Source organism: Paenibacillus hemerocallicola (assembly GCF_006265175.1).
GTDB classification, from domain to species: Bacteria; Bacillota; Bacilli; order Paenibacillales; family NBRC-103111; genus Paenibacillus_AB; species Paenibacillus_AB hemerocallicola.
In genome coordinates, this window is record NZ_VDCQ01000009.1 from 1 (window position 1) to 183,401 (window position 183,401).

At 55.3% G+C, this 183,401-nt stretch carries 158 protein-coding genes, 3 pseudogenes and 2 other annotated features; of the genes and pseudogenes, 35 read left to right on the forward strand and 126 right to left on the reverse strand.

Annotated elements, in window-relative coordinates:
• Positions 1-323, forward strand: a pseudogene (locus tag FE784_RS08470) (chromosome condensation regulator); the annotation flags it as partial.
• A 34-nt stretch (positions 324-357) separates the two neighbouring features.
• On the opposite strand, the pseudogene FE784_RS42795 reads toward FE784_RS08470, so the two are convergent.
• Positions 358-420: pseudogene (locus FE784_RS42795) on the reverse strand (IS66 family insertion sequence element accessory protein TnpA); the annotation flags it as partial.
• 168 nt (positions 421-588) lie between these two features.
• Between FE784_RS42795 and FE784_RS08480 the strand changes: the two are divergent.
• The 4 genes from FE784_RS08480 (at position 589) to metG (ending at position 4,776) form a co-directional block, all read left to right on the forward strand.
• Positions 589-1,140, forward strand: coding sequence for a GNAT family N-acetyltransferase (locus FE784_RS08480; RefSeq protein ID WP_139601715.1), 552 nt, complete (start codon positions 589-591; stop codon positions 1,138-1,140).
• Between the two features lie 199 nt (positions 1,141-1,339).
• Complete coding sequence (locus FE784_RS08485) at positions 1,340-2,158, forward strand: DeoR/GlpR family DNA-binding transcription regulator (RefSeq protein ID WP_139601716.1); 819 nt, start codon at positions 1,340-1,342, stop codon at positions 2,156-2,158.
• Between the two features lie 6 nt (positions 2,159-2,164).
• The gene (locus FE784_RS08490; protein ID WP_139601717.1) at positions 2,165-2,719 is read left to right on the forward strand and encodes a YdcF family protein; all 555 of its coding nucleotides are present in this window, start codon (positions 2,165-2,167) and stop codon (positions 2,717-2,719) included.
• A 79-nt stretch (positions 2,720-2,798) separates the two neighbouring features.
• Positions 2,799-3,064 (forward strand) — a binding site (T-box leader).
• A 47-nt stretch (positions 3,065-3,111) separates the two neighbouring features.
• The gene (gene metG / locus FE784_RS08495) at positions 3,112-4,776 is read left to right on the forward strand and encodes a methionine--tRNA ligase (protein WP_139601718.1); all 1,665 of its coding nucleotides are present in this window, start codon (positions 3,112-3,114) and stop codon (positions 4,774-4,776) included.
• 429 nt (positions 4,777-5,205) lie between these two features.
• Here metG and FE784_RS08500 read toward each other — a convergent pair whose 3' ends face one another.
• The 4 genes from FE784_RS08500 to FE784_RS40725 all read right to left on the reverse strand — a co-directional run bounded on the left by FE784_RS08500 (position 5,206) and on the right by FE784_RS40725 (position 8,222).
• Positions 5,206-6,036, reverse strand: a complete 831-nt coding sequence (locus FE784_RS08500; protein WP_139601719.1) for a helix-turn-helix domain-containing protein — start codon at positions 6,034-6,036, stop codon at positions 5,206-5,208.
• A gap of 234 nt (positions 6,037-6,270) precedes the next feature.
• Complete coding sequence (locus tag FE784_RS08505) at positions 6,271-6,624, reverse strand: Rieske (2Fe-2S) protein (RefSeq protein ID WP_246131958.1); 354 nt, start codon at positions 6,622-6,624, stop codon at positions 6,271-6,273.
• Entirely contained in the window at positions 6,621-7,763 is a 1,143-nt protein-coding gene (locus FE784_RS08510) for an amidohydrolase family protein (RefSeq protein ID WP_139601721.1), read from the reverse strand. Before FE784_RS08510 ends, FE784_RS08505 begins: the two co-directional genes overlap by 4 nt.
• A 297-nt stretch (positions 7,764-8,060) precedes the next feature.
• Positions 8,061-8,222 carry a hypothetical protein gene (locus FE784_RS40725; RefSeq protein WP_176706054.1) on the reverse strand — a complete coding sequence of 54 codons (162 nt, stop codon included), beginning with the start codon at positions 8,220-8,222 and terminating at the stop codon, positions 8,061-8,063.
• Positions 8,223-8,454: 232 nt separating this feature from the next.
• Here FE784_RS40725 and FE784_RS08515 point away from each other — a divergent pair, with 232 nt between their 5' ends.
• The 3 genes from FE784_RS08515 to FE784_RS08525 all read left to right on the forward strand — a co-directional run bounded on the left by FE784_RS08515 (position 8,455) and on the right by FE784_RS08525 (position 12,229).
• Positions 8,455-9,786, forward strand: a complete 1,332-nt coding sequence (locus FE784_RS08515) for an ABC transporter substrate-binding protein (protein WP_139601722.1) — start codon at positions 8,455-8,457, stop codon at positions 9,784-9,786.
• Positions 9,787-9,888: 102 nt separating this feature from the next.
• Positions 9,889-11,238 (forward strand): GH39 family glycosyl hydrolase, encoded by a 1,350-nt coding sequence (locus FE784_RS08520; protein WP_139601723.1) that lies wholly within the window; start codon positions 9,889-9,891, stop codon positions 11,236-11,238.
• A gap of 169 nt (positions 11,239-11,407) precedes the next feature.
• A complete protein-coding gene (locus tag FE784_RS08525; protein WP_139601724.1) occupies positions 11,408-12,229 on the forward strand; it encodes a protein-glutamine gamma-glutamyltransferase in 822 nt (273 codons plus the stop codon).
• 101 nt (positions 12,230-12,330) lie between these two features.
• Here FE784_RS08525 and FE784_RS08530 read toward each other — a convergent pair whose 3' ends face one another.
• Positions 12,331-12,858 carry a DUF6886 family protein gene (locus FE784_RS08530; RefSeq protein WP_246131959.1) on the reverse strand — a complete coding sequence of 176 codons (528 nt, stop codon included), beginning with the start codon at positions 12,856-12,858 and terminating at the stop codon, positions 12,331-12,333.
• 80 nt (positions 12,859-12,938) lie between these two features.
• Positions 12,939-13,838, reverse strand: coding sequence for a sugar phosphate isomerase/epimerase family protein (locus tag FE784_RS08535; protein ID WP_139601725.1), 900 nt, complete (start codon positions 13,836-13,838; stop codon positions 12,939-12,941).
• Between the two features lie 133 nt (positions 13,839-13,971).
• On the opposite strand from FE784_RS08535, the gene FE784_RS08540 reads away from it, so the two are divergent.
• The 3 genes from FE784_RS08540 (at position 13,972) to FE784_RS08550 (ending at position 15,845) form a co-directional block, all read left to right on the forward strand.
• Positions 13,972-14,559, forward strand: coding sequence for a TetR/AcrR family transcriptional regulator (locus FE784_RS08540; protein WP_246131960.1), 588 nt, complete (start codon positions 13,972-13,974; stop codon positions 14,557-14,559).
• A gap of 43 nt (positions 14,560-14,602) precedes the next feature.
• Entirely contained in the window at positions 14,603-14,923 is a 321-nt protein-coding gene (gene sugE, locus FE784_RS08545; protein ID WP_139601726.1) for a quaternary ammonium compound efflux SMR transporter SugE, read from the forward strand.
• A gap of 352 nt (positions 14,924-15,275) precedes the next feature.
• Entirely contained in the window at positions 15,276-15,845 is a 570-nt protein-coding gene (locus FE784_RS08550) for a hypothetical protein (RefSeq protein WP_139601727.1), read from the forward strand.
• 212 nt (positions 15,846-16,057) lie between these two features.
• Here the strand turns inward: FE784_RS08550 and FE784_RS08555 are convergent, their stop codons facing one another.
• The 7 genes from FE784_RS08555 to FE784_RS08585 form a co-directional block, all read right to left on the reverse strand.
• Complete coding sequence (locus FE784_RS08555; RefSeq protein WP_139601728.1) at positions 16,058-16,555, reverse strand: DinB family protein; 498 nt, start codon at positions 16,553-16,555, stop codon at positions 16,058-16,060.
• A gap of 123 nt (positions 16,556-16,678) precedes the next feature.
• Positions 16,679-17,833 carry an SGNH/GDSL hydrolase family protein gene (locus tag FE784_RS08560; protein ID WP_139601729.1) on the reverse strand — a complete coding sequence of 385 codons (1,155 nt, stop codon included), beginning with the start codon at positions 17,831-17,833 and terminating at the stop codon, positions 16,679-16,681.
• Between the two features lie 81 nt (positions 17,834-17,914).
• Positions 17,915-19,045 (reverse strand): SGNH/GDSL hydrolase family protein, encoded by a 1,131-nt coding sequence (locus tag FE784_RS08565; RefSeq protein ID WP_139601730.1) that lies wholly within the window; start codon positions 19,043-19,045, stop codon positions 17,915-17,917.
• A gap of 242 nt (positions 19,046-19,287) precedes the next feature.
• Positions 19,288-22,587, reverse strand: a complete 3,300-nt coding sequence (locus tag FE784_RS08570) for a carbohydrate binding domain-containing protein (protein ID WP_139601731.1) — start codon at positions 22,585-22,587, stop codon at positions 19,288-19,290.
• 39 nt (positions 22,588-22,626) lie between these two features.
• Positions 22,627-23,997 carry an ABC transporter substrate-binding protein gene (locus FE784_RS08575; protein WP_139601732.1) on the reverse strand — a complete coding sequence of 457 codons (1,371 nt, stop codon included), beginning with the start codon at positions 23,995-23,997 and terminating at the stop codon, positions 22,627-22,629.
• Between the two features lie 167 nt (positions 23,998-24,164).
• On the reverse strand, positions 24,165-25,142 hold the full coding sequence (locus tag FE784_RS08580; protein WP_139601733.1) for a LacI family DNA-binding transcriptional regulator: 978 nt from the start codon (positions 25,140-25,142) through the stop codon (positions 24,165-24,167).
• A gap of 288 nt (positions 25,143-25,430) precedes the next feature.
• A complete protein-coding gene (locus FE784_RS08585; RefSeq protein ID WP_139601734.1) occupies positions 25,431-26,006 on the reverse strand; it encodes a hypothetical protein in 576 nt (191 codons plus the stop codon).
• A gap of 169 nt (positions 26,007-26,175) precedes the next feature.
• On the opposite strand from FE784_RS08585, the gene FE784_RS08590 reads away from it, so the two are divergent.
• Positions 26,176-27,039, forward strand: coding sequence for a substrate-binding domain-containing protein (locus tag FE784_RS08590; protein WP_139601735.1), 864 nt, complete (start codon positions 26,176-26,178; stop codon positions 27,037-27,039).
• 90 nt (positions 27,040-27,129) lie between these two features.
• On the opposite strand, the gene FE784_RS08595 is transcribed toward FE784_RS08590, so the two are convergent.
• The 5 genes from FE784_RS08595 to FE784_RS08615 form a co-directional block, all read right to left on the reverse strand.
• Positions 27,130-28,686: a DUF4127 family protein gene (locus tag FE784_RS08595; protein WP_176706055.1), complete on the reverse strand. Its 1,557-nt coding sequence runs from the start codon at positions 28,684-28,686 to the stop codon at positions 27,130-27,132.
• A 19-nt stretch (positions 28,687-28,705) separates the two neighbouring features.
• A complete protein-coding gene (locus FE784_RS40730) occupies positions 28,706-29,146 on the reverse strand; it encodes a type 2 periplasmic-binding domain-containing protein (protein ID WP_176706056.1) in 441 nt (146 codons plus the stop codon).
• Between the two features lie 369 nt (positions 29,147-29,515).
• The gene (locus tag FE784_RS08605; RefSeq protein WP_139601738.1) at positions 29,516-30,346 is read right to left on the reverse strand and encodes a sugar phosphate isomerase/epimerase family protein; all 831 of its coding nucleotides are present in this window, start codon (positions 30,344-30,346) and stop codon (positions 29,516-29,518) included.
• Positions 30,347-30,359: 13 nt separating this feature from the next.
• Positions 30,360-31,424 carry a Gfo/Idh/MocA family protein gene (locus tag FE784_RS08610; protein ID WP_139601739.1) on the reverse strand — a complete coding sequence of 355 codons (1,065 nt, stop codon included), beginning with the start codon at positions 31,422-31,424 and terminating at the stop codon, positions 30,360-30,362.
• A gap of 22 nt (positions 31,425-31,446) precedes the next feature.
• A complete protein-coding gene (locus tag FE784_RS08615; protein WP_139601740.1) occupies positions 31,447-33,048 on the reverse strand; it encodes an FAD-dependent oxidoreductase in 1,602 nt (533 codons plus the stop codon).
• A gap of 241 nt (positions 33,049-33,289) precedes the next feature.
• Here FE784_RS08615 and FE784_RS08620 point away from each other — a divergent pair, with 241 nt between their 5' ends.
• Entirely contained in the window at positions 33,290-34,174 is an 885-nt protein-coding gene (locus tag FE784_RS08620; RefSeq protein WP_139601741.1) for an AraC family transcriptional regulator, read from the forward strand.
• Positions 34,175-34,241: 67 nt separating this feature from the next.
• Here the strand turns inward: FE784_RS08620 and FE784_RS08625 are convergent, their stop codons facing one another.
• From FE784_RS08625 to FE784_RS08670, 10 genes are all read right to left on the reverse strand, one after another.
• Positions 34,242-34,448, reverse strand: a complete 207-nt coding sequence (locus FE784_RS08625) for a hypothetical protein (protein ID WP_139601742.1) — start codon at positions 34,446-34,448, stop codon at positions 34,242-34,244.
• An 88-nt stretch (positions 34,449-34,536) separates the two neighbouring features.
• Positions 34,537-35,661: a serine hydrolase domain-containing protein gene (locus FE784_RS08630; protein ID WP_139601743.1), complete on the reverse strand. Its 1,125-nt coding sequence runs from the start codon at positions 35,659-35,661 to the stop codon at positions 34,537-34,539.
• A gap of 30 nt (positions 35,662-35,691) precedes the next feature.
• Positions 35,692-36,882: an anhydro-N-acetylmuramic acid kinase gene (locus tag FE784_RS08635; protein WP_139601744.1), complete on the reverse strand. Its 1,191-nt coding sequence runs from the start codon at positions 36,880-36,882 to the stop codon at positions 35,692-35,694.
• A complete protein-coding gene (nagZ, locus tag FE784_RS08640; protein WP_342779084.1) occupies positions 36,879-38,555 on the reverse strand; it encodes a beta-N-acetylhexosaminidase in 1,677 nt (558 codons plus the stop codon). Before nagZ ends, FE784_RS08635 begins: the two co-directional genes overlap by 4 nt.
• A gap of 30 nt (positions 38,556-38,585) precedes the next feature.
• Positions 38,586-39,773 carry an exo-beta-N-acetylmuramidase NamZ family protein gene (locus FE784_RS08645; protein WP_139601745.1) on the reverse strand — a complete coding sequence of 396 codons (1,188 nt, stop codon included), beginning with the start codon at positions 39,771-39,773 and terminating at the stop codon, positions 38,586-38,588.
• Positions 39,774-40,560: 787 nt separating this feature from the next.
• A complete protein-coding gene (locus FE784_RS08650) occupies positions 40,561-41,289 on the reverse strand; it encodes a DUF2189 domain-containing protein (protein ID WP_139601746.1) in 729 nt (242 codons plus the stop codon).
• A gap of 139 nt (positions 41,290-41,428) precedes the next feature.
• Entirely contained in the window at positions 41,429-42,541 is a 1,113-nt protein-coding gene (locus FE784_RS08655; protein WP_139601747.1) for an ABC transporter ATP-binding protein, read from the reverse strand.
• A 74-nt stretch (positions 42,542-42,615) separates the two neighbouring features.
• Entirely contained in the window at positions 42,616-43,398 is a 783-nt protein-coding gene (locus FE784_RS08660; protein WP_425465535.1) for a carbohydrate ABC transporter permease, read from the reverse strand.
• Between the two features lie 65 nt (positions 43,399-43,463).
• Positions 43,464-44,393, reverse strand: coding sequence for a carbohydrate ABC transporter permease (locus FE784_RS08665; protein WP_139601749.1), 930 nt, complete (start codon positions 44,391-44,393; stop codon positions 43,464-43,466).
• 227 nt (positions 44,394-44,620) lie between these two features.
• Complete coding sequence (locus FE784_RS08670) at positions 44,621-46,000, reverse strand: ABC transporter substrate-binding protein (RefSeq protein ID WP_139601750.1); 1,380 nt, start codon at positions 45,998-46,000, stop codon at positions 44,621-44,623.
• A gap of 457 nt (positions 46,001-46,457) precedes the next feature.
• On the opposite strand from FE784_RS08670, the gene FE784_RS08675 reads away from it, so the two are divergent.
• The gene (locus FE784_RS08675; protein WP_139601751.1) at positions 46,458-47,384 is read left to right on the forward strand and encodes an N-acetylglucosamine kinase; all 927 of its coding nucleotides are present in this window, start codon (positions 46,458-46,460) and stop codon (positions 47,382-47,384) included.
• A gap of 26 nt (positions 47,385-47,410) precedes the next feature.
• Positions 47,411-48,325 (forward strand): N-acetylmuramic acid 6-phosphate etherase, encoded by a 915-nt coding sequence (gene murQ, locus FE784_RS08680; RefSeq protein ID WP_139601752.1) that lies wholly within the window; start codon positions 47,411-47,413, stop codon positions 48,323-48,325.
• A 97-nt stretch (positions 48,326-48,422) separates the two neighbouring features.
• Here the strand turns inward: murQ and FE784_RS08685 are convergent, their stop codons facing one another.
• Complete coding sequence (locus FE784_RS08685) at positions 48,423-49,187, reverse strand: sulfite exporter TauE/SafE family protein (RefSeq protein WP_139601911.1); 765 nt, start codon at positions 49,185-49,187, stop codon at positions 48,423-48,425.
• Between the two features lie 301 nt (positions 49,188-49,488).
• Here FE784_RS08685 and FE784_RS08690 point away from each other — a divergent pair, with 301 nt between their 5' ends.
• A complete protein-coding gene (locus FE784_RS08690) occupies positions 49,489-50,340 on the forward strand; it encodes an AraC family transcriptional regulator (protein WP_246131961.1) in 852 nt (283 codons plus the stop codon).
• An 8-nt stretch (positions 50,341-50,348) separates the two neighbouring features.
• On the opposite strand, the gene FE784_RS08695 is transcribed toward FE784_RS08690, so the two are convergent.
• The 4 genes from FE784_RS08695 to FE784_RS08710 all read right to left on the reverse strand — a co-directional run bounded on the left by FE784_RS08695 (position 50,349) and on the right by FE784_RS08710 (position 55,793).
• Positions 50,349-51,818 (reverse strand): glycosyl hydrolase, encoded by a 1,470-nt coding sequence (locus FE784_RS08695; RefSeq protein WP_176706057.1) that lies wholly within the window; start codon positions 51,816-51,818, stop codon positions 50,349-50,351.
• Between the two features lie 129 nt (positions 51,819-51,947).
• On the reverse strand, positions 51,948-52,964 hold the full coding sequence (locus FE784_RS08700) for a Gfo/Idh/MocA family protein (protein ID WP_139601755.1): 1,017 nt from the start codon (positions 52,962-52,964) through the stop codon (positions 51,948-51,950).
• 87 nt (positions 52,965-53,051) lie between these two features.
• Positions 53,052-54,380, reverse strand: coding sequence for an ABC transporter substrate-binding protein (locus FE784_RS08705; protein WP_139601756.1), 1,329 nt, complete (start codon positions 54,378-54,380; stop codon positions 53,052-53,054).
• 21 nt (positions 54,381-54,401) lie between these two features.
• Complete coding sequence (locus FE784_RS08710; protein ID WP_139601757.1) at positions 54,402-55,793, reverse strand: extracellular solute-binding protein; 1,392 nt, start codon at positions 55,791-55,793, stop codon at positions 54,402-54,404.
• Between the two features lie 341 nt (positions 55,794-56,134).
• On the opposite strand from FE784_RS08710, the gene FE784_RS08715 reads away from it, so the two are divergent.
• Positions 56,135-57,034 (forward strand): AraC family transcriptional regulator, encoded by a 900-nt coding sequence (locus FE784_RS08715; protein WP_139601758.1) that lies wholly within the window; start codon positions 56,135-56,137, stop codon positions 57,032-57,034.
• Positions 57,035-58,397: 1,363 nt separating this feature from the next.
• Positions 58,398-59,540 carry a class I mannose-6-phosphate isomerase gene (locus tag FE784_RS08720; protein WP_139601759.1) on the forward strand — a complete coding sequence of 381 codons (1,143 nt, stop codon included), beginning with the start codon at positions 58,398-58,400 and terminating at the stop codon, positions 59,538-59,540.
• 222 nt (positions 59,541-59,762) lie between these two features.
• On the opposite strand, the gene FE784_RS08725 is transcribed toward FE784_RS08720, so the two are convergent.
• The 9 genes from FE784_RS08725 to FE784_RS08760 all read right to left on the reverse strand — a co-directional run bounded on the left by FE784_RS08725 (position 59,763) and on the right by FE784_RS08760 (position 71,392).
• Positions 59,763-61,310: a right-handed parallel beta-helix repeat-containing protein gene (locus FE784_RS08725; protein ID WP_139601760.1), complete on the reverse strand. Its 1,548-nt coding sequence runs from the start codon at positions 61,308-61,310 to the stop codon at positions 59,763-59,765.
• A 111-nt stretch (positions 61,311-61,421) separates the two neighbouring features.
• The gene (locus tag FE784_RS08730; protein WP_139601761.1) at positions 61,422-62,750 is read right to left on the reverse strand and encodes an ABC transporter substrate-binding protein; all 1,329 of its coding nucleotides are present in this window, start codon (positions 62,748-62,750) and stop codon (positions 61,422-61,424) included.
• A gap of 731 nt (positions 62,751-63,481) precedes the next feature.
• A complete protein-coding gene (locus tag FE784_RS08735) occupies positions 63,482-64,564 on the reverse strand; it encodes a GntR family transcriptional regulator (protein ID WP_176706058.1) in 1,083 nt (360 codons plus the stop codon).
• A gap of 165 nt (positions 64,565-64,729) precedes the next feature.
• Positions 64,730-66,028 carry an ABC transporter substrate-binding protein gene (locus tag FE784_RS08740; protein ID WP_176706059.1) on the reverse strand — a complete coding sequence of 433 codons (1,299 nt, stop codon included), beginning with the start codon at positions 66,026-66,028 and terminating at the stop codon, positions 64,730-64,732.
• Between the two features lie 224 nt (positions 66,029-66,252).
• Positions 66,253-67,626: an FAD-dependent oxidoreductase gene (locus FE784_RS08745; RefSeq protein ID WP_176706060.1), complete on the reverse strand. Its 1,374-nt coding sequence runs from the start codon at positions 67,624-67,626 to the stop codon at positions 66,253-66,255.
• Positions 67,627-67,772: 146 nt separating this feature from the next.
• The gene (locus FE784_RS08750) at positions 67,773-68,855 is read right to left on the reverse strand and encodes a sialidase family protein (protein WP_139601765.1); all 1,083 of its coding nucleotides are present in this window, start codon (positions 68,853-68,855) and stop codon (positions 67,773-67,775) included.
• Entirely contained in the window at positions 68,852-69,778 is a 927-nt protein-coding gene (locus FE784_RS08755) for a dihydrodipicolinate synthase family protein (RefSeq protein WP_139601766.1), read from the reverse strand. The genes FE784_RS08750 and FE784_RS08755 overlap by 4 nt, the downstream gene beginning before the upstream one ends.
• A gap of 395 nt (positions 69,779-70,173) precedes the next feature.
• Positions 70,174-70,302, reverse strand: coding sequence for a hypothetical protein (locus tag FE784_RS42350; protein WP_281287053.1), 129 nt, complete (start codon positions 70,300-70,302; stop codon positions 70,174-70,176).
• 229 nt (positions 70,303-70,531) lie between these two features.
• Positions 70,532-71,392, reverse strand: coding sequence for an AraC family transcriptional regulator (locus FE784_RS08760; protein ID WP_176706061.1), 861 nt, complete (start codon positions 71,390-71,392; stop codon positions 70,532-70,534).
• A 179-nt stretch (positions 71,393-71,571) separates the two neighbouring features.
• Between FE784_RS08760 and FE784_RS08765 the strand changes: the two genes are divergently transcribed.
• Both FE784_RS08765 and FE784_RS42355 read left to right on the forward strand, forming a co-directional pair.
• On the forward strand, positions 71,572-72,636 hold the full coding sequence (locus tag FE784_RS08765) for a Gfo/Idh/MocA family protein (protein ID WP_139601768.1): 1,065 nt from the start codon (positions 71,572-71,574) through the stop codon (positions 72,634-72,636).
• A gap of 77 nt (positions 72,637-72,713) precedes the next feature.
• Positions 72,714-72,806, forward strand: a pseudogene (locus FE784_RS42355) (AraC family transcriptional regulator); the annotation flags it as partial.
• 111 nt (positions 72,807-72,917) lie between these two features.
• Here the strand turns inward: FE784_RS42355 and FE784_RS08775 are convergent.
• The 10 genes from FE784_RS08775 to FE784_RS08820 all read right to left on the reverse strand — a co-directional run bounded on the left by FE784_RS08775 (position 72,918) and on the right by FE784_RS08820 (position 86,549).
• Positions 72,918-73,295: a sensory rhodopsin transducer gene (locus tag FE784_RS08775; protein WP_139601769.1), complete on the reverse strand. Its 378-nt coding sequence runs from the start codon at positions 73,293-73,295 to the stop codon at positions 72,918-72,920.
• 120 nt (positions 73,296-73,415) lie between these two features.
• Positions 73,416-75,491: a hypothetical protein gene (locus tag FE784_RS08780; protein WP_139601770.1), complete on the reverse strand. Its 2,076-nt coding sequence runs from the start codon at positions 75,489-75,491 to the stop codon at positions 73,416-73,418.
• Positions 75,492-75,746: 255 nt separating this feature from the next.
• Positions 75,747-76,955 (reverse strand): M24 family metallopeptidase, encoded by a 1,209-nt coding sequence (locus FE784_RS08785; protein ID WP_139601771.1) that lies wholly within the window; start codon positions 76,953-76,955, stop codon positions 75,747-75,749.
• Between the two features lie 423 nt (positions 76,956-77,378).
• Positions 77,379-79,082, reverse strand: coding sequence for a hypothetical protein (locus FE784_RS08790; RefSeq protein ID WP_176706062.1), 1,704 nt, complete (start codon positions 79,080-79,082; stop codon positions 77,379-77,381).
• 40 nt (positions 79,083-79,122) lie between these two features.
• The gene (locus FE784_RS08795; protein ID WP_139601773.1) at positions 79,123-79,950 is read right to left on the reverse strand and encodes an amidohydrolase family protein; all 828 of its coding nucleotides are present in this window, start codon (positions 79,948-79,950) and stop codon (positions 79,123-79,125) included.
• A complete protein-coding gene (locus tag FE784_RS08800; RefSeq protein ID WP_176706063.1) occupies positions 79,947-80,732 on the reverse strand; it encodes an amidohydrolase family protein in 786 nt (261 codons plus the stop codon). Before FE784_RS08800 ends, FE784_RS08795 begins: the two co-directional genes overlap by 4 nt.
• 13 nt (positions 80,733-80,745) lie before the next feature.
• On the reverse strand, positions 80,746-81,789 hold the full coding sequence (locus FE784_RS08805; protein WP_139601775.1) for a phosphotriesterase family protein: 1,044 nt from the start codon (positions 81,787-81,789) through the stop codon (positions 80,746-80,748).
• 106 nt (positions 81,790-81,895) lie between these two features.
• Positions 81,896-84,025: a hypothetical protein gene (locus FE784_RS08810; protein ID WP_139601776.1), complete on the reverse strand. Its 2,130-nt coding sequence runs from the start codon at positions 84,023-84,025 to the stop codon at positions 81,896-81,898.
• 88 nt (positions 84,026-84,113) lie between these two features.
• Positions 84,114-85,439 (reverse strand): ABC transporter substrate-binding protein, encoded by a 1,326-nt coding sequence (locus FE784_RS08815; protein ID WP_176706064.1) that lies wholly within the window; start codon positions 85,437-85,439, stop codon positions 84,114-84,116.
• Between the two features lie 405 nt (positions 85,440-85,844).
• Positions 85,845-86,549, reverse strand: coding sequence for a rhamnogalacturonan acetylesterase (locus FE784_RS08820; RefSeq protein ID WP_139601778.1), 705 nt, complete (start codon positions 86,547-86,549; stop codon positions 85,845-85,847).
• Positions 86,550-86,675: 126 nt separating this feature from the next.
• Here FE784_RS08820 and FE784_RS08825 point away from each other — a divergent pair, with 126 nt between their 5' ends.
• Positions 86,676-87,536 carry an AraC family transcriptional regulator gene (locus FE784_RS08825; protein WP_139601779.1) on the forward strand — a complete coding sequence of 287 codons (861 nt, stop codon included), beginning with the start codon at positions 86,676-86,678 and terminating at the stop codon, positions 87,534-87,536.
• Between the two features lie 2 nt (positions 87,537-87,538).
• Here FE784_RS08825 and FE784_RS08830 read toward each other — a convergent pair whose 3' ends face one another.
• The 6 genes from FE784_RS08830 to FE784_RS08855 all read right to left on the reverse strand — a co-directional run bounded on the left by FE784_RS08830 (position 87,539) and on the right by FE784_RS08855 (position 96,098).
• Positions 87,539-91,213, reverse strand: a complete 3,675-nt coding sequence (locus FE784_RS08830) for a heparinase II/III domain-containing protein (protein WP_246131964.1) — start codon at positions 91,211-91,213, stop codon at positions 87,539-87,541.
• Between the two features lie 507 nt (positions 91,214-91,720).
• A complete protein-coding gene (locus FE784_RS08835; protein ID WP_139601781.1) occupies positions 91,721-92,488 on the reverse strand; it encodes a sugar phosphate isomerase/epimerase family protein in 768 nt (255 codons plus the stop codon).
• 322 nt (positions 92,489-92,810) lie between these two features.
• A complete protein-coding gene (locus FE784_RS08840) occupies positions 92,811-94,499 on the reverse strand; it encodes a DUF4091 domain-containing protein (RefSeq protein ID WP_139601782.1) in 1,689 nt (562 codons plus the stop codon).
• Between the two features lie 281 nt (positions 94,500-94,780).
• The gene (locus tag FE784_RS08845; RefSeq protein ID WP_139601783.1) at positions 94,781-95,020 is read right to left on the reverse strand and encodes a hypothetical protein; all 240 of its coding nucleotides are present in this window, start codon (positions 95,018-95,020) and stop codon (positions 94,781-94,783) included.
• Positions 95,021-95,100: 80 nt separating this feature from the next.
• Complete coding sequence (locus FE784_RS08850; protein ID WP_139601784.1) at positions 95,101-95,466, reverse strand: hypothetical protein; 366 nt, start codon at positions 95,464-95,466, stop codon at positions 95,101-95,103.
• A 113-nt stretch (positions 95,467-95,579) separates the two neighbouring features.
• Positions 95,580-96,098: a DUF3231 family protein gene (locus FE784_RS08855; RefSeq protein WP_139601785.1), complete on the reverse strand. Its 519-nt coding sequence runs from the start codon at positions 96,096-96,098 to the stop codon at positions 95,580-95,582.
• Between the two features lie 164 nt (positions 96,099-96,262).
• Positions 96,263-96,497: a binding site (T-box leader), on the forward strand.
• Between the two features lie 219 nt (positions 96,498-96,716).
• Between FE784_RS08855 and aspS the strand changes: the two genes are divergently transcribed.
• Both aspS and FE784_RS08865 read left to right on the forward strand, forming a co-directional pair.
• The gene (gene aspS, locus FE784_RS08860) at positions 96,717-98,027 is read left to right on the forward strand and encodes an aspartate--tRNA(Asn) ligase (RefSeq protein ID WP_139601786.1); all 1,311 of its coding nucleotides are present in this window, start codon (positions 96,717-96,719) and stop codon (positions 98,025-98,027) included.
• Between the two features lie 605 nt (positions 98,028-98,632).
• Positions 98,633-99,286 (forward strand): hypothetical protein, encoded by a 654-nt coding sequence (locus FE784_RS08865; RefSeq protein WP_139601787.1) that lies wholly within the window; start codon positions 98,633-98,635, stop codon positions 99,284-99,286.
• 84 nt (positions 99,287-99,370) lie between these two features.
• On the opposite strand, the gene FE784_RS08870 is transcribed toward FE784_RS08865, so the two are convergent.
• The 10 genes from FE784_RS08870 to FE784_RS08910 all read right to left on the reverse strand — a co-directional run bounded on the left by FE784_RS08870 (position 99,371) and on the right by FE784_RS08910 (position 106,799).
• A complete protein-coding gene (locus FE784_RS08870; RefSeq protein WP_139601788.1) occupies positions 99,371-99,673 on the reverse strand; it encodes an antibiotic biosynthesis monooxygenase family protein in 303 nt (100 codons plus the stop codon).
• A gap of 47 nt (positions 99,674-99,720) precedes the next feature.
• Positions 99,721-100,995: a DNA polymerase IV gene (locus FE784_RS08875; protein WP_139601789.1), complete on the reverse strand. Its 1,275-nt coding sequence runs from the start codon at positions 100,993-100,995 to the stop codon at positions 99,721-99,723.
• The gene (locus FE784_RS08880; RefSeq protein WP_139601790.1) at positions 100,992-101,405 is read right to left on the reverse strand and encodes a YhjD family protein; all 414 of its coding nucleotides are present in this window, start codon (positions 101,403-101,405) and stop codon (positions 100,992-100,994) included. Before FE784_RS08880 ends, FE784_RS08875 begins: the two co-directional genes overlap by 4 nt.
• 142 nt (positions 101,406-101,547) lie before the next feature.
• The gene (locus FE784_RS40735; protein ID WP_176706066.1) at positions 101,548-101,718 is read right to left on the reverse strand and encodes a hypothetical protein; all 171 of its coding nucleotides are present in this window, start codon (positions 101,716-101,718) and stop codon (positions 101,548-101,550) included.
• A 142-nt stretch (positions 101,719-101,860) separates the two neighbouring features.
• Positions 101,861-102,430: a manganese catalase family protein gene (locus FE784_RS08885; protein WP_139601791.1), complete on the reverse strand. Its 570-nt coding sequence runs from the start codon at positions 102,428-102,430 to the stop codon at positions 101,861-101,863.
• A 113-nt stretch (positions 102,431-102,543) separates the two neighbouring features.
• Positions 102,544-102,807, reverse strand: a complete 264-nt coding sequence (locus FE784_RS08890) for a spore coat protein CotJB (RefSeq protein WP_139601793.1) — start codon at positions 102,805-102,807, stop codon at positions 102,544-102,546.
• Between the two features lie 3 nt (positions 102,808-102,810).
• Positions 102,811-103,020: a spore coat associated protein CotJA gene (locus tag FE784_RS08895; RefSeq protein WP_139601794.1), complete on the reverse strand. Its 210-nt coding sequence runs from the start codon at positions 103,018-103,020 to the stop codon at positions 102,811-102,813.
• Between the two features lie 632 nt (positions 103,021-103,652).
• A complete protein-coding gene (locus FE784_RS08900) occupies positions 103,653-104,951 on the reverse strand; it encodes an ABC transporter substrate-binding protein (protein ID WP_139601796.1) in 1,299 nt (432 codons plus the stop codon).
• A gap of 127 nt (positions 104,952-105,078) precedes the next feature.
• A complete protein-coding gene (locus tag FE784_RS08905; RefSeq protein WP_139601798.1) occupies positions 105,079-105,915 on the reverse strand; it encodes a carbohydrate ABC transporter permease in 837 nt (278 codons plus the stop codon).
• Positions 105,915-106,799: a carbohydrate ABC transporter permease gene (locus FE784_RS08910; protein WP_139601800.1), complete on the reverse strand. Its 885-nt coding sequence runs from the start codon at positions 106,797-106,799 to the stop codon at positions 105,915-105,917. The genes FE784_RS08905 and FE784_RS08910 overlap by 1 nt, the downstream gene beginning before the upstream one ends.
• Before the next feature lie 312 nt (positions 106,800-107,111).
• Here FE784_RS08910 and FE784_RS08915 point away from each other — a divergent pair, with 312 nt between their 5' ends.
• A complete protein-coding gene (locus FE784_RS08915; RefSeq protein ID WP_139601802.1) occupies positions 107,112-108,920 on the forward strand; it encodes a cache domain-containing sensor histidine kinase in 1,809 nt (602 codons plus the stop codon).
• On the forward strand, positions 108,917-110,551 hold the full coding sequence (locus FE784_RS08920) for a response regulator (protein WP_139601804.1): 1,635 nt from the start codon (positions 108,917-108,919) through the stop codon (positions 110,549-110,551). Before FE784_RS08915 ends, FE784_RS08920 begins: the two co-directional genes overlap by 4 nt.
• Positions 110,552-110,602: 51 nt before the next feature.
• Here the strand turns inward: FE784_RS08920 and FE784_RS08925 are convergent, their stop codons facing one another.
• The 7 genes from FE784_RS08925 to FE784_RS08955 all read right to left on the reverse strand — a co-directional run bounded on the left by FE784_RS08925 (position 110,603) and on the right by FE784_RS08955 (position 118,833).
• Complete coding sequence (locus FE784_RS08925; protein ID WP_139601912.1) at positions 110,603-111,436, reverse strand: undecaprenyl-diphosphate phosphatase; 834 nt, start codon at positions 111,434-111,436, stop codon at positions 110,603-110,605.
• 49 nt (positions 111,437-111,485) lie between these two features.
• The gene (gene ytvI / locus FE784_RS08930) at positions 111,486-112,532 is read right to left on the reverse strand and encodes a sporulation integral membrane protein YtvI (RefSeq protein WP_139601806.1); all 1,047 of its coding nucleotides are present in this window, start codon (positions 112,530-112,532) and stop codon (positions 111,486-111,488) included.
• 17 nt (positions 112,533-112,549) lie between these two features.
• Entirely contained in the window at positions 112,550-113,851 is a 1,302-nt protein-coding gene (locus FE784_RS08935; RefSeq protein ID WP_139601913.1) for a hemolysin family protein, read from the reverse strand.
• A gap of 176 nt (positions 113,852-114,027) precedes the next feature.
• The gene (gene yfkAB, locus FE784_RS08940) at positions 114,028-115,155 is read right to left on the reverse strand and encodes a radical SAM/CxCxxxxC motif protein YfkAB (RefSeq protein ID WP_139601807.1); all 1,128 of its coding nucleotides are present in this window, start codon (positions 115,153-115,155) and stop codon (positions 114,028-114,030) included.
• Between the two features lie 120 nt (positions 115,156-115,275).
• Positions 115,276-116,382 (reverse strand): HD-GYP domain-containing protein, encoded by a 1,107-nt coding sequence (locus FE784_RS08945; RefSeq protein ID WP_139601809.1) that lies wholly within the window; start codon positions 116,380-116,382, stop codon positions 115,276-115,278.
• Positions 116,383-116,559: 177 nt separating this feature from the next.
• Positions 116,560-117,369, reverse strand: coding sequence for an undecaprenyl-diphosphate phosphatase (locus FE784_RS08950; RefSeq protein ID WP_139601812.1), 810 nt, complete (start codon positions 117,367-117,369; stop codon positions 116,560-116,562).
• A 33-nt stretch (positions 117,370-117,402) separates the two neighbouring features.
• A complete protein-coding gene (locus FE784_RS08955) occupies positions 117,403-118,833 on the reverse strand; it encodes a bifunctional metallophosphatase/5'-nucleotidase (protein WP_139601814.1) in 1,431 nt (476 codons plus the stop codon).
• 174 nt (positions 118,834-119,007) lie between these two features.
• Between FE784_RS08955 and FE784_RS08960 the strand changes: the two genes are divergently transcribed.
• Positions 119,008-119,724, forward strand: a complete 717-nt coding sequence (locus FE784_RS08960) for a molybdenum cofactor biosynthesis protein (protein WP_139601816.1) — start codon at positions 119,008-119,010, stop codon at positions 119,722-119,724.
• A gap of 103 nt (positions 119,725-119,827) precedes the next feature.
• Here the strand turns inward: FE784_RS08960 and FE784_RS08965 are convergent, their stop codons facing one another.
• The 6 genes from FE784_RS08965 to FE784_RS08990 all read right to left on the reverse strand — a co-directional run bounded on the left by FE784_RS08965 (position 119,828) and on the right by FE784_RS08990 (position 127,212).
• Positions 119,828-120,934, reverse strand: a complete 1,107-nt coding sequence (locus FE784_RS08965) for a C40 family peptidase (RefSeq protein WP_176706067.1) — start codon at positions 120,932-120,934, stop codon at positions 119,828-119,830.
• Between the two features lie 558 nt (positions 120,935-121,492).
• Positions 121,493-122,890 (reverse strand): Fe-S cluster assembly protein SufB, encoded by a 1,398-nt coding sequence (gene sufB, locus FE784_RS08970; protein WP_139601820.1) that lies wholly within the window; start codon positions 122,888-122,890, stop codon positions 121,493-121,495.
• Positions 122,891-122,937: 47 nt separating this feature from the next.
• On the reverse strand, positions 122,938-124,167 hold the full coding sequence (locus tag FE784_RS08975; RefSeq protein WP_139601821.1) for a cysteine desulfurase: 1,230 nt from the start codon (positions 124,165-124,167) through the stop codon (positions 122,938-122,940).
• The gene (gene sufD / locus FE784_RS08980) at positions 124,164-125,462 is read right to left on the reverse strand and encodes a Fe-S cluster assembly protein SufD (RefSeq protein ID WP_139601823.1); all 1,299 of its coding nucleotides are present in this window, start codon (positions 125,460-125,462) and stop codon (positions 124,164-124,166) included. The genes FE784_RS08975 and sufD overlap by 4 nt, the downstream gene beginning before the upstream one ends.
• A gap of 51 nt (positions 125,463-125,513) precedes the next feature.
• Positions 125,514-126,299, reverse strand: coding sequence for a Fe-S cluster assembly ATPase SufC (gene sufC / locus FE784_RS08985; protein WP_139601824.1), 786 nt, complete (start codon positions 126,297-126,299; stop codon positions 125,514-125,516).
• A 340-nt stretch (positions 126,300-126,639) separates the two neighbouring features.
• A complete protein-coding gene (locus FE784_RS08990; protein WP_139601826.1) occupies positions 126,640-127,212 on the reverse strand; it encodes a DUF1802 family protein in 573 nt (190 codons plus the stop codon).
• A gap of 143 nt (positions 127,213-127,355) precedes the next feature.
• Between FE784_RS08990 and FE784_RS08995 the strand changes: the two genes are divergently transcribed.
• The gene (locus FE784_RS08995; protein WP_139601828.1) at positions 127,356-127,532 is read left to right on the forward strand and encodes an asparagine synthase; all 177 of its coding nucleotides are present in this window, start codon (positions 127,356-127,358) and stop codon (positions 127,530-127,532) included.
• A 99-nt stretch (positions 127,533-127,631) separates the two neighbouring features.
• Here the strand turns inward: FE784_RS08995 and FE784_RS09000 are convergent, their stop codons facing one another.
• Positions 127,632-128,084, reverse strand: coding sequence for a Dps family protein (locus tag FE784_RS09000; RefSeq protein ID WP_139601830.1), 453 nt, complete (start codon positions 128,082-128,084; stop codon positions 127,632-127,634).
• 229 nt (positions 128,085-128,313) lie between these two features.
• On the opposite strand from FE784_RS09000, the gene mtnK reads away from it, so the two are divergent.
• Both mtnK and mtnA read left to right on the forward strand, forming a co-directional pair.
• Positions 128,314-129,519, forward strand: a complete 1,206-nt coding sequence (gene mtnK / locus FE784_RS09005) for an S-methyl-5-thioribose kinase (protein WP_139601831.1) — start codon at positions 128,314-128,316, stop codon at positions 129,517-129,519.
• A gap of 24 nt (positions 129,520-129,543) precedes the next feature.
• Positions 129,544-130,635 (forward strand): S-methyl-5-thioribose-1-phosphate isomerase, encoded by a 1,092-nt coding sequence (gene mtnA / locus FE784_RS09010; protein WP_139601833.1) that lies wholly within the window; start codon positions 129,544-129,546, stop codon positions 130,633-130,635.
• A gap of 356 nt (positions 130,636-130,991) precedes the next feature.
• Here the strand turns inward: mtnA and FE784_RS09015 are convergent, their stop codons facing one another.
• From FE784_RS09015 to FE784_RS09125, 25 genes are all read right to left on the reverse strand, one after another.
• Positions 130,992-132,083, reverse strand: a complete 1,092-nt coding sequence (locus FE784_RS09015; RefSeq protein ID WP_139601835.1) for an acyltransferase family protein — start codon at positions 132,081-132,083, stop codon at positions 130,992-130,994.
• A 75-nt stretch (positions 132,084-132,158) separates the two neighbouring features.
• A complete protein-coding gene (locus tag FE784_RS09020; RefSeq protein WP_139601837.1) occupies positions 132,159-133,259 on the reverse strand; it encodes a lipid II:glycine glycyltransferase FemX in 1,101 nt (366 codons plus the stop codon).
• Positions 133,260-133,265: 6 nt separating this feature from the next.
• The gene (locus FE784_RS09025) at positions 133,266-134,078 is read right to left on the reverse strand and encodes a formyl transferase (protein ID WP_246131963.1); all 813 of its coding nucleotides are present in this window, start codon (positions 134,076-134,078) and stop codon (positions 133,266-133,268) included.
• Positions 134,059-134,712, reverse strand: a complete 654-nt coding sequence (locus FE784_RS09030) for a sugar transferase (RefSeq protein ID WP_139601839.1) — start codon at positions 134,710-134,712, stop codon at positions 134,059-134,061. Before FE784_RS09030 ends, FE784_RS09025 begins: the two co-directional genes overlap by 20 nt.
• 60 nt (positions 134,713-134,772) lie before the next feature.
• A complete protein-coding gene (gene galU / locus FE784_RS09035; protein ID WP_139601841.1) occupies positions 134,773-135,663 on the reverse strand; it encodes a UTP--glucose-1-phosphate uridylyltransferase GalU in 891 nt (296 codons plus the stop codon).
• 29 nt (positions 135,664-135,692) lie between these two features.
• Positions 135,693-135,851, reverse strand: a complete 159-nt coding sequence (locus FE784_RS40740; protein ID WP_176706069.1) for a hypothetical protein — start codon at positions 135,849-135,851, stop codon at positions 135,693-135,695.
• Positions 135,848-137,008 carry a DegT/DnrJ/EryC1/StrS family aminotransferase gene (locus tag FE784_RS09040; protein WP_139601842.1) on the reverse strand — a complete coding sequence of 387 codons (1,161 nt, stop codon included), beginning with the start codon at positions 137,006-137,008 and terminating at the stop codon, positions 135,848-135,850. Before FE784_RS09040 ends, FE784_RS40740 begins: the two co-directional genes overlap by 4 nt.
• Positions 137,009-137,022: 14 nt before the next feature.
• Complete coding sequence (locus tag FE784_RS09045) at positions 137,023-137,691, reverse strand: HAD family hydrolase (protein ID WP_139601844.1); 669 nt, start codon at positions 137,689-137,691, stop codon at positions 137,023-137,025.
• Positions 137,669-138,670 carry an ATP-grasp domain-containing protein gene (locus FE784_RS09050; RefSeq protein WP_139601846.1) on the reverse strand — a complete coding sequence of 334 codons (1,002 nt, stop codon included), beginning with the start codon at positions 138,668-138,670 and terminating at the stop codon, positions 137,669-137,671. Before FE784_RS09050 ends, FE784_RS09045 begins: the two co-directional genes overlap by 23 nt.
• Positions 138,657-139,262, reverse strand: a complete 606-nt coding sequence (locus FE784_RS09055; RefSeq protein WP_281287056.1) for a sugar transferase — start codon at positions 139,260-139,262, stop codon at positions 138,657-138,659. Before FE784_RS09055 ends, FE784_RS09050 begins: the two co-directional genes overlap by 14 nt.
• 42 nt (positions 139,263-139,304) lie before the next feature.
• Positions 139,305-140,606 (reverse strand): nucleotide sugar dehydrogenase, encoded by a 1,302-nt coding sequence (locus FE784_RS09060; RefSeq protein WP_139601850.1) that lies wholly within the window; start codon positions 140,604-140,606, stop codon positions 139,305-139,307.
• Positions 140,607-140,662: 56 nt separating this feature from the next.
• Positions 140,663-141,928 (reverse strand): glycosyltransferase family 4 protein, encoded by a 1,266-nt coding sequence (locus FE784_RS09065; RefSeq protein ID WP_139601852.1) that lies wholly within the window; start codon positions 141,926-141,928, stop codon positions 140,663-140,665.
• A 34-nt stretch (positions 141,929-141,962) separates the two neighbouring features.
• Positions 141,963-143,195 carry a glycosyltransferase gene (locus FE784_RS09070; RefSeq protein WP_176706070.1) on the reverse strand — a complete coding sequence of 411 codons (1,233 nt, stop codon included), beginning with the start codon at positions 143,193-143,195 and terminating at the stop codon, positions 141,963-141,965.
• Between the two features lie 24 nt (positions 143,196-143,219).
• Entirely contained in the window at positions 143,220-144,500 is a 1,281-nt protein-coding gene (locus FE784_RS09075; RefSeq protein WP_139601856.1) for a nucleotide sugar dehydrogenase, read from the reverse strand.
• Positions 144,497-145,513, reverse strand: coding sequence for an NAD-dependent epimerase (locus tag FE784_RS09080; protein WP_281287055.1), 1,017 nt, complete (start codon positions 145,511-145,513; stop codon positions 144,497-144,499). Before FE784_RS09080 ends, FE784_RS09075 begins: the two co-directional genes overlap by 4 nt.
• A 35-nt stretch (positions 145,514-145,548) precedes the next feature.
• Entirely contained in the window at positions 145,549-147,504 is a 1,956-nt protein-coding gene (gene asnB, locus FE784_RS09085; protein ID WP_139601860.1) for an asparagine synthase (glutamine-hydrolyzing), read from the reverse strand.
• A gap of 24 nt (positions 147,505-147,528) precedes the next feature.
• Positions 147,529-148,593: a glycosyltransferase gene (locus FE784_RS09090; RefSeq protein WP_176706072.1), complete on the reverse strand. Its 1,065-nt coding sequence runs from the start codon at positions 148,591-148,593 to the stop codon at positions 147,529-147,531.
• Complete coding sequence (locus FE784_RS09095; protein ID WP_139601863.1) at positions 148,493-149,890, reverse strand: O-antigen ligase family protein; 1,398 nt, start codon at positions 149,888-149,890, stop codon at positions 148,493-148,495. Before FE784_RS09095 ends, FE784_RS09090 begins: the two co-directional genes overlap by 101 nt.
• Positions 149,887-151,086, reverse strand: coding sequence for a glycosyltransferase (locus FE784_RS09100; RefSeq protein WP_139601865.1), 1,200 nt, complete (start codon positions 151,084-151,086; stop codon positions 149,887-149,889). The genes FE784_RS09095 and FE784_RS09100 overlap by 4 nt, the downstream gene beginning before the upstream one ends.
• Positions 151,061-152,596 carry a murein biosynthesis integral membrane protein MurJ gene (gene murJ / locus FE784_RS09105; RefSeq protein ID WP_139601866.1) on the reverse strand — a complete coding sequence of 512 codons (1,536 nt, stop codon included), beginning with the start codon at positions 152,594-152,596 and terminating at the stop codon, positions 151,061-151,063. The genes FE784_RS09100 and murJ overlap by 26 nt, the downstream gene beginning before the upstream one ends.
• A gap of 25 nt (positions 152,597-152,621) precedes the next feature.
• On the reverse strand, positions 152,622-154,466 hold the full coding sequence (locus FE784_RS09110) for a polysaccharide biosynthesis protein (RefSeq protein ID WP_139601868.1): 1,845 nt from the start codon (positions 154,464-154,466) through the stop codon (positions 152,622-152,624).
• Between the two features lie 255 nt (positions 154,467-154,721).
• Positions 154,722-155,369, reverse strand: a complete 648-nt coding sequence (locus FE784_RS09115; RefSeq protein ID WP_139601870.1) for a CpsD/CapB family tyrosine-protein kinase — start codon at positions 155,367-155,369, stop codon at positions 154,722-154,724.
• Complete coding sequence (locus FE784_RS09120) at positions 155,350-156,114, reverse strand: YveK family protein (RefSeq protein WP_176706074.1); 765 nt, start codon at positions 156,112-156,114, stop codon at positions 155,350-155,352. Before FE784_RS09120 ends, FE784_RS09115 begins: the two co-directional genes overlap by 20 nt.
• Entirely contained in the window at positions 156,099-156,560 is a 462-nt protein-coding gene (locus FE784_RS41560; RefSeq protein ID WP_218103759.1) for a hypothetical protein, read from the reverse strand. Before FE784_RS41560 ends, FE784_RS09120 begins: the two co-directional genes overlap by 16 nt.
• 92 nt (positions 156,561-156,652) lie before the next feature.
• Positions 156,653-156,856, reverse strand: coding sequence for a hypothetical protein (locus FE784_RS09125; RefSeq protein ID WP_139601875.1), 204 nt, complete (start codon positions 156,854-156,856; stop codon positions 156,653-156,655).
• A gap of 248 nt (positions 156,857-157,104) precedes the next feature.
• On the opposite strand from FE784_RS09125, the gene FE784_RS09130 reads away from it, so the two are divergent.
• Both FE784_RS09130 and FE784_RS09135 read left to right on the forward strand, forming a co-directional pair.
• Positions 157,105-157,479 carry a helix-turn-helix domain-containing protein gene (locus tag FE784_RS09130; protein WP_139601877.1) on the forward strand — a complete coding sequence of 125 codons (375 nt, stop codon included), beginning with the start codon at positions 157,105-157,107 and terminating at the stop codon, positions 157,477-157,479.
• An 84-nt stretch (positions 157,480-157,563) separates the two neighbouring features.
• Entirely contained in the window at positions 157,564-158,943 is a 1,380-nt protein-coding gene (locus tag FE784_RS09135; protein ID WP_139601879.1) for a glycosyl hydrolase family 28-related protein, read from the forward strand.
• A 111-nt stretch (positions 158,944-159,054) separates the two neighbouring features.
• Here FE784_RS09135 and FE784_RS09140 read toward each other — a convergent pair whose 3' ends face one another.
• Both FE784_RS09140 and FE784_RS09145 read right to left on the reverse strand, forming a co-directional pair.
• Complete coding sequence (locus tag FE784_RS09140; protein WP_139601880.1) at positions 159,055-160,170, reverse strand: glycosyl hydrolase family 28-related protein; 1,116 nt, start codon at positions 160,168-160,170, stop codon at positions 159,055-159,057.
• Positions 160,171-160,317: 147 nt separating this feature from the next.
• Entirely contained in the window at positions 160,318-160,617 is a 300-nt protein-coding gene (locus FE784_RS09145) for a YunC family protein (protein ID WP_139601882.1), read from the reverse strand.
• Between the two features lie 204 nt (positions 160,618-160,821).
• Between FE784_RS09145 and FE784_RS09150 the strand changes: the two genes are divergently transcribed.
• The 3 genes from FE784_RS09150 (at position 160,822) to FE784_RS09160 (ending at position 163,201) form a co-directional block, all read left to right on the forward strand.
• The gene (locus FE784_RS09150) at positions 160,822-161,376 is read left to right on the forward strand and encodes a hypothetical protein (protein ID WP_139601883.1); all 555 of its coding nucleotides are present in this window, start codon (positions 160,822-160,824) and stop codon (positions 161,374-161,376) included.
• Between the two features lie 206 nt (positions 161,377-161,582).
• Positions 161,583-162,812, forward strand: a complete 1,230-nt coding sequence (locus tag FE784_RS09155) for an NAD(P)/FAD-dependent oxidoreductase (RefSeq protein WP_139601886.1) — start codon at positions 161,583-161,585, stop codon at positions 162,810-162,812.
• 95 nt (positions 162,813-162,907) lie between these two features.
• The gene (locus FE784_RS09160; protein WP_139601888.1) at positions 162,908-163,201 is read left to right on the forward strand and encodes a 50S ribosomal protein L33; all 294 of its coding nucleotides are present in this window, start codon (positions 162,908-162,910) and stop codon (positions 163,199-163,201) included.
• A gap of 65 nt (positions 163,202-163,266) precedes the next feature.
• On the opposite strand, the gene FE784_RS09165 is transcribed toward FE784_RS09160, so the two are convergent.
• From FE784_RS09165 to FE784_RS09185, 5 genes are all read right to left on the reverse strand, one after another.
• Positions 163,267-163,641, reverse strand: coding sequence for a DUF423 domain-containing protein (locus FE784_RS09165; RefSeq protein ID WP_139601890.1), 375 nt, complete (start codon positions 163,639-163,641; stop codon positions 163,267-163,269).
• A gap of 155 nt (positions 163,642-163,796) precedes the next feature.
• Positions 163,797-164,027: a hypothetical protein gene (locus tag FE784_RS09170; protein WP_139601892.1), complete on the reverse strand. Its 231-nt coding sequence runs from the start codon at positions 164,025-164,027 to the stop codon at positions 163,797-163,799.
• A 391-nt stretch (positions 164,028-164,418) separates the two neighbouring features.
• Entirely contained in the window at positions 164,419-164,976 is a 558-nt protein-coding gene (locus FE784_RS09175; protein ID WP_139601893.1) for a peroxiredoxin, read from the reverse strand.
• 89 nt (positions 164,977-165,065) lie between these two features.
• Positions 165,066-165,308: a glutaredoxin family protein gene (locus FE784_RS09180; protein ID WP_139601894.1), complete on the reverse strand. Its 243-nt coding sequence runs from the start codon at positions 165,306-165,308 to the stop codon at positions 165,066-165,068.
• A 20-nt stretch (positions 165,309-165,328) separates the two neighbouring features.
• Positions 165,329-166,252: an NAD(P)/FAD-dependent oxidoreductase gene (locus FE784_RS09185; RefSeq protein WP_139601895.1), complete on the reverse strand. Its 924-nt coding sequence runs from the start codon at positions 166,250-166,252 to the stop codon at positions 165,329-165,331.
• 356 nt (positions 166,253-166,608) lie between these two features.
• Between FE784_RS09185 and FE784_RS09190 the strand changes: the two genes are divergently transcribed.
• Positions 166,609-166,815: a hypothetical protein gene (locus FE784_RS09190; protein WP_139601896.1), complete on the forward strand. Its 207-nt coding sequence runs from the start codon at positions 166,609-166,611 to the stop codon at positions 166,813-166,815.
• Positions 166,816-166,963: 148 nt separating this feature from the next.
• Here the strand turns inward: FE784_RS09190 and FE784_RS09195 are convergent, their stop codons facing one another.
• From FE784_RS09195 to FE784_RS09245, 11 genes are all read right to left on the reverse strand, one after another.
• Complete coding sequence (locus FE784_RS09195; RefSeq protein ID WP_176706076.1) at positions 166,964-167,782, reverse strand: sugar phosphate isomerase/epimerase family protein; 819 nt, start codon at positions 167,780-167,782, stop codon at positions 166,964-166,966.
• 27 nt (positions 167,783-167,809) lie between these two features.
• The gene (locus FE784_RS09200) at positions 167,810-168,784 is read right to left on the reverse strand and encodes a Gfo/Idh/MocA family protein (RefSeq protein WP_139601898.1); all 975 of its coding nucleotides are present in this window, start codon (positions 168,782-168,784) and stop codon (positions 167,810-167,812) included.
• 298 nt (positions 168,785-169,082) lie between these two features.
• The gene (locus FE784_RS09205) at positions 169,083-169,964 is read right to left on the reverse strand and encodes a hypothetical protein (RefSeq protein ID WP_139601899.1); all 882 of its coding nucleotides are present in this window, start codon (positions 169,962-169,964) and stop codon (positions 169,083-169,085) included.
• Positions 169,965-170,332: 368 nt separating this feature from the next.
• Positions 170,333-172,132, reverse strand: coding sequence for a DNA helicase RecQ (recQ, locus tag FE784_RS09210; protein WP_139601900.1), 1,800 nt, complete (start codon positions 172,130-172,132; stop codon positions 170,333-170,335).
• A gap of 1,917 nt (positions 172,133-174,049) precedes the next feature.
• Positions 174,050-174,451, reverse strand: coding sequence for a hypothetical protein (locus tag FE784_RS09215; protein WP_139601901.1), 402 nt, complete (start codon positions 174,449-174,451; stop codon positions 174,050-174,052).
• A gap of 1 nt (position 174,452) precedes the next feature.
• On the reverse strand, positions 174,453-175,616 hold the full coding sequence (locus FE784_RS09220; protein ID WP_139601902.1) for an ABC transporter ATP-binding protein: 1,164 nt from the start codon (positions 175,614-175,616) through the stop codon (positions 174,453-174,455).
• Between the two features lie 2 nt (positions 175,617-175,618).
• Positions 175,619-176,641, reverse strand: coding sequence for an ABC transporter ATP-binding protein (locus FE784_RS09225; protein WP_218103760.1), 1,023 nt, complete (start codon positions 176,639-176,641; stop codon positions 175,619-175,621).
• Positions 176,642-176,657: 16 nt separating this feature from the next.
• Positions 176,658-177,842, reverse strand: coding sequence for an ABC transporter permease (locus FE784_RS09230; protein ID WP_139601904.1), 1,185 nt, complete (start codon positions 177,840-177,842; stop codon positions 176,658-176,660).
• A complete protein-coding gene (locus FE784_RS09235; RefSeq protein ID WP_139601905.1) occupies positions 177,839-178,837 on the reverse strand; it encodes an ABC transporter permease in 999 nt (332 codons plus the stop codon). Before FE784_RS09235 ends, FE784_RS09230 begins: the two co-directional genes overlap by 4 nt.
• A 42-nt stretch (positions 178,838-178,879) precedes the next feature.
• Positions 178,880-180,832 carry an ABC transporter substrate-binding protein gene (locus FE784_RS09240; protein ID WP_139601906.1) on the reverse strand — a complete coding sequence of 651 codons (1,953 nt, stop codon included), beginning with the start codon at positions 180,830-180,832 and terminating at the stop codon, positions 178,880-178,882.
• A 627-nt stretch (positions 180,833-181,459) separates the two neighbouring features.
• On the reverse strand, positions 181,460-182,857 hold the full coding sequence (locus FE784_RS09245) for a sulfatase family protein (protein WP_139601907.1): 1,398 nt from the start codon (positions 182,855-182,857) through the stop codon (positions 181,460-181,462).
• Positions 182,858-183,401: the final 544 nt, after the last annotated feature.

Below are 183,401 nucleotides of genomic sequence, written 5' to 3' on the forward strand. Positions count from 1 at the left end.
TGGTTGCTGTGGGTCGAAATAATGAAGGCCAATGCAATGTAAGCGGCTGGCGCGGTATTGTGGCGATAGCGGCGGGTAGTTATCATACCATCGGTCTTAAATCGGACGGGACTGTGGCGGCTGTGGGTTTGAATGAGCATGGCCCATGCAATATAAGTGGCTGGCGCGATATGGTGGCGGTTGCGGCGGGATGCGCTCATACCGTCGGTCTTAAATCGGATGGCACGGTGGTTGCTGTGGGTCGAAATAATGAAGACCAATGCAATGTAAGCGGCTGGCGCGGCATCCAACTACCCGGCAATTTAGCGGCACCCAGTGTGTAGGGGGAGTTACGACCTCGGAAGGAACTACTTTAAGATTGCGGAGCCAATACTTCAACTGCTCTTCAGTAACCTGATGGGCATCGCACCACACCGACATTGTAAGCCCACTTGCTTTGTAGTCCGCGATACGGGCTGTCCGTTATGCTGCCCCTCGTTATCGTCCTACCGACATTGCTGCTTCTGTTCCTCCACAACTTCCCTTGCCAGCCGCCACATTAGGATTTCGCCCGCATCGTTTGATATGATGAAGCCGGAGGGCTGCCGCATGGAGTATAAGACGACAAACGAATGGGACGAGAAGCTTTGGCGGGAGGTCGAGTCCATCTATAACAAGGCGTTCGGGGAACAGGGCCGCAAAACGCCCGCGATCATCCGCCGAATGTTCGACAGGGGCATGTGCACGCTGCACACGGCTGCCGTTGACCGCCAAATGATCGCCATGGCTCTCACCGGAATAGACAAGCAGGAGGATGCGCTGCTGATCGATTATATCGCGGTCAAGGAAGAAGCTCGCGGCAAAGGCTACGGTCGAATATTTCTCGATCATATCCGCAATTGGGCGGAAACGGCGGCGCATTGCCGGGGAATCATCGTCGAAGTCGAGGCCGACCCGTCTCCGGCCAACAGCGGCCGGATCCGCTTCTGGGAGCGGTGCGGGTTCCGTCTGACCGATTACGTTCACCGATATATTTGGGTTCCGGAGCCTTATCGTGCCATGTATATGAACTTTAGTCCGGACAACCCTTTGCCCGTGGACGGAGAAGCTTTGTTTCGCAGCATTACCCGGTTTCACAGAAAAGCTTACCGAAAGCCGTGATGACGGCAATAAACGATGATGACCGTGTGGCAGCGACCAGAAACTGACTGCAATACGGTTTTTTTCGTTCCGTTTTTCCAAAAACAGAATATAAACGCACATTCAATTATAAAACTGAATATACTGAATTGACAAAACAGCAAATAACGGAATAAACTGGAGTCATTAACGAACAACGACACCCGGGGAGGAATAACCGATGTTTGCAGAAGAACGGCGCTCGTCGATGCTCGAGCTGCTCGCGCAAGACGGCCGGATCGAAGTCAAGGAAATGGCGCAGCGCTTCGGCGTATCGCTCGATTCGATACGGAGAGATTTGGCCGCATTGGAGGAACAAGGCTTGTTGATCAAAACCCACGGCGGCGCGGTCCCCAACCAGCAGGTCCGCCAAGGACCGCAACCGCCCGAACGGCGATACGGGCAGCCGCAAAGTCACGAGGACGCCATCGCAAAGCATGCCGCCGCCTTTGTCAAAGCGAACGATACAGTCTATATAGGCGGTGCCGGTATCCAGTATGGCGTACTCCAGCGCATACCCGAGAGCCTCCCCCTGACCGTCGTGACCAACTCGATCAAGATCGCGGAGACGGCCCAGCAGCGTAAAGAGTGCGATGTTATTCTGATCGGCGGCAAGGTAAGGGCATCCGGAACGATCGCGGACCCGATTTCCTCGGAATGGATCAAGCAGTTTACGATCGATATCGGTTTTTTCACCGGGGGAGGCATAACCGAACGGGGCATAAGCACCGGCACCTCCGAAACCGCTCTGTTCATCCGCTCCGCTTTCGAGGCGTGCCGTTCCAGAATCGTGCTCGCCCCGCACCAGAAAATCGGCCGCGACGCTTTTATGCTCGCCGTGCCTATCGAGCGCGCCCACCTACTGATCGCCGATTCGGGTGCGGATCCGGAAGCTCTGGATCTGATCAAAGCCCGCGGCGTGAAGATCGAAATCGCGGATCATCCAGACGGGATCGAACCGCCGGCGGGACTCGACGAAAGCCGTGGAAAGGAGCAGTAGAAACGTATGCCGCATCCGTTCGACTGCATCACCGAGTTCATTTTCGCCGAAACGCCTCTCGAGCCTGCCGATATCATCCTCGTTCCTGGCGGCAGCGTCCCCGAACTGATGGAGCAAGCCGCCGCTCTATATCACCGAGGGATGGCGCCGTACATTCTCCCTTCGGGCGGAGCCAATCCGAAGCTGCAAATGACCGAATGGGAATTCCTTCGCCGAATCGGCATAGAGCTGGGCGTTCCGGAGCGGGCGATTCTCCGGGAAGACCGGGCGAAGCATACGTTTCAGAACGCCGAATTTTCCTGGGAGACGCTTCGACAGCACGGACTTCGCCCGAACAAGGCGATTCTTTGCTGCAAAGCTTTCCATGCCCGCCGGGCTCTGCTGAGCTATCGGACGGTTTTTCCGGCCGATGTGACTTTTCTCGTCTTCCCCGTCATCGACAAGCGGAATATTTCCAGAGAAACCTGGTTCCGTGACGGCAAGGGCATCGAATTGGTCATGAGAGAGGTCGAGAAGATCGGCGCCTATTTCGGCCGGCACATACCGAATTGGGTGCGGTAAGCAGGAAGTATTTGAATATTTCGAATTCAGAGTTGATTTGATCGGCCGGATTTGATATGATTTCCCTCAATCGAATATCGGAAAAGTGAAGAAGAGAAAGAGTACCGAGGCTTCAGTCTTTTACAGAGAGCTCCGTTCGCTGAAAAGGAGCAAAGGCCGGTCTTGGGAACATGGTCTCCGAACTGCGCATCGAAGCCGCAACGGTTGTAGGCTGCGCCGGGAACCCGCACCCGTTACCGTGCTAGGGTATACTCGCGTTTACGCGCCGTACCCGAAGAGGTGAATGCCGCGAGGCATTGATGAAATCGGGTGGTACCACGCGAGCGCACAGCTCCCGTCCCTTTTGGGATGGGGGCTTTTTTTGTTTTGCGCAAAACAGGAGGAGGATGGTTATGGCAAACGTATTTATCGGAGGGGCATGGCCTTACGCCAATGGTTCCTTGCATTTGGGGCGGCTGGCCAGTCTGTTGCCCGGGGACGTGCTGGCACGTTATTACCGCGCAAAAGGCGACCGGGTGCTGTACGTATCGGGCAGCGATTGTCACGGTACGCCTGTCGCGGTTCAAGCTATGCAGGAAGGGGGAACCCCCGGCGATATCGCCGACCGGTACCATAGCGAGTTCGTCGACTGCTTTGAACGGATCGGATTTAGCTACGATTTGTATACCCGCACCGATCAGCCTTTCCATCATCGCGTCGTACGGGAGCTGTTTTTGCAGCTACTGGAGAACGGGCATTTGTACAAAAAGACGGTTCGGCAAACGTACTGCGAAACCGACGGCCAATATTTGCCCGACCGGTATGTGGAAGGCACCTGCCCCGTGTGCGGGAAACGCGCCCGCGGCGATCAATGCGATGCCTGCTCGACGCTTCTCGATCCGTCGGACTTGACCGACAAAGCGTGCAAAATTTGCGGCAATCCGCCTGTAGAGCGCCCTACCGAGCACTATTATCTCGCTCTGTCCCGATTCCAGGCGGAGCTGGCCGACTATGTTCGAGATGCGGAGGGCTGGCGGGAGAACGCCGTCCATCTGACCGAACGTTATTTGGCGGAAGGGCTGCAGGATCGCGCCGCGACAAGAGATTTGGCCTGGGGTGTGGACGTTCCGATCGCCGGGTTCGAGGGGAAGAAAATATATGTGTGGATCGAGGCGGTCAGCGGCTATTTATCCGCCAGCAAGCAGTGGGCGGCGGAAACCGGCGGGAGCTGGGAGCCATTCTGGGCAAAGGATCCCGACTCGTTAGAGAAAACGATCGCCTACTATGTGCACGGCAAGGACAACATCCCGTTTCATAGCTTGGTTTGGCCGGCCTTGCTGCTCGGATCGGGCAATCTCCGCCTGCCGGACCGGATCGTCTCCTGCGAATACATGACGCTGGAAGGCAAGAAATTTTCTACGAGCCGCAATTGGGCGATAGGAGTGCCGGATGTGCTGAGCCGGTATGATCCCGATTCGATTCGCTATTTCCTGATCGCCAACGGACCCGAGAAGCGGGACACGGACTTCTCCTGGAGAGAGTTTATCCACAGCCATAACGGCGAGCTGCTGGGCGCTTTCGGCAATTTCGTGAACCGGACGTTGGCCTTTATCGGCAAATCGTTCGACAGCCGGGTACCGGAGGGCAAATTCGATGAAGATTGGATGGTCGGGCTGACCGAGCTGTACGCACAGTCGGGCCGGCTGATCGAGGACGGAAGGCTGAAGGAGGCTTTGGAGCTGGTTTTCGCGCATATACGCCGCGCCAATAAATACTTCGATGAACGGAAACCGTGGGTTCAAGCCAAAGAGGACCGCGAGGCGTGCGGCCGAACGCTGCATACATGCGTACAAATCATCGCCAATCTGGCTCACCTGCTCGCGCCGTTCCTCCCTTTCTCCTGCGGGAAAATCCGCGGCTTCCTCGACCTCGGACAGCAGCCGGTATGGCAGCTTGTCGCCGTCCCGGCAAACCGGCACGTTCGCGATTTGCAGCTGCTGTTCGAGCGTATCGATCCGAGCCGGATCGAGGAGGAAACGCGGCGGCTTGCGAGCAGCACGTCCGGAGGAAAACACTAGCACAAGAGCAAGAACCGATGCGCTGGCCAGATGGTTTATGGAACGGCGAGCAAAAACTGTTCCAAAAGACCGATCGCCGTTTATCCCTGTATCGCTAAACGACTTACCTCCCGATAACGGAACCAGCTTCCGTTATTGCCGATATTTCCCGTCATTTCCCAAAAATAAAGGAACCGGATTCCGTTATATCGCCATCCGCCGGATGAACCGGAGCGTGTCAGCCATATAACGGAACGCAGTTCCTTTATTGCAACCGCCAACCTGTATTTTTCATAAATAACGTATTCCCGTTCCGTTATCACACGGTGGAGCGTGGAGCAGATAACGTATTCCCGTTCCGTTATCGCACGGTGGAGCGTGGAGCAGATGCTGCAATCGGCAGCGCCAGATGAATAGTGAAGGCGCGGAGGCGGCTAATGGATATCGGTTCTAGCTCCTGCGGAACTCGCTCGGAGACAGTCCGGTTTCTTTGGCAAACACCCGGGCAAAGTAGAACGAATCGGCGAACCCCGACTCGGCCGCGATGTCCGCTACCGGCAGTCGGGTCGTACGCAGCAGCCGCTTCGCCTCGTCCAAGCGGATTTTCGTCAAATATTGGGTCGGGCTGTAGCCCGTCAGCTTGCGGAACATCGTCGAGAAATAAGCCGGCGACAAGGACAAAAGTCCGGCCAGTCGTTCCCGACCGATCGGCTCCTTGAAATGCGCCTTCATATATTCGATGCTCTGTCCGACAATCCGGTCCCCGACTTCGTCGGACGTATTGTGCCGCAGCTCTCCGTCGGTCAGCCGTCTCAGCAGTTGGATCGTCTGGGCGAATACTTGCCATTCGTAGTCGGCGGTTTTGCCTCGCCATGACCTGTAGGCCGATTCGAACATGTCGCGGATCGGAGAGGCGACCGGATACGAGGAGACGACCGGAAGCGGAAGCGCATCCTCGCACGAGCGCGCGGACGCCGACTCTCCTTCCCATTCCAGCATGCAATAGCGGAATTGCACGGAGTAGAACAGGACCGGCTGCTCCGGCGTCGTCGTGATCGACATGGAGCAGCCCGGCCATACTTGAAACACGACTCCGGGAGCCAGTGCAGCCGTATTCCCATTCAGCTCGAATAAACCCGCCCCCTCGGTCACGAGCGCCAACGAGTGCAGCATCGTGCGCTCCCGGAGGAGCTTGTACCGATGCGTCTCCCAGAACGTTTCGTTCCGGTATACGACATCGATCAATCTCGGGTGAAACCGGGACCAGAACAAATAGCTCATGTCGATCGTCCCTTGCCGTAGTTTATTAAGTTTGCGCCAAAAATAAGGTTGGTTTCAGCACTATCTCCGCCGGTTTTCCGCTTCGGGCCCGAACTTAGCGCTCGTTCAATCTTATCGCTATCGCTTCCGCCTGCCGCCCCTCCATCAGTCCGTCCGTCATCCGAACAACAGACCATCTCTCCTGTGCCAAATGGAGGGAAGGCGGCGGCCTCTCGAGAAATCCGTCGCCAAGCCTTACCGCATCAGCAGGAAAAGATCGCCGCCGTTGAGCTCAACTGGGAACCCGCGCAGCTTGGCGTTGCCTCCGGCCAAATGCTGTCCGTCCCTCAAATCGAATTCCCAGCCGTGCCACGGACAACGGACGATTTCGTTGTGTTTGCCGTATTCGTACTCGTAGACGAGGGACGGCAGCCGCGTTCCGCATACCGGCCCCTCGCACACCGGAGCGGCCGCGTGCGGACAGACGTTCCGCCACGCATAGTACTGTCCGTCGACATAAAAGATGCCGACCTCCATCCCCTTCACGTCGGCGATGATCCGGCCTTTCGCCTGCACTTCTTCCGCCTTGGCGGCATAATAACGGTTCACTGTCCGCCGACCTCCGCTTCCGCAATCCCCTCGTCCGGGGATCCCGACGCCGACTCCTCGCCCATTGCCGGAGGCGCTTCGTACAGCCCATACAGCTCGATCGCGTTCTGGGCCATAATTTTTTGACGCATCGCTTTCGGCAGCACGTTCAGCACGACCTTCGGATTATCGAAATCCCAATGCGGATAATCGGTCGAGAACATGACGATGTCTTCCGCCCCGCACATTTCGAACATTTGCACGAGATGCTCCGGCTTCTCCGGCTCCTCGATCGGCTGCGTCGTCAGACGGATATGGCTCTTGATATATTCGGAGGGCAGCCGCTTCAGCCAAGGAACGCTGTCGCGCAGCGCCTTGTAGTTTTTGTCCATCCGCCACATCAGATGAGGCAGCCAGCATATGCCTCCCTCGATCGCTACGAAATATAGCTTCGGGAATTTCTCGAATACCCCTTCGCATACCAGGCTATTTACGTGCGTCATATAGTTGGTCGGCAATATGTTATGCCATTCCAAATAGCGGCTCGGATACCCCGAAGGAGTCGGCGCACCCGCGATGCCCCGTCCTTCCGTCCCGGGATGCACCGCGATCGGAAGTCCGTTCCGTTCGCACGCCTCGTAGATCGGATGGTAGAAGCGCTGGCCGTACGGCATGCGGGCTCCGCTGGCCATGATGACCTGGACCATATCCGGATGCCCGGCCATCCGGTCGATTTCCTTTGCCGCATAGGCCGGATCGGAGGCGTTGATCAGAATCGATCCCTTGAAGCGCGGACTGAACTTCAGCCAATGCTCGACGAGCCAGTCGTTATAGGCGGATATAACCGCGTTGGCGTAATCGGCATCGACATGCAGCGAAATGCCCAACACTCCCGATCCGGTCAATATCGCATAATCGATCCCGTATTTATCCAGATGGTGCTTAAGCAAATAGCCCGGGTCTCCTCCCGGCTGACCGCCCTGCGGCGGCTTTGCGTCTTTGCGCATAACCCCTACAGGGGAATAATACGGACTGGATACTCCGATACCTTGTCCGAGCCATTGGGCGTGCCATGCTTTCGGCAAATAGGCCAGCAAATCCTTCGGGTTATTGATAGCGTTATGGACATCCGTGTCGATCCATTTCGGCGCGCGACTCATACCGTTCTCTCCTTTATTCATCCCATTTGTCCAATTGTTCGGTTACAAATTCATTATAAGAAAAGCTTCCGATCGGAGCATTTCGATGAAGTGCATCCGTGTTTTAGTGGTAGCTTATTCTTGGTAAAGAATGCCCGCACTTCGCTTTCACCCTATAGCGAAGTTAGTCATGCTTTAATGATAAATTGAGACAGATCAAGATTGAATGGAGGTTTGTTACGGTAAATCTGGATAATTGTTCGATTCCGTCTCCGGCCTATTCGCGCCACTCGATGCCGGACTTCGCGCCCGCCCGCTTCAACGATTCGAACGAATCGGCCGGGTAAGCCGGCTCCCCCCGTTCCATCGCCGCCGCGTATCGAGAATATGATCGTCCTCTACCCATCGTTCCAGCACGCTTCGGCACCATGCCGTCAGCAAATCGATTCGCAAAGCGGAAGTTTCGCCCCTCTCGCCCATACGCTCCCCCTTTTCCCTTGTATATTGAAACGAGTTATTGAAACTATAACGCACAAACCATACGCGATCCATCGAAATTTTCAAAAAGGATGGACTCTAAGCCCGGCAAGGCCGTACCATGATTCGCACCTTTACAAAATGTTAATGTGTAATATTGTAGACAATGTAACAATACCTATTATACTAAGCTTATGAACGAAAACATAACCATTACTGACTGGAGGAACTACGTATGTCTGGCAAAATGAAGCTGCTCGGCGTAATCCTGATGACGGCCATGACCGTCGCTTGCAGCGGCAAAGGCGCTGCGGGCGGAGGGGAAACCAAGGCCGGGGAGGGACAATCGAAAATACCGGAAGCGACGAAAGAGCCTGTGGAGCTGACTTTTTATTACATGTATGCGGATTCCAACTACGAAGCGTTCATGCAAGAACACGGTAACCTGATCCAGAAAAAATACCCGAACTTTAAATTCAAATTTATCCAGAACACGAAAGGAACGACGCCCGAAGACATTATCGCGACCAAAACGGATGTCGACGTCTTCATCGCGATCAATCCGAGCATGATGACGATCAAAGATTTGAAGCTGGACGGCAACATTTCGGATCTGGTAACGAAATACAAGTACGATTTGAACCGGATCGATCCGGCCGCCCTGAACGTGATGCGAGGAATCGGCGAAGGCAAGCTGCCCGGGCTGCCGTTCAAAATCAATACGCTAGGCTTGTTCTACAACAAGGATTTGTTCGACAAGTTCGGCGTCCCTTATCCGAAGGACGGCTGGACTTGGGAGGACGTGCTCGATACGTCCAGAAAGCTGACCCGCACCGACGGGGGCGTACAGTACCGGGGCTTCGGCATCCGCGCGCTCGGCCAAACGATGCAGCTGAACCAGCTGTCGCACAGCATGATTACGAAAGATTACAAAGCTACGGTCGACAACGACCAATGGAAGGCTTATTTCAATAAGCTTATGCCGTTGTTCCAGGTTCCGGGCTACGAGCCGACGGCCGCCGTGCTGGCCGACGCCAAGCAAAGCGATATGTTCTCCAAAGAGAAAACGATGGCCATGCTCGTACAAATGAACTCCGACTTCCCGAAAGCTTATCAGGAGCTGAACCTCAACTGGGACGTCGCCACCTTTCCTGCCTTCAAGGAAAAGCCGGGCGTAGGCCCGCAGCCGGACATCGTCTACTATGCCCTCTCGGCGACGAGCAAGCACAGGGACGAGGCGTTCCTGGCCATGACCGAGATTTTGACGGACGAAGTGCAGATGGCGCGAAGCAAGCTCGGCAATCCGACCGTGTTGAAAAGCCAAGCGGTCCGCGACGTCTTCGGCGCGGAAAACCCGGATCTTCAGGGCAAAAACGTGAAGGCGCTCGTACCGCAGCAATATGCGGAGCCTGCGGTCTACAACAAATACAACAGCAAAGTGGTCGGACAGCTGGCCGGCTCGATCCGCGAAGTTATACTGGGCACCAAAGACTTGAATACATCGCTTAGAGAGCGCGAAGAAAAAGCGAATAAGGACATCGAGACGGCGATCGGCTCCGCCAAGTAACGATGCGGCCGGACAGCAACCGTTTATAAGAGTTGATACGTTCGTAGGGGCCGATGCATTCATGCATTCGGCCCGATTCCAATATACGGAGGGCGGCATTCCATGGCTGACATTCAAATTTATGCCGATCGCGAAATCGGGGCGATCAAGCCTTTGCACGGAGTCAACAACGGCCCCGTCTGCTACGGCTCCTTGCTCGACGTGTCCCACTACTACAAAAGGGCGGGCATCCCGCTCGTCAGGCTGCACGACACGAACTGGCCGAATGCGCGCGAGGTGGACATTTACACCATTTTTCCCGACTTCGGCAAAGATCCTTCCGATCCGTCGAGCTACGACTTCGCAACCACGGACGAATATATCCGGACGGTAGTCGAGACCGGCGCGAGGATCGTTTATCGGCTCGGTGTAAGCATCGAGCATACGAAAGAAAAATATTACGTCGGTCCGCCCGAAGATTTCGCCAAATGGGCGCAAATTTGCGTCGGCATTATCCGCCATTATAACCAGGGATGGGCAAACGGCTTCCACTACAATATCGAGTATTGGGAAATATGGAACGAGCCCGACAAGCCGGTCGGCAAAACGAACCTGATGTGGGGCGGCACGTGGGAGCAGTTTTACGAGCTGTACGGCGTCGCCGCCAAGGCGATCAAGCAGTTCGATCCGAGCCTGAAGGTCGGCGGTTACGGAGCCACGTCGGTCAAGGTCAAGAAATTCATGGATGAATTTTTGGCGTACTGCCGCGATCACGAAGTGCCGTTGGACTTTTTCTCCTGGCACATCTACGGAGCCGATTTGCAGCGGTTCGCGAACGAATCGCGCTATGCTCGGCAGGAGCTGGACCGGTACGGCTTCCCGCAGGCGGAAAGCCATCTGAACGAGTGGAATTACTTTGACGGGGACTTCAAGACGATTTGGCTGCCCGGAAACGAATTCGTCCGCCGCGGCGTGTTCGAGCGGCAGAAGAGCAACGTCGGCGCTTCGTTCGCCGCGGCCGTGCTGACGCTGCTGCAGGATCTCCCGGTCGACGCGGCCAACTATTACGACGGCCAGCCTACGGCTTTATTTTGCGGATTGTTCGATTACTACGGCGTTCCGCAGAAAACGTATTATGCATTCGACGCATTCCGGCAGCTGTGCGAGCATCGGATACGGGTAGAGGCGAATCCGGACCCGTCCGTTACCGGCGTATACAGCCTGGCGGGAACGAACGGGCTCGGCGAGACCGCCGCCATGATCAGCAACGCGGACGGCCCCTCCCGGCATTATACGATCGGACTTAGCGGGCTGGACGATCGGCGGGACCTGCTCTGCGAGCAGTACAGGCTGGACGACCAGCATGCGCTGCAGTTGGTCGACAGCAGCCGAATCCGCGCCGGAGAGCATGAATTCCGGATATTTCTGCCCCGTCACTCGATTCTGTTCCTGAAGCTGACGCGAGCTTCATGAGGCCATTTCTCGGGGGCAAACCGATCCGTATTGCCGGCATGGCTCCGTCGGGAGCCGTCACTCGACGGCTCTCTTCGCCGTTTCAAGGTCTGCCGCCCTCCTCCTTCGCATATCGTATTACGAGGCCATTTTCGGCAATTGCAGCAGTTTAGCGTAAGGAGCGTGCACCATGATTATTATACGGGACGGGTATAACCCGATTAATCCGGCCAGCTTGTCCGGGACCGAAAAGGAAGTGTACGACCAGAAGATGGCGAGCCCCACGCCATACCATTACGATTCGGCCGAAGAGCTGCTGTTCGAGCTGCGTCTGCGGGCGGCCATTGTCGAGTCGGCCAGAGCGCTGGAGCGCAGCAATGTCTCCTTCGCGTCATTCAGCAAGTCGCGGAGCAATGCGGCCTATTGGACAACTACGTCCAACGGAGGCTTCCGGCTGAAGCAAAATGTCCGCCCTTCCGCCGCGATCCGGGACATTTACGCCAACGGCAGAGCGTACGCGTTCGAATGTGCCATGGCTATTGTCATCGTGCTGTACAAGGCCGTGCTGGATACGATCGGCGCGGAAGCGTTCGACCGTTTGTTTGCCGACATGTACCTGTATTCGTGGGAGCATGATTCCGACTTGCCGCTCATTACGGTCAAAGGCAAGCGGCAAACTTACGCCGGAGATGTCATCTACTACAGCAATCCGGATTACGATCCGAAAACGCCGCAGTGGCAAGGGGAAAATGTGGTCAAGATGCCGGGAAACATGCTGTACGGCCACGGCATCGGCATCACAAACGAAGCTGGAATCATAAGGGAGCTGAACGAGCATCGGAAGCGCGGCAGCAAAGTATCGGCGTATTTGCTCGATCAGGTAACTTACCCGAATTTCTCGGAGATCATGAGCGAGATGCGCACGGACAGTCGGGGGCTACCCGCAGACCGGCATTGGCCGGCCGACTGGATCGGCGGTCGCATCGGATCGCGCATCCAGTTCTATGCGTGAAAGCGGATCTGCCTGAAGGCAAAAAGGCCGATACGGGAACGAAACGACGCGGCAAGCCTCCAAAACCGCCGACACAGCGGGCTTGAAGGCTTGTTTTCGTTCTACTTGGCGTGCTCCTGTCCCTTCGCCGCATTGCGAAACCGGATGATCGAGAAATCCATCGTAGAGGCGATGACGCTGTCGCGGACCGGATGCAGCGACGGCGTGAACCGGAGCTCCGCGTTTGCCTCCAGCAGCTTCCGGATCAAATCCCCGACCGGCTCCACCCGAACGGGCGCAACCGTTTCCCTGGAAATATAATACCCGGCGGTGCTGTCCATCTGCTCGAACGACTCGCCCGAGAATGTGTAGACATACAGCTTCGCATTCCGGATACGGTCGAGCCAGCCGCTCTCCACGACGACGATTTTCCCGACCGACGTATGGGCCAGAAACGTTCGCGCGTCCTCCTCCGTCGTCCGTTCGGCTTTCCAGTAGATGACCCTTGGACAGTCCCGAGGAAAAAAGTAATGCGGGCTGCGCTCGCGGTCGATCGCGAACACGACGGGCGGCAGCTCCGGGAAGGCGTTAGCCGGCCTCGGCTCGAATATGCGGATATCCGATTCCTCGCTGAAATGATACAGCTCCACTCTTTCACACCCCCAGCCTGCGATTGTAGGTTAACAGTAACGCGGATGACGGGAAAGGACAATTGAAAAAACAAATGTAATCAAGCTGGCGGCCTCACCGTTATGCCGCACGTCGCCGCCGCTCGCCGATATATGGCCGACAGCTCCTCCGGTTCGACCAGATCGGGATTGTGCTCGAAGGTAAGATGGAACGACGAATTGCGTTCGGCCAAATATACGAGGTATCGAAAAGCGTCTCCGTAACTGTCGTCCCCGTCATGCGCCTCCCGTACCGGCAGGTGATGCGTGAAGCTATGTTCGTCGTAACGCACATTGCTATAATGGACCAAATGGACGCAACCGGCCAACCGATCGATCCACCTGTACGGATCGAAGCCGTGGAAAGCTCTCTTCGCAATGTCCAGTCTTGCCGTATCGGCTACAAGCCGGATCTCCGGATGCTTCAGGAACATTTCGATAAAAATATCCTCGTAATCGCCGAAAAAGTCGTGCTCGAGCAAAATACGCTGCCCGTGCCGGTGCTGCAGCTCGCCAAGCTCGTGAAACAGCCGCTCGGATACGTCGCGGAACTCGGCGCGAGGCATGCGATCATATTCGTATCGTTCGGATAGAGTCGGCAATTTCGAATACGGCTTCCGGATCGGCGGCTGAAATACCGGGTAGTACGGGTAATGGAACAAAATATAGTCGGCGCCGTATCGGGAGGCCAGTACCGTTTCCTCCTCGATCCGCTTCATCGCTTCCCGCCGTTCGGACGCCTCCGGCGAATTCAGCAGCGGCAGCTTATAGCCGCGGTTGGACATAATCGGGCCGTGCACTCCGAACCCTCCGCCGCTCCGAACGCAAAACGAACGTACCGCCTCCAGCCCCGCCGTGTCGGGATATTGGCTAATTTCCATGCCGTTTAACGCATTCAGACTATACCGATCCCATCTGTCCGGATCGAACTCGTGCCACATGCCCAGCTGCAATCGTCTCATGTCGCTGCCCCCAATGTTTGGTAACGGGATCGATTTCCTCTAATACGACGTTGCTGCATGACCGATGGTTGCGATTCTTTTCCGGATTTGTTATGATTGCTCTTGCCTAATTATCGTTAGTTAGGGTGAGAGGGTGACGATATTGACCGCAAAAGCGATCAAGTCCGCCGCTCTACGCCTCTTCGCCGCACACGGGTACGAAGGAACGCCGCTATCCGCCATCGCCAAGGAGGTCGGAATTAAGACGCCTTCGCTGTATGCGCATTTCGAGAGCAAGGAGCGGCTGTTTTTTGCCGTGTACGAGGACGTGCAGGACGAGCATGTGCGACGGCTGGAGGAGCTGATCGAGTCCGTCCGGTCGGAGCCTCTGGAGACGAAGCTGTACCGGATTTTATCGGAAACGTGCCGGAATTATTTGCTCGACGAGGAGAAGGCCGCCTTTATTAAACGGTCCATGCTGTTTCCTCCCGCCCGGCTCGAGGAAGAGCTGCAGCAGCGGTTTTTGCAGGCGGAAAGCAAACAGTCCGCGTTTTTGCGCGACATTTTCAAGGCCGGCGTTCGCGACGGCACGATCAAAGACCGCGAGGCGGAAGATTTGCTCGCCGCCTACTACTGCCTGCTGGACGGATCGTTCGTGCAAATGTTTTACTACGGGCCGCAGCGGTTCCATGAACGACTGCAGTCGGTATGGACGATATTTTGGGAAGGGATTACCCGCTGAATACGGACGGCACTTTTACATCATGAGAAAAGGGGGATGGAGCATGCCTTGGGTTTATTTGGTCGTTGCAGGATTGTTCGAAATGGTATGGGCGCTGGGGCTGAAATATTCGCACGGATTTACGCGACTCGTGCCGAGCCTCGTTACGATCGGGGGAATGATCGTCAGCTTCTTCCTGCTGTCGATGTCGCTAAAAACTCTGCCCATCGGGACCGCTTATGCGATCTGGACCGGCATCGGGGCGCTCGGTACGGTCATCGTCGGGATGTTTTTTTTCGGGGAGCCGCGGGATTGGACGCGTATGCTGTTCCTGCTGCTCATCTTGTCCGGCATCGTGGGGCTGAAGGTTACATCCAGCCAGTAAGGAGGGGAGCCATTTCATTACGGGGCATGGTCATTAACTGGAAAACATGCAGCTAAATCCAGTTCAAAAGCGAAATGCTGCATAATAAATGGAAATCATGCAGTTAAATCGCCGCCAACCCGCTTCACTGGAGAAATGTGTGAAAATAACTGTAGGTTATCCATCTAACTGCGGACTAAAGCGGCTCTCCCCCCAATTAGCTGCATGTTTTACAGCTATTCTACTTACGTTACTTATGCATCGGCTTTACTAAAAGGTGTGGCTGCGTATTTAACTTCCCAACATTCGGAAAACTACCGGAAGCCACTTCTCAATTCGGCATAAACATTTGCTCTGAACGGGAGGAATCGGATTGGACCGAAGCTCTACGCAAGTCCCTTACGGCTATGAGCCGCAGGAGGAAACCTCCAAAGGCACGCTATTCGTATACGACAGCTTCGACATCGATATGGATGAGCCCGATGCGGCTCCCGACGGCAGCCTGGGCATCGGCGGCATACGCCTGCTCTCCGAGTGGGCGGAACGGAGATTTTTCTCCCGCATCGTCCTGTACGTCCCTCATGAAGAAACGTTGAAGCGAATGGGCGTCAGGTTTCCCGCCCCGCTGTATAAGCGGGAAGACGCGCTGCGCGACGCCGTCGACAGTCTGAACGCGTCCGTGCGTCTCGATATCGACGTCTGGGAGCGCAAGCGCAAAAAGTATACGCCGATGGATACGGCGCTGCGGTATATGGGCGAGCATTACAGAGCCCCGTACTTCCTCGGCCTGTCCGGGACTTATGCGAACCTCTTTGCCTCCTACCACGGGTTCGAGGAATGGATCCGCAAAATCCGGCTCGTCATCGCCGAGCCCGGGCCGTTCCACCCTCACCCTCTGCTGCTCAAGCACGAGAACCGATGGAACCGGCTCGGCGAGCCGTGAGACATTAGATAGACAGGTGACAAGAGGCGCCCCCTTGGACAGGGAAGCGCCTCTTGTTATTACAATGCAGGCAAGAACGAGGTTGACGAACACGAGCGGGATACGAATGCTCAACATGTTCGCGTATGCCGGGCTATCCCGGCCCGGGTCCCACACCTGAACTATATCCTGCCGAAAGAACGGCTTGCGAGCAAGTTATGCCGCTGCTGCCCCTACGCTTTCCGCATCGCCGCGCTTTCCTCTTCGTTAGGTCCGTATACGCCCGGAGGCACAAGACCCGCCTGACGCATCAAAATCGTCATTTGCCCGCGATGGTGAATTTGATGGCGCACGATCGTGTTCAGCGCGCCGCCATAAGTCGTCTCCATAAAGCCGAACAACAGGAGCCCTTCGGACAGCTTCCCGTCGGTCCACTGCCGCTCGATTCCCGCCGCTAAGGCATCGCTCATCCGCCGATACCCTTCAACGATTTCGGCCGCGTTGGCTGGCGTCGGTCCCGCGCCGTGCGAACCGTCCAGCTGCAGGCCGGCGGCTCCCGCAATCCCGGGGGTCCCGTTGGTCAAATGCCAACCCAGGTCTCCAAGCGTTCTCGCTTGGGCATGTGATACCGCTTGCTTTAAGGAAGCGTCGGTCAATCTCTCCAATACCGCCAGAGTGAGCGCGCTTTCCACGGCCCAGTCCTTTAAAAATGATGCAATCGACGTGTACATCGCAAGATCCCTCCATGGATTAGAATCATCACCAGTATCCCAAACTCGCGGGATTAACACAAGTTTTTACAGCGAGCCGCGTTCATACAATGATGGCGCAAAATGCGCCGGCTCGCGGTACGTTCAGCCTTCTCCCCGTTCCGCCTTGCCCAACTCGTCCTTCAGCAGTTCCTTGAATACCGGCGTAAGCGTGTCGGCCATCCGCAGGAAGCCGAGGTCGGTCGGATGCGCCCCGTCTACCGTGCTTTCATTGTAGGCATCCGTACCGAGAGAAGCCTCTCCATCGAAAAAATGGAGGTTGCCGTCCCCCCGCCGGCGGAACAAGTCCACCGTCTCCATCTCGATCCTCTTCATATGAAGCCGCTTTTGCAGCAAAGCCGGCATAAATCGCTCGCGGGCGTATTTAAATCTCGAAATGACCAAGATCGGCGCAACGGGGTGCGCTTCCCGATAAATCCGGATAAATTCCGGCAGCGTCTGCTCCATCCGCTCGACGGTCCCCACATTCCCTTCATATTCGAGTACGAGCAGCGCGGGATCGGCGATTTCGCTTATTGCGCGGGCCACTTCCGGTTCGCCTCTGCCATTGCCGGAGAAGCCCAGATTAATAAATTCCAACGGAATACGGCGGCTCAAAATGTTCGAGCAAGCCATGCCGGGCCGGGTCGCGCACCCTCCTTGGGTAACCGACGTGCCGTACACGATCACCTTCCTGCCGCTGCGGTACGCCGGCGGGGCCACAATCGAGCTGCCCGGCTCGATCCCGACCGATATTTCGTTTACCCCTTGGTATAAAGGAAAGTTCAGCGTCACGTGGCGCAGCCGTTTTTCCGGAAAGCCGTACAACTCGACTTCATAGGACGACTTGGCATGGTTGAAGCGAGTCGTGCCATAGTATTGCTGATCTCCCGGCTCGCCCAAATAAACGTCGAATCCGCATTGCCCCGTCGCGGGCATATGGTACATCCCGGCCGGTCCGGCCAACTCCACGCGGAGCGCGAGACGGGGCGAATCGGTCCGGAAGGCGATCTGACCGCCGGCCGTCGAATTGGCCAGCCGGTCGACCGCCGGCGGAAGCTCGTGCATCGGGCTTACCGGCAGCCTCCGGTATATGCCGTCCCGATGAAACCACGGAAATCCGGATAAGCGGAAAGGCTGCTCCTTCGGGGACAGCCAGTTCAATCCCGACTGTTCGTTTCGTTCCGGAACCATGCTCGCATCCAGCTTCAACGCGTCTGCCCGGTTGTTGGACGGAGACGGCGCCGACTGCTCTGCCATTGTTGCTCGGCCTCCTTCTATTCGGTTACTCATCGGGAAAGCCGCCAGGCGAAGATCGGCAAATCCCGACGAACAAGCACCTTACGCCGACTCCAGCTCGCCCTTCAGCAGCTCCTTGAACATCGGCGTAAGCGTATCGGCCATCCGCAGGAAGCCGAGATCGGTCGGATGAACTCCATCCACCGTACATTCGTTGTAGCTGTCCGTGCCGAGAAGCGCCGTGCCGTCGAAGAAATGGATGTTCGCATCGCCCTGCCGGCGGTACATGTCCACCGTTTCCATCTCCATCCGCTTCATGTCGAGCCGTTTTTTCAGCAGGACGGGATCGAATCGCTCCTTGGCGTACTGGATTTTGGACACGACCAAAATCGGCACGTTCGGATGCGCCTCCCGGTATATCCGGATAAATTCGGGCAGCGTCCGCCTCATCAGCTCCAGATCGACCGCATTCGCCTCATAGTCGAGTACGAGCATGGCGGGATTGGCGATTTCGGTCAGGACGCGGGCGACCTCGGGCTCGCCGCGGCCGTTGCCGGAAAAGCCGAGGTTGACGAACTCGAGCGGGATGCGTCGGCTCAAAATGTTCGTATACGCCATGCCCGGCCGGGTCGCGCATCCTCCTTGGGTAATCGACGTTCCGTACACGATTACTTTCTTGTTGCTGCGGTACGGCAGCGGCGCTTCGAGCCGGGAACCCGGCTCAATCCCGATAATAACTTCCTTCACCCCTTGGTACAAAGGGAAATTGAGCGTAACGTGACGCTCCTCCGCATGCGGAAATTCATACAAAACGACTTCATAGGACAGCTGCGTATGGTCGTAACGCGTCGTGCCGAAATATTGCTGGTCCCCAGGCTCGCCCAAATAAATGTCGAAGCCGCATTGTCCGGTCGCGGGCATATGATACATTCCCGCCTTGCCGGCCAGCTCCACGCGGATCGCGAGCCGCGGCGAATTAGTGCGGAATCCGATCTGTCCGCCCGCCGTCGAATTGGCCAGCTGGTTCACTGCCGGCGGGATCTCATGCCCGGGACTCAACGGCAGCCTCCGATATACTCCGTCTTGATGAAACCACGGAAATCCGGACAAGCGGAAAGGCTGCTCCTTCGGGGACAGCCATGTCAATCCCAGTTCCCCCGTCTGCTCCAGCTTCATGTTCGGGTCCAGCTTCTGCGCGTCCACCCGGTTCGATTGAGTCGTTTGCTCCGCCATCGTTCACGGCCTCCTTGAACGGTACGTTCCGATAATGTTTGTTCCCTTCCCGATTCTACCATAATCTTAATATAGAAATCGATTACCCAAATCAAATATATTGTTGCACCGGACATATTTATTCGTACCTTTGCCTCTTCCGAAGTCGAACATTGCCAACGGTTATTTATAAATTAAGAAAGAGCCGGAAAACCGGCTCCATTTTGCTATTCACCATATTTTTTGCCTTCATATCTCCCCGCTTACGGAGCCAAACTTTCCCGCAAGGAAACGTCGTCAAGCCATGCTTGCCCATTGGCGGCCTGATTCATCCGGAAGTAGACGTAAACTTGCGTCGTCCCGGCCGGGATCGCGAGCGGCCATTCGCGGTAAGTCCAATCCGGGCTAGCCGGCACTGCAGGAAGCTGATACGAAATCGTAGCACCGGATGCGTTCGCGTAACGCACCCCGAATAAAACTTGCCCGGACGTTGCTTCATGCTTCAGCCATCCCGACAATTTGTAGCTTTTGCCCGGAACGAGGGGAATCGCGGACGAGGCGATGAAATTGTTGCTATTCGCACTGTCCGGAACTAGCTTAACCGAACGGGCTCCCCCGTGAGCGGAGGCAGCGTCCCAGTAGCCTTTGCCCATATTCCAACCGGCAGGCGAGCTGCCGTTAGCCGCAGCGATTTCGAAACCCGGATTGTTCACCATGTTTCGTTTGACGTTAACGGTCAACAGCTGCGTATCGAACGAGTATCCGCCCACGCTCGACCGTATTTCCGCCGTATAGGCGCCATCCGCCGCGTTAGCCGAATTCAAGTATACGGAGCCTTGTACGGTAACGGACCCGCCGGCCTGAATCGGGACGGCGGCAGGCAGGCTCAAGCCGATTTCCGCCGGCGCGTCTGCGCGCAGTTCGGCCGTTACGGCACTGCCCGACCGGTTCGTAAGACGTACGCTGAACGGTACATTTCCGGGCCCGTTCACCGTTACGTCAGCCGGTACGAGTGCCGTTTCGAGCAGCGGCGACGTGCCGAATCCTTTGGCCGCAGCGACATGCAGTCGCACGCTCCGGTTTTCGAAAGAAACTTCTCCTGCGACGCTATAAACCGTTTGGCTTACCCCCGGCGGAACGGCGAACGTCAGCTCCTTCTCGTAAGTTTGACCGCCCTGAAGCGTACCGATCGCCCCGAAAGCCGAAGGGAGCTGGAATGACTCAGGGAACCGAACTGTCCACGCAACATCATATACGTCCGTTTGCCCCCTGTTGACCGCCTGAACGATCACCTTGGCCGTATTGCCGCCGATCGCCTCTTCCGGAACGATATCGAGCCGCAGCCCGATTTGTGCAGCCGCAAGGGGCGACATCTTCCTGATCGCTTGATTCAGTAAGCTTGTCATCGCGTCCCGATTTCCTCCTAGCGCGGAATCGGATTGTCCTTCTACCCACGATTTCAGCTGCTCCATCGTTTTGACCGTTTTCGCCGCATCCGCCGCGATTCCGTTCAGATCGGGCGCTGTCCCGGCCAGTTGTTCCCCTATCGTCTCCATACCCGTTGCCAAGCGTGATACTTTATTCCGCCAATGCGGGTGCGAGGACAGCTCAACCGCTTGCCTGAGCAGCGAGGAGGTCTGATCGGCCATTGTCCTGAAAGGCGTAAGTTTGAACACCGACGTTTGCCGGGCATCGAGCGTAACGTTCAATTGCCCAGTCGGATCGTCATATGATGCGGAATAATCGCCATACAACAGCTCGGCATGGTAGCCGGTTTCGGGCAAAGCGACGGAAACGGCTTTCGTCTGACCGGTCTTGTTGATCGCGATGACATACAACTCTCCCGCCTTGTCCCAGACCGCCCATTCGATATCGTCTTCGCGCAGTTGGTCTACAGGGGTCAGCCGCGACAAGTCCGCCATCAGCCCGAGCTCGGTCGCAAACCGCTTCAGCCCCGGCCACAGCGCCGAGTCCGCAAGGCTCCAGCCCGGATCGTTAAGCGCGTAATAGCCCAAGCCGGTCGCACCGGCCAACAGCGATTGATACGCCATATTGCGTACTTCCGCGATCGTCGGCAAATACGTCCACGCCGACGGAGGCGGATAGGCGAACGTTTGCAGAATAGACCATACCGGTCTTCCCGCCTTCGCCGCTTCTGCCGCCCGCCGCACATCATCGCCCACGTTCGCGATCGGCCTGTTCGGCAAAGGGTATGAATCGACGGTAAGCACATCCGGCACGCGGCCATAGTTGGCATATTCGTTTCGATCGCCTTCCACCGTATAGACCGGGTGCGTCGGATCGAGCGCGCGCACGATTGCGTAGGCCGCCGCCGTCTGCTCCACGGTTACGCCGTTGCCGCTCGGTTCATCGATCGTCATCCAGGCGAGAAGCGCCGGATGGTCCTTGAACTCCGCGACATATTGCGCCAATTTCGCGTAGTCTTGGGTAATGTTCATGTAATAGTAGAGCGGGAACAATACTTTCAATCCGTTTGCATGAGCCGAATCCATCGCCTGGCGGATCGCGGCGGTCGTACCGGCGTTCACGCCTTGGACCGTATTGACGCCGATTTCATGCAGCAGCGGATACTGCTCCACATTCGCATGATAAGCAATGACCGGGAAGAACGGCTCGCCGTCCACCCTTATAAGTCCGCCAGACGGCACCGACGTCGGTCGGTTATACCGGTAAATGCGCGCCGAAGCGCGATCTATCACGGTCTGATCCGATGCCGACAGCACCGTCTCCACCTCATACGGCGTATTAAGGCTCATGCCCCGCGTATCGAAAGTCAGCGCCATGTCCGGCTGCGCCGCCAGACCGTACACCGAATGGATCACCGTCCCGTAGACGGCATCCGTAATGCGGATTCCGATCGTTTTGCCTGTATAAACATCGTCCGTGAACCGGTTGCGGATTACCACCTTGCCTTCCGTTACGTCCGAGTAGTAGACGATCTGGTCGGTCGACATCGTCAAGTTGACCAGCTTCACGGCGGTATCGTCGAACAATACCGTCCCGGTCCCCCATAGCCGCAAGTACACGACAGCGACGACCGCCCCTTCCGGAGCTTGCAGGCGGAACTTATACGGCTGCCAATCGCCGGTCGTTTCACGGATGTACGGACCGAATTTCTCGAATACCCAGTTGGCAGAACCGCCGGACTCGCTGCTGTAAAACTCGACCTTCAGCACGACTCCTTTGCCCTGTACGCTCGACGATTTGAACCAAGTCGAGAACTCGTACGTGCTCCCCGCTTCCACCGGCACCTTCTGCAGCACCCAAGGATTCGTCAAAGTCCCCGAGCTGACGGATGCCGCCCGGGAACCGGAATGAGCTTGGGAAGAAAGAGCGACGCCGGAGACGCCCCAGCCCCCCATCGCCTGCCAATGCTCCGGGACGTTTCCCGCAGCTTGCTCGAACCCCGGGTTCTGCAGCAGGTTCGGATTCATGTTCTCCGCCCCGGCCCGTTCCGGCCAGCCGAATGATACTAGTAGCGATTGCGCAAGCAAACTGATGATGAAGATGAGATTCGGCAGCCTTTTCCTCGGATAGGTCATGCTTTTGCCCTCCTTCGACTTGTGAATGCCTTCATTCGTTTACTTGCGCTGTTTGTATTCGGCTATTTTCTTCTTCGCGTCTTCCTCCGCCTGACGAAGCGCCGTGTTCAGGTCAAGCGTGCCGATCTGGGCCTTGGTCGCATACGACGTATAGATCCCGGCCAGCTCGGCTTCGATCGGCGACAATGCCGGAATCGGAGCGAATTTGTTGTGGAACACCGACTTCCAGTTTTTATCTTTGAAAGGAGACTCCTTGCCGAGCTGCTGGAGAACCGCCTGGTCCTTCAGCACCGGGATGAGGCCTTTGCGCGCAAGCTCCGTTTGGAATTCGTCGGACGCCATATATTTGAGCACTTCCATGGCGGCTTCCTTGTTCTTCGCCATCTTCGTAATGCCGAAGTAGCTCGGGTAGGATTGCGAGCCTACGCCGGGCATCTCCTTGAAGGTCGGAAGCGAGACGAAATCCCAATCGAGTCCCTTGAACTGCTCCTCCCACGTTTGCACGAGATGGGACATGTAACCGAACATCGCTACGTTTTTCGTTTTCACGAAATCGTTCGCATCCGGGATTTTGTTCGCTTTCTTCAAAGCCTCTTGGGCGCTCGGCTCTTGTACCGGATCGAGAAACGTGGTCTGGAACAACTTCTTCCAACGCTCATCCGTATTGATCGTCGGTGTATCCGTTTTCAAATCCGTGGTTCCAAGCGACAGCTGGTTCATCCGGATCGAATGGTTGGGAGAGTGGGTATAGCCGATATACTGGGTACCCCCGTCGTTGCGCGACAGCTTTTTGGCCAGCTCGTTCACTTCGTCCCAAGTCATGCCGTCCTTCGGGTACGCAACGCCGAACTTGTCGAAAATCGTTTTATTGTAATACAGCACCAGGTTTGTCGTCGTAATCGGCAAAGCATACAGCTTGCCTCCGGACGCCTGCTTGACCGCGTCGATGATCGTCGGCTCGAAGCGCGATAAATTGACGCCGCGTGTTGCGATCAGCTCGGTCATATCGTACTGGATGTCGCTGCCGAATGCAAAATTCTCGAAGTTGCCGATCGTCTGGAAAAAAATATCGAACCGGGTGCCGGCGGCAAGCAGGTCCGGCAAGTTCGTCCCTTGTCCTTTCATGATGTACTTGATCGTATAATTCGGAAATTTTTTGCGCAGCGAATTGCCGAACTTGTAATCGAAGCTTTCTACCGGGTCTCCGTTGTTCGAGTAGAATACGATCTCCGCAGGCTCGGAAGCGACGTCCGGTTTCTTCTCCGAGACATTGCCGTCAGCCTTCTTCCCTTCCGATTGCGGCTGCGCTCCTTTGCTCCCGCCGCTCGTTCCCTCTCCCGAGCAGGACGCGAGTAAGGCGCCGATCAGGGTGAACGTCAGCAGTGCGCTCCAGCTTTGCTTACTTTTCATCGAATAGCCTCCTTGACTTCATGTGAAATTTCCTTTTTCATGCTTCCCCTTGTATGCTGCATCCGCCGCTTTCGCGTTCCTTTACGGAACGAATCGTTCGCTCACCCCCTTCGCGAAAACGGTCGACTCCAAATAGAAATCGATTTCTTTAATGGTGAGAAGAGGGATTATTTCCCCTCCCAAGGAATCGTCGAGCTTCTCACCGTCAATTGGCAGCGTATTTCCTCATCCAGCCACCGTTCGCCGTCATCCGTCGGCTTCCTTGTCAAGATGTCAAGCGTGCGTTTCGCCATTTGCCCGATCGAAGGCCCTATCGTCGTGAGCGGCACATCGAAAAATTCCAGCTCCGGAATGTCGTCATACACGACGAGCGACAATTGCTCCGGGACGCGAATGTCCAGTTGACGGAGCAGCCGGTTCGTCCGGAACAGCGTCCCTTGCGAGTCGACCACCAATGCGCTTGGGCGATCGGAGGCGCTCATCATCTGTTTGAATTTCGCTTCAAAATCCGGATCGAATGTGTCGACGACAAGCTCCTGCCTGTAATCCAGCTTGCCCTCCGCCATTCCCTGCATATAGCCGTTATATTTCTCTAGATCACTCTGCTGCCCGATGAAGGCGATACTGTTGTGTCCGAGCTCGGCCAAATGACGTACGGCATCGAGGAATGCTCCGGTTCTGTCAATCGTGATGCTGTGCGCCTTATCGGTTTTCCAGCCGCCGAGCAGAAGCATCTCGCCGCGAAACTTCTCCTTCTCCTGCAAAAACTCCAGCGTCGGATTCCAGACCGGCCGCCAATAAACGATGTAATCGACGAAATACCGGTTGAACGTGCGCAGCGCCTCCTCCGCGCTCACCATCGACATGATGACCTGCAAGCCGCGGCGCGACGCTTCCTGCTGAATCTCGAAGCCGAGGTCGTAGAAGAACAAGCCTTTTATTCTCGGCCAAATCATGCCGATCGTGTCCGGCTGGCGCTGAGCCAGCTTCTTCGCCGCCAGACTCGGCACATAATCCATCTGCTCGGCTATCGCCTTTATAGCCTGCCTCGTCTGCTCGCTCACTCCCGGCTCGTCGTTAAGCGCCCGGGAAACGGTTACATAAGTGACGCCCGCCGCTTTGGCGATATCTTTGATCGTGACCATGCCCACGCTTCCTTCTCTTCTTGTATATACGAGCAATTATAGATCTTGTTTACGTAATTTGCAATATATAAAGTTAAATTTATAATTTTAACGTAAATAACTTAAACGTTTATTATATAAAAAAGAGCCGGGTTTCCCCAACTCCGTTAATCCACGCTGCCCTCCGCTACCGGAAGTAAGCAGCGGACGATTCCAGCTCTACCTTGTAAATTCGTTGAAATTGCGTGCTTCGTCGTACATCGTGATAAATGACTATGCACTTCGAGGTAATCCCGCGGTTGCTTCGCATCACCCGAAGAGCGTCGTATCGCAGCAGGCAAACCCGACGGTAAGGTGGTCTCCGGCAGACCCGAGCTGTACGCTTACGGTGACAGCGGAGTTTCCCATTGCCTTTATCGCTTGGCCGGATGAGCCATAAAGGGACGAATGCGTGTTTTGCGTCGATAACGAACAATAATGCCGTACATCCGAAGCCCCGGTATTGAAAAGATCCGCATCGAGCGCCCACGAACTCGTTCCGGCCGGTACCGGGAACTCGCGGATTACGCTGCTTCCGATTTTGACGCGCAGGACGGCGTCTTGGCTCAGCTCGCAAGGTCCGCGCAGCTTCAAGCGCACCGTATCCCCGTAAATCGGATATCCGCCCTTGTAGCTGACCGGCGTCCAGAGCGTTTTTTCCGATGTGCTCCCGGTGACCGCCGGAACATCCTTCGTAGAGTACTGCCGGAGTGACCGCGCATCGTCATTGTCGAGCGAGCCTTGGTCGGAAGCGTTCCCCCATGCCTGAATCGGAATCGCACAAGCGTTCACGGTCCCGACGCCGAAGTCTATGCCGTTGTTGAACCAAGGCGTGAAGGCCTTCACGCCGACGCCGCACCGGTAAATCTGCATGCGAAGCGTGTTAGGAGCGCCGCACCCGCGCGTAAACTCGATGCCGACGCCGCAGTCATGAATCCGGCTGGAGGTCGTCGAGGCCGCCGAGAAACTCGGCTACCGGACTCGCGACCAGCAATGGAACCGGGTTTGGGAGGGCGTGGACCGATTGAGGGTGAAGCCGCGCCGATTTCTATTCGTGACCCGCGCGAATGCCGTGCGCTACTCCTCCATGAACCGGATTATGGAGGAAAGCTTGCGCGATCGGCTGGAGCAAATGGGCAACGTGCTGCAATTGACCGAGATCCCCAATCGGCCGGAATGGTCCGAGACGTCCGTCAGCCGGATGCTGGAGCAGATGGAGCTCTTTTATGCCGACGGGCTGTTTATCTCCTTCGGTTTGCCCGATGTTTGGGAGCGCTGTATTCTCCGGCTGCCGGTTCCGAAAATGTTTATCAACTTCCCTCCGATCGGAGCGGAAGCCGACAGTATCATTTGGGACGTATACGACGCCGTCCAGCAGTCGCTGCTTCATCTCCTGGCCCGGGGCCACCGCCGCATCCTGTATTTGGGCGACAACGCTACGCACCGCGGTTATCGGTTAAGGTGGACGGCTTTTCAGGAAATCGCTTCGCAGTACAGACTTGACGTAAGCGAAGAAGCGCATCTGACCAAGCGGTATGCAGGGAAGGAGTCGTTCTTTGAAGCGTTTAGGGAGAAGTGGACCGCGTTTCGGCCGACCGCCCTGCTGTGCTCGATTCACGACGATCTGAACCGGGTGCTCGACTGCTGCGAGAGGCTCGGAATCCGGATCCCGGACGAGTGCTCGCTCGTTTGTCTGGACCAAACCGAGGACAGCCGTTTTCATAGTATCGCCAGTCCCGGGATTCTGGTCAGGGAAACCGGGCATCGCGCTGCCGACCGGATGCTGTGGCGAATCGCCAACCTGCATATGCCCTACGAGCATATTCGAGTCCGGGGCAAATTCCGGATCGGTACAAGCGTTAATTTCATCAATCCCTAGGAACGGAAAAAAGACGGCCTGCAACGCAACGCGAGACCGTCTTTTCTTGTGCTATATTCATTTCATCATTCATCATTCATAGACTATCGGCTATTCGCTTTTCGAGCTTACGACGATCGTAAGTTCCGGAAAAACTTCCATTTCCGCCGTACGATTCCACGGTAAAAGCAGCCGCCAGCCGTTCAAGCGGTCGACTATCCCGTAAACGGTCTTTGCCCCCTCGATTCCAAGGACGATTTCCTTCCCCGCAAAATGCGTTTGGTACCACCTGTCCCCCAACGCTTCCGTATGGGTTATGGCGTAAGCGTTGATCTCCTCGTAGCGGGTCTGCAGCCGCTGCGGGTCGTCGCCCAGCGATCTTGCATAAGCGACGGCCCCGCCGCGGACATGGTTGCGGTATCCTTCCTCGTGCGCCAAAGCTTCGAGCAGCAGCTCGAGGTGCGATTGCGCCGACTGCAGCAAACGATCCCGCATCATCTCTCGGGCGGTATGCAGCAGCGCCCATCTGGCAAACGCCTGCGCGATCGACACCCCGATGTTCCAGCCCGAATATCCCGTCAAGTCGGAAAAACGGATCCGCTTCCGCAGCGCTTCGATCAATACCGGATCGGCGGTTCCGGCATGCGCGTCATCCCCGACCGTAACCGAGCGTCCTTTGTCGATGAACGCCTGAATCCGGTCTGAGAACGAGTCGATCGGCTCCCCTCCCGCCGTATTCGCCATAAGCAACAGATCGGCCTGCTCCGCGCCGGCAACCGTTTCTCCGCCCAGGACGGATACATAATTTCCAATGACTTCGCTGTAGGGAATGTCCTGATAAGGAGCTATCCACTGGTCCCCGTGCGTGCGCGAATATTCCACATACACCTTGGGGGACACTCCGAGAGAATCGGCGGCCAGCTTTGCGATCAGCAGCGAAGCGATTACGTCGGCTCCGGGAAATACTTTGACTTTGCCGCTTAAGCCCTGAGCGTTACTATATTCAATCAGCCTATTGCGCTCGCTTCTGTGCAGTCCGTACGGCTCGGCATCGTCCTGGCCGATAATGAGAAAATCGATATATCCTTCCCGAACCCAGTCGATTATCCTTTGATTAACGGCTAAGTTTCGCTCGCGGGTATACAAATAATCATCGATCAAATCTTGGGGAAGAACGGCTCCCACGGCCTCGTATTCGGGCCGCAGATCATCCATCCCCATCCGCTCCACCTTATCCTTCAATATCGACCATTCGCGGATTTTGCCGCTCCAATTTCCCGGGTAGTCTCTTGTCGGCGAGATCGTGAGCCGCATGATCGAGTCGAAGGCATAAATCTTGTGCAGCGGATATCGGTCTTTCACTCGTTTGATCACTTCAAGGCTTTCCTGCGCCTGCTCCAGCGTGATGCCGGCGCTGTATCGCGAGTTGATCAAGCCGCCGAAGGCCAGCATGGGCACCGCGACGACCGACGCCTCCGTTGCGGACGCCTCCTTCTCCCACCATTCCGCCACCGCCGCGCGGTCGCCGGGAGTGAAATAAGCCCCCAGCAGCATCGGATCCGGAGTTCGAATCCGAAATCCCCCAATGCGTGCGATCTGCGTCGGCGTGTAATACGTGAACGGCCGGTAGTCAAGCGGAACGAGTGAAATCGCGTCTATGGGCTTCATCGGGACATCCTCCATACGGCTATTTTGTTTTCGCCTTGGTTTCGGCGATCGATTTGTTGACCTCTTCCTCCAGCATTCGAAGGGCCGTATTGACATCGGTATTGCTCTCTATCATTTTGGCAAAAGAATTCGTAAAGTTAACGCTTACATTTGTTAGATGGTTTGCCCGAGGCGGAGAGGTAGGCGCGAATGGATAGTAATACAGCGCTTTTGCATTCTTGCCTTTTAAAACCGGGACGTCCTGTCCGGCCTGAGATCTGACTTTGTCGCTGGCCAGCGTGGTCCCGCCCCCGTTTCTTGCCAGGATGGTCTGGAATTCCTCGGAGGTCAAATAGTCGGCTACCCGAAACGCCTCGTCCTTATGCTTCGACGTTTGGGAAATGAACAGCGACAAGCCGGCCGGCTTAAACCCGGTATCCCGTTTTTGTCCGCAAATACCGGAACCGAAGCCATATCCCAATTCAACTGCGTCGCTTGCGCGAATTGGGTCAATTGCCCCGTGCTCACCGCTCCTGCCATCATGGCAAGCTTTCCGCCGACGAAGCTGTTGTTGGCGACGTTTGCGTTCGGAAGCTCATAGAAACGCATTAAATTTTCGTAAAGCTTCTTGAATCCATCGGTGTTGACGGCCGCCTTGTCTTCCTTGGGATCCAGCGGGTCGCCCCGAATTGCTCCAATACTGCGCCCTGGGCGCTGTAAAACGTTAGGGTAATCGGGACCGGAGGCGGCAATCCCGTTCCCGATTGCGCCTGTTCCGCGCTCTTGCCGCCGCATGCGCCAGCCGAAACCTTTTCCGCATCATTCGGCAACCCCTCTCCTTAAAATCCGGCTAGTTATATTTGCGGGCCATCTCTTGAAACCGGTTGTAGCTTTGACGAATGCCGTCCGCTTCGCTTCCGATTCCTTCGTACTCCAAGACGTAAGCCCCTTTATAGCCTGATTCCGCCAGCAGGTCCAAGATTTGCGACAAGCCCGCATCGCCTTCTCCCGCCGGAACGCCTTCGTAGGTGCGCATCCCGATCGACTTATACCGTCCGTTCGGCTGCTCTTTGAAATCCTTAAAGTGAACATGACCGATATACCCCTTCAAATCGGCAATAGCTTGAAGCGGATGCTCGTCAACGAGCAAAAAGTTTCCGGTATCGAACGTGGACCTCAGCGCCGGGGAGCCGACCTCATCGATCAGTTCCTTTACCTGAACGCCCTTGCCGGCCAGTTTGCCGTGGTTTTCCAGGCAAAGCGTCATTCCGGCTCCCTCCGCTTCGCGGCAGGCTTCCTTGAGGCCGTCGATAATCCAGCTCTTCGCCTCCTCATAGCGAATCCCTTCGGCCAGGTTCCCGGAGAAAATCCGGATCACCTTCGTCCCGAGCTCAGCCGCGATCGGGATGCCGTCGGTAATCTTCAGCAAAGCCTGTTTTCTTAGGGAAGAATCCTCGCTCACAAAATTGTTCGATACCGCGTAGCTGGTCACGCCGATTCCCAAACTTTTCGCAGCGGATACGACGGCCGCAAGCTCGGTGCGAACGTCTTTCCAAAAATGCGCCAGCAGCTCGACGAGACTGTAGTTTTCGGTGTGGCAAAACTGCAGGAAATCGACCGTGCTCCAATCCTGCGCCTTAACGGTCCTGTGCATGCTGTACATGCTGAGCGAAAGCTCCACCCTACTGCACCCCTTATCGAATCGTAATTTCGGTACCCTTTGCAGCGGACTCATAAATGCCGCAAAGCATTTTCATTATTTCCAAGCCGTCCTCGACCGGACTTAACGTCTCTTTACGCCCTTGGCAGGCCTCTATGAAATGGTTGATTTCATTTTGAAAGCCCTTTGCAAAATCAAACGTCAATTTGTTCACCTGGGGCTGCAAATTGAAAATGGTGTCGTACTTTTCGCTGACAACGGCGAACTCCGGCTCGATCTCGGCGCCGCCCTTTTCTCCGTAAAGCTTGACGGAAATTTCATTTTGCTTGGCATGGAGGGTGAAGCTGACGTCCACAACCAGAGAAGCGCCGTTCTCAAAGCGGATGATGGCGTTCGCCAAATCCTCGACCGTATTGAGGTTCGGGTCGTAATCCGAAGCCTTGTAGAAAGCGTGGTTTTTCACATTGGCCCGGTTGCCGAGTCTGGCGTACGTGTTGCCGCTGATCGATTTTACCTTGGGCTTTCCCATCAGGTACCAGCACAGATCGATGACATGAACGCCCAAATCGATCAAAGGTCCTCCCCCGGAACGATCCTTGTCGGCGAACCAGCCGCCCGGGTTGCCGAGCCGCCTGATGCAGGACGCTTTGGCGTAATAAATGTCCCCCAAGTCCCCGTTGTCGATAAACTGCTTCAAGATTTGCGTATTGTCGCCGTATCTGCGGACGAAGCCGACCTGAAGCACCTTGCCGGACTGCCTGACCGCTTCCTCGACCCGCAGCGCCTCTTCCACCGTCATGCAGAGCGGCTTCTCCACCAGCACGTGCTTGCCCGCGCGAAGCGCGTCAATGCTGATCGGGGCGTGCGAATTGTTCCAAGTGCAGATGCTGACCGCTTCGACTTCCGGATCGTTCAGCAGATCCAGATGGTTGAAGTACACGTTTTTCACCTGATGCTTCGCCGCCTTTGCCTTCGCCCGCTCCTCATTCCGATCGCAGATGGCGTAAAGCTCCACGTTCGGATTGCTTAAATAGGCCTTGATGTGCTGCTCGGAAATGTTGCCCGCTCCGATCACGCCTACCTTTGTTTTCTCTGACATTGGACTTCTCTCCCCTTTACGGTTACATGGATTTGATTTCGGGCCAACTCAATTCGACGCCTTCGTTCGTCAGCAATTGTTGAAACCGCTTCAATACGGAACGGTCGTTTCGAACCTCGGTCGGCCTCCGGTTTTGATCGATGCAGAAGCTGGCCAGATATCCCGCGGCTTCGCCGATATTCCACTCGACGGGATGCAGACGGTAGCAGCCGTTCGTAATATGAGTAACCCCGATATTTTTGCAGGCCGGCAGCAAATTGCGCATGCGGACCGGAATCAGGCTGCCGAGCGGAATCTGAAACGGCAAACACGAGATATCGATGTAGTGGCGGTTGCCGGTGCTCGGATGAAGGTCGATCCGATAACAGCCGACCCCCACGGAGTCATCGAACGATTCGGCCTTTCCGTCCGGTCTCGCTTCCGCGCTGACATGCTGCTCCAGGACGGTAAATTCGGCCTTGATTCTTCTGGACTCCCGGACATACGGATACATGGCCATCCCATCCTCCGTGCCGACAACGTCCTTTCGCAGCCGCAGGCCCGGATAACCTTTTTTTCCGTCCGGGCGGGGAGCTTCCGTTTGCAGCCAATACAGCAAGGATAAGCTGAGCTGCTTCGCGCTTTCCAAGTGGCGGTCTCTCTCTTCTTCGCTTACATCGATAATGGGTCCGAGCCAGTAATCGTTTTGCTGCCAGTTCACGATCATGATATCGCTGGCAAAGGTCCCTTCGATAAAATTCGTTTTATCTATGATTCGACGGTAGCGCCATAGAGAGGACGTTTCCGTAAACAATCCGAATTCCCGGGGCTCGAGCGTCTGCGGCCGGCAGCCGACCCAGCTGAGCAGCTTGCCGGGCCAAAAATCCGCCTGATACGAAGCCCAAAACTCGTACTCCCTCGGCCGCTCGATCGTATGGTACTCCCCCTCCCGATAGTCGAGAGCGAAGCAGTACGTATATGCCTGCATATCCATAGGCAGCGGGTCGCCGTCAACGGCATGGGGTTCGCCCGTTTGGCTCTTCGATTCCGATCCCGTTACATACTCCGTTCCCGTCAGCGGCAGGAGATCTCCGCATTCGGTTGCGTCCAAAAAGTAGGAGGCATGGATCGTTTCCTCCAGCCCGGTTTCCATATTGCGCACGGTAACCCGGTTGATCACGTCCCCTTGAACCTCCGCGCGTACCGGCTTGCGTCCCGTGAGAAGGCTCAATTGGCCGCTGTGTATGTAGGGGGCCAGCATCTCGTGCAGGACGGCGAGCGCCGTGCGAGGCTCGTGGCATAGTCGGCTCACGAGACCGTTGCCGGGATTCAAATTCCACTTTCGACGGGCAGCTTCCGTCAAGGGGAACCGTCTCCGATAATAATCGCGGATCCCCTCGCGAAGCTCCCGATACGTTCGGGTGCAGCCGAATTTCTCGATCCACGGATGTTCGTCCGGAGGGACGGCCTGGCTCGTCAGCTGACCTCCGACCCAGCTCGTCTCCTCGGTCATTACGACTGTTTTGCCCGCTTTGGCCGCCGCGAGCGCAGCTGCGCAGCCGCCGAGTCCGCCTCCGATTACGGCAACGTCGGAGCGTATTTCCAAATTCGTATTGGTTTGCGCGGATCGCTTATTGATATCCATTTCGCTCCATTCCCCTCGTTTCTTCAGGTGTGTGTAGGTATACAGAAGAACATGGCTTAAGTATAATTTCAGCTCCTTCCGGCTGTCTTCCGGATAATTGATCGGTTTTCCCGCAAAAATTGATCTGGAGAATCCTACCGAAAAAAGTCCCCGTATTTTCATTTCAAATCGTTTGAATTATAATGAACCCGAAGACTTAGGTTCAGCCCGTATAATTCGCCTTAAAGATGGGAGCGCTTTCATGAAGCTGGATCGCGAACTGCTGAACGCACCTCCAATTGTCAACCCCTTTGTTGAGAACGGTTTCAAGTCATATCCCGTTTATGCGCGGCAGGAGCTTCTGCGCGAGCATAGGCAGCGGCTTCATGTTCAGCCCGGCATCGAGATTAATTTGACCCTTGAAGGCAAGGCCGCCTACGTGATCGGGGATACCGTGTATATGCAGTCCCCCGGGCAATTGATCGTGTTCTCGGGCCGCGTGCCTCATCAGTTTTATATCGATACTTCGTGCCAGTATAAGAGAGCGGTCATCTGCTTCGATGAAAACGGGGTTCGGAAGGAAGCCGAATTTCATTCGTTGCCGACATTGCATTTTGGCCGCCTGTCCGGTGCGGCCTTTCGGCAAATCTCTTTAACCCCGGAAATGTTCGCCAATGTCCGATGGATCGTCTCCCGGATCACGGAAGAAATCGAGGAACGAAATTCGGGGTGGAAGCAAGTCGTCGGCTCCCAGCTCGTCAGCCTGGCCGTTTTTATAAATCGCAGCGTGGAAACGGAAGACCGTAGATCGGACTTCGATCCGATCCGACTTTGCTGCGATTATATCGACAAGCATTTGCATGAGGAGCTTTCGCTTCAAAGTGCGGCCAGAATGTGCCACGTCAGTCCGGAGCATTTGACTCGGCAGTTCAAACGCGAGAAAGGCTTGTCGTTTTATCAATACGTTCTTCAGCAGCGTGTCGCGGAAACGAAGCGAATGCTTCGGAATTGTCCTGAAATGTCCCTGACGGAAATCGCTTACGCCGCCGGCTTCTCATCCGCCGCACAATTTTCCCGGGTGTTTAAAAGCGCGGCCGGTCTGCTTCCCAGTCAGTACCGAACTCAGTCGCGCGGCGGGAAGATTTAACGGAATATATCCAATAAAAAACGAGCAAATGGCCACGGCCGTCTGCTCGTTATTCGCACCGATCGGTTCATTCGCCCGGCCGAAGCGTATCCTTCAAGGTTTTGCTGATCCGATCGTTGTCGTTTACCCAAGACCCGAACGATTCGTCAAGCTCCTTCTCGCGATTGCCGTCATCGTTCACATCGGAATCTACTTCCATCACTCCGAAAAAGTTCGCATCCTTACCGTTTTCTCCGCTCTTCCGTTCCATGTCGATGTCTTCAAACGCGTCCATACGGGCTTAATCTCCTCCTTAAACTCGGTATAAGAGTTAATTTGGATAATTTCGGTCTTTTTTATGCTCCGTGCAATCGCCATTCCGATCAAGCCAAGCAAGCCGCCGCCACGGCATTATGCAAACAGTTTCGCAGCCGGACGACCGATTTGTCCCGTCCGTAGTGGACCCGGTTCGTCAATACGACCGCGAAGCAGTCCGATGCCGGGTCCATCCAGATGCTCGTGCCCGTGAAGCCGGTATGGCCGTAGCACGCGGGGGACAGCAGATCGCCGGAGGCGTCCCACGGATCGCCCTTCAGCACCCAGCCCATGCCGCGGTTCGCGGGCAAATGGCCCGTATGGCTGCGGGTGGCCGTGGCCACGGAAGCCTCGCTGAGCAGCCGACCGCCGCCATCGCCGATCCGGCCAAGGGCGAGCCACATCGCGGCGTATTTCGCCAAATCCTCCGCGGTCGAGAACAAGCCCGCATGACCGCTCGCTCCCCCCAGCGCTCCGCAGTTCTCGTCGTGCACCTCGCCCCATTTGTGCCGGCCGAGCTTCTCGTAATACTCGGTCGCGGCGATGCGCGGACGCGCGCTTTCGGGCGGCAAATAGCCCGTGTCGCGCATGCCGAGCGGCGCGAACACATGCTTCGTCGCCGCGGCCTCCAACGGCTCGCCGTACAGCCGGGCCGCGATTTCGCCGAGCGTAATGAAGCCAAGATCGCTGTACACCATCTTCGTTCCGGGCTCATATTCGAGCGGATGGGCGAAAATATGCGCCTTGATCTCCTCCGGCGACCAGCCGTGCGAGTACATGTTTTTGTGTGAAAGCAGTCCCGACGTATGGGTCAGCAGTTGTCCGACCGTAACGGCCTCTTTGCCCTCGGCGGCGAACTCGGGAATGTACTGGACCACCGGATCTCCGAGACGCAAATGTCCGCGTTCGACCAGCAGCAGAATGAGCGGAAGCGTCCCGACCACCTTGCTCAAGGATGCGACGTCGAATATCGTATCTCTTTTGACAGGAATGCTCGTACCGTCGGGAGCCTGCGTATGGGCCGCCCCTGCGGTGTGAATGCCGGCTATGCGGCCTCGTCGCCCGATCAGAGCCACGCCTCCCGGCGTATCCCCGCGCGCCACGGCTTCGTCGAGCAGCCGGAATGCATCGGCTATGCGTTCCTCATCCATGTTCACGGCTTTCGCATCTGCTCTGAACTCATTCTCATTCATCGCTATTCGCTCCTTATGGACGCGCCGGCCTCAACCCGGCAGCGCCAGCTTGCCCATGATTGTCGGAACGGGAGCACCCGTGGCCGACGGCAAATTGTTCGGTATGCCGAACAGGAAGTTGTTCGCGAATATCGCGAACGCTACCGCTTCCTTGGCGTCGCTCGAGATGCCGAGCTTATCCGATGTCGTGACCGTCAGCCCCGGATGCAGCTCGGCGATCATGGCCAAAAGCGTGCGGTTATGGGCCCCGCCTCCGGAGACGATTACCTCCTCCACAGGCATAACCGGGAGCACGAACTCGCGGTAGCTCTGCGAGATCGAATGAGCCGTGAACGCCGTAAACGTCGCCACGATATCCGCGTCGGACAACCCCTTGTCCCGCATCCGTCCGATCCATTGGTGCGCATACGCTTTGCCGAATACTTCGCGGCCCGTCGTTTTCGGAGGCTGCATCGCAAAGTACGGATGGCTCATCATCTCGGCCACGACCGCTTCGTCCGCGTCGCCCTGCGCCGCCCACTCTCCGCCGGCATCGTAGCTTTTCGCGCCGCCCGACAGCGTATGGACGGCCTGATCGATCAGCATGTTCCCCGGTCCGGTATCGAAAGCGACGATTTGCTCGGGCAATCCGCCGGCAGGAATCGCCGCGCAGTTTCCGATGCCGCCGATATTTTGCAAAATCCGGCCCTTCTTCTCGTCGCGGAACAGGATAAAGTCGGCGTAAGGCACGAGCGGCGCGCCTTGTCCGCCGACAGCCATGTCGGCCGTCCGGTAATCGCCGACGACCGGCTTGCCCGTCCGCTTGGCAATGACGGATATATCCCCGATCTGCAGCGTCGAGCGCACCATCGACCAATCGTGCTCGTCGGCGACCGGGATATGCCAGATCGTCTGCCCGTGCGAGCTGACCAGATCGATGTCGGTCATCGTCAGTCCGGCCTCCTTCGCCGCCCGCTCCGCCGCATCCGCGAATACGTCCGCGATGTAGAAGTTCATGCCGCATACTTTGGCTACGTCCGAATGATCGACGCTGCACAGCTCCTTCAGCTTCTCGCGCAGCTTGTCGTCGTACGGAACCGTCGTATAGCCGACCAATTCCGCCTTCGTGTCCGGCCCGTTCCCTTCCACTCTGACGATAGCCGCATCGACGCCGTCCAGCGAAGTGCCGGACATCAGGCCGATAATGAGCCGGCTCGACTTGTTAACCAGATTTGCAATCATTGGAATGTCCCTCCCCAGCCTACCGGATAATCCGGATGGATCGTAACCGGCGTGCGCCCCTTGGCCCCGATGACTCCGGTCAGCACTTTCGCGGCAGACTGCAGCGCGAGCGGCCGCGATTCATAAGTCGCCAAATAGGCGGAAACGTCCGGAAACGCCTTAATGTCATACGGATTGCGCAAAGCTACGACGACCGGCGTAACACCCGCATCCAGAATGGCGCGGACGAGCGCCGATTGATCCGGACGAAAGGAAGCGTTATACGTACCGATGACGACTTGCCGAAAACCGCCCTGGACGGCAAGCCGGATCAGCTCCTCCGCATTCGCCCCGACCTGGTCCAAAGCGACGGTACGCTCCTCCACCTCGACGCCGTGCGCCGCAATCGCTTGGCCGAGCGTGACCGGCAGGTCGACCGACTCGTCGACCTCCGACACCGCTACCGCCTGGACGCCGATCACGAGCGTGCGCTCGCGGCGAAGCGGCAGCGTCCCCGCATCGGCCTTGACTAGCGTGACGCTCGCTTCGCTGATGCGGCGCGCCGTCTCGCGATGCTCGCGGCTGCCGACGCTGCGGAACGCTTCGCCCGCGTAATACGCCTCGTCCGCGGCCGTCGTCACCGCGTCGGCCGTCACGCCGCGCTTGCGCTTCATCGCCAGCAGCCGCTCCACCGACTCGTCGATGCGCGCCTCGCTCAGCCGGCCCGACTCGACCGCCGCGACCAGCGCTTCGATCGCCTCCTCCTGCAAATCGTGGCGGTGGCTGATCAGCACGCAGTCTGCTCCCGCCTCCACCGCGAGGACCGCGGCGGCGACCGTCCCGTAATGATCGGCGATCGCCTTCATTTCCATGCAGTCGGTCATAATGACGCCGTCGAAGCCGAGCTCCTCGCGAAGCAAGCCGGTAAGCACGTTGCGCGACAGCGTCACCGGACGTTTCTCCGTCTCGAAGGAAGGAAAATAAATGTGCGACGACATGATCGCATCAATTCCCTCTTCGATCGCCCGCACAAACGGCGCCAGCTCGATCCCGTAGATTCGCTCGCGGCCGTGCGCGATGGTCGGCAAATCCAGGTGGGAGTCCACATCGGTATCGCCGTGACCGGGAAAATGCTTGGCCGTAGCCGTCACGCCGGCTTCCTGCAAGCCCCGTATCGCCCGTACGCCGTATTCACCCACCAGCTCCGGCGACTCGCCATAGGAGCGGACCCCGATGACCGGATTGCCCGGGTTGACGTTGACGTCCAGCACCGGGGCATAATTCAAGTTGATGCCGAGCGCCCGCAGCTCCTCTCCGGTGACGCGGGCCGCTTCATAAGCCGCCTGCGGCTCGCCGCCGGCCGCGATCGCCATATTGCCGGGCATCAGCGCGACGCCATCGGTCAGACGCGCCACCATGCCGCCCTCCTGATCGATCGCGATCGTCAGCGGCGGCACGCCCGCTTCCAGCGCGATCCGCTGAAACTCGGCGTTCATCGCCGCCACCTGGCGGACGTCCCGCACATTGCGGGCGAACAAAATGACGCCGCCGATATGGCGCTCCCGGATGAGCCGCGCGATGTCCTCGCCCGGCTCGTAACCGTGGAAGCCGCAATGGAGCATTTGCCCGATTTTGTGCCGCAAAGTCATGGCGGACAAGTCCGCACGAGATTCTTTTACGTTGCTGCTGTTCAACACGCGAGTCCTCCCCCAGTCAGACGAATGTTAGTCATACAACAAAAAAGGCTCCCGCTCGCGCCGCCAGTCGTCGGCGTCCTTGCTCCATAGCTCCACGATCCGTTCCGTCTCGACTGCGTCGCGCACCTTCGTACGCACCAGGTCGCTCCCGGTCAAATAGTCGATAAAATGCTTCCGGCCTTCCTTGAAAGGAGGAATCCACTCGAATCGATCCGGGGCAAGCTTGCTTGCCAGATGAACGAGCCGAAGTCCGGTCTCGACGGAACGGAACGTCCGTTTATCGGTCACATACAATTGGACGCCGCTGCAAAACTGTCCCTGATGCTTGGAAAAAGCCGGCGTAAAGTAGACCGGTTGAAAATGGACGCCTGGCAAACGGAGCCCGTTCATCTCCCGGGCCAGCAATTCGCCGTCCATCCAAGGGGCGCCGATCATCTCGAACGGCCGCGTCGTCCCCCGTCCTTCGGATAAGTTCGTTCCTTCGAACATGCACGTGCCCGGATAGACGCGGCACGAATCCAGCGTCGGCGTATTCGGGGAGGTCATGACCCACGGCAAGCCCGTCTCGTCAAATTCCATCGACCTCCGCCAGCCTTGCAGCCGGACAACCTTCAGATCGCATTTGCGCTCCAGCCGGTCGTTCATATATACCGCGAATTCCCCGATCGTCATGCCGGTCCTGAACGGAATCGGTGCGATCCCTACAAACGATTCGAAGCAGGGAACAAGCTTTCCCCCCTCGCAACAAAAACCGCCGAACGGATTCGGGCGGTCCAAAATGATCAAGGTTTTGCCGGAAAGCGCGCACGCCTCCATGACGTACGCAAGCGTCGCCAAATAAGTAAAAAACCGGACGCCGATATCCTGAATATCGAACAAGACGACGTCGACATGCTCGAGCATCGCCTCCGTCGGCTTCTTCGTCTCGCCGTACAGGCTGAACACCGGAATGCCCAAGCGGGGATCCGTTTCATCCCCAAATAACACGCCGGCCTGCCTCTCGCCGCGAATGCCATGTTCGCAGGCGAACAACGCCGCCAGCTGGGCGTCCTTCATTTCGGCGCAGCCGTCGACGGTCGATTGGAAACGGCTGTTGATGGCAGCCGCGCACGTAACCAGACCGACGCGCGCTCCGGCGAATACCGTTTTGGCCGCTTCGTTCAGCTGGTCGGCTCCCGTCCGGACGTTCGGGCTTGCCCATACCTGGTTTCCCATATTCCCACGTCCTTATCCAATAATGGTGCCCGTTCGTTCGAGGCCGTTTAGGTCGTCCACTCTTCCTATTACGTCCATACTTCGGGGTCTGGCGGATTAGGAGCTGCAAACTGGCGCAACAAGGACATACCGGAAGTCATCGTGCCCTCGCAAAAAAAATTACGATCGTTCGCGTACAGGAGTGCATGTACCGCATGATCGGGAAAGGGTGCTGCCTCTGCCTTGCGGGACCGCGAATCCAACAAATAGCGGAACAGGCGTATGCTATTGACCCGAATACCCGGCTCGACAGCAAAATAACGGAAAACGGTTCCTCTATTCCGCTTGTTCACGAACATTTTTACCCCGAAAGATCAGGATAACGGAAGCCTGTTCCTTTATCTTCAAACGTATGACGGAATTCGGCGACCATAACGGAATATAGTTCCTCTATGATTGGCAGCACGTGGCCCCCGTTCAACAAGGGGCCTCCAGATTCTATGCGGATTGTGCAGTTATAGAAAAAGTAGCGGAAGCAAACGTTCCGCGAAAATTATTGCGATCAATAGGCATCGATTCGCAGACGGAATGCTTTAAACGATTCCGGAGCGGGAGGCTCCGGCACGCTCCAGCCTTGGGCGATCGATTCGTACGTTCGATCTACTTGCATGCATCTGTACCGCAATTTCCGGCTCAGCCGCACTGACACACCACCACACGAACCCTCTCGAGCCCTTATGATCCGAATGCCCGCCCGTACCTGGCGCTTATTCGGCCCCTATGCCCGCACGTTCCGCCTCCGCCTCCGTTACCGCCCCATCGCGGATACCGCTTCAAGCCGGTCGGCCGGCCGCGTTCCCGCCGCTTTCTCCTTCGTACCGTCCTCGTCGTTTTCTTCCTCCGGCTTCGCGAACAAGTTCGCCGTCACCAAATTCGAATAAATGCCGTACATGCCGAGGAACAGGCAGCCGAAGCCTACGATCGTCACGCCGAGCAGCACGGTCAGGCTGAGCAGTTGGATAAACGCGCCGATCGTGTAGCCCGGATGAGCCAGGAACAGCTTGACGCTCCGGCCCATGGCCGCGAATACGCCCGCCCCTTCCTGTACGATCAGCGGAAGCGTATAAATTTGCGATACGAACACCATCGCCACGAAATACGTTTGGAATACGGCAAGAGCAAAATAGAGCATACCGGATTTGCCTCCGTAATACCACCAAGTGGATACGATGATGAGAATGAACAGCGAGCACACGAAAGCGAACGCGAGCGACGGGAGCAAAAATTTCCACGCCCCCGCAAACATCGCCGATACTTTCGCCCTTTCGCCCTTCATCATCCGGTGTGTGGCATGCAGCGCCCCGGCGCAAAGCGGGACGAAGATGAACGGCAGCAAAAACAACGAGATGCCGACCGGCAATAAAAAGACGAACGGAACAAGCACAAGCGCTCCCGCGATGCTGAGCAGCGCTACCGGGATAATGTCCTGAAACACCCTTTTGGCCGATTGGACGACAATGACGCTTAATTTGCGCATTTCGAATCTCCCTTCATTGCGCCGGTTCCTATACGAAAAGGGCCGGCTTGGAATCGTATCGTCAGCTTCATCGCAAGCGGAAGCCGCCCGGTCTTCGCAAATCCGCCGCGCCGGCGGAACGCGGCCTCTCTAGCAACGATCAATAAACGATGCGCTCTTCGGTAGCCGGATCGAAGAAGTGCATTTTGTTGCGATCGAACACGAAATTCATCATCTGGCCGATCCGCACATCCGTCTCCGGATTGACCCGGGCGGTAACCATACGCGCGCCGATCCGGAAGTAGAGCAGCGTCTCCGCGCCCAAATTTTCGATAACCTGCACGCTCGTCTGCATCGAGTTCACTTTGGAAATGCTCATTTTCTCGGCGAAATCTTCGCCGTATATATTTTCCGGACGAATGCCCATAATAACCTCTTTGCCTTCGTATGCTTTCAACGCTTTGATCATGTCCTCGCTCAGCTCGAACGCGGCGCCCTCTACGTGAGCTTTGCCGTTCGCGATGCGCGCATCCATGAAATTCATCGCCGGAGAGCCGATAAAGCCCGCGACGAACATGTTTTGCGGCTGATTGTACAGCACCGACGGCGAAGCGATCTGCTGCACGCGCCCTTTGTTCATGACGACGATCCGCTCGCCGAGCGTCATCGCCTCGACCTGGTCATGCGTAACGTATACGATCGTCGCGCCAAGCCGTTTATGCAGCTCGGCCAGCTCCACGCGCATCTGGATGCGCAGCTTCGCGTCCAGGTTGGACAGCGGCTCGTCGAACAGGAATACTTGCGGATCGCGCACGATAGCGCGCCCGACGGCGACGCGCTGACGCTGGCCGCCGCTCAATTCCCGCGGTCTGCGGTCGAGCATTTCGGACAGCCCGAGTATGTTCGAGGCGTCCATTACTTTTTTCTCGATTTCTTCCTTCGGACGCTTCAAGTTTTTCAGCCCGAACGACAAGTTTTCCTTGATCGTCATATGCGGATACAACGCGTAATCCTGGAACACCATCGCGATGTCCCGGTCTTTCGGGTGCAGCTGATTGACGATCCGGTCGCCGATTACGATATCGCCGCTCGACTGGCGCTCGAGACCCGCGATCATCCGCAGCGATGTCGTCTTGCCGCAGCCGGACGGACCTACGAAAACGACGAACTCTTTATCCTGAATGACGAAATTGGAGTCGGCTACGGCCGTAAACGTTCCCCGCTTCTCGTCGTGATATTCTTTAACTACATTTTTAAATTCGACTCGTGCCATACGTTTTCCCTCCTAAAAGTTTTGCGGCGAGCAAAACTGACTTCATAAGCCATGTTGAGCTTTGCGTACAAGCCTCAACCTTTGACCGCACCGATCGTAATGCCTTGCAGGAAATATCTTTGCAGCGAGAAAAACAATACCATCATCGGAAGCGCGCCGATCGTGGCCCCGGCCATAATGGCTCCGTAATCCGTCGCCTCCGCGAAACGGAAGCTGGCAAGTCCGACTTGAATCGTACGCATTTGGTCCGTTTGCGTAACGAGGAGAGGCCAGAAGAAATCGTTCCAATGCGCGACGAACGTGAAGATCGCCAGCACGGCCAAGCCGGGCTTTGCCATCGGCAAAATGATTTTCCGGAAAATGCCGAACTCGCTGCATGCGTCGATCCGCGCGGCATGAATAAGCGAAGTGGGCAGCGAAGACATGTACTGCTTCATCAAAAATATATTTCCTACCGTAACGATGGACGGCAAGATGATCGCGGTATACGTATCGGCCAAATCGAATACGTTGATGACCAACACGTAGAGCGGAATTAGCGTGACTTGGGCCGGAATCATCATCGTGGTCAGCAAGATCCAGAAGATCGAGTTGCGTCCCGGAAACTTGAGCTTCGCGAACGCATATCCGGACAGGGAAGCGAAGAACAGGTTGGTTACGGTAATAACCGCGGATACGAACAACGAGTTGAACAGCCAGCGAAGCGCGTTGGTCTTCGTGAAAAAGCGTTCGTACGGAGCGATCGACCAAATGCTCGGCCACATTTGCGGCTTGAACGATGCCGACGATTGCGAATCCTGGAACGAACCGATTACCATCCAATAGAGCGGTACGATCGTAATGAGCACCCAGAGCATCAGAACGGCCGCCGCGATGCTTAAAAAGATAATCTTTGTCTGTTTGGACACAAGCGACAGCCTCCTTAATATTCGATGTCTGACGAGAAATATTTGAACTGGATTACCGACACGACGATAATGAGCCCGGCGAGTACGAACGATTGCGCCGAAGCGAGCCCGAAGTCGTAAAAGACGAACGCCGATTGATATATCAAATAAGCGATTGTCGTCGTAGCGTAGTTCGGTCCGCCGGAAGTCATCAAGTATACGCTGATGAACACCTGGAATGACGTAATAACCCCGGTTACCATTAAGTACAGCGTAGTCGGCTTCAGCAAAGGCCACGTAATTTTGGAAAATTTCGCCCAGCCGCTGGCATGATCGATATCCGCCGCTTCATAGAGCGATTTCGGAATGCCGCCCATCGCCGCCAAGTATAAAATAATGCCGCTGCCGTGAGCGCCCAAATAGTTCATGAGCATCAGGGAGAACAGCGCTTTGTTCGACTGGCCGAGCCATACGACCGGATCGAGACCGAAAAACCCGATCACGCGATTCATGAGACCGGAAGCGGTCGGATCGAAAATCGCCAGCCAAACGAGCGAAATCGTGACGCCGGACGCTACCGCCGGCAAATACAGCGACGCCTTGAAAAACGTTTGCCACGAATTTTTCATCTGGAAAATGAAGAACGCCAGAATGAACGTGATGGCTATGTTGACCGGCACCGTGCCGACCGTGAAAATGACGGTATTTTTGATCGATTTCCAAAAGATTTCGTCCTGGATCATATAGCTGTAGTTGTCGAGCCCGATCCATTTGGACTGCATGACGTTATACTTTTGGAAGCTCATCAGAAAGGCCGATATGACCGGATAAAACGTAAACACCAAAAACAGCAGCACCGGAGCCAATATGAACAGGTAGGCCCAGCCGTAGTCTTTCCAAAACTGGACGAGCTTCGTGTTCGGCGCCTTCGGTCCCGGTATCGCTCCAACCGACTTGTTATTCATCACTGTCCTCCTTAACTAGTCCCCCGAAAGTGAAGTTAAGCTTCGAAGCCTATTCCTATTACTTTTGGGGGAGCCCCAAATACTAACCAAAAAGTGAAGCAATCCTTGCAGCTTAATCCCGCTTTTTGCCGGGGCCCCGTCTTTATCCCCGAGAATAGGTTCCCCGTTTATTAAGAAACGCCCCATATGCTTCCATATAGGGCGTTTCGGTCACGCTCGTTTTGCGATTAGCGCAGCATTTGCTGGCCTTTCGTTTTCAATTCCTCGACAGCCGCTTCAGGCGCTTTCTCGCCGGCCAGCAGCGCTTGGAATACCGGCTTCTCCACTTGCTCCCGGTATTGCTTCAGCTTGGCCGCTTTGTCGACGTCAATGCTGAGCGCCACTTGCGGAGCAAGGTTTTCACGCATTTTTTTGGAAACGGTGAAGTTGATGTCTTTGGCCAAGCCTTTGCCTTCGAACGCTTTCGCTTGCGACGTCCGTACGAACGGCAGACACAGCTCGTTGGCCGAGTTCCCCGCTTGAGCGCCGCTCAAAGCTTCCATGACGAGGAACACGTTTTTCTTATGCTGTTCGTTGCTTGCTCCTTTTTGCGTGAAGGCCACGTAGCCTTCTCCGCCGCCGGTCGTTACTCCGTAGCCTTTAACGGACGAGGAATGTGGAACCGGGAGCTGGATGTACTCGATTTTCTCGCCTTGCACTTTGCCCGCGTCGATATCTTTGTTGCGGTTGGCGATCATGACGTCATAGTAAGGAATAGCTTTGCTTATAATAGCCGCTTGACCGGCATAGAACATTTCCGAACGTTTCGCCGGCTGCAGGGCAACCGTTTCTTTAGGGAGGACGCCGTCCTTCACGAGCTTGCTGATGAACGTTACCGCATCGGAAATTTTGCTGTCGTTCCAGATGAAGTTGCCCTTCTCGTCTACCGCGTCAACCAATCCTGCGTTGCGGGTAATCATATCCAGGAAGTCGATCGACGTTCCGTCCGTTACGAGAGCGTATTGCTGCGTTCCGTCCGGAAGCTTTTTGCCAAGCTTTTTGGCGGCTTCGAGGAATTCTTCCCAAGTCCAGCCGCTTTCTTGAATTTTCTTGTAGTCTACGCCGGCTTCCTCGAGAATGCGTTTGTTCGCGCCCCAACCCCAGAGCGATTGGTACAACGGCATACCGTATTGCTTGCCGCCGAATTTCATCGTGTCCAGCGTGCCCGGCAGGAAGTCTTTCTTGATTTCGTCCGTCATATAGCTGTCGATCGGCATGGCCAAACCGGTATTCACGTATTGACCGTTCATGCCTCCGAAGTACAGATCCGGCGGGTTGCCCGCGTTCAGGGCGACGTCGAATTTCTTCGGACCTTCGGCCCACGACATGACTTCATATTCTACTTTAATATGCGGATATGTTTTATTGAAATCGGCTACCAATAGTTTAATGTCGTCTTCATATTTGGCGTGTACCGGATAAGTCCATACTTTGACCGTATCGGGCGTCGTGTTCGGTTGGCCCGCCGTTCCGCCGGCCTGGGGCGTTTCTTCTTTTTTACCGCATGCTGCGGCGACGATAACGATTACGAATATCATCGCAATGGAAATCCACTTGCTGAACTTCATTTCTCGTTCCCCCTTCATAGTGGTTAGCTTCGACAGTTTCCATTAGTTTGCATCATGCGCAGCTTGTTATTCAGAAATGTTTACTTGGGAATGATGAGAGTAGGACAGGCTGTTAAATATTCCCGAAAACGTTTTCTTTCAAGCCCCGTTGACGGCCAAGAAGCGCACTGGACACCGGTTGTACACTGTCATATGGCTGTTGTCAGTCCACATGGTCCTATTATATCGTCGAGGAAATAATATTTCAACAATAATTTAATATCAATAAATTTTATTTTACAAACCCTTGTCATTCCCTTATACTCAAGGAAAATACGCATACCCTATCTGTCTTTTTGCATGAAAGGCTTACGAAAAAGCCGCTTTCGCTTTAACGCTTTAGCGAGCATATCCTTTTATGAAACGTTAACAAAAAAATACCCAATCGCATTTCATGGGAATAAGCGGGTGACATCATTTGCGGTACGTAATTGGCATTGACGGCGGAGGAACGAAAACCGCGGCGCTGCTTCTTGCCGATGACGGAACGGAGTGGGGCGGGTATACCGTAGACTCGACAAACCCTCACGCCGTTTCGTTCGAGCAGGCGACGCGAAATTTGGGCAAGCTGCTGGATCTTGTATTTTCCGTCCCGGAAACGCAAGGCATGACCTGCGCGGCCGTTTGTCTCGGCTTGTCCGGGGTCGATACGGAGGAGGAGCGGAGACGTTTTCGCGAATATATGGAAGCTTACCGTTCCGAGCGGGGTCTCGCCTTCGACATTTTCATTAATAATGATGCGCAGATCGCCTTGATGGCGACGCTGCGGGACGACCGCGGCATTATAGTCATCTCGGGGACCGGCTCGATCGCCTTCGGCTTGACGGAGAACCGCCGGCGTTTCCGCGTCGGGGGATGGGGGAATTTGCTCGGCGATGAAGGAAGCGGGTACGATATCGGACAACGCACCTTACGGACCGCCATGCGCAGCCATGACGGAATCGAGCCGCCGACGATGCTGACCGGGATGATTGTGGAAGCGTACGGATTCGCGAGCATTACCGACCTGCGCACTTATATTTATCAGCCGCATTTGAAGAAGCACGACATCGCCAAATTTGCCGAGCTGTGCATACGCGCCGACGAATCGGGCGACGGAGCCGCCAGGCGCATCCTGGAAGCCGCCGCGAAAGATTTGTCCGACTCGGCCGCCGCGCTTGTGCGCAAAGATCCTTGGTTCGAGCAGTGCGACCTCGTTACGACCGGCTCGATATTCAACTATTCGAAACGTTTCGGGGAGACGTTTCGGGACGGCTTGCTGGAACGCGCGCCGCGTGTCCGCATCCACCCGTCCGCCAGAGAACCGGCCTATGGCGCCGCACTTTTGGCATGGAGACAACTGTGACAATATCAACCAAAGGGGCCACTTTCATGAGCAATCTGCTAAACGAATTGACAACGGAACAGTTAAATGAGCGGACGAAGCAAATAGACCGGCTGGAGACGGAAGAAATCGTCAAGCTGATCAATCGGGAGGACCGCCTCATCGCCGAAGCGCTGAGCTCCTTGACGCCGCAAATCGCGGCTGCCGCCGACATGATCATCCGTTCTTTCCGCAACGGCGGGAGGTTGTTCTATATCGGAGCCGGCACGAGCGGCCGGTTGGGCATTCTTGACGCCAGCGAATGCCCGCCGACATACGGGACGAATCCCGACATGGTTCAAGGCATTATCGCGGGAGGATTCCGCGCGGTGAAGGATGCGGTCGAGGGCGCGGAGGACAGTCCGGAGCTCGGAGCAGCCGATATGGACGAGCACGGCGTAGGGCCGAACGACACGGTCGTCGGCATTGCCGCCAGCGGACGTACGCCGTACGTCCTCGGCGCGATGAAACGCGCCAAAGCGCTGGGCGCTTCCGTCGTCGCCTTGTGCAACAACCATAATACGCCGATGGCCGCCATCGCCGATTTGTCGATCGAGGCGGTCGTCGGTCCCGAGGTTATTCTCGGCTCGACCCGCATGAAGGCCGGAACCGCGCAGAAGCTTGTACTGAATATGCTGTCGACGACGGCCATGATCCGCATCGGCAAAGTATACGGGAACTTGATGGTCGACCTGCAGCCTACGAACGAGAAGCTCGTCTACCGGGCGAAACGCATTATCCGCATGGCGACCCAGGCTTCGGAAGAAGCCGTCGGCGAAGCGTACCGGCTGGCGGACGGCCACGTCAAGACGGCGATCGTCATGATTCTGGCCGGGGTCGACAAGGAAGCGGCCGGCAAGCTGCTGGAGCAGAGCGGCGGATTCGTGCGCGAAGCGATCGATCCGGCGGCACGTCGCGGCTGATCGGGTTAGCGTTCTTCCCGACAAACAATAAACCTCCGAGCACTCTGACCAGAGAGAGCTTGGAGGTTTATTGTTTATTGGCACGGATAAGGAATGTTCACAGCAGCTTGAACCCGCTGATCAAGATCAAGGAAGCCATAATGGCGCGAAGCGGTTTGGCCGGCACCTTGGCGCTAAGCGAGCTGCCGATCCATACGCCGGGGATGGAGCCGATCAGCAGCTGGAACGCCAGCCCGAAATCGACGTTGCCGTAGCTCGCATGCAGCAGTCCGGCGGCCGTAACGAGCAGCAGCGCATGGGCGATGTCCGTCCCTACGAGCTTGGAGGCGGAGATGCGGTACAAATACAACAGCGCGATCGCGAACAGCGAGCCGGAGCCGATCGAGGTCAGGCCGACGATAAAGCCGAGCACGAAGCCGATCGAGACGGTCATCAGCTTCTTCTGCTCCAACGGCTTCTCCTGCAGCCGGTTTTCCTTCCCTTTCCGGTCGAACAGTTGCTTCGACAAGGTCAGCAGCGCCACGACGATCAGCATGATGCCCATCGCGCTGCGGACGATTTGCTCCTGGTTATGGTAGGCCGCCTCGAACTGGTGAAGCGCTACGATCGATACGACCGCCCCCGGGATGCTGCCTGCTGCCAAATATAGCACGAGACGAAGCTCGATCGTCTTCTGGCGAAAATGCTGGATCGTTCCGAACAGCTTCGTAACCGAGTTATAAAATAAATCCGTACCGACCGCAAGCGTCGGATTAATGCCTACAAGCACCAAGATCGGAGTAAGCAGCGCAGCGCCCCCGACCCCGGTTAAGCCTACCAAAAAGCCGACCAGCATCCCGAGGAGCGAGATGCCCCAGTCCATTTCCATGCGATATGCCCCCATGCCCTATAATCCCGATCATCATACTAGGATTATAGGGGATATACGTGTGCCTGTAAAGATCTTTATGCGAATTTGGCAAAAAGATTCCTGTCGTTCGATGAAAATAGTAGCGCAGGCAATCGGAACCGAACCGTTTTCATGAATCTTTTATTATTTTTGAAAATTACGCCTCCTTGCTTGCTCCGATTTCCTGGCGGTTATTGCGCGAGCTCCCTTCTTCCCTATAAAATGTAAGCATGCTCCGGATACCGGATGCTGCAAACAAAAGGATGTGAAGACGTTGGAATGCGAAGTGCTGGCCGCGGGTTATTCGTACCATTCGAAGCCGTTCCGGTCCGAGGCTTACCCCGGTCTGTCCAACTACTTGATCCGCTTCCAGTCCGAAGGCCGCTGCAGGGCCGTCGTGGACGGAAATCTGCGTCCGGTCGAGCCCGGCGATCTGCTGCTGTTCAAGCCGGGCGATCCTTACGAGCTGCGCGTCGAAGCCGAGCGGCAGCATTCGGGCGAAACGGCGGTCGCCAGCGGCGACTATTATTTTTTTTGCCGGGGACAATGGCTGGACGAATGGTGGGCCGAACGGAAGCGCCCGCAATTGATGAATCTTCCGCTTCAGGATAATATGTTGTCGGTTTGCCGGCAAATCGTGCTCGAGCATTACCGCGGCAAACGGAAATATAAACAGATCGCCGAGCATTACATGCGCATTTTCTGCCTGATGGTCGATCGCGAAATGACGGAGCATGCCGTCGGGACGGACGGCGGCAAATCGTTTCTGGCACAGCGGATGCGCAATTATGTGGAGGAGCACGCGCTGGAATCGTTTAAGCTGGAAGATGTCGCCAGAGGAGCCGGGTTAAGCCCTTCCCGCGCCGTCCATCTGTTCAAGGCGTGCTTCGGACAGAGCATTATGCAATACGCGCTGCAAATCCGGCTGTCTATAGCCCGGGAACGCATGCTGTACAGTCCGATGTCGCTCGAGCAAATCGCCGAGCTGTCCGGCTTCAGCAGCTACTCCTACTTTCATCGCATGTTTCGCGCCCACTACGGCACTTCCCCGAAACGGTACCAGCAGGAGCAGATGGGCCACGCGTCCGCAGCTTCCGCAGCGACTGAAGTGCCGGAACGAAGCTAAGGCCGCTCCTACTTGGAGCGGCCTTCCGTCTGCTTGCGTTCGCGCACCGGGTACGGCACCGAAGCCTTCCCGTAAATCGCTTCCGAAGGAAATTCATCCAACGTTATCGAGTAAGGATGGTTGTACACGGCGCGGACATGGTGCTTGGAATTGATCATGCCGTCGGCAATGAATCTGCCGCCCCACGTATTGAAATACATCCAGCCGATTTTATGGCGCTTCAACTGCTTAGGGTCCGGCATCGGCCCGTTCTCCGTATAGGCAACGAGCTTCTTCCCGTCGACCATGGCGGACAGCTTGTCGTATACGCCCATGAGCGGACTGTAGTCGCCGTCTCTCATATACCGGTCCACGCCGACGATGTCGACGAGCTCATCGCCGGGATACCACGCTCTCGAATGTGCGGAATCCGAGGTCGTCCACACCCAGATCAGATTGTTCAGCCCGTGATGGCGGGAAAACCGGTCGAACAGGATGCCGTACAGCTTTTTCGCCGTCTCCGGCCCTTTCGCCCCCCACCAGAACCAGCCCCCTTCCGCTTCATGCAGCGGCCGCCACAGTACGGGTACTCCTTCCCGTTTCAACCGCAGCAGCTGGGCCGCCATCCGATCGATGTCGGCGATCGTCCGCTCGTATTCGGAGGTGCCCGGGGTCACCGCCTTGTCGGCGTCAAAGCCCGTTTCCGAGGCCAACGTGGCGCGCTCTCCGCCCGGTGCGCCCCAATGCCATTCCATCGTCACGATTCCGCCGTGCTTCGCCCATTCCAGCGCCATGTCGATCCCTTCCTCGGCCGGAAAGCCCGATATGACCGGCAATTTGCCCGATACGGCATATATATAGTCCAGCTCCGCGGACGAAGTGCGCTGTTGTCCGGTCAGAATGCCTTTGCCGTAATGTGACGTCATGTACTCCATCAGAGCCTGCGCTTCGCGCGAAGGCTCCGGCGTCACCAGCACAGGATCCACCCCCGCTACCGGGCGCCGTTCCTCCCGCTCGCCGAGCAAGATGTAGTCCACATCGAAAAATCCCCAGTAGGTCGAGATGTCGATCCGGTTGTCGCCCTCGTCCAGCTCCACGAGCCCGAAGTCGATTTCGGCAAAAGCTTCCGTTTGCGGAAACATCATCTCCCCCGCCGTATGGCCGTTTACTTCGATGTAATTCGTTTTATCGCCATACGGGGAAGCGTAGCCGATTCGCAGAGGATAATAACCTTCCTCTTCGACGGTTACCGTAAACTTTACCGCATCCCCGGCCATTTCGAAGTTCGTGCTGTATCCTTCCCCCGAAAACCCCGGTCTGGACCTTTGGACGACCGTACCGTCCAGCTCCGCTTCCTCCGCCTCATACAATGTCCATGCCGGCTGCTCCGTCCCGGCCGCGCTTCCCGTGTTTGCGGCCATACCCGTGAAGCAGAGCAGCATGCCTAATGCGGTCGTCCGCAACAATTTTCCCGCGGCGGGCAGCCCGAATACGCGCATAATGTTCCCCCGTTCTTCTCTCTCTTCCGAGCTTACCGTGTATAGGCCGGAAGCGCAAGAGACGGGATGCCCGTCGCGGGTCATTTCGAATATTTCGCGGAGGTTGAAGCCGTTTTACGTTTCCCGTAGTTACTGCCGGGCATAAGCCCCGGGATAGAAGGCTTCGACTATCTGCTCCAGCCCCGTCTCGTGGGAACGGTAGATCGCATCGACTGCGGCACAGACGGATTGTCCGTAATAGCCGGAAATGTCCGTTTCTTCGCCGCCGCCCTCCACATCGTCCAGCATTTTGTTCCATTGCGCGGCAAAAGGCTCGGCATGCTCGCCGATTTGTACGGGCTCGTACGGACGGTCGTACGCTCCGAGCCACAGCGCTTGCGCTCCGGCGATTTTGAGCTGTCCTCCCGTGAACAGCAGCTCCGTCTCGTTGACGGATACGTTATTGTAGCCGCACAGCGAGACCGTCACCGGCACGCCCGACGATGTTTGCATGAACAAGGAGCCGCTTCCTTCCACGTCTCCCCTTTCTCCCCAATAAGTCAAGCTCGCCTTCGCCTTCGTCATTCTCGTCCCGGTAATCCATTGGATCTTGTCGATCGAATGGCTGCCCAGATTGATTACGACTCCGCCGCCGGACCGCGATTTATCCAGAAACCAGCCCGGACGCTCGGGCAAAAAATACGGATGGTGCCGCTTGTCGTGAACCGAGACCAGCCGGCCCAATCGGCCCGATTCGACGATTTCCTTCGCCTTGATGTTCGCGGCAAAAAAATGCTGCATATGTCCGACGGACGCCCTCACGCCGTACTTGCCGGCGGCAGCGTTGATCTCCGAGCATTCCCCGGTATTCAAAGCCATCGGCTTTTCCAGTAAAATATGGCAGCCCTGCTCCATGCAAAAAATCGCCGCTTCCTTGTGCAGATGATGCGGCAGCGTAATGATGGCGATCTCGGGGCGCTCCTCCTTGATCATCATGCGGTAATCCCCGTACGCTCTCGCACCGTAAGGAGCCGCCAAGTCCGCCGCCCGCTGAAGATCGATGTCGGCTATCGCCGCGAATTCCGTCCGTTTGTTCTCATGCAAGGTACGGGCATGCACTTTCGCGATCGTGCCGGCTCCGATAATAGCCGTTTTATAGGTTCTCATGTTCGTATCCCGCTCCTGCTCATGAAGAGAGCGCCTGTCGCGAACGACCGGCGCTGCTCCGAAATGTATGGTGCCGAAAGCTTTCCCTTATTTGAATAGATCGGCAAGCTTCTGATCGAGCTTCTCTCCCGCTTCGCGCAATGCGGTATTCGTATCCTTCGTCCCAAGCACGACATTCTGATACGCCTCGAAGAAAGCCGTATGACCCGGCGATTGCCCTTTGACGATCTCCACCTTGGTCAACGCGGAAGGCGCGAACTTCTCGGGCATCAAAGCTTTTACGTTTTTGTTCTTCAACATAGGCACGTCTTGGCCGAATTGCGCCATTCCCGCTACCCGGTCTTTCAAAATAGGCAGCATGCCTTTTTTGGCCAGATGGTTTTGGAACTCCTCCGAAGTCAAGTAAGCGATTGCATCGAACGCGTCTTCCTTATGCTTGCCCGTCTTCGTTACGTAGAAATAGGTCGGATACGATTGCGGACCGACGCCCGGCTTGTCGGCCAATTGCGGGTACGTGGCGATATCCCAGTTGAACTGGTCTTTAAGCGTGGACAGCGACAGGACTACGAAATGCAGCAGCATCGCCGCGCTCTGATCCTGGAAAAACATTTTTTGCTGGCCGGCCAAGCTCCAAGTCTGGGCGTTCAGCTCGTTGCCGGGAATTTTCGAAACGCTGGTGAGTAAATCGAACGCCTTCTTGAAATTGTCCGTCGTGAAAATCGACTTTTTCGTGGCCGGATCGAGATAAGCGGCGGAAAATTGATTCAGCACGATATTGGCCGACGACGACATGACCAGCCCGTTGTAATTGACGCCGCCCTCGGAGCGCGACAGCCGTTTGGCCAAATCTTTCAATTGATCCCAATTCATTCCGTCCTTCGGATACTCGACGCCGAATTTATCGAAAATATTTTTGTTGTAGAACAGGCTTAGCGTATTCGTGAATACCGGGAGACCGTACATGCCGTTATTCGCAAAGCCTTTCTGCAGCTCGACGGACGACGGCTCCAGCTTGGACAAGTCGAACTTGCGTGTTTTGATCAGCTCGGAAATGTCATACTGGTAATCGTATGTCGTAAGCGTATCCGCTTGACCTATGGACATGAACATGACGTCGATCGTTTGGCCGGTCGCGACTACATCGGCCACCTTATTGCTGCCGGCCTTGAGATGCTTGACGGTAATATGCGGATACTTTTTCTGGATCATGTTGCCGAACACGTCCATGAATGTCTCGTCGTAGTCGGCCACCTGCGAGTAGAAAACGAGCTCGACAGGCTCCTTCTTTTGTTCGGCCGGCTTGTCGCCGCCGCTCTCCGCCGTCTTGCCGGTCGAGGGATTGCCGCCGGAGCAGGCGGTCGCCAGCGCGACGACGCCGGCGAGCATCGGGTAAATCAACTTTTTTTTGTTTGCCATATGGATTCAGCCCCCATGAACTTATTGGCCTGTCAGCTCTCCTCCACTTTTGCGGGACAACACTTGCATCAGCCGGTCGCACAGCTCGTCTTCGTCGATCAGGTCGGCCCAATATGCCTTCAGTTGGGCGTACAGCGTCCGGACCTGGACATGCGGCAGATTCAGCTCGGCGAGCGTGCGCAACGAAGCCATCACTTCGCGGTACATCATATACCGGGACGGACGGTATATTCCCGACTCCTCGACGCCTATCGTCAGCGTCCCTAGGCTCGGCACGCTCATCGTGCAGCTGCGTATGAAGCTTTGCGCTTCGGTCGACGTCAAATAATCGATCAGCAGCATCGCTTCTTCCTTATGTCTCGTATTCCGGCTGATGCCCGCGCCGAGCGCGATGGCCAGCGTCCGCAATTCGTGGATGAACGGAACAGGCGATATGTCGTACTCGATGTCCGAATCGCTCCACCCGTTCAAACCGATATAGCTGTTCAAGGTCATGGACACTTTGCCCTCCATGAACATCCGGTCGATATCGTCGTTGCTTTCGGACAAATATAACGGAAATGCTTTCCGGTTATGAATGATGCGCTTGCATATTTTCATGCTTTCCAGCAGCTTGGAGCCGCGAAGGTTTTTCAGTTCCGCTCCGTCCCACTCGAACCGCTCCATGCTCTGGAGCAGAAAGACCGGCCAGCGGTTGTCGCTCGGGATATGGAAGCAGAAGCCGTACCGGCTCTTGCCGTCCGACAGCTTCTCGGCATGGCGCATCAGATCGTCCCACGTCCAGCTGCCGTCGGGCTCCAATAGCCCGCATTCGCGGAAATGGGCCCGATTGTAGCACAGCACGATCGGGGAGAAAATGAGCGGCTGCAGCAGCAACCCGTCTTTGGTCACGAATAGCTTCGTCACCTGCGGGTACAGCTCCGGCTTTTCCTCGAGCTTCTCCAGCTCGTGCTCCAGCCCCCGGTTCGCCATCTGCCAGTATTGATTGTTTTCGAGCAGGATCAAATCCCCCGGAATATGTCCGGCTTGATCGAAAAATCCGTCGATCCCGGTCACTTGCGCGATCTCCGCAGTAATCCAGGGGTACTTCCGATGAAACATGTCCAGCAACGGACGGAGATTCAGGTTGCGAATCGCAATCAAATTGCACAGCAGCTTCAGCTTGACCGGAGGACGCCCGGCGGCTACCCGGTTGCCGACTCTCGGTATTTTCTCGATCCAGCCTTCCCGCACCAGCTGCTCCAGTCCGGTACGGATCGAATTGTTGCTCATGCCGAATCGCGTTACGAGCGCCTTCTCGGAGGGCAAGCAGTCTCCCGGCGCGTATTGTCCATTTATGATTTCGCTTCGCAATTCGAGCACCATTTGCTCCAGTTGACGGTTGAATTGTTCTTTTGTAGGTCTATGTCTCATCGTTCGACTCTCCAATATACTCGTGATGCTTATAGTTTACCATGGTCTTATCGTTTATCGCTCCTTTCGTTCGGACCGCCCCCGTGTCGCATTCGGTTGGTTCTTAAAATATTTTTCTTTAAAAATCAGAAAACAACTACTTCATAATTACGAGCTTATCACCATTCTATAAGCGGTTGAAACCGTTGTCAATTCTTAATTTTAAGAACCAATATTAACTATTATTATATTTTATGAATCAATTCTTCGCTGACCTCTAAACTACACCCTATCGGTCGCATAACCGCCCAATTTTTGTATAATGAAGATAGCCGGGAAAACGAATCGGAGGCGAAGCGAACTTGTCGATACGCAGACAATATCCGCTGCAAACCGAATTTTCGATTGACAAGCTGTATACGTTCCATTACTACGAGTTGGCGAAAAGCTTCTCTACGCTCGGCGAAAAGCACGATTTCTGGGAGCTGGTATATGTCGACAAAGGCGAAACGGAACTGTTTACCGATACAGGCCGCTTCCGACTCAGTCAGGGCGATCTCTTCCTGCTCTATCCGAACCAGTTTCACGGCGTGAGAGCGCATGACGCCATCGTGCTGATGATCGTCTCGTTCGAATCGCGCTCCGCGCTCCTCGCCCATTTCCATAACCGGGTAATGAAGCTTGCGAAGGAGGAGCACCCGATATTGACCCAATTGCTCCGGGAAGGCTTCGAGGCGTTCGATCCGCCGATCAGCACCCTGTTCCATCCGTATCTCGGCAAAAAGGCGGATTCGCCGTTCGGCAGCGAGCATCTGATCAAAAACTATTTGGAAATCTTGCTGATCATGCTGGTGCGGAGATACCGGGACCGGCAGGAGGAAGAGGACGGCGCCTTGGCGGTCGCTCCTTCCGAGAACCGCAAGGCGGCATTGCTTGTGCGGGTGATCGACTATATGAACGGCAATTTGAGCCGCTCGCTCAAGCTGGAGCAGGTGTGCGGCGAATTTCTGATCGGCAAAACCCAGCTCAAATCTTTATTCAAGGAATGGACGGGCCACGGCCCCATTCAATATTTCAATCAGCTTAAAATCCAGAAGGCCAAAACGATGATCCGGGAAGAGCTGTACAATTATTCGGAAATTGCCGATCGGCTCGGCTACAACAGCGTTCACTACTTCTCCGCGAGCTTCAAGAAAGCGACCGGCATGACGCCTACCGAATACGCCCGCACCGTACAGGCTCGCATTACGAACCGGAGGTAGGCGGTAGGCGGTAGGCGGTAGGCGGTAGGCGGTAGGCGGTAGGCGGTAGGAGGTAGGCGTTAGGAGGTAGGCGTTGGCGCCGCGCCCGCACGGTCCCGGCTCGGGGCCGCTGTCCGTCCTCCCCTCGCTAAGCTGTCCGACCGCCAACCATCAACGCTGAGGCTGTCCCAAAGCACAAAAAGACCTCACCATCCACCGTAAGGCGGGGCATGAGGTCTTCCTTATGGCGAAATCCGACTATATGCGGGGCTTGAAAATTCGCCATTTGACTTTGGGGACAGCCCCGCTTTTTTTCTGCGACAACGCATAATTCGCATGTCATCCGAAAGCCTCTTGATGAAGCGAGAGCAACGCGTTGCCGTACATAGAGGAACTGCATTCCGTTATAGTCCCGAATTCCGTTTCACGCTTGAAGATAACGGAACCGTCTTCCGTTATTTCGATCTGCGGGGATGAAAAGGGGGAGTCAACTGCGGAATAGCGGAACGGTTTTCCTTTATTTTGAAAACAACATCAGGGACTAGAGGCAATAGCATACACCGGTTCCGCTATTTGTTGGGTGCGTAGTCCCGCAAGGCACCGGCAAAGGCGGGCAGACTTCACCGAGCATGCGATACATGTCCTTTTGCGGCGGTAACGACGCTGGGAATGAAAGAAGCGGAAATGCGGCAAATTGGGGAGTGGATTAACCGACCGGAGAAGTACTGGCAAGAGGGCCAACAGGTGTCGTTGTATATACGGGAGTGCCTGTTAATAGACTTGTTCCCCAAGGTGTCGTAACACTATTAAAAATATTTTTTTCACCTGCAACCAGGGTGGCAGTTCGCTCACAAATACCGGTGTTGCAGTAGAATCGAAATTTTCAAAAATATTATTATAAATTTGCAAATCGTTGCCATCCTCCTGCAGCCTCAATTAGTCGTACGTCAAAGCAGCCAGAAGATGAAAATTTAAGGTTGTTCCTGTAGAAGCCTGGCGACATGGTCCTAATTTCTTTTGCGCCGGATACTCTCAAGCATCACACGAATATGGACACTAGATGATATTCATTAAGCCAAGAAAATAAAAATAGTCATATCTCTTTTAGTAACCTAAGTCCAATACAAGCTCAGTATTCCGTTAAGGACATCGAAACACCGGAAAGGTTTGACAACGATTCCTTTTCATTGTCAAACCGCCATTGTTAATATATTGTTTCTTTAAGTTCAAGCCCGATATCGTGCAGCCGCTCACGACCGAGAAAGGCGCTATCGGATTGTCCGGATTTTCTGCATTCCATCTTCAGATTCTTGTTTTACGCGCAGTGCCGCAAACGGTTAAATGGAAGTAGAACGTATAGAGACATTCTCAGGAGGCAAGAAGGATGGAACGGTCAGCAGCGCCTTGGAGCAAAATGCCTTTAAAATTACATGACGACCGCGTCTGGCGTACGTATGCCGGCGGCAAAAGCCTGGATGCATGGCGCGGCGCAGAGGTGCCGCAGGATAGCGACCGCCCCGAGCTGTGGGTTTCTTCTACGGTAAAGGCGGTCAATGCCGGACGCGAGCATTTGCCGGACGAAGGAATGAGCAAGGCGGTTCTTCCGGACGGGACGGCGATGCCGCTGAAGGAGCTGATCGAAGCCGACCCGGTCGACTTTCTCGGGGCGCGTCACTCCGCGGCTTATCAATCGAGCCCGGCCATTCTGGTCAAGCTGCTCGATTCGTGCGAACGCCTGACGATCCAGGTGCACCCGGATCGGGAGTTTGCGAAACGCGAGTTCAACTCCCGCTTCGGCAAGACGGAGGCTTGGTACATATTGGGCGGCCGCACGATTGACGGCCAGAAGCCTTACGTACTGCTGGGCTTCAAAGAACATGTGATCAAAGAGTCGTGGCGGCTGGTATTCGAGGAGCAGCGCATTCCGGACATGCTGAATATGCTGCACAAGGTCGAGGTCGAAGAAGGCGATGTATTCCTGATTACCGGCGGGCTGCCCCATGCGATCGGAAGCGGCTGCTTCTTGATCGAGATTCAGGAGCCGACCGATTTGACGCTGCGCACCGAGCGGACGACGCCGCGAGGCGTGCCCCTTCGGGATGCGGCTTGCCATCAAGGCATCGGCTTCGACCGGATGCTCGAATGCTTCCATTACGATAGGTCCGATCTGGAAGGAGCGCTGCGCCGGTCGAAAGTGATGCCCGAGATATTGGCGGAGCACGACGGCGGACGCTTGACGGCACTCATCCAAGCGAAGCATACCGACCGGTTTCGGATGAACCGGCTTGCCGTGTCCGGCACCTACACGCTGGAGAAGCCGGACGAGTTCACGGCAGCCATCGTCGTATCGGGCAAAGGTACGCTCGAATGGGCGAATGAAGATGCGCACAATGGCGGGATCGGACGGATCGAGGTGAAACGGGGCGAGACGCTGTTTCTGCCAGCGGGTCTAAGAGCGATGACGTGGAGCAATGCCCCGGACAGCGAGGAGCTTATCATTGTGTTGTGCTATCCCCCGCATGGGTAAGCGGAGTCTGGCCGCTTGGTTGGGCCGTGAGGTCGGCGGGGCCCAGCGCAAAGAGGCTTTCCCCTTTTCGACTGACAAATGGGGAGAGCCTCTTTGCGCCTTGCATGAATACGCATTACGATCCGCCGTGACGAGTTCATGTAGCGTTAACCGACTGATGCTGTTACAAAAAAAGAAGCTTCGGCTACAATTCCCAAGCCCCTTTTTCCGCGCCGCCTGCGCTTAAATGGCGCCGAATGGCGCGAACACCGCCTGCTCGGCCGTATTCGTCGCAATCCACCCCATGCAGCTAGTCGCGATCGGATCGCTGCTCCGGACGATTTCGCCCCGGACGGCCCGACCGGTCGGCAGCGAAGAAGCATGGCCGAATTCGTTGCCGTATATGACGGTCCCCGTCGCCGTATCGGCAATGCGGTATACGTTGGCCGTCGTCTTCGTCCTGTTGTTCCGCACGAGCGTATTGGTCGTAGCCGCATTTTTGATATGGATGCAAGGGGAAGCTTCCGTCTTGATGTCGTTGTCTTCGACGCGATTGCCGTCCATGCCGGTCGCCGTCTGAAGATCGACGAAAATGCCGGTATGCTTCACATCGACCGTATTGCGGGAGACGACGGCTTGATCTCCGTCATGGACGCGTATTCCGAAGTAGCAGCCGCGAATATCGTTATGATATACGCTGGAGCCCGGTCCTTGCCCGTCCAGCCGGATGCCGTAAATATAGTTGTATACCGTCGAGGCGGCTCCGCTCCGCACCGTGTTGTCGTATACCGACACCGCCGATTGCACGCCGTCGATATCGTTTTGGCAGTTGATTTGCCCGGTCTGGTTAAACAACAGCAAGTTGTTGCGGATCACGACATTTTTCATATATTGCCCTTGGTACACGATCTTGCAATCGATGCCCTGGAGCGTATTGTCCCGAAAAATATTGCCGGATATAAGCAAGTTCTCCACATTGTTGCCGGCCAAGTCGAAGCCGTCCCGCGCATTGTTGTAGCAAAGGTTGCCCGCGACGATCATATCCTTCATCAGATTGGGGGCGCTGGTCGTATTCACGCCGGCAAATTTCAAGCCGTCGTTGCCGTTATCGTGCGAAACGTTGCTCAAATATTGAAAGCCTTGGCAGCCGGTGACGACGAATGGCCACTGGTTGAAATGATGGCCGTGGCAATGCTCGATGCAGCCGTTCCTGGCCTCATACAGCCAAATGCCGTAAATGCCGCCAAACAATTCGCAGTCTCTGATCAAAATATGCTGCGCGTTCGTTCCGGTAATGCACGTTTCCTTCGCCGACACGGTCGACGTCTGCAACGAGCAGTCGAAGCGCAGCCCTTCGATAAGCACATACCGGGTGTTGTCGACCAAGATCCCCCGTGCCGTCTTTGCCGGCTTCAAAGTGGCGCCGCCCATGCCCTTCAGGTGAAGATCGTCATGGCAGGTTACGTTCGAGATGCGGTAGACGCCCGGGGGAAACAAAATCGTCCCGCCTCCGGCGGCGTGAGCAGCGTTCAGCGCCGCTTGGATCGCCGCCGTATCGTCATGGCTGCCGTCGCCGACGGCGCCGTATTGCTTTACATTGTGCATTCCCTCGCATGCCCCTCCGCCGTCGCATTCCTCTCCGTACACGTCGCCGGTGACGGAAGATGCGCCGCTGCCCAGCACGGTGCCGCCGCCCGCCGCCATCCATCCGGCTGCGGCGACAGTCGCACCCGCCATGCCTCCCATCGCGGCCAACAGCCTGCGCCGCGTCATCGTTTGCTTCTCCGACATCGTTTATCTCTCCCTTCTGTTTGCTTGCCCGACTTCATCCGTGGACTCTCGCGGACAATCGCGGAGGACGATCGGTCCCCCGCGCCGCCGCCGCTCTCCGTCCGGTCACGGTCACCTTCGCTTCTCCTCGGCAATGGCCGCCTCCGCCCGTTCCGCCGCTTCCCGCAGCGCCGTATTCAAATCTCTCGTTCCGCGGACCGCTTCCGTCGGCACGCCATTCAAGATCGTTTCAATGCGCAGATGGTAGCGGGACAGCTTCGCCATCGGCGCGTATTCGTTATAAAACACCGCCGGCCAGTTTTTTTGCGCGAACTCCGACTTCGTTCCGTAAGCTTGCTTGATCGCCGCATCGCGAATGACCGGCATAATGCCCCTGCCCGAGTACTGTTCCTGCACCTCCTTGGACGTCAAAAAGTCGATCGCCTTCATCGCCGCCTCTTTGTCTTTCGCCATGGACGTGATCGCCATCGCGAACGGAGTGGCGGCGGAGCCTACCCGGGGCTTTTCCTTGAACGTCGGCAAGGCGACGAGGTCCCAGTCGACCTTCTCGACTTCCTGGGGAACGGTAAACGGAAACTGCGAATTAAAGGCGAACATGGCCAGCTCCTGGGTGTCGGTAAAGTCTTTCCGATTCGGGAGCCGTTTCCACTCCCCGACTCGCGCCCGGTAGCCCTCGTCGACGGGCTGGACAAAGTAAGTGTCGATCAACCGGCCCCAGACGTCATTGCGGAAGGTCGGCTTTTCCGTCGCCGGGTCCAAATACGGCTCGGACAACTGGTTGCCGCGCAAAATGTGCGCCGGCGAGGCGGCGAAGCCCAAATATTGCTTCTCGCCCTCCTTACGGTTCAGCCTGCGGGCGATTTCCGCCGTTTCGTCCCAGGTCATCCCGTCCTTCGGATACGAAACGCCGAACTGGTCGAAAATCCGTTTGTTGTAAAACACCACCTGCACCATGTTCGTGACCGGAAGGGCATAGAGCTTGCCGTCGCCCGCCAGCTTGATGCCGTCGATCAGCGTCGGCTCGAATTGGTTCAGGTTCAGCTTGCTCGTCCGGATCAGCTCGCTCATGTCGTATTGCAGATCGGCGTCCATCGCCAGTCCGAAAATGTACGGCGTGGAAGCGAACAAAATATCGATGCGCTGCTTCTCGGCCAACAATTCCGGCAATGTTTGCCCTTTCTTCGATTGAAAATATTTGATCGTATAGTTCGGAAATTTGCTCCGCAGCGCATCGCCGAACAGGCTGTCGAACGCTTCGGGGGAATCCCCGTTGTTCGAATGAAACACCAGCTCCACCGGCTCCACGCTTTTGCCTTCTGCGGCGCTTTCTTGTTCCGTGCCGGGAGTCTTTGCCGACGGGGAGCCGCCGCAAGCGGTCGCGACGGCGAACGTTGCGGCCAGCGTTCCGATCTGCCAGGCAAAGCGTCCGTTCCGATTCATGCCAACCCACCTCGATTCATCCTTGAAATCGGTCAAGCCGAATGGTATTGCGACGAGTTGCGCAACTCTTGATTCATCATAAATGAAAGCGGTTTATTTCGTCTTTGCGCAAAAAGCCGGTTAATGTTCGATATCCGCCGCGCCGAATGAAGTTGGAAGACGGAGATAACGCTGATACCGGCACTATTGTCGGCTCGATATAGAATAAGGGTGCGGATAGGGCTGATTCCAACCTTATTTGAGGCTTCGGACGGTGAAAAATGGGCGAAATCCGGCTCGCATACGGAGATAACGCTGATACCGGCACTATTGTCGGCTCGATATAGAATAAGGGTGCGGATAGGGCGGATTCCAACCTTTTTTGAGGCTTCGGACGGTAAGGGTGGAGGCGTAATTCGCGATTCGGGCACAACGACAAAAAGAGCCGTCGTACATCGGCTCTCTGATCGGTTCTCCGGTTACTTCGATGGTCATAGACTAAAGCTGCGCCTAGCGTCTTGGGCCCCTAGTTTGTTTGGGTGCCTGGCGAACCTTGGCTCGAGGCCGCCATCGTTTTTGCATTTTTCGCTAAGCGCTCTGCATGAGGGTGGGCGAGTCAGCAGTCCCCCTTCCGACTTGGCTTCGCCTTCCGCCGACGCGACCCTGCGCATCGAACGCGGTGCTTCCACCCCGCCCTTGCTGCCTCCTTGCTGCCTCCTTGCCTGCCTCCGGGCTTGCCGCCGCGCTTTCGCCTAGACCTCTCCCGAGCTTTGACGTATGACCAGCTCGGGCTGCAGCACGATAATTTTATCCTTGCGAATCGGTTCCCCGTTCATCATCCCGATCAACAAACGGGCCGCGTTCGCGCCGATATCGTATGTCTGGAATTTCACCGACGTCAGCTTGACCGGCAAGCTTTCGCAAATACTCGTGTTGTCGTAGCCGATCAGCAGCACGTCCTCCCCGACGACGAGCCCCCGCTCGCTCAATGCCCGATAGGCCCCGCTTGCGATGCCGTCGTTGAAGCAAAAAATGGCGTCCGGCCGCGGCTCGCTTTGCATCAGCTCCATGACGCTGTCGTAGCCTTGGCGCTCGGTCCCGAATGTCGGCTCGAAGACGACCAAATCGTCGTCGAGCGCCATCCCCGCCTCCGCCAAAGCGCTCGCATAGCCTTGATAGCGCTCATAGGAGGTGGAATACATCGGCCGCGATATGTAGGCGATGCGGCGGCGTCCTCTCCCGATCAGATGCTTCACCGCGGTATAAGCGCCGTAGAAATTGTTCGAGACGACCTTCGGCGCCTCCACGCCTTCGATGCCCCGATTGCAAAGCACGACGGGAATGCGCGCCTCCCGCAATTGCCCGAACAAACCCAGATCGGCGGGTCCGATAATGGCCGGGACGATAATGACCCCGTCGATGCCCGATTCGATCAGCTTGTGAACATAGCTATTCTGCTTCTCGGCCTGGTTGTCCGTATTGCAGACGACAAGACTGATGTCGTGCCGGCTAGTCTGGTCTTCGACCCCTCTCAGCGTTCCGGGGTAGGTGTCGTGACGGATATCCGGGATGATCAGTCCGACGGATAAATTGGCGCTGCGGGCGCGTGGCTCCGCCGATGCCCGTTCCGCCACGTAGGTTCCGCTGCCGTCTTTGGCATACAAATACCCTTCCCCGATCAATTCGGAAATGGCCCGCTCGATCGTCGTGCGGGCGGCAGCGTATTTGTCCGCCAGCGCCGTTCTCGACGGAAGCCGTGTATGCGCCGCCAGCGAATCGATTTCCCCGATCAGCTTTTCCTTCACTTCGATATAGCGAAATGCATGCTCTTTCAATCGTTCTCGCTCCAATCTGCATCGCAAATCTGTCATACTGATTTTAATAGATTGCAGACCGGTTATCAAGTCATCGACAAACAGAACGGTCGGGGCCGATTGCCCCGACCGTCCTAATGAAATTGCCGCCCGCAGGCCGGGCCTTATGCGACAGCTCGGCCCGGCTCACTGGCCGGCCTGCTTTTTGTCCGCAATGTTTTTCTCGATCGCCTCGTCCAGCTCGCGCAGTATCGTGTTGTTGTCCTTCGCTCCGGTAATGATCTCGTTGAACTTTTGCCGTACCAGCGTATCGACCGTGTTGTCGAAATAGACGCTGACGTACGGATCGGACTGCTTGTGCTTGAACAGCGCCTCGACATTTTTCCCTTTCAGCTCCGGGATATCGGCGGCAAATTGTTTCTGGATGGCGGGATCGCTCAGTACGGTCGGGGTGGCGAGCCGGTTGAACCCGATTTGCACCTCGTCGGAATTCAGGTGGGCGATGACGCGGAACGCTTCGTCTTTTAATTTGCTCGTCGCGGCGATCCCCAAAAATGTATAGTTCATATACGGATCGGTATTCGGAAGCTCCTGGTACGTCGGTACGGTGGCCAAATCCCACGACAGCTGCGGGTACTCCTTGGAAGCGGTGATCATGGGGCCGGGATTGACCACGACCATCGCAAGCGTTTCTTTGTAGAACGGATCCATCACCCTTGCGATCGTGCCCGGGATCGCCACATTGTTGCCGGGGATGCTGTACAGCCGCTTGAACAGCTCGGCCGGACGCGTCCAGGCGGACATGTTCGCTTTGCCGGAGCGGTCGATAACCTCCAGATTGAGCTGAGAGGCGATCATATTGTAGAATTGCATATCCATGCCGCGATACTGCACGCCACCATCGACGCGCGTCATTCTTGCGGCAAGCTGGATCGCTTCATCCCAGGTCATGTTATCTTTCGGAGGCGTTACGCCGAACCGGTCGAACAGCTGCTTGTTGTACAGCAGCGAGTGCACCACTTTGATATGTGGCAGCGCATACATTTCGCCTTTGTCGGAAAAGCCCTGCATGCTTTTGATCATATCCGCGTCGTACCGTCCCAAATCATATCCGTACTTTTTGATCAGCGGCGTCATATCGTAATTCATTTTTTGCGGGATGACTTGAAAGATCATGAAGTTTTTGGTCGCCTTCATAATATCCGGCGTATTGCCCGAAGCGATCAGCTTTTCCAGCGTGTTGCCGCCGAGCGGGATTTGCTCCAGCGTCACGTTCGGATATTTGCGGCGAATCGGCTCGACCATCTGTTCTTGGAACACCTGCTCGTTGTCGCCACCCCATACTTTCAACGTCACCGGCTCGCCGGCTGTCACACGATCCATGACCGTCGCTTCCGGTGCCGGCTGCTTCTCCTCTTTCCCACACGCCCCCAACAGTGTCGCCATTACGCCCAGCCCAATCATCCACTTTATGCTTTGCCCCATTATACGTCCTCCCCCATGGGACGGTTCCCCGGATTGCTGTCGCGCGATCCGGCCGTCCGTCTCTGTATGTCCCTCCACGTCCCGCCCGCCGCGGCACAGGCGTCCGTCCCCGATTCCGGGAACGGCTGCCGTATGCATCTATTTTCCGGATACTTGCCCCCCACCCGGCTATTACTCCGCCTCGCCCGCGGCCTTGCCGTCCGTAACGGCTCGCTCAATGACCGTCACGCTTGCGTATGCCAATCGACTATCGCTCCCTGCTTCCGCAAATCCGCTCTGAGCCTCTCCGTATCGACCGCCGCGAACGGTTTGTTTTCCCGCACCGCCTGCACCGCCGCCAGTCCGGCCGCATGGCCCATCGCATAGCACGGTCCCTGCTCCCGCAGCGGGCCGAGCACGTCCCGCTCGACGCTGATCGCCCTTCCCGGGCAAATGATATTCGTCACCCGACGCGGTACCATGCAGCGGTACGGAATCGGCGTATACCGCCGTTTCAGCTTTTTGCCGCTTTCCGCCAGCGGCTGGTAGCTCGGCTTTTTTGGATCGGGCAAATCCCAGCCGTAGCCGCTGAAGCCGATCGTATCGGGAAAATCCCGCTGATCGAGCACGTCCTGCACGGTATACACGTAATCCCCGACGATCCGGCGCGTTTCCCGGATGCCCAGCACCGGGGCCACCAGCTTGATCCGGGCATTGCCAAATCCCGGGAAATGCTCCCGCATAATCGCCATCAGCCGATGCGTCTCGCTCCGTCCCCGCATCATCCCCCGGCTGATCGAGCGCCCGTCCGTGCCGTCCACGTCGCAAATGCGCGACGTGTTGATCATCATCGTGCCTTTCTCGTGTACCTGCACGCTGATGAAAATGTCGTACGGAAAATCCCAGATCCCCCGTTCGCGCAGCGAGCGGATCATTTCCCGGAAACGCGGCGACTCGTGCTCGTAAATATACGCGGCGGTCTGCTCCTGGTCCACGCCCTCGACATGGAAAATCAACGTGGCCGGCGTCATCAGCCCGTCTTCCTCCCGCCCCTTGACGACCGGACAGCCGCAACGCGCCGCCATATCCGCATCCCCGGTCGCATCGACGACCGCCGAGGTCGGCACGGCGAACAGCCCGCTTTTGTTGAAGGCGACAATATGCGTAATCCGATCGCCGTCGGTCAGGGCGTCGACACATCCGGTAAAATAAAGCACGTCGACGCCGGCTTCCAGCATTTTCTCGTCCAGCAGCGCGGTCATGGCGATCGGATTGAACGGAACGCCGCTGACAAGCCCTTTCAGCCAGCCGAACGGCGAATATTTCTCGTCCGGAATCGCGCGCGGATCGATCGCCTCGCCCCGGGCGTACAGCCCCTCGGTTATTTCCCGGAAAATGCCGGCCACGCAATCGTGCTTGTTGTCCAACGTCCTGCCGCCGAGCAGATGCGTCACCCCGGCCGAGGTGCCTACACCTCCCAACTGTCCGGTCGATTCGATCAGCAGCGTCTTAAGTCCCGCCCTGGCCCCCGCCAGCGCCGCCGGAATGCCGGACGGGCCGCCTCCGCATACGACCACGTCGTACGGCTCCCATAACGCCAGTTTCTGGTTGTAATCCACGTTACTCACGCCCCTATTTTTGTCGTCTGCGCCAAAACCAAAACCGCAACGATCCCTCCGGTTTTGATGAAGTAAAGCGTTTTCCTTCCGATGCGGGAGCGGCCCGGTCCGCCGACGCCTCCAGGCGCCGACGTATACCGCCTTTATCAGCGCGGGTCGAGCCGAGCCAGCACGATCCGCTCGTACGGCCGTTCGTCGCCGCATTCGTACAAACACAAAACCGTCCCGTCCTCCGTTTGCGCCAAATCGGAATATGCGGCCGGGCCCGAACGCAACAGCAGCCCTTCGTCCCAAGTACGGCCGCCGTCGGCGCTCAACCGCGCCGTAAGCTTATTGCGCTTGGTACTGGCCAAGTTGGACAGCAGCATCGGGCCGTCGGCCAGCCTCAGCACGCTGCCTTGGCATACCGGATCGACCAGAGCTTCGTCCAATTCCGGGGCCGTCCACGTCTCCCCGCCGTCGCGGCTCCACGACCCGGCTCTCCGATTGCGCCCGTGATAGCTTCTCATGTTCAGGTAAACCGACCCGTCCTCCAATTCGGCGACCGTGCATTCGTTCGTATGAGGTCCCGCGTCGTTGCCGAGCTGCCACGTCACGCCGCCATCGTCGCTGTAGATCGCATGGGATATATACGGGCCCGACCGGCCCGCCGCCTCATCCAGCACCGCGTGGTTGCAAGGAATGAGCAGTCTGCCGCTTTGCAGTTGGATGCCGTGGCAAGGTCCTGTCGCGTACCAGGTCCAGTCGGATCGTTTGACCGATTCCGAAATGTCCCTTAAAGGCGACCACGTCAATCCGTCATCGCCGCTGTGGATCGCCAATACGTCCCGAGGCGCCCGCCCCGCCAAAATTTCCTTCTCGTCGCCATGCTCCGTATTGCGGCATAACAGCAAACGGATCACGCCCGTATCGCGATCCTGGACGGGACACGGATTGCCGATCGTATTGCTTCCGTCCTCCGCGATGCATACCGCCGCTCCCCACGTACGTCCTCCGTCCGTGCTGCGGCGCAGCAAAACGTCGATTTTGCCCGCGTCCCCCTGACCGTCCATCCGACCTTCGCAAAAGGCGAGCACCGTTCCTTCCCGGGTCACGAGCAGCGTCGGAATACGGTACGTGTGGTAGCCGCCCTCGCCGGCGACGAACAGCTTTTCCGCTTCTCCGAGCTGGCGAAGCCCCGCCCGATCTCCAGCCATACCCGCTGTTCCCCGCGTGATCGCATCGTTCATGCTCCGGTTCCCCCGATCTGTCCGGCGGCCGGCTGCGACGCATGCCGCACGAGCAGCGGATTGCCGCTGTAAAACGATTCGATACGCGCCTCCTCCTCGCCGGTAAAGCGCTTGAGCGGAGAACGGACGGTTGGCGTCCGCAGTACGCCTTGCAAATAAAGCACATATTTCTCGTAGGGGATCACATCGAATTGAAGCATATGTCCGATCACTTCGTTCGCCTGCGTCTGCAGCTCGGGCAACGCGTCCCACCTTCCCGACTCCGCCCGGGCGAACATGTCCGTGAACAACGACGGCATCATGTTGAAGGTGCTGCCGATCGCACCGTCCGCGCCCATCAGCGCTCCGGCGGCGTACACCTCGTCGTGGCCGTTCATGATCAGGAAGCCGGGTCCGCAGCGGGCGCGAATTTGCTGCATCTCGAACAGGTTCATGGACGTGAACTTCACTCCCATGCATTGCGGGTCGGCGGCCATCGACTCGTAGAAATCCATCGTCAAACTGACTCCCGTCGCTCCCGGATAATGGTAAACGATCATGGGAACGCTTACGGCGGACATGATCGAACGGTAATGGTCGCGTATTTCCTGTATGCCTGGTTTGTAGTAGAACGGCACGACCGCCGACACCGCATCCGCTCCCGCCTTTTCCGCGTGCCGGGCCAGCTCGACGCTTTCCCGGGTGCCAATGCCGCCCGTGTGGGCGATCACTTTCGCCTTGCCCGCCGTATAGCCGATCACCGCCTCGAGCAGCTCCATCCGTTCCTTCGCCGTAAGCAGAAACGCTTCTCCGGTGCTGCCTCCCGCATAAAACCCTTGCACACCGTGGGCAAGCTGATGGCGGATCAACGCCCCGAGCGACTCGAAGTCGATCTCACCCCGTTCGTCCATCGGTGTCAATAGTGCCGTGTAAATCCCTTTCATTGTGGATGCCACCGGCTTCTGTTCCCCTCTCCTGCATGCGATGATGTACGTATGATTGCAAAATCTGTACTACATATTTTGAATATTAGCAAACAAAAACGCATTTTTCAATGAGTATTTTCGAAATCTGTATTATTATTTTCAAAATCATACATACTGATTTAAAGACATATCCGCCTCTCCACTCCTGCAACGGTCGGGGAACGGGAAATAAGGGTGATTTACAGCTGCTACCGGCGGCGTAATAGGGAGGATTGGCAAAACAAGAGCGGTTTGCATTCGCTAATTCCTTCGGTTTGGGCCAAACCGGAGTACCCGCCAATAAGAGATGAGAACGTTACTTATTTGTGAGAACGGGCTCCACATACGCCAAATAAGAGGGGCGAGAACGTCTCTTATTCGCAAGCATGATCGCGAATATGCCGAACACGCACTCTCTCACCTGCCATGAACTCGGTCGTACATTGGCCGTACTTGGCCGTAATCGCCGCACCGATTGCCCCCAGTGCGCGGAAAAGCCTCATATGACGGTTATCCTCCATTTGGCGGTTGCCGGCGGGCATCCACACAAAAAAACCGGAGGCCTTAAGCCAACCGGTTTTCCAATCATCTCCCAGCACGTTCCCACCTGTTGCAAACTGGCGATCTCGACTCTTGCGCCGGATGCGCTTGCTCGGGCCACCGCGTCAATGCGGCCGTTTCAGACGGCGTCTTCTTGCAGTTCCCTCTCCCGTGACCGTTTGCAAACACGCCTTAGTCCGGCACAAGCGGCTGTGAACGGAATTGGCCGGGAGTCATCCCCGCATACTTCCTGAACGTATGGCAAAAATACGAGCAGTTGGAAAACCCCGAGCGCTCGCTCACCTCCTGCACGGATAAAGCCGTCGTCTGCAGCAGCTGCGAGGCATGCTTCAGTCTGCGGATCGTCAAAAAATCGGTGATGGTTTTCCCGGTCGTCTTCCGGAACAAATTGGACAAATATTTGGGCGACAAATGAACGGCCTTGGCAAGCGTCTCCAGCTGAAACGGCTCCCCATGGTGCTCGTCGATCCATTCCAGGACGCGTACGACGAAGGGGTCCGACGTCGGCTGGCGCATGGCCGTACTGCCGCCGAATTGCCACAGCGGTTGAATCCGTTGAAAAAGCGAAAGCAAAAACAGCGCATTCTGCTCCAGATCGCCGTTCGCGTAATGGGCGCCAAACCACAGTCGGGCGTCGCGAATAAATCCGTCCAGCTGCGCGAATACAGGGCCCTGCTGCACGTGCAGCACCTCCGCGGAACGGCTCAGCTCGTCATGGAACCGGTACAGCGCAGGGAACGGTTTCAAATATTCGGCGAAATAACCGGGATTGTATCGGAACAAAGATCGGATATACGGCTGTTCCGGCTTGATCTGCATTTGCTGGTAGTGCGGCTGAAAAGGCCGGAAAAAGAGCAGCGTTCCCGGCCCGGCCTCGTAGACGCGCTGGTCGACGATCACTTGTCCGCTTCCCTCATGGACATAAAACAGTTCGACAAACGGATGGAAATGAAACACTTCCTTATAGGGCGCGCCACGGTCCGCGACAAACAAAAGCTCGATCGGACGCCGCAGCGTATCGACAAACAGCATCGCGGTTCGCCTCCTTCGCTCGGCTGCATCGATTACCATTATAGCAGAAGTCAAAATCGTAACAGAACAATATACTAGCGGACTTAAACGAAATCTTGCCGTCCCTTTCCATGGTAAACTAGCATCGATTTGACGCATACGAACCGATTTGAATACAGCGCGCAAGGAGAGGGAACGAGATGGAGACAACACGCATCATTCGGGTCGCGATCATCGGACAAGGGCGCAGCGGCAAAGGCATTCACGCCAAGCTGCTGTCCAACATGCAGGACCGGTATCGAATCGCGGCCGTGGTCGACGGCATTGAGGAACGACGCGAGCAGGCTGTACGGGAGTTTGGCTGCGACGCCTACGCCGATCAAGAGGAATTGTACGGCCGAAGCGATATCGATTTGATCGTAAACGCCACGCCCAGCCATATGCATGTGCCGGTAACGGCGGAGTTTTTGCGGCGAGGCTTTCATGTGCTGTGCGAAAAACCGCTGGCTCCCGCGGCCGCGGACGTGGACGGGTTGATCGAAACGGCGGAGCAAGCCGGCAAATTGCTGGCCGTGTTTCAGCAGTCCCGGTTTTCGCCCGCTTTTGTCCGGATGAAGCAAGTAATCGATTCCGGCGTACTGGGGCGAATCGTGCGAATCCGCTTTGCCAACAACAGCTTCGCCCGCCGCTGGGATTGGCAGACGCTCAAGCGGTTCAACGGCGGCAGCCTCATGAACATCGGCCCGCATCCGCTCGATCAGGCGCTGCAGCTGTTCGATCCGGAGCGGATGCCGGAAGTCGCCTGTTTCATGGATTCGGCCAACAGCTTCGGGGATGCGGAAGATTATGTGCACGTCATGCTGCGCGGCCCCGGCAGTCCCGCGGTCGATGTGGAAATTTCCTCATGCCATGCCTATCCGTCCAATCATTACGAGGTCCAAGGGACGCGCGGCGGGCTGAAAGGGACGTTCGGACATCTGAACTGGAAATATTTCAAACCGGAGGAAGCGCCGGAGCAGCGGCTGATCGTCGAGCCGATGTTCAATCCCGACGGTACTCCCGCCGCGTGCAGCGAGACACTGACCTGGCATGAAGACAGCTGGGAACAAAAAAACACAGTCGATTCCATGGGAACGGCTTTCTACGAAATGCTGTACGACGCCCTTGTCCGCGGCAAGCCGCTGGAGGTCACGCCGCAGCAGGTGCGGCGGCAAATCGCCGTCATGGAACAGTGTTATCGTCAAAACCCGCGTTTCGCCCGTTGAGCTTCGGTAACCCGTGAATCGGATTGCGGTATGCGGTCGACCGATCGCCGTCATGCAGCGAAACACCTGAAACGGCCATGACACTGGAACAGATCGCCGCGCAATGCGGCTATGAAAGCGGATTATACCTCAGCCGCGTGTTCTCCAAAAAGATGCGCATGAGCCCTTCCCAGTATCGCAAAGCACATCGTCTATATCCAAAAGCGCCTGCCGGCCGAACAACCGCCGCAGGCGCTTTTCTTGACTTCTTCCCGATTTCGGTTTGTTGCCTTATCGTCCCGTTACTCCGAATAACCCATCATGCCGATGTAAGCCAGATTCGGTTGGGCGATGTCCATTCTCCCGTACTGGATAATGACCTCCACGCTGCTTCTGAAGCGCAACGAATACTGCATCTGTCTATCCAGCGCGACGCCCCCGATATCGTTCGGATTATCCATGCGCAAGCATTTGACTCTTCGCGCCGGAACGACAATCCGGATGTTTTCGTCCGGCTCTCTGTCCTCGTAGTAAATGTCCATCGCGATCTCCGCATCGGCATCGTGACAGTTCAGAATCATCACCGCTTCGTGCCCCTCGAAGCCGGCCTCGTCCACTTTGTCTTTGTAGGGCATATAGCCGTCGACGATATACCAGTTTCTTGCTCCTTGTTTGCCCATCGCAACCTCCTGCTGCTGTTAAATCGGCCCATACGGGAAGGACGGCGAACACTCCCCGCTCCGGGACTGGGATATGCCTCCGATCGCCGTTGTTGCCGCCAACGAAAGCATACGCATTCGTCACGGACCGACCGGCGTACGCAGCTCGAGCCAATCCGTCCCCAGAACATTTGCGCTGCCTGTCGTCATCTTTCGCCACTCCGCTACGATGTACGGCCCTCCCGTCCCGCTAACCGTCACCGGGTCGGTGTTGATCACCGCCTTGCCTTTGACCCACTCCCCGGCGCTCGGCGCGGCAATCCCGATATTCAGCTCGCCCGCGGGCTCGTCATAGCCGGACCAGACCGCCGGCGAATATTTGTCGAGGGCGTACAAGGAGAACGAGCGAATCCGCAAGTCGGCGCTTCCTCGCCAGAACAACACTCTCACCTTCTTCACCGCATCGGTCACGGCGAAGTACAAATCTTCTACGCTGTCGCTGCCGGTCGAGTAGCTGCCTCCGAAATACCCTCGCCAAAAGACCGTTCGGTTCACATACGTTTTGACGTACGGCTGGGGGTTTGTGCCTCCCGGGTGCGTCAAAATTTGCCCGGCGGCATCGTAGCAGACGATATGGATGCGGCCTCCGTAGCCCGGCTCGCTGTCCTGCTTGACGACGAACCTTTTGCACTTCGACGTGTCTACAAACACGCCGGGAGCCCCGTACGCCGAGCCCTCGACAGCCACATAATTCGCTTGCAAACCGAGTCGGTAGGCAGGGTAGACGTCCGCCGTCTGAAACGAGCCGAAGCCGATTCCCGGAATATGAACCGCCGTATTCCCGTCGTAATAGCACGCCTTCCGATGGAGCGGCCCGGAGTTGAAGATCATGGCGTTGAATTCGACCAACCGGCTGAGCCGGGACCGGACCGCGGTTGACGGATATTGGGACAAATCGTCCACTCTCGCGCTGCCGTATCCGGCTTGCAGCTCGTTGGCGTTCGACTTGTTCTGCGTGCGGATCGTGACCGGACTATTGCCTTCATTGCGAATGTCCGTAAAGAAATTGACTGAGCCATGCTCGATCAAAACCGGCAGCGCCTCCTGCGGATTCGCCCTGTCCGCGTTCAGCTCGAAGCTCGGCTTGTAGAACACATTGTTATTATTGTTCGTATAAGTCCCGTCCTGCGACGTAATGCGTACGCCGATACGGCCCTTGCCGGGGTTCGCCGAAGTCGCGCACCAAATCCTCCCGTTCAGAAACACGTTCTCGTTGCACCAGCCGACGCCCCCTCCCGCATTGCGGTTCGTCAGATCGACGGCGATTTTGTTGTTGGTCAGCGCGCCCAGGTGCACTTCGTTATAGACGAAGCCGGCCGAAGCGCCGAGGCATTGGACGCCGATCGTAAAGGCACGCGCTTCGACGATATGAATGTTGGAGGAGTAGCAATTGATCAGCCGGATGCCGACACTGTCCTCGCTGAACCAATCCGCCTGGACGGCGCGCTGCACATTCAGCTTCAAAGTCAGCAGCGAGTTGATCGCGGCGGTTCCGCCGATCTCCAGGCACGCGACATTGGCAGCTCCCGCGTAGACGAGCGGGGCTTCCATCGACACATGAATGTTTGCGGGAACTGTCACCGTCGATTCCACCGCATACCCCGCCGCAGCCGGAAAATAAAGCGTCGGCTTGCGTGTCGAAGAGGCGACCGACAACGCGTAAGCGATTGCAAGCGTTATCGAAGCGGCATCGTTCGTCGTACCGTCGCCCTTCGCGCCGAACCATTTCACGTTGACCGTCCCGTCCGACATGATCCGCTTGAACCGCTGACCCAGACTCGAGACGACGACGGCCCCCGTATCGTCGGATGAGGTCGTGTCGCCCGGATCGTAGTAAAAATGTCCGTCCTGCCCCGCATCGGTCACATAATACACGTATCCTTCGGTCGTATCCGGAGTCCCTCTCAATTCCGCCAGCGTAATGTCCCGAACGCAATCGTCGCAGTGCGGATCCCCGTTTCCGTAGACGGATTGTCCGACGCTGCCGCTTTGGCCGACCGCCTCCCGCATCCCCCCGGGCAGCAGCCCCGCCGCCGCGAACGCCGCCCCCGTTATGCCGAACGATGCCAGCAGCTTTCTTCGGGTCAGAATCGCATTCATCCGCTCCTCCGCCGTGCGCTCTCCCGACTCCGTCCTTGTCCCTGTCACATCAGTCATCAACGATTCCTCCTTGTTCTATGAAACAGATGATAGGCTACACGCCAACATAGCTTATTTTCTTAGGAGATAGTTTCGATAGATTACGGACGTTATGTTGTTGAAATACGCAAACTGTCGTTTTCGATCCGGAAGCGATGCCGCCCGGTCCACTTCCGGAACGGATAAAGCTTCATCTCCGAGCTGTCGGCCTCGTCGATGCGGAATCCCGGGTCCGTTTGATCACGTTGCTGATCTTGAGACCGGATGTCTTGTCTACCCGTCGACTCCTCCCGACGAGACACTCTTGATCCGTCGCCACTCGGCGCTTAATTCCCGTACCAGCTTCGACATCGATTCATAACCGTCTTGCGTGACGATCAAGCTTTCCTCGATCCGGTTCGAGCCGTGCGGGTGGCCGAACAGGCTGACGTCCGTATTTACGGTCATACCCGCTTCGAAGACGGCGGCGGCATGCTCATCCGGGTACGGCGATTCCGCTTCGGACAGTCCGCAGCCGTGCAGCGGCGGATACAGGTCGTATTCGGTAACGCCTTTGTCGGCAAAATAAGCTTTGACCGCGCGCACCAGCTCGCTTTGCTTGGCGCCCGCCTTCAGCTTGGACAAGGCCGTCTCCTCGGCTTCCACCAACGTATCGATAAAGGCCCGCTGCTCCCCGCTCATCTCGCCGGCGACGAACGGAAAGCCGATCGTGGCCACGTACCCTTGAACTTGTACGGCAATGGCGGTCATAATCATATCCCCGTCCGCGATCACCTTGTCCGTCGGCCTGCCGATGATCGTCTTCACACGCTCGCCGCTCGTCAGTACGCAGAACGGCAAACATTCCGCTCCCAGTCGGGTGCATTCGCCGTAGGCGAGCGAAGCGAGCTCCAGCTCCGTCATACCCGGCTTCACCCGCTCGATCATCAGCCGGTAGCCGGCGTCGGCAATCGCCGCCGCTTGCCGGAGACAGTCGATTTCATGCTCGCTCTTCGTCATGCGCAGCCGGAAAAGCAGTTGGCCGGCATCGACGGTTTCGGCGTCGTCCAGACTGCTTTCGATCGCTTGAAGCAAGGCGGCCGGCATCGCATCGATGCCGACAATGCCGACGCGCCGCAACCGGTTCCTTTCACCCAGCTCCCGAAAAATGGCCCGCAAGCTCGTATATTGCGCCAACGGATAATCGATCTGCTCCGGTACGGTTACGCACGTAAACTCGGGAAGCAGCCGGATATCCGTCCATGCGCTCATTTCGCGGCAAAGCATATCGCCCTCGGGCGCCGCGATTACGATCGGCTCGCCGTCCTGCGGAACGATCGCCGCCCCCCGTTCGAACAACGGCCAATAATTGCTTATATAGCGCAAGTTTTCTTTGCGGTACTCGTCGCCGTAGATCAAGCACGCCTGGATATCGCTCTCCCGCATCAACTGCTTCAGCTTTTCCGCTCTTGCCGCGAATTCTTCGGCCGGAATGGCACTCATTGTTTTCGCTCCTTCTGTCGTCCGTTTTTAAAGGCAGGTGAATAATTCGCCGCAAAGAAATAGGCGGGAAGGCTAACGAATGACAACGTAAGCTCAGCCCTCCGAAAAAAACAACTGTAAATCAAGAAGTTAAATTCAGGTAAAAATATAAATTTATTAAAATAAATGGAAATAATGCAGTTAAATCGCCACCATACCGCAATTCAAGCGAAAAGCGAGGAAATAACTGTACTTTTTCCAGTTACCGTCGGCAACAAACCTCCCTCATCCCAAATAGCTGTACTTTTTCCAGCTGCCCATCGGAGTACCGGTGCCGACCGCTTCCGTGCCGCGCACCAACGGTAACGGGGCAGCTATCCATGCAAATAACGGTATGTTATGAGGCTGATGAAAAAGTCTGCAAAGAGAGGAAGCGCCGGAACTTCAATACACGCATGCCCGGATTTTCATAAATCGGGCAATTTGGCTCAGCTCCTCGCTCAGATCGCCATAGGCGATAATGCAATGATGCGCGAACCCTTCCTTGATCAAGGCCGCGAGAAACGATTTGACCGGACTCTCCAGCTGGATCAGCGCCGTAATTTCTTCGCAAGGGATATTGTCCGGGACGTGCAGCGCCTTGCCGCGGACGATCAGCATTTTGTAGCCTTCCGCATCGTTGATCAGGTGCCCGAGGGTGACGACGCCCGGCTTCAGCGTATATTCGAAGCCGAATCCTTTCCCCGCCAGGCCCCACTGCTCCGGCGAACGATTCACTTTGATCGTGCCGCGATCCGTCGCGTAGTCCGTATTGGCATAGCCGTGGTGGATCATCAGGATCGCGTTCAACGTCTCGTCGTATTCTCCCCATTCGGCGAACGCCGGCGTTTGGCCGGTCAACCGGTTCATGATGCACATCATGATCAGGCCGTGCACATCGCCTTCGGTATTGACCACATATCGGCCTTCCTCGTGCAACATCGTGTTCGCCAAATACGGCGTCGTGCCCGTTTTCTCCTCGGTGTAGTGCTGGCCGAGCAGCGTGACGGCGTCCAGCCGGAATCGTTCGATCGTGCTGCGCAGCGCGTAGTAAAACTTCGCCGAGCGCTCGATATCGTCGTCGCCGAGACCGACGATGTTGAAGCGGCTTTTCGTCGCCGAAACGATATCGCGAATATCGTCATCGGCGGCCTCCCGGAATTGCCTCAGCAGATGGTCCACCTGGATCGAAATGACATTCGGTCCCAATGTTCCCTTGATCATCGTCTTGTCGTACTCGAAATCGTACATACCCCGGAATACATGTCCGATCACCCCGATATTCAAACTTTGCAGGCCGACATACGTCTCGTATGCGCGCACATAAGCGCCGATCTCGGCATAAGCGGCTTCTTCCTCATGCGCCCCCACGACCACCTTCAAATCCGGGTACCAGCCCATTTTGCGGAAGGTGGCCGCCAATTGCGTATTGGCGATCAGTCCGCTGTTTCGCATCATATGGGCGTAGCTGCCGGACAAGTTGACCCGATTCGCCCCCTGGGTATTGAACAGCAGGACCGGAACTTCCCGAATATGGGACAGTACCTGAATCGCCATGTAGTCCGGACAGTACGTACCGGCCACATATATGACCAGATCGACCTGCTCTTCCTTCAGCCGCCGCCCCGCCTCGTCCGCCGTATCGAGCGTATGCACCAGTCCCGGCCAGACGACATGCTTCACGTGCCTCTTCAGGTTTTCGTACACTAGCGTCATATCGTTGCGGACATCTTCCTGAAAAGAGGCCTGGAACATGCGCCAATATTCGAAAAAACCGACCGTCACCAAACCGACCTTCAACGCACGCGGCTCGGACCGTTTGCTCAGCAAGTCGCCGAACACGTTTCCTCTGGCAACCTCAAACGATTCGATCACCTCCGGCTCCCCCGGTTTCGACCACAACTCGCCCAGTTCGGGCTCTTCCGGCTTGGACCCTGGCTCTTCCAGCCCCGGCTCCCCCCGCTTCGATTCCTTCGGCCTCGACTCCCCCGGCTCCTCCTGCTTCGATTCTTTCAGCCTTGACTCTTCCAGTTCGCCCGGCCCCGACTCTTTCAGCCTTGTTTCCTCCGGATTCGATTGTTCCGGTCTTGCTTGTATCGCTTCACTCATACGGCTGCTCTCCTCTCCAAATGCCGCTTGGCTGTCTCTGTTATTTGCCGATTTCCTCCAGTAGGCGGACGGCATTGTGATGCATGATATTGGCGATCTCCCGATCGTCGATGCCCGAGAACAGGACGCAGCCCAAGCCGTAGTGCGGATCATACCACGGCATATCGGTGCCGAACAGCACCTTCTCGGAGGTGGCGGCGCGCACCATCTTCCGCACGATCCCGTTCAGCCGATGCGTATCGCACAGCTCCAGGTACACGTTCGGCAGCTCGGCCGCAAGCTCGATAGCCCGATCGCATTCGCCGGGAGCCGAATGTCCCATCAGAAACTTGATCCTCGGATAACGGCGCGCCAGCTCGTCAATCATCCGCGGCGGGTTATACGGACTGTGGCCCCACGTGTGCGAAAGCAGCAGCAGTCCGTTGTCGTTGGCGAACTCATACAGCGGCGTCAATTTATCCCCGGTTAACGGGTACTTGTGGTAATCCGGCAAAAGCTTGAAGCCGACGTACCCCGGATGCCGCCCGAAGTCGGCGAGATCGCGCTCCAGCCCGTCGGCGTAATTCGGGTTAAACGTATAGTAGCCGTATATGCGCTTCGGATGTTGGACCATTGCCCGCACGATCTCGCTATTGCCGGCAATCGGATCGAACAGGGCGCTGTGCGGAGCGGAAATGATCCACTCGATGTTTTCCGCGTCCATCATGCGGATCATCCGATCCAATCCGGCTTCCGGCAAATAAGTGCCGTAAAACGGACCCATATGCGTGTGCATATCGATGATCGACAGGCTGCCCAGCTTGCCGGTCTCCACAAACTCTTCGGCCAGCTTCGACGGATTCGTCATTTTGATGCCTATATTGTTCATAGCCGCACCTCGCTTAACAAACGCTCGATATTGCCGCACGCGATATTCTTGATGTCCGCTTGACCGATCCCCGATCCGATTACGGTCGCCAGCGGGCCGCCTATATTGTTGCTCGGAAAATCGGAACCGAACAAAATCCGCTCCGAGCCGAATTTGCCGCATATTTGCTTCAATTCGCCGGCCGTCTGCATATCGCCGCACTCGATGTACACATTGCGGTACGTGCGAAGCAGCGGGTACAGAAAACGGGCGTGGCTCCATAAGCCGTAATTGTGGACGATCACCGTCAGCTCGGGAAACTGTTCCAGTACGCTGTAAATGTGCTCCCAGCCCGTACTCGGGGACAAATACAACGGGATACGCGCCGCCGAGATCGCATCCAGCTGCTCCCCCATCGTAACCGCGTTCAGCAAATAGCGATTGCGCTCCGGATAAGCCCGCAGCAGGCGAACGCCGCTTTGCTTCATCCGGTTGAACAGCGGCTCCGGAGCAAACTCCTCGTCCGTGACGGCGGGCAAAATCGTCCAGGTGGGGATGAGCCTCTCCGGCGCTTTGGCCGTTTCCTCCATCAGCTTCGCGTTGCCGTAGCCGGGATCGACATCGATCATCGTCGCATGGTATACGGCCGCGCCCGCGATGCCGCAGAAGTCCAGCGTCTCCAGCAGCTCCTCCGCGTGGCGGGCTTGCTCGACTTGTTCCCGGATCAGGAAAAACTCGTGATTGACGATGTCGGAATTGACGGTTCTATAGCCGATTCCGCAGCTGCAATCGATCCATTTCATGGGACACCTCCGTTTATTTCCCGTCATCCAGAAATGCCGCCGGGTTGTCGCAAAACAACATCCGGATCTGCTCCGGCGTTATGCCCTCGTCCTCCATCATCGGGACGATATTGGTGATGACGTGATCGTATCCCCAGCCGCCATAGCGGTGCAGGCACGTTTTCAGACACACGTCGTTCGATACGAGCAGGCGGGAGCCGTAACCGCAATCGATCAAAGCTTTAATCGCGCGTACCCGGTCGATATCCCGGGCGAACAGGCCTCTTAATACGCTGCGGTGTCTGCGGTCGGCATAAAATTCTTTGCCGAAGTTGTCAAACTCGATATAGACGCCTTGGTCGAGCAGTTCCTTCAAGTAGTCGAGCCGGATATCGACATCGATATGGTTGATGCATATTTTGCCGGGATCGGCCCCGTGCCCCGCGAGTATACGCACCGCCTCGGAGCCGTTCCTCGCCCACAAGTCCGTATGCACGTGCAGGCCGAGTCCGGTTTCCTTCTGCACGGCGGCAGCGGCGATCAGCGTCTTGCGCTCGTTCGGGTAGATGATTTCGCTTGTGCCGATTTCGCCGATGACGCCGGCCTTGATCGAGGTGCCGTCGATGCCGTGCCGAATGTCGGACAGCATCTCCTCCGCGATCGACTCGACCGTCCTCTCGTCCATATCGGGAGGATGCGTCGCCTCGATATAGTAGCCGCAGCCGGCGACGATGCGGATATCGAGCGTCCGCGACAGACGGGCAAGCAAAACCGGGTCGCGTCCGATCTCCCGCAAGGTCAGATCGACCAGCGTCGTTCCTCCGGCTTGTTTGAACTCCAGCAGCTCCTCCCGGATCACCGCTTCGTCGTCGAGCACGGCATTGTCCAGCACCGCATAAGGATTGCGACGCAGCGCACCCGAGTTGGCGAGGGATACGTTCTCCCTCGCCAGCACTTTGGCCGAGACGGTGTGCGGCGCGGGCACAAGCGCTCTTAGGTCGATAAAGGCATGTTCGTGCGGCAGCACCCAACCCAAGCTATCGGCATTCACCTTGCCGGTTACAGTCATGACGGACATCTGGATAGCCTCCTGTTTTTTTTCCTTCCTTGAGCGCGCCGCCAGCTGCTTCTGCGCCGCTTTGGCCGCGTAGATCGCCGGTAGTTCGTTATCGGCGTCGCCAGCCCTATTCCTCGTCCGCCAGCGCCACTTCGAATATCGTCATCCCGCCGGGCGGGATTTTGGCGATAAAGCCTCCGCTCACAATCGATTCGTGCGAGCGGTCCGATCGCGGCAGAATCGTGCGGCCCTCCCGGTCGACCATCTTGACGGGCAGCGCCGGAAATTTGCTTTTGCTCGCGATCCGCTCGACGGCGCGCTTCGTCCGCACGACGGGCAGCCGGTATTGCAGCCGATTGTCGTTGCCGATCAGGAGCCGGATCGTCCCATCGCTCATCCGCATCGGCAGCATAGGGTGCTCGATGTCGGCGGAAAGGTCGCCCGCGCTTGCATAAGCCGCCCGCAGCAGCTTGCCGCATGCTCGGACGAAGCCGGTCGACGCTTTGCGGTAGACGAGGTCCAGCCGCCATATCCCCGGGTCCTCCGCATAACGCGGATCTCCCTCCACATCGGCACTGCCGTCGTCCTCGCCCAGACTAGCCGTAATATCGGCATAATCGAGGTAGCCCATCCGATAGCCGGAAATGCGCATCTTGAAGTCGGCGATCGGGTCCTGGAAGGAAATGTCGGGCTCCTGGGCTCCGGGCAAACGGAACCGGCGGTCGGACGGACTCGTGCAAATGACCGGTCCGCGGTCGTAAGCCGAGATGCGTCCGATCTCCGCTTCGGACATCAAGTCGATGTTCGGGATGAAGATCGGACCGGACACGATGTCCAAGTCCTCTATGCGGGCGACGGCCCCGATCTGGCCGCCGGCTTTGGCGAATTCGTAGATCGTCTTGTGCATCGACCAGCGCTTCGTCTCGATATAATCGGGCAGCAGCTCGTGCATTGCATGATCCGACCAGATGAACGTTGGAGTCAATACGGTCCGGGGAAGCTCGGCAAAGCCGATTTCCCATCGTTCCCGCAGCCATGCCCACTCCTCCCGCGTCAGTCCGTCTCCCAGACAGACGAGAAAACCGTCCATCGAGCGCCTCAACCCGTCCCGCGTATGCACGAAATAGTGGGTCAGCGAATATATTTCCCGCTCCACATTGGAGGCGAAATGGCCCACCGTGCTCCATTCCTCGGTCGAATCCTTCACCCCGTTCAGGCAGATGAGCTTGCCCTCGGGAGCGTATGCCTTCATCAACGTCGGCATCGTCATATAGTTGTACATCCGATACGGTCCCAATTCCCTGGCCATATGCACGCTCGTCGCGACCGATTCGGCGGCAATGTAATCCACTCCGGCCTCGTACAGCTTCTTGTAGTCGATCCCGTATCGGTATATGGCCTCGAACGGCTCGCTGCACCAGGCGTTGTTGACGATCACCTTCTTGCCGTCCTCGTGCAGCCCCCGGCACACTTTTTCCCAGAAAGCCGCCCAGCGCCACGTCAAAAACGACAGCCATTCCCGCTTGTACCGGTTCCAGATATACGTACCGCGTTTTTGGATTCCCTCTCGGTCCCGATCATCGACGGAGGCGCTTATTTCAGCCGGAAGCTCGATGCCGGTATGGGCTGTAAACTGATCGATCATATCGTCGGAATAGTCGCCGTTTTTCGCGGAGCCGCCGGAGCCCGGCGGACAGAAGTTGTCGGCAACGTGCAAGCCGGAGAAGCCGTAATCCTTCAACGCCCGGCGAACCTTCTCCAGGAAATAATCCTCGTAATACGTACCGTCTTTGAACCGCTTCAGAACATTCAGACTCGCGGCGCCGATGGTCCATACCCCCATCAGTTCCTTATGGTCTGCGAGCCATTCGCGATGCCCTGTATTGTAATGGCTCGGATGCCGGGGGTCTTTGTCGACATACACGCCCATAAGGCCCATGTACGTCTCGGCCCCGCGGCTTTCCAGCCCCGCCACCAGCTCCCTCAGCTCGAAATTGGTCCACTCCTGAATATCCCGTATTTCGTTGCGGACATTTCCGTAGTAGTTGCAGTTGTCCGGGGGCAGCACCCGTTCCCGCTCCATGCCGTCCTCATGGTGATGGACGATGTCGGGGCTGAACAGAAACAGGGAGATGCCGTCCGGCTTGAAGCCGATCGTGGAATAATAGTCGGCCACCCCCTTGTCCTCCCGCTCCTTGTCGAAGCCGATCAACGGGGTCCATATGAACATTTCATGATCTTTCCGCGCTTGATTCATCAGTCGGTTCCCTCCACAAGTCACTATCTCATCGCGATGCTTCTGTCGAAAGCTTTTCTTGTCGCCGCAAAGGCGTCTGCCGGAAGCTTTACTTTTTCTTCGCCTTCTCGGCTTCTATCGCTTTATTCGACTCTTCCGCCGCTACCCGCAGCGCCGTGTTCACATCGATCTGCCCTTGGATCAACTTGTCCATCTGCGCCGTCCATTTCGATTTGGCTATCGCGTCGTAAGGCGTCACCGGCATCGGAGCGGCAAGCTGCTTCGGAAAGCGGGCCATCAAGTTTTTGCCTTTCAAATAGTCTGTCTCCTGCCCGTATACTTCCTTGATCGCCTTGTCGGTCAGCACGGGCATGAGCCCCCTCTTCGACAACGTGGTCTGGAAAGGCTCCGACGCCAGGAAGGCGGCGGCATCGAAGGCGGCCTCCTTATGCTTGCTCGACGACGTCACGAACGTATAGGTCGGGTACGGCTGCGGACCGTAGCCGGGCCGTTCCTTGTACTCCGGCATCGTCACCATATCCCAGTTGGCCTGGAATTCCGCGCCCGGCGTGCCGATATGGGCCATCATCGCCACCGTCTTCGTTTCCGTGAACGCCTTGTACTGCTCGGCCAACGTAACCGTCTTCGCGTCCACCTCGTTGCCGGGAATTTGGTAGAACCGGGCAAGATCGGTTGTAAAGCGCTGCCATCTGTCGTCGAGATCGAACAGCGCTTTGTCCGTCTTCGGATCGACGAAAGGGACCGAGAGCTGATTGATTTGCGACAAGTGCGAGACGGAGGAGATAAAGCCCCTGTACTGCACGCCGTTCTCGACGCGGGTCATCCGCTTGGCCAGCTCGTACGTTTCATCCCACGTCATGCCGTCCTTCGGATACGGTACGCCGAACTTGTCGAACAAATCTTTGTTGTACGTCAGCAGGCCGACCGTATTGTTCAGAGGCAGCCCGTATATCCCCCCGCCCGAAAACAGCTTGATCAGCTCGATCGTCGTCGGCTCGAACCGGTTCAGGTCCAGCTTGCGCGTCTGGATCAAGCCCGTCAGGTCGTATTGCAGGTTATTGTCCAATATTTGCGCCTGGGTGAGTCCGATCGACGAAATCACCACATCGATCGCCGTGCCGCCGGCCAGCAGTTCCGGAATCAACGTTCCTTTGCCGGACGGTATAAATTTCAGCTTCATATGGGGATACTTCGCGACGACGGCGTTTCCGTACTCCTCCATAAACCGCTCTTCGGACCACCCGCTCGACGTGATGTAGAAGACGAGCTCGACCGGCTCCTTCTTCTCGGCCGTCTGCTCCCCGGGCGATTTCCCTTCGCTTGCGCCGCCTCCCGTTTGCCCGCCCGAGCAAGCCGTCAGGACGGTTCCCAGCACGATGGCAGCCAAGCTCCAATGCAACGTTTTTTTGACCATATCCGATCCCCCTATGGTTCCTATTCGAATAACCTCGCGATGCCGACAATCGGCGGCAGCCCGCAGCCGACTCCCCCTCGGGCAATGCGCCGGCCTGAAGCGATCGCACATTCGACGCTTCAAGCGTATCACGTTTGGCGGCGGCCCGGTTTGGCTCAGGCACGAATCTATGTTGTTCAATTACGAATCCGTCACTCCCCATACCGCGACGTATCTGATACGTCTCCCCGTGTTTACATCCGTCTCTTCGCTTCATAGCTATGGTCCGCCCGTATCGTCTCCCGATCGGAACGCCCCGTCTTCCGGTCGCCATGCCGGCTTCATCGTGCATATTGAACGACAAACAAGAGAAGACCACCGTCGGCAGACGGCAGCCTTCCCTGCCTAAACGTTTGTTTCCGCCGCTCACGATTTCGCGACAACTCCGCCGCGAAGCCGATCGGCGAGCGACAGCCCCCTGTCCCTGATTTCTTTGGCGATCAGTCCGGCGATTTGCGAGGCGCCGAATTCATTGAAATGCAAATTGTCCCTTTTGCCGCCCGGATAATTGGAGTTCTCCCCCGGGACGAGCCAGAGGAAAAGCCTTTGCGTCAACTCGCTCCCCAATCGTTCGAACAGCTCCGCGCTCGAGGCATACAGATCGATGACATCGACAGAACGTTCGTCGCCCAACTGACGCACAGCTTGCGCATATTCGCCCAGGCGGGTCTCCAGCAGCCTGCCCTCCGGGCCGAACTCCCGTTTGCGGACGGGCGTCAGCAGCACGGGGACGGCGTTATGCCTGCGGGCCGTTTCGACGTACTCGTTCAAATACGTTCTATAGGTCGTAAAAGGCTCCGTGTGGCAGTCGGCCTTCCGCATATCGTTGTGTCCGAAGTGAACGAACAAGTAGTCCCCCTCTCCGATGACTTGGTCAATCGCTGCGAGACGACCTTCCTCGATAAAGCTTTTGGAGCTTCTATCCGTAATCGCGTGGTTGAGTACCGTTACGCTTTCATCGAAATATGGGCCGAACGCCTGGCCCCAGCCGGCAAGCGGAGCTTTGTCCGGCGTAAAGCTTTGGGTGGACGAGCCTCCGGTTACGTATACGTTTATAGGCGTTTTCGTCATCGCAATCCCTCCCCGCTTTGTTCCAAGGACGGTTCCATCCCCGTTGCGGCATTTTGGAGTGCCGGCCTTCCGTATATCTGCTATAATGTTGCTCAATTACGAATTGTTCGAAGGCAGGCGAAAATCATGCTGTTTGCGGATACGCTGAAACGTCCGATCGAGCTCCAGCTTGTCGTGGACCGGGCCGCGCCCTACAAGGAAGTGTTCCATTTCCATCCCGGCGCCGAAATTTTTTATATTCACGAGGGCGCGGGGCAAGTGATCGTCGAGCAGCACATGTATGAGGTGAAGTCCGGCTCCCTGCTCTTTTTCCGGCCGTTTCAGCCGCACTACCAGCAGATGGAGGTCGGCCCGGAGCAGCCTTATGTACGTTCGCTGTTCAAATACAGTCCGGGCTACTTCTCGGAATTTTTGAAACCGTTTCCGGCCCTATACAAATTTCACGATTACTTGTGCCACTCCGATTCCGTTCTTCAAATCCAGCAGCTGCCTGCTCCCGAGAAGCTGGATTACTGGGTCCGGGACTTCGACCGTCGCTTCAGGTTGCGTCCCGTCATCGACGATCTGGAGCGGAACGCGCTGTTCCTGCTGTCGTTTTTCCAGTATATCCAGCCCATCTGGCAGTCCTACAGCGAAGCCGACGTGCAGCAGCCGACGATCGATCCGTTCGTCGTGCGCATCCTGAAATGGATCGACGAACATTACCAAGAGGAGTTCCAGCTGGAGGCGCTCGCGCGCGTCGCCCATATGTCGCCCAACCATGTTTCTTACTTGTTTCAGAAAACGACCGGCAAGACGATTACCGATTTTTTGACGATCCGCAGAATAAAGCAAGCCTCGCTGCTGCTGCAGACGACTGCCTTATCCGTTCAAGAGGTCGGGGAGCGGTCAGGCTATCCGAACTTCTCGTATTTTTGCCAAGCGTTCAAGAAGCATATGGGCATGACTCCCGGCCAATTCCGCTCGCAGCCGCCGTTTCGAACGTGACATCAGCGGAGCCGAACGACATTATCGATCCGGAAGCGGTGCGGTCCGTTCCATTTCTTGAACGGATAAAACATCATTTCCGAGCCCCCGTCCTCGCGGATCGTAAAGCCGGGGTCCGTGCCGTCGATCAGCAGCAGCGTCCGCCCCTCTTCGCGCACGATGTCCAGAATCGGATACCCGTTCGTGCTTCCGTCGGGATGGGTCACGACGACACAGCGCCCCGCCGTATCGTCGGGAACGGCCGTGCCGGTGACCAGAGCGTCGACGGGATCGCCGTCCGCCTTGCGCAGCACGCTTTCGACCACCCCTTCCGTCGGTCCTTCGCCATGGATCGCGCTGTCGCCCTTGCGCAGCATCGTACCGCCGATCAGCACCATCTGCGCGACCGCGCCATTCTCGAGCCGGATCAAGCCGACGCCGCCCGACAAGCTTATATCGCCCGCGACGAGAGGCTGCGACCGACCGGCGGAGCCCGAGCTGAGTATGATGTCCGTCGTGCTGCCGTAAGTGACGGCCAGCGCGACATCGCCTTCCCCGGACTGCTCCGGCTGCAGCAGCTCCGCGCGCCGAATGCGCGGAGCGCGGCCGTCGGAATACGGCTCCATCACATGGACGAACCGGCTGCGCAGGTCGGCGCCTTCCTTGCGGACTACCAGCTTGGGCATCGAATAGCGGACCGCCTCGACGTTATTATCCATCGACTTGTCGTGCAGCCGGGTAGCCCGCAGCGACGGAGCTTTACCGAGAAACAGCTCGCTTCTTTCGCCCGAGCCGCCCGAGCCGTCCAGTCCGATCACCTTCAGCCTGCCCTCTCCCGACGTCTTCAGCGTCGCTTCATAGCCGCTGTTCCCGATTTCCGCTCTTTGTACATCCTGCACGTACATATATCCGTAATATTGACCTTCGGCATCCCCTTGCTCCAGCTCGCCGGTCGGCGGCGTTATTTTCGTTCCCGGGGGAAGCAGATAAGGCCCGTACGGGCTTAACGGCACATTCGTCTCCATGACGCTATCCCGGTTGGCGTCTCCGTTCAGCGTATATTCGTGCCGGTTGCCCCCCTGCACCCGGAATAGATCGACCACATAACCCGCGCCGTCCGTTCCGCCGGTGCCGCAAGCGTCGCCGCCGAAGCCGATCAGCCACGCCTCTCTGCCGTATTCCCGCAGACCCGGATACGCGTTCTCCTGACTCGCCCGCATCACTTGCACGTCGGCGCCGATCGACGCGAACAAGAGCAACCTGCCGCCGTCGGCGCCGCTGTTCCGATCCATATCCTTGCCGTCCACTACAACCGTATTGTGGCACATCGTCGATCTCGTCCATTGACGGTACAGCGTATGCGTGTAGCCGATATCCGGCAGCAGTTCCTGCCCGCAAGCGAACAGCGCCAGATTGAGCGGATCGAGATGATCATGGCCATATTTCGGCACGTAGCTCATATACAGCTGCATTTGTCGCTCATGCGCGCCCAACGTCAATTTGGCGATGCCTGCGGCGGGCAGGAACAACGATGCTCCCGCCGGGTCCGGCGATCTCGATTTGCTGAACGCCCACGTATCCTGAATCGGGAAATAGTGTCCGTCGGGGTAAACGATGTTCGCGATGATGCGGTCGAACGCCTGCAATACCGGATAATCGCGCTCCAGGTCCAGATCGTTTACGCTTCGGCCGGTACGCGGCGAGACGTAGCCTTGCGGATCGGACCACCCTTTCGCGGCGGCGATTGCGGTCCGAAGTCCGCCCGTCGACTGCGTATGATACGACACGCACACTTCGCCGAAGAAGCCGTCGAACAAAAATCTCCCGGACACGAACGACCGTATGCGCTCCAACGCCTGATGAACATAGCGAGGGTGCCCGACAGCTCTGCTTAACGCGATCAGGCCGATCCAGTTGTGGTAGTCGTTGTTATGGTTTCCGTTCGGAAAGCTGTCGAAAAATTCGAACGAGGGCCGGAATATTCCTTCCACAATTTTGCGGTCGACATCGACGCCCGTCTCCTTGCTCAACAGTTCCAACGCGTTCGTCTTCCTCACCTCGGCGTACGCTTCCGCCAAATGACGCAGCTCCCCGAGATCGGAGGTCGACCAACGGGACCAGACGCCGCCCCAGTAATGATACGGCGGACCCGCGTTCCCTTCCGTCGGATAACAGCCCCACGGATAATCGTTGGTCGGGACCCAGCCTTCGTATGCATCGGCCCATCCGTTCAACAGCCGCGCGGCCCCCAGCGGGTCTTTCTTCGCCAGCATGCTAGTTTGCCTCAATGCATATATTTTCTGCTCGTACCAGAGCAGCCCCGTCATCGAGTAACGCCTGCCGTTTGCGTCTTCGTAGTACGGAACCCGCACCTTTTCGCCCTTGCGGTTATGGACGACAAAGGCTTTGTCCTCCGGAAACCGATCGTTCGGATACGTTGTTCCCGTACGGGCCGAGACGAGCGCAAACGGATCGCCGGGGTCCCACCGGAACAGCTTGTCTCCGGCGTACAGCTCCGGACGCTCCGGATCTCCCCCGAAAATGAAGCCGGGCTGCGGCGGGATCAGCTCCAGCAACCGGCCGACCTCCTCCGAAGGCGTCTCCGCTTCCACGATCCGCGCGTCCGCTGCCGGGGGCGGGACGTACAAGCTCTCCCCTGCCTCGATGAGCGCCCGGCTGTCGAAGGACAGCACCAGCATGCGCTGTCGGTTCGTCCGGTCCGTCACGTTCATTTGCAGCTCGTACGAGCCGACCTCCAGCGGCTTCGGGTGACGGAACGTGATGGTACCGGCGGCGGCATCCAGCTCGAATTCCGGGATGGCGATCCTCTCGTCGGAAGGCGTTCTCCACGTTAACTCGGCGGAAGCAATACCGCAGCCGCCAAGCTCCTCCGCATCCAGACACAGCCTTTTTTCGGTAAAGCCGCCGTAGAGCAGCGCCGCCCGAGCCGGCAGCCACGGCTCCGGCCGGGACGCCTCATCCCTCCCGGGGAGCCGCTGCCAGTACAGACGGCCCATCCGGCCTTCCGGCAGCACATCGATTCTCACGCTGTAGCCGGAAGCGGGCTGTCCCAGATCGATAATGGAGCAATGACGTATCGGGATAAGCGAGCTGAGCGGCCGCGAGGCCGCTATGCCGCAGCAGCGGATGACGTTTATCCGCCACTCGTCGCCCGGCAGCGGCTCCCGCTCCATGACGGAAGCAACGGGAACCGCGACCTCCAGGGTCCAGCCTTCGCTTCCGCTCCGCAAGGCGGATCGGACGTGCTCCGGCCGCTCCAAAAACTTGACTCCATGTCCGTACGCCGTGGTCATCTCGCGCGGCCCCGTCGTTATATCGAGCGGAATATGGAAAAATCGGTCGGGCCGCTGCGGAGCGGATAAGAGGATATCGATTCTCTCCGATGCCTCGCGCTCTCCGGCGGCTCTCCTCCCGGCAATACCGATAAACAAGCAGCTATCGTCGCAGGCGAGCCGTATTTCCGTATCCGAGTCTGTGCATACCGGATCGTTCGCATAGGCCGTCCGAAAGCCGCTCATTCGGGATGCCCGGCTCCACACCGCCTCATCCAGACTCCCGTCGATTATGGGAGCCTCGCCGATCCGGGGAATGATCGACCATCGGTCAGTCTGGCTGAACACAACCGGTATAGGTATTCCCTTGCCGCTTGCCTTCGTCCCCTTAGGCGATTTAGCCATGTTCTGCAAGAATATTCCCTTCTCCCTATGTTTTTGGTTGAAAGCCCTTTCCACAACGGACACCTCAACCTTATCACAATCGGCCCCGTGACAGTTTAGATCGGTTACTCCGCAGTATCGTTCCATTACGAATTGCGAATAGTCGCCACTCCTTCGCTCCTTACCGGAATTTCTGATAATAGCGGAACTGGCGTTCGTTATTTATCCGAATCCGGATGTCGGGAGCAAATGAACGGAACAGCGTTCCGCTATTTCTCAGTTTCCAATACTTTTTTCCCCGAAATGTCGAAATAACGGCACGACGTTCCGCTATTTTCGAAAGTGTAACGGAAATCGGGAACATAGCGGAACAGCGTTCCGTTATATGGCGGAGACGTTTCGTCCAGTCGCGAGAAAGCGCTTCCGGTTATGTCCGCACCGCGCGGGCTCCAACGCGCGGCGTGGCGTCGCATGGCGCTTGTCGTGCTCGGCGCTTATGCCGCCACACACGAAAAAAAACCGGAGGCATTAAGCCAACCGGTTTTCCTTGATCCATTTCATACTGTTTGCAAGCGCCACGAACGGCGGATTTTGCGTCTGGTCCTGCTCGTAGATCAGCCACTCCGTACCGGCTTCGTCCGCCGCTTTGGCGATGGCTAGCAGGTCGACTTCACCCGTGCCGAGCTCGACCGTTTGCCACTTGCCATCTTCACCGCGTCGCAAATCTTTGAAATGCACGAGCGGCAGCCGTCCGGCATACCGGCCGATATAGCCGACCGAATTCAGTCCGGCGGCATGCACCCAAGCAGAGTCCAGCTCCACCTTCAGCGTGTCTGCCGATGTCGAACCGAACAGGGCGTCCAGCGCCCACTCGCCGCCGACTTTCTCTTCCAGCTCGAAAGCATGATTATGGTAGCCGAAGCCGATACCCTGCTCGGCGCATTTGCGTCCGATCTCTTCCAGCAGCTTGAAGGTCGCCTTCCAAGCTTCCTCGCTATCCCGGTATTCCTTGCCCAGTCCCGGGCAGACGATGTACGAGCTGCCGATCGTTTTGTTGAACGCGATCTCCTCGTCCAACGCATCCTTCAGACGTCCGATTCCGACATGGCTGCCGATTGCCTGCAATCCGAGCTCATCCAGAAGCTCTTTCAACTTGCCCGCTTCCAAACCGCCGTACCCGGCAAACTCCACTCCGGCGAACCCTTCCTCAGCTACCTTGCGTAAAGCACCGACGAAATCTTTCGACGTCTCGTCGCGCAGCGTATACAATTGGACCCCGACTTTCCAGGAGCTCATTGACCGAATCACCTCGTCTAGTATTCTCGTCTTCCATCTAAACATAACGGGCATGCGGTGTACATGCAGGAAACGGGGAAAAGTTGGCGAATCTGGCTATAAGAAAAACTTCTGATCGAATCTGCTTCGATGAAGTACATCCGAGCTTTAAAGGTCGCTTTTCTTGGTTCAGAATGCCGCAGTTTCACCTTATCGAAGTATCGCTTTGCCGCAATACCCCCTTAGCGAACTTAAACATGCTGAATCGATCGATAGCGACGCCGGACGTCCGCAAAGAAAAAGGGCCCGAGCCGAGCGGGGGCGGCCGGAGCCCCGGAGAGCATCAGGCGGTGTGCGAGCGGATCGCTTCGTTGATCCGTTCGCGGCACGCCAGCAGCCATGCGGCATCCTGCGGATAGACGTCGAATGTGATCGGCGCTTCGGCGCCCTGCTCCATCAGCGCGAGCGTACGATCCCTTCCGATCAGCGACTCGAGCAGCGTGAGCGCGCGCAAATCCTGCAACGCCTCGCGGAACACCTCGAACCGGAGCGATTCGACCGGCTTGCCGTCTTCTCCGGGGTAGACGACGAACGGATCCCCCGCCGGGAATGCATGGTTGGCGTCCGTATTGCGATACGGATCGATCGGGAAGCGCGAATATTGAGCATACCAGAAGTTATAGCCCCAGTGCAGGAAGCCGGCGATTTGAAATTTGTAAAGCTGCAGCCCGAGCACCCGGTTGCGGGCGGACGGCATGCAGATGAACCGGTTGGCGACCTTCTTGTACTGCGAGCAGCAATAATAGGTCCATAATCCCGGGACACCGTTTTCAAGAAAGGGCACGATATGGTTGCTGGCCGGAATCGGCGTAGGCACGAGCCCTCTTTCGTAGAATGCGTAGTCGGACAGCGCATCGATCGTCGGAAATTCGCCGACGAACTTTTTCAGCCAGCCGCTGGCGCTCTCGTACCACGGAATATGGTCCGTATGCGGTTCGTCGGACACGTGGAAGAACACTTTCTCCGCAAGGCCGTTTCCCTTGATAAAGCCGACCAGCTCTGGCAAAAATTGCGCCAAAAACCCTTTATACTCATCGCCCGTAGCGTCCGTATCCCAACCGAAAATCCGCTTCGTCTCGCCGTTCTCCATCGCGACGATCTTCGGCGCGTGCTTGGCTCCCCACTGCGTAAACAGATGGGAAAGCTCGTAATAGCGGACGCCGCTGCGATCGCACATGTCGACCCAACGCTTTAATTGATCGAAGCCGAATCGATAGGCCGAGCCGGATTTCTCCACGTCCACGAGCTGAACGGTCGGCCGCTCGCCCCCCACCTGCGTATCCAGAGGCGGCGTGAACAGCGGGGTCAGCAGCATATTGATGCCGTGATCGACAGCCGTCTTCACATAATGCTCGACGATTTCCCAGTAACGCTCGCTGAACACCTCGACGCCGTAATAGGTAGCGAGGCAGTCGGTGTGGAACCACTCGGTATGGATCAGCTTCTGCTCCGGCAAGGCGGCGGCCAGCACGTCCAGCTCGAACGTTTCCCTCGACAGCTCTTGGTCGTCGTTCGTCAGGAAAACGATCGCGATTCCGTAAGTGCCGGGCTTGACGTCGCCTTTCAAATCGACTGTGACCCAAACCGAACGCCACTGTTTCGGAAATCCGGTCAAGCCTTCGGACTCGGAAACAGGCAGCAGCGGATCGGGATAAAGCCCGGGCACCGAGCGCAGCAGATTGTCGTCATGATCGTGATAGATCGGCATTTCGGCCGGTACGAGCCCTACCGTCCGGGCGCCGACGCGGGCGCCGAGCTCCGACTCGATGCGCACCTTCAATTTTTTGACGAGCTTGGCGGAACGGTATGCAACTTGAAATGAAAGCGTTTCCTTATGAAGCGCGGATGCACGGCGGAATTCGGCGGCTTGCAGTTCCTCATCGGCAAACACTTTCTCGAGCGAGCTGATGATACGGGTAGCGAAGGTAAGTTCGACGGCTGACAAAGGGGCTCCTCCTTTATATTCATCCATTTTAGCGACCAAATGAAACAAAATGAAATGAAAAGATCACATTTACTCATCGCCATCATATCACAGCCCGCCACTCGAATCCATATGATCTTGCTGCCCCGTAATACGACGCTAAGAGGATACGGCCAGATAAACCCGCCCGCGGTGTTCGAGCATCGACTCTGGCTGCAAATAGAAGAACTGGAGGAGATGCTTTGCCGGGGATAGTCCCCGACCCTGTCTGCAATCCGGATAACCGAGAATAGAGGCATAAGCGGGGAGCATTTATGAATAGGGGAAAATTACAGTCTCGCGCAATATTGTTTCAAGTCGTCAAGCAGCTCCGGAGTAACGTTACTCGCGATTCCCTCTGTTTCCGTACTTGTTTCCTTACTGCTATCGTCGTTCTCGTCGGACGTTTGGTTGAATTGTTCGATAACGGAAGCGGCTACGAATTGCGCGTTTACGCCGTAATGCTTGAATAGCGATACCAGATTGTCCAGATCGCTATGATTTTGAATAATTTCCGATAACCGGTTCATTAGTAAATCCACCTCTCTGATGAAATAGGATGATGCCCAAAACCCTCTTGCCGAGGGTCTTGGACTGCGGTCATGCAAATTTATTGAAAGTTTCTGTACGACGAATTCTCCGAGTAATTAGCGGAGCCATACGGTTGTTGCTGCAGCTGTTGTTGTTGGTTATAGGCATTCATGCCCATCGCTTGCGCAGTTTGCTCGAGTTGTCTGCAAATTTGCGAGACTTGCTGCATTTGCTGCATAGCCGTTTGATGTCCTTGCAAAGTGTTTTGGATCATTTGCGACGCCTTATGCTCTCTTTGGGCCAATTCCTCCAGTTTTGCCGCGTTTTGCTGCTCTTGCTGAAGCAATTGCTGGTACATTTGCGTCGCTTGCTGCGTCTGATTCATCAGCTGGTGAATAATTTGTTCGCATTGATTGATTTGGTTCGTAATATTTTGATTGTACATGGAGATCCTCCTCGTGTATCCGGTTCTATTTGTAGTACCGGTTTATTGTCTTCAACTGGCTTCGTTTTATGCAAATGATAACTTTGAAAATGTTCGGGCTTTGCCCGGGCCTTCTAGGCTTCCACCAGCTCCGGTCTTTTTACTTGCAACGGGGGCGGCACGAGCCATCCTTTTTCTTTATTCATCTCGAGCATTTTCAACCCCAGAACGGCTTTCGTCGCATGGTATTTGCCGAATAACGCTCCAATATCCTCGCGAATCGACTTGCCCATAACCAGGCTGCATGCAGCCAGGCTGGCGGCATTGTCGGCGGCAATCAGATACGCGATTTCCTGATCCGTAAGTCGTGCCCCCACCGGAATATCTTCAAGCTTCGCTTCCGGCCTTGCAGGAAGAGCCGGAGACGGCGCAATTCCGTTATGAACGAGGATTTGATCGCACTCTTCGCTTTCCAATTCGGCTTGGTTGATCAAATCGCCCAATATTTTTTTCAGCTCTTTATCGCCGGCATGATACTGATACGCCCGATACACGGAAACGCAGCCTTTCGCTTTCATAGAGACCGACCATATATCGAACACCTCTCCATAGTGAAGGGGTTCGTCTTTTGGATTGCCGCTCAAAATGCCCACTTGTCTCCGCTCCTTTATTGATGTTGTGCAAGCCGGTTGTTAAGATACCCACGTGCCCGTGAAGTTATTCGGTCCTGCGGAAGCTCCATTATCAACCCAAGTATTTACCGGTATCATAAAAACGTTTGACAATCGGACACAAAATGCATATTATGATTCAAACAACCAAATCGATGAACCGGAGAAGTACCCCGGACCATTCAGCGCACAGAGAGCCGTCCCTTGGCTGGGAGGATGGCGGCTGCCACCGGAAGAAAGACACCGGCGAGTTCCGCCTGAACGATCGTTTCACGATCCGGTAGGAGCGGACGCGCCCCCCGCGTTACGGGGTTCGAGCGATCGCGCTTTGCCGCGCGATAATCAGGGTGGTACCGCGAGTTATTGGACCTCGTCCCTTTTGGGACGGGGTTTTTGTGTTTTCCGTTAAGCGAATCACTTTTGGGGGACCGGTCGGGGGCTCCCCCGACAGTAATCGGAATAAGCTTCGAAGGAGTACTTCACTTTTTGGGGACCTTTTTAGGAGGTGATGCATATGGACGATGGCGACGACGATGATGATGACGATGACAACAACTTCGCTTTGCGCAACATCAAATTGAAAACAAAGGAGTGCGTTTCATGCAAACTCATTCATCTCACCCGATCCGTGTGCTCTGCTCCAGAATCTCCGAACAATTGGAGCAATCCGTAACCGTACAAGGCTGGGTGCACGCCATCCGGAATTTGGGCCGGCTTGCGTTCGTTCACGTGCGCGACCGAAGCGGAATCGTGCAGTGCGTCTTAGAAGGGGAATTAGCCGAAATGACGCTTAGCCTGGAGTCGGTCGTATCCGTCACCGGGTTGGCCGTCGAAGCGTCGAAAGCGCCCGGCGGCTTAGAAATCCGGGCTTCCGCCATCCAATGCATTAGCGCCGCGGCTGCACCCCTGCCTTTCGAAATCAACAAAAAAACGATCGGCGCGAGGCTCGACACGATGCTCGACAACCGGGTGCTGTCGCTTCGACATCCGAAGGTGCACGCGACGTTTCACATTCAAGCCGCTCTAGCCGGAGCTTTCCGGGACTATTTGACCGAACGGGACTTTACCCAAATTTTTACGCCAAAAATCGTGGCGTCCGGCACCGAGGGCGGCTCCAACCTGTTCCCCGTCGACTATTTCGGCCGTCCGGCCTACTTGGCCCAGTCCCCCCAATTTTATAAGCAGATGATGGTAGGAGCCGGCTACGAACGGGTATTCGAGATCGCTCCCGTCTATCGGGCGGAGGAGCACAATACGTCCCGTCACCTGAACGAATATGTGTCCCTCGACGTCGAAATGGGCTTTATCCGTTCGGAAGAAGAGCTGATGGACTTGGAGCAGGACATGCTCGGATACATGCTCCGGAAGGCGGGTGCGGAATGCGAGGCCGAGTTTGCTCTCCTTGGGGTGGAGCTTCCGGTGCCGCACGACATCCCGCGAATTCCGGTCGCCGAGGCGCAAAGCATTTTGCAGCGCAAATACGGCAAAACGTCCCCGAAGGGGGACCTCGACCCGGAAGGCGAACGGCTTATTTGCCGATATGCCGCCGAGCAGAACAAGCCGGCGTTCGTTTTCATTACGCGATACCCGCGCGAGATTCGCCCGATGTACGCGATGCCCGCGCCGGAAGACGCTGCGCTGACGGCTTCGTTCGACCTGATTTTCAACGGCCTGGAAATTACGACCGGCGGCCAACGCATCCACGACTACGACGAGTTGACCGCTTCCATCCGCGGCCGGGGACTCCTGCCCGAGCATTTCGAGAGCTATCTCGATCTGTTCCGTTACGGAATGCCCCCGCATGGCGGATTCGCGATCGGCTTGGAACGCCTCACCTCGCGTCTGCTCGGACAGCCCAACGTACGCGAGGCGTCCGCTTTCCCGAGAGACCGAATGCGGCTGACGCCGTAAACGGAAATCTGCCTTGAACGCGAAATAATCGATTCGATGCGCTGTGCAAACTACAACAATTAGTTGCGTTGCGAGTCGGCATCGAGATAACGGCCATCTACAAGCAAGGAGGGATCCGGAGGATTCCTTCCTTGCTTTTTTTTCTACGACAGCATCATTCACGTAAAGGAGTGCATGTCCGCAAGTTCGGGGGAGGCTGGCTGCCTTTGACGGTGCCTTGAGGGACCGTGAATCCAACAAATAGCGGAACTTGAGTATGCTATTGTCCTGCGTTCTCCTGTTGATGGCAAAATAACGGAAAATCGTTCCGCTATTCCGCTGTTCACGATCATTTATACCCTTAAAGTTTGAGAATAACGGAAGCCTGTTCCGTTATCTTCTAGCGTATAATGGAATTCGGGACCATAACGGAATATAGTTCCTCTATTTAAAGGCAACACGTTGCATCCGCTTCATCAAGGGGCTTCCAGGTTGTTTGCGAATTATGCTGTCGTAGTTTTTTTGACGCGAGAGATTGTAAAATCCATCGATTTCAATTTTTTACTAGTAATAGCAATAGATTTTTATGTATAATTATCCCATATTAGAGATAAGGAGTGGTGTGAATGAAGAAGTATTTGATTGGAGCACTGTTCGGATTTCTATTGTCGCTTTCCATCTCGGTTTATGGCGAGGAAGTCAAAAGCGTTATAGGAGCGGTCATCGATGGCGAGCTTCCCGTAAGCGTCAATGGAGAGAAGCTGGGTAATAGGGCTATCACGATTGCAGGCACCTCTTATTTGCCTGTACGGGAATTTGCCGAGAAAGTCGGTTATGACGTAGCTTTTGCCGCTGCGAGCGGGATTTCCCTCGAACGGAAACCATTCGATTTGCTCGATCCCATAAACGTGGGAAAAGAATTCTTAACTAAAAAGTCAGTGGAGCTAGGGGCGTTCCAAATTGATGGCAAGACAGCGAATGCCCAGGAAATCAAGAAGTTGAATCAGTCCAAAATGCATATCAGAATTCAGCGGGAAGTGTTCAAAAACAACGATTTTTTAGCGAGTAACGCCATTTTCTATAACGATATCCAAAAAAGCGAGAAAATCGAGTACTTGCAATATATACTTAACGCCATGGAGAAAAACTTGGAGCAAATCAAAACCTCCGCTTCCAAGTCGGAATTGGAAACGTATGAAAAGTACGTATCTTCTTTACAAAACGAACTAACCAAGACGCTCCAAACGGCACCATCCGCCAATGAGCCGGCCGTCGGCTAACGATATCGGACGAACAAGCAGAGAGGGACCCCGAGTGGAGTCCCTCTTGCTTTATCCGTCCCCTTTCTTGTTTCATAATCGGGGCTATAAGCGTATGCGGGTGTAATGCTCGACGGTCGGGAACGGATCGTAGTAGCGATGCAATAGGCTCTTCCATTCGTCGTATTGCTGCGAGCCCCTGAAGCCTATCGTATGATCCTCCAGCGTCTCCCAGCTCACCAGCAGTACATATTGATTGTCTTTCTCGATGCATTTCTGCAGCTCGTGGCCGATATAGCCGTTCATCCCCGATATGATCCGGGAGGCTTGTCTGAAGCTTTGCTCGAACTGCTCGTTCATTCCGGCCTTCACCTGCAGGATCGCCACTTCCAAAATCGGCCCGCTCATCGGACTCCTCCTTTGTTACGACTTCCCGGAGCACCTATTTATCCAAATCATTTATAGTGTCCCCCGATCATCTTGGACCTGCGCTGCGCCTGCCCGGCCGGCGTGACCGACGAAGCGCGCATGATCGACGCGTTCCCGAACCGGTTCTTGATCTCGTCCGTAGCCCGTTCCAGCGCCATCTTCTTCTCGCGGTCCGGAAATACGGTCATCTGGTACGTCTCGTCGGAAGTCAGGTCGCTGAGCGTCACCCCGACCTTTCGGACCGGCTTGCCGTTCCACTGCTTCTCGAAAATTCGACACGCGACCTCGTAAACCTCCTCGGTCAAGTTCGTGTTGTGCGGCATCTTCATCTGCCGGAAAAAGCCGGTAGGCCGATCGAAGTCGGCCCCCTGGCAGCCCGCCGATACGACTTGCCCCATCAGCCCCTTGGACCGGCAGCGCTGGCAGACGAGCTCGGACAGCTCCAGCAGAACGATCTTCAAGTCCTCCATCGTCCGATAATCGATCGGCAATGTCATCATGTGGCCGATGCCCTTCTGCTGCTCGACAAACGTATACGGCGATACCGGCGACTCATCGTGACCGTTCGCGATCCGCCACAGCACCTCCGCGTTAATGTCGCTGTTTCTCCCGAATTTCCGTCCCAGACGCTCCTGCAGCTTCTCGAGCGGAATGCGCGCCAGCTCGCCGATCGTCGTTATCCCCATCAAGTGGAAATGTTGCGTCATGCGGGAGCCGACCATGAACATTTTGTTGATCGGAAGCGTCCAGAGCGAATCCTCCAAGGCGTCTTTGCGCAAAAAGTAAATGCCCGACTCGACCTTTTTGGCGTAATTGTCGCAGGCGGTTTTGGCCAAAATTTTGTTTTCGCCGATGCCGACCCGGGTCCGTATCTTCGTTTCGTTCCACACTTGGTCTTGAATCGCCTTGGCAATTTGTTGCGGTTCGCCGTACAGGCCGAGGGAGCCCGTAACGTCAATAAACTGCTCGTCGATCGAGTAAGGCTCGACCAGATCGGAAAAACGTTCGTATATGCGGGTAATTTGAAGGGAAACGTCGATGTACAGCTGCATGCGGGGTTTGATGATCGTAAGGTGCGGACATTTGGCCAGCGACTCCCGGATCGACTCCGCGGTCGTGACTCCGTAAGACTTCGCAATCGGGCACGCCGCGAGAATGATGCCGCTGCGCCGTTCCGGATCGCCGGCCACCACGACCGGCTTATCTCGAAGCTCCGGCCGTTCGGCCTTTTCGACGCTCGCGTAGAAGCTCTGGCAGTCCGCGAGGAATACGACTCTCGATTTGCCGGCCCCGCCGCTCATCGGTCATCATCGCGAGCGCGAACGATGCAGCTTTCCAGATTGCCGAGGTAATAGTCGGTAAGCAGCTCCAGCTCGCCTTCGAACGTCCCCCAGCGAAGGGCGAATTCGCGTCGTTGGCCCCGGTAATCCGCTACGCGGGTTATACAAGCGGCATCCCGCTTCTCTTCGCTCAGCAGCAGCCCGGCCGTACGAAGAACGGAGCCGATTTTGGCCACATCTTCGTCAATGCGGTCTATGGCACGCTGGGCGACTGCCGTATACGGACTCCGGTGCTCGTAGAGCTTGTTTTTCTCGAAAACCATTTTGTCGCATTCGAAATTGGACCTGACAACGGGCAGGATCATCATATTCCGGATCAATTGCTTCACGTCCGGTGATGGAATGGCATACGTAGTAGTCTGCACGGACATAGGGAACACCTCCGAAAGTATACGAACATATGTTCTTATTATAATCCGAACGCTCCTGATTATACAAGAAGGAGGCCGTGGAAAATGTCCCCGGCCCGTCCGTTTCCTTCTTGAAGCAATGTACGCCGATTCCGTCGCCGCCCTACAGCCGATTCTGCCGTTTCTCCTCGATATAGAGATCAAGCGCTCGAATGCCCCGATGCGCAAGCCGGATAAACAAAATGAGACAATAAATCGACAATCCGATCAAGCCCAAGTAAATCAGTATGCCTACCCCGCTGAACAACCCTATCGTTGCCGATGCAGAACCCATCCATCGATCGCCTCCTGCCGCGAATGTACAATTCATCGCTCAAGTTCTAGATATTGTAAATACGCGAGCCGACCCTAAAAGTTCCCGTGTACGTGAAAAACCCGCAGGCCTGTAACCGGCGGGTAATTAATGTCGTTTCGCCTCAATATACCTTCTGCGCATCCCGGTCCGCTATCAAGATCTCCACCGCTTCGCGGAAACGGAGCGAATGGATGATTTCCCGCTCGCGCAAAAATTTAAGACCGTCCTGCAGCTCGACGTCGTCGGTCATGTCGATCAGCCACTGGTACGTCGCCCGCGCCTTCTCCTCGGCGGCGATATCCTCGTACAGGTCGGCGATCGGATCGCCCTTGGCCTGGATATAGGCCGCGGTCCAAGGCACGCCGGCGGCGTTCTGGTAAAACAGCGCATGGTCGTGGCTGGCAAAATTGGCTCCCAGACCGGCCGCCTCCATTTCCGCCGGCGAGGCGTCCTTCGTCAGCTTGTAAACCATCGTGGCGATCATCTCGAGGTGCGCGAATTCCTCCGTCCCTATATCGGTCAGCAATCCGATCACCTTATCCGGAATCGAATACCGCTGGTTCAAATAGCGCAGCGCGGCGGCCAGCTCCCCATCCGCTCCGCCGTATTGCTCGAGCAAAAATTTCGCCATCCGCGGGTCGCACTTCCCGACCCTGACCGGGTACTGCAGCTTTTTCTCGTAAATCCACATGTGTACCGTTCCTCCCGCCCGCTTTCGCTCGCGGCAAAGCCGCGCCGCTTATGCTCGTGTACCGCTTATGTGTATGCCGGGCGCGCCGGGCGTCCGGCGAAGGCGGACCGCCTTCATACCTGCCAAGGCCAAGGATCGTTGATCCAATCCCACGGATATCGGCTGAAGCTATGTCCGAATTGCAGCAGCGGACCGAATTGCTGCTCGAAGTCGTAGGCGATCTGCTGCCGGAGCATCGCCATATGGTTGAACTGCTGGATCGCCTTCATATCGTCGGGATGCGTGTCGAGATAAAGAGTCAGCTCGATCAGCACGAAATCCGTCTCCTGCAGCCTGCACATCAGCTCGTAATATTTCGGGTCGATCGTTTTCTCCATCGCTTAACATCTCCTGCTCTCGTATGGGCTGAAATAAGCCGGCCACAGCGTCCCGTACTTAAGCGCCTCGCACGGGGTAAATTGCGGCAAATCCGGGGGCTGCCACGGCATCGTCAAATTGGGCGGGATGATATACGTTTTGACCCGTACGGGGGGACAAGGATCGAACGGACCGATAAACGGACGGTACGCTCGCAATTGCGGGTTGACCAAGATGATTTCCTCCTTTAACCGTAAATGGCCGTGCAAAAGGGCCTCTTTCCTTAGCCTATGACAATAGCCTATTCATGTTTCCGGTTTCTGTCGCCCGGGAGTGCAAAAACGGAAGATTCCTTAGTTCGCACAGGTAACGAAGGGATGCCGTCCCCCCTTGGCCTCGGATGGCCGAGAGGTCGGAGACATACGGTCAAACGGAACGATTTGTTCCGCTAATGGTCCCGAACACGGCGAAAAACGGACATAACGGAACATTTAGTTCCGTTATCTGCTCTACGTTGGCCGTATAATGGCTCATTTTCGCGAATAGCGGAACTTATTGTTCCGTTTGCCTACCAAGGACACGCCCCTATGATAAATAGGGGAACAAATGGTTCCCCTTGCGATCCGATAGCGGAAAAGATCGTTCCCTATGAGCAAGGAACCCGACATGGTCGGACAGACGCTCGCAAAGATACGGACGTGACGGGCAAGGACGCGTCTATCCTGCGATGAGTCCGGAAGATCCTTACCGATCGGGAAAAAACCCGGAGAGCGCGTCTCCGGGTTTCACACTTCGCTGCAGCTTTGCTTTGCCGCTTCCCGCTTGCTGCATGTTACGGTCCGGCAGCTCGCTCCAAACGCTCCGCTTACTTCTTCAAGCTGTCCCAAGTTTTCTGGAATTCGTCGAACATTTGCTCCTTCGTCGTCTTCTTGGCGACGTAAGCCTGCATCGCGTCCGCGAACTTCTTGCTCGAAGCCTCGCCTCCCGAAAACTTGAACCAGTTCCAGCTCAGCGTCTTGTTATCCTTGACATATTTCATAATATCCGCGGCCAAAGGTCCGAGCGTCGCTTCGTCGGCCGTAATCGTTTTGAACGCCGGGATGAATTTGAACTCCTGGGTAATATATTTCTTGCCGACATCGGACGTAACCATCCAGTTGAGGAATTTCTTCGCCTCGTCCTTCACGGCCGAATTTTTGTTGATGACCCAGTTGTTCGGCACGCCTACCGGCAGCTTGTCGCCGGCCGCCGCATCGTCGCTGATCGGCATCGGCAGGAAGCCTATCTTCAGGTTCGGATTCGTCTTGGTCAGCTGCACTTGCGTCCAGTTGCCCTGCTGCGTCATGGCCGCCTTGCCCGTGGCGAACGTCGTCACTTGCGTATTGTAGTCGGTTTGCAGCGGATTGGCGTTGCCGTATTTCAATTGCAGGTCGAACAGCTTCACCCAGTTGTTGAACGTTTCGTTGCCGGCGATTTTCGCCGTGCCTTTATTCAGGCCGTCGATGAACGTATTCGGATTGGATTGGTAAGCGAACGGCAGGTTGACGAAATGGTTGCCGAGCACCCACCACTCGCCGTAGCCGTTCACGAATGGCGTAATGTTTTTGGCCTGCAGCTTCTTGGCCGCTTCCTCGAGCTGGGTGAGCGTCTTCGGCAGCTCGGTGATGCCGGCCTGCGCGAACAGCTCCTTGTTGTAGATGAAGCCGTAGCCTTCCAGGTTAAGCGGTTGACCGTACAGCTTGCCGTTTTTCGTCATCGGCTCCTTGGAAGCCTCGACGAGGTCCTTCACCCAAGGCTGGTCGGACAAATCCTCCAGATGCTCCAGCCACAGATCGAGATCGGTAAAGCCGCCGTTGTTGAAAATGTCCGGCTTGTCGCCCGAGCTGAACTTCGCCTTCAGCGCCGCGCCGTAATCGGCTCCGCCGCCGACCGTATCGATCTGGATTTTCACGCCCGGATTTTCTTTCTCGTATTCTTTGGCCAGCTTCGCCAGCTGCTCGGCGATTTCCACCTTGAACTGGAACATTTTGATCGTTACGTTTTGGCCTGAAGCGTTGCCGCCTCCCGCTCCGGACGTTCCTTCTTTTTTGCCGCATCCGGCGGCTATGACGGAAAGGAGCAGAACACCGGTTAAGCCGACAAGAGCGAAACGTTTTTTATTCATTTGTAGTTTCCTCCCTAAGGTACCCCGAATTTTATGATGCGTTTGTGTATCTATCCGCATTGTAACCTTCGCTGCCCGAGACTGACACGTACGCGGATGAACGAAAAGGTGGAATTTTGTGAACCGCTTACCCTTTCACCGAACCGGCCGTTATCCCTTCGATAATATGCCGCTGCATCGCGAGGAAAAACAGGACGATCGGCGTTACGCTGAGCACGAGACCGGCGAGCGCCAAGTCCCATTGCTTCGTATACTGCCCGAAGAAGGAGTACGTCGCAAGCGGAATCGTACGCAGATCGGGACTGGACAAGATGAGCAGCGGGAGCAGGAAGTCGTTCCAGATCCACAGGCTGTTCAGCAGCACGACCGTAACCGTCATCGGCTTCAGCAGCGGGAATACGATTCTCCAGAAGACGCCGAACGGCGAGCAGCCGTCCACGACCGCCGATTCCTCGATTTCGCGCGGTACCGACTTGACGAACCCGTGGTACAAAAACAGATTAAGCGATACCCCAAACCCGAAATAACAAATGACGAGTCCGGGAATGCTGTCCATCAGGTTCAGCCAATCGGCGACGCGGACGAGCGGAATCATGACCGATTGGAACGGGATGACCATCGCCGAGACGAAGCCGAGAAACAGCAGCTTGTTGAACTTGCTCGGGACGCGGACCATCCGGTAAGCGGCCATCGCGCTGATGACGACCAGACCGACGTTGCTCGCCACCGTAATGATCAGCGAGTTTGTAAATACTTTGGGAAACTTCGTAATTTCCCATACGCGGGAATAATTTTCGAAGTGCAGCGATTTCGGCAGGCTGGCCGAATTGACCAGCAAGTCCCCGAAGCTTTTCACCGAGTTGACGACGACGAAATAGAACGGGGCGAGAAACAGCAGAGCGAGCGCCAAGGCGAGCACCTCGAGAAAAAGCGTCCGGGGCGAATAGTTCGACCGTGTCTCCATCACACCTCCACCTCCCTTTTCTTCGTGAAGCTTACTTGCGCAAGCGTCACGAGAGCGACTGCGGCGAAGAAGACGACCGATTTGGCCGAGCCGAGGCCGAGCATATTGTTGCGGAACGCGTCCTGGTAAATGTTCAGCGCGATCGATTCCGTCGAGCCGAACGGACCGCCCTTCGTCAGCGACATGTTCAGGTCGAACATTTTGAACGCCCAGGAGATGGCGAGAAACAAGCACACCGTCACGGCCGGCATAATGAGCGGAACCGTAATTTGCCGCAGCATCTGCAGCCGGGTCGCTCCGTCGATGCGCGCCGCTTCAATGACGTCCTTCGGCACATTGCTCAAGGCGGCGATGTAGATGATCATCAAGTAGCCGGCCCCTTGCCAGACGCTGACGATGACGAGTCCCCAGAAGGCGGTCGTCTCGTCTCCGAGCCACGGGAGGTTGAAAAATCCGATACCGGTCATCTCGCCGATCGTGGCGAAGCCTTTGACGAAAATAAACTGCCAGATGAAGCCGAGCAGCAATCCGCCGATCACGTTCGGCATGAAGAAGATCGTCCGCAAAAAATTGCGCGTCTTCAGCGCCTGCGTCAGCAGCATCGCCAGCAGGAAGCCGAGCAGGTTCGTCAGCACGACGCTGGCGAGCGTGAATCGCGCGGTAAACCAGAACGATTGGAGAAATGCTTTGTCATCGGTTAAGATGGTTTTATAGTTGGCGATGCCGATCCATTTGACGTCGGAGCTGACACCGTTCCATTCCGTAAACGAGTAGTAAATGCTCATGACGAACGGAACGAGCACGATCAGCGCGAACGCCAGCGCCGCCGGCCCGACGAATACGGCCTGGAGCGACAGGTCTGCAAGTCTTTTGTTCCGGTTCATGGGATCGACCTCCTCTTCTTTCTAGTATGTCTTTACTTTATTGTAAACACGGAACGGATCGGGTTAAACGGAAGTTCGTGACGTAATAGGTGGAACCTGATGACGTAAGTTGGCGGGACGGGCAGTTCGTATCGATGCATTTGGCTTATGCGGAGGAATTAAGGGTGGTTTGCGCCTCTTATTTCCGGCTCGATCGTCCAATCGGGCGAAATTTGGGCATTTTTTTCCGGGTGCTTCCCCAAAAGGATGCGGAATAAGCTTCGAAGGCCCCCATTCGGGGAACTTTTAGCGAAAGCGAGTTGATCTTCTCCCTTGTTCCGGACAAGCATACGCAACAAGCTGATCGCCTTCCTGCTGGCCGCTGTCATCGTGCCGCTCTCGACGTCGATCGTCATCAACTACTGGTATACGAAACGGACGATTACGCGGGAGACGATCGGCGTCACGTCCGCGCTGCTCGTTCAAGGCAAAGAAAACATCCGGCATTATATGGACACGATACATCAAACGACCCTCTCCGTGTACAACGACGCTAAACTGAACGCCGTCATCGAGACCGGCGCGGTCGACTATTTGAGCGACAAGGAAACGTATCGCGCGATGATGCACATGGCGAACGTCATGCCGGACATTTATCAGATCTATTTGTACGTACAGCTTGCCAAGCAGCCGTACTTGATGATTAACGCCCTGCTCAAAAGGGTTCCGGAATCCGCGCAGCCGTTCCGTCCCGAGCTCGGCGGCGCCGAGGTTGCCGTCCAGCCTCCGCACCGCAGCCATGACTACGGCTTCGCCCCGACCGCCTATATCGAGCCGGCGACGGTCATGACGATGCACCGCAGCATCCGGAGGGTCCCTTTGACCGAGGAGCTGGGCATCCTGTCCGTCGACATCGACATGCAGGGGCTTCGCGCCATGTCCGAAAGCTTGTACGATACGAAGCGCGAGCAGCTGTATATCCTCGATTCATCCGGTTTCGTCATTTACGGACCGGACGAGCGGCTGTGGGGGCAGCGGCCGTCGGAAGGCTGGATAGCCGAAATTCTGTCGCGTCCGGAGCAGGCCGACAGCGTATTTTGGGACGGCGACGGCTTCAAGGGCGTGCAAATTTACGACAAGCTCAAGACGACCTACCTGGACTGGACGATCGTGAAACGGATTCCGGACGAGGTGCTGTACAAGCAGGCGCTCGATTTGACCCGCATCAACACGATCGTGCTGGCGGCGTTCTCGCTGCTCTCGATCGTCGTGACCGTGGGCGTCGCCTTCCTGTTCACCGCTCCGATCAAGCGGCTCATCGGCTATATCGGCGCAATCGAGAAGGGCAATATGAACGTCGACATCGACATGAAGCGAAAGGATGAATTCGGACTGCTCGCCGCCCGTTTCCGCTCGATGATGCAGCATATCAACAATCTGATCGTCAAGGAGTACCGGCTCGAGCTCGCCAATCGGACGAACCAGCTGAAGGCGCTGCAGGCGCAAATCAACCCGCACTTTTTGTACAACGCTCTGCAATCGATCGGGACGCTGGCACTGCAGATGAATGCGCCGAACATATACAAGCTCATCTCGTCGCTAGGCAAAATGATGCGGTACAGCATGAATACGACCGAAACGTCGGTCCCGCTCGCCAAGGAAATCGACCATATCCGTTCGTACGCAGAGCTGCAGCGGAACCGGTTCGACGAACGGCTGACCCTCGCGCTCGAGCTGGACGACGATACGCTTTATGCGGAAGTGCCGAAAATGACGCTCCAGCCGATCGTCGAAAACTATTTCAAGCACGGCTTCGATCCCGCCTCCGGCGTAGAGGGCGCCGTCGAAATACGCAGCAGCTTCGCGGAGGATGGCCTCATTACGATATCGGTAGAAGACAACGGCAAAGGTCCGGGAGCCGAACGGCTGGCTGAAATCCGCCAGCTGCTGCGCCGGGCGGGCAAGGGGATGGATGCGGAATCGGAAGAAGCGGACGGCGGCGGAATCGGGCTGCTGAACGTGTATTCCAGACTGAAGCTGTTCTATGGCGACAGGGCCGACATGCATATCGAGGAAACGAAGCCGCACGGCTTCAAGGTGACGTTGACGATTCCGGCGGAACGCAAGGAGGCTCGAGGGTGAAAGTATTAATCGTGGATGACGAGAAGCATGTAAGGGATGCGATCAAGCTGCTGATGGACTGGAGCGGCCTGGGGGTCGACACCGTTCTGGAAGCGGCGGACGGCGCCTCGGCCATAGCCTTGATCGAGACGGAACGTCCGCAAATCGTCTATACGGATATGATGATGCCGAACATGGACGGCATTTCCCTGCTGCGCTGGATCAAGGAGAACGCGCCCGCGTGCAAAACGATCGTCATCAGCGGCCACGACGATTTCGATTACGTCCGGGGGGCGGTCAAATACGGAGGAATGGACTATTTGCTCAAGCCGATCGATGCCGAGCAGCTGCGGGACATTACCGAGAAGGCGCTCCGCAACTGGAACGACGAGGAACGGGAACGGCTCGAAGCGCAAATGCGGTCGATGCGTTTCAATTCGCTGCGGCCGGTGTATTACGACAAGCTGCTGTCCAATCTGATCGGGGAGCCGGGCTCCTATTATGCCGAGAAAGCGTCGTTCGCCCAAGAGTTTCCCGAGCTGGCCGTCGGCGTCCCGTGCCGGGTGAGCCTCATTGCGATCGATACGCTGCACGGCAATTTGCGCGACAAATTCGCGACCCATACCGATTTGATGCTGTTCAGCCTGACGAACATTTGCAACGAGCTGCTGGAGCCGAACGGGCGCGTGCCAAGACAAGGCATCGCGTTCCGATTCTGGAACAACCGCCATCCGATCGTGCTGCTCCATTGGGGCGCGCCGGAGCGGTCCGGGCAGATGCTCGAGGCTATCAACGGCGGCTTGAGCAGAACGTTTCACACGCGAGTCGAATTCGGACTCGGCGGCGTTCATCCGTTTCCGGCGGGGGTCAAAGATTCCTATGCGGAGGCGGACGCCGCGCTCCGGCAGCGCAACTTGCTGAAGCGTTCGTCGTGGGTTCACGCGTTCGATCCGAAAGCCGTCCCGCATCCGGCAGAGATGCATATGAGCGATTTCGAGGAGAAGGTCAGACTGGCGATCCGCAGCGCGAGCAAGGAGAAAATCGAGGAAGCGGTTCAATCGTGGATCGGTGAGGTGAGGGGCAAAGACATCGTCACGATGGAGCATTTGGAGCTGTGGAGACACGAGTTCCAAGTGTTGAAATCGCGCTGGGTCAAAGATTTTTTCCCCGGCGACGACGCGGACATGCGCCTTCCGCTCGAAACCGCGGTGCTGCCGATTCCGTTGAACGAACGGGGCGAGCTCTCGCTCGACCTGTGGCGGGAGGAGATGACCGCGAGCCTCGTGCGGCTGGCCGAGCTCGTTCGCAAAGTGACGCAGCAGGAAAACCATCTGATCTACGAAATCGCCCGCTATTTGCAAAGCCGGGTAGACCAGGACATCAGCGTACAGGAGGTCGCCGCGCACTTTTATTTAAGCCGGGAGTACGTGTCGCGCCGGTTCAAGCAGGAGTTCGGGGAGACGATCAGCGACTTTCTGCTGCGCCACCGGATGGAGCGGGCAAAGACGCTGCTGCTCAATCCGGCGCTCAAAATCATGCAGATCGCCCATATGACCGGCTACGAGGACGAGAAATATTTCAGCAAAGTGTTCAAGAAGGCATTCGGCCAATCGCCGGCGGAGTATCGAAAAAAACAAACAGGGGACGCCTGAGTCGGGCGTCCCCTGTTCCTTTTCATACATGAATACCTTGCCGGCAATTCGTCAAATATACAAAAATACGGCAATAAGGGCGGCCAGCACGAACCGGTAAATGGCGAAAGGCGTCAGCTTGATTTTCTGGATCAGCTTCAGGAAAAACCGGATGGACAGCAAGGCGAACACGAATGCGCTAATAAAGCCGGCGATAAAGAACGGCAGCGCCTCCGGCGTGAAGTCGGCCCAATGCTTGTACAAGGAAATGAGCGTCGCGCCCGCCATAATCGGCACGGCCATAATGAATGTAAAATCGGCGGCGGCGCGGTGGCTCATGCCGAGCAGGACGCCCCCGGAAATCGTCGAGCCGGAGCGCGAGAAGCCGGGCCACATGCCGAGACACTGAAACAGGCCGATACCGAACGCCTGCTTGTACGAAATTTTATCCACCGTATCGGCGGACGGCGAGCGAGGGCCGAACTTGTCGGCCACGATCATGAGAATGCCGCCCAGCACAAGACCGATCAGCACCGTTTCCACGGAAAACAAATACTCGTCGATAAAGTCTTCGAACAAGACGCCGGCAATACCCGCCGGAATCAGACCGACGATTACCTGGGCAAGCTTCAGTCGGCCTCCCTTTGACGTCGAAGCCGCCGCTCCCGAGCGTCTCCGCAAGCCCAGCAAATCGATGAACCGGTCCTTGAACACGACCAGTACGGCCAAGATGGAGCCCAACTGGATGACCACCTTGAACGAATTGGCCACGGACGCCGGAAACAGCTCCTTGGAGTGCAGCAGCATATCGTCTACCAAAATCATATGCCCGGTGGACGAGACCGGCGCGAATTCCGTCAAGCCTTCCACGATACCCAATACAATCGCTACGAACAAATCCCACACGTTCACGCACCAATACTCCTCTCGAACTTAAAACGCCCCATGCAGCGCCTTACTCCAGCTTGATTTTGAATTGCAGCAGTCCGACCTTGCGCATTTCCTTGTAAATCATGATGACGATCGGCCCGAGGAACAGGCCGACTACCCCCATCAGCTTGAAGCCTACGTACAGCCCGACGAGCGTCGGCAATGCGCCGATCCCGATCGAATCCCCCAATATTTTCGGCTCGACGATGCGGCGGAATATCGTAATGACGACGAACAGAATAAGCAGTCCGATCGCCAGGCCCATTTCGCCTTTAATAAGCACGAACGCCGCCCACGGGACGATGACGGAACCGGTGCCGAGAATCGGCAGCACGTCGACGATCACGATCAGCAGAGCGACCGCCAGCGGATATTCGACCCTTAGAATAAGCAGTCCCGTCAACGAAACGATATACGTGAGCGCGCTCAGTATGATCTGGGCGCGCAGGAAGCCGATGACGGAGCTGCGCAGGTTGCCGAGCACATCCTCCACCTTGCCGCGCGACTTCTCCTCGAACAGCCCGGTGAACTGGTTCTTCAGCACCGGCAAGCTGTAGCTCATCAAATAGAGCGCGACCATGAACACGACGAACGCGACGAACAAATTCGGCACCGCTTTGGCCGCATTCAGGAAGTAGGAGGATATGCCGCCGATAATGCCGCTTATCGAGTTCGTAAGCGTAGAGACTCCGTGCTCCAGCCCGGTCTGCAGCTGCTTCGCCGCATCGGCCGGCAGCGAATTGTAGAACAGCTGGGTCCGTTCGGTCGCATCCCGGAAATACCGGTCGAACTCTTCCAGAAACGTCGGCGTCTTCTTCCATATCTCGACAAGCTGCGAGACGACTCCCGCGCCGATCAAGTAAACGGCGCCGAACAGCAGTAGCGTGAACAGCGTGCACACGATGGTGGCCGAGACGATCCGGTTCAAGCGGAATACCCTCATCATCGCGACAATCGGCGTCTCGAGAAACATGGCGATGGCGATCGCCATCAGAAAGGGCATCCCGATCGTAAACAAGCCGTACAAAAAACCGATGCCAAGCACGATCAAAACGATCGTTTTCATGGACATATTTATTCCGCTCCCCTTTACTCCACGGTTGGACCGGCGTCCAGCCGAGCGGCTTCGCTAATCATAATGTTCACCCTGACGACGCGCAGCCGTTCCACTTCCGCCACCTCGAACACGTAGCCGCCGTGCTCCACCCGTTTTGCCGTAAGCGGAATGCCTTCCAACTGCTTGAACAGCCAGCCGCCGATCGAATCGACCTCGTCGTCCTCGATCGTAATGCCGAGCATATCGTTAATATCCTCGAGCAGCGTCCGGCCGTCTACCGACGTCACGCCGCCGTTCACCTCGATGCTTGCGCGTCCTTCGTCGAACTCGTCCATCATCTCGCCCACGATCTCCTCCAAAATATCCCCGATCGTCACGAGCCCGGCGGTTCCGCCGTATTCGTCGATGACGACGGCGATTTGCGACCGTTTCTTCTTCATCAGCCGGAGGACGTGGCTCACTTCCATCGATTCCGGCACGGTCAGAATCGGGCGGATGAACTTCTTCAGCTCCTGCACTTCGTCCGGATCGCACGTGAGCAGGTCGGTAATGTGGACAAAACCGACAATCCGGTCCTTGTCTCCCTTTGCGACCGGATACCGCGTATGCTTTGAGGCATATACGGTTTTCAGGTTTTCCGCGAACGTCGCGTTCGTAAATAAACAGTCCATATCCGTGCGCGGCACCATGACCTCGCGGGCCAGCCGCTCGGAAAATTCGAAAATGTTGTCGAACAGCGCCATCTCATCCTTGTCGATATGGCCGCTTTTGGCGCTTTGGTTCATCAGAATCCGGATTTCCTCTTCCGTGTGCACCTCATGCTCGGAGGCGGGCTGGACGCCGACCAGACGCAGCAGCCGATTCGCCGCCCCGTTCAGCAGCCAGATGGCCGGCATGAACAGCTTGTAGAACAGCATGAGCGGAGCGGACAGCCACATGGAGGTGCCCTCCGACTTCTGGATGGCGAGCGACTTCGGAGCGAGCTCCCCCAGCACGATATGCAGAAACGTAATGATGCAGAAGGCGACGATAAACGATACGGTATGGCTCCAGACCGCATCCGCATACCCGAGCTTGGCAAGGATCGGCTCTACGATAAGCCGGGAAATGGCCGGTTCGCCGACCCAACCGAGTCCGAGCGAGGCGAGCGTAATGCCCAGCTGAGTCGCCGATAAATAGGCGTCCAGCCGGCCCGTTACTTTCAAGGCATATTTCGCTTTGCCGTTCCCTTCGTTCGCCAGCTGCGTCAGTCTGGACTGCCGCACCTTGACGAGCGCGAATTCGGCCGCCACGAAAAATCCGTTCAAGCATACGAGCACGAGCACGAGCAGCATGTACAGCAACAGTTCGTTCCAGTTATAGTCCAATGGCCGCTCTCCGGGCTCCGGGCTGCCGGAGAATTCCTCCTTTTGCGCATGCAGGATAGGTTCTCATCGCATAATTCAGCTTGTCCAATGCTAGCCGGAGGCCGCGCTTCCTAATGATCGGACGTTCGCGAAGTCGCGCCGGTTCAAACGACGGCGCTTCGTCTCTTGAAATCGACGTCCCGGTAGTAGGCGTCCGCGACGAGCAAATTCGGACCGCAGCAAGCCGCAGCGTCGCAGTGGCAATTGACCATCAGGTTGAGCGGGTGCTCCAGCCATCTTTGGAAAATGGCGTCGAACGGGTCGTTCGCCATATTGCCTAGCGCGGATAAATCCGCGAAATCCGTCACGAAAATATCGCCGCTGAACAAATTGACGTTCAGCCGGTTGCGCCCGTCCGGATCGTTGCGGACGGTCACGTTAAGCTCGCGCCTCAACCGCCGGACAAGCTCCAGATCGGCCTGGGCGGAGCTGCAGGCGAAAAAGGGCAGCGTTCCGAACAGCATCCACATATCGGGATCTCTGCTGTCCAGCAGGCGATGGATGGAGACGCGTATTTGGTCCAGCGTCAGCTGCGGCAAGCCTGCGGCGAACGCGCTCGGATACATCGGGTGCACCTCGTGGCGCTTGCAGCCCATCTCGCCGATCAGCCGATGAATATCGGCGATTTTGTCATGCGTCCGGAAATTGAGCATCGATTCGGCGGATACGAACATGCCGCCCCTGCTAAGCTCCGAGGCGTTCCGGATCATCCGCTCGTACATGCCCGCGGCCGTCTCCCGTCCGACCGGATGGCCGGCGTGGACGAATCCGACCTGATGAAAATCGTCGGCGCCGGTGTAATTGAACGAAATGTGCATGACGTCCAAATAGGGCGCCATCATCTCGTACCGGGACAAATCGAGCGTCACGTTCGAATTGATCTGCGTCCGCACTCCCCGTTCCCTGGCATATTTGAGCAGAGGAACGATGTAGTCCTTGACCGTTTTAAGCTGATAGGAGGGCTCGCCCCCGGTAATGCTTATCGTTTCCAGCGTCTCGACCTCGTCCAGCCGCTTCAGCACGTCGGCAAGCGGAACGCGAGCGCCCTCGGTCATCGTCAGCGCATCCCCGACCGCGCAATGCTCGCAGCGCATATTGCATAAATTCGTCACGGTAAATTCCACGCTCGTCAAAACGTGACGTCCATACTGCCGCAGCGATCGGATCGGATCCCATGGATCGTATTCCGGGGACAGCGGCTGCAGAGCCACGAACGGTTCATTAAGTCTCATTTGGTCTTTCCCCACCTGACTGTTCCTTATCTTTCCCATTTTACCCGAAAGACGTGCAAAAAGAAAACCCCGGCCGGCCGCGCAGTCATTCGCGGTCTCGGTCGGGGCGCGTCTTACGTCTCAAATCGGCTGCACCACGTTCACGTCGCCGACGCCGATCACGACCAATGTCAAATGCTTGGACATGTCGATCTCGTACGGATCGTGAAGCGGTTGTCCGTCCGCATCCTCCAAAATCCGTACGACCGGCCGTTGCGGAGATTGGCTGTTTACATCGACGACCACACCCGTTTCACCGGAATTGAGCGTGATCGTCGCACCCAGCGGATAGATAGCCACCTTGTCGCGGAAATGCTCCACCTTGCTTTTCTCATACAACGAATCGACGCCGGTATACAGCACTTCCATCGCCTGATGAGGCAGCATCGCCGCACGGTAAGCCCGGTTCGAAGTCATCGCGTCGTATGAGTCCACGAGTCCGATCCATTTCGCGAAATCGTGAATCTCCTCGCCGCGAATGCCCCTCGGATATCCGCTGCCGTCCATCCGCTCATGATGCTGCAGGGCGCAATGCGCCGACAGCAGGGGGATGTTGGGCTCGTCCTTGAGCAGCCTGTAGCCGAACTCCGCGTGCTGCTTCATCTCCTCGAATTCCGATTCGAGCAGCTTTCCCGGCTTCTGCAAAATGTCCAGCGGTATTTTCGTCTTGCCGATATCGTGCAGCAGTGCGCCCAGTCCGAGAACGGCCAAATCGTTCTGCGAATAGCCGTTGGAGAGGCCCAGCATCGTCGCATAGATGCATACGTTGAGCGAATGCTGGTACAAATAATGGTCCGTTACGCTCATATCCGTCAGCATGATCATCGCGCTCGGGTTCCGGCTCAAGTCCTCGATAATCATCGTGAGCGCTTCCTTGAACGCCTTGCCCATAAACGGCTGGTTGACCGTGCGGCGCGGCGTCGAATCCATCATGATCCGCTTGAAATGCGAGCGGATCGTCCCCATCGCCAGCCGCCTCGTCTCCTCGCGGATCGGATCCCGCACCACTACGTCGTCCGTTCGCGGATCTTCGATATACAGATGGGGTATGCCGTATTTGCCCAGACGCTGGATCATTCCTTGAGACAGTTCCACATGATCGGCCAACAGCACGAAGCCTTCTTCGTTGAACACCTTTTTCGCCAGCCGCATGCCCGGGCGGCACAGATCCATCGGTACTAATCTCATTCTCGTCCCACGCTTCTCCATCATTTTCTAAATTCGTTACTAATACTGTATAGGATATATAGAAAAAGAGCAACAAAAAACATCACCGTTCGACAATGTTACACTACGAATAATTTAGTCCTTTAGACCTACCAAAGCCTACTCAGAGCGTATTGGAGACAGCGTGCCCGTGTCGGCTCAGAATCCTACCGTATACATATAAATCAGCACTACCGCGGCCAATGCAAAACGGTAATAGGAAAAGTAAGTCAGCTTCAGCTTGCCCACAAGCTTGATGAAGGTGACGACGGCTACGAGAGCGACGACAAAGGAGACGATAAACCCGACGGCCAAAAAGCCGATATCGTCGGCCGTCATCGAGCCGAAGCTTTTCAGCAGCTCGTATCCGGTAGCGGCGCACATGACCGGAATGGCGATCAAAAACGTGAAGTCGGCGGCTGCGGCCCGGCTCGCACCGGCCAGCATCCCTGCCGCGATCGTGGAGCCGGAACGGGAGAAGCCGGGCCAGAGCGACAAGCATTGGGCGACGCCGACGAACAGTGCCTGGCGGTACGTCAACTCATCCATATCGTTTGCGGTAATACGCGGCTGCTGCTTCTCCCCGATGATCATGAACACGCCGCCCGCGACGAGGCCAATAACGACCGTCTCCGGCATGAACAGCAGCTTCACATAGTCGCGCAATACGAAGGCAAGCCCCAAGGCCGGAACGATAGCCAGCGCAATATGAAGCAGATTGATGCGCCGGGGCTTGGACCGCGCTTCCCGATCCTTCATGCCGAACAGCCTCAGCACGCGTCTCCAGTAAATGATCGCTACGGCCAATATCGCGCCGAGCTGGATGACGACCTCGAACGTCTCGGCCTTTTCTCCCGTAAATCCGATCAAATGTCCGACCAAAATCATATGGCCCGTAGACGAAACAGGCAAAAATTCCGTCAAGCCTTCCACAATACCGATAATAAAAGCAACCCATAAATCGAACATGATCGTTCCTCCCGGCGATAAATGCCAAATATGTCAAACCGTAAACCAGCGCGTGACCGAGCTGAGCCGGATCTCGTTCTCGTCGCAGAGCTGCTTCTCCAGCACGTCCCGGATAAACTCCGGCAAATAGTAGTCCACCGTCTCCCCGCGGCCGAGCGATAAGTAGCCGATGCCGAACGTGAACATGTCGATCGTCCCGACCTTGTATACGCGATGCGGCGCAAGCGGCTCCCCATTCACTTCGATAGAGCGGATTTTGCGGTAGGGCTCCGCATCGGCCGCGTACTCTACCCGAACACCCGATACACAGAGCGTCCCGAGCTCCTTGCCGCGGAATCCGAAGCCCTTGATCGTTTTGCCGATAAATTCGTCCAGCAGCGCCTCTTCCAGCGCCACCCGGATTTCCTCCCCGCGCAATCGTACGAGGCAAGGATTGATCGGTGACGGGCATATTTCCAGCAGCCTGTATTTGGTGACCGCTCCGGCCTCCAGGCCTTGCAATACTTGTCCGGCGTTCACGATGCCGATCTCCGCGTCGGTCCAGCGGCGAAGTCCGGATGCGAGCAAATTGCCGAGCCCGGATTCCGCACCCCAGTTAATTCCGATCGGTCCGGCGAGCGTCGCCACGGCCTGCTCGAGACGTTTACGGCTCGTCTCCTCCTCGTGCCGGATAAGCGACTCGAGTATGAGAGAAGGCGGGAATCCGTCCGTATCGCGGCATGCTCCGCTATGCAGGCGCAGCACTCCCGCATCCATGTCGTACCCGAACTCCAATTCCCCGACGTATCGTCCGTAACAGCCCGCCGCCGCTATATAAGTCCCTTCGTGCAGAAGCGGCTGCTCCAGCAGATGGTGGGTGTGGCTGCCGATAATGATATCGATGCCGCGGATCCGCTCGGCCATCGCCTTGTCCTGATTAATGCCCAGATGAGAGACGACGACGAGAACGTGAACCTGGGGGCGAAGCAGCTCCGTCAAGCGTCCCGCCGTTTCGATCGGATCGACTATATTCCAGCCCAACAGCGAATAGAAATCGGGATAAAAGGCCGTCAGCCCGATCACTCCCACGCGAAGCCCATTCCGGTGAAAAATCCGGAACGGCTCCATCCACTCGGGCGGCTCCCCCGTGTCGGGATCGAGCAAGTTGCCGCAAACGACCGTGTAGCCTTGCCGCTCCCCGTAAGCGAGGCCGAGCTGAGCCGGCGTCAGCGTCAAGCCTTCGTTATTGCCCGGCACGACCATGTCATACCCGGTCTCGTTAAGCACGGCGATATTGGCGAGGCCGCCGCTTCCTTCCGTCTCGGGCCGCATCCGGTCCATATGGTCGCCGCAATCGATGACGATCGGATGGCTGGCCTCATGCTTGCTCCTAAGCTGCCGGAGCGCCTCCGCGATACGGGGCATCCGTTCGAAATGGCTATGTATGTCGTTCGTATGAAGTAGGACAAGTTTTCGTTCGTCCATGCTCCGTCATCCGCTCCTTCCGCCATGTTGTTCTAATGAATCATTCGATTTTGCCCCCGGCAGTTCCTGCAAGGAGCGCGAGTCTCCCTCATTCTATGCTTTTTTTTGCCGGACATGCAAGGAAAGTGGTACACTACTACTGACGATGGAACCGCCCGGGAGGTGACCTGCAGCATGCAGCTGACTGTACGCTTATTTGCCGGATTATCGGACAAGCTCGGGGCTTCCGAAACAACCGTGCCGATGCCTTCCGGTAATGAAACCATAACCGGCGCGGCACTGAAGGAATGGTTGACGAATTCGCATCCCGAAGCGGCCGCCCTGATCCGATCTTCCTTTATCGCCAAAAATCAGGCATATGCCGCCGATGACGAGCCGCTTGCTCCGGCCGACGAAATCGCCCTTATCCCTCCGGTGTCCGGCGGACAAGGGGAAATGCCGGATGCCGCCGTCGCCAGGCACGTCATCACGTCGGAACCGCTATCGGTCGAAGAGGTGTGCGCCAAAGTGACTGATGACGAACACGGGGCTGCGATCGCCTTCGTAGGCACGACGCGCCGGACCACATACGGCCAGCGCACCGTCCTGCTGGAATACGAAGCCTATGTTCCGATGGCGCTCAGGACGATGGAGCAAATCGCCGATGAAATCGCGGCGCGATGGCCGGGCACCCGGTGTGCGATCTCCCACCGGATCGGGTCCGTACCCGTCGGGGAGACGAGCGTCGTCATCGCCGTATCGACTCCGCACCGTGCCGACTGCTACGAGGCAAGCCGCTATGCGATCGAAAGGCTGAAGCAAATCGTCCCGATATGGAAAAAGGAAGTATGGGAGGACGGCTCGGAATGGAAAGGGGCGCAAACCGGTCCCTGGAATCCGCTTGGCAGCTAGCAAAGCTGTGCCTCCGTATCGCAAGGGGCTATCCCCCGGTTCGTTTTCGACCGGAGGATAGCCCCTTTTCGCTTGCTCGACTTTCAATTGCCGCCGACAACGCTCACGTTCCCACCCGTTTGGCACTAAGGAACGTTTTCTTCCAATACGAATGGTTGATATCGGATATTTGCACGCCGTTATCCGGCGCCGGCGACGAATGGATCATTTTGTTGTTGCCCATATAAATGCCTACGTGACCGACCGTTTTATTCGTTTTAAACCGGCCCGGCACGTAGAAAAACATCAAATCCCCCTTGCGCAGCATTTTGCGGCTGACCAAGACGCCTTGACGGGCCTGCGTGCGGGCCAGGCGGGGCAGCGATATGCCTTGCTTGCCGTATACATATTGGGTAAAGGTCGAGCAGTCGAATCTGCCGGACTCCGCATATGGGGCGGCGCCGAACTTGTATTTGACTCCCTTATATCGTTGGGCGGTCGATATGAGCTTGTTCATATCGATGTTTTTCAACGCCGGGATCGCGTCTTCATAGCCGAGAGGCACTGCCCATACCGCTTTGTCCGCATACGGCAGCCCGCTGCCCGCAGCTTCCGCGGCCGTTTTGAACGGATCGTCCGGATCGTCCACGAAGCTTAGCTCGTCCACCTTCCCCTCCGGCTCGGGGGGCTGATGCATGACGGCTTTATCCATTCCGTCCGGATTCGCGCGCAGCACGATCTCGCCGCCCCGCACCTCGTAAAAAATTTCATCCGCGAACAAGTCCGGCAGCAGGTCTACCGGAATGTACAGCGCGCCGTCCGACACTCGGGGCGTTTCCGCAAGGGTTACCGCGTTTCCTTCCTTCATGGCCTCCCTGCTGCCGCCGGTCAGCTCATATTCCACATCGTTGTCGCCCATCAGCAGCTTGCCGGCGGAAGGATCCCAATCCGTTTGAAATTCGAGCAGCCCGGCGAGCTTCTGAGCGGAAATGTAGGATTTTCCGTCCAAGTCGACGAACGGAATCCGGCCATCGTCCGCGTTCAGCATGCCGACGTTCGAGCCCGACAAGGTGCCCGGCGTTCCCGGAGCCGAAGGCGCCGTCGCCTCGGGTTGCGGGGCGGACTGCCGGGATTTCCCCGTCATGCCCCCATTGATACCGCTGCAAGCGGTCGTTGCGGCAATGACTACGGCCATGAGCGAAATGGCCCAATATCGCAATTTGATGTTCATCTCGTCGCTATCTCTCCCTCGCGTAGGTGTGGATTTACTCCTGAGGATAGCTTGGGGAAGAGCGAAACGATTTATGCGAATCGCGGCCGGTCTCGGACAAGCAATAAGTGGTATATGGTTCGCCTGCGACAGCAGAAACCACTGCCGCATCATTCGCATGCAAGCAGGAGACGGGTCGATAGGCGTGATAACACGTTGCTTGATATATAGCGGAGCTGGGTTCCGTTATCGTCTCGAATTTCGTTGCACTCCTGAATATAACGACACAGGCTTCCGCTATTTCGATCTCTCGGGTGGAATGATGGGGGGATCTGTGGAATAGAGGAATGGTTTTCCGTTATTGTACGGACTGCGCTGCTTTTCGGGTCCATAACATACGCCGGTTCCGCTATTGGACGGATATGCGGTTCTCGCGGGTGCCGGCTAAGGCGGCAACTCTTCACCGAGCATGCGAGGCATGTCCTTCTTTATGTGAATAATGCTGTGTAGAAAAAAAACGTGCCCAAGCGACTCGGGCACGCAAGCGTGAAAGTCGCTGTGGACACGTTTGGTTGTTGATTAACCGATCGAGCCTTCCATCTCCATCTTGATCAGACGGTTCATCTCGACGGCGTACTCCATCGGCAGCTCTTTCGTGAACGGCTCGATGAAGCCCATGACGATCATCTGCGTCGCTTCCGCTTCGCTCAAGCCCCGGCTCATCAAGTAGAAGAGCTGATCCTCGGACACCTTGGAGACGGTCGCTTCATGCTCGAGCGTAATGTTGTCGTTCATGATTTCGTTGTACGGAATCGTATCCGACGTCGATTCGTTGTCGAGAATGAGCGTATCGCATTTGATGTTGGCCTTGGAGCCTTCCGAGTTGCGTCCGAACGAGGCGAGACCGCGGTACGTCACTTTGCCGCCGTGCTTGCTGATCGACTTGGACACGATCGTGGACGTCGTATCGGGAGCGAGGTGAATCATTTTGGCCCCCGCATCCTGATGCTGCCCTTTGCCTGCAACGGCAATGGAGAGCACCATGCCTTTCGCTCCGCGGCCTTTCAGGATGACGGCCGGGTATTTCATCGTCAGCTTGGAGCCGATGTTGCCGTCGACCCATTCCATCGTCGCGTTTTCTTCGGCTACCGCGCGTTTCGTGACGAGGTTGTAAATGTTCGGCGCCCAGTTCTGGATCGTCGTGTAGCGGACGCGCGCATTTTTCTTGCAGATGATTTCCACGACCGCGCTGTGCAGCGAGTTCGTGCTGTAGATCGGAGCCGTACAACCTTCCACGTAGTGGACAAAGCTGTCTTCGTCGGCGATGATAAGCGTCCGCTCGAATTGGCCCATGTTCTCCGAGTTGATCCGGAAGTACGCCTGCAGCGGAATTTCGCATTTCACGCCTTTCGGCACGTAAATGAAGCTTCCGCCCGACCAAACGGCGCTGTTGAGTGCCGCGAATTTGTTATCCGTAATCGGAACGATCGTAGAGAAGTATTCCTTGAAAATTTCCGGATGCTCGCGCAGCGCCGTGTCGGTGTCGGTAAAAATGACGCCCTGCTTCTCCAGATCTTCCTGCATGCTGTGATAGACCACTTCGGACTCGTATTGCGCGGATACGCCAGCCAAAAACTTTTGCTCCGCTTCCGGAATACCGAGCTTGTCGAACGTGTTCTTGATTTCCTGCGGTACTTCCTCCCACGTCTTGCCTTGCTTCTCGGAAGGCTTGACGTAGTACGTAATATCGTTGAAATCGAGATCGTCGAGATCGCCTCCCCAGCGGGGAAGAGTCATCTTGTTGAACTGCTCCAGCGATTTCAGGCGGAAGTCGAGCATCCATTGCGGTTCGTTCTTCATCCGCGAAATTTCCGTGACGATATCGGGCGTCAGCCCTTTCGCCGAACGAAATATGTTCTGGTGCTCGTCGCGAAAGCCGTATTTATATTCTTCCATTTCCGGCATTTGCTTTGCCATTGTGATTCCCTCCTCGTTTCATTCGAATACGTGCTCGGGTTTATAACTTATCCGATGCTGTTAAAAAAGTCCTCGGTATTCTTCAACGCGGCCGCAAGTCGTGCCACATCGTCCTCCGTGTTGTACAGATAGAAGCTGGCCCGGGCGGTCGCGTTCACGTTCAGCCACCTCATCAGCGGCTGGCAGCAATGATGGCCGGCCCGGATGGCGATGCCCTCCTGGTCGATAACCGTAGCCACGTCGTGCGCGTGAATGTCCTTCAGGTTGAACGTTACGATCCCGGTCCGGTTGTCCCGCGGACCGTAGATGGTCAGCCCTTCGATCTGCGACAGCTGCTCGTAGGCGAGTTTGGCCAAATACTCGTCATGGGCATGTATGCGGTCCATGCCGATTTCCGTCAAGAAATCGATGGCGGCTCCCAGTCCTACCGCCCCCGCTATGATCGGAGTGCCTCCCTCGAACCGTTCCGGCGGATCCTTGAAGGTGGATTCGTACAAGTCGACACGGTCGATCATCTCGCCGCCGAACTCGATCGGGTCCATCTTCTCGAGCAGCTCCTTCTTGCCATAGAGTGCCCCGATTCCGGTCGGGCCGCACATTTTGTGGCCCGATAAAGCGTAGAAGTCGCAGTCGAGCCGCTGCACGTCGACTTTCAGGTGCGGGGTGCTTTGCGCCCCGTCCACCAGCAATCGCGCGCCGTGCCGGTGCGCGATTGCCGCGATTTCCTTGATCGGATTCATTACGCCGAGCACATTGGACACGTACGTTACGGCAACTATCTTCGTACGGTCTGTAATCGTGTTTTCCGCGTCATCCAGCGTGATCGTACCGTCCGGTTGAAGCGGGATATATTTCAGCGTGGCGCCGGTCGCCTTGGCGACCTGCTGCCACGGAATGAGATTGCTGTGGTGCTCCATCGGGGTAATGACGATTTCATCGCCCTCCCGGCAAACGGAGCGCGCGTAGCTGGAAGCGACCAAGTTGATCGCCGTCGTCGTACCGCGCGTGAAAATAATCTCCTCGCGGTGCTTCGCGTTAATAAAGGCGGCGACTTTGTCGCGGGCGCCCTCGTAAGCGTCGGTAGCGCGGGAGCCCAGCGTATGGACGCCGCGGTGCACATTGGCATGATCGTTCTCGTAATATCGCTTGATCGCTTCGATTACGGATCTCGGCTTCTGCGAGCTCGCGCCGCTATCCAGATAGACGAGCGGATGACCGTTTACTTCCTGATGAAGAATCGGAAACTGTTCGCGAATTTCGGCTCCGAGATTGCTCATTGCTCAAGCTTCCTTTCAACAAGCGACTGAAGCTGCTTTTTTACGTTTTCGAGCGGCACTTCGTTGATGACCGGCGCGAGGAACCCGTATACGACCAGCTTGTGCGCATCGGCCCTGGTTATGCCGCGCGACATCAGGTAATGCATGTGCTCCGGGTTGACTTGGCCGACGCTCGCGGCGTGGCCCGCCTTGACGTCGTCCTCGTCGATCAGCAGGATCGGGTTGGCGTCGCCGCGCGCTTTCGGGCTCAGCATGAGCACCCGCTCGGTCTGCTGGCCGTTGGCGCCCGTCGCTCTTTTCTCGATCTTCGTAATCCCGTTGATGATCGCGGTCGCTTCGTCCTTCATGACGGCGCGCGTAATCATGTCGCTCGGCGTGTTTTTGCCGAAATGGGTGGCGCGGGTCGTCAGGTTCAGCTTCTGGTCGCTCTTCCCGACGGAAATGATTTTGGCGTCGGAGCTCGATCCGTTTCCTTTCAATACCGAGTCCGTATCGGCCATCGCGTTGCCGCTGTTCAATTCGCCTACGATCCATTCTATGCGAGCGTCATTCTCCAAGATTGCGCGGCGGTAAGTGATGCCGGTAGAGCCTGCGCCCAAGTTTTGCACCGTGGCGAACTGAACGCGTGCGCCCGGCTTCGCGATGACCTCGACGACGCCGTTATGCACGAACTGCTTGCCGTCCTCCGACAAATAGTTGTCGACATAGGTGACGGAGCTGTGCGATTCGGCGACGATCAGCACGTGCGGCGCGAAAGTCGCGTCGGAATCGTCGGAGAAGAAGATCGCCTGAAGCGGCAGCTTCACCTCGACGTTTTTCGGCACATACACGAACACTCCGCCGTTCCACAGCGCCGCATGAAGCGCGGTCAACCGGTTCTCGTCCGGCTTGACGACGGACATGAAATGCTTTTGCACCAGGTCGCCGTGCTCCTTGGCCGCGGTCTCCAGATCGGTGAAGATGACGCCCTGTCCGGCAAGCTCGTCGGACAAATGCTTCCACACGGCACCGGAGTCGCGCTGCACGATCAGGTTCTCCGTCGATTCGCCGAGGAGCGACTTCGCCGCTTCCGGCAGCTCTTCCAGCTTTTGCAGCGGGGAAGGCGATTTATAGGATCCGTAGGCATCCAGGCTCCAACGGTCGATTCTCGTTTTTTCCAATTTTGGCAGTTCCAACGAACCGGCCAATTCCAAAGCTTTCAAGCGGAGTTCGGTCAACCATGAAGGCTCGTTCCGGCTTTTGGACAAGTCAGCTACGGAATTGCGGTCGATTGGAAGAACGGTTTGAGAGCTCATTTTCATTCCTCCAGTAGTTTAGTCCCCAATAAGGGAGCCTCGTTTTGTCAATCAGTTTTGTCCGACCGTTTCGTCTACGATGCCAAGCTCTTCCTTGATCCAATCGTAGCCTTCCGCTTCGAGCTTCTCCGCGAGCTCCGGTCCGCCCGATTTCACGATGCGTCCTTGCATCATGACGTGGACGTAATCCGGCTTGATATAGTCGAGCAAGCGTTGATAGTGCGTGATGATCAGGAAGCCCCGATCCTCGCTGCGCATCGCGTTAACGCCTGCGGCGACGATTTTGAGCGCGTCGATGTCGAGACCGGAATCGATTTCGTCCAAAATGACGATTTTCGGATCGAGCAGCATCATTTGCAAAATCTCGTTCCGTTTTTTCTCCCCGCCGGAAAATCCTTCGTTCAAATAACGGTGGGCGAACTCCGGATTCATGTCGAGCTCTTTCATCTTGCCTTCCATTTGGCGGATAAACTTGATAAGCGAGATTTCGTTGCCTTCGCCGCGGCGCGCATTGATGGCGCTGCGCAGGAAATCGGCGTTGGTCACGCCGGGAATTTCGCTAGGATATTGCATCGCGAGGAACAAGCCCGCGCGTGCGCGCTCGTCCACGCCCATCTCCAGCACGTCTTCTCCGTTGAGCGTTACGGCTCCGTCGGTTACTTCATATTTTGGATGACCCATGAGGGCCGATGCGAGCGTACTTTTCCCGGTACCGTTAGGTCCCATGATGGCGTGTATTTCGCCGCCGTTGATTTCCAATTGGATGCCTTTCAAAATTTCTTTGTCCTCGATCGACGCCTTCAAGCCGTCAATGGTGAATTTTGGTGCAGTTGACATTTATGCTTCCCTCCGACTGTTTTCTTTTCCTGCATGTAGTTCCAATGAGAGAGCCCTGTCCGCGAAAGAAATATCCGGACGTTCGGCCCTCGCGATTAATTTAGAATCATTATAACATGATTTTCAATAAAATATTGAAATCCGTGTAATTTGATTCTCATTGATTCTCAACAATTAATATTATTATAAACGTTCCACAAAAATCAATAAAGGGCAATTCGGCATATTTGTTAAACATTTATATTTAGTAAGTAACAAAAGCTTTTACCGATCCCGCATTTCAAGGGCGAGCGACAGTCGATGCCAGTTGGCTCCTCCGGCAAAATCGCCACGACAGGCCTCAACCGACCAGCAAACGCTCGATTTGCTTCACGAGCTGTCCGAACCGTTCATCGTCGACCGCCGGCTTCATCCCGCCGGGTGTAAAATCTCCTTCGAGCCGCAGCCACGATTTGCAGCCGGAATACGATTCCAATATCGGCATCCGTACCGGGACATCAAGCTTGTACACCCGTAGAAGCAGCACATGAAGAGGCTTCTGCCGCTTCCATTTCAACCGTTCCTCCGCGAAACGGTCGGTCCATATATGAAAGTCGCGGATCCGGTCCAGCTGCTCCTGGCTCGTCACCTCGATATCCGCGGCCACCTCGGCGAAGCATGCGATATCCGCCAGGTCTGCCTCCGGATTCCAGCCTTCCAGCGTCTCCGCGAGAGCAGGCTGCGCTTCTTCCTTCAGAAGCTCCCGCTTCTGGTGCTCATAGGTCGGGTATAGCCAAAATGAAGGACTTTCCAGCCGAAATTCCTTTGTTTCCTCGACGATGCCGCCTTTGCGCATCAGCACGATCTGACGTCCTTCCGCCAGCGCCCGGATGGCTACCGCCCATTCCTTTAACGCAATCGGTTCCTTGCTCATTTCGAACACCTCCGTCGTACCCCATTATACGATTTGCAGGGAAAACAAAGCAAACGGAGGCCGCATAAATACGGGAGAAAAACCGACCCTATACATGGATGTCCTCATCCGTCCACTCCCGAACGCGAAAGAAGGTGAACCGTATGAGAGAAGGCTTGATCCCTACCGTGCTCGGTACAGCCGTAACCGCCTCAGGCGTTGCCCTCAGCCGCAAATATCCGGCCGTCGGCATCGGGATCGCTGGCTTCGGCCTCGCCCATATCGTGCTGGGGGCGATCGATTTGGTCGAACACCGGCGCAGCCCGAGAGATGTGCATTGAATGCAGCGCTAGCAGGAAAAAGAAAGAAAGAGGGTGCATGTTCGCCCTCTTTCTTTTTTGTCCAAAAGCCATGCCGTTAAATCAATGCGCCCAAAATAGCTAGCCAAGCGCAGCTTCCAGCATCCATACGTGCTTCTCGAGCGAAGTTTGAACGCTTGTCATCATATCCGCCGACGTATGGTCGCCCGCTTCTTCCGCCAAATCGATCGCTTTGCGCATTTCCCCGATCATCGTCTGGAAATCCTTCACGATCGTCTTGACCATCTGGTCGGCGCTTTCGTCGCCATTGGCTTCCTTGATGGAAGACTCGGCCAGCATTTCCTTCATCGTGGCGATCGGCCTGCCTTTAATGGACAGCACGCGTTCGGCCAGCTCGTCAATCCGCAGATCGGCTTCCTTATAAAGCTCCTCGAATTTTTCGTGAAGCGTAAAAAACTGTTTGCCTTTCACGAACCAATGGAAGTTGTGGATTTTGACGTACAGCACGCCCCAGTTGGCGATCTGCTTGTTGATCGTTTCCACTACGGATTTCGTTTCGGTTGCGGTTGCCATAAGCCGTTCCTCCTTATAGATAACATCTAAACGTTCATACAACTAAAGTACCCGCAAAACGCGGATTTGAATCGCTTATCGGATATATTGTGGCTATTCGGCACGCTCGCTATGTGCCGCTTCGCAGCTTTTCGAATAACCACTATTCTGGTTGGCTAACTTGGTATTCCCCCGACTCCCAATATCGCTTATACTAAGGAAAGAGTTTGATCATTTACGGAGGTGCGTTATGACGCAGTATCACCCGCTTACCGAACAGGAGGCCATCGAATACGCCAAGACGATTCCCGGCTTGTTTAAAGACGGCGCGGCCTTGTCGTCCCGCGAAATCGGGGACGGCAACCTGAACCTCGTGTTCCATATTTCCGATCCGTCCTCCGGGGCGAGCATTATTTTGAAGCAGGCGCTCCCTTACGCGAAAGTAGTCGGCGAATCGTGGCCGCTGTCGCTCGACCGCGCGCGCATCGAAAGCGAGGCGCTGCAAATCGAGGGCGGGCTGTGCCCGGACCTCGTCCCCCGCGTATATAAGTACGATCCGGATTTGGCCTTAACGGTCATGGAGGACTTGAGCGATCATATCATTATGCGAAAAGGGCTGATCGAGCGCCGCGTCTATCCGGAGTTCGCCGCCCATATCGGCCGCTTCCTGGCTCAAACGTTGTTCTTCACGTCCGATCTCGGCATGAACCAGCAGGACAAAAAAGTACGTCTGCAGCAATTTATCAATCCGGACTTGTGCAAAATAACCGAAGATCTGATCTTCGATCATCCTTATACCGATGCGGACACGAACAGCTTCGACGAAGCGATCCGGGACGAAGTCGAGACGATCTGGAGCGACACGGAGCTCCATCTGGAAGTCGCCAGACTGAGGCACGGCTTCCTGACGAACGCCCAGGCTCTGCTGCACGGCGATTTGCATACCGGCAGCATATTCGTCACCGAGAAGTCGACGAAAGTGATCGATCCCGAGTTCGCCTACTACGGACCGATGGGCTTCGACATCGGCGCGGTTATCGCCAACCTGCTGCTGAATTACGCCGGTCAGGAGGGCTGGAGCCCGGATGCCGAGAGCCGCTCCGAGTACAGGAACTACTTGCTGGAAACGGCCAAGGACGTATGGTCGACGTTCGAGCTGCAGTTCCGCGCGTTGTGGAATGAGAGCAACGTGGACCGCATCTCCCGCACCGAAGGGTTTCAATCGATCTACGTGGAGCAGTTGCTTCGCGATACGATCGGTTATGCCGGGTGCAAAATCGTTCGCCGCGTCATCGGCTTGGCGCACGTCGCCGACATCGATAAGATCGAGGATGCTTCCGCCAAGGAACGCGCGCAAAGGCTGGCGCTGTCTATCGGCAAAGCGCTTATCAAACATCACCGCCAAGCGGCTTCCTTCGACGAGGTAATCGACATCGCGACGAACGAAACCCGCTGACGGCTGCAAAGGAGATTCGCATTGATGGAACATACGATAAATGGACAACCGACGGCCGACGCGTCCGGTCAGCCGCTGCAACCGGTCATCTGGGCGGGAGATCGGCTCGATCTGCTGGACCAGCGGCTGCTGCCGGAACAAATCGTGTACTTGCCGCTGACGACGGCGGAGGATGTCTGGGAAGGGATCCGGCATCTGAAAGTCCGGGGCGCCCCCGCAATCGGTATTGCCGCCGCCTTCGGCGTCTATCTCGGCATACGCGGCGTAGAGGGGGACACGGCCAAAGTGCTGGCCGAAGTAAACCGGCAGGCGGGATACTTGGCTACGTCCCGGCCGACGGCGGTAAATCTGTTCTGGGCGCTGGATCGGATGAAGGCGAGGGCGGAAGCGCTCGCCGGCGGCGGAGAAGCGGCGGACGCCGAAGCGCTGAAGGCGGCCATGCTGGCCGAAGCGAAGCAAATCCAGGCGGAAGACGAGGAAACGAACCGCCTGATCGGCGAGCATGCGCTCACTTTGCTGCAGGACGGATTCGGGGTATTGACCCATTGCAACGCCGGCGGACTGGCGACGTCCAAGTACGGAACCGCGCTGGCTCCGCTCTATCTGGCCAAAGAACGCGGCTGGGACGTGAATGTATTCGCCGACGAGACGCGCCCGGTATTGCAGGGCTCCCGGCTGACCGCCTTCGAGCTGCAGCAGGCGGGGATCGACGTTACGCTGATCTGCGACAATATGGCGGGAATGGTCATGTCGAAAGGATGGGTGCAGGCGGTCATCGTCGGCACCGACCGGGTGGCCGCCAACGGCGATGTCGCCAATAAAATCGGAACGTACAGCGTCGCCGTCTTGGCGAAAGCGCACGGTATCCCCTTCTACGTGGCATGCCCCATGTCCACGATCGATTTGGGCACGCCGACAGGCGCCGAAATTCCGATCGAGGAGCGGAGCGAGGACGAAGTCACGCAAGGGTTCGGCAAACGAACCGCCCCTCACGGCGTCAAAGTGTACAATCCCGCGTTCGACGTGACGCCGAACGAGTACGTGACGGCGATAATTACGGAGAAGGGCGTTGTAACCGCTCCTTACGGGGATCATTTGAGGAAGTTGTTTGGGTGAGAAGGAACGATTAAAGATAGTCGAAAAAAAGCCCAAAACTTCCATGCTTATGGAGGTTTTGGGCTTACCTATTCCAAGTTTTGCAAGATCAACGATGAGTCATTCGTAGATAGCTTTTTTTCATAGTAGGATCGTCGCCTTTCCGGTTGACACTCGCCAGAATATCTGACCTTTTGCAAGAATCAACGGCTATCTGCTGCAAAATTTTCACAATATCCAGTTGAATCTGTAAATCTGCCATACGCCCAACTCACTCCATCTTGACCGATTGTACTCTAGATTAAGTCCGAGCAGGATGAAAAAGATAACGATACAATATGTATATATTTCTATATTATGATACATTTCGAATCTTTTCAAGAGTCGATTGCAACTGCCGAATAATGTCGTTTATTCTGCTCTCTCTCACTTTTTCCAATTTTCCCGACAAAATAAGGGCCCCACTTCGTTAGATTAAGTACATGCGCCGCAACCATCGAACATCCAACGCATCCAAAAAACAGTAACGACGCCGTTAGCCAGCCGGTCAGGCGCAACATTTGAAGCGGGATGATCATCATCGCCAAAAATAAAGGGTGAAGCAAATAAATTCCAAACGAGTATCGGCTTATACCGACCAAAATGGAAGGGACCTTTTTTACTCTCGATACGATGTAACAAATGAGAAAAATGACGCTAATTGTAAAAAACAACATATCGATTCGTTTGGAAGATACATGCTCGATCCATCCGTACTGCAACGCAAGCCAACACAAAGCCGCTGTTGCTGGAACGGCGAGCAAGCTCCAATGGCCGTATTTCCTTAGAATCTCTTTGAATGCTTCATATCGGGTACCGCAGTAGTAGGCCACTACATAATAGAGAAGCCAGCCCGGGAACGGAATCCAGTAAAATTTTGCCCATATATACTGCATCACGGGATGTTCGGGAGAGGGAATAAAATTGAAGAATCCGAGGTAAGTTATGTTGATCGCGAAAGAGATCAATACGACCGAAAGGGGCGAGTATATCGAATCAAATTTTCTCATCAAAGAATGTAGAGCGTAAAACTGAAATATGATCAAAATGAAATAACCGTGATAATCTCCGATAAGCACATGCCGCCACAAATATGTGACCAGCGTCCCCAGAACGAATTCTCCGCTCTCGGCCCAACTCTGTACGGATTTCATAACAGCATAAAACGCACCGAATAAAAAGTAGGGGGCCAAAATGTATTTGATCCGTTTCTCCCAAAAAGATCGGTCGACAGCCTCTCGGTACGATCTGGCCAATATCATTTCGGAAATAAACACGAAGGCTGGAGTACCGAACGTCAGAAGAAGTTCAAAAAAATTGCCCAGAAAACTACTCTCGGGAAAAGCTCTGTTCGTACTGTTGCGGAATACGAGGCAAAGACACGCAATGCTGCGCAAAGCAAACATTTCGGGAATTAGTTTTCTTTCCATATTCTCCCCCCATTTCGGTATCGAAAACTAACCCGGTTGAATTCATCCAACCGGGCGTTAAAATATGCATTTGCATTATGGCACTCTGCTCGCGGACATCATTAACGTTTTTGTTGCATTGGCAGGGTGGCGGTATAGGGGGAAATAGTCTTGGTCTGGCAACATTTCGAGATGACGCACCAACGTTTTGTAGACGCCCGGAAGATGTATTTTCCTTCCGATTATATAATCCAGTGTAGCCGACTCATTAAAGGTCTTTTTAAACTTAAATAAATTGTCATTGCCGTTGTACCCCCCGCCAAGATGCAAGTAATGGTATCCTTGCGACTTTGCCCATTTAATCGCCTCGCTAATTAATAGATTAACGGGTGCAAGAGGAAGAAAATCTTTGTTGGCTCCCATAAGGTGGTAGTGGACGTATTTGTTATAATGCATGAACAGAGCGGAAACTATTACTTTTTCCCCGTACTTCACCTCTATCAAGCGAATGTTTCCGGCCAAAAAATTGGCCGTATTGCGGAAAAAGCTTTCACAAAAATAATAGTAGGATGTCGCCTGCTTTTTATCCATTGTCGTATAGTACAATCTGATCAATTCATCCATTTCCAGCGCATCGGAATGGACAACGTTCAATCCGGCCTTATGTGCTCTCCGAATACGATTGCGGTTATCGGGCTTGAAATTTTTGTTGATCTCTTCTTCCGTTTGGGATAAGTCTATGTAGATTGTGTTTTTGGAATAAACGGGATTCACGGCTCTATAGTCCTGATCATTTTGCAGAAACGGATGGAAACGGACAAATTCGCTGACAATATTATGCTCCCTGCAGTATCGCCCGAACGTTTCCGAGAAACCTTCGAACAATTTTTCTCGTATATCCGGATCATGAGCGTTGCACAGTGGCCCTCCGTATCCATAGGGAGTAATAATATCGTACAGTTGTTCACTAATTGCCAACGGCTTAATCCATGGCAAATCGTTTATAGTTCTCAGCAAATAAGGATAACAAATAAAGCAGTCCCCGTCCGTATAAACGAATAATTGGGCTTTGCCTTCGCCGTTCTCCTCGTAGATTTTGCAGTATTCGGGAGTGAAATATATATCCGCATTATGAATTTGCCCGAGATATGCATTCCATTCTTCCCGAGAATCTGCGTCCACTATAGAATAACCCATAAGCTGCTACCCCTCCGATAATGACATTTCTCCCAGTCCCTTGTTGTTACTGCCAGCGCTTAAATAAATCCGCCCTTCTCTAGTCTCTATATAGGCCGGCTCCTGGCCCGGGAATTGGAATGCCCTTACCACTCTCCATAACTGCTCTTCCCTCGTTTCCGGGACAACTCTCTTCCATGCCATCACTTCTTTTTTGGTGTAGGTTTTGGATGTGCGGCCCGTGGACGATAACAACATTTCTTGCGATTCCCCATGGATGTCGCCGCGTATAATGGCATTCAATTTTGTTTGGATCAGTTCCAATCCGATCCGATTACTGCGAACGAATAAATCGTATACCGTGTCCTCCGAGGTAATCGGAAAGCGTTCTACTGCGAGAATATTGCCCGAATCGATTCCCGTATCCATCCAATGCAGACTAGTACCGTAATAATCCCTATTCTCGATAATGGCCATGGCGTCCGTCATCGATCCTCTCATTTCCGGTAGAGGCGCTCCGTGTAAGTTGATAACCCCCATAGAGAAGCGGTCCAAGTGAGATTGTTTCAAGATTTGATGAAATCTTACGCTAAGCCCAAGATCAGCCTGTATGGTCAGCACATCTTCCATTGTGAGAATCGGAATTCCATATTGGGTTGCTGCAGGCAGCATATCCCGATCGCCGACCGCTTCGCGCCATTTCGTCATGGGCGCCTTGCTGCAAACGACACCCTTAATTTCAAATGATGGCTGAGACATCAGCCATTCCAAGCAATCCACCGCAACACCAAGTGAACCGAATAGTATAACCGAAGTTTTGTTATCGGTATGATCCTTCAATGCTCGTCGCTCCCTTTAGAGATGAGTTGGGCATGTTCGCTCTTTCCGAGTCCAAGTCCGGTAACCGCCCTTCCGTAACTTCGACGTAATCCTCCTTGCGATATACTTTGACTATCGTTTTCAAGATGATATCGATATCTAGCGCAAGTGACCGGGATTCTGTATAGAGCGAGTCCAATTCAAGCCGTTCATTCCAAGCCATGTGGGTTCTCCCCGCGATTTGGGCGAGACCGGTAATTCCCGGTTTCACCAGAAAACGCTTCTTTTCCCTTTCGTTGAAATATGGCAAATATCTCATCAGTAGCGGTCTTGGTCCGACTAAGCTCATATTTCCCTTCAATACGTTAAAGAGCTGCGGCAGCTCGTCGATGCTATGCCTCCTCAGCCAAGCCCCCACCGGAGTAAGCCGCACTTCGTCACTCAACATATTTCCATGCCAATCCCTGTCATTGGTCATAGTCCGGAATTTGTATATCCAGAACGGCTTCATGTCGAGTCCCGGACGTTCCTGTTTAAAAATAATAGGTGACCCTATTTTCGCTTTGACCAGAATGGCTGCAGCTGCAATAATGGGAAGAGTCAGAACCAGCAGGGCAAGCGAAAGAACGATGTCGGCAAGCCGCTTTACAATCATAAGAACACTCCTGTCCAGAGCGATATTGATTTCCGTCATCCGGATCGAATGTGCGGATTCTCAACGGGCAACCGATACATGCTTATCCAGAACGAATTGCAGATATCCCAGAATATCGTCCTTCAATTCCTTACGCTGCAAAGAAAAATCGACTGTGGCTTTAATAAACCCGAGTTTGTCCCCCACATCGTAGCGATTGCCTGAAAAATGATAGGCCAACACCTGTTCATTCTGATTTAAACGTTTAATAGCATCCGTCAGTTGAATTTCTCCACCGGCTCCGGGCTCTTGTTTTTCGAGAAAGTCAAATATGGACGGAGAAAGGACATACCGCCCCATGATGGCATAGGTCGAAGGAGCCTCGTGTAAAGCAGGCTTCTCAACGAAGCTTTCCACCGGTATCACGTTCGATTCCATCTCGATTCCGGACGGCTTGATAATACCGTACTTATTTACATCTTTCTCAGGTACGCTCTGAACGCCGACTACCGATGCTTGATATCGCTGAAATACATCCAGCAACTGCTTTAGACAAGGCGTATCCGACAAAATAACGTCATCGCCAAGTAGAACGGCAAACGGCTCCGAACCGATGAACGCTCGAGCGCTCCAAATTGCATGCCCAAGACCTAACGGCTCTTTTTGCCGAATGTAGTGGATATTGCCCATATCCGCTATCATTCTGATCTCTTCCAAGTCGTCCCATTTGCCTTTTTTGAACAAAGCCTCTTCCAACTCGAACGATTTATCGAAGTGATCCTCGATCGCTCTTTTGCCTCTTCCGCTTACGATCATGATATCTTCGATGCCCGAAGCGACCGCTTCTTCCACGATGTACTGAATTGTAGGCTTATCCACAATAGGCAGCATTTCCTTAGGCTGAGCCTTGGTTGCGGGCAAAAATCGGGTGCCTAATCCAGCCGCAGGTATTATCGCTTTCTTCACTTTCATCAAATCGTTTCCTCCAATTGCAAGCAGCATTACAATGGCTTGATATGCTTCAGCAAGATTCGCTTCAAATCTTCAATATAAGGTTTGGCGGAATGGCAGTCTTCCTTCTCCTCTTGCGCGGCGGCTATAAATTTTTGCAAGTCTTTCGCCAGTTTCCTGGTGCTCTTGACATCACCGGCCGCGTTCATACACTGACTGCCCTCTGAGCGCTATTTCTTACAATGTCAATGACCCTATTCTGATCTTCCTCCGATAAATCGGATCCAGACGGCAAACAAATGCCCTCGGCAAACAATTTATCCGACACACTGATTCCTTCCCTATGAGGATAGTAGAAGCAGTCCTGGAACAACGGCTGTAAATGCATCGGTTTCCAAACCGGACGCGCCTCTATTTGAAATGCCGCTAAAGATTCGACGCATCGAGCGGCAGTTACTCCGCATACATCCGGATCTATAGTCATAGCGGTCAGCCATCGGGTTGAAAGGCCATGGGACGCCTCCGGCATAAAATGTATTCCTGGCACATCGGATAGTTGCTCCCGATACGTTTCGAATACGCGTCTTCGCGCATCGACCCGTTTATCGAGCACCCTAAGCTGTCCTCTGCCGATCGCCGCCAAAATATTGCTAAGCCGGTAATTATAGCCCGTCTCGCTATGCTGATAATGGACAGCGGGATCGCGCGCCTGTGTAGCCCAATATCGGGCTTTATCCAGGGCGTCCAGATGATTCGAAACGAGCATGCCGCCACCGGATGTCGTAATGATTTTATTGCCGTTGAAGGAGTAAATGCCGAATTTACCGAACGTTCCGCTTGCTTTGCCTTTATAGGTGGCTCCGAGCGATTCTGCGGCGTCTTCGATTACAGGAACGCCATACCGATCGCAAATAGATAGCAATGGCGTCATATCCGCACTTTGTCCATAGAGATTTACTATAATAACCGCTTTTGGCATTTTGCCGGCTTTGCTTGCATCATGGAATGCTCTCTCGAGCGCAAGCGGCGACATGTTCCATGACTCGGGCTCCGAATCGATCAGTACCGGAATGGCGCCTTCGTACAAAATGGGAAAGCAGCTGGCCGCGAACGTAAGGGTTGAGCAAAAAACCGTGTCCCCTTTGCCAACCTCAAGCAGCTTCAAGGACAGATGAATCGCTGCAGTTCCCGAGCCGAGCGCAACCGCTCCGTTAATGCCGACATAATCCGCCAGCTCTTTTTCGAATGCATCCACATGGGGACCCAGGGGGGCTATCCAGTTGGATTGGAAGGCATCTTCCACCAGCAGGCGTTCCGACTCTCCCATATGAGGGGGGGACAAATACACTTTTTTCGATTGTTCCATGAGTTCCACTCCTGCTAATCGATCAGATTTTTCAATTCAAACAAACTGGAAATGACGAAATGTGCCTCATAAGAACGATCGAGTGGTAAATGATGATATAAACCGAAGCGTCGGTTGATTCGTATCGTTTTCCACCCGAGTTCATTTGCCGCGACAAAATCTTTAGCCGGGTTATCCCCCACATAGACGTACTCGCACGCTTGGAAATCGTAATAATCCATCATTTTGAGGTAAGGTATCCGACTAGGTTTCCAGTTCTCCCTCCCATGCTCGTCGGAATACACGATGCAAGGAATCTGACCAGCTATACCCAGAGATTGCACTTTATTTTTTTGGGTCTCCAAGTAGCCGTCTGTTATGACCCCCAGCCTCTTGACCGTCCCGTAATATTCCAAAGCCCAAACCGCATCCGCATAGAGTGAAATACGGGGATGATGGCTGCGATATAGTTGAAGCATCGTTTGAATGGTATGTTGATCCGAATCCATACCTAGCAGCGTCGATGCTTCATTAAAAATCGTGCCCCTGATCCCATCCAGAAACAACTTTTCAGCGGCTTCGTAAAAGCCGCTTATCCCGTGAACGTCGCGCACCCAATTGCCGACCTCCCGAAAGCCGCTCAACACGAAATCGCTCTCTGCATATAACGTATCGTCGAGGTCAAATACGATAACTTGGCTCATCGATCATTTCCTTACTGACAATAATTTCATCGTCATAGCGAAGCATGACGACCCCGTCCTGCCAATTATCCAGCGATATGTCCGGCTCCATGCCCAGCATCAGCTCGACGATCCATCTCGGAAAATCGGCGCCCGCTTTAATGGAAAGCGGAAATCCGCCTCCGAACCGGGGATTGATCTCGATAAAAATAACTTCACCTGCTGCTGTCAGAAAACATTGAACCGTCACGCACCCGATTGCGCCGGGCAGCTTTTCTACAACCTTCGTCCCTCCCGCCATAATCTCGGGATGCTTTACGGTCATCCCCTTACTGACCTCTCCGGCCCTGGTTTCTATACGCTTGCGGGGAACAATGCAGCGAACGCTTCCTTTAAAATCGACGAAGACGTCCAGAGTAAACTCTTCCCCTTCGATATTTTCTTGAACGATCGCGTCGGGCACGTAATCCTTGAAAAACCGGAGTTCTCTCGCATTATGAATAAGGGTAGCTCCTTTGCTGGAACTGCCGGTAGCAGGCTTCAGAAAAACCGGGTACTCGAACGAGGAATCTTCCAGCAAATGCTCGGGATCCAGCACTTCGGGCGTTTTGACGCCGATGTTCCTGAAAAACCGGTGCGTATTTCTTTTGTCGTAGCAAATGTCGTTCACTTCGGGCGAGCAAACCAGTACTGTTACGCCCAACTGTTCGAATTGCTCTTTCCTGCACGCCAGAAGATGCAGCTCCGTATCGACAAGCGGAATCAGCAGGCGCACTTCGTGCCTGCTGCATATATCCATCAGTTTCTCGATGTAATCGGGCTCTGTCGCCCTTGGCACCAAGATGTGCAAATCGGAAATAAAGGCGGCGGGAGCATGTTTATTCACGTCCGTGGTCACCACTTTTCCGGATAAACCAAGTTGAGACAAAACCCCTTTGAAATGCTTGATTAGCGAAACGCGTCTGCCCGCGCTGGTGAATAAAATGTTAAACGGTTTCATTCGTTTTTTCTCCCTCGAATACGGGCATCGTCGCATGCCCCTGCTGACTGATGCCTTCAGAATGAATCACCTTGTATGCGGTCTTCATCAATATTTTCAAATCCAGGAGGAATGAAAGATGATCCACATAATAAACGTCGAGTTCGAATTTCTGCTCCCAACCGATCGCATTTCTGCCGCTCACTTGTGCTAGTCCCGTCATACCGGGTTTTACTTCGTGCCGCCTCGCTTGCCATGTCGTATATTTGGTCAAATAGTCCATCAATAGGGGTCTGGGGCCAACCAAGCTCAACTCGCCTTTGATTACATTGAATAACTGAGGCAATTCGTCCAAACTTAATCGGCGTAAAATCTTCCCGAATTCGGTAAGTCTCGATTCATCGGGAAGCGGAGTACCGTCCGAATCGTAAAGATCCGCCATCGTTCTAAATTTGTAAATGTAAAAAGGATGTCCGTTCAAGCCGGGACGTTGTTGTTTGTATAGTACCGGCGAACCCAGCTTCAGGCGAACCATAAATCCTACGCAAACGATGAGCGGCAATAGGACAATGATGGCTACGAAGGAAGCGGAGAAGTCAAACACTCTTTTCACAATCTTATAGGCCATCAGCCGCCCCTCCCTCATGCCCGTCGCTTATTTCGCATTGGCAACGGCAAGCAATGCTTCTTCCCGGGAAAGCTCATGCAGGTTTCCGTAATTATAGATCCTGCCATTCGCCCCCTGCTCAAGCCTGGCATGGCTTTTCGTGTCCAATACTATCGGCGATCTCATCGCGTTAAGCCACTGCTCCCGAATCACTTCAAACTCATCGTGATCGGCAAGGACGATCAGACAGTCGGCATCGCGAACCGCTTCTGCGGCCGAGTGCAGCCGGATTGCTGCATCCGTCTCCCCTGCATGAGGATCGTGAGGCCATACCGAATATCCTTTCCGCTCCAGTAAATGAATAATTTCGAGCGCCGGACTTTCGCGCGTATCTCCGATATTTCCTTTATAGGTAATTCCGAATACGGCAATTTTGGCGCCCGAGTGAGGCGATGCCAGCTTTTCGACAAGACCGGCCACAAATGCGGGCATTGAATTGTTGATTTCGCGTGCGGTGCGCATTAACGGTGTAAGGTGAGGCGCTTTTTCGATCACGAAATACGGATCAACCGCAATGCAATGTCCTCCCACACCGGGACCGGGATGGTGGATGTTGACGCGCGGGTGCCGATTGGCGAGCCGGATGACTTCCAGCGCATCAATTCCGGCATTTTCGGAAAGCTTCGCCAACTCGTTGGCGAGCGCAATATTGACATCCCTGAACGTATTTTCCATCAGTTTGGCCATTTCCGCAGAAATGGCCGTCGTGATATGCACTTCTCCTTTTACGAAGGAGCGATATACGTCTGCTGCTTTTTCCCCCGACACTCGGTTGTATCCCCCGATAATGCGGTTATTTTCCACCAGCTCCTTGAAAATGCTGCCTGGCAGCACTCGTTCCGGACAATGCGCCAAATAAATTTCGTCTCCGACTTGCCAGCCGGAAGCTTGAATGCATGGCCCGACGATCTCACTGGTCGTTCCCGGCGGAATCGTCGACTCTACAATGACGGTGTCCCCGATTTTTAAATAAGGCAAGATGGATTCCGTCGCCGAAACTACATAATCCAGGTTGGCGGTATGATCCTCATTGACCGGGGTCGGTACGGCAATTATGAAAACGTCCGCCCGTTCGGGCTTCCCCGCAACTTTAAAGTGATGAGCAGCCCTCACTTGTTCGAACATTTCCTTCAACCCGGTTTCCTCAAGGTGGACCCGGCCTTCCTGAAGAGAAGCCACTACCTGCTCATTAATATCGACGCCGATCACTTCGAAGCCCGCCTTCGCAAACATTAAAGAAGTTGGAAAACCGATATATCCCAATCCGACTACACAAATTTTTCTTGTCATATGACCCAGTTCACTCCTCATTCACCAAATAGCCCCCATTTCAGATACAAATCGTATCATAGCGGTCGCGAGTATACGACATCGGTCCGGTTTCGACCGATCACTTTCCGAAGCTCTCGTTCATACTCGCCCGCCAATGCTTCCCGCGAGAAGTGCTGCTTTACATATTCGAATCCGTCGCGGCCCAACCGTTCCGATAATTGGGAATCCCGGTACAGCATCATGATCTTCGTTTTGAACGATTCAGGCGATTCCGGATCAACGTAGTAGCCCGCGCCGCTCGTCTCGACAAGCTGCCGGGCTACCCCGTCGATTCCCAGCAAGATCGGCTTGGCACAGGACATGTAGTCGAATACCTTATTCGGATATACTGTCTTGAACGTTTCAATCTTTTGCAAGACGGCCGTGCACACGTCCGATGCCCGGCAAAAGTCGGGCATGTAGGCTTTGGGCTGCGGCGGTATAAAGAGCACATTGTTCAAATCCTTATCCTGAACGTATTGCTGCAACCGTTCCTTCTCCATGCCGTCGCCGACAAGCACGAATACCAGATCCGGAATGTCCCGGCAAATTTCCGCTACCCGGATTAACGAAATCAGATGGTTGGCCACACCGTGGGCCCCGAAATAAGAGACGACGAATTTATCGTGCAACTGGTAACGCTCTCGGACCCAGTTGTGTTTATCTCCGGGCTGGAATATATCCAGATCCGCTCCGTTCGGTATGAATATCAGCTTCTCCGCCGCAATTCCTTTCTTTCGAATCAATGCCTCCCTGAATGCAGGTGTCAGTACATTGATTTTTGTAGCGTACTTATAAGACAGCTTCTCTACCAAATAAGCGGCCTTGATCAGCAAACCGTTCTTGAGCACGCCCGTATCTATTGCCGATTCCGGCCATAAATCCCGGACTTCGAATATCATCGGAATCCGCTTGAGCCAGCTCGCTATTATTCCCGTTATGCCTACGAATAGCGGAGGGGAAGTAACGATTAAGACATCGTGCTTGCCGACATGAAATAAGCAGGCGATAAGCGACGACAGCGTGAATGACATATAGGCCCATAATCTGCCGGCGAAGGAGGCATTGTATGCCTCGGATACGTAGGTTCGATAAACGGTAGTTTTATCCGTTTTTTTTTGTTTTGTAATGTATCTTCCCCGGTACTTCTCCTGTTTCTTTCCCGTCGAGTAATTGACATTGCCGGCTACGACGGTAACTTCATGACCTTGCTCCTCCCAATACTTCGCAAACTGATTGAATCTCGAACCTCCCGGTTCACCGTCATCCAGAAAATACTGATGCAGCAATAATATTCTCAAACGATGCTCACGTCCTTTTGCATAATGACCTCGTTCAGCCGCTGAGCTTGATCTTGCTTCTTCGGGAGAAATTTCTAACAATCGCGGCCGCATTTTTGACAATATCGAAATCTTGCGCAACCCGGCTTTGACCGGCTTTGCCGATTTGGCTCCTCAGCACGTGCTCCCGTATTAACAATTCGAGCTTTTCCGCCAACTGATCAGCGTTCTTCTCTTCGATTAAAAAACCGGATCCTTCCGTAATCAGTTCGCCAATGCCTCCGGTATCCGTAGATACGACCGGAACGCCGTACCCCATTGCCTCCATGAGAGCGACCGGTATCCCCTCCCGTTCTTTGTCGTCGGTAACGATGCTCGGCAGTACGACGATGTCAACCTCACGCTCGCGGTACATAGCCATGATCCGATCATGTGGAACTCGGCCCAGCAAGGTGAAGCGGCTTTGCAGACCCGCTTGCTCGATTTGCCGCACTAGCTGTTCCTGCAAGGGACCATCTCCCATAAGCAGGCAAGTAAAATCCGTGCTGCCTCGTTCGGCAATCATTTTGCAAGCCTCGATCAAGTAGCGATGTCCTTTTTTCTCGATCAGGTTTGCCGGACAAGCGATGACGACGTTCGACCTAATGCGGGAGACAGGTGCGCTGCGGCTAGCCTCAGGCATCCATACGCCCATATAAATAATTTTTATTTTATCGCGGTACTGATCGCCGACGATGCCCAGCAGCTCTTTCCTTCCGTCCTCCGCGATGCATCTCGTAAAAGCTGCTGAAGCTACCTTCAGCTTCAGCATATTGTTTTCCGCGATATCCCACCTATGGAGCGTCATGCTCCAGGGGATTCCTGAAATTCGCGAGGCGATATACCCCATCGTCGCAGTCGTGGAGCCCCAATGTACGTGGATGTGACTAATTTCTTCCTTGTCGAACCGTTTACCGATAAAGACCCCTTTAGGAAGCACCGATAAATTCTTGATCAGCATTTTGACGTTTCTGGAGCAGATGAATATGTCCCGCAGCAGACTCCATACACGCCGATCGATCAGCAAATATAAACAAAGCAAAAGCAGCATTTTAACATTGATCAGAGGAAGACGGACGGAGTCGTCGACAAGCTGCTTCGCTTTGTCGTGAAAAACGGCGTTGTCCGGGCTTCTCGGCACGATCACCACTTGATGTCCCAAAGCTCTGAGAGCCCGGACCTCCTCAATGATAAACGTCTCCCCTTTTCCCCAAGGGGTGCTTGCGGTAACATACATCACTTTCTTCATGTTTGGCATCGTCCTCCTCTGCCGTTACAATCTGCAATAGGTAACGTTCTCGGGGCAAGCGGCTACTTCCAGAACGCTCTTGACATCGAACACAATGCCCCTCCCATCCCTCAGCATCGAGGTGATCCTGTTCCACCCGGAGACGGCGAAGTCTTGATGGGGAACGGCCAACAAAATAACGTCGCTCTCTTCAAGCCGCTCGGCAGGCACTACGGAAAGCCCGTACTCGTGCTGGACTTCCTCCGGATCGGCCAACGGGTCGCACAGCTGAACCCGGATTCCGAAGTCTTGCAGCTCTCTTACAATGTCGACGATTTTGGAATTCCGGATATCGGGTACATTTTCTTTAAACGTCACGCCCATTACCGTTACGAGAGCCTCTTGCACCGGAATCCCGCTCAAAATCATTTGCTTGACCAGCGAGGTGACAATAAACTGTCCCATGCCGTCGTTGATTCTTCTTCCGGCAAGAATGACCTGCGGATGATAACCGACGCTCTCCGCCTTGTAGGTTAAATAGTAAGGATCCACTCCGATGCAATGTCCTCCGACCAACCCCGGAGTAAAGGAAAGGAAGTTCCATTTCGTCCCTGCCGCCCGCAATACTTCGGAAGTGTCGATATCGAGCCGGTCAAAAATGATCGCCAGCTCGTTCATTAAGGCGATATTTAAATCTCGCTGCGTATTTTCAATGACCTTGGCCGCTTCCGCCACCTTAATGGATGGTGCGCGATATACGCCCGCATCGACGACCATGCCATACATATCCGCTATTACATTGAGCGTTTGTTCATTCTGACCGGAAACCACCTTGACGATTTTTTTGAACGTATGATTTTTGTCACCGGGATTAATACGCTCCGGCGAGTACCCGACGAAAAAGTCCGTTCCGGCCACGAGTCCCGAATGCTTCTCGAGAACGGGGATGCAAATCTCCTCGGTTGTTCCCGGATAAACAGTCGATTCGTAGACGAGAATGCTTCCTTTGCGGAGGTTGCGGCCGACGGTTTGAGACGCGCTTATCAACGGACCCAAATCCGGTTTTTTTGCATGATCGATCGGTGTGGGAACCGCCACTATAATAAAGTCGCATTCTTGAAGTCGTGTTTCGTCCGTCGTAAAATCGATCGATGCTTTACTTAAGTCTTCCCGGCTCACTTCTCCCGTAGAGTCCATGTGACGCTGGAGAGTAGAGATTCTGTGAGGATTTATGTCGAAGCCTACTACGGGCTGCAACTCTCCGAATGCTACTGCGACGGGCAATCCGACATAACCTAAACCTACGACTCCGATTGTTCTGTTCATCTGCTCGTCACCCCATAGTAGCTGGTATACCACTCCGCAAATTTTCCGATTCCGTCACTTATCGACGTCCTTGGCTTAAATCCGACATCCCTCATCAGATCTACCACATCGGCATACGTTTCCGGCACATCGCCAGCCTGGAGAGGCATGAACTCTTTGATCGCTTTGCGACCGAGCTTTTTCTCCAGCACCGTAATAAATTCCAGCAGCTCCACCGGCTGGTTGTTGCCGATATTGTACACTTTGAAAGGCGCGTAGCTCGTGCCGGGATCCGGACTGTCGCCGGACCAGAGCGGGTACGGTTCGGGCTTTTTGTGGGTCAGCCTGTAAATAGCCTCCACGATGTCATCGATATATGTGAAATCGCGCCTCATTTTCCCGTGGTTGAATACTTGAATCGGCTCGCCGGCCAGAATCGCTTTCGTAAACAAGAACAGCGCCATATCGGGTCTTCCCCAAGGTCCGTATACGGTAAAAAACCGAAGGCCTGTCGTCGGCAGTCCGAATAGATGGCTGTAAGTATGGGCCATCAATTCATTCGCTTTTTTCGTAGCGGCGTAAAGGCTGATCGGATGATCGACATTATGATGCACGGAAAAAGGCATTTTCGTATTCGCTCCGTAAACCGAGCTCGATGAAGCGTAAATCAGATGCTCCACGCCGTGGTGACGGCAAGCCTCCAGAATGTTGACGAACCCCGTTATGTTGGAATCGATATAGGCATGGGGGTTGACCAGACTGTAGCGGACGCCGGCTTGCGCGGCCAAATTGATCACGATCTTCGGCTTATGCTGCTCGAACAAAAGGGAGACCGCTTCGCGGTCTTCCAGGCTCGACCTTACAAAAACGAAATTTCGCTCCGCATTCAACATATTCAATCGGTCTTCCTTCAACGAAACATCGTAATACGGATTCACATTGTCCAGACCGATCACTTCATTTCCTTCCTCCAACAGCCGTTTGGCTACGTGAAAACCGATAAAGCCTGCTGCGCCCGTTACTAAAATCGACAAGAACAACACCTCTTCTTCATTAAATTGAAATGCATTTATTTCGCTTGTTCCTCGAGCCATGCCTGAAACATTAAAATATCCCATAAGTATCCGTGCCAGTTACGCGTCCCGTTCAGATGCTCGGTCCACTTCCGCCTGATCGGCTCGGCTTGAAAATATCCTTGCTTGTTCAATCGGTCCTCATCGATCAAATGCTCGGCCCACTCTCTCATCGGCCCCCTCAGCCAAGAATCGATCGGAACGCTAAATCCTTGCTTCGGTCGATCCATTAACGATTCGGGGACATACTTGTGCAGCACTTGCCTGAGCAGCCACTTTCCTTTTCCGTCCCTGATTTTCATAGAAAGCGGAAGTCTCCAAGCGAATTCGACGACCCGGTGGTCCAGCATGGGAATCCGGGACTCCAGACTGACTCCCATTCCGGCCCGGTCCACCTTGACCAATATGTCGTCGGGCAAGTAGCTGATGCTGTCATAGTACATCATGGTCTCATAGTAGTTGGAAAGGCCCTTCGGGATAACGGAATCGAACACGGTGACAGGCTCGTGTCCGCCGATCACAACCGACTCGGGGTACTGCCAATGGGATATCGATCTCCGATACAGCCTGGATGAGTCCTTGACGCTTAAAAGCTCTGCCAATGTGTACATCTTATCCCCGATATGCCGCTGTCCGCCGGCTTTATGCGGCGATAACCAACTCGAATGTTTATTCCAGGTTTCCTGCGGGATGAGGCGGATCATCTTGGACAACCCTTTTCTGCCGAAATAAGGGACCGAGCTGATTTTGCGCCAGACGTCATCGTTTTTAAAATATCGGCCGTAGCCTCCGAACAACTCGTCGCCTCCATCCCCGGACAAAGACACCGTTACGTGTCTTTTGGCTAACTGGGAGACCAAATAAGTCGGGATTTGCGAAGAATCGGAAAACGGCTCGTCATACAAGGAGGGAAGCAACGGAATTACATCCATCGCTTCCCTCGGTGTCACATATAGTTCGGTATGATCGGTTCCCAAATGACGAGAAACTTCCTTAGCCTGTTCGGCCTCATTATAGCCCTTCTCATAAAAGCCGATCGTAAACGTTTTGATCGGCGCCGCGCTTTGCGACTGCATCAACGCGACTATGGCGGAAGAATCGATGCCTCCTGACAAAAAAGCTCCGAGCGGAACGTCCGCGACCATTTGCTGACTAACCGCTTCTTTCAGAAGGGAATCTAGCTTCTCGACCGCTTCTGCGTCGCCCCCCGTAAATTGGGCCGATTTGCTGGAGTTGACCGTCTGTTCGACGGTCCAATACGAATTCTGTATAATCTCCCCCGTATTCGTATTCAAGCTCAGCATGCTCCCGGGCTTCAGCTTATACATGGAACTGTATATGGAATACGGGGCAGGGATGTAGTTATGGCGCAAATACAGGGTGAGCGCATCCCTGTTAATTTGCATGGAACATTTCGAATGGGCTTTGATCGCCTTCAGCTCTGAACCGAAGAAGAAAACGTTGCCGTTCCAGCCATAATAAAGCGGCTTCTCGCCCATTCGGTCGCGCGCCAGATGAAGCACCCTGCGTTCCCTGTCCCACAAAGCCAATGAAAACATCCCGACGAATTGCTGAATCGCCCTCTCCAGTCCCCATCGTTCGATGCAGAGCAGCATAATCTCGGTATCGGAATGCCCGCGCAGCTTGGCAACCGCATCCGGACACTCCGTCTCCAGCGCTTCTCTGATTTTCTTATAATTATAAATTTCGCCGTTAAACACGATGATGTACCTGCCGCTCTGGGAATGCATCGGCTGATGGCCCTCGGCCGATAAATCCATGATGGACAGTCTTCTATGCCCCATTGCCAATCCGATATCCGGATCAACCCAAAATCCGCTTGAATTCGGTCCGCGATGGATGATTTTTTCCGTCATGTTGACGATTTCGGTCACCATTTCGTCGCCCGAACGTGTACCGCTTCTTTCAAAGAAACCGGCGATTCCGCACATACATCTGCTCCCTTATCGTAATGATTACATGACGGACGCATACTGTCCGACGATTCCGCCTACTTCGAAATGCTGCTCCAGTTTGACCGAAGCTTTGCGATCGGGTCTGGCGAACCAATCCTCTTTCCATCCAATTGTATCTATAAGCCGGTCGGACTGACCGGTTAACTCCATAATCTCCCCGGTACCTCCCGGATGGCGTATGGCGAGCACCGGACAGCTTAGAGCGATCGCTTCCAGCAACACATTGGGCAGTCCTTCAAAAAAGGAAGACAGCACAAAAAGATCGGCATGCTTTAGCCAGCAATACGGATTTTCTTGAAAACCCGCGAATATGACCCGATCATGCAGTCCTAGGGAGTAAGTCAAGCTGCGAAGCTCATTCTCGAGCGGTCCGGTCCCGAGAATCCATAATCTCGCATCAGGTCTGACCATAAGCAGATCCGGGACGGATTCGATCAAACGCGCAAACCCCTTCTCATGAGAAAGCCGCCCGATCGCTACGATATTCGTACCGGCTTTGCCCGCAAAAGGGTTTTCTCCCGATCCGGCCTTTCGTTTAATCGTATCGATATCGACGGGATTGTAGATTTGTCTCATCTTCCCGGCTGGAATTTGGAAATGGTCTTCCAAATCCTTCATCATAAATCGAGATTGGCACACGATCAGATCCGCTTTCTTGTAAAACGTTCTATACAGATACGGCCATAGAAAAGCAAGCTTGCCGTGTTTGATGCTGTAGGAGACAATACTACCCTCCCTAATAATCAGCTTTACCCGTTTGGCCAAAAATGGCCGCAATAGAACAAGCGCAATATTCAAATAACCCAATGTAGAGAAAATCGTGTCGGGCTTCAGTTTCCACACGAGCTTCAATAAAGGAATGAACATGTATCTGACCCGCTTGACCCCCAGATCGTAAATACTGATATTAGGGGGCAATTGCTTGACATAGGGCCCTTCGAAAGCAACTACGGCCAGGCTGACGTCAAACTTTGCCGGATCCAAGTGCTTCAACAGAATCAGCAGGACGCGTTCGGCTCCGCCACCGTTCAAGGACGGAAGCATAAACAGTACTTTTCTTCGCATGACGTTCGACCACCTCATGTAGATCTTGCGGGGGATTCGCTTTGTAATAAGCCGCGATGCATAGAAACGCAAGGGATATGATGAACGGTCGGAACATTAAAATGTCATCATTAAAGAAACCCTCGATTGCGAAAATAAGCACAAATACGACTCCCCGCGTTTCTTTCTGGCGAAAAAAAAAGGAAAGAAGTCTGAAGCAGGCGTACGCAACGACGAGCAGTCCAACAATACCGTAGTCACTCCAGAGGAGCAGATATAAATTGTGCGGACCGATTGGCTGCGAATCGGAATACCCGGTTCCGTATCCGAATATAGGCGACTTTAACGCATGTTGATAATATTGTTCCGCCAAATATACCCGACTGTCCTGCAAGACGGCATCATCCTGGCCCTGAACGAAGCCGAGTACATTCTCCAGACGTTCCTTACCGTCAAATACCGAGAAGAAACGGCTCCCTCCCATTAAGGCAAATCCGGCGGCTATGGAAACGTACACGAGAAGCGAGCAAACCAAGAGCTTGACCACGTGCTTCAGACGCTCCCCGCTCCGAACTTTCAAAATCGCGGAGCATACATAGGCTGCGATTGTAAAACTGCAAATAACGAGACCGCCTCTGGAAAACGTTACGAAGACCCCAATAGCCGTTATGCAGCATAACAGCATGTCTGCGACTCGAAGCCGGTTCCAGTCCAAGCTCAAAATGAGCAGGAGCACTAACGTAAAAGCCCCGGTATTCGGATTAACGGCAAAACCCGCGGCTCGTCCGGTTACTCTAGTAAATAAGTCAACGTACACTACATCCAAAATGACCGTAACGAAATAGGCCAATAGCGAAATAATGAAAATAAAACGGATGTATCGCTGCAAGCTGCCAATTCGTCCGAACGAAAGAAACGACAGAAGGAACACCAGATTCAATGCTTGCAAAGTCCCGTTATTCACGATCGAGACATTGGCACCCGGATGAAAACAGTACAATATGCCCATTACCGAAATAATATAGTAAAACAGCACCGCTTCTTTGGAAAAGGCATACAACGAAAGCAGTCCTTTTCCCTGGTCCCGGACGATATCTTTGCAGAACACGTACAGCAGAATCGCTCCGGGCAAGCCGAGCGCAAGTATGATCGGCGCCGCCGGCAGCATCTGATGGTTGGACATGTAAAAATCGGTAGAGGTCAGGAAAAAGACGGTTATGAGTGACACATACGGAATAAGAAATAAATGGATTAAGCTTCTGCCGAACGATATGGATATGTCTGATCGCTTCAACTTCCGCGAATGATAATAGCTCATCCGTCGCTCCCCGATCGCTCCAGAGGCAACCGCCCATGACCAAGCAGCCGTCTGTACATCTCCTTGTACCGGGATTCCATAACGTTCAGGTTGAACAGCTTCTCCACCCGTTCTCTTCCCTTCCTCCCCATCGATTTTCTCTCCACATCGCTTCCGGTCAGCTGAAGCAGCGCATCTGTCAAAGCATGCACATCTCTGGGCGGGACGACCAACCCGTTATGACCATCGATAACGGCTTCCGCATTGCCCCCTACATCGGTTACAATCAATGGCAGCGAGCAAGCCATTCCCTCGATAATAGCGTTGGAAAAACCTTCTTCGTAGGAACACAACACTTGAATATCGGTAATATTCAAAATTTCCTGCACATCGCTGCGACTCCCTAGAAAGCGGACATGCTTACCTATTCCGAGTCTTTCGGTCAGCTCAAGCAGCTGCGCATACATTCCCCTGTCCCTTCCCGCCAGTAGAAACGTAATGTTCGCCGTTTTCCGCAGCACGGCTGCCGCAGCCTCCAAATATTCTTTATGCCCTTTGCATTCTGCGAGATTGGCGACATTCGTAACTACGATATGATCGCCGGGGATATGCAGTTCCCTTTTTAATAAGCTCGGTTTACTGACTCTGACAAACTTAGCGATATCAACCCCGTTATAAATCATCGTTACTTTTTTCTCAACGAACTTCTCTCTGCTGAGCGTATCTTTCAATACCTCTTGAGAATTGGTAGTTACTACGTCCGTGAATATATTCATCATGTTTTCAATCCATTGCAGTGCCGGCTTTCCGTCTTTGAACAATCCCAAGCTCCTCCTGCTTGTAATGACAAGCCGTACGCCGGCCAGCTTCGCTGCGATGGTTCCGAAAGCATTGGACCAGAATAAGTACGTATGTACGATGTGCGGTCGGTCTGCCAAAAGATTTTTCCTCAAACTCCTCAAAAGAGCCAGCGCCTCTTTTCCTTTGTCCGCATACCCCTTCGCAGGGCGGCTCATGTAATGGAAAGCTTTGACCTGTATCCCCATGCTCTCCACCTGTTCGGCGAAAGCGCCCTTTTCTCCCATGCAGTATATAACTGGAACAAAAAGGCTCTGGTCCAGTACCTTCATCAGCTCCACGAGATGCCGCTCCGCTCCGCCAGAGCTCAGGCTGCCGATTATATATACGATCTTATGCTTCTCTTCCGAATCGTTCACCAAAGACACTCCTTGTCGTCAGAGTCAGTTTTACTCCCCACAGTCTGTACATGACCAAAATCATGATGGAGCATAACACAAATGTGGAAATGATCCATATTACAAGCTGTATGGTTCCTCTGGGCGTAAATACATCCTTCAATATGGATATCGTCACGAACATGCTTGCATTGGCGCCCACAATCTTCATAAGGTCCAAGATCGTAACGCGCGTAAGTATGGAGCCGATTTTCCGAGTCATGAAGTAGTAAAGCAGGACTGTAGTAATCGCCGAAGTAATAACTGTGCTTACAGCCAGTCCGTTATGCCCGAAATGCTGCATCAGGACCACGTTGCAGCCGACACTCAGGATCAATCCGATGAATGAAACGAGTACCTGATATTTGGCGTCTTGAATCGCGTTATACATTCTCGCGAGAATCATGCTGCATAAAAAGATATAGAGTCCGATTGAATAAATGCTCCAAACGCTAGACGTATACCGGGTCGACGTTTCCGTGAATGCCCCTCTTTCGAACAGCAGCTTCACGATGTATGGGGAGAAATGAAAAATATAAACTGCAAGCGGAAGCAAAATGTAGCCGTATATCCGGTAAATGTCGTTGACTTTGGCTTTCAATGCGGACATGTTCCCTTGAGCGACCCAAGTCGTAAACGAGCTAAGCATCGTCGTCGAGATCGTAATGACGAAAATTTGCCGCAGCATGGAATCCAGTTTCTCCGCATAATTCAAGGAGGAAATGGCGCCCTCGTACAAATTGCTGGCCATAACCTGGTTAATCAGAGGGCTGGCATGTCCCAATGTGGCACTCATCATTAAAGGAACGGTCATCCAGAGCGCCCGCTTGACCTCGGGATTCCGAAATTCGAACCCTCTCGGATACCGAACATGCAATCTCCTCAAACAGACGGCCTGCACGACTATTTCAACCAGCGCACCCGCAAGCAGGCTATAGCATAGCGTGTACATGTTTTTGTCAGGGTCCAAATAAATATAAAGGACGGATGCCACGCAATTCGCAATGGTCGCGATCGCCGGAATGGCAAAATGCCGTCTTGCATTATACAAATTTTTGAGCAATGAAATCACGCAGTTCGTAACTAGTATATAGATGGAAACTTTGCTTAAAGAGATAAGCAGTTCAAAGTGCTCTGTCTCAAAGCCGATCGGAACGCTCCGCAAAAGCTCCCCTGAATACCTTACAAACAAGATGGATAGCACGAGCACGCTGCCGATAATCATCAAACTGATGCTTTTGTAGATGCGCAGCGTCTGTTCTTCACCGAATTTTTCTTCGCTTGATATAAGAATCGGAATTAGAGAGCCTTGCAAAGAACCCATGATCAAGCCCGAGAACAGGAGAGGAATGAACTGCGCCATCACGAAGATGTCGTATTCCACGTTCGTTCCGTAGAAAAAAGCGATCACGATACTTTTGAAAAAGCTTAAAATGTTGAGCATGAATGTAAAGATCATTAGCACAATTGTAGGATTTCTAATCAATCTCATCGTTTTGTCGGCTCCAGCTCAAGACTCAAACTACCGAAAGCTCTTTTTCGCGATCGGATTTTTGATAATTCGGAACGACGGCCTGGAGCTTCCTGTAAACCTCCAATATATCTTCCCCGTTCGTTTTTTCCATTTGCTTCATCTGATACTCCAGCTCCGAACGCACGATGTCGGAAGGCTTCCCGATAAAAATCCGATTATGCTTCGTCGAGCCGAGTCCCTCCTCCGTTGTCAGGAGCTCCTCGAACAACTTCTCACCCGGCCTGATTCCGGAATAGGCGATTTCAATATCGATATTCGGTTCGAATCCGGACAAACGGATCAAGTCTTTCGCCAAGTCCAATATTTTGACAGGCTCGCCCATATCCAGTACAAAAACCTCTCCTCCGTCCGCAAACGCGCCGGCCTGGATAACGAGCTGCACGGCTTCCGGAATCGTCATGAAGTAGCGCGTCATGTCGGGATGAGTAACGGTAACAGGACCGCCGTTTTTAATCTGCTCTTTGAACTTCGGAATGACGCTCCCTCTGCTCCCGAGGACATTGCCGAATCGTACGGCGGCGAACTTCGTTTTGCTGTAATGGTTGAGCGATTGGACGTACATTTCGGCTATCCGTTTGGTCGTTCCCATAACGCTCGTTGGATTCACCGCCTTATCTGTCGATATGAGCACGAATCGTTCGGCTCCGAACCGATCCGCGCAATCGGCCACATTGCGGGTTCCGAATACATTGTTTTTTATCGCTTCCATCGGGTTTTTTTCCATTAAAGGCACATGTTTATGCGCGGCCGCATGGAATACGACTTGAGGCGAATAAGCGGCAAACACTTGCTCCATACGGCCGATATCCTGTACGTCGGCTATAATGGTTTCTAGAATCAAATTCGGGTATTTCTCCCGAAGCTCCATCTCGATATTGTAAATGCTGTTTTCGCCGTGTCCCAATAGAAGAAGCTTCCTCGGCTGAAATAAGGAGATCTGCCTGCAAAGCTCCGATCCTATCGATCCGCCCGCACCGGTAACGAGGACAGCTTTGTTTTTCATGTAATTGGCAACTTCCTGAAGATCGATTTTAATTGGTTCTCTTCCCAGCAAATCTTCTACGTCCACATCCCTGATTTCTTTAACGGTAATCCTCCCATGGATCAAATCGCCAAGATTAGGTATAATTTTCAGCTTTGCTTTTGTCGATTTGCATGCTTCTATAATGGCCGATATTTCCCTTTTGGAAATCGAGGGCAGAGCAATCACAATATCGTCGATCGATAGCCGGTCGACCGCTTCCGCTATTCGATCACGCCCGCCGTATATCGGCAGTCCAAGCACCTGCAGATGGTGTTTTTTCGGATTATCGTCGATAAAAGCGACCGGGCGCATTTGCGAATTGCGATCGAACATCAACTCTTTTGCAATCAACGTACCGCAATCTCCCGCCCCGATTACAAGCGTTCTCCTCTGATTTGCGGCTTTTTTGAAATAAAAGTCGCGAAATACTCTCCATCCGAACCGGATTCCACCTTTTAAGAGCAGGCTTGTCTCGAATGTCAAAATCAACAACGACATCGGTACGAACGAATTCGATACGATTGTTGAAATGGCATACGATGACAAACAAATGACGGAAACGGCTTTTACTATCGACATCAGCTCGCCTACGCTGGCATACTGCCACACGCGGTTATACAACTTGAAAACATACATCACGACCGGGCAGATGACGGTAGCGACCGCCGCGTAGATCAACAGTTGATCCGGATGGACAAAGCCTTGACCGTCATAAGAAACGAACAAACCTGCAGCAAGAATGCTGCACCATACTATGACTATATCCATGCCGATAAGGACGAACATCCTCTTCTTATACCCCATACTCATCCTCCATTTTTATCAATCATGAAATTAAAAGAATCAGTCGTATATTTCTTGTCGACAACTGACTCTTTTAACGTCATGAATGGAAACAAAATGGGCATCTAACCCAGCCTCACACCACACCCTTGACAATAAACGTCTAAGGCTATACCAGCCCACAGCATGGTCGAGTGCCTACAGTGATAAAGGTCCAGTAGACATTACCTTTGTCGTACTTACCAGCCTGAAGCTTTTAAGCGGATTACGGAAACGTTACTTGTACTTGTAATTGTTGAGAACAACACCCAGCGTTCGTCCTTGAACCCGACCGATCGTTTCCAGTGCCCTCTGAATTTGCTGCCGCTTGGTTTTGTCCGAACGAACAACGAGTACAATACCGTCACACACGGCAGCGATCCATTGAGCATCGCTCACTTGCAGCATCGGCGGCGCATCGATAAGAATGATATCGTATCTCTCCCGACAGCTTTCCAATAACGAGGCGAAACGAGGTGGAGAGAACTTTTCCGAGAGATTGTGAGATAAAGCTCCGGTAGGCAGCAAGCTTAAATGCTCGATCTGCGTTTCCTGAATCGCATCCTCGACCGGGATCGAACCGCTTAAGACTTCGACCAGCCCTGCTTGGTTCGAGCAGCCCAGCAATAAATGAAGCTTTGGATGCCGACAAACCGTATCAACCAGAAGTACTCTTTTCGCTTCGTGAGCGTACACTATCGCAAGATTGACGGCTGTCGTTGTCTTGCCATCACCCTCATTCGGGGAAGTAATAGCAATCGATTTGGCGCTTCCTCCATCCGTGGAAAACTGGATGTTCATTTTTAATGTCCGGTAATTTTCCGCGATGGCAGACGATCGGTTCAAGTAGCACGCAAGCGGATATTTATCGGTTGACGCCTGCATAAGTCGACTCGCCCACCTTTCGTTTTTGATTGGATACGGCGCTGCGATCGCTCTTCAAGTCATTCTTGCGAATCGTGGAGACGGTAGCCAGTAACGGCACATCCAAATATAGTTCAACATCGTTTTCGTAACGGATCGAGCTATCCATATATTCGAGCAAAAAGACCAGGGCAGCCGAAATCATCAAAGACGCTGCGATCGCTAACAACAAATTCAGCTGAAAATTCGGTTTGACCGGTACAGGGTTCCCTTTCAATTTCGCGGTCTCCAGAATCGTTACATTATCGATATCCATAATTTCAAATATCTCTTGCTTGAAGACGCTGGCCACTGCATTAGCGATATTCGCAGCTCTTTCGTAAGAAGGATCAAATACGCTAATATGGATGACTTGAGACTCGTTGGCCGATTTAAAGGTCATTTTCTTCAAAAGCTGCTCGGACGAAAGTTGAAGAGCGGGATAACGTTCCGCTACTTTATCCAATACCGCCGAAGTTTGGATAATTTCCTTATAAGTGTTTACGAGCTTAATATTCGTCGTCACGGCGTTCAAATCATAAACGGTTTGCCCGGTGGGCAGTTGGTTGCCTTTGTTGACAACGAGCTTGGTCGTAGCCGAGTATTCCGGTGTTACAAGATAATAACTGTACACGGCCGCAAAGATGCAAGCCGCAATCACACAACATAAAACTAACCAAATTCTCCTTTTTACGATAAGAAAATAGTCTTTTAATTCCCGATCCATCGTCTCTCCTCCAAGCGAACGGTATGTGTGCATGTTTCCAACTGGCGGTAACCTTGAATCATTTTTCGATATATCGCGTTTTGATGAGCCGCCACAGTTTGAATGAATCGAACCATTCGACCGATTTGTTCTCCCGGTAGTGTCAAGAAATCCACAATGTAGTCCGTGCATATTTGGTTTGTATTCGCATGAATAATTTCGCCTGCAACCGACAAATGAAGACTTTGAAAATTGATTTCGAATTGAAGTACGAATTTTCTCTCGACCGGAAATTGCAGATGAGTCGAAAACTGCAATGTGGATAGACCGATTTCGCGAATTTCTGCGATCGCGATGCTGCTCCAAACTTTACAATCGTTCAAGCGTATGATTCTCATTTCGGCGTTTAATGGATGTCGAAGTTGTAGTCCCGTCCCCTGTCGATCACGACACTCAGCTTTAATCATCATTGTTCTCCTTGTTTGATACAAAAAGTATCTCGTTACCCTTACTTTATGATACAATATGTATCAAGTCAAGCATTATGCATGTATAGTTTTTATGAACGATCACTTCTTCGTCGCTTTCTCGCCTGATTGCCCGGTTTCTTCTTCGGCTCTTGGTTGGCGGTCGCTTCTTGCCGTTTCTCATTTTTCAGGTCATTAGAGCTTTGCAATTCCGACAATATTTGATATATTTTTTTTGGCTCCAAGTCCAAATACTTCAAAACATCGATAATATCAATTTTTCGTTTAGATCCCATAGACCCCCCTAAAACATGGATAAGAATAAACAGCAACCCCTTTTATCAGCCGTCTTGTATCGAATGCTATGAGTGCGAAGTCTCCGCTTGGTCACCTTGATATTAGATACAATTTGTATCATTGTCAAGCGATAAATTTTCGTGTTAATTTATATGTGTACGTATTGCTCCACTTTTTCAACTTGTATTCGACATAATACCATGGGTATACTTAAGTTATATGGAAACGCTGCAATAGGAGGGTTGAAATGGTTAGATGCGGAGAAAGAATAGCATACCTACGCGAAAAACGGGGCCTCACTCAAGAGGAGTTAGCGAATAAATTAGGAATCTCGCGCGCCGCATTATCCCATTATGAAACGAATCGACGAGAACCCGATTACGAAACACTAGGCAACATTGCGAATTATTTCAATATTTCACTGGATTACTTGCTTGGCAGGACAAATAATCCAGATACGGTACTAGACGATGATGTACGTGAATTTGTAGACATTCTCGAGCTTTCCGACGAAAAAATATTAGAAAGATTCGCACTAACAATCGACGGACGCAAATTATCGCCCGAAGAATCGAAACGCTTCATCGCCTTTGTCAGAGCCGAACGTCTCATGAAAGAATAATTCCCTGCCTTTTTCGTGTTGTCGGCCGTTTCCCGGCCCTTTTTTTTAACACTATGTATACAATATGTATCGGAGGAGAAAAACATGAACAAAGATCAGAACAACGCAAAAACAGACATGTCCAGAAGAAAAGCACTTGCAACTCTCAGTACGGCAGGAATGGCGCTGCTCAGCGCACCGTTCCTCTCAGCCGCGTCGAGTCCACTCCCTGTTGCTGTCCGAGCGAACGATCCCGCTCATTCGGACGGAATTGTCAATATAGTGGACTTCGGCGCAATAGGCGATGGAAAGGCGGACGATACGGCGGCCATACAAGCTGCATTACATTCAGGAGCAGGAAGTGTGTTGATTCCGGTAGGCGATTATAGGATCACATCTACACTTACAGTACCGGACAAAGTAACTTTAAGGGGAATAGGCAGGCTTTCCAGGCTGTTAAAGTACTTTAACGGAGATATGGTTTTGCTGCAGGATACGGCAAAACTGATTGAACTGGAAATCGACGGCCGCGGCAAGTCGTTCTCGGGACGAGGGGTTGTCATAGATTCCGGTACGAACCAAAAAATACTGGACTGTTCCATTGTCAATACTTTAGGTTATTGTGTCGAATTCTCGGTGCCTGCTGCAGGCAAAATATCCACAATCGACAAATGCCTAATGTATACGCTAACTCCTGCGAATCTCCCTGCCATCAAACTGCCTGAGAGCGAGCAGAACGGAGACCGTAAAATTATTTCGGTCGATTGCGGGGGAGGGCTTTTGGCCGACTTCGGAGGCTGTTCGACCGTTCTGGTCACAAATTGCAATACGATTGGCGTCATTTTTAAACCCGCATCGAAAAAAGTATCCATGATCGGCAACCGGATAGCGGGAGGAACAGCCGGAATCAACGTGGAAATATCAGGACTGAATCATACGATCATCGGCAACATATCCGCCACCCCTTTCTATATCATGCAGGATTGTGATGGATCTGTCATTATGGGCAACGTTGCTAAAATCGTGGACCAGAGCAGAGGAAAAAACAAGGTCGATTCCGATACCCCCGGAATTACGTTGAGCAACAATTATGGAGGCTTCCATGCGGACAGCTCTTATATGGTTCTGGGCGCGGGAGGAACTAGCCCCAATGCCGGCTCCATCTCGTTCGGGGATGGGACGGGCTGGAAATTAAACATTGGGACAAGCGTGAACAAAACCTTTGTACCCAAGTTTACTTTCTATGACAAAGGCTGTCTGCGCTTCGAACCGATGAATGCAAATCATGCCGCTCCCGGCTCCGTATTTACGGATACTGCGGACAAAAAGCTGAAATATAAAGATGAAACCGGCTTGACAATGAATCTGGGCGGATCGGTTTTAGGAAGTCAACCCAACAGCACCGCATCGGATATCGCTTCGCTTAGAAACGATTTTAATGCTTTGCTCTCAAAAATGAAAGCATCCGGTCTGATGCGCACTTGATCGCGATAATAGACCCTAATTCTTATAACGGAACTGATTTCGGCCCGAATACTCGTCCGAGTCAGTTCCGTCACCATTCCGACCGTTTCTACATCCTTGCCGCCCCGTACATCAGTATAAATTTCTGACTGCACCGGCAGCATCTTTAAACTTCAATTTATTGTCTGCGGAATCGACAAACAAAGTTCCATTGGCGGCGTGAAAGTCCTTCATCGGTTCGAAATAAAGACAGCCTTTATCGTAAAAGCTGAATTTCGCGGCAAAGGCGCCGTTTCTCTTCGTTCCGACATTCAGTTTCCAGCCTGTACCGTCTCCGAAAGAAATGGATGCGGCATCCGGACTTTTTCCGCCAGCGCCCACTTGAAGAAGAGAACTGTCGGAATGGATCATGCCGTAGTTATCGATGACCGATACGCCTTTCTGCTTAATGTCGATATTGTTAGTCCCACCCGTTTCATCGATGATCGTTGCCGAATTTCCTACAACGGACGATCCAGATGTATCCGATTTCACGATTATTGGAGTTGCGGATATATTTCCGACGATAGCGTGATTAATGCCGTGCACTTCCACATTTAGACCTGCCGTGCCTCCGGCAATTCGATTCCCTACCAAGCTTACCTTTTTCGATGCCGGTCTGAACACTACGCCGATCGTGTTGCAATGTGCCACTAAAATTGTAGAACAGCCCGCAAAATCAGCCAGTACCCCTCCTCCACAGTCGACGGAAATAAGCTTCCGATCCCCGTTGGCTTCGTTATCGGGATATTTTACGGCCGGGAAAGTCCTGCTAATCGTGTACAGCAGGCTGTCTTCGATTGTGGAAATGATCCCTGCGCTGCTCGTTGTATATTCGACGCAGTAGCTCATCGTATTTACAATGGTGCAATCCATAATTTTTTGATTGTGCCCTGAGTTAATAATAACGCCTCTCCCCGAGAAGGTCGCCCCTTTCCCGTCCAATTCGATTTCTATCAGCTTGGAATCGGTCCCCATCTCAATCATGTCGCCGTTAAAACCTTTTAATATTTTCGACATTCTTCCGATGCCGCGCATAGTGACGAATTCGGGGATATATAGTTTCGAAGTTATTTTATAATAGCCCGTTGGAACCCGTATACTTCCCGCACCCGAACTTAACGCAAGACGAAAAGCATTCGTATCGTCGACCGAACCGTCCCCAACCGCGCCGTAATCCAAAATGTTTACTTCCCACGGCATTGCCATCACCCCACGTTTAAATTTGTAGAAGCCGACTGGTCGGAATAGGGCTGTATCCAGTTTAGTGTTAGAACCATTGTATGCGGAGTGTATCGCTATGTTACATATCGTATCAAATCAGGCGTAGATTCGGGGGCCAATCAGCCCCCGCCCTCACATCAACAACAAAGCATCCCGCCCCTTCATGCCCGGAACGATGCCCAGCTTCTCCGCTTCATGGGTGACCGACTCGAGCGGCGCCTCCAGCAGATCCGTCAGCGAGCGCACGCCCGTAGCGCGGCCTGCGATAATGTGCCGTTCCTTCAGCCTCTCGTTCAACAGCCCAACATCCAAGGCGCCGCACATAATATACCCTCTTTCGGTCGCGATCGCAATGAGCGTCGTTTTCGGCAGTTCAACGGTTATCCCGATCACAGTCCGGCCTTCGATCACAATCGGTTTCGCCTCCATCATATCGGACCTTATCTCCCTTCGCGTCAAGTCCATACCAGCATATGCAGCCCGCTTTTGGTTCGTCCGGTCGAACGCCTACCCGAGACGGGACTGCACTCGGAGCCGTATCGAATTCGCCCGCTGGAAACTGCATACATTACTTCAATTTAAAATATTTGTTATACTAAGGACTACTTACCTATTGAAAAATCAGGACGTGAGGATATGGATCTAGATAAACGGGCGCTCGAGAAAAAAAAGCACTTGTTCCGAGTGGAGATTATGGTGGAGGAAGCTACTCAGACGATGGCGCTGGCCGCCCTTCTGCAAATACTGAATCATCCGAAGGTGGACGATTTCCGGATCGCGGAAGGCATCCAGTTCGGCAAAACGATCGAGAAAACCGTCAGCGAAAGCGCAGCCCAGCCTTTCGCCATACCGCCGAATCAGACCGTCTCGAATAAAAATGCGATTGCCGGTCAAAGCGCCTCCGCGAAGGAAGGCGGAAAGCCGAAATCGCCGAAACAGACTCCGGAAGCAAAGCCAGCATCCGCCCCCAAGGAGGAGACGGGGACGTTAAATTTGGAAAATTTGATGCAGCTGAAGGAAAGCGGAGCCCTCGTACGTATCGTCGTCGTCAAAGGAAAGGGCGTGAAGCTTAGTCTGCCTTGCCGCATCCTGAATTTCGATCCGGGCGGGCAGCAGCTGACGATTTACCACGTCGACGAGAAGAAGGTGTACTCCTTCACGTTGAACGAAATCGAGGATATTATTATGTAAAGGAACAAAGCGCTACTCCGAAGCCGCGGACTTTGGAGTAGTCTTTTTTTGTTAACGATCCCAAAATCAATCCATTATATGTCGCCCGAATGAATGCAGGTCCGGCCTCCGCGTACATACTACATAAGAATTTCTCCATGCTGCATGGGGCACCGGGCTTGCTTCGATTGCATCCCCAATTCCTATTATGAACGAGGTCAACCCTTATGGACTTGCATTCCGGCAAATCGAATTGGATCGACAGCCTCCTCGCGCTTCCTTCTTTTCCATCACTCGAGCATGACGTGTCCTGCGACGTTCTGGTCGTAGGGGCCGGAGAATGCGGGGCGCTGTGCGCATACGAGCTGGTGAACCGAGGGCTGGACGTCATCGTGGTCGACAAGCGGAAGGCCGCATCCGGCACATCCAGCGCGAGTACCGGCATGCTGCAGGTTTCCAACGACAAATCGCTGTATTCGTGCATCAACTCGCTCGGACAAGAACGTGGAGTTCGGTTCTACAGCCTATGCCGGCAAGCTCTCGATCATCTGGAGCTGCTTTCGTCCACACTGGATGCGGATTGCCAGTTCAAACGAAGGGACAGCCTCTACTTCGCAAGCTGCGAGGAGGATGTCCCCTCTCTTCGCACGGAATATGAGACTTTGTCGAAATACGGCTTCGACGTGGATTACTTAAATGAATCGGACATCGGCAGCCGGTACTCGTTCCGCAAGCCTGCAGCCATTTATTACCGCAACGACGCGGAGATGAACCCGTACCGGTTCGTGAACGCCCTGCTTCGGCACGTTTCCCGGCAAGGCGCGCGCATATTCGAGCATACCGAAGTTAAACGGCATACGGCTTTGAAGGACGGTATCGTTTTCCATACGCCAAACCATCGGATTCGGGCACGTTATGCCGTCGTAGCGGCGGGATACGAGACGCAGGAATGGCGCAGAAATTCGAATGCCGTCATGGAGAGCACGTTCGCGATCGCCACCCAACGACTGGACGGCTTCCCCGGATGGCCGGGCCGCTGCCTCATCTGGGAAACCGCTCGGCCGTATTTGTATATGCGGACGTCGGCGGACAACCGGATCGTGGCGGGAGGATTGGACGAAAGAACAGACAATCCGGCCGAGCGGGAGCGTATGCTGCGCCATAAATCGGTTCTGCTCGTAGAACGGCTCCGTCAGCTTTTCCCCGGAATATCCGAGCTGCGGGCGGAGTACGCTTGGACGGCCGCTTTCGCCAGAACGCATGACAACCTTCCCTTGATCGGCCCCCAGGAAGCTTTTCCGCGTTGTTATTTTGCCTTGGGCTACGGCGGGAACGGCAGCGTGTACAGCACGATCGCCTCGCAAATCGTCGCCGGCTTGCTGGTCGACGGCCATCACCCGGACGCGGAGCTGTTCCGTTTCGATCGACCTAGTAAGGACACAGAGATATTCGTATAGACAAGCCGCATTTTGAGTCAGGCTGGTTGTTTGTCCACGCACCGGAAAGGCTGCCGCATAGTATGAGGTAGGTTCGCGAAAAAGGAGGATATCCGATGCAATCTACCGTGAAACGGCAAGATGTGAAGAAGCTTGTCGGAAAACAGATCTATGCGGTGAGAAAAAACGGGTCGGTCGTAACCGGTACGCTGCGGGGCATGAAAGGCAACGAGCTCATTTTGGAGCAGAAGAAAGGCAAGTCGGTCAAAACGACGGCGTTCATCCCGCTCGTCCTGTTCGATCTGTTGGCCATCGGCACGTACGGCGGTTACGGGGGTTACGGGGGTTACGGAGGCTTTGGCGGCTATCCAGGTTATGGAGGCTTCGGGGGATATCCCGGCTTCTGGTAAAGCAAGCAAGACGGCTGGAGCATGCGCTCATGCGGCATCGACTCCGGCCGTCTTCTTTTTTGCTTTCAGCCGCGTTTGCCGGCTACCGCAGCCAAGCAAGCCCATCCGATCAGAAAAGCAACGCCTCCGAACGGCGTAATGATGCCGAGCTTGCCGATGCCGGTTACGGCCATGATATACAAGCTGCCCGAGAACAGCACGATTCCCGCGACGATGAAAGCTCCGGCGCGGGATATCCATTTCGATTCGCCCAGCTTGTCCGCGAGCAAGCCTATCAGAATAAGCCCGAGCGCATGGGCGATATGATACTGGACTCCCGTCTCGTAGGCGGAGAGCATGGAGGCATCGATTTTATCCTTCAAGCCGTGCGCCCCGAACGCGCCGAGCGCGACTGCCAGCAGCATGGCTGCGGCGCCTAAACGTACATAGTTGCGAAACATCGAATCGTATTCTCCCTTCGCGTCATGCCATTACCACAAGAATACCGGAACAGCGCCGCGAACGCCAGCGAACATTCGGTGAACCTGCCCGCAAGGACCCTGGCGGACGAAAAAAATCGCGCCAATCGGATAGATCGGCGCGATAGCCTATTCGCTTATGGTGCGGGAAGCGTTACCTGCAATTCATCGAACGATACGTAGTACGTGGTCGCCGAAGGGTTTCTCTCCCAAATCGTCTCCACTCGAATCGTGTGCAAGCCTTCCGGCAGCGGCCCGGTATCGTATACGTTCTGTCGATAAAATAAAGCCCGACATCTTGCGAGGTTATCGCGGGATTCGGCAAAGAAATCGTCTGCCAATGGTCGGTATTGCGGATCGATACCCACGAGTCCAGCGGCTCCGTATACATGTTATGGACGTGCACGACGTTAAATCGCAATTCGTCGCCATCGGATACTCCCCCGGCCGCAATCGATGACGTACAACGTGTTCGACGTAGTCGAGGTCTCGTATTGGTACGGTTGAATATGTTCTCTCCCCTGATCCGTGGACAAATTGATATTGTCCATGACCGGATTCCATATCGTATTGACCCAAATCTACTATTTTCTTTTGTAATTTTATGAACCAATAATTATTTTTCTTAACTTTTAATGAACCTGATTCCTTTTTTTCTTTCGTGTCGGATTAGTCCGACGTTTCCGCAGAAATAGAAAAAGCCTTCAATCTCCTGCAAGAGGATTGAAGGCTTTCCAGTTCATTCCGATCGATTCCGCTTTATAGCGTCTTCTGGCCGGGCTTCCAGTTAGCCGGACACAGCCCGCCGGCCTGAAGCGCCTGCAGGACGCGCAGCGTCTCGTCTACGCTGCGGCCGACGTTCATATCGGTCACGACCTGGTAGCGCAGCACGCCTTCCGGATCGATAATGAACAGCCCGCGATGGGCGACTCCTTCTTTGGCATCGAGTACGCCGTAAGCCGCAGCCGTTTCCCTCGTCACGTCGCCGGCAAGCGGGTAGCGGATCGGCCCGATTCCATTGCTGTCCCGCGACGTATTCATCCAAGCGCGGTGAGTATAGACGCTGTCCACGGATACGCCGACGATTTCGCAATCGAGATCGAGGAATTCGTCGTAACGGTCGCTGAAGGCAATAATTTCGGTCGGGCATACGAACGTGAAATCGTACGGCCAGAAAAACACCATCAGCCATTTGCCTTTGTAATCGTCGAGCTTTACTTTTTCCTCCAACGTCTCCACGTTTTTGGTCGAAGGCAGGTTGAAGCTCGGAGCGGGAAGCCCCATTTGGGCCAATTTGCTATCCAATGCGGTTGTCATGTTCGTTAGTCCTCCTAGGCGGGTATGGGATTCGATGTCGGGTTGCAAACTAGAAAAAGTTGGCGTACAACGTTGCTTCTACGTATTCGTTACTGCGCGACCGCTGCGGCCAACGCCTTTTTGATCCGGCTCGGGTTCAAGCCGAGAATTTGCATGCCGCCGATGACGGTTACGGGAACGGACATCAGCCCCATTCCTTCCAGCTGCTGCGCGTATTCGGGATTCGTATCGATGTTGCGCTCCTCGTAGGCAATGTTCTGGTCCTTCAAATATTGCTTCAATTGCGCGCAGTAATGGCAGTTTGTACTCGAATAGACGATCGCTTCGGACATATTTCATCTCTCCTTTGAAATTACTTATACTGAGGCAGCACTTGGGCACGCTTGTTAATATATTTGTCGACGGCCATGGCCGCAATGGCGCCGTCCGCGGCGGCAACGACAGCCTGCTTGACCGGAGTTCGGCGAACCTCCCCTGCTCCGAATACGCCGGGCACGGGCGATTGCATCAGCGGATCCAGAATCATGAACCCGTCGTCGTCGAGCGGAACCTGGTCCTTGATCAGCTCGGTACCCGGCTTGCTGCCCGATAGAAAGACGAACACTCCGTCTACGTCAAGCAGCTGCTCTTCCCCTTCCCGGGTGCGGACTTTGACGCCCTCCACATGGCGCTCCCCGACGATTTCCAGCGGTTTCGTACGGAACAGCCACTCCGTGTTCGGCAGCTCGGGCACATGGTCGACGCCCTGCAGCCCTTCGCGCGGCACGATAAAGGTGATGCGCTCGGCGAACTTGGCCAGCGCGGCGGCTTCCTCGAGTGCCTCCTCCGAATCGCCGATGACCGCAACCGTTCGTCCCTCGAAAAAAGCTCCGTCGCACGTGGCGCATATGCTTACGCCTTTGCCGAGCAGCCGCTCCTCGCCGGGAAGCATCCGGTTGCGTCCTTTCGAGCCCGTCGCGAAAATGACCGATTTCGCTTCATAAATGCCGTCTGCCGTAAATACGGTTTTGACATCGTCCTCCACGTCTACCGCCGTAATCGTCGTCTGGATGTATTCGGCGCCGAACGATTGCGCCTGGCTGCGGAAACGTTCCAGCAATTCCTTGCCGGTCCATTCCCCTTCCACTCCCGGATAATTAGCGATTTTATGGGTTAACGCCAAGGCGCCGGTATAGGGAGCCTTATCGATCACGAGCGTCTTCAACTGTCCTCTTGCCGTATAGATGGCGGCGGAAGAGCCTGCGGGTCCACCGCCGATAATAATAACGTCGTACATGCCGCCTCACCTCTTTTCCATCAAATATTAATTACTATTTTATAATTATTATAATTTAAAATGGGCGAAAGTCAATACTTAATTATAATTATTCTAAATAGAGGAAAGACCTTCGATTACCGGCATGACTTGCTCCGCTATTTCCAAAACTACGTCGGCACGTTCCGCAAGCGTAAAGACTGCTATCCTTCATTGATCCTGCTCCTTACGGAGAAGACGTTCCTTCTTTAATGTTGGTCGCATAGATACGAAACGTCACATTTTCATTGGCAATCGCCTGATTATGTGATACAATACGTATCATATAGCAAGTGCTCCAGTACAACAATACGCACAACGATAAGGAGGAATCCCTTATGCCCAGGAAACGGATCTACACGGACGAGGAGCGGCAAAATCGGCATCGCGAAGCAAGCCGGAAATACCGGGAAGCGAACCTGGAGAAAGTCACCGCCTACAACAAACAGTGGAAGGTCGATAATTGGGAATATTACCGCGAATACAACCGCGAATATTTGCGGCGCTGGCGCCAGAGCAAGAAGATGGGCCGCGTAACAAGCTAGCGTTCGCCGGCGCAGCCCCGAATTCGAATAAGCCTGCACGTCCCTTATGTCTCTTCGAGAGCAAAGGGAATGTGCAGGCTTCTTGCATCACTTACTAGTCATCGGACCGGAACTCGACCAGAGACGCAAAGTTTCGTCTGCGTCTTCGTTATTGCATGCCCGTCGAAGCATTAGGCATCCATCCGGCGTTCCGCAGCTCGGCGACGGAGGCTTTGACGCACTGTTCTCCGTCCTGACCGAAATATTCGAACGAAATGAATCCTTCATAGCCATTCGAGTACAGCGATTGGCAGATGCTGACGTTATCCACGTCGCCGTCGAATACCGAGGTCGGCTTGCGCGTCTCCGGCGAGTCGAGATTCCAGAAATAGCTTTTCATATGCACATGGTCCGTATAAGCGTACAAAGCTTCCAGCGCCTCGAGTTGGTCGACGCGGTCCAAGTACAGGTTGAACCCGTCGAAGATCATGCGCAGCCGCGGATGGTCCGCTTCCCGAAATATGCGGCGGATCGGCTCGATTTGGTCGGCGAACGTGTTGTTGTGCAGCTCCAGCCCGAGGTTCACTCCATACCGGTCGGCAATGGCGAGCGCCTTCTTGAGCCGTTCCATCGCTTCCGCCCACAGCTCGTCCGGCGTCTCCCGCGAAGGCAAATGGCCGAAAAAAATCCGGACGAGAGGACTGCCGAACCGAACGGCGTATTGCGCCGCTTTCTCCACGATCGCCAAGCATGCTTCGGTCGTTTCGTCGCTCTTCGAGAAGGACACATACGGACTGATCGCCGGCACCCGGATCCCCGCACCCTGTATGCCCTCGATCAATCCGTCAATCGATCCGTTGCGTTCGGCGTATTCGTCGATATGCCCCGTCCACAGCTCGATGCCGTCCAGCCCCAGATCGCGCACCCGCTCCAATACATATTCCACCGGCTTGTCCCGGTTGCCCGTCGAGCAAAGACTCCATTTCAACGTCAGCATCCTCCTAAGATCGCGCTGTTACACGCGTTGTTCCGCGCCGGTTTCGCTCGAACGGTACATCGATTCGACGACGGCTACGACGCTGCGGGAATATTCCATCGACGAGCTCGGCTCGACGCCGTCCTCGATGTACCGGATTAGATCGCGGTACTGCAGCACGAACGGCGGAGCCTCTTTGCTCACGGGCACCTCGACATACTTGCCGTCCTCGCTGATCCACAAGCCCTGGCTGGTCGCCAGCTTCAGCATCCCGCCGGTAAAAATCAGCTCCGTTTCGTTGCGCGGGACGACGGTGTACCCGGATTGGGAGATCGTCGCGGGTATTCCGCTCTCGGTGCGCAGCCAGGCGATTCCGCTGCCCTCGATGTCTCCTTTTGTCCCGTAATGACTGACCGACGCTTTCACTTGCGCGATGCGGCTTCCCGTCAGCCATTGGATTTTGTCGACCGAGTGGGAGCCCAGATTCATGAAAATGCCTCCGCCCGCCTTCGCCTTCTCGAAAAACCAGGCCGGACGCGTATCGCGGTAGTACGGCACATGGCGCACATCGTTGATCATGACCAGCGTGCCGAGCGTACCCGCCTCGATGATCGCCTTGGCGGCCCGGTTGTGGGCGATATAATGCTGCGTATGGCCGACCATCAGCCTGACTCCGGCGATGCGCACCGCTTCGATAATTTCGTCGCATTCGGCTGCGTTCAGCGCCATCGGCTTCTCCAGCATCACATGGCAGCCGCGGGCGGCTGCGAATAACGAGGCTTCCTTATGCAGAAAATGCGGCAGCGTGACGACCGCGATGTCCGGCTTCTCCCGCTCGATCATTTCCTTGTAGTCGGTATAAGCCGAAATACCGTATTCGGCAGCCACGGAATCGGCCCTTTCCCGCGAAATATCGGCCAAAGCGACCGCCGTCAATCGTTCCATCCGCCGAAGCGCTTCCAAATGGGAGACGGCAATGCCGCCGGCCCCTACGATTGCCACTTTGTATGCCACTGGATTCCCTCCGTTATGCGCTCGTCGCCGCCAAAAAAGGTCTCCCGGCAGCGAGTGGGAGACCGTGCTTGCGAGCGCTTGATTCATATATTATAAAGCAACCGCTTTCGGCTCAGCAACAACGCGGGATGTCTTTATGTCGTCCAAATGATCGGCCGTAATGAGGACCGCCCCGACGGCACGAATGCGATCGGGGCGGTCATTGGCTGCTATACGAACAATCCGGAGAGCGCCGGGTACGGCTTGACGTATTTGGCATACTTGCGCTCATACGTTTTCCGGTTCGCCTCGAGCGGGCTTATCCTATAAACTTCTCATAGACATCGAGCGCTTTCTCGAGCGTCGCCTCTCCGGCCAGCGTAACTTGACGCATGCGGGCCGTCTTCTTGTCTCCGGGAGCAAGGTCGCTGCCGAACAAGGTGAAATAGAGCGCATTATGTTTGCGGATACTGTCGTTCTCCTCCGGGCTGGAGTAGGTTACGCCGATTGCCCCGCATTCCGCAGGATCGGCCATCTGGACGACATGCAGGTCGCCCGTGCCCATGATCGCGACGGCTCTTCCGTAAAAAGGCCCGGTGACGAAAGGAGCTATCGGCAGCCCCGTCTTCTCGTTCAACCAGCGTCCGTCCAGCCGGGTATGCCCCGCTTCGTTGTCGCGCGGCAAATATACGTAATGGCCTTTGATCAAAGGATGGTCCTCCACCTTGTGCAGCAGCATGTCGGCGGAATCGGTCCGGGCCGGCCACTTCGGTATGATCGCATAAGGCTCCATCGCGAAATCGAAATAGGACGATATCGTAATTTCATACTTGGACATCGCTTTTACCGCTTCAATGGAAACCGTCAAGTCTATCGTTTCTTCGTCGACGATTTCGTAAACCGCTTCCACGCGGCACGGATTGACCTCCGTCGGTTCCCACTCCAGCACGATTCCCCGCTCGGATTGGGACTTGACGCGAATCGGCTCGTATCGGGCGATTCCTTGAAGCCTTCGATCGAACATGATCCGGTATAAGTTCAAAGCGAAATAAGGCTCGCGGACGAGATCGAAGCCGACCTCCGGTCTCCGGAGCGAGGCCAGTCCATGCCTTTCCTTGTCTGCGCCGAGAACGATGTCCGTCTCCCCCGCCCGGTACGGGAATCGAATAGGTTTGATTGCGGACTGCTGGTCGTTTGCCATAGTTATTCCATCCTTTTCTTCCTTGTTGGATTATGGGCCGCTGCGCTATAAAGCGCGCGACAGCAAGCGGACGAAGTCGTCGTCGCGGTACAGCACGCTTTGACCGTCCAGACGCACGGTTTCGTTGCCGTCGCAATATTTGCGATCCGCCATATCCGTACTCATGTACCGGATCTGCAAGGTAAAACGGACGCAATACCGGAAATGGCTTCCGTTATATCAAGCCGATCGGATAGAGCTCCGGAAATAGCGGAACAAACTTCCGCTACCCCGATCGATACCGGCGGAAGCCGGCAATATTCCGCGACATAACGGCACGGTGTTCCGTTATTTTATCGGAACGGGGCAAATTTCCCGGAATAACGGAATCAAGTTCCGTTAGCGTGCTCCCCGATCAAATCGAGAAACGCGCGGCCGTACTTGTCGAACTTATGCTTGCCGATCCCTTTGACCGACAGCATCTCGGCTTCGGTTCGGGGCAGGATGACGCACAGCTCCCTCAGCGTGGCGTCGTGGAATATCGTGAACGGCGGCACCCGCTCCCGTTCCGCGAACGTTTTGCGCAGCTGCCGCAGCTTCTCGAACAACGCCTCGTCTCCGGCGTCGACGGACCGGGCTACGCTGCGGGCGGCCGGAGCAACCCGCTGGAACACTTGCTCCTTGCCTTCCAGCACCGTCTTCGCCTCCGCGGTCAGCGTCAGCACCGGGTACTGGCTGTCGGTAAGCTTCATATACCCGTCCGCTACGAGCACGTTGATCAGGTTGACGATATCCTTTTCCTTGCGACTGCTCATCGCTCCGTAGGTAGACAGCCGCTCGAACCCGAACTGGCGCACCTTGGCGTCGTTCGCGCCCCTCAGCACTTTGGCCGTCATCGTGATGCCGAACCGCTGCTTCATGCGGGCTACGCATGAGAAAACCTTTTGCGCGTCCAGCGTCACGTCGGCCACCTCGCGGTCGTCGGTGCAGCAGCTGCAGCGGCCGCAGGCTTGACCCTCCGGATCGCCGAAATAGCGTACGATGTACCGCTGCAAGCATTCGGTCGTATGGCAATATTCGACCATCCCGTGCAGGTTGCCGTACTCGATCGTTTTCCGCTCCTCGTCGCTTTCGCCTTGCTCGATGAGAAATTTCTGCGTCATGACGTCCTGCGGCGCATACAGCAGGATGCATTCCCCCGGCTCGCCGTCGCGTCCGGCCCGGCCCGCTTCCTGGTAGTACGACTCTACGTTTTTCGTAATATTGTAATGGATGACGTATCGGACGTTCGATTTATCGATCCCCATGCCGAACGCGTTCGTCGCGACCATGACCTTCAGCTCGTCATAGAGGAAAAGCTCCTGATTGCGTGCCCGCTCCTCCTCGGCCAAGCCGGCGTGATAGCGCCCCGCCCGGATGCCCAGCTTCAGCAAATAGCTGCAGCATTCCTCCACCTCTCTGCGGGTAGAAGCGTATACGATGCCGCATTCGCCCGGGCGGCTGCGGACGTAATCCGCCAAATAGGCCTTCTTGTCGACGCCCTTCATGACGGAGAAGCTCAAGTTTTCCCGCGCATAGCCTGTCGTGACGCGGACCGGATCGTCCAGGCGAAGATGCCGGACGATATCTTCCTTCACTTTGTCCGTAGCCGTCGCGGTAAAAGCCGCGATAACCGGTCTCGGCCGGATCAAATTCAGCACGCGGCTGATCGACATGTAGCTCGGACGGAAATCGTGGCCCCATTGCGAGACGCAGTGCGCTTCGTCCACGGCCACGAACGGAATGTTCAGCTCGCCGAGAAACCTGGTGAACCTCTCCGATTCCAGCCGCTCGGGCGCCACGTACACGAGCTTGAAATTGCCGTCCGCTATTTCCCGGAAGCGCGTATTCAACTGTTGCGCTGTCAGCGTGCTGTTGATGAAGGTCGTGGGAATACCGGCCTGGTTGAGCGCATCGACCTGATCCTTCATCAGCGAGATGAGCGGCGAGACGACGAGCGTAATGCCGTCCATCGCGGCTGCCGGCACTTGATAACAGATCGATTTTCCCGCACCGGTGGGCATGACCCCGATCGCGTCGCGGCCGTCCATAATGCCTGCGATCAGCTCCTCCTGCCCTTTCCTGAAACTGTCGTAACCGAATACCGTCTTCAGAATCGCTCTTGCTTTTTGTTGTGCTTGCGCCGGCACCTTGATTTCCCTCCACTTTCTTGTTGGAATCCCAAATTCCACTATACCACAGCAGCGGTGTGCCCAACACCGTGCCAGCCATCGACTTTTCCGGCTTAGCCGGGTTCAGGGTCGGGCATGCGCCTTGTCCGGCGGTTATTCTTCGCTTTTTGGGCAATTTCGAAGAATAGGGAGGGAAGACCGATGAATCGACCTCCATCGGGAAACAAAGGGGAGTAAGTACAGCGATGGAGGAAGCCGGTAACCGACTTTCCCGTGAAAGTCTCTGCGGTTTGGATGCCGTGGATGCCGTGATACGTTGTCGGCAACAACCCGGTACGTTCCTCCGCTCAAACATTCGGTAAAATGCGGCGTTGTAGCATTGCCGACTTCCTCGGCAACGCGCTCGACAGACAGCTCGGTTTACCTGGGGACAACGGCATGTATAAGGATAGTACTCTTCCGCCAAATCATACCGGATGGGGCAGGAGCGCTCAACAGCTACAATTGCGGCTTGATCGATCGGGTACCGTATAGGACGTTCCACTTAGGGCTGCCCGCTCAGGCGGTCCGTTTAGGGCGGTCCGTTTAGGGCGGTCCGCTCAGGGCGGTCCGTTTAGGGCGGTCCGCTCAGGGCGGTCCGTTTAGGGCTGCCCGCTCAGGGCGGTCCGCTCAGGGCGGTCCGCTCAGGGTGGTCCGCTCAGGGCGGTCCGTTTAGGCGGTCCGTTTAGGGCGGTCCGCTCAGGCGGTCCGTTTAGGACGGTCCGTTTAGGGCGGTCCGCTCAGGGCGGTCCGGTTAGGGCGGCCCGCTCAGGGCGGTCCGTTTAGGACGGCCCGCTCAGGGCGGTCCGTTTAGGGCGGTCCGTTTAGGGCGGTCCGTTTAGGGCGGTCCGTTAGGGCGGTCCGTTTAGGGCGGTCCGTTTAGGGCTGCCCGCTCAGGGCGGTCCGTTTAGGACGTTCCACTTAGGGCTGCCCGTTCAGGGCGGTCCGCTGCGGTGGCGCTGCATGACGACGGTCTAACCAAGTAAGCGGAACAAAAAGTTCCGCTATTCCTTCGGAAAGCCGATAAAATGGGTGCAGAGGAAGGATTAGTTCCTTTATCGACAGAAACACGGCCGTTTGAAGGCCGTTTTGCTCGAATAGAGGAACTCATTGTTCCGTTTGTACCGTTTTTCGTGCTTCCCTCGGCAATAGCGGAACTTATAGTTCCCTTCATTTGAAATAAAGGAAGCAATTGTTCCGCGCTGCCGCAAGGGAGCAGCCTTTCGAGCGGTGTTCTCTATTAAGTCCCGCATCAGAGCTTATCCAGAAACTTCGCTCGAATTCCAGCGCTCATTACCGGGATCCGGTCTCTAGGAGACGGGCGGACCATAAGAAAAACGTCTAACGACGTATTTGAAGGAGGAGCGACCGCGATTTAGAGGAAGTTTTTCTTGGTATACAATTTACTCTTTTCGTTTACAAGGACCGAAAATTTATAAATTCTATAACGCTAAGGCAAGCTTCTGATCGAAGCCTTTTCGATGGAGTACATCCGAGCTTTTGAGGTTGCTTTTCCTGGTTCACAATTTCGCAGCCCGCTTTATCGAAGCATCGCTTTTAAGCTGTGTCGCTTTAGCGAACTTGAAATTTCTGAATCGATAAAAAATACCTTTTGAGGTTCCTCAACAGCTCAACAGGCTGACGGACATCATTGTCCGTATCGTGTCGTGTCCGAAGCTTCTCGCTGCCGTCCACGCCAAATAGCCCCACGAAAGCGGGGCCTGCGTTGTGACGCTTATTCCAAAACCGCTCAACGAATCTGCATGGGCCGCTATCGGTAACAGCCACGTTCCGGGCTGCCTGTCAGAGCCCGCGCCAGCTCCGCTCCGAGGCGTTACGCCGTCGCCGGCTCTTTGGGGGACCGCCACTATCCCCTAGCGCTCCCCGATCCGCGGCTCAGCCTCCCTGTCCCCGCATCCGCCATTCGCTGCGCAGCATCTCCAGATCGTCGAGCAGCGCGCCGCGCACCTCTTCCTCGGCGACGAGCTTCGTCCGGCGCGTGTATTCGATCAGCCGGTCCAGCTCGGACACGATCTTCTCCCTTTTCCGTCTGCTCCATTTGGCGGCCTCGGCGCCTTCCGATCCGGACCCGGAACGCGCAAGCGAGCGCAGCTTCCGGTCGTACTTCTCCGTCCAGGACGCGGGTATCCGGTTCGTCAGATGGATTTCCTCCAGCGCCTGATGCTTCCGGCCGATCATGCGGCGGACCGCCGCATGCGACAGCCACGAGAATGCGATCATCAGCCCTGCCATCACGGGCACAAACACAAGTAAGACGAGTCCCCATACGTACGTCATGTCATAAAGCCCCCCGCAAGTTCAATTCGCCCGCAAAGTGGCAGGCGGCGTAATGGTTGTCCGCCACTTGCTTCATCGGCGGCGCCGCGGTTTTGCAGATGTCCCGGGCGTACGGGCAGCGGGGATGAAAATAGCAGCCCGAAGGAGGATTGGCCGGATTGGCCACCTCGCCCGACAGCACGATCCGCTCGGCCTTGCGGCGCGGGTCCGGAATCGGCTTGGACGACAGCAGCGCTTCCGTGTAAGGATGATGCGGCCGTGCAAACAGCGCCTCCGTTCCGGCCGTCTCGACGAGCTTGCCGACATACATGACCCCGACCCGGTCGGAAATATGCCGGATGACGCCGAGATCGTGGGAGATGAACAAGTAGCTCAGCGCGAGCCGTTCCTGCAGCTCCCGCAGCAAATTCAAAATTTGCGCCTGCACGGACACGTCCAGCGCGGATACGGCTTCGTCGCAGATGAGGAAGCCCGGATCGGTGGCCAGCGCCCTGGCGATGCCGATCCGCTGCCGCTGCCCGCCGCTGAAGGCGTGCGGGTAACGCTCCAGATGTCTGGCGCTCAAGCCGACCATCTCGATCAGCGAGATTACGCGGCGCCTCAGCTCGCTTCCTCTCGCGACCCCATGGCAGACGAGCGGCTCCCCGACGATCTCGGCCACGGTCATACGCGGATTGAGCGAAGAATACGGGTCTTGGAACACAAGCTGCATTTCCCGTCGAACCGACCGGAGCCCTTGCTTGTCAAGCGCCCGGACGTCAACCTCGGTCCCGCCCCTCTCCCGGAAACGGATCGTGCCCCCGGTCGGCTCGATCGCCCGCAGAATGCACCGCCCGAGCGTCGATTTGCCGCAGCCGGATTCGCCCACGAGCCCGAACGTCTCGCCCTGGCGAACCGTCAGGCTAACATCGTCGACCGCCTTCACTTGTCCGACCGTTCGGCCGAAGAAGCCTTTGCGCACGGGAAAATATTTGGTCAGTCCTTCTACACGCAATAGGGTCTCCCCCGCATGGCTTCCGGCTTCCCCACGGAAGGAGGAGGCCGCAGCGCCAACGGACGGCCCCCCGGCGATATCGCCGCCCCCGGTCGCATGATTCGCGTCGCCGACCGCTGCAGCTACAGCCTCCGTCTCCGCGTCGGCGTCCCGCCTTACTTGTTCCGCCATCGTCAATTCGCCTCCCTTCCCGGCTCCGCGAGCACGCAGCGCACTTGATGACCCGGCTTCACTTCATACAGCGGAACGTCTCCGACGTTGCAAACGCCGGGACGCGCTTTCGGGCAGCGGTTGTAAAACCCGCACCCTGCCGGCAAATCGACCGGGAAAGGCACGGTCCCTTCGATCGTCTCCAGCCTCTCGTGCTTCCGCGAGATCGACGGGATCGAAGCAAGCAGCGCTTGCGTATAAGGATGAAGCGCTCCGTAAAACAACGTATCCACATCGGTGTACTCGACGACCTTGCCCAAATACATGACCGCCACCTCGTCGGACATTTCCGCGATAACGCCCAAATCGTGGGTAATGAATATGACCGAAGTGCCGTTAGATTCCTTCAGCTCGTTGATCAGCCGCAGCACCTGCGCCTGAACGGTGACGTCGAGCGCCGTCGTCGGCTCGTCGGCGATGAGAACCGAAGGATTGCCCGCCACCGCCATGGCGATCATAGCCCTCTGCCGCATCCCGCCGGACAGCTGGTGCGGATATTCGTTCAACCGCTGCTCGGGATTCGACATCCCGACCTTTCTCAGCGTCTCCAGCGCGATCCGCTTCGCTTCCTTGCGGTCCTTCGTCCGGTGCAGCAAAATGGCTTCCGTAATTTGATCCCCGATCGTATGGATCGGAGAGAAAGCTTTCATCGGCTCCTGAAAAATGATGGCGATTTCGCCGCCGCGGATGCTCCTCATCTCCTCGCCGTTCGGATCGAGCTTGGCGATATCGACCGTCTCGGCGCGCCCCTCCTTCGTCCGGCGAAGCAGCACCTCTCCGCCGACGGTGGCGAAGGAGGGCAGCAGGCGCAGTATCGCCTGGGACGTCACGCTTTTGCCGCAGCCGCTTTCGCCCACGATGCCGAGCGTCCGGCGGCGCTTGATCGCGAAGCCGATCCCGTCCACCGCCTTCAGCACGCCTTCCTTGATGCGAAAATGCGCCCGCAGCCCGTTCAGCTCCAGTACTACTTCCTCGTCGCGTTCCATCTGGCCGCCTCCCTCCTTATTTGTACGGATCCGCCGCATCCCGCAGCCCGTCGCCGAGAAAATTGAACATAAGCACCGTTACGATGACGAAAGCGGCCGGCCAAAGCAGCCACGGCTGATGCGCCAGCGTCTGCAGGTTTTGGGCGTCCTGGAGCAATACGCCCCAACTGACGACCGGAGGCTGCAGGCCGATGCCGAGAAAGCTGAGCGCCGTCTCCCCCAATATGGTGGAAGGAATCGCCATCGTCGTGGACACGATAATATAGCTGGAAAACGAGGGCAGCAAATGCTTCCGTATGATCCGCATGTCGCTTGCCCCGCCGAGCCTCGCCGCCAGCGTGAAATCTTCCTCGCGCAGCGACAGCACCTTGCCCCGGACGACCCGCGCGAGCCCCGTCCAATCGATCACCGAGAAGATGAGAATCATGCCGAAATACGTCTCGAGCGGGGTCCAGCTTCTCGGCAGCGCCGCCGCCAGCGCCATCCACAGCGGAATCGTCGGAATGCAGACGAGCAGATCGATCACGCGCTGGATGAACGTATCCACGGCCCCGCCCATATACCCGGAAATGCCGCCGATCACAAGCCCCAGCACAAGCGTCAGCGCGATGCCGAGCAGGCCGAACGACAGCGAGATGCGCGCCCCGTACAGGATGCGGGTGAACAAATCGCGGCCAAGCGAGTCGCTGCCCATCAGCAGCAAGGGCGCGTTCGGATCTTCCAGGCCGAACAGATGCACGTTCGTCGGGACCAGTCCGAGCAGCTTGTAAGGCTCCCCTTGCGCGAAAAAGCGGATCGGGTGCTTGCGCGTCGTGTCATCCGCGAAGGTGCGCCGGAACGTCTCGCGGTCCATCTCCTGCTTCAGATCGTAAACGAACGGCCGCAAGGAGAAGCCGGTTTCCGGATCGACGAAGCGGATTTGCTGCGGCGGCGCGTTTTTGTACTCGGTAAACCGGGCCGTCGGCACGGTCGGCGTCAGGAAGTCGCAAAATACCGCCGTCAAGTAAAGCAGCAGCAGGACCGGCACCGCGATCATCGCCAGCTTGTGCTTGCGGAACTTCCACCACATGAGCCGCCATTGGGAGGCCGCCTCGTAAGCGTCCTCCGCGCCGGACGCGGGCGGTACCGGGGACGGAGCCCCGGCGTCTCCCCCTCCGGCCGGGGCATTGCGCCCGAGACGTCTGCGAATCGCTGCGATCATGAGCCGGCACCCCCAAACCGGATTCGCGGATCAAGCGCGGCCAGCAAAATATCGGACAGCAGCGTTCCGATTACGGTGAGCACGCTCAGGATGAGCAGGAAGCTTCCGGCCAAATACATGTCCTGCACCATCAGCGCCTTCAGCAGAACAGGACCGGTCGTCGGCAAGTTCAGCACGATGCCCACGATCGCCTCCCCGGATATGAGCGCCGGCAGCGTCCAGCCGATCGTGCTGACGAGCGGGTTGATCGCCATCCGCACCGGATATTTGAACAGCAGCTTCGTCTCCCCCACGCCTTTCGCTCTGGCGGTAATGACGTACTGCTTCGATAATTCGTCCAGCAGCATCCCCCTCATGACGCGGATCAGCGAGGCCGTGCCCGACAAGCCGACGAGAACGACCGGGATGGCCAGTCTGGGCAGCATGTTCAGCACCTTTCCCACGCTCCACGGGGCATCCTGGTATTCGGGCGAGAACAGGCCGGTAATCGACACCCCCGTCGTATCGAATATGACATAGACGAGGATGAGCGCGATCAGAAAGCCCGGCACGGCCATCCCGATAAAGCCGAGAAACGAGAAGACGTAATCGCCGACCGAATATTGATGCGTGGCCGAATAAATGCCGACCGGGATGGCGATCGCCCATACGATCGCGAGCGAGATGACGGAGATGAGCATCGTCAGCGCGAGCCGCTCCCCGATCACCTGCGATACCGGCAAATTCCACTGGAACGAGGTGCCCATATCGCCGTGCAGCACTATATTTTTGATCCAAATCCAATATTGAACATAAATCGGCTCGTTCAAGCCGTACTGGGCCGTCAAATGAATGATCGTGCTTTCCGCCACGTCCGTGCCGGACAGCTTCAACTGATCGACGTATGTCGTCAGGAAGTCGCCCGGGGGCATTTGAATGATCAGAAACACGACCATGCTGATGGCGACGAGCAACGGAATGAGCTGCAGCAGCCTGCGGCCTATATAGGTCAGCATGCGGGTTCCTCCCTTCCACTGATGAATCGGGAGCAGCCCCCATTATTTGCGGAAAAACCACTGCTCTCCCGCGAAGTTTTGGCCGATCCCCCAGCCTTTGTCGGAAATGTTGCCGATCTTCGCGTTAACCGCGACCGGTGCGGCAATATTTTCGCTATGGATGAAGTACCAGTAGTTGGCGCCGATGTTTTTGCGGATGTCGTCCCGCTTCACGAGCGCATCCTTAAGCGACAGCTCGCGCAGCTTGAAGATCGTCTGGAACAAATCCTTCGCCTCCTGGGGCGGCTCCTCTCCCTGCTTGCCGCCGGAATTCCACCATTGGTCCCACAGCGGCGCCCAAATGTTCTGGCCCCATTCCTGCCTCGACCATTGCACCGGTCCCGGAGTGAACATGATCGTCGCCTTCAGCTCGTTCGCTTTGTTGCGGTTCGTCCACAGCGTGCTGTCGATTTGCTTCAGGGTGACGTCCAGTCCGATCTGCTTCCACTGCTCGACGACGAGCTGCCCCAGCGTGCCGAAATCGGCGAAGGCGGACGATACCTCGAACGGGATCGTGAACCGTTTGCCGTCCGGTCCGGCGCGGAAGCCGTCGGCTCCTTTTTTCAACCCGATGTCGTCCAGCAGTTTATTCGCTTCCTGAAGGTTCCGGGTCGTTTCCTCGATCGTCGACGGCTTGGCGAAGCCGTAAAAGACGGTATCGGCGATTTCCTTTTTGTCGAGCGCCAGATTGAGCGCTTTACGGAATCGTACGTCGCGCACGACCTGCCGCCAAGCCGGATCGTCGTACGTCAAGTTCAGATGAATGTCGTTGGCCGTCCGGTGAAGGTTGTTGATATACACCTTGTAGCCGCCTTTCGCTTCGTTCTCCTTGAGCAGCGGAACTTTCGGGATGGAGACGTACTCGTAGGAGTGATCCACCTCCCCGGCCAATATTTTCAGATTGACCATTTCCGCGTTCTGCACAAGCGTGCTCTGCAGCTTATCGATGTAAGGCAGCTGATTGCCGGCGGCGTCGACTTTGAAATAGTACGGGTTGCGCTCGAACTCGATCTTGTCGCCCGACTTCACTTGGATGTACGGGGTGAGCACCGGAAACCCGATCGCCTTCGGATACGTAATCTCGTTGTTCAGCACGTCCTTGGCCGTGAACAGCTTCACCCATTCCCCGGACGCGAAGCCCGCTTCCTTGATGGCCGGCTCCAGCTTGTCGAGCGGCGTGTACTTGACATGGTACTGCTGCAGAAAATGCTTCGGCTTGAGCAGTTCGTTGTACCCTCTCCACCCTTGCACCGCCAATTGGATCAGGAAGCCGCCGTAAGGCTGATCGAAGCCGATTTTGAACGTGTAGTCGTCTATCGCCTGGAACGCAAACGGCTGGCCGTTCGCGTCCGACGCCGATTTCAGCCACAGCGGCAGCGTAGGCGTCAGCTCCTTGTTCAGCAGCACGTCCTCGACCGCGAACTTGACGTCCTGGATCGTGACCGGCTGGCCGTCCGACCATTTCAGCCCTTCGCGCAGCGTAAGCGTAAATTCCTTCTGGTCGTCGCTTACTTTGTAGCTTTTCACGAGGTTCGGCGTGACCTCTTCGCCGAGCACGCCGGGACTGTTCACGAGCGGCTCGTTGTTGATGATGAACAGGTCGGAGTCGTTGACCGGGTCCTGCCTTACGGTGCGCAGCGTTCCGCCGTACGTGCCGATCTCGTAGTTCAAATAGTCCTTCGGCAGCTCGTTGGTCAGCTTCGGCTCCTTCGGCAGCCGCTCCTTGACCGGAGGCAGGCTTTTCCCGTCGAAATACGGCGATTGCTTGAAGTCGGTCGGTACGGCTGTAGTCGCCGTGGCGGCGCTCACGGGTTTCGTCCCGCTGTCTTGCGTATTGGCCGCGGCGGATGGAGGCGTCGTCGACGCTTCTTTGCCCGCTCCCCCGGATTCGCACGCGGTCAGCGCCGCGGCGGATACGAGCGTTGCCAGCATGATGACGGATAATGTCTTTTTCATGAAACTTCCCCTCCTGAATGGGAGCCGTAGTCCCGCTCTCGGGCGGCTCCTTGGCCTTGCTTCGAAAACCCGGCAAACAGTTATCGCAAAGCGGCCCATGCCGATGAACGGCAGCCGCGGAAACTAATGCTCGCCCAACCGCTCCACTCTATTAGCTATAAAACATGAAGTTAATTTCAGAGAAAAAGCGATATTTGTCGAAATAAATGGAAATCATGCAGGTAAATCGCCGCAAAACCGCTAAATCGGTAAAAACGATCGAAAATAGCTGGACCTTTTGAGGCTGATGAAAAAGTCTGCAAAGAGAGGAAGCGCCGGAGACAAGAGGTGGGGGATGCGCTCCACATCCGTTAACATCGTGTCTGTTTTTAAGATTTTAGCGGTGGTCACAACACGATTTCAAAGTCAACCGCTTCGCTTTCCGCACATTTCCCCCACCTTTTTGTAGTGCAAATCTCTCTTTTTGACTTTTTCAACAACCGGACCTTTTTACAGCTAAAGTCGAAGAACGGCGTCTTCTCCTCCATATAACTGCACGTTTACAAGCAGTTTGATTGGTTCGCCGGATTTCCGCATTTGCGGCTTCGGCGATGACACTTCGGCGCCGCACGTATGGCTCTTTGCTTTTTAGCGAACGGCCAGCTTGCGGCCTTCGGTCAATTGGCGCTTCATCCAATCGAATTTCAGGAACGGATCCTGATGGCCCTTCAGCTCCTCGTACAGCTTGCTTCTAAGCTCCGCCAGCACATCCCCGTGCCCGTCGTCGCCGATGACGTTGTGCAGTTCGTCCGGGTCGGCCTGCAAATCGTACAGCTCGTCGACGTCGGTCAAGTTCCAAACGTATTTCCAACGTTCATTCCGAATCATGCGCTGGTTGTAAAGCCCGAACTGCTGGCCGTTGTAGGTCGAGACCACTTCCGTTCGCCAATCGTCCGGCCGATCGCCCTGCAAGAGCGGCGCAAGCGATCTGCCGTGGAAAAAGGGCTGCGGAGCAAGCTCCGCGTAATCCAATAAAGTAGGCGGCAGGTCAAGCAGGTTGTAAACGAACTTGTCGATGAGCGCGCCGGCGGGAACACGTTCCGGGTATTTGACGATCAGCGGCACTTTGACCACGTCGTCGTACAAGATGTAGTGCTTGTCGATCATCCGGTGCCCGCCGCACATGTCGCCGTGATCGGCGGAGTAGACGACGATCGTGTCCCGCTCCAGCCCGAGCCGCTTCAGCTTCTCCAGCACGATGCCGATCGCCGCGTCCATCTGCGTAATGATCGCATAATACCTGCGGACGATCGGCTCCCAATCGGACCACCCGTAGTGCTCCAGCCCCCAATTCAGCAGCTGCTGCTTCTGGATGTAAGGCTTGCCCTCGAAGCTGTCGGAAAAGCTTCTCCAGACGGGAATTTGTTCCGACTCGTATTGGGCCAGAAAAGAAGCGTGGGGCTGGCACGGAAGATGCGGTTCGGGAAAATCGAGCCTTAAATGCCAAGGCTGCCCGGAAGCCGCATACGACTCGATGAGACGAACGGCCTTGTCGGCCAACCAATGCGTACGCGTATCCTCCAGCTCTACCGGATCGATCTCGCCGAAAAAGCCGTTGGTGAATTTCGCATCCGGGTATTTCGCTGTCCGATACTCCCGGTATTCTTGATCTCCGACATAATCGTCGAACCCGTAGTCGAGCGGCGAATGGTCGCGGTTGACGTGCCATTTCCCCACGTAGCCGTTCCGGTAACCGTTCTCCTGCAGCTGCCTCGGCCATGTATACTCGGTAGGCGCAAGCTCCCGGTTCGGCACGAGATCGGCGTTCCAGAACGACTCGAAGCTTTCCGGCCGTTTGCCGTGCAACAGGCTTTGTCTGGCCGGGCAGCAGAGCGGGATCGGCGTGAAAGCGTTGGCAAAGGCCGCCCCTTCCGCGGCCAGCCGGTCCAGATTCGGCGTCTTCACCGGATAATCCCGGCTGTAGCCGACGCAGTCGTACCGATGCTGATCGGATAAAATAAACAATACGTTCGGTTTCGTACCCATCGGAAATCTCCTCCTGTGCGTCTGTGAAAGCAGGATGCCAGTAGAACGGCGAAAAACGTGCCATCCGGTTCGTCCGGTATAGTCCGTCTAAAAAATGGTTTGTAGGGCAAGCTCCCCGGCATGGACGAGATTCTCCACCAAGAACGCGCCATGTCCTCCAAAACGAAAAAGACACCGTTATTCCGCAAAGCTTGCGGAAAGATCAGTGTCTCCGGTTCGTTCGGTCGACAATTACTTTAATTCCAATTGGAATTCTATGGATTAATGTTACTTATAGTAGCACCGTATCGACAGGACGTCAACGGTTTTCTTTTGAAAAAAAATTGTCGTCGATCGCCGTTAGCGGAGAGTGTGCATATAGCCCCGATCGTACCGGGAGCTTTGCTGTAAGTCCTGCTTTCCGTGGCCGTTCCTGCGGCTGCAACCTCCGCGCCAGGCCGGGGAAGCCCAGTAATAAAGCTCAAACAAGCACTATTTGCGCCAACATACGTTCGCTTCCGAGAAATAGTGCTGAAACGTGCTTTATCTTCCGCCTTTTCCCTTT

Excerpts from the sequence above, each read along its gene's own strand:
- FE784_RS08480 (WP_139601715.1), top strand. The coding sequence starts at position 589 with ATGGAGTATAAGACGACAAACGAATGGGACGAGAAGCTTTGGCGGGAG.
- FE784_RS08485 (WP_139601716.1), top strand. The coding sequence starts at position 1,340 with ATGTTTGCAGAAGAACGGCGCTCGTCGATGCTCGAGCTGCTCGCGCAA.
- FE784_RS08490 (WP_139601717.1), top strand. The coding sequence starts at position 2,165 with ATGCCGCATCCGTTCGACTGCATCACCGAGTTCATTTTCGCCGAAACG.
- metG (WP_139601718.1), top strand. The coding sequence starts at position 3,112 with ATGGCAAACGTATTTATCGGAGGGGCATGGCCTTACGCCAATGGTTCC.
- FE784_RS08500 (WP_139601719.1), bottom strand. The coding sequence starts at position 6,036 with ATGAGCTATTTGTTCTGGTCCCGGTTTCACCCGAGATTGATCGATGTC.
- FE784_RS08510 (WP_139601721.1), bottom strand. The coding sequence starts at position 7,763 with ATGAGTCGCGCGCCGAAATGGATCGACACGGATGTCCATAACGCTATC.
- FE784_RS40725 (WP_176706054.1), bottom strand. The coding sequence starts at position 8,222 with ATGGGCGAGAGGGGCGAAACTTCCGCTTTGCGAATCGATTTGCTGACG.
- FE784_RS08515 (WP_139601722.1), top strand. The coding sequence starts at position 8,455 with ATGTCTGGCAAAATGAAGCTGCTCGGCGTAATCCTGATGACGGCCATG.
- FE784_RS08520 (WP_139601723.1), top strand. The coding sequence starts at position 9,889 with ATGGCTGACATTCAAATTTATGCCGATCGCGAAATCGGGGCGATCAAG.
- FE784_RS08525 (WP_139601724.1), top strand. The coding sequence starts at position 11,408 with ATGATTATTATACGGGACGGGTATAACCCGATTAATCCGGCCAGCTTG.
- FE784_RS08535 (WP_139601725.1), bottom strand. The coding sequence starts at position 13,838 with ATGAGACGATTGCAGCTGGGCATGTGGCACGAGTTCGATCCGGACAGA.
- sugE (WP_139601726.1), top strand. The coding sequence starts at position 14,603 with ATGCCTTGGGTTTATTTGGTCGTTGCAGGATTGTTCGAAATGGTATGG.
- FE784_RS08555 (WP_139601728.1), bottom strand. The coding sequence starts at position 16,555 with ATGTACACGTCGATTGCATCATTTTTAAAGGACTGGGCCGTGGAAAGC.
- FE784_RS08560 (WP_139601729.1), bottom strand. The coding sequence starts at position 17,833 with ATGGCAGAGCAGTCGGCGCCGTCTCCGTCCAACAACCGGGCAGACGCG.
- FE784_RS08565 (WP_139601730.1), bottom strand. The coding sequence starts at position 19,045 with ATGGCGGAGCAAACGACTCAATCGAACCGGGTGGACGCGCAGAAGCTG.
- FE784_RS08570 (WP_139601731.1), bottom strand. The coding sequence starts at position 22,587 with ATGACCTATCCGAGGAAAAGGCTGCCGAATCTCATCTTCATCATCAGT.
- FE784_RS08575 (WP_139601732.1), bottom strand. The coding sequence starts at position 23,997 with ATGAAAAGTAAGCAAAGCTGGAGCGCACTGCTGACGTTCACCCTGATC.
- FE784_RS08580 (WP_139601733.1), bottom strand. The coding sequence starts at position 25,142 with ATGGTCACGATCAAAGATATCGCCAAAGCGGCGGGCGTCACTTATGTA.
- FE784_RS08595 (WP_176706055.1), bottom strand. The coding sequence starts at position 28,686 with ATGAAGCCCATAGACGCGATTTCACTCGTTCCGCTTGACTACCGGCCG.
- FE784_RS08610 (WP_139601739.1), bottom strand. The coding sequence starts at position 31,424 with ATGTCAGAGAAAACAAAGGTAGGCGTGATCGGAGCGGGCAACATTTCC.
- FE784_RS08615 (WP_139601740.1), bottom strand. The coding sequence starts at position 33,048 with ATGGATATCAATAAGCGATCCGCGCAAACCAATACGAATTTGGAAATA.
- FE784_RS08620 (WP_139601741.1), top strand. The coding sequence starts at position 33,290 with ATGAAGCTGGATCGCGAACTGCTGAACGCACCTCCAATTGTCAACCCC.
- FE784_RS08625 (WP_139601742.1), bottom strand. The coding sequence starts at position 34,448 with ATGGACGCGTTTGAAGACATCGACATGGAACGGAAGAGCGGAGAAAAC.
- FE784_RS08630 (WP_139601743.1), bottom strand. The coding sequence starts at position 35,661 with ATGAATGAGAATGAGTTCAGAGCAGATGCGAAAGCCGTGAACATGGAT.
- FE784_RS08635 (WP_139601744.1), bottom strand. The coding sequence starts at position 36,882 with ATGATTGCAAATCTGGTTAACAAGTCGAGCCGGCTCATTATCGGCCTG.
- FE784_RS08645 (WP_139601745.1), bottom strand. The coding sequence starts at position 39,773 with ATGGGAAACCAGGTATGGGCAAGCCCGAACGTCCGGACGGGAGCCGAC.
- FE784_RS08650 (WP_139601746.1), bottom strand. The coding sequence starts at position 41,289 with ATGCGCAAATTAAGCGTCATTGTCGTCCAATCGGCCAAAAGGGTGTTT.
- FE784_RS08655 (WP_139601747.1), bottom strand. The coding sequence starts at position 42,541 with ATGGCACGAGTCGAATTTAAAAATGTAGTTAAAGAATATCACGACGAG.
- FE784_RS08660 (WP_425465535.1), bottom strand. The coding sequence starts at position 43,398 with ATGCTCTGGGTGCTCATTACGATCGTACCGCTCTATTGGATGGTAATC.
- FE784_RS08665 (WP_139601749.1), bottom strand. The coding sequence starts at position 44,393 with ATGAATAACAAGTCGGTTGGAGCGATACCGGGACCGAAGGCGCCGAAC.
- FE784_RS08670 (WP_139601750.1), bottom strand. The coding sequence starts at position 46,000 with ATGAAGTTCAGCAAGTGGATTTCCATTGCGATGATATTCGTAATCGTT.
- murQ (WP_139601752.1), top strand. The coding sequence starts at position 47,411 with ATGAGCAATCTGCTAAACGAATTGACAACGGAACAGTTAAATGAGCGG.
- FE784_RS08685 (WP_139601911.1), bottom strand. The coding sequence starts at position 49,187 with ATGGACTGGGGCATCTCGCTCCTCGGGATGCTGGTCGGCTTTTTGGTA.
- FE784_RS08695 (WP_176706057.1), bottom strand. The coding sequence starts at position 51,818 with ATGCGCGTATTCGGGCTGCCCGCCGCGGGAAAATTGTTGCGGACGACC.
- FE784_RS08700 (WP_139601755.1), bottom strand. The coding sequence starts at position 52,964 with ATGAGAACCTATAAAACGGCTATTATCGGAGCCGGCACGATCGCGAAA.
- FE784_RS08705 (WP_139601756.1), bottom strand. The coding sequence starts at position 54,380 with ATGGCAAACAAAAAAAAGTTGATTTACCCGATGCTCGCCGGCGTCGTC.
- FE784_RS08710 (WP_139601757.1), bottom strand. The coding sequence starts at position 55,793 with ATGAGACATAGACCTACAAAAGAACAATTCAACCGTCAACTGGAGCAA.
- FE784_RS08720 (WP_139601759.1), top strand. The coding sequence starts at position 58,398 with ATGGAACGGTCAGCAGCGCCTTGGAGCAAAATGCCTTTAAAATTACAT.
- FE784_RS08725 (WP_139601760.1), bottom strand. The coding sequence starts at position 61,310 with ATGTCGGAGAAGCAAACGATGACGCGGCGCAGGCTGTTGGCCGCGATG.
- FE784_RS08730 (WP_139601761.1), bottom strand. The coding sequence starts at position 62,750 with ATGAATCGGAACGGACGCTTTGCCTGGCAGATCGGAACGCTGGCCGCA.
- FE784_RS08740 (WP_176706059.1), bottom strand. The coding sequence starts at position 66,028 with ATGGGGCAAAGCATAAAGTGGATGATTGGGCTGGGCGTAATGGCGACA.
- FE784_RS08750 (WP_139601765.1), bottom strand. The coding sequence starts at position 68,855 with ATGAACGATGCGATCACGCGGGGAACAGCGGGTATGGCTGGAGATCGG.
- FE784_RS08755 (WP_139601766.1), bottom strand. The coding sequence starts at position 69,778 with ATGAAAGGGATTTACACGGCACTATTGACACCGATGGACGAACGGGGT.
- FE784_RS42350 (WP_281287053.1), bottom strand. The coding sequence starts at position 70,302 with ATGAGGCTTTTCCGCGCACTGGGGGCAATCGGTGCGGCGATTACGGCC.
- FE784_RS08760 (WP_176706061.1), bottom strand. The coding sequence starts at position 71,392 with ATGCTGTTTGTCGATACGCTGCGGCGTCCGATCGAGCTTTTGTTTGTC.
- FE784_RS08765 (WP_139601768.1), top strand. The coding sequence starts at position 71,572 with ATGGAGACAACACGCATCATTCGGGTCGCGATCATCGGACAAGGGCGC.
- FE784_RS08775 (WP_139601769.1), bottom strand. The coding sequence starts at position 73,295 with ATGGGCAAACAAGGAGCAAGAAACTGGTATATCGTCGACGGCTATATG.
- FE784_RS08780 (WP_139601770.1), bottom strand. The coding sequence starts at position 75,491 with ATGACTGATGTGACAGGGACAAGGACGGAGTCGGGAGAGCGCACGGCG.
- FE784_RS08785 (WP_139601771.1), bottom strand. The coding sequence starts at position 76,955 with ATGAGTGCCATTCCGGCCGAAGAATTCGCGGCAAGAGCGGAAAAGCTG.
- FE784_RS08790 (WP_176706062.1), bottom strand. The coding sequence starts at position 79,082 with ATGAGTGAAGCGATACAAGCAAGACCGGAACAATCGAATCCGGAGGAA.
- FE784_RS08795 (WP_139601773.1), bottom strand. The coding sequence starts at position 79,950 with ATGAACAATATAGGCATCAAAATGACGAATCCGTCGAAGCTGGCCGAA.
- FE784_RS08800 (WP_176706063.1), bottom strand. The coding sequence starts at position 80,732 with ATGAAATGGATCGATTGCAGCTGCGGAATCGGCTATAGAACCGTCAAT.
- FE784_RS08805 (WP_139601775.1), bottom strand. The coding sequence starts at position 81,789 with ATGTCCGTCATGACTGTAACCGGCAAGGTGAATGCCGATAGCTTGGGT.
- FE784_RS08810 (WP_139601776.1), bottom strand. The coding sequence starts at position 84,025 with ATGAATCAAGCGCGGAAAGATCATGAAATGTTCATATGGACCCCGTTG.
- FE784_RS08815 (WP_176706064.1), bottom strand. The coding sequence starts at position 85,439 with ATGGTCAAAAAAACGTTGCATTGGAGCTTGGCTGCCATCGTGCTGGGA.
- FE784_RS08820 (WP_139601778.1), bottom strand. The coding sequence starts at position 86,549 with ATGACGAAAACGCCTATAAACGTATACGTAACCGGAGGCTCGTCCACC.
- FE784_RS08825 (WP_139601779.1), top strand. The coding sequence starts at position 86,676 with ATGCTGTTTGCGGATACGCTGAAACGTCCGATCGAGCTCCAGCTTGTC.
- FE784_RS08830 (WP_246131964.1), bottom strand. The coding sequence starts at position 91,213 with ATGGCTAAATCGCCTAAGGGGACGAAGGCAAGCGGCAAGGGAATACCT.
- FE784_RS08835 (WP_139601781.1), bottom strand. The coding sequence starts at position 92,488 with ATGAGCTCCTGGAAAGTCGGGGTCCAATTGTATACGCTGCGCGACGAG.
- FE784_RS08840 (WP_139601782.1), bottom strand. The coding sequence starts at position 94,499 with ATGGATGAATATAAAGGAGGAGCCCCTTTGTCAGCCGTCGAACTTACC.
- FE784_RS08845 (WP_139601783.1), bottom strand. The coding sequence starts at position 95,020 with ATGAACCGGTTATCGGAAATTATTCAAAATCATAGCGATCTGGACAAT.
- FE784_RS08850 (WP_139601784.1), bottom strand. The coding sequence starts at position 95,466 with ATGTACAATCAAAATATTACGAACCAAATCAATCAATGCGAACAAATT.
- aspS (WP_139601786.1), top strand. The coding sequence starts at position 96,717 with ATGCAAACTCATTCATCTCACCCGATCCGTGTGCTCTGCTCCAGAATC.
- FE784_RS08865 (WP_139601787.1), top strand. The coding sequence starts at position 98,633 with ATGAAGAAGTATTTGATTGGAGCACTGTTCGGATTTCTATTGTCGCTT.
- FE784_RS08870 (WP_139601788.1), bottom strand. The coding sequence starts at position 99,673 with ATGAGCGGGCCGATTTTGGAAGTGGCGATCCTGCAGGTGAAGGCCGGA.
- FE784_RS08875 (WP_139601789.1), bottom strand. The coding sequence starts at position 100,995 with ATGAGCGGCGGGGCCGGCAAATCGAGAGTCGTATTCCTCGCGGACTGC.
- FE784_RS08880 (WP_139601790.1), bottom strand. The coding sequence starts at position 101,405 with ATGTCCGTGCAGACTACTACGTATGCCATTCCATCACCGGACGTGAAG.
- FE784_RS40735 (WP_176706066.1), bottom strand. The coding sequence starts at position 101,718 with ATGGGTTCTGCATCGGCAACGATAGGGTTGTTCAGCGGGGTAGGCATA.
- FE784_RS08885 (WP_139601791.1), bottom strand. The coding sequence starts at position 102,430 with ATGTGGATTTACGAGAAAAAGCTGCAGTACCCGGTCAGGGTCGGGAAG.
- FE784_RS08890 (WP_139601793.1), bottom strand. The coding sequence starts at position 102,807 with ATGGAGAAAACGATCGACCCGAAATATTACGAGCTGATGTGCAGGCTG.
- FE784_RS08900 (WP_139601796.1), bottom strand. The coding sequence starts at position 104,951 with ATGAATAAAAAACGTTTCGCTCTTGTCGGCTTAACCGGTGTTCTGCTC.
- FE784_RS08905 (WP_139601798.1), bottom strand. The coding sequence starts at position 105,915 with ATGGAGACACGGTCGAACTATTCGCCCCGGACGCTTTTTCTCGAGGTG.
- FE784_RS08910 (WP_139601800.1), bottom strand. The coding sequence starts at position 106,799 with ATGAACCGGAACAAAAGACTTGCAGACCTGTCGCTCCAGGCCGTATTC.
- ytvI (WP_139601806.1), bottom strand. The coding sequence starts at position 112,532 with ATGTCCATGAAAACGATCGTTTTGATCGTGCTTGGCATCGGTTTTTTG.
- FE784_RS08935 (WP_139601913.1), bottom strand. The coding sequence starts at position 113,851 with ATGCTGCTCGTGCTCGTGCTCGTATGCTTGAACGGATTTTTCGTGGCG.
- yfkAB (WP_139601807.1), bottom strand. The coding sequence starts at position 115,155 with ATGAGACTTAATGAACCGTTCGTGGCTCTGCAGCCGCTGTCCCCGGAA.
- FE784_RS08945 (WP_139601809.1), bottom strand. The coding sequence starts at position 116,382 with ATGAGATTAGTACCGATGGATCTGTGCCGCCCGGGCATGCGGCTGGCG.
- FE784_RS08950 (WP_139601812.1), bottom strand. The coding sequence starts at position 117,369 with ATGTTCGATTTATGGGTTGCTTTTATTATCGGTATTGTGGAAGGCTTG.
- FE784_RS08955 (WP_139601814.1), bottom strand. The coding sequence starts at position 118,833 with ATGGACGAACGAAAACTTGTCCTACTTCATACGAACGACATACATAGC.
- FE784_RS08960 (WP_139601816.1), top strand. The coding sequence starts at position 119,008 with ATGCAGCTGACTGTACGCTTATTTGCCGGATTATCGGACAAGCTCGGG.
- FE784_RS08965 (WP_176706067.1), bottom strand. The coding sequence starts at position 120,934 with ATGAACATCAAATTGCGATATTGGGCCATTTCGCTCATGGCCGTAGTC.
- sufB (WP_139601820.1), bottom strand. The coding sequence starts at position 122,890 with ATGGCAAAGCAAATGCCGGAAATGGAAGAATATAAATACGGCTTTCGC.
- FE784_RS08975 (WP_139601821.1), bottom strand. The coding sequence starts at position 124,167 with ATGAGCAATCTCGGAGCCGAAATTCGCGAACAGTTTCCGATTCTTCAT.
- sufD (WP_139601823.1), bottom strand. The coding sequence starts at position 125,462 with ATGAGCTCTCAAACCGTTCTTCCAATCGACCGCAATTCCGTAGCTGAC.
- sufC (WP_139601824.1), bottom strand. The coding sequence starts at position 126,299 with ATGTCAACTGCACCAAAATTCACCATTGACGGCTTGAAGGCGTCGATC.
- FE784_RS08990 (WP_139601826.1), bottom strand. The coding sequence starts at position 127,212 with ATGAGCAAGGAACCGATTGCGTTAAAGGAATGGGCGGTAGCCATCCGG.
- FE784_RS08995 (WP_139601828.1), top strand. The coding sequence starts at position 127,356 with ATGAGAGAAGGCTTGATCCCTACCGTGCTCGGTACAGCCGTAACCGCC.
- FE784_RS09000 (WP_139601830.1), bottom strand. The coding sequence starts at position 128,084 with ATGGCAACCGCAACCGAAACGAAATCCGTAGTGGAAACGATCAACAAG.
- mtnK (WP_139601831.1), top strand. The coding sequence starts at position 128,314 with ATGACGCAGTATCACCCGCTTACCGAACAGGAGGCCATCGAATACGCC.
- mtnA (WP_139601833.1), top strand. The coding sequence starts at position 129,544 with ATGGAACATACGATAAATGGACAACCGACGGCCGACGCGTCCGGTCAG.
- FE784_RS09015 (WP_139601835.1), bottom strand. The coding sequence starts at position 132,083 with ATGGAAAGAAAACTAATTCCCGAAATGTTTGCTTTGCGCAGCATTGCG.
- FE784_RS09020 (WP_139601837.1), bottom strand. The coding sequence starts at position 133,259 with ATGGGTTATTCTATAGTGGACGCAGATTCTCGGGAAGAATGGAATGCA.
- FE784_RS09030 (WP_139601839.1), bottom strand. The coding sequence starts at position 134,712 with ATGATTGTAAAGCGGCTTGCCGACATCGTTCTTTCGCTTGCCCTGCTG.
- galU (WP_139601841.1), bottom strand. The coding sequence starts at position 135,663 with ATGAAAGTGAAGAAAGCGATAATACCTGCGGCTGGATTAGGCACCCGA.
- FE784_RS40740 (WP_176706069.1), bottom strand. The coding sequence starts at position 135,851 with ATGAACGCGGCCGGTGATGTCAAGAGCACCAGGAAACTGGCGAAAGAC.
- FE784_RS09040 (WP_139601842.1), bottom strand. The coding sequence starts at position 137,008 with ATGGAACAATCGAAAAAAGTGTATTTGTCCCCCCCTCATATGGGAGAG.
- FE784_RS09045 (WP_139601844.1), bottom strand. The coding sequence starts at position 137,691 with ATGAGCCAAGTTATCGTATTTGACCTCGACGATACGTTATATGCAGAG.
- FE784_RS09050 (WP_139601846.1), bottom strand. The coding sequence starts at position 138,670 with ATGAAACCGTTTAACATTTTATTCACCAGCGCGGGCAGACGCGTTTCG.
- FE784_RS09060 (WP_139601850.1), bottom strand. The coding sequence starts at position 140,606 with ATGACAAGAAAAATTTGTGTAGTCGGATTGGGATATATCGGTTTTCCA.
- FE784_RS09070 (WP_176706070.1), bottom strand. The coding sequence starts at position 143,195 with ATGAAGAAAGTGATGTATGTTACCGCAAGCACCCCTTGGGGAAAAGGG.
- FE784_RS09075 (WP_139601856.1), bottom strand. The coding sequence starts at position 144,500 with ATGAACAGAACAATCGGAGTCGTAGGTTTAGGTTATGTCGGATTGCCC.
- asnB (WP_139601860.1), bottom strand. The coding sequence starts at position 147,504 with ATGTGCGGAATCGCCGGTTTCTTTGAAAGAAGCGGTACACGTTCGGGC.
- FE784_RS09090 (WP_176706072.1), bottom strand. The coding sequence starts at position 148,593 with ATGCGAAGAAAAGTACTGTTTATGCTTCCGTCCTTGAACGGTGGCGGA.
- FE784_RS09095 (WP_139601863.1), bottom strand. The coding sequence starts at position 149,890 with ATGAGCTATTATCATTCGCGGAAGTTGAAGCGATCAGACATATCCATA.
- murJ (WP_139601866.1), bottom strand. The coding sequence starts at position 152,596 with ATGAGATTGATTAGAAATCCTACAATTGTGCTAATGATCTTTACATTC.
- FE784_RS09110 (WP_139601868.1), bottom strand. The coding sequence starts at position 154,466 with ATGGGGTATAAGAAGAGGATGTTCGTCCTTATCGGCATGGATATAGTC.
- FE784_RS09115 (WP_139601870.1), bottom strand. The coding sequence starts at position 155,369 with ATGCAGGCGTCAACCGATAAATATCCGCTTGCGTGCTACTTGAACCGA.
- FE784_RS09120 (WP_176706074.1), bottom strand. The coding sequence starts at position 156,114 with ATGGATCGGGAATTAAAAGACTATTTTCTTATCGTAAAAAGGAGAATT.
- FE784_RS41560 (WP_218103759.1), bottom strand. The coding sequence starts at position 156,560 with ATGATTAAAGCTGAGTGTCGTGATCGACAGGGGACGGGACTACAACTT.
- FE784_RS09125 (WP_139601875.1), bottom strand. The coding sequence starts at position 156,856 with ATGGGATCTAAACGAAAAATTGATATTATCGATGTTTTGAAGTATTTG.
- FE784_RS09130 (WP_139601877.1), top strand. The coding sequence starts at position 157,105 with ATGGTTAGATGCGGAGAAAGAATAGCATACCTACGCGAAAAACGGGGC.
- FE784_RS09135 (WP_139601879.1), top strand. The coding sequence starts at position 157,564 with ATGAACAAAGATCAGAACAACGCAAAAACAGACATGTCCAGAAGAAAA.
- FE784_RS09140 (WP_139601880.1), bottom strand. The coding sequence starts at position 160,170 with ATGGCAATGCCGTGGGAAGTAAACATTTTGGATTACGGCGCGGTTGGG.
- FE784_RS09145 (WP_139601882.1), bottom strand. The coding sequence starts at position 160,617 with ATGATGGAGGCGAAACCGATTGTGATCGAAGGCCGGACTGTGATCGGG.
- FE784_RS09150 (WP_139601883.1), top strand. The coding sequence starts at position 160,822 with ATGGATCTAGATAAACGGGCGCTCGAGAAAAAAAAGCACTTGTTCCGA.
- FE784_RS09155 (WP_139601886.1), top strand. The coding sequence starts at position 161,583 with ATGGACTTGCATTCCGGCAAATCGAATTGGATCGACAGCCTCCTCGCG.
- FE784_RS09160 (WP_139601888.1), top strand. The coding sequence starts at position 162,908 with ATGCAATCTACCGTGAAACGGCAAGATGTGAAGAAGCTTGTCGGAAAA.
- FE784_RS09165 (WP_139601890.1), bottom strand. The coding sequence starts at position 163,641 with ATGTTTCGCAACTATGTACGTTTAGGCGCCGCAGCCATGCTGCTGGCA.
- FE784_RS09175 (WP_139601893.1), bottom strand. The coding sequence starts at position 164,976 with ATGACAACCGCATTGGATAGCAAATTGGCCCAAATGGGGCTTCCCGCT.
- FE784_RS09180 (WP_139601894.1), bottom strand. The coding sequence starts at position 165,308 with ATGTCCGAAGCGATCGTCTATTCGAGTACAAACTGCCATTACTGCGCG.
- FE784_RS09185 (WP_139601895.1), bottom strand. The coding sequence starts at position 166,252 with ATGTACGACGTTATTATTATCGGCGGTGGACCCGCAGGCTCTTCCGCC.
- FE784_RS09190 (WP_139601896.1), top strand. The coding sequence starts at position 166,609 with ATGCCCAGGAAACGGATCTACACGGACGAGGAGCGGCAAAATCGGCAT.
- FE784_RS09205 (WP_139601899.1), bottom strand. The coding sequence starts at position 169,964 with ATGGCAAACGACCAGCAGTCCGCAATCAAACCTATTCGATTCCCGTAC.
- FE784_RS09215 (WP_139601901.1), bottom strand. The coding sequence starts at position 174,451 with ATGACGTACGTATGGGGACTCGTCTTACTTGTGTTTGTGCCCGTGATG.
- FE784_RS09220 (WP_139601902.1), bottom strand. The coding sequence starts at position 175,616 with ATGGCGGAACAAGTAAGGCGGGACGCCGACGCGGAGACGGAGGCTGTA.
- FE784_RS09225 (WP_218103760.1), bottom strand. The coding sequence starts at position 176,641 with ATGGAACGCGACGAGGAAGTAGTACTGGAGCTGAACGGGCTGCGGGCG.
- FE784_RS09230 (WP_139601904.1), bottom strand. The coding sequence starts at position 177,842 with ATGATCGCAGCGATTCGCAGACGTCTCGGGCGCAATGCCCCGGCCGGA.
- FE784_RS09235 (WP_139601905.1), bottom strand. The coding sequence starts at position 178,837 with ATGCTGACCTATATAGGCCGCAGGCTGCTGCAGCTCATTCCGTTGCTC.
- FE784_RS09240 (WP_139601906.1), bottom strand. The coding sequence starts at position 180,832 with ATGAAAAAGACATTATCCGTCATCATGCTGGCAACGCTCGTATCCGCC.
- FE784_RS09245 (WP_139601907.1), bottom strand. The coding sequence starts at position 182,857 with ATGGGTACGAAACCGAACGTATTGTTTATTTTATCCGATCAGCATCGG.